General features: G+C 59.3%; 198 protein-coding genes, 3 tRNA genes, 4 rRNA genes and 2 pseudogenes (2 of these 207 cut by a window edge). 109 read left to right on the top strand and 98 right to left on the bottom strand.

From position 1 onward, the window contains the following. The 4 genes in view from dnaA to gyrB are tightly spaced (at most 39 nt apart) and all read left to right on the top strand, a layout consistent with a single transcriptional unit that may run on beyond the window. Positions 1–637 carry the 3' portion of a chromosomal replication initiator protein DnaA gene (gene dnaA, locus DJ564_RS01050; RefSeq protein ID WP_109626987.1) on the top strand. Its footprint begins 884 nt before the window's first position, so only the last 637 of its 1,521 coding nucleotides appear in the window; the start codon falls outside the window, past its left edge; it ends in the stop codon at positions 635–637. 39 nt (positions 638–676) lie between these two features. Continuing rightward, positions 677–1,780 (top strand): DNA polymerase III subunit beta, encoded by a 1,104-nt coding sequence (gene dnaN, locus DJ564_RS01055; RefSeq protein ID WP_109626989.1) that lies wholly within the window; start codon positions 677–679, stop codon positions 1,778–1,780. Between the two features lie 20 nt (positions 1,781–1,800). Next, on the top strand, positions 1,801–2,904 hold the full coding sequence (gene recF / locus DJ564_RS01060) for a DNA replication/repair protein RecF (RefSeq protein ID WP_109626991.1): 1,104 nt from the start codon (positions 1,801–1,803) through the stop codon (positions 2,902–2,904). A 5-nt stretch (positions 2,905–2,909) separates the two neighbouring features. Further along, positions 2,910–5,327, top strand: a complete 2,418-nt coding sequence (gene gyrB / locus DJ564_RS01065) for a DNA topoisomerase (ATP-hydrolyzing) subunit B (protein WP_109635911.1) — start codon at positions 2,910–2,912, stop codon at positions 5,325–5,327. A 266-nt stretch (positions 5,328–5,593) separates the two neighbouring features. Here gyrB and DJ564_RS01070 read toward each other — a convergent pair whose 3' ends face one another. The 4 genes from DJ564_RS01070 to glyQ all read right to left on the bottom strand — a co-directional run bounded on the left by DJ564_RS01070 (position 5,594) and on the right by glyQ (position 10,003). Further along, complete coding sequence (locus tag DJ564_RS01070) at positions 5,594–6,373, bottom strand: 1-acyl-sn-glycerol-3-phosphate acyltransferase (RefSeq protein WP_109626993.1); 780 nt, start codon at positions 6,371–6,373, stop codon at positions 5,594–5,596. An 81-nt stretch (positions 6,374–6,454) separates the two neighbouring features. Further along, on the bottom strand, positions 6,455–6,994 hold the full coding sequence (gmhB, locus tag DJ564_RS01075) for a D-glycero-beta-D-manno-heptose 1,7-bisphosphate 7-phosphatase (protein WP_178082334.1): 540 nt from the start codon (positions 6,992–6,994) through the stop codon (positions 6,455–6,457). Between the two features lie 4 nt (positions 6,995–6,998). Further along, a complete protein-coding gene (gene glyS, locus DJ564_RS01080; RefSeq protein WP_109626996.1) occupies positions 6,999–9,053 on the bottom strand; it encodes a glycine--tRNA ligase subunit beta in 2,055 nt (684 codons plus the stop codon). Beyond that, positions 9,050–10,003, bottom strand: a complete 954-nt coding sequence (glyQ, locus tag DJ564_RS01085; protein ID WP_003213601.1) for a glycine--tRNA ligase subunit alpha — start codon at positions 10,001–10,003, stop codon at positions 9,050–9,052. The genes glyS and glyQ overlap by 4 nt, the downstream gene beginning before the upstream one ends. Positions 10,004–10,084: 81 nt before the next feature. On the opposite strand from glyQ, the gene tag reads away from it, so the two are divergent. From tag to DJ564_RS01100, 3 genes are all read left to right on the top strand, one after another. Further along, on the top strand, positions 10,085–10,642 hold the full coding sequence (gene tag / locus DJ564_RS01090; RefSeq protein WP_109626998.1) for a DNA-3-methyladenine glycosylase I: 558 nt from the start codon (positions 10,085–10,087) through the stop codon (positions 10,640–10,642). Between the two features lie 40 nt (positions 10,643–10,682). Further along, positions 10,683–11,570 carry a lysophospholipid acyltransferase gene (locus tag DJ564_RS01095; protein ID WP_010465508.1) on the top strand — a complete coding sequence of 296 codons (888 nt, stop codon included), beginning with the start codon at positions 10,683–10,685 and terminating at the stop codon, positions 11,568–11,570. Between the two features lie 72 nt (positions 11,571–11,642). After that, complete coding sequence (locus DJ564_RS01100; protein WP_109627000.1) at positions 11,643–11,882, top strand: PilZ domain-containing protein; 240 nt, start codon at positions 11,643–11,645, stop codon at positions 11,880–11,882. On the opposite strand, the gene DJ564_RS01105 is transcribed toward DJ564_RS01100, so the two are convergent. The 5 genes from DJ564_RS01105 to def form a co-directional block, all read right to left on the bottom strand. Further along, positions 11,883–12,197 carry a tetratricopeptide repeat protein gene (locus DJ564_RS01105; RefSeq protein ID WP_109627002.1) on the bottom strand — a complete coding sequence of 105 codons (315 nt, stop codon included), beginning with the start codon at positions 12,195–12,197 and terminating at the stop codon, positions 11,883–11,885. A 175-nt stretch (positions 12,198–12,372) separates the two neighbouring features. Further along, on the bottom strand, positions 12,373–13,746 hold the full coding sequence (gene trkA, locus DJ564_RS01110; protein WP_109627004.1) for a Trk system potassium transporter TrkA: 1,374 nt from the start codon (positions 13,744–13,746) through the stop codon (positions 12,373–12,375). Positions 13,747–13,768: 22 nt separating this feature from the next. Beyond that, on the bottom strand, positions 13,769–15,079 hold the full coding sequence (gene rsmB / locus DJ564_RS01115; RefSeq protein ID WP_109627006.1) for a 16S rRNA (cytosine(967)-C(5))-methyltransferase RsmB: 1,311 nt from the start codon (positions 15,077–15,079) through the stop codon (positions 13,769–13,771). Beyond that, a complete protein-coding gene (gene fmt / locus DJ564_RS01120) occupies positions 15,076–16,035 on the bottom strand; it encodes a methionyl-tRNA formyltransferase (protein WP_109627008.1) in 960 nt (319 codons plus the stop codon). Before fmt ends, rsmB begins: the two co-directional genes overlap by 4 nt. Positions 16,036–16,092: 57 nt before the next feature. Then, positions 16,093–16,599, bottom strand: a complete 507-nt coding sequence (gene def / locus DJ564_RS01125; RefSeq protein WP_109627010.1) for a peptide deformylase — start codon at positions 16,597–16,599, stop codon at positions 16,093–16,095. A 170-nt stretch (positions 16,600–16,769) separates the two neighbouring features. Between def and DJ564_RS01130 the strand changes: the two genes are divergently transcribed. The 3 genes from DJ564_RS01130 (at position 16,770) to DJ564_RS01140 (ending at position 19,590) form a co-directional block, all read left to right on the top strand. Beyond that, positions 16,770–17,795 (top strand): LysM peptidoglycan-binding domain-containing protein, encoded by a 1,026-nt coding sequence (locus DJ564_RS01130; protein WP_109627012.1) that lies wholly within the window; start codon positions 16,770–16,772, stop codon positions 17,793–17,795. A 79-nt stretch (positions 17,796–17,874) separates the two neighbouring features. After that, positions 17,875–18,978 (top strand): DNA-processing protein DprA, encoded by a 1,104-nt coding sequence (gene dprA, locus DJ564_RS01135; protein ID WP_109627014.1) that lies wholly within the window; start codon positions 17,875–17,877, stop codon positions 18,976–18,978. A gap of 54 nt (positions 18,979–19,032) precedes the next feature. Then, positions 19,033–19,590, top strand: coding sequence for an L-threonylcarbamoyladenylate synthase (locus tag DJ564_RS01140; RefSeq protein WP_109627016.1), 558 nt, complete (start codon positions 19,033–19,035; stop codon positions 19,588–19,590). A 125-nt stretch (positions 19,591–19,715) separates the two neighbouring features. Here the strand turns inward: DJ564_RS01140 and DJ564_RS01145 are convergent, their stop codons facing one another. Continuing rightward, positions 19,716–20,693 (bottom strand): NADPH:quinone reductase, encoded by a 978-nt coding sequence (locus DJ564_RS01145; protein WP_109627018.1) that lies wholly within the window; start codon positions 20,691–20,693, stop codon positions 19,716–19,718. A gap of 163 nt (positions 20,694–20,856) precedes the next feature. Here DJ564_RS01145 and hemF point away from each other — a divergent pair, with 163 nt between their 5' ends. Together hemF and aroE are read left to right on the top strand one after the other, a co-directional pair. Beyond that, positions 20,857–21,771: an oxygen-dependent coproporphyrinogen oxidase gene (gene hemF / locus DJ564_RS01150; RefSeq protein ID WP_109627019.1), complete on the top strand. Its 915-nt coding sequence runs from the start codon at positions 20,857–20,859 to the stop codon at positions 21,769–21,771. A gap of 13 nt (positions 21,772–21,784) precedes the next feature. After that, positions 21,785–22,606, top strand: a complete 822-nt coding sequence (gene aroE / locus DJ564_RS01155) for a shikimate dehydrogenase (RefSeq protein ID WP_109627021.1) — start codon at positions 21,785–21,787, stop codon at positions 22,604–22,606. 128 nt (positions 22,607–22,734) lie between these two features. On the opposite strand, the gene DJ564_RS01160 is transcribed toward aroE, so the two are convergent. The 3 genes from DJ564_RS01160 to betC all read right to left on the bottom strand — a co-directional run bounded on the left by DJ564_RS01160 (position 22,735) and on the right by betC (position 26,908). Then, positions 22,735–24,303, bottom strand: coding sequence for a SulP family inorganic anion transporter (locus tag DJ564_RS01160; protein WP_109627023.1), 1,569 nt, complete (start codon positions 24,301–24,303; stop codon positions 22,735–22,737). Positions 24,304–24,456: 153 nt separating this feature from the next. Then, the gene (choX, locus tag DJ564_RS01165) at positions 24,457–25,377 is read right to left on the bottom strand and encodes a choline ABC transporter substrate-binding protein (protein ID WP_109627024.1); all 921 of its coding nucleotides are present in this window, start codon (positions 25,375–25,377) and stop codon (positions 24,457–24,459) included. Positions 25,378–25,393: 16 nt separating this feature from the next. Beyond that, positions 25,394–26,908, bottom strand: coding sequence for a choline-sulfatase (betC, locus tag DJ564_RS01170; protein WP_109627026.1), 1,515 nt, complete (start codon positions 26,906–26,908; stop codon positions 25,394–25,396). A gap of 114 nt (positions 26,909–27,022) precedes the next feature. Between betC and DJ564_RS01175 the strand changes: the two genes are divergently transcribed. Then, complete coding sequence (locus DJ564_RS01175; RefSeq protein ID WP_109627028.1) at positions 27,023–27,973, top strand: LysR family transcriptional regulator; 951 nt, start codon at positions 27,023–27,025, stop codon at positions 27,971–27,973. On the opposite strand, the gene DJ564_RS01180 is transcribed toward DJ564_RS01175, so the two are convergent. Next, on the bottom strand, positions 27,960–28,637 hold the full coding sequence (locus tag DJ564_RS01180) for an NAD(P)-dependent oxidoreductase (RefSeq protein WP_109627030.1): 678 nt from the start codon (positions 28,635–28,637) through the stop codon (positions 27,960–27,962). The two genes, DJ564_RS01175 and DJ564_RS01180, sit on opposite strands and share 14 nt — an antisense overlap. A gap of 78 nt (positions 28,638–28,715) precedes the next feature. Between DJ564_RS01180 and DJ564_RS01185 the strand changes: the two genes are divergently transcribed. After that, a complete protein-coding gene (locus DJ564_RS01185) occupies positions 28,716–29,042 on the top strand; it encodes a DOPA 4,5-dioxygenase family protein (protein ID WP_109627032.1) in 327 nt (108 codons plus the stop codon). On the opposite strand, the gene DJ564_RS01190 is transcribed toward DJ564_RS01185, so the two are convergent. Continuing rightward, positions 29,043–29,444, bottom strand: a complete 402-nt coding sequence (locus DJ564_RS01190; RefSeq protein WP_109627033.1) for a GFA family protein — start codon at positions 29,442–29,444, stop codon at positions 29,043–29,045. A gap of 433 nt (positions 29,445–29,877) precedes the next feature. On the opposite strand from DJ564_RS01190, the gene DJ564_RS01200 reads away from it, so the two are divergent. After that, positions 29,878–31,185, top strand: a complete 1,308-nt coding sequence (locus DJ564_RS01200) for a CitMHS family transporter (RefSeq protein WP_109627037.1) — start codon at positions 29,878–29,880, stop codon at positions 31,183–31,185. Positions 31,186–31,270: 85 nt separating this feature from the next. Continuing rightward, on the top strand, positions 31,271–32,038 hold the full coding sequence (locus tag DJ564_RS01205; protein WP_109627038.1) for a TerC family protein: 768 nt from the start codon (positions 31,271–31,273) through the stop codon (positions 32,036–32,038). Positions 32,039–32,163: 125 nt separating this feature from the next. On the opposite strand, the gene DJ564_RS01210 is transcribed toward DJ564_RS01205, so the two are convergent. Next, positions 32,164–32,445 (bottom strand): DUF6124 family protein, encoded by a 282-nt coding sequence (locus tag DJ564_RS01210; protein WP_109627040.1) that lies wholly within the window; start codon positions 32,443–32,445, stop codon positions 32,164–32,166. 851 nt (positions 32,446–33,296) lie between these two features. On the opposite strand from DJ564_RS01210, the gene DJ564_RS01215 reads away from it, so the two are divergent. The 7 genes from DJ564_RS01215 (at position 33,297) to DJ564_RS01250 (ending at position 41,378) form a co-directional block, all read left to right on the top strand. Then, positions 33,297–34,955 carry a Na/Pi cotransporter family protein gene (locus DJ564_RS01215; protein WP_109627042.1) on the top strand — a complete coding sequence of 553 codons (1,659 nt, stop codon included), beginning with the start codon at positions 33,297–33,299 and terminating at the stop codon, positions 34,953–34,955. Positions 34,956–35,132: 177 nt separating this feature from the next. After that, positions 35,133–36,509 (top strand): pitrilysin family protein, encoded by a 1,377-nt coding sequence (locus tag DJ564_RS01220; RefSeq protein ID WP_109627044.1) that lies wholly within the window; start codon positions 35,133–35,135, stop codon positions 36,507–36,509. A 273-nt stretch (positions 36,510–36,782) separates the two neighbouring features. Continuing rightward, positions 36,783–37,811 (top strand): DUF5924 family protein, encoded by a 1,029-nt coding sequence (locus DJ564_RS01230; RefSeq protein ID WP_109627045.1) that lies wholly within the window; start codon positions 36,783–36,785, stop codon positions 37,809–37,811. Between the two features lie 55 nt (positions 37,812–37,866). Further along, entirely contained in the window at positions 37,867–39,015 is a 1,149-nt protein-coding gene (locus DJ564_RS01235; protein ID WP_109627047.1) for an ABC transporter permease, read from the top strand. After that, complete coding sequence (locus DJ564_RS01240; protein WP_109627049.1) at positions 39,012–39,815, top strand: ABC transporter ATP-binding protein; 804 nt, start codon at positions 39,012–39,014, stop codon at positions 39,813–39,815. The genes DJ564_RS01235 and DJ564_RS01240 overlap by 4 nt, the downstream gene beginning before the upstream one ends. Position 39,816: 1 nt before the next feature. Then, the gene (locus DJ564_RS01245; RefSeq protein WP_109627050.1) at positions 39,817–40,755 is read left to right on the top strand and encodes an MlaD family protein; all 939 of its coding nucleotides are present in this window, start codon (positions 39,817–39,819) and stop codon (positions 40,753–40,755) included. Continuing rightward, on the top strand, positions 40,752–41,378 hold the full coding sequence (locus tag DJ564_RS01250; protein ID WP_109627052.1) for an ABC-type transport auxiliary lipoprotein family protein: 627 nt from the start codon (positions 40,752–40,754) through the stop codon (positions 41,376–41,378). The genes DJ564_RS01245 and DJ564_RS01250 overlap by 4 nt, the downstream gene beginning before the upstream one ends. Positions 41,379–41,571: 193 nt before the next feature. Here DJ564_RS01250 and DJ564_RS01260 read toward each other — a convergent pair whose 3' ends face one another. From DJ564_RS01260 to DJ564_RS01285, 5 genes are all read right to left on the bottom strand, one after another. Then, positions 41,572–42,801: a nucleoside recognition domain-containing protein gene (locus DJ564_RS01260; protein WP_109627054.1), complete on the bottom strand. Its 1,230-nt coding sequence runs from the start codon at positions 42,799–42,801 to the stop codon at positions 41,572–41,574. Positions 42,802–43,022: 221 nt separating this feature from the next. Beyond that, positions 43,023–44,354 (bottom strand): glutamate/aspartate:proton symporter GltP, encoded by a 1,332-nt coding sequence (gene gltP / locus DJ564_RS01265; RefSeq protein WP_109627055.1) that lies wholly within the window; start codon positions 44,352–44,354, stop codon positions 43,023–43,025. 700 nt (positions 44,355–45,054) lie between these two features. Further along, on the bottom strand, positions 45,055–45,519 hold the full coding sequence (locus tag DJ564_RS01275; RefSeq protein ID WP_109627057.1) for an inhibitor of vertebrate lysozyme family protein: 465 nt from the start codon (positions 45,517–45,519) through the stop codon (positions 45,055–45,057). Between the two features lie 2 nt (positions 45,520–45,521). Further along, a complete protein-coding gene (locus tag DJ564_RS01280) occupies positions 45,522–45,686 on the bottom strand; it encodes a DUF1328 domain-containing protein (protein WP_003177151.1) in 165 nt (54 codons plus the stop codon). An 82-nt stretch (positions 45,687–45,768) separates the two neighbouring features. Beyond that, positions 45,769–46,056, bottom strand: coding sequence for a hypothetical protein (locus tag DJ564_RS01285; RefSeq protein ID WP_109627059.1), 288 nt, complete (start codon positions 46,054–46,056; stop codon positions 45,769–45,771). 443 nt (positions 46,057–46,499) lie between these two features. Between DJ564_RS01285 and algB the strand changes: the two genes are divergently transcribed. Both algB and DJ564_RS01295 read left to right on the top strand, forming a co-directional pair. Next, positions 46,500–47,846 (top strand): sigma-54-dependent response regulator transcription factor AlgB, encoded by a 1,347-nt coding sequence (algB, locus tag DJ564_RS01290; RefSeq protein ID WP_109627060.1) that lies wholly within the window; start codon positions 46,500–46,502, stop codon positions 47,844–47,846. A gap of 7 nt (positions 47,847–47,853) precedes the next feature. Next, positions 47,854–49,641 (top strand): ATP-binding protein, encoded by a 1,788-nt coding sequence (locus tag DJ564_RS01295; RefSeq protein ID WP_109627062.1) that lies wholly within the window; start codon positions 47,854–47,856, stop codon positions 49,639–49,641. A 15-nt stretch (positions 49,642–49,656) separates the two neighbouring features. Here DJ564_RS01295 and DJ564_RS01300 read toward each other — a convergent pair whose 3' ends face one another. The 7 genes from DJ564_RS01300 to DJ564_RS01330 all read right to left on the bottom strand — a co-directional run bounded on the left by DJ564_RS01300 (position 49,657) and on the right by DJ564_RS01330 (position 56,928). Then, the gene (locus DJ564_RS01300) at positions 49,657–51,270 is read right to left on the bottom strand and encodes an EAL domain-containing protein (protein WP_109627064.1); all 1,614 of its coding nucleotides are present in this window, start codon (positions 51,268–51,270) and stop codon (positions 49,657–49,659) included. 75 nt (positions 51,271–51,345) lie between these two features. Continuing rightward, the gene (locus DJ564_RS01305; protein WP_109627066.1) at positions 51,346–52,125 is read right to left on the bottom strand and encodes an N-acetylmuramoyl-L-alanine amidase; all 780 of its coding nucleotides are present in this window, start codon (positions 52,123–52,125) and stop codon (positions 51,346–51,348) included. Positions 52,126–52,228: 103 nt separating this feature from the next. Beyond that, on the bottom strand, positions 52,229–54,247 hold the full coding sequence (locus DJ564_RS01310) for a GGDEF domain-containing protein (RefSeq protein WP_109627067.1): 2,019 nt from the start codon (positions 54,245–54,247) through the stop codon (positions 52,229–52,231). Beyond that, positions 54,248–55,123 (bottom strand): endonuclease/exonuclease/phosphatase family protein, encoded by an 876-nt coding sequence (locus DJ564_RS01315; RefSeq protein ID WP_109627069.1) that lies wholly within the window; start codon positions 55,121–55,123, stop codon positions 54,248–54,250. It lies immediately after the preceding gene. A 14-nt stretch (positions 55,124–55,137) separates the two neighbouring features. Next, positions 55,138–55,779, bottom strand: a complete 642-nt coding sequence (locus DJ564_RS01320; RefSeq protein ID WP_109627071.1) for a thiol:disulfide interchange protein DsbA/DsbL — start codon at positions 55,777–55,779, stop codon at positions 55,138–55,140. A 200-nt stretch (positions 55,780–55,979) separates the two neighbouring features. Next, entirely contained in the window at positions 55,980–56,591 is a 612-nt protein-coding gene (locus DJ564_RS01325) for a cytochrome c4 (RefSeq protein WP_109627072.1), read from the bottom strand. A gap of 46 nt (positions 56,592–56,637) precedes the next feature. Continuing rightward, complete coding sequence (locus DJ564_RS01330) at positions 56,638–56,928, bottom strand: cytochrome c5 family protein (protein WP_034149449.1); 291 nt, start codon at positions 56,926–56,928, stop codon at positions 56,638–56,640. 191 nt (positions 56,929–57,119) lie between these two features. Here DJ564_RS01330 and yihA point away from each other — a divergent pair, with 191 nt between their 5' ends. Then, entirely contained in the window at positions 57,120–57,764 is a 645-nt protein-coding gene (gene yihA, locus DJ564_RS01335) for a ribosome biogenesis GTP-binding protein YihA/YsxC (RefSeq protein WP_109627074.1), read from the top strand. Between the two features lie 284 nt (positions 57,765–58,048). Here the strand turns inward: yihA and polA are convergent, their stop codons facing one another. Then, positions 58,049–60,820: a DNA polymerase I gene (gene polA, locus DJ564_RS01340; RefSeq protein WP_109627076.1), complete on the bottom strand. Its 2,772-nt coding sequence runs from the start codon at positions 60,818–60,820 to the stop codon at positions 58,049–58,051. 74 nt (positions 60,821–60,894) lie between these two features. On the opposite strand from polA, the gene DJ564_RS01345 reads away from it, so the two are divergent. Then, entirely contained in the window at positions 60,895–61,185 is a 291-nt protein-coding gene (locus DJ564_RS01345) for a DUF2782 domain-containing protein (protein ID WP_109627077.1), read from the top strand. 58 nt (positions 61,186–61,243) lie between these two features. After that, positions 61,244–62,194, top strand: a complete 951-nt coding sequence (locus DJ564_RS01350; protein ID WP_109627079.1) for a homoserine kinase — start codon at positions 61,244–61,246, stop codon at positions 62,192–62,194. 127 nt (positions 62,195–62,321) lie between these two features. On the opposite strand, the gene DJ564_RS01355 is transcribed toward DJ564_RS01350, so the two are convergent. Beyond that, positions 62,322–63,242, bottom strand: a complete 921-nt coding sequence (locus DJ564_RS01355; protein ID WP_109627080.1) for a zinc ABC transporter substrate-binding protein ZnuA — start codon at positions 63,240–63,242, stop codon at positions 62,322–62,324. Positions 63,243–63,308: 66 nt separating this feature from the next. Between DJ564_RS01355 and zur the strand changes: the two genes are divergently transcribed. Genes zur through DJ564_RS01375 form a run of 4 tightly spaced genes read left to right on the top strand, consistent with a single transcriptional unit; the run spans position 63,309 to position 66,111 of the window. Beyond that, entirely contained in the window at positions 63,309–63,791 is a 483-nt protein-coding gene (gene zur / locus DJ564_RS01360; protein WP_109627082.1) for a zinc uptake transcriptional repressor Zur, read from the top strand. Further along, complete coding sequence (znuC, locus tag DJ564_RS01365) at positions 63,791–64,576, top strand: zinc ABC transporter ATP-binding protein ZnuC (protein ID WP_109627084.1); 786 nt, start codon at positions 63,791–63,793, stop codon at positions 64,574–64,576. Before zur ends, znuC begins: the two co-directional genes overlap by 1 nt. After that, positions 64,569–65,357: a zinc ABC transporter permease subunit ZnuB gene (znuB, locus tag DJ564_RS01370; RefSeq protein WP_017341765.1), complete on the top strand. Its 789-nt coding sequence runs from the start codon at positions 64,569–64,571 to the stop codon at positions 65,355–65,357. The genes znuC and znuB overlap by 8 nt, the downstream gene beginning before the upstream one ends. Before the next feature lie 37 nt (positions 65,358–65,394). Continuing rightward, entirely contained in the window at positions 65,395–66,111 is a 717-nt protein-coding gene (locus tag DJ564_RS01375; RefSeq protein WP_109627085.1) for a PA5502 family lipoprotein, read from the top strand. 120 nt (positions 66,112–66,231) lie between these two features. On the opposite strand, the gene katE is transcribed toward DJ564_RS01375, so the two are convergent. Together katE and DJ564_RS01385 are read right to left on the bottom strand one after the other, a co-directional pair. Further along, entirely contained in the window at positions 66,232–68,370 is a 2,139-nt protein-coding gene (gene katE, locus DJ564_RS01380; protein ID WP_109627087.1) for a catalase HPII, read from the bottom strand. Positions 68,371–68,570: 200 nt separating this feature from the next. Further along, a complete protein-coding gene (locus tag DJ564_RS01385; RefSeq protein WP_162556158.1) occupies positions 68,571–70,448 on the bottom strand; it encodes an RICIN domain-containing protein in 1,878 nt (625 codons plus the stop codon). 442 nt (positions 70,449–70,890) lie between these two features. Between DJ564_RS01385 and DJ564_RS01390 the strand changes: the two genes are divergently transcribed. The 3 genes from DJ564_RS01390 (at position 70,891) to DJ564_RS01400 (ending at position 73,405) form a co-directional block, all read left to right on the top strand. Beyond that, positions 70,891–71,898, top strand: coding sequence for a methionine ABC transporter ATP-binding protein (locus DJ564_RS01390; protein ID WP_109627091.1), 1,008 nt, complete (start codon positions 70,891–70,893; stop codon positions 71,896–71,898). Continuing rightward, entirely contained in the window at positions 71,898–72,572 is a 675-nt protein-coding gene (locus DJ564_RS01395; RefSeq protein ID WP_109627093.1) for a methionine ABC transporter permease, read from the top strand. Before DJ564_RS01390 ends, DJ564_RS01395 begins: the two co-directional genes overlap by 1 nt. 62 nt (positions 72,573–72,634) lie before the next feature. Beyond that, entirely contained in the window at positions 72,635–73,405 is a 771-nt protein-coding gene (locus DJ564_RS01400; protein WP_109627094.1) for a MetQ/NlpA family ABC transporter substrate-binding protein, read from the top strand. Between the two features lie 169 nt (positions 73,406–73,574). Here DJ564_RS01400 and DJ564_RS01405 read toward each other — a convergent pair whose 3' ends face one another. Genes DJ564_RS01405 through DJ564_RS01425 form a run of 5 tightly spaced genes read right to left on the bottom strand, consistent with a single transcriptional unit; the run spans position 73,575 to position 77,483 of the window. Next, the gene (locus DJ564_RS01405) at positions 73,575–74,210 is read right to left on the bottom strand and encodes an SCO family protein (protein WP_109627096.1); all 636 of its coding nucleotides are present in this window, start codon (positions 74,208–74,210) and stop codon (positions 73,575–73,577) included. Further along, positions 74,207–75,106: a heme o synthase gene (gene cyoE, locus DJ564_RS01410; RefSeq protein ID WP_109627098.1), complete on the bottom strand. Its 900-nt coding sequence runs from the start codon at positions 75,104–75,106 to the stop codon at positions 74,207–74,209. The genes DJ564_RS01405 and cyoE overlap by 4 nt, the downstream gene beginning before the upstream one ends. Further along, positions 75,094–76,173, bottom strand: a complete 1,080-nt coding sequence (locus tag DJ564_RS01415) for a heme A synthase (protein WP_109627100.1) — start codon at positions 76,171–76,173, stop codon at positions 75,094–75,096. The genes cyoE and DJ564_RS01415 overlap by 13 nt, the downstream gene beginning before the upstream one ends. A gap of 10 nt (positions 76,174–76,183) precedes the next feature. After that, the gene (locus DJ564_RS01420; protein ID WP_109627102.1) at positions 76,184–76,777 is read right to left on the bottom strand and encodes a hypothetical protein; all 594 of its coding nucleotides are present in this window, start codon (positions 76,775–76,777) and stop codon (positions 76,184–76,186) included. Continuing rightward, the gene (locus tag DJ564_RS01425) at positions 76,743–77,483 is read right to left on the bottom strand and encodes an SURF1 family protein (protein ID WP_109627104.1); all 741 of its coding nucleotides are present in this window, start codon (positions 77,481–77,483) and stop codon (positions 76,743–76,745) included. The genes DJ564_RS01420 and DJ564_RS01425 overlap by 35 nt, the downstream gene beginning before the upstream one ends. A 70-nt stretch (positions 77,484–77,553) precedes the next feature. On the opposite strand from DJ564_RS01425, the gene DJ564_RS01430 reads away from it, so the two are divergent. After that, positions 77,554–77,757: a twin transmembrane helix small protein gene (locus tag DJ564_RS01430; protein ID WP_094469789.1), complete on the top strand. Its 204-nt coding sequence runs from the start codon at positions 77,554–77,556 to the stop codon at positions 77,755–77,757. Between the two features lie 4 nt (positions 77,758–77,761). On the opposite strand, the gene DJ564_RS01435 is transcribed toward DJ564_RS01430, so the two are convergent. The 4 genes from DJ564_RS01435 to coxB all read right to left on the bottom strand — a co-directional run bounded on the left by DJ564_RS01435 (position 77,762) and on the right by coxB (position 82,188). After that, positions 77,762–78,649: a cytochrome c oxidase subunit 3 gene (locus DJ564_RS01435; RefSeq protein ID WP_109627106.1), complete on the bottom strand. Its 888-nt coding sequence runs from the start codon at positions 78,647–78,649 to the stop codon at positions 77,762–77,764. Positions 78,650–78,674: 25 nt separating this feature from the next. Beyond that, positions 78,675–79,226 carry a cytochrome c oxidase assembly protein gene (locus DJ564_RS01440; protein WP_109627108.1) on the bottom strand — a complete coding sequence of 184 codons (552 nt, stop codon included), beginning with the start codon at positions 79,224–79,226 and terminating at the stop codon, positions 78,675–78,677. Between the two features lie 165 nt (positions 79,227–79,391). Further along, positions 79,392–80,978 (bottom strand): cytochrome c oxidase subunit I, encoded by a 1,587-nt coding sequence (ctaD, locus tag DJ564_RS01445; RefSeq protein WP_109627110.1) that lies wholly within the window; start codon positions 80,976–80,978, stop codon positions 79,392–79,394. Between the two features lie 82 nt (positions 80,979–81,060). Continuing rightward, positions 81,061–82,188 carry a cytochrome c oxidase subunit II gene (gene coxB / locus DJ564_RS01450; RefSeq protein ID WP_109627112.1) on the bottom strand — a complete coding sequence of 376 codons (1,128 nt, stop codon included), beginning with the start codon at positions 82,186–82,188 and terminating at the stop codon, positions 81,061–81,063. A 372-nt stretch (positions 82,189–82,560) separates the two neighbouring features. Between coxB and DJ564_RS01455 the strand changes: the two genes are divergently transcribed. Then, entirely contained in the window at positions 82,561–83,211 is a 651-nt protein-coding gene (locus tag DJ564_RS01455) for a hypothetical protein (RefSeq protein WP_109627114.1), read from the top strand. A 126-nt stretch (positions 83,212–83,337) separates the two neighbouring features. Here DJ564_RS01455 and DJ564_RS01465 read toward each other — a convergent pair whose 3' ends face one another. The 3 genes from DJ564_RS01465 to DJ564_RS01475 form a co-directional block, all read right to left on the bottom strand. Next, positions 83,338–84,864 (bottom strand): SulP family inorganic anion transporter, encoded by a 1,527-nt coding sequence (locus DJ564_RS01465; RefSeq protein WP_109627116.1) that lies wholly within the window; start codon positions 84,862–84,864, stop codon positions 83,338–83,340. Positions 84,865–84,954: 90 nt separating this feature from the next. Continuing rightward, positions 84,955–85,686, bottom strand: coding sequence for a carbonic anhydrase (locus DJ564_RS01470; protein WP_109627117.1), 732 nt, complete (start codon positions 85,684–85,686; stop codon positions 84,955–84,957). 243 nt (positions 85,687–85,929) lie between these two features. Continuing rightward, the gene (locus DJ564_RS01475; RefSeq protein WP_109627119.1) at positions 85,930–86,988 is read right to left on the bottom strand and encodes a PA0069 family radical SAM protein; all 1,059 of its coding nucleotides are present in this window, start codon (positions 86,986–86,988) and stop codon (positions 85,930–85,932) included. Positions 86,989–87,212: 224 nt separating this feature from the next. Between DJ564_RS01475 and DJ564_RS01480 the strand changes: the two genes are divergently transcribed. Further along, a complete protein-coding gene (locus DJ564_RS01480; protein ID WP_109627121.1) occupies positions 87,213–87,515 on the top strand; it encodes a hypothetical protein in 303 nt (100 codons plus the stop codon). Positions 87,516–87,749: 234 nt separating this feature from the next. After that, positions 87,750–88,397 (top strand): tyrosine-protein phosphatase, encoded by a 648-nt coding sequence (locus DJ564_RS01485; protein WP_109627123.1) that lies wholly within the window; start codon positions 87,750–87,752, stop codon positions 88,395–88,397. 8 nt (positions 88,398–88,405) lie between these two features. On the opposite strand, the gene DJ564_RS01490 is transcribed toward DJ564_RS01485, so the two are convergent. The 3 genes from DJ564_RS01490 to prlC form a co-directional block, all read right to left on the bottom strand. Next, positions 88,406–90,448 (bottom strand): M3 family metallopeptidase, encoded by a 2,043-nt coding sequence (locus DJ564_RS01490; RefSeq protein ID WP_109627125.1) that lies wholly within the window; start codon positions 90,446–90,448, stop codon positions 88,406–88,408. Positions 90,449–90,560: 112 nt separating this feature from the next. Then, positions 90,561–90,848, bottom strand: coding sequence for a YheV family putative zinc ribbon protein (locus DJ564_RS01495; protein ID WP_008152496.1), 288 nt, complete (start codon positions 90,846–90,848; stop codon positions 90,561–90,563). Next, positions 90,845–92,923 carry an oligopeptidase A gene (gene prlC, locus DJ564_RS01500; protein WP_178082277.1) on the bottom strand — a complete coding sequence of 693 codons (2,079 nt, stop codon included), beginning with the start codon at positions 92,921–92,923 and terminating at the stop codon, positions 90,845–90,847. The genes DJ564_RS01495 and prlC overlap by 4 nt, the downstream gene beginning before the upstream one ends. A 62-nt stretch (positions 92,924–92,985) precedes the next feature. Between prlC and DJ564_RS01505 the strand changes: the two genes are divergently transcribed. Together DJ564_RS01505 and DJ564_RS01510 are read left to right on the top strand one after the other, a co-directional pair. Beyond that, positions 92,986–93,531 carry a gamma carbonic anhydrase family protein gene (locus tag DJ564_RS01505; protein WP_010465689.1) on the top strand — a complete coding sequence of 182 codons (546 nt, stop codon included), beginning with the start codon at positions 92,986–92,988 and terminating at the stop codon, positions 93,529–93,531. A gap of 26 nt (positions 93,532–93,557) precedes the next feature. Beyond that, complete coding sequence (locus DJ564_RS01510; protein WP_109627127.1) at positions 93,558–94,208, top strand: HAD family hydrolase; 651 nt, start codon at positions 93,558–93,560, stop codon at positions 94,206–94,208. Between the two features lie 122 nt (positions 94,209–94,330). Here the strand turns inward: DJ564_RS01510 and DJ564_RS01515 are convergent, their stop codons facing one another. Then, positions 94,331–95,407 carry an aminopeptidase gene (locus DJ564_RS01515; protein ID WP_109627129.1) on the bottom strand — a complete coding sequence of 359 codons (1,077 nt, stop codon included), beginning with the start codon at positions 95,405–95,407 and terminating at the stop codon, positions 94,331–94,333. Positions 95,408–95,467: 60 nt separating this feature from the next. Between DJ564_RS01515 and DJ564_RS01520 the strand changes: the two genes are divergently transcribed. Next, positions 95,468–95,890, top strand: coding sequence for a hypothetical protein (locus DJ564_RS01520; protein ID WP_109627130.1), 423 nt, complete (start codon positions 95,468–95,470; stop codon positions 95,888–95,890). A gap of 40 nt (positions 95,891–95,930) precedes the next feature. Then, entirely contained in the window at positions 95,931–96,353 is a 423-nt protein-coding gene (locus tag DJ564_RS01525; protein ID WP_109627132.1) for a hypothetical protein, read from the top strand. A 6-nt stretch (positions 96,354–96,359) separates the two neighbouring features. Here the strand turns inward: DJ564_RS01525 and DJ564_RS01530 are convergent, their stop codons facing one another. Together DJ564_RS01530 and DJ564_RS01535 are read right to left on the bottom strand one after the other, a co-directional pair. Continuing rightward, on the bottom strand, positions 96,360–96,593 hold the full coding sequence (locus DJ564_RS01530) for a DUF1161 domain-containing protein (RefSeq protein ID WP_109627134.1): 234 nt from the start codon (positions 96,591–96,593) through the stop codon (positions 96,360–96,362). Positions 96,594–96,830: 237 nt separating this feature from the next. Then, positions 96,831–97,262, bottom strand: a complete 432-nt coding sequence (locus DJ564_RS01535) for an OsmC family protein (RefSeq protein WP_064675278.1) — start codon at positions 97,260–97,262, stop codon at positions 96,831–96,833. Between the two features lie 241 nt (positions 97,263–97,503). Between DJ564_RS01535 and DJ564_RS01540 the strand changes: the two genes are divergently transcribed. Beyond that, complete coding sequence (locus tag DJ564_RS01540) at positions 97,504–98,505, top strand: LLM class flavin-dependent oxidoreductase (protein WP_109627135.1); 1,002 nt, start codon at positions 97,504–97,506, stop codon at positions 98,503–98,505. Between the two features lie 66 nt (positions 98,506–98,571). Here the strand turns inward: DJ564_RS01540 and DJ564_RS01545 are convergent, their stop codons facing one another. Further along, positions 98,572–98,796: a DUF1161 domain-containing protein gene (locus tag DJ564_RS01545; protein WP_109627137.1), complete on the bottom strand. Its 225-nt coding sequence runs from the start codon at positions 98,794–98,796 to the stop codon at positions 98,572–98,574. Positions 98,797–98,918: 122 nt separating this feature from the next. After that, positions 98,919–99,134 carry a dodecin gene (locus DJ564_RS01550; RefSeq protein WP_010465710.1) on the bottom strand — a complete coding sequence of 72 codons (216 nt, stop codon included), beginning with the start codon at positions 99,132–99,134 and terminating at the stop codon, positions 98,919–98,921. A gap of 157 nt (positions 99,135–99,291) precedes the next feature. Here DJ564_RS01550 and DJ564_RS01555 point away from each other — a divergent pair, with 157 nt between their 5' ends. Beyond that, entirely contained in the window at positions 99,292–99,618 is a 327-nt protein-coding gene (locus tag DJ564_RS01555; RefSeq protein ID WP_109627139.1) for a YqjD family protein, read from the top strand. On the opposite strand, the gene DJ564_RS01560 is transcribed toward DJ564_RS01555, so the two are convergent. Beyond that, entirely contained in the window at positions 99,615–100,508 is an 894-nt protein-coding gene (locus tag DJ564_RS01560; protein ID WP_109627140.1) for a LysR family transcriptional regulator, read from the bottom strand. The two genes, DJ564_RS01555 and DJ564_RS01560, sit on opposite strands and share 4 nt — an antisense overlap. Positions 100,509–100,620: 112 nt before the next feature. Between DJ564_RS01560 and trpB the strand changes: the two genes are divergently transcribed. The 3 genes from trpB (at position 100,621) to DJ564_RS01575 (ending at position 103,230) form a co-directional block, all read left to right on the top strand. Continuing rightward, positions 100,621–101,841, top strand: coding sequence for a tryptophan synthase subunit beta (trpB, locus tag DJ564_RS01565; RefSeq protein WP_109627142.1), 1,221 nt, complete (start codon positions 100,621–100,623; stop codon positions 101,839–101,841). Further along, positions 101,841–102,653, top strand: a complete 813-nt coding sequence (trpA, locus tag DJ564_RS01570; RefSeq protein ID WP_109627144.1) for a tryptophan synthase subunit alpha — start codon at positions 101,841–101,843, stop codon at positions 102,651–102,653. Before trpB ends, trpA begins: the two co-directional genes overlap by 1 nt. Positions 102,654–102,774: 121 nt before the next feature. Continuing rightward, positions 102,775–103,230, top strand: a complete 456-nt coding sequence (locus DJ564_RS01575; RefSeq protein ID WP_109627146.1) for an anti-virulence regulator CigR family protein — start codon at positions 102,775–102,777, stop codon at positions 103,228–103,230. Positions 103,231–103,284: 54 nt separating this feature from the next. Here DJ564_RS01575 and DJ564_RS01580 read toward each other — a convergent pair whose 3' ends face one another. The 11 genes from DJ564_RS01580 to DJ564_RS01630 all read right to left on the bottom strand — a co-directional run bounded on the left by DJ564_RS01580 (position 103,285) and on the right by DJ564_RS01630 (position 113,388). Beyond that, positions 103,285–105,246 carry a DUF4105 domain-containing protein gene (locus DJ564_RS01580; protein ID WP_109627148.1) on the bottom strand — a complete coding sequence of 654 codons (1,962 nt, stop codon included), beginning with the start codon at positions 105,244–105,246 and terminating at the stop codon, positions 103,285–103,287. Further along, positions 105,243–105,563: a DUF2388 domain-containing protein gene (locus DJ564_RS01585; RefSeq protein ID WP_094469762.1), complete on the bottom strand. Its 321-nt coding sequence runs from the start codon at positions 105,561–105,563 to the stop codon at positions 105,243–105,245. Before DJ564_RS01585 ends, DJ564_RS01580 begins: the two co-directional genes overlap by 4 nt. A 28-nt stretch (positions 105,564–105,591) precedes the next feature. After that, on the bottom strand, positions 105,592–105,909 hold the full coding sequence (locus DJ564_RS01590; protein ID WP_109627150.1) for a DUF2388 domain-containing protein: 318 nt from the start codon (positions 105,907–105,909) through the stop codon (positions 105,592–105,594). A 106-nt stretch (positions 105,910–106,015) separates the two neighbouring features. Continuing rightward, positions 106,016–106,333: a DUF2388 domain-containing protein gene (locus tag DJ564_RS01595; protein ID WP_010465729.1), complete on the bottom strand. Its 318-nt coding sequence runs from the start codon at positions 106,331–106,333 to the stop codon at positions 106,016–106,018. A 144-nt stretch (positions 106,334–106,477) separates the two neighbouring features. Further along, positions 106,478–106,687, bottom strand: coding sequence for a DUF1127 domain-containing protein (locus DJ564_RS01600; protein ID WP_109627152.1), 210 nt, complete (start codon positions 106,685–106,687; stop codon positions 106,478–106,480). A gap of 260 nt (positions 106,688–106,947) precedes the next feature. Beyond that, positions 106,948–107,163 carry a DUF1127 domain-containing protein gene (locus DJ564_RS01605; RefSeq protein ID WP_007902752.1) on the bottom strand — a complete coding sequence of 72 codons (216 nt, stop codon included), beginning with the start codon at positions 107,161–107,163 and terminating at the stop codon, positions 106,948–106,950. A gap of 319 nt (positions 107,164–107,482) precedes the next feature. Next, on the bottom strand, positions 107,483–108,976 hold the full coding sequence (locus tag DJ564_RS01610; RefSeq protein WP_109627153.1) for an acetyl-CoA hydrolase/transferase family protein: 1,494 nt from the start codon (positions 108,974–108,976) through the stop codon (positions 107,483–107,485). Between the two features lie 180 nt (positions 108,977–109,156). Then, on the bottom strand, positions 109,157–110,593 hold the full coding sequence (locus tag DJ564_RS01615; protein ID WP_109627155.1) for an NAD(P)(+) transhydrogenase (Re/Si-specific) subunit beta: 1,437 nt from the start codon (positions 110,591–110,593) through the stop codon (positions 109,157–109,159). After that, a complete protein-coding gene (locus tag DJ564_RS01620; RefSeq protein ID WP_003187010.1) occupies positions 110,593–110,916 on the bottom strand; it encodes an NAD(P) transhydrogenase subunit alpha in 324 nt (107 codons plus the stop codon). Before DJ564_RS01620 ends, DJ564_RS01615 begins: the two co-directional genes overlap by 1 nt. Positions 110,917–110,931: 15 nt before the next feature. Further along, positions 110,932–112,053 carry a Re/Si-specific NAD(P)(+) transhydrogenase subunit alpha gene (locus DJ564_RS01625; RefSeq protein WP_046044834.1) on the bottom strand — a complete coding sequence of 374 codons (1,122 nt, stop codon included), beginning with the start codon at positions 112,051–112,053 and terminating at the stop codon, positions 110,932–110,934. Positions 112,054–112,488: 435 nt separating this feature from the next. After that, positions 112,489–113,388, bottom strand: a complete 900-nt coding sequence (locus DJ564_RS01630) for a LysR family transcriptional regulator (protein WP_109627157.1) — start codon at positions 113,386–113,388, stop codon at positions 112,489–112,491. 157 nt (positions 113,389–113,545) lie between these two features. Here DJ564_RS01630 and DJ564_RS01635 point away from each other — a divergent pair, with 157 nt between their 5' ends. The 8 genes from DJ564_RS01635 to rrf (DJ564_RS01675) all read left to right on the top strand — a co-directional run bounded on the left by DJ564_RS01635 (position 113,546) and on the right by rrf (DJ564_RS01675) (position 122,057). After that, positions 113,546–114,727 carry an acyl-CoA dehydrogenase gene (locus DJ564_RS01635; protein ID WP_010465741.1) on the top strand — a complete coding sequence of 394 codons (1,182 nt, stop codon included), beginning with the start codon at positions 113,546–113,548 and terminating at the stop codon, positions 114,725–114,727. A gap of 13 nt (positions 114,728–114,740) precedes the next feature. Continuing rightward, positions 114,741–115,961 carry a CaiB/BaiF CoA-transferase family protein gene (locus DJ564_RS01640; protein WP_109627159.1) on the top strand — a complete coding sequence of 407 codons (1,221 nt, stop codon included), beginning with the start codon at positions 114,741–114,743 and terminating at the stop codon, positions 115,959–115,961. Positions 115,962–116,603: 642 nt separating this feature from the next. Next, positions 116,604–118,142: ribosomal RNA gene (locus DJ564_RS01650) — 16S ribosomal RNA — on the top strand. Between the two features lie 83 nt (positions 118,143–118,225). Continuing rightward, positions 118,226–118,302, top strand: a tRNA-Ile gene (locus DJ564_RS01655). Between the two features lie 27 nt (positions 118,303–118,329). Beyond that, positions 118,330–118,405, top strand: a tRNA-Ala gene (locus DJ564_RS01660). 250 nt (positions 118,406–118,655) lie between these two features. Next, positions 118,656–121,547: ribosomal RNA gene (locus DJ564_RS01665) — 23S ribosomal RNA — on the top strand. 173 nt (positions 121,548–121,720) lie between these two features. Continuing rightward, positions 121,721–121,836, top strand: a 5S ribosomal RNA gene (gene rrf, locus DJ564_RS01670). A 105-nt stretch (positions 121,837–121,941) separates the two neighbouring features. After that, positions 121,942–122,057, top strand: a 5S ribosomal RNA gene (gene rrf / locus DJ564_RS01675). Together the 16S, 23S and 5S rRNA genes with 2 tRNA genes alongside form the textbook arrangement of a ribosomal RNA operon. A 319-nt stretch (positions 122,058–122,376) precedes the next feature. Here rrf (DJ564_RS01675) and DJ564_RS01680 read toward each other — a convergent pair. Then, positions 122,377–123,244: pseudogene (locus DJ564_RS01680) on the bottom strand (FecR domain-containing protein); the annotation flags it as partial. A gap of 201 nt (positions 123,245–123,445) precedes the next feature. On the opposite strand from DJ564_RS01680, the gene DJ564_RS01685 reads away from it, so the two are divergent. Then, entirely contained in the window at positions 123,446–125,326 is a 1,881-nt protein-coding gene (locus DJ564_RS01685; RefSeq protein ID WP_109627161.1) for a methyl-accepting chemotaxis protein, read from the top strand. A 145-nt stretch (positions 125,327–125,471) separates the two neighbouring features. On the opposite strand, the gene DJ564_RS01690 is transcribed toward DJ564_RS01685, so the two are convergent. From DJ564_RS01690 to DJ564_RS01710, 5 genes are all read right to left on the bottom strand, one after another. Beyond that, positions 125,472–125,939, bottom strand: coding sequence for an SRPBCC family protein (locus DJ564_RS01690; RefSeq protein WP_109627162.1), 468 nt, complete (start codon positions 125,937–125,939; stop codon positions 125,472–125,474). Between the two features lie 22 nt (positions 125,940–125,961). Then, positions 125,962–129,372, bottom strand: coding sequence for a non-ribosomal peptide synthetase (locus DJ564_RS01695; RefSeq protein ID WP_109627164.1), 3,411 nt, complete (start codon positions 129,370–129,372; stop codon positions 125,962–125,964). Positions 129,373–129,385: 13 nt separating this feature from the next. Next, positions 129,386–130,315 carry a diiron oxygenase gene (locus DJ564_RS01700; RefSeq protein ID WP_109627166.1) on the bottom strand — a complete coding sequence of 310 codons (930 nt, stop codon included), beginning with the start codon at positions 130,313–130,315 and terminating at the stop codon, positions 129,386–129,388. Next, positions 130,312–131,088: a DUF3050 domain-containing protein gene (locus DJ564_RS01705; RefSeq protein ID WP_109627168.1), complete on the bottom strand. Its 777-nt coding sequence runs from the start codon at positions 131,086–131,088 to the stop codon at positions 130,312–130,314. Before DJ564_RS01705 ends, DJ564_RS01700 begins: the two co-directional genes overlap by 4 nt. A gap of 714 nt (positions 131,089–131,802) precedes the next feature. Next, positions 131,803–132,513 (bottom strand): GntR family transcriptional regulator, encoded by a 711-nt coding sequence (locus DJ564_RS01710; RefSeq protein ID WP_109627170.1) that lies wholly within the window; start codon positions 132,511–132,513, stop codon positions 131,803–131,805. 220 nt (positions 132,514–132,733) lie between these two features. Here DJ564_RS01710 and lapG point away from each other — a divergent pair, with 220 nt between their 5' ends. Further along, positions 132,734–133,426, top strand: a complete 693-nt coding sequence (gene lapG / locus DJ564_RS01715; RefSeq protein ID WP_109627171.1) for a cysteine protease LapG — start codon at positions 132,734–132,736, stop codon at positions 133,424–133,426. 14 nt (positions 133,427–133,440) lie between these two features. Then, positions 133,441–135,387, top strand: coding sequence for a cyclic di-GMP receptor LapD (gene lapD, locus DJ564_RS01720; RefSeq protein WP_109627174.1), 1,947 nt, complete (start codon positions 133,441–133,443; stop codon positions 135,385–135,387). Between the two features lie 156 nt (positions 135,388–135,543). On the opposite strand, the gene DJ564_RS01725 is transcribed toward lapD, so the two are convergent. Both DJ564_RS01725 and DJ564_RS01730 read right to left on the bottom strand, forming a co-directional pair. After that, entirely contained in the window at positions 135,544–135,882 is a 339-nt protein-coding gene (locus DJ564_RS01725; protein WP_109627175.1) for a tryptophan synthase subunit beta, read from the bottom strand. 147 nt (positions 135,883–136,029) lie between these two features. Then, the gene (locus DJ564_RS01730) at positions 136,030–150,771 is read right to left on the bottom strand and encodes a retention module-containing protein (RefSeq protein WP_109627177.1); all 14,742 of its coding nucleotides are present in this window, start codon (positions 150,769–150,771) and stop codon (positions 136,030–136,032) included. A gap of 359 nt (positions 150,772–151,130) precedes the next feature. Between DJ564_RS01730 and DJ564_RS01735 the strand changes: the two genes are divergently transcribed. The 11 genes from DJ564_RS01735 to DJ564_RS01785 all read left to right on the top strand — a co-directional run bounded on the left by DJ564_RS01735 (position 151,131) and on the right by DJ564_RS01785 (position 165,572). Further along, entirely contained in the window at positions 151,131–152,483 is a 1,353-nt protein-coding gene (locus tag DJ564_RS01735; protein WP_109627178.1) for a TolC family outer membrane protein, read from the top strand. Positions 152,484–152,520: 37 nt separating this feature from the next. After that, positions 152,521–154,677 carry a type I secretion system permease/ATPase gene (locus DJ564_RS01740; RefSeq protein ID WP_109627180.1) on the top strand — a complete coding sequence of 719 codons (2,157 nt, stop codon included), beginning with the start codon at positions 152,521–152,523 and terminating at the stop codon, positions 154,675–154,677. Beyond that, the gene (locus DJ564_RS01745) at positions 154,667–156,034 is read left to right on the top strand and encodes an HlyD family type I secretion periplasmic adaptor subunit (protein WP_109627182.1); all 1,368 of its coding nucleotides are present in this window, start codon (positions 154,667–154,669) and stop codon (positions 156,032–156,034) included. The genes DJ564_RS01740 and DJ564_RS01745 overlap by 11 nt, the downstream gene beginning before the upstream one ends. Positions 156,035–156,334: 300 nt before the next feature. Further along, positions 156,335–157,222 (top strand): TauD/TfdA family dioxygenase, encoded by an 888-nt coding sequence (locus tag DJ564_RS01750; protein WP_109627184.1) that lies wholly within the window; start codon positions 156,335–156,337, stop codon positions 157,220–157,222. A 17-nt stretch (positions 157,223–157,239) separates the two neighbouring features. Then, positions 157,240–158,265 (top strand): ABC transporter substrate-binding protein, encoded by a 1,026-nt coding sequence (locus DJ564_RS01755; RefSeq protein WP_109627185.1) that lies wholly within the window; start codon positions 157,240–157,242, stop codon positions 158,263–158,265. 5 nt (positions 158,266–158,270) lie between these two features. Then, positions 158,271–159,131 carry an ABC transporter ATP-binding protein gene (locus DJ564_RS01760; RefSeq protein WP_109627187.1) on the top strand — a complete coding sequence of 287 codons (861 nt, stop codon included), beginning with the start codon at positions 158,271–158,273 and terminating at the stop codon, positions 159,129–159,131. 20 nt (positions 159,132–159,151) lie between these two features. Then, positions 159,152–160,018, top strand: a complete 867-nt coding sequence (locus DJ564_RS01765; RefSeq protein WP_109627189.1) for an ABC transporter permease — start codon at positions 159,152–159,154, stop codon at positions 160,016–160,018. 201 nt (positions 160,019–160,219) lie between these two features. Then, entirely contained in the window at positions 160,220–161,140 is a 921-nt protein-coding gene (locus DJ564_RS01770; RefSeq protein ID WP_109627191.1) for a LysR family transcriptional regulator, read from the top strand. Between the two features lie 219 nt (positions 161,141–161,359). Beyond that, the gene (locus DJ564_RS01775) at positions 161,360–162,895 is read left to right on the top strand and encodes an MFS transporter (protein ID WP_109627192.1); all 1,536 of its coding nucleotides are present in this window, start codon (positions 161,360–161,362) and stop codon (positions 162,893–162,895) included. Between the two features lie 26 nt (positions 162,896–162,921). Continuing rightward, entirely contained in the window at positions 162,922–163,989 is a 1,068-nt protein-coding gene (locus DJ564_RS01780; protein ID WP_109627194.1) for an HlyD family secretion protein, read from the top strand. Further along, positions 163,986–165,572: an efflux transporter outer membrane subunit gene (locus tag DJ564_RS01785; RefSeq protein WP_109627195.1), complete on the top strand. Its 1,587-nt coding sequence runs from the start codon at positions 163,986–163,988 to the stop codon at positions 165,570–165,572. Before DJ564_RS01780 ends, DJ564_RS01785 begins: the two co-directional genes overlap by 4 nt. Here the strand turns inward: DJ564_RS01785 and DJ564_RS32300 are convergent. From DJ564_RS32300 to DJ564_RS01805, 4 genes and pseudogenes are all read right to left on the bottom strand, one after another. Beyond that, a pseudogene (locus DJ564_RS32300) lies at positions 165,553–166,037 on the bottom strand (hypothetical protein). The gene DJ564_RS01785 and the pseudogene DJ564_RS32300 overlap by 20 nt on opposite strands. 72 nt (positions 166,038–166,109) lie before the next feature. Beyond that, positions 166,110–166,493, bottom strand: coding sequence for a DUF6124 family protein (locus tag DJ564_RS01795; RefSeq protein WP_109627197.1), 384 nt, complete (start codon positions 166,491–166,493; stop codon positions 166,110–166,112). Positions 166,494–166,819: 326 nt separating this feature from the next. Then, positions 166,820–167,578, bottom strand: coding sequence for a slipin family protein (locus DJ564_RS01800; RefSeq protein WP_109627199.1), 759 nt, complete (start codon positions 167,576–167,578; stop codon positions 166,820–166,822). A 2-nt stretch (positions 167,579–167,580) separates the two neighbouring features. After that, on the bottom strand, positions 167,581–168,111 hold the full coding sequence (locus tag DJ564_RS01805) for an NfeD family protein (protein WP_109635916.1): 531 nt from the start codon (positions 168,109–168,111) through the stop codon (positions 167,581–167,583). 198 nt (positions 168,112–168,309) lie between these two features. On the opposite strand from DJ564_RS01805, the gene DJ564_RS01810 reads away from it, so the two are divergent. The 4 genes from DJ564_RS01810 to DJ564_RS01825 all read left to right on the top strand — a co-directional run bounded on the left by DJ564_RS01810 (position 168,310) and on the right by DJ564_RS01825 (position 169,816). After that, the gene (locus DJ564_RS01810) at positions 168,310–168,771 is read left to right on the top strand and encodes an aminoacyl-tRNA deacylase (protein ID WP_109627200.1); all 462 of its coding nucleotides are present in this window, start codon (positions 168,310–168,312) and stop codon (positions 168,769–168,771) included. Between the two features lie 137 nt (positions 168,772–168,908). Further along, the gene (locus DJ564_RS01815; protein WP_109627202.1) at positions 168,909–169,154 is read left to right on the top strand and encodes a DUF2789 domain-containing protein; all 246 of its coding nucleotides are present in this window, start codon (positions 168,909–168,911) and stop codon (positions 169,152–169,154) included. Between the two features lie 145 nt (positions 169,155–169,299). After that, entirely contained in the window at positions 169,300–169,545 is a 246-nt protein-coding gene (locus DJ564_RS01820) for a type II toxin-antitoxin system Phd/YefM family antitoxin (protein WP_109627204.1), read from the top strand. Further along, a complete protein-coding gene (locus DJ564_RS01825; RefSeq protein WP_109627206.1) occupies positions 169,535–169,816 on the top strand; it encodes a type II toxin-antitoxin system RelE/ParE family toxin in 282 nt (93 codons plus the stop codon). The genes DJ564_RS01820 and DJ564_RS01825 overlap by 11 nt, the downstream gene beginning before the upstream one ends. A gap of 16 nt (positions 169,817–169,832) precedes the next feature. Here DJ564_RS01825 and DJ564_RS01830 read toward each other — a convergent pair whose 3' ends face one another. Beyond that, complete coding sequence (locus DJ564_RS01830) at positions 169,833–170,015, bottom strand: hypothetical protein (protein WP_109627208.1); 183 nt, start codon at positions 170,013–170,015, stop codon at positions 169,833–169,835. A 192-nt stretch (positions 170,016–170,207) separates the two neighbouring features. Here DJ564_RS01830 and DJ564_RS01835 point away from each other — a divergent pair, with 192 nt between their 5' ends. From DJ564_RS01835 to DJ564_RS01865, 7 genes are all read left to right on the top strand, one after another. Then, complete coding sequence (locus tag DJ564_RS01835; RefSeq protein ID WP_109627210.1) at positions 170,208–170,636, top strand: MarR family winged helix-turn-helix transcriptional regulator; 429 nt, start codon at positions 170,208–170,210, stop codon at positions 170,634–170,636. Then, positions 170,633–172,705 carry an FUSC family protein gene (locus tag DJ564_RS01840; RefSeq protein ID WP_109627212.1) on the top strand — a complete coding sequence of 691 codons (2,073 nt, stop codon included), beginning with the start codon at positions 170,633–170,635 and terminating at the stop codon, positions 172,703–172,705. Before DJ564_RS01835 ends, DJ564_RS01840 begins: the two co-directional genes overlap by 4 nt. Then, the gene (locus DJ564_RS01845) at positions 172,702–172,911 is read left to right on the top strand and encodes a DUF1656 domain-containing protein (RefSeq protein WP_008148151.1); all 210 of its coding nucleotides are present in this window, start codon (positions 172,702–172,704) and stop codon (positions 172,909–172,911) included. The genes DJ564_RS01840 and DJ564_RS01845 overlap by 4 nt, the downstream gene beginning before the upstream one ends. Continuing rightward, complete coding sequence (locus tag DJ564_RS01850) at positions 172,908–173,795, top strand: HlyD family secretion protein (protein ID WP_109627214.1); 888 nt, start codon at positions 172,908–172,910, stop codon at positions 173,793–173,795. The genes DJ564_RS01845 and DJ564_RS01850 overlap by 4 nt, the downstream gene beginning before the upstream one ends. Then, positions 173,792–175,240 carry an efflux transporter outer membrane subunit gene (locus tag DJ564_RS01855; RefSeq protein ID WP_109627216.1) on the top strand — a complete coding sequence of 483 codons (1,449 nt, stop codon included), beginning with the start codon at positions 173,792–173,794 and terminating at the stop codon, positions 175,238–175,240. Before DJ564_RS01850 ends, DJ564_RS01855 begins: the two co-directional genes overlap by 4 nt. Before the next feature lie 81 nt (positions 175,241–175,321). Then, on the top strand, positions 175,322–175,957 hold the full coding sequence (locus DJ564_RS01860) for an NADH:ubiquinone oxidoreductase subunit N (protein ID WP_109627218.1): 636 nt from the start codon (positions 175,322–175,324) through the stop codon (positions 175,955–175,957). Between the two features lie 281 nt (positions 175,958–176,238). Beyond that, positions 176,239–177,744 carry a YdgA family protein gene (locus tag DJ564_RS01865; protein WP_109627220.1) on the top strand — a complete coding sequence of 502 codons (1,506 nt, stop codon included), beginning with the start codon at positions 176,239–176,241 and terminating at the stop codon, positions 177,742–177,744. A 63-nt stretch (positions 177,745–177,807) separates the two neighbouring features. Here DJ564_RS01865 and DJ564_RS01870 read toward each other — a convergent pair whose 3' ends face one another. Continuing rightward, positions 177,808–179,337: an apoptosis inducing factor family protein gene (locus DJ564_RS01870; protein WP_109627222.1), complete on the bottom strand. Its 1,530-nt coding sequence runs from the start codon at positions 179,335–179,337 to the stop codon at positions 177,808–177,810. A gap of 139 nt (positions 179,338–179,476) precedes the next feature. Between DJ564_RS01870 and DJ564_RS01875 the strand changes: the two genes are divergently transcribed. The 5 genes from DJ564_RS01875 (at position 179,477) to DJ564_RS01895 (ending at position 183,326) form a co-directional block, all read left to right on the top strand. Further along, on the top strand, positions 179,477–180,037 hold the full coding sequence (locus DJ564_RS01875) for a YbhB/YbcL family Raf kinase inhibitor-like protein (protein ID WP_109627224.1): 561 nt from the start codon (positions 179,477–179,479) through the stop codon (positions 180,035–180,037). An 86-nt stretch (positions 180,038–180,123) separates the two neighbouring features. Next, positions 180,124–181,836, top strand: coding sequence for a VWA domain-containing protein (locus DJ564_RS01880; protein WP_109627226.1), 1,713 nt, complete (start codon positions 180,124–180,126; stop codon positions 181,834–181,836). A gap of 1 nt (position 181,837) precedes the next feature. Next, a complete protein-coding gene (locus DJ564_RS01885) occupies positions 181,838–182,404 on the top strand; it encodes an RNA polymerase sigma factor (protein WP_109627228.1) in 567 nt (188 codons plus the stop codon). Then, positions 182,401–183,039: a hypothetical protein gene (locus DJ564_RS01890; RefSeq protein ID WP_109627230.1), complete on the top strand. Its 639-nt coding sequence runs from the start codon at positions 182,401–182,403 to the stop codon at positions 183,037–183,039. Before DJ564_RS01885 ends, DJ564_RS01890 begins: the two co-directional genes overlap by 4 nt. Before the next feature lie 20 nt (positions 183,040–183,059). Continuing rightward, complete coding sequence (locus DJ564_RS01895; RefSeq protein ID WP_256597465.1) at positions 183,060–183,326, top strand: hypothetical protein; 267 nt, start codon at positions 183,060–183,062, stop codon at positions 183,324–183,326. Between the two features lie 81 nt (positions 183,327–183,407). Here the strand turns inward: DJ564_RS01895 and DJ564_RS01900 are convergent. Continuing rightward, positions 183,408–183,484, bottom strand: a tRNA-Arg gene (locus tag DJ564_RS01900). A gap of 349 nt (positions 183,485–183,833) precedes the next feature. Between DJ564_RS01900 and gabD the strand changes: the two genes are divergently transcribed. The 3 genes from gabD to DJ564_RS01915 all read left to right on the top strand — a co-directional run bounded on the left by gabD (position 183,834) and on the right by DJ564_RS01915 (position 188,092). Further along, a complete protein-coding gene (gene gabD / locus DJ564_RS01905) occupies positions 183,834–185,276 on the top strand; it encodes an NADP-dependent succinate-semialdehyde dehydrogenase (RefSeq protein ID WP_010464868.1) in 1,443 nt (480 codons plus the stop codon). A gap of 185 nt (positions 185,277–185,461) precedes the next feature. Then, the gene (gabT, locus tag DJ564_RS01910) at positions 185,462–186,739 is read left to right on the top strand and encodes a 4-aminobutyrate--2-oxoglutarate transaminase (RefSeq protein WP_109627234.1); all 1,278 of its coding nucleotides are present in this window, start codon (positions 185,462–185,464) and stop codon (positions 186,737–186,739) included. Between the two features lie 138 nt (positions 186,740–186,877). Next, positions 186,878–188,092, top strand: coding sequence for an HDOD domain-containing protein (locus tag DJ564_RS01915; RefSeq protein WP_109627236.1), 1,215 nt, complete (start codon positions 186,878–186,880; stop codon positions 188,090–188,092). 210 nt (positions 188,093–188,302) lie between these two features. Here the strand turns inward: DJ564_RS01915 and DJ564_RS01920 are convergent, their stop codons facing one another. Next, entirely contained in the window at positions 188,303–189,292 is a 990-nt protein-coding gene (locus DJ564_RS01920) for a sensor domain-containing diguanylate cyclase (RefSeq protein WP_109627238.1), read from the bottom strand. 271 nt (positions 189,293–189,563) lie between these two features. Continuing rightward, entirely contained in the window at positions 189,564–190,748 is a 1,185-nt protein-coding gene (desA, locus tag DJ564_RS01925; RefSeq protein ID WP_109627240.1) for a delta-9 fatty acid desaturase DesA, read from the bottom strand. Positions 190,749–190,895: 147 nt separating this feature from the next. Here desA and dibA point away from each other — a divergent pair, with 147 nt between their 5' ends. The 6 genes from dibA (at position 190,896) to DJ564_RS01955 (ending at position 197,098) form a co-directional block, all read left to right on the top strand. Then, complete coding sequence (dibA, locus tag DJ564_RS01930) at positions 190,896–192,815, top strand: phosphodiesterase DibA (protein ID WP_109627242.1); 1,920 nt, start codon at positions 190,896–190,898, stop codon at positions 192,813–192,815. Positions 192,816–192,962: 147 nt separating this feature from the next. After that, the gene (oscA, locus tag DJ564_RS01935; protein ID WP_007945260.1) at positions 192,963–193,145 is read left to right on the top strand and encodes a sulfur starvation response protein OscA; all 183 of its coding nucleotides are present in this window, start codon (positions 192,963–192,965) and stop codon (positions 193,143–193,145) included. Between the two features lie 70 nt (positions 193,146–193,215). Beyond that, positions 193,216–194,229: a sulfate ABC transporter substrate-binding protein gene (locus DJ564_RS01940; RefSeq protein WP_109627244.1), complete on the top strand. Its 1,014-nt coding sequence runs from the start codon at positions 193,216–193,218 to the stop codon at positions 194,227–194,229. A gap of 175 nt (positions 194,230–194,404) precedes the next feature. After that, positions 194,405–195,223 carry a sulfate ABC transporter permease subunit CysT gene (gene cysT, locus DJ564_RS01945; RefSeq protein WP_109627246.1) on the top strand — a complete coding sequence of 273 codons (819 nt, stop codon included), beginning with the start codon at positions 194,405–194,407 and terminating at the stop codon, positions 195,221–195,223. A gap of 12 nt (positions 195,224–195,235) precedes the next feature. Continuing rightward, positions 195,236–196,105: a sulfate ABC transporter permease subunit CysW gene (gene cysW / locus DJ564_RS01950; protein ID WP_109627248.1), complete on the top strand. Its 870-nt coding sequence runs from the start codon at positions 195,236–195,238 to the stop codon at positions 196,103–196,105. Between the two features lie 3 nt (positions 196,106–196,108). Beyond that, complete coding sequence (locus tag DJ564_RS01955) at positions 196,109–197,098, top strand: sulfate/molybdate ABC transporter ATP-binding protein (protein ID WP_109627250.1); 990 nt, start codon at positions 196,109–196,111, stop codon at positions 197,096–197,098. 91 nt (positions 197,099–197,189) lie between these two features. On the opposite strand, the gene DJ564_RS01960 is transcribed toward DJ564_RS01955, so the two are convergent. After that, positions 197,190–197,708: a DUF962 domain-containing protein gene (locus DJ564_RS01960; RefSeq protein WP_109627252.1), complete on the bottom strand. Its 519-nt coding sequence runs from the start codon at positions 197,706–197,708 to the stop codon at positions 197,190–197,192. An 84-nt stretch (positions 197,709–197,792) separates the two neighbouring features. Between DJ564_RS01960 and DJ564_RS01965 the strand changes: the two genes are divergently transcribed. The 5 genes from DJ564_RS01965 (at position 197,793) to DJ564_RS01985 (ending at position 201,015) form a co-directional block, all read left to right on the top strand. After that, positions 197,793–198,479, top strand: a complete 687-nt coding sequence (locus tag DJ564_RS01965) for a Crp/Fnr family transcriptional regulator (protein ID WP_109627254.1) — start codon at positions 197,793–197,795, stop codon at positions 198,477–198,479. 70 nt (positions 198,480–198,549) lie between these two features. Beyond that, positions 198,550–198,879 (top strand): hypothetical protein, encoded by a 330-nt coding sequence (locus DJ564_RS01970; protein WP_109627258.1) that lies wholly within the window; start codon positions 198,550–198,552, stop codon positions 198,877–198,879. Positions 198,880–199,063: 184 nt separating this feature from the next. Beyond that, positions 199,064–199,429 (top strand): response regulator, encoded by a 366-nt coding sequence (locus DJ564_RS01975; RefSeq protein ID WP_109627260.1) that lies wholly within the window; start codon positions 199,064–199,066, stop codon positions 199,427–199,429. A 112-nt stretch (positions 199,430–199,541) separates the two neighbouring features. Then, positions 199,542–199,790, top strand: coding sequence for a helix-turn-helix domain-containing protein (locus tag DJ564_RS01980; protein WP_109627262.1), 249 nt, complete (start codon positions 199,542–199,544; stop codon positions 199,788–199,790). Continuing rightward, positions 199,783–201,015 (top strand): type II toxin-antitoxin system HipA family toxin, encoded by a 1,233-nt coding sequence (locus DJ564_RS01985; RefSeq protein ID WP_109627264.1) that lies wholly within the window; start codon positions 199,783–199,785, stop codon positions 201,013–201,015. The genes DJ564_RS01980 and DJ564_RS01985 overlap by 8 nt, the downstream gene beginning before the upstream one ends. 81 nt (positions 201,016–201,096) lie before the next feature. On the opposite strand, the gene DJ564_RS01990 is transcribed toward DJ564_RS01985, so the two are convergent. Continuing rightward, entirely contained in the window at positions 201,097–202,101 is a 1,005-nt protein-coding gene (locus DJ564_RS01990; protein ID WP_109627267.1) for an AraC family transcriptional regulator, read from the bottom strand. A gap of 100 nt (positions 202,102–202,201) precedes the next feature. Here DJ564_RS01990 and DJ564_RS01995 point away from each other — a divergent pair, with 100 nt between their 5' ends. From DJ564_RS01995 to DJ564_RS02010, 4 genes are all read left to right on the top strand, one after another. After that, positions 202,202–203,275: a fatty acid desaturase gene (locus tag DJ564_RS01995; protein ID WP_109627269.1), complete on the top strand. Its 1,074-nt coding sequence runs from the start codon at positions 202,202–202,204 to the stop codon at positions 203,273–203,275. Between the two features lie 383 nt (positions 203,276–203,658). Next, on the top strand, positions 203,659–204,240 hold the full coding sequence (locus DJ564_RS02000) for an alpha/beta hydrolase (RefSeq protein WP_109627271.1): 582 nt from the start codon (positions 203,659–203,661) through the stop codon (positions 204,238–204,240). A 57-nt stretch (positions 204,241–204,297) separates the two neighbouring features. Then, positions 204,298–205,230, top strand: a complete 933-nt coding sequence (locus DJ564_RS02005) for a sigma 54-interacting transcriptional regulator (RefSeq protein ID WP_109627273.1) — start codon at positions 204,298–204,300, stop codon at positions 205,228–205,230. Positions 205,231–205,391: 161 nt separating this feature from the next. Beyond that, on the top strand, positions 205,392–206,174 hold the full coding sequence (locus DJ564_RS02010) for a MetQ/NlpA family ABC transporter substrate-binding protein (protein WP_064675356.1): 783 nt from the start codon (positions 205,392–205,394) through the stop codon (positions 206,172–206,174). A 603-nt stretch (positions 206,175–206,777) separates the two neighbouring features. On the opposite strand, the gene DJ564_RS02015 is transcribed toward DJ564_RS02010, so the two are convergent. Continuing rightward, entirely contained in the window at positions 206,778–207,938 is a 1,161-nt protein-coding gene (locus DJ564_RS02015) for an AAA family ATPase (protein WP_109627275.1), read from the bottom strand. A 297-nt stretch (positions 207,939–208,235) separates the two neighbouring features. Here DJ564_RS02015 and DJ564_RS02020 point away from each other — a divergent pair, with 297 nt between their 5' ends. From DJ564_RS02020 to DJ564_RS02030, 3 genes are read left to right on the top strand one after another with little or no spacing between them, the layout of a single operon-like run. After that, complete coding sequence (locus tag DJ564_RS02020) at positions 208,236–209,339, top strand: efflux RND transporter periplasmic adaptor subunit (protein WP_109627277.1); 1,104 nt, start codon at positions 208,236–208,238, stop codon at positions 209,337–209,339. Then, positions 209,336–210,403, top strand: a complete 1,068-nt coding sequence (locus tag DJ564_RS02025) for an efflux RND transporter periplasmic adaptor subunit (protein WP_109627279.1) — start codon at positions 209,336–209,338, stop codon at positions 210,401–210,403. The genes DJ564_RS02020 and DJ564_RS02025 overlap by 4 nt, the downstream gene beginning before the upstream one ends. Further along, on the top strand, positions 210,400–213,474 hold the full coding sequence (locus tag DJ564_RS02030; protein WP_109627281.1) for an efflux RND transporter permease subunit: 3,075 nt from the start codon (positions 210,400–210,402) through the stop codon (positions 213,472–213,474). Before DJ564_RS02025 ends, DJ564_RS02030 begins: the two co-directional genes overlap by 4 nt. Positions 213,475–213,648: 174 nt before the next feature. Here the strand turns inward: DJ564_RS02030 and DJ564_RS02035 are convergent, their stop codons facing one another. The 13 genes from DJ564_RS02035 to DJ564_RS02095 all read right to left on the bottom strand — a co-directional run bounded on the left by DJ564_RS02035 (position 213,649) and on the right by DJ564_RS02095 (position 227,042). Next, a complete protein-coding gene (locus DJ564_RS02035; RefSeq protein ID WP_109627282.1) occupies positions 213,649–214,275 on the bottom strand; it encodes a bifunctional 2-polyprenyl-6-hydroxyphenol methylase/3-demethylubiquinol 3-O-methyltransferase UbiG in 627 nt (208 codons plus the stop codon). Between the two features lie 141 nt (positions 214,276–214,416). After that, positions 214,417–214,773, bottom strand: a complete 357-nt coding sequence (locus tag DJ564_RS02040; RefSeq protein WP_109627285.1) for a DUF6124 family protein — start codon at positions 214,771–214,773, stop codon at positions 214,417–214,419. A gap of 544 nt (positions 214,774–215,317) precedes the next feature. Then, on the bottom strand, positions 215,318–215,962 hold the full coding sequence (locus tag DJ564_RS02045) for a methionine ABC transporter permease (RefSeq protein WP_030128490.1): 645 nt from the start codon (positions 215,960–215,962) through the stop codon (positions 215,318–215,320). After that, positions 215,952–217,073: a methionine ABC transporter ATP-binding protein gene (locus DJ564_RS02050; RefSeq protein ID WP_109627287.1), complete on the bottom strand. Its 1,122-nt coding sequence runs from the start codon at positions 217,071–217,073 to the stop codon at positions 215,952–215,954. The genes DJ564_RS02045 and DJ564_RS02050 overlap by 11 nt, the downstream gene beginning before the upstream one ends. A gap of 2 nt (positions 217,074–217,075) precedes the next feature. Continuing rightward, complete coding sequence (locus tag DJ564_RS02055) at positions 217,076–217,885, bottom strand: MetQ/NlpA family ABC transporter substrate-binding protein (RefSeq protein WP_109627289.1); 810 nt, start codon at positions 217,883–217,885, stop codon at positions 217,076–217,078. Between the two features lie 127 nt (positions 217,886–218,012). Then, positions 218,013–219,371, bottom strand: a complete 1,359-nt coding sequence (locus tag DJ564_RS02060) for an LLM class flavin-dependent oxidoreductase (protein WP_109627291.1) — start codon at positions 219,369–219,371, stop codon at positions 218,013–218,015. Then, positions 219,371–220,570: an SfnB family sulfur acquisition oxidoreductase gene (locus DJ564_RS02065; protein ID WP_109627293.1), complete on the bottom strand. Its 1,200-nt coding sequence runs from the start codon at positions 220,568–220,570 to the stop codon at positions 219,371–219,373. The genes DJ564_RS02060 and DJ564_RS02065 overlap by 1 nt, the downstream gene beginning before the upstream one ends. 38 nt (positions 220,571–220,608) lie before the next feature. Next, on the bottom strand, positions 220,609–221,850 hold the full coding sequence (locus DJ564_RS02070) for an SfnB family sulfur acquisition oxidoreductase (RefSeq protein ID WP_109627295.1): 1,242 nt from the start codon (positions 221,848–221,850) through the stop codon (positions 220,609–220,611). Between the two features lie 376 nt (positions 221,851–222,226). Further along, complete coding sequence (locus tag DJ564_RS02075; RefSeq protein ID WP_109627297.1) at positions 222,227–222,991, bottom strand: hypothetical protein; 765 nt, start codon at positions 222,989–222,991, stop codon at positions 222,227–222,229. Positions 222,992–223,469: 478 nt separating this feature from the next. Continuing rightward, on the bottom strand, positions 223,470–224,225 hold the full coding sequence (tcyN, locus tag DJ564_RS02080; protein WP_109627299.1) for an L-cystine ABC transporter ATP-binding protein TcyN: 756 nt from the start codon (positions 224,223–224,225) through the stop codon (positions 223,470–223,472). 4 nt (positions 224,226–224,229) lie between these two features. Further along, on the bottom strand, positions 224,230–224,895 hold the full coding sequence (gene tcyL, locus DJ564_RS02085; protein ID WP_010464804.1) for a cystine ABC transporter permease: 666 nt from the start codon (positions 224,893–224,895) through the stop codon (positions 224,230–224,232). After that, positions 224,895–225,695 carry a cystine ABC transporter substrate-binding protein gene (gene tcyJ / locus DJ564_RS02090; RefSeq protein ID WP_109627301.1) on the bottom strand — a complete coding sequence of 267 codons (801 nt, stop codon included), beginning with the start codon at positions 225,693–225,695 and terminating at the stop codon, positions 224,895–224,897. The genes tcyL and tcyJ overlap by 1 nt, the downstream gene beginning before the upstream one ends. Positions 225,696–226,043: 348 nt before the next feature. After that, on the bottom strand, positions 226,044–227,042 hold the full coding sequence (locus tag DJ564_RS02095) for a D-cysteine desulfhydrase (protein WP_109627303.1): 999 nt from the start codon (positions 227,040–227,042) through the stop codon (positions 226,044–226,046). 190 nt (positions 227,043–227,232) lie between these two features. Between DJ564_RS02095 and epsC the strand changes: the two genes are divergently transcribed. Together epsC and betT are read left to right on the top strand one after the other, a co-directional pair. Then, complete coding sequence (epsC, locus tag DJ564_RS02100; protein WP_109627305.1) at positions 227,233–228,159, top strand: serine O-acetyltransferase EpsC; 927 nt, start codon at positions 227,233–227,235, stop codon at positions 228,157–228,159. A gap of 423 nt (positions 228,160–228,582) precedes the next feature. Next, positions 228,583–230,538, top strand: a complete 1,956-nt coding sequence (gene betT, locus DJ564_RS02110) for a choline transporter BetT (RefSeq protein ID WP_169857611.1) — start codon at positions 228,583–228,585, stop codon at positions 230,536–230,538. 18 nt (positions 230,539–230,556) lie between these two features. Here betT and DJ564_RS02115 read toward each other — a convergent pair whose 3' ends face one another. Beyond that, positions 230,557–230,686: the end of a hypothetical protein gene (locus DJ564_RS02115; protein WP_109627310.1), read on the bottom strand. The gene runs 131 nt beyond the window's last position; only the last 130 of its 261 coding nucleotides appear in the window; its start codon lies beyond the right edge, outside the window; the stop codon is at positions 230,557–230,559.

Here is a 230,686-nt window from a genome sequence, read left to right on the forward strand (position 1 = left end):
CCTGCTTGAAGGTGGCCAGCAGGTCATTCTTACCAGTGACCGCTACCCGAAAGAAATCGAAGGCCTTGAAGAACGCCTGAAATCCCGCTTTGGCTGGGGCCTGACGGTTGCCGTCGAGCCGCCGGAGCTGGAAACCCGCGTAGCGATCCTGATGAAAAAGGCCGATCAGGCCAAAGTCGATCTGCCACACGATGCGGCGTTCTTCATTGCCCAGCGTATTCGCTCCAACGTCCGTGAGCTGGAAGGCGCGCTCAAACGCGTGATCGCCCACTCGCACTTCATGGGCCGCGACATCACCATCGAGTTGATTCGCGAATCCCTGAAAGACCTGTTGGCGCTGCAAGACAAACTGGTCTCTGTGGATAACATTCAGCGCACGGTCGCCGAGTACTACAAGATCAAGATCTCCGATCTGCTGTCCAAGCGGCGTTCACGCTCGGTCGCACGTCCGCGTCAGGTTGCAATGGCGTTGTCCAAAGAGTTGACTAACCACAGCCTGCCGGAAATCGGCGATGTGTTTGGTGGCCGCGACCACACCACCGTTTTGCACGCCTGCCGCAAGATCAACGAACTTAAGGAATCCGACGCGGACATCCGCGAGGACTACAAGAACCTGCTGCGTACACTGACCACTTGATGAACACCAGCGCAGCTTATTAAGGCAAGGGACTAGACCATGCATTTCACCATTCAACGCGAAGCCCTGTTGAAACCCCTGCAACTGGTCGCAGGCGTCGTCGAGCGCCGACAGACCTTGCCGGTGCTCTCCAACGTGCTGCTGGTTGTCGAAGGCCAGCAATTGTCGCTGACCGGTACCGACCTGGAAGTCGAGCTGGTCGGTCGTGTGCAACTCGAAGAGCTCGCGGACCCGGGTTCCATCACTGTGCCTGCGCGCAAGCTGATGGACATCTGCAAGAGCTTGCCGAACGACGCGCTGATCGACATCAAGGTCGATGAGCAGAAGCTTGTGGTGAAGGCCGGCCGTAGCCGCTTCACCCTGTCGACCCTGCCGGCCAACGATTTCCCGACTGTTGAAGAAGGCCCTGGCTCGCTGACGTGCAGCCTGGAGCAGAGCAAACTGCGCCGTCTGATCGAACGCACCAGCTTCGCCATGGCCCAACAGGACGTGCGTTATTACCTGAACGGCATGTTGCTGGAAGTTTCTGAAGGCATCATCCGCGCCGTGGCCACTGACGGTCACCGTCTGGCCATGTGCTCGATGAAGGCCGATATCGGTCAGCCGGATCGCCACCAAGTGATCGTTCCGCGCAAGGGTATCCTTGAACTGGCGCGTCTGCTGACCGAGCCGGACGGCATTGTCAGCATCGTGCTGGGTCAACACCACATCCGTGCGACTACCGGTGAGTTCACCTTCACTTCGAAACTGGTTGACGGCAAATTCCCTGACTACGAGCGGGTTCTGCCGAAAGGCGGCGACAAGCTGGTGCTCGGTGATCGCCAGGCCTTGCGTGAAGCCTTCAGCCGTACCGCGATTCTGTCCAACGAGAAGTACCGCGGCATCCGTCTGCAATTGGCCAACGGTCAGCTGAAGATCCAGGCAAACAACCCGGAGCAGGAAGAAGCTGAAGAAGAAGTGGGCGTTGAGTACAACGGCGGCAATCTGGAAATCGGCTTCAACGTGAGCTATCTGCTCGACGTGCTGGGCGTGATGACCACCGAGCAGGTTCGCCTGATCCTGTCCGACTCCAACAGCAGTGCGCTGGTGCAAGAGTCCGACAACGACGACTCGGCCTACGTCGTTATGCCGATGCGTCTGTAATCATGCTCAGCAGAAGCTAGATGTCCTTAAGTCGCGTCTCGGTCACCGCGGTGCGCAATCTGCACCCGGTGACCTTCTCCCCCTCCCCCCGAATCAATATTCTTTACGGCGCCAACGGCAGCGGCAAAACCAGTGTTCTGGAAGCCATTCACCTGCTGGGGCTTGCCCGTTCGTTTCGTAGCAGCCGGTTGTTGCCCGTCATTCAGTACGAGCAATTGGCGTGCACGGTGTTTGGGCAAGTTGAATTGGCCGAGGGTGGCCACAGCGCTTTAGGGATATCTCGCGACCGCCAGGGTGAATTCCAGATTCGCATCGACGGCCAGAATGCCCGCAGTGCGGCACAGCTGGCAGAGATCCTGCCACTCCAGTTGATTAACCCGGACAGCTTCCGGCTTTTGGAGGGGGCGCCGAAGATTCGGAGGCAGTTTCTCGACTGGGGCGTGTTCCACGTGGAACCGCGATTCATGTCCACTTGGCAGCGCTTGCAGAAGGCCCTGCGCCAGAGAAACTCTTGGCTGCGGCATGGTACACTTGACGCCGTTTCGCAAGCGGTTTGGGACAGGGAACTGTGCCAGGCCAGCGCTGAAATAGATGAATACCGCCGCGCTTACATCAAAGCCTTGAAACCAGTCTTTGAACAGACCTTGAGCGAACTGGTTGAGATCGAGGGTTTGACGCTCAGCTATTACCGTGGTTGGGACAAGGACCGCGAGCTGAGTGCAGTGCTCGCCGGATCCCTTCAACGGGATCAGCAAATGGGTCATACCCAGGCCGGACCACAACGCGCTGATTTGCGTCTTAGATTGGGCGCACATAACGCCGCGGACATCTTGTCTCGTGGACAGCAAAAGTTGGTGGTCTGTGCATTGCGGATTGCCCAAGGGCACCTGGTGAGCCAGGCCCGACGGGGCCAGTGTATTTATCTGGTGGATGACCTGCCGTCCGAACTGGACGAGCACCACCGTCGCGCGCTTTGCCGCTTGCTGGAAGACTTACGCTGCCAGGTGTTTATCACCTGTGTAGATCACGAATTATTGAGGGAAGGCTGGCAGACGGAAACGCCAGTCGCTCTGTTCCACGTGGAACAGGGCCGTATCACCCAGACCCACGACCATCGGGAGTGAAGGCATTGAGCGAAGAAAATACGTACGACTCAACGAGCATTAAAGTGCTGAAAGGCCTGGATGCCGTACGCAAACGTCCCGGTATGTACATTGGTGACACCGACGATGGCAGCGGTCTGCACCACATGGTGTTCGAGGTGGTCGACAACTCGATCGACGAAGCGCTCGCCGGCCATTGCGACGACATCAGCATCATCATTCACCCGGATGAATCCATCACCGTTCGCGACAACGGTCGTGGCATCCCGGTAGACGTGCACAAAGAAGAAGGCGTTTCGGCAGCCGAGGTCATCATGACCGTGCTGCACGCCGGCGGTAAGTTCGACGACAACTCCTACAAAGTATCTGGCGGTCTGCACGGTGTAGGTGTGTCGGTGGTAAACGCCCTGTCTGAAGAGCTTGTTCTCACGGTGCGCCGCAGCGGCAAGATCTGGGAACAGACGTACATCCACGGTGTTCCGAAAGAGCCGATGAAAATCGTTGGCGAGAGCGAAACCACGGGTACCCAGATACACTTCAAGCCATCCGACCTGACCTTCAAGAACATCCACTTCAGCTGGGACATCCTGGCCAAGCGGATTCGTGAACTGTCCTTCCTCAACTCCGGTGTTGGTATCGTCCTCAAGGACGAGCGCAGCGGTAAGGAAGAGCTGTTCAAGTACGAAGGCGGCCTGCGTGCGTTCGTTGAATACCTGAACACCAACAAGACTCCGGTCAACCAGGTGTTCCACTTCAACATCCAGCGTGAAGACGGCATCGGCGTGGAAATCGCCCTGCAGTGGAACGACAGCTTCAACGAGAACCTGTTGTGCTTCACCAACAACATTCCACAGCGCGACGGCGGTACTCACCTGGTGGGTTTCCGTTCCGCACTGACGCGTAACCTGAACACCTACATCGAAGCAGAAGGTCTGGCGAAGAAGCATAAAGTCGCGACCACCGGTGACGATGCCCGTGAAGGCCTGACCGCGATCATTTCGGTAAAAGTGCCGGATCCGAAGTTCAGCTCCCAGACCAAAGACAAGCTGGTGTCTTCCGAAGTGAAGACCGCGGTCGAACAGGAAATGGGCAAGTACTTCTCCGACTTCCTGCTGGAAAACCCGAACGAAGCCAAACTGGTCGTCGGCAAGATGATCGACGCGGCCCGCGCTCGTGAAGCGGCGCGTAAAGCCCGTGAGATGACTCGACGCAAAGGCGCGCTGGATATCGCCGGCCTGCCGGGCAAACTGGCTGACTGCCAGGAAAAAGACCCTGCCCTGTCCGAACTGTACCTCGTGGAAGGTGACTCTGCTGGCGGCTCCGCCAAGCAGGGACGTAATCGCCGGACCCAGGCCATCCTGCCTCTCAAGGGCAAGATCCTGAACGTCGAGAAGGCGCGCTTCGACAAGATGATCTCTTCACAGGAAGTGGGCACTTTGATCACCGCGCTGGGCTGCGGTATTGGCCGCGATGAGTACAACATCGACAAGCTGCGTTATCACAACATCATTATCATGACCGATGCTGACGTCGACGGTTCGCACATCCGTACCTTGCTGCTGACCTTCTTCTTCCGCCAGCTGCCGGAGCTGATCGAGCGCGGCTACATCTACATCGCTCAGCCACCGCTGTACAAGGTCAAGAAAGGCAAGCAAGAGCAATACATCAAAGACGACGACGCCATGGAAGAGTACATGACGCAGTCGGCCCTGGAAGACGCGAGCCTGCACCTGAACGAAGAAGCTCCGGGTATCTCTGGTGAAGCGCTTGAGCGTCTGGTGAATGACTTCCGTCTGGTGATGAAAACCCTCAAGCGTCTGTCGCGCCTGTACCCACAGGAACTGACCGAGCACTTCATCTACCTGCCGGCTGTCAGCCTGGAGCAATTGTCCGATCACGCAGCGATGCAGGCCTGGATGGCTCAGTACGAAGTTCGCCTGCGCACTGTCGAGAAGTCTGGCCTGGTTTACAAAGCCAGCCTGCGTGAAGACCGTGAACGTAACGTCTGGTTGCCAGAGGTCGAGCTGATCTCCCACGGCCTGTCGAACTACGTCACCTTCAACCGCGACTTCTTCGGCAGCAATGATTACAAAACCGTTGTATCCCTGGGCGCTCAACTGAGCACCTTGTTGGACGACGGCGCGTACATCCAGCGTGGCGAGCGCAAGAAGCCGGTCACCGAGTTCAAGGAAGCTCTTGAATGGCTGATGGCTGAAAGCACCAAGCGTCACACCATCCAGCGATACAAAGGTCTGGGTGAAATGAACCCGGATCAGCTGTGGGAAACCACCATGGACCCAAGCCAGCGCCGGATGCTCAAAGTGACCATCGAAGACGCGATTGGCGCAGACCAGATCTTCAACACCCTGATGGGTGATGCGGTCGAACCTCGTCGTGACTTCATCGAAAGCAACGCCCTGGCGGTTTCCAACCTGGACTTCTGATCCAGCAGCGGACCTGCCAAACGAAAAAGGCCAACGCTCAGCGTTGGCCTTTTTTTATCTTTAAAAAATAATCGCAGAAACAAAAAACAGCGCAAATCGCAGGTATAAAAAAACCGGCTATATCAGCCGGTTTTTTTGCGCCCAAAAAAAACTTATGCACCATTTCCCAAGTTTTATGAGTTTAAGAAATATGCATATAAATCATAAAGATACGATCATAAAACGTTAGTTTTCGATAAAACGGTACACAGGTTATCCACAGAATCTCAGACAGTCACTTGATCGTTGGCAGAGGGGGCTGCCGGAGCTGCTGGCAGCGAACCCATTTCCCGTTGCATCTGCTCGTTCCAGCTCTGTACCCGGTCATTCAGATCGGCAATGGCGCGTGGCCCAGTGCCCACGGCGTACATTGGCTCGCCGATGATGACGGTGATGACGCCTTGCTTCTTTAGCCAACCGGTTTTCGGCCAGAACTTGCCAGCATTGTGCGCAATCGGCAGCACTGGAAGCGCGGCGTTGACCGCCAACGCGGTGCCACCGCGTGAGAACTTGCCGATGGTGCCATAAGGAACGCGAGTCCCTTCGGGGAAGATCAGCACCCAGACGCCATCCTTGAGCAGTTCATCGCCTTTCTTCGCCACATGCTTGAGCGCGACTTTCGGATTGTCACGGTCGATGGCGATCGGTCGCAGCATGGCCATGGCCCAGCCGAAGAACGGCACATACAGCAAGGAGCGCTTGAGCACCTGGCTCAACGGCTCGAAGTAGGCGGAAAGGAAGAATGTTTCCCAAGTGCTCTGGTGGTTCGACTGAATCACGCAAGGCTGGTCCGGCACATTCTCGGCGCCCTTCACTTCATAGCTGATGCCCAGGAACACTTTGCTCAGCCACAAGGCGCAACGGCACCAGTACACGTTGATGAAGCGATAGCGTGCCTTGAAGGGCAGGAACGGCGCGATAAAAAAGCTCAGGCTGCACCAAAGCAAAGAGCTGGTGCCCAGCAACAGATAAAAGAGGAACGTTCTGATGGCCTGCAGTATCGACATGGTGACGTTTACCGTGCGGGCTCTGCCCGTCTATATAAAGCGCACTTCCGATCAATCCATAACCGGAACAATCGAAGCACTCTAATTGTGGATAAGTTCTGCGGCAATCGCCGCCAGATCGTCAAATATCAAGGTGCCTACCGGTAGGGTCTTGCCCAAAGTCTTTTCGCCTTTCCCGGTCTTAACTAAAACTGGCTGAGAATCGACGGCTTTTGCGGCTTCCAGGTCACCAAGACTGTCGCCGACGAACCATAAATCAGTCAGCGATACGTTGTAATGAGCGGCGATGGTTTTCAACATCCCGGGTTTTGGCTTGCGGCAATCGCAGCCGTCGTCCGGCCCGTGCGGGCAATAAACGATCAGCCCGACTTCACCGCCCTGCTCCGCCACCCGCTCGCGCAAGCGCTCGTGCATGGCGTCCAGGGTGGCGATGTCGTAATAGCCGCGAGCGATGCCCGACTGGTTGGTGGCCACCGCCACCGTCCAGCCGGCCTTGCTCAACTGCGCGATGGCTTCGATCGAACCGGGGAGCGGAATCCACTCCTCCACCGACTTGATGTAAGCGTCGGAGTCGTAATTGATCACCCCGTCCCGATCGAGAATCAGCAGTTTCAACAGCAGTCCCTCAGCCCAGCATCGAAATGTCGGCGACGCCGAGGAACAGCCCACGCAGGCGCGCCAGCAATGCATAACGGTTGGCGCGGACCTTGGCGTCTTCAGCGTTGACCATTACTGCTTCGAAGAACGCATCCACCGGCTCGCGCAAGGCAGCCAGGCGTGCCAGCGATTCGCTGTACTGACGCGCGGCGGCCATTGGCTGCACAGCCTGGTCAGCCTGCTGGATCGCCGAGTACAGGGAGAACTCGTTGGCGTTGTCGAAGTACTTGGCTTCCACGACCGAAGGAACCGATCCCTCGACCTTGCTCAGCAAGTTCGAAACGCGCTTGTTCACCGCGGCCAGGGCAGCGGCTTCCGGCAACTTGCGGAACGCTTCTACCGCTTGAACACGCTGATCGAAGTCCAGCGCCGAACCCGGCTTCAGGGCACGAACCGACAGGTAAGTTCCGACATCCACGCCTTCGTCTTCGTAACGGGCACGCAGACGGTCGAAGATGAACTCCAGCACCGAATCGTTCAGGCCGGCAGCCTTCACTTTGGCACCGAACGCATTCACGGCGAATGCCACGGCGTCGTTCAGGTCGAGGTCGAGCTTCTTGTCGATCAGGATGCGCAGCACGCCGAGTGCCGCACGGCGCAGGGCATACGGGTCTTTGCTGCCGGTAGGCAACATGCCGATACCGAAGATACCGACCAGGGTGTCGAGCTTGTCGGCGATGGCCACGGCCGCACCGGTCAGGGTGCTCGGCAGTTCAGCGCCGGCACCGCGCGGCATGTATTGCTCGTTCAGTGCCAGTGCGACTTCTTCCGGCTCGCCGTCGTTGAGGGCGTAGTAATAACCGGCGACGCCTTGCATCTCCGGGAACTCACCGACCATTTCGGTCGACAAGTCGCACTTGGACAGCAGGCCGGCACGGGAAGCCCAGGCTGCGTTGCCGCCAATGCGTTGCGCGATGAACGCGGCGAGTTTGGAAACGCGCTCGGCCTTGTCGTAGACGCTGCCGAGTTTTTCCTGGAACACCACGTTCTGCAGGCGCAGGTTGAAGTCTTCGAGTTTCTGCTTCTTGTCTTGCTTGAAGAAGAACTCGGCGTCGGTCAGGCGTGGGCGAACCACTTTCTCGTTACCGGCGATGATCTGCTGCGGGTCTTTGCTTTCGATGTTGGCCACGGTAATGAAACGTGGCAGCAACTTGCCGTCGGCATCCAGCAGGCAGAAGTACTTCTGGTTGTCCTGCATGGTGGTGATCAGCGCTTCTTGCGGCACATCGAGGAAGCGTTCCTCGAACGAGCACACCAGCGGCACCGGCCATTCAACCAGCGCGGTCACTTCGTCGAGCAAGGCTGGAGGAACGATGGCAGTACCTTCCTGCATCGTCGCCAGTTCTTCGGTGCGCTTGCTGATCAGCTCGCGACGCTCGTTGGCATCGGCCAGTACATAGGCGGCACGCAGGTCGCTCAGGTAATTGGCCGGCGAAGTGATACGCACGCTTTCCGGGTGGTGGAAGCGGTGACCACGGGAATCACGACCGGACTTCTGGGCGAGGATCGTGCAATCGATGACTTGGTCACCGAGCAGCATTACCAGCCATTGGGTCGGACGAACGAATTCTTCCTTGCGAGCACCCCAGCGCATGCGCTTGGGGATCGGCAGGTCGTTCAGCGAGTCTTCAACGATGGTCGGCAGCAGGCTCGCGGTCGGCTTGCCGGCGATGCTTTGGCTGTAACGCAGTTTCGGACCGCTTTGATCGATTTCGCTCAGGTCGACGCCGCACTTCTTGGCGAAACCCAGTGCTGCTTGAGTCGGGTTGCCTTCGGCATCGAACGCGGCCTGACGTGGCGGGCCGTCGAGGTTGATGCTGCGATCAGGTTGCTGAGTAGCCAACGAGGTGATCAGTACCGCCAGGCGACGTGGCGCGGCGTAGACGGTTTTGGTCTCGTAGTTCAGGCCTGCGGCTTGCAGGCCCTTGTCGATACCAGCCAGAAATGCGTCGGCCAAAGTGTTCAGGGCTTTGGGTGGCAGTTCTTCGGTGCCCAGTTCAACCAGAAAATCTTGAGCACTCATTGTGCCGCCTCCAGCTTGGCCAGTACTTCGTCACGCAGGTCCGGGGTCGCCATCGGGAAGCCCAGCTTGGCCCGGGCCAGCAGGTAGGCTTGCGCAACGGAACGCGCCAGGGTGCGCACACGCAGGATGTATTGCTGACGCGCAGTCACCGAAATCGCCCGGCGCGCATCCAGCAGGTTGAACGTATGGGAGGCCTTCAACACCATTTCGTAGCTTGGCAACGGCAGTGGCTGGTCGAGCTCGATCAGGCGCTTGGCTTCGCTTTCGTAGAAATCGAACAGCTCGAACAGCTTCTCGACGTTGGCGTGTTCGAAGTTGTAGGTCGACTGCTCCACTTCGTTCTGGTGGAACACGTCGCCGTAGGTCACCTTGCCGAACGGACCGTCAGCCCAGACCAGGTCGTAGACCGAGTCCACGCCTTGCAGGTACATGGCCAGACGCTCGAGACCGTAAGTGATCTCGCCGGTCACCGGGTAGCACTCGATGCCGCCCGCTTGCTGGAAGTAAGTGAACTGCGTCACTTCCATGCCGTTGAGCCAGACTTCCCAGCCCAGACCCCAGGCGCCCAGTGTTGGCGATTCCCAGTTGTCTTCGACGAAGCGAATGTCGTGGACCAGCGGGTCCAGGCCGACATGCTTGAGGGAGCCCAGGTACAGTTCTTGGAAATTGTCCGGGTTCGGCTTCAGGACTACCTGGAACTGGTAGTAGTGCTGCAGACGGTTCGGGTTTTCGCCGTAGCGGCCGTCAGTCGGGCGACGACTGGGCTGCACATAAGCGGCGTTCCAGGTTTCCGGGCCAATGGCGCGCAGGAATGTAGCGGTGTGGAAAGTGCCGGCGCCTACTTCCATATCGTAGGGCTGAAGTACCACACAACCTTGCTCGGCCCAGTATTGCTGGAGGGCGAGGATCAAGTCTTGGAAGGTACGCACGGCTGGCGTAGGCTGGCTCACGAAATTCACCTGTTTCTTGGGCTGCGATTTAAAGAGCGGGAGTATACCCGATTCGGTCCTGCGCACGCCCCCTGGAGCCTTATGCCACGCTGCTTTTGGTGTTCCGAAGATCCGCTGTACATGGCTTATCACGATCAGGAGTGGGGCACGCCGCTACGCGATGCGCAGGGATTGTTCGAGTTGCTTTTGCTCGAAGGGTTCCAGGCCGGCCTTTCCTGGATCACCGTGCTGCGTAAACGAGAGCGATATCGCGAGGTGTTGTTCGGCTTCGACGTACAGCGGGTGGCGCAGATGAGCGACGCGGAAATCGATGAATTGATGCTCGATCCGGGCATTATTCGCAATCGCCTCAAACTCAATGCGGCCCGTCGCAACGCCCAGGCGTGGCTGGCGCTGGAGGATCCGGTGGAATTCCTCTGGTCCTTCGTCGGCGGCAAGCCTGTGATCAATCATTTCAAGGATCGCACCGAGGTGCCGGCGGTTACGCCGGTCGCGGTGGAGATGAGCAAAGGCCTGAAAAAGGCCGGCTTCACGTTCGTCGGTCCGACCATTTGCTACGCACTGATGCAGGCCTCGGGCATGGTCATGGACCACACGCAAGACTGCGACCGCTACGCTCAGCTCGCCAACGGCGGTTAGAATGGCCGCCTCGCGCACAGCACAAGATCAGGAGTGACCTGTGGATAAGTTTAAAGGCGCCTTGCTGGTAGGCGCTCTGCGGCTGTTTGCCCTGCTCCCGTGGCGGGCAGTGCAAGCCGTGGGCTCGGCCATTGGCTGGGTCATGTGGAAAACACCCAACCGTTCCCGCGATGTGGTGCGGATCAACCTCGCCAAGTGCTTCCCCGAAATGGACCCGGCTGAACGCGAGCGTCTGGTCGGCCAGAGCCTGAAAGACATCGGCAAGTCCCTGACCGAAAGCGCTTGCGCCTGGATCTGGCCGGCTCAGCGTTCGATCGATCTGGTGCGTGAAGTCGAAGGTCTCGACGTATTGAAAGACGCCCTAGCCTCCGGCAAAGGTGTCGTCGGCATCACCAGTCACCTGGGCAATTGGGAAGTGTTGAACCACTTCTATTGCAATCAGTGCAAACCGATTATTTTCTACCGACCGCCAAAACTGAAGGCTGTGGATGATTTGTTGCGCAAGCAGCGCGTGCAATTAGGCAACCGCGTAGCCGCTTCCACCAAGGAAGGCATCCTCAGCGTTATCAAGGAAGTGCGCAAAGGTGGTGCAGTGGGCATTCCCGCTGACCCGGAACCGGCCGAATCCGCCGGGATCTTCGTGCCGTTCTTCGCCACCCAGGCACTGACCAGCAAGTTCGTACCGAATATGCTCGCGGGCGGCAAAGCGGTCGGTGTGTTCCTGCATGCGCTGCGGCTGCCGGACGGTTCCGGTTACAAAGTGATCCTCGAAGCCGCGCCAGAGGCCATGTACAGCACCGATACAGAAACGTCCTGCGCGGCCATGAGCCAAGTGGTCGAGCGTTATGTGCGGGCGTATCCGAGCCAATACATGTGGAGCATGAAGCGCTTCAAGAAGCGTCCACCGGGTGAAGAGCGTTGGTATTGAGTTGATTGGCATGATCTGTGGATAACCTTGAACCCAGGGTTATCCACAACGGTTCATACAAGGGCGCAAAAGATGTCCGAACACCGCAAATCGTTTCGTATCAAGATCACTCACGATAGCTTCGGCGAATGCCTTGGCCAGACGCGTAACCTGTCGGCCACGGGCGTCTACGTCAAGCATCCGGGTTTGTCGTCGCTGCGTGAAGGCGCGGTGGTTTACGGACAGGTGCAGGACTTACCCACAGGTGCGCCACGGGTGCGCATGGAGGTGGTGCTGGTGGATGCCGATGGCATTGGCCTGCGCTATCTCTGATCAGTGCGCCTGCCGCTCAAGCTTCTTCAGAAACACCGTCATTTCCTTCTCTGCCTGCTTGTCGCCATGGGCGCGGGCGGCTTCCAGGCCCTGCTCCCACGCCTGACGCGCAGCCGCGAAATCTGCCAGCGCCAGATGGGCCTTGCCTAACAGCTTCCAGGCTGCCGAATACTTTGGATCGAACTCGACGCAGCGCTGGAAATGCTCGGCGGCCTTGGCGTTTTCCCCAAGATCGAGATAACCCTTGCCCAGGCCGAATCGCAGCAATGAGTTATCCACACCCTTGGCGAGCATTTTTTCCAGGGATTCGAGCATGGTGGATTCCTTGTTTAGATTATTCAGTGATGCCTATGTGGTCATGAGATCGCTTTCGCGGGCAAGCCCGCTCCCACAGCGATCTTCAGTGAACACAGAATTTTTTGCACGACCGAGAACCTGTGGGAGCGGGCTTGCCCGCGAAGAGGCCAGTCCAGGCGCTCACAATCATGGATCAGAAGAAGCTGAGCCCCACATGGAACAGCTTTTCCACATCCCGAATATGCTTTTTATCCACAAGGAACAGAATCACATGGTCGCCCGCCGCGATCACCGTTTTGTCATGGGCAATGATCACTTCTTCATCACGAATGATTGCGCCAATCGTCGTCCCCGGCGGCAAACCGATGTTCTCGATCGCCTTGCCAATCACCTTGCTCGACTTCTCATCACCATGGGCAATCGCCTCGATGGCCTCCGCCGCGCCGCGACGCAATGAGTGCACGCTGACGATATCGCCGCGTCGCACGTGAGCCAGCAGCGTGCCGATGGTCGCCAGTTGCGGGCTGATGGCGATGTCGATATCGCCGCCCTGGATCAAATCCACGTAAGCCGGGTTGTTGATGATCGTCATCACCTTCTTCGCGCCCAGGCGCTTGGCCAGCAGCGAAGACATGATGTTGGCTTCGTCATCGTTGGTCAGGGCGAGGAAGATATCCGCGTCTGCAATGTTCTCTTCCATCAGCAAGTCGCGGTCGGAGGCACTGCCCTGCAACACCACGGTGCTGTCGAGGGTGTCTGAGAGATGGCGGCAGCGGGCCGGGTTCATCTCGATGATCTTCACCTGATAACGGCTTTCAATCGCTTCGGCCAGGCGCTCACCGATCTGCCCGCCACCGGCGATGACGATGCGTTTGTAGGTTTCATCCAGGCGGCGCATTTCGCTCATCACCGCACGAATATTCGCCTTGGCGGCGATGAAAAATACTTCGTCGTCAGCCTCGATCACCGTATCGCCCTGGGGCAAGATCGGCCGATCACGGCGGAAAATCGCGGCAACGCGGGTTTCAACGTTGGGCATGTGTTCACGCAACTGGCGCAACTGCTGGCCCACCAAAGGCCCGCCGTAGTACGCCTTGACCGCCACCAGTTGCGCTTTGCCTTCGGCGAAGTCGATCACCTGCAACGCACCCGGATGCTGAATCAGGCGCTTGATGTAATTGGTCACAACCTGTTCCGGGCTGATCAGCACGTCCACCGGAATCGCTTCGTTATCGAACAACTCGGAGCGCGTCAGGTACGCGGCTTCGCGGACTCGGGCGATCTTGGTCGGGGTGTGGAACAGGGTGTGGGCGACCTGACAGGCGACCATGTTGGTTTCGTCGCTGTTGGTCACTGCCACCAGCATGTCGGCGTCGTCCGCGCCGGCCTGACGCAGCACGGTCGGCAACGAGCCGCGGCCCTGCACGGTGCGGATGTCCAGGCGATCGCCGAGATCGCGCAGACGCTCGCCGTCGGTGTCGACCACAGTGATGTCGTTGGCCTCGCTGGCCAGATGTTCTGCCAGCGAACCGCCGACCTGCCCTGCGCCGAGGATGATGATTTTCATCCAGTCACTCCCTTAAATCCGGTTAACCGCGCGCGGCGGCGATCTTGATCAGTTTGGCGTAGTAGAACCCGTCGTGGCCGCCTTCCTGTGCCAGTAACTGGCGACCGTGAGGTTGTTTGAGACCGGCCGCCGTGGCGATGTCCAGCTCACGGGCGCCCGGTGTGCGAGCGAGGAAGGCTTCGATGACCTCGGTGTTCTCGGTCGGCAGCGTGGAGCAGGTGGCGTAGAGCAGAATCCCGCCGACTTCCAGCGTTATCCACATGGCATCGAGTAATTCGCCTTGCAGCACCGCGAGCGCGGCGATGTCGTCGGGTTGGCGAGTCAGCTTGATGTCCGGGTGACGACGGATCACGCCAGTGGCCGAACATGGCGCATCCAGCAGGATGCGCTGGAACGGTTTGCCGTCCCACCAGGTCGTGGTGTCGCGGCCGTCGGCGGCAATCAGTTCGGCGCTCAGGCCCAGGCGTGCGAGGTTCTCACGCACGCGCACCAGGCGCTTGGCTTCCAGATCCACCGCCACGACGCCCGCCAGTTTTGGCTCGGCTTCGAGGATGTGGCAGGTCTTGCCGCCCGGGGCGCAGCAGGCGTCCAGTACACGTTGGCCCGGCGCCAGGTCGAGCAGGTCGGCGGCCAGTTGCGCCGCCTCGTCTTGCACGCTGATCCAGCCTTCGGTGAAGCCCGGCAGGCTGCGCACGTCAGCGGCGGCTTCGAGGATGATGCCGTCCTGACTGTAAACACACGGCGTGGCGGCGATGCCGGCCTCCGTCAGCAACCCAAGGTAGGCGTCGCGAGTGTGATGGCGGCGGTTGACCCGCAGTATCATCGGCGGATGCGCATTGTTCGCTGTGCAAATGGCTTCCCACTGCTCAGGCCAGAACGCCTTGAGGGATTTTTGCAGCCAGCGCGGATGCGCGGTGCGCACCACCGGATCGTGTTCCAGCTCGGCCAGCAGTGCTTCGCTTTCCCGTTGGGCGCGGCGCAACACGGCGTTGAGCAAGGCCTTGGCCCAGGGCTTTTTCAGCTTGTCGGCGCAACCAACGGTTTCGCCAATGGCGGCGTGGGCCGGGACGCGGGTGTAGAGCAGTTGATAAAGACCGACCAGCAACAGCGCCTCGACATCGGCGTCCGCTGCCTTGAAAGGCTTTTGCAGCAACTTGGCCGCCAGCGCCGACAAACGTGGCTGCCAGCGCGCGGTGCCAAACGCCAGATCCTGAGTGAAGCCGCGATCGCGGTCTTCAACCTTGTCCATTTGTGTCGGCAAAGAACTGTTGAGTGAGGCTTTTCCGTTAAGAACGGCGGCGAGTGCCTTGGCGGCGGCAAGACGTGGATTCATTGAGCGTCCGCCGCTTGACCGAGCACTGTGCCGACGGCGAATTTCTCACGACGGCTGTTGAACAAGTCGCTGAAGTTCAGCGCCTTGCCACCGGGCAATTGCAGACGGGTCAGGCACAGGGCCTGCTCACCGCAAGCGACGATCAAACCGTCCTTGCTGGCGCTGAGGATTTGCCCAGGTGCGCCCTGCCCTTCGGCGAGGCTCGCGGCCAGCACTTTCAGCGCTTCGCCGTTCAGCGTGCTGTGGGTGATCGGCCACGGGTTGAAGGCGCGGACCAGGCGTTCCAGCTCAATCGCCGGACGGCTCCAGTCGATGCGCGCTTCGTCCTTGTTCAATTTGTGAGCATACGTGGCGAGGCTGTCGTCCTGAACTTCGCCTTCCAATGTGCCGGCGGCGAGGCCGGCAATTGCCTGAATGACAGCCGGTGGACCCATTTCGGCGAGGCGGTCGTGGAGGCTGCCGCCGGTGTCTTCGGCGGTGACTGGTGTGGTGACTTTCAGCAGCATCGGCCCGGTATCCAGGCCCAGTTCCATGCGCATCACCGTCACGCCGCTTTCGCTGTCGCCTGCTTCGACGGCACGCTGGATCGGCGCCGCACCGCGCCAGCGTGGCAGCAACGAGGCGTGGCTGTTGATGCAGCCCAGGCGTGGAATATCCAGCACCGCTTGCGGCAGGATCAGGCCGTAGGCGACCACCACCAGCAAATCCGGCTTGAGTGCGGCCATTTCAGCCTGAGCGTCTTCGTTGCGCAGGGTCGGCGGCTGCAACACCGGGATGTTGTTTTCCAGCGCGAGTTGCTTGACCGGGCTCGGCATCAGCTTTTGCCCACGGCCCGCCGGACGGTCCGGCTGGGTGTAGACCGCGACGATCTCGTAAGGGCTGGCGAGCAGGGCCTTGAGGTGTTCGGCGGCGAATTCCGGGGTGCCGGCAAAGACGATGCGCAGTGGCTCAGTCATGGGAGCAATCTCTGAAAAGAAAAAGGCTTGCCGCAGCAAGCCTTTGAAAGAAGGGCATCAAGCGTTCTGGCGATGGAGCTTTTCCAGTTTCTTCTTGATTCGGTCGCGTTTGAGGTTCGACAGGTAGTCGACGAACAATTTGCCATTGAGGTGGTCGCATTCGTGCTGGATGCACACGGCGAGCAGGCCTTCGGCGATCAGTTCGTAAGGCTTGCCGTCGCGGTCCAGGGCCTTGACCTTGACCTTCTGCGGGCGATCGACGTTTTCGTAGAAGCCCGGCACCGAGAGGCAGCCTTCCTGGTATTGCTCCATCTCGTCGGTCAGCGATTCGAACTCGGGGTTGATGAACACCCGCGGTTCGCTGCGGTCTTCGGAGAGGTCCATCACGACGATACGTTTGTGCACGTTGACCTGGGTCGCGGCGAGGCCGATGCCTGGCGCTTCATACATTGTTTCAAACATGTCATCGACCAACTGACGCACTTCGTCGTCCACTACGGCCACAGGTTTGGCGATAGTGCGCAGGCGCGAGTCGGGAAATTCGAGGATGTCTAAAATGGCCATAAGCTTAATTGCTGCACGTGTGAGGTAAAGTCGGGTCGATGGCCTGGCAGGTCCGAAGATGCAGGCTACCGTTGTGAAGCGTAGCTCCTTTTCTTTTATCAAAGAGTCAGGAGCGAGCCACGAGGGCTCTGGCGTTTCACGCGAACGCACATAATAAAGGGATTCACCGCATGAGGAAATCACTACTCGCCTTGCTCCTTCTGGCCTCGGCCGGTTTGGCGCACGGGCAAGTGCAACTCAAGGAAGGTTTTCCACAGCAATACACAGTGGTGGCGGGTGACACACTCTGGGACATTTCGGGAAAATTCCTCCGGGAGCCGTGGAAGTGGCCGGAGTTGTGGCAAGCCAATCCACAGATTGAAAACCCCAATCTCATCTACCCTGGCGACTCGCTGTCGCTGGTCTATGTCAACGGCCAACCGCGTCTGACCCTCAATCGCGGGGCTTCGCGCGGCACCATCAAGCTCTCGCCACGGGTGCGCAGTTCGCCGGTGGCTGATGCGATCCCGAGCATTCCGCTGCAATCGATCAACAGCTTTCTGCTGAGCAACCGCATCGTCGACAAGGTCGAGGACTTCGACAAGGCGCCTTACATCGTCGCCGGCGATGCCGAACGCGTGCTCAGCGGCACCGGGGACCGCATCTTCGCCCGTGGCCATTTCGACCCGAACCAGCCGGTGTACGGCATCTTCCGTCAGGGCAAGGTCTACACCGATCCCGAGAGCAAGGAGTTTCTGGGGATCAACGCCGATGACATCGGCGGAGGCGAGATCGTGGCCACCGAAGGCGACGTCGCCACCTTGGCACTGCAACGCACCACTCAGGAAGTGCGTCTCGGCGACCGTTTGTTCAGCGGTGAAGAGCGCTCCATCAACTCGACCTTCATGCCCAGTGCGCCAAAAACCCAGATCAATGGCTTGATCATCGATGTGCCGCGTGGGGTTACCCAGATTGGCGCGCTGGATGTGGTCACGCTGAACAAGGGGCAACGCGATGGCCTGGCCGAAGGCAACGTGTTGGTGGTGATGAAAACCGGTGAAACAGTGCGCGACCGGATTACCGGTCAGCCGCTGAAAATCCCCGATGAACGTGCCGGTCTGCTGATGGTTTTCCGCACCTACGACAAGCTCAGTTACGGGCTGGTCCTGAACGCATCGCGCTCGCTGGCGGTGATGGACAAGGTGCAAAATCCGTAAGCCTGCTCCACAAGTTACCAACAGAGTTATCCACAGCTTATTCCCGTTTGAACGGGCTCATAACGATCAAGGATGATCCATGTCGCTGTCTGCCGTCACACCGGTTTCCCCTGCGGAACTGGAAGCTCGTTTACGTCTGCATCGCTTGCCGGAACTCGGCCCGGCGCGTTTCAAGAAATTGCTCGAAGCCTTCGGCTCGGCGTCCAAAGCCATCAGCGCGCCCGCCAGCGCCTGGCGTTCGCTGGGCCTGCCGCTGGCGTGCGCCGAAGCCCGGCGCGCCAATGAAGTGCGCGATGGCGCGGCCCACGCATTGGCCTGGCTAGAGCGTCCGGGCCAGCATTTACTGATGTGGGACCAGCCTGACTATCCGGCGCTGCTGGCGGAAATCAGCGATGCGCCGCCGCTGTTATTCGTGGCAGGCGATCCGGGTATCCTGGAAAAACCGCAATTGGCGATGGTCGGCAGTCGTCGCGCTTCGCGACCGGGCATGGACACCGCAGCGGCGTTTTCGCGCAGCCTGGCCAGCGCCGGTTTCGTCATCACCAGCGGTCTGGCGTTGGGCATCGATGCGGCCGCGCATCAAGCCGCCCTGGACGTGGGCGGGCGAACGGTCGGGGTACTTGGCACGGGACTTGAAAAGTTTTATCCACAGCGAAATCGGCGGCTGGCCGACGCCATGATCGCGTCGGGCAGCGCGGTGCTTTCCGAGTTCCCGCTGGACGCCGGCCCCAGCGCTGGCAACTTCCCTCGGCGCAACCGGATCATCAGCGGTTTATCCCTCGGTGTGTTGGTGGTCGAAGCGAGTGTCGCCAGCGGCTCATTGATCACAGCGAGGCTGGCGGCGGAGCAAGGACGCGAGGTGTACGCGATTCCTGGGTCGATCCATCACCCTGGGGCCAAGGGGTGTCATCAATTGATCCGCGACGGGGCGATGCTGGTGGAAACCATCGAGCATATCCTCGAAGCGTTGCGCGGCTGGCAACGGCTGCCGTTATCCACAGAGACCCTGCAAACGCCCACGCATCCGCTGCTCCTGTTGCTTCACGCCGCGCCCCACACCAGCGAAGCGTTGTCGGTCAGCAGTGGCTGGGCCTTGTCTAAAGTGCTGGCAGCGCTGACCGAACTGGAAATGGATGGCCAGGCCGTGTGCGAAAGCGGGCGCTGGTTTGCGCGGGTGAGCTAGGTTTTATAGGGAAGATCGGTAAACTGCGCAGAGCCTTATTCCGGAGAGTTTTTCATGGTCAACAGTTGGCGTGTGCAACAAGCCGCACAAGCCGTTCGCGCAGGGGCAGTGATTGCCTACCCAACCGAAGCGGTCTGGGGGCTGGGTTGCGATCCGTGGGACGAAGAGGCGGTGTATCGTCTGTTGGCGATCAAGGGCCGGTCTGCGGAAAAGGGCCTGATTCTGGTCGCAGACAACATTCGTCAGTTCGACTTCCTGTTCGAAGACTTCCCGGAACTGTGGATGGATCGCATGGCCAGCACCTGGCCAGGACCTAATACCTGGCTGGTGCCGCATCAGAATTTGTTGCCACAGTGGATTACCGGCGTGCATGAAACGGTGGCGCTGCGGGTCAGCGATCATCCGTTGGTACGGGATTTGTGCGCGGTGGTCGGGCCGTTGGTTTCAACGTCGGCCAACCCGCAGGGCCGGCCGGCGGCGCGCACGCGGATTCGCGTCGAACAGTATTTCCGTGGGCAGGTGGATTACGTGTTGGGCGGGAACCTGGGGGGGCGCAAGAATCCGAGCGTGATTCGCGATGTGGCGACCGGGAACGTCATTCGCCCGGATTAATCCCGCAGTAACCTGTGGCGAGGGAGCGTGCTCCCGCTGGACTGCGCAGCAGTCCCGTTCTTTTAAGGATATGGGGGGCCGCTTCGCGGCCCAGCGGGAGCAAGCCCCCTCGCCACAGTTCGTTGTTACGGCAACAAAACAGTCGAGCCAGTGGTCCGCCGCGCCGACAACTCGGTCTGCGCCTTCGCCGCTTCAGCCAGCGGGTATTTCTGGCTGATGTCCACCGTCAGCTTGCCGCTGATGATCATCTCGAACAGCTCATCCGCCATGCGCTGCAGGTTTTGCGCGTTATTGGCGTAAGTCGCGAGTGTCGGCCGGGTCACGTACAACGAACCCTTCGCTGCCAAAATCCCCAGGTTCACCCCATCCACAGCTCCGGAAGCGTTGCCAAAGCTCACTACCAGACCCCTTGGTGCCACGCTGTCGAGCGACGTCAGCCACGTGTCCTTGCCGACGCCGTCGTACACCACCGGGACTTTTTTGCCGTCAGTCAATTCCAGCACTCGTTGTGCGACGTTTTCGTGGCTGTAGTCGATGGTCGCCCACGCGCCGTTGGCCTTGGCCAGCGCGGCTTTCTCCGGTGAGCTGACTGTGCCAATCAACTTCACGCCCAAGGCCCTGGCCCATTGGCAGGCCAGGGAGCCGACACCGCCTGCAGCGGCATGGAACAGGATGGTTTCGCCACCCTTGAGTTCATACGTCTGACGCAGCAGGTACTGCACGGTGAGGCCCTTGAGCATCACCCCGGCGGCCTGTTCGAAACTGATCGCGTCCGGCAAGTGCACCAGGTTGGCTTCCGGCAAAACATGAACGTCGCTGTAAGCGCCCAACGGGCCGCTGCCGTAAGCCACGCGGTCGCCAACCTTGAAGCGGGTCACTTCGCTGCCGACGGCTTCGACCACGCCCGCACCTTCCGAGCCCACGCCCGATGGCAGGGCCGGCAGCGGATAGAGACCACTGCGGTAGTAAGTGTCGATGAAGTTCAGGCCGATGGCCTTGTTGGTCACGCGAACCTGCTGCGGCCCGGGCTCGGCGGGTTGGTAATCGACATACTCGAGCACTTCGGGGCCGCCATGGGCGCGGAACTGGATACGCTTTGCCATCAGAACTCTCCTTAGGTCATTTGCGAAGCTCCCTATCGGACTCCTAAGCTTGATCCCCGTCAACTGCGGCAGGCCTATCTGCGATGTTATGCTACGCGCCCATTTGCGCCGGCCCCTGCTCCGCTGGAGCGCCGCGTAGTTTTGCCCGATTCAAGGTGATGACATGACGACCCGCACCGAGGCCGTAAAAGCCTACCTGCTCGATCTGCAAGACCGCATTTGCGCTGCCCTGGAAGCTGAAGACGGTGGCACGCAATTCGTCGAAGACGCCTGGACCCGGCCTGCCGGCGGTGGCGGTCGCACGCGAGTAATCGAAAACGGCGCCGTGATCGAAAAGGGCGGCGTCAACTTTTCCCACGTCTTCGGCAGCGGTCTCCCACCGTCCGCCAGCGCCCATCGACCTGAATTGGCCGGTCGTGGCTTCGAAGCCCTGGGCGTGTCACTGGTGATTCACCCGCACAACCCGCATGTACCGACTTCCCACGCCAACGTGCGCTTTTTCATCGCTGAAAAAGAAGGCGAAGAACCGGTCTGGTGGTTCGGCGGCGGTTTCGACCTGACCCCTTATTACGGCAATGAAGAAGACTGCGTGCACTGGCACCGCGTCGCCGAGCAGGCCTGCGCGCCGTTCGGTCCGGACGTCTATTCGCGCTACAAGGCCTGGTGCGACAGCTACTTCCACATCAAGCATCGTCACGAGCCGCGGGGCATCGGCGGCCTGTTCTTCGATGACTTGAACGAGTGGGACTTCGACACCAGCTTCGCGTTCATGCGCGCCATCGGTGATGCCTACATCGACGCCTACCTGCCGATCGTGCAGCGCCGCAAGAATGACGCGTTCACCGCCAAACAGCGTGAGTTCCAGGAATTCCGCCGTGGCCGCTACGTCGAGTTCAACCTGGTGTACGACCGCGGCACGTTGTTCGGCCTGCAATCGGGCGGGCGTACCGAGTCGATCCTCATGTCCCTGCCCCCGCAAGTGCGCTGGAGCTATGACTGGAAAGCCGAGCCGGGCAGCGAAGAAGCCCGCCTGACCGAATATTTCCTGCAAGACCGAGATTGGTTGGCCGAGGCCTGAACGAGGAGTTCTGATGGACCGTTACGTCGTATTCGGTAACCCGATTGGCCACAGCAAGTCGCCGCTGATCCACCGTTTGTTTGCCGAGCAGACTGCTCAGCAACTGGACTACAGCACCTCGCTGGCGCCGCTCGACGACTTTTCCGACTTCGCCCGGGCGTTTTTCCTCGAAGGTCGCGGGGCGAATGTGACGGTGCCGTTCAAGGAAGAGGCCTATCGTCTGGCCGATAGTTTGACGGAGCGCGCGCAGCGGGCCGGCGCGGTGAACACCCTGAGCAAACTCGCCGACGGCAGTCTGTTGGGCGATAACACCGACGGCGCCGGGCTGGTGCGGGACCTGACGGTCAACGCCGGATTCAGCCTCAAGGGCAAACGCATCCTGCTGCTCGGTGCTGGCGGCGCGGTGCGCGGTGCGCTGGAGCCGTTGCTGGCTGAGCAGCCGGCGTCGGTGATCATCGCCAACCGCACGGTGGAGAAAGCCGAGTTGCTGGCGGAATTGTTCTCGGACCTGGGGCCGGTGTCGGCCAGTGGTTTTGACTGGCTGCAGGAATCGGTAGACCTGATCATCAACGCCACATCGGCGAGCTTGTCCGGTGATGTGCCGCCCATTGCCAGCAGCCTGATCGAACCGGGCAAGACGGTGTGTTACGACATGATGTACGGCAAGGAGCCGACCTCGTTCTGCCGCTGGGCCAGTGAACACGGTGCGGCGGTGTCGATGGACGGCCTGGGGATGCTCGCTGAACAAGCGGCAGAAGCGTTCTTCCTGTGGCGCGGTGTGCGCCCGGATACGGCGCCTGTGCTGGCCGAACTCCGCCGCCAGCTGGCGCTGTAGTTCTTTGTGGCGAGGGAGCTTGCTCCCGCTCGGGTGCGAAGCGCCCGCAGATTTTCAGGGCTGCATCGCAACCCAGCGGGAGCAAGCTCCCTCGCCACAGGTTATGCGTTCGTCATCAGTGTAGTGTTTCAGTCCTCGAATCGGATCGGGCATTTCTCCGCCCCCTCAAGCTTCCTCAACTCCTCCACCACCTGCGGCCGTGCGCTTCGCAAGGTCAGGCTGCGATCCTGCTTGAGCAGCCGCCGCGCTTCCTGATGCAGCATTTCCACCCCTGAATAGTCGATAAAGTTGATCTGCTGCGCCTCGATCACCACCCGCGCACCGTGCATCCGTTGCAGGCGCACTTGCAGGTAATGGCTGGCGCCGAAAAAGATCGAACCGCCGACTCGCAGAATGTCTTCATCGCCTTCGCGCCAATGCTGCACGCGGGGTTGCGAGGTGCGCTTGAGGTAGAAGAACAGCGACGCCAGGACCCCGGCATAGATCGCGGTCTGCAACTCCAGCAACAGCGTGGCGACACAGGTCAGCGCCATGACCAGAAACTCGGCGCGGCTGACCCGCAACAATGCGCGAATGCCCCGATGGTCCACCAATCCCCAGGCGATCAACAGAATGCTGCCGGCCATGGCCGGAATCGGAATGTGCGCGATCAACGCCGCACCGAAGATGGCGAACAACGCCACCCACAGCGCTGAAAACACCCCGGCCAACGGTGAACAGGCGCCCGCTTCGTAGCTCAGGCCCGAACGGGTAAAGGAACCGGCTGACAGCGAACCGGAAAAAAACGCCCCGACCATGTTCGAAAAACCCTGGGCGCGGACTTCCTGGTTGGCGTCGAGCAATTGCTGGGAGCGCGCCGACAAGGAACGGGCAATCGACAGGCTCGTCACCAGCCCGAGCATGCCCACCGCCACGGCGCTGGGCAGCAGGCGCAGGATCAGATCCAGGTCCAGCGGCAGCGGACTGAAGGGCGGCAAGCGCCCGACAAAGGCGCTGACCAACTTCACATGGCCGAACATCGATGGCCACAACCACACCAGCAGTCCAGCCAGCGCCAAGGTGATCAATAACGTCGGCCAGCGTGGCAGCAGTGATTTCAGGATCACGCCTACTCCAACGGTGGCCAGCCCTAGTATCAGCGAAGGTTTATCCACAAAACCAAGGTGTTTGAACACCATCAAAAAGCTGTCCAGTGCGGTGGACTGATTGGGTAAATCCAGCCCCAGCAGGTTTGGCAGTTGGCCGATGGCAATCACCACCGCTGCGCCGAGGGTGAAGCCCAGCACTACCGAGTGAGAGATGAAATTCACCAGGGCGCCAAAGCGCAGCAATCCGAGCAGCCACTGGAAAATCCCGGCGAGCAGCGTCAGCAGCAGGATCAAGGTGACGTAGTCTTCTGACGCGGGAACGGCAAGAGGACTGACACTCGCGTACAGGACGATGGATATCGCCGCTGTAGGACCACAGATCAAATGCCACGACGAACCCCAGAGGCAAGCGATCAGCACCGGGATAATTGCGGCGTACAAGCCGTATTCCGGCGGGAGACCGGCGATCAGGGCGTAGGCGATGGATTGCGGCAACGCAAGAATGGCGCCGCTGAGGCCAACGATCAGGTCACGCCCGACGCTGGCGCGGGTTTGCCGGGGCAACCAGGAAAGGAAGGGAAAGAGTGAATGGCGGCTGGGGAAGGCCATGGGTCCTCTCGGGTTGGGTTTTGCGCAAGGGTATCAGGACGACGTGAACATTGTGGCGAGGGAGCTTGCTCCCGCTCGGGAGCGAAGCGCCCGCAGATTTTTAGGGCTGCTTCGCAGCCCAGCGGGAGCAAGCTCCCTCGCCACAGGTAACCCTTACAACTTCGCTTTTACTGCCGGCAACGCATCTTTCCCGTCCACAGTCTTCACGCCATCCAGCCATTTATCCAGGACCGCAGGATTGGCCTTGATCCACGCCTTGGCCGCATCGGCATTGCTGACTTTCTTGTTCACCACCTCGGCCATGATGCTGTTCTCCATCTCCTGGGTGAAACTCAGGTTGGTGAGCAGCTTGCCGACGTTCGGGCAGGCCTGTGCATAACCTTTGCGAGTCAGTGTATAAACGCTGCCGGTGTCGCCGAAGTACTTCTCGCCGCCCTTGAGGTAATGCATTTTCAACTGCACGTTCATCGGGTGTGGCGTCCAGCCGAGGAAGGTCACGAACTTCTGTTTCTTCACCGCGCGGGACACTTCCGCCAGCATCGCCTGCTCGCTGGATTCGACCAGTTTCCACTGACCCATGTCGAAGTCGTTCTTCTTGATGATCTCTTGCAGCGAGATATTCGCCGGGGCGCCCGAGCCGATGCCGTAGATCTTCTTGTCGAACTTGTCGGCGAATTTGTTCAGGTCGGCAAAGTTATGCACACCCGCGTCCCACACGTAATCCGGAACTGCCAGGGTGAATTCGGTGCCGTCGAGGTTCTTAGCCAGTTGAGTCACGTCGCCCGTGGCGACGAATTTGTCATAGAAGCCCTGTTGCGCCGGCATCCAGTTACCCAGGAACACGTCGACCTGGCCATCCTTCAACCCGCCAAAAGTGATCGGCACCGCGAGGGTGTCGACCTTGGCCTTGTAGCCCATGCCATCCAGCAGAAACCCGGTAATGGCGTTGGTCGCAGCGATTTCGCTCCAGCCAGGGTCGGCCATTTTCACCGTGTCGCAGTTCTGATCGGCAAAGGCCGATGCACTGCCCAGAGCCAGTAGCCCGACCGTCAGTACTGTGGATAACTTTTGCATGGACTTCCCCTTAACATTATTGGTTTTGGCAGGGTTGTGGATAACGTGCTTTACGTTCCAGATCGTCGAGGTCGATGTGGTTGCGCATGTACTGCTGACTGGCGTCCACCAGCGGCTGGTGATCCCAGCTCTTCAGCTTGCCGATGGTCAGCGCCTCGGCGACAAAACGCCGACGACGCTGGCTCGCGAGCACCTGTTGGTGTATCGCCGGAATGTCCCATTTGGCCCGGGCTTCAGCCAGAAATTCCTCGAACAGAGGCCGATGTTGCGGCGATTGGCTGAGTTCTTCGTGTTCGCGCGGGTCGTTGTGTACATCGAAGAGTAGGCAGGGGTCGTCTTCGCTGTAGATAAATTTGTAGGCGCCACGGCGGATCATCATCAATGGACTGATGGTGCCTTCAGCCATGTATTCGCCGAACACTTCGTCGTGACCGCCCTGCCCTTGCAGGTGCGAGACCAGCGAACGACCGTCCAGCGGCAGGCCCGGCTCCAGGGAGCCGCCGGCCAATTCAACGAAGGTAGGCAGCAGGTCAGCGGTGGAAACGGCAGCACTCACTCGCCCAGCCCCGAATTGTCCCGGTGCACTTATCAACAGAGGGACGCGGGCAGCCATTTCGAACCAGTGCATTTTGTACCAGAGCCCGCGCTCGCCGAGCATGTCGCCATGGTCGCCGGAGAAGACGATGATGGTGTCGTCGATCAGCCCGGTATCTTCGAGTGTTTGCAGGAGTTTGCCGACGTTGCTATCGATGTAGCTGCAAGCTCCAAAATACGCGCGGCGTGCATCGCGGATCTTATCCACAGGCAGCGGCTTGTCCCACAGGTCATACACCTTGAGCAAACGCTGGGAGTGCGGATCGAGTTCGGTTTGCGCCGGGGTTTCCGGCAGCGGGATGTCGGCATCGTCGTACATATCCCAGAACGCCTTGGGAATGGTGTACGGATCGTGTGGGTGCGTCATCGACACGGTCAGGCAGAACGGCTGGTCGCCGTCCTCGCGGATGTGATCGAACAGGTATTGCTGCGCCTTGAACACCACCTCTTCGTCGAAATCCAGCTGATTGGTGCGCACGCACGGCCCGGCCTGCAGCACCGAAGACATGTTGTGGAACCAGCTCGGACGCACGTCCGGCTCATCCCAATTCACCGACCAGCCGTAATCGGCCGGGTAGATGTCGCTGGTCAGGCGTTCTTCATAGCCGTGGAGCTGATCCGGACCGCAGAAGTGCATCTTGCCCGACAGCGCGGTGCGGTAGCCGAGTCGACGCAGGTAGTGGGCATAGGTCGGTACATCGGCAGGGAAATCGGCCGCGTTGTCGTAGGCGCCGATCTTGCTCGGCAACTGACCGCTGACCAGGGTGAAACGCGACGGCGCACACAGTGGGCTGTTGCAATAAGCGGCGTCGAAAACCACGCCTTCGGCGGCGAGGCGGCTCAGATTAGGCAGTTTGATGGGCGAAGGACCGTAGAACGGCAACATTGGCGCGGCCATCTGATCGGCCATGATGAAAAGAATATTCTTGCGCTTCATGTGATCGCGGCATTCCATAGTGAATATTTATGCGAGAGTGCTGCGATCGAGCATGGAGTCCATGCACTTTGTGGTAAAGCCCATGCACGGCAATGACTAGGATAAGCACCGCTTATGTATGACGCACTTGGAAGCTTGTCGCTGGATCTACTGCGAGCGTTTGAAGCCGCGGCGCGTCATCGCAGCTTTACCGCGGCGGCGGTAGAACTCGGCACCACGCAGCCCGCCGTCAGCCAGCAGATCAAACGACTGGAAGAACAACTGGCGGCGCGGCTGTTTGATCGCATTTATCGTGGCATTGAACTGACTGAGGCCGGAGTCATACTTTTTGAGCAGGTTCAGCTCGGTTTGCAGAATATCGATGCAGGATTGAGCGCGATCAGCGCACAACACCAACATGAAGTCTTGCAGGTAGCCACGGATTTCGCCTTCGCCGCGTATTGGCTAATGCCACGGTTGCACCGCTTTCATAAAGCCAATCCCCAAGTCGACGTCAGCCTGGTCACCAGCGAGCGCAATCACAACATGCTGCGCACCGATATCGATGTGGCGGTGTTGTTTGGGGATGGCCGCTTTAAACAGGGCGAAAGCCATTGGCTGTTCAGCGAAGAAGTGTTTCCGGTGTGCAGCCCGCTGTTGTTGAAGGATCGTCCCCTGCCCTTGCCAGCCCAGTCATTGCTGGAGTTTCCACTGTTGCACCTGCGCGGTGAAAACAGCAGCAACTGGTTCGACTGGAGCGGCGTGTTTCGCGAGTTGGGGATCACGTCGGCACCGGCCCCCGGGCAATTGCGCTTCGACAATTACACGTTGCTGATTCAAGCGGCGATTGGCGGCCAGGGCGTGGCCATTGGCTGGCGGCACCTTGTGGATAACTTGCTGGCGCAGGGTTTGTTATGCCGACCGATTGCCGACACGGTGATTTCCAGGCTTGGCTATTACGTGGTGCTGCCCCAACGCAAACGGCGAGGGGCATTGATCCAGCAGTTTGTCGATTGGTTGATGGCTGAACAGGCCAGCAGCGCCCAATCCTTGAATGGTTTACCGCTGCCGTCTATCGCGGTGTAGGGTCGGTCGAAACGAAGTTCACGTGCTCACGAACGTGAAGATTCAGCTGCAACTCATCGGCAATCCCCACCGCCACGCGGTTCAACCGTTCAAGCGGTTCCGCCAGGCCCGGCTCAAGGCTGCTGCTGATGTGGCTGAAATGTTCGATCGTCAGTCCCGGCACGCCGCGAGGCGCATTCACCAGGGTCCAGTGCAAGGCACTGCTTTGCAGCGCATCAAGGATTTCCTCGGCGGCATGCCGCTGAAGGTGATCCAGCACTTCAGCTTCGGTTTCGTCGAGCTCGGCAAAATCTCCCACCAGGAACAGTCGGTTAATGCCCGCTGCCTGCATGCCCTCGATCAGCGCATCCACCGCCAGCACTTGTTCCACCGGGCCTGGCACGATGGTTTTTTCCACATGCTCGCTGTTGAATGGCAGTCCCGGCGCATCGAGCAGGCAAATGACCGCCGAACTGCCCGCTACGCTTTGCTTGACGCGTTCAGCCTGGAACAGGTCGCCGGCCTTGGTGCGCAAACCCGGGCGCGGCGGGAGCGCCGTCAGGTCATCCAGAATCGCGATCACTTCATGTTGGCGCCGCAGCATTTCAGCCATCAGCGCACTGCCCAGGCTACTCATGGCACCATAAAGCACCACTTTCACCACCGGGGTTTCGGCATTTTTCATGGCTGGGATTCCTTGTTCTATATGGCGTGTGACCTGTAGGAATCGGTGAGGGTTCGACTGGGTTTTTGAGGGATTCAGATGCAACAGATCAAGGGTTACCACGCTCATGTCTATTTTGACGCCAGCAGCATTGATCAGGCGCGAGCACTGTGTGAGCAGGCGGCGCAATTGTTTCCGCTGAAAATGGGCCGCGTGCACGAACGCCCGGTGGGTCCGCACCCGGACTGGAGTTGCCAATTGGCGTTCGGGCCGGAGCTGATCGGCGACGTGTTGCCGTGGCTGGCGCTCAACCGCAAGGGTTTGGTGGTGTTTCTGCACCCGGACACCGGCGACGATTTGCTGGACCACACCGAGCACGCGATCTGGATGGGCGCGATCCGGCCGCTGGATTTGTCTATTTTTTGATCAGAGGTTTTCTTCGGCTTCACCCGGCAAATGCTCATCCAGATGCAGCCAGGGCAATTGGCTGTCCGTCCAGATGTGCCGCTCGGCCGGCGCCTGCTCCGGGTGATCGAGGGTGGCGATGGTCACATCGATGCTTTCGGGGCTGAGGTGCGTGGTCAGCGCCAGTTGCGCCCCACAGGTCGGGCAGAAATAGCGCACGCAGGTTGTTGAAGATTCGTACTTCGCTGGCGTTCCTTTCAGCCATTTAAAGGCCGATGCGGGCAGGGTAATCCACGTGGTCACGATTCCGCCGCTGACCCTTCGGCAGATTGAGCAGTGGCAGTGGGCGATGTCGTGTAACGGTCCGCTGAATTGATAGCGCAGGTGCCCGCAGTGGCAGCCGCCGGTGTGAAGTCCGTCCATCACATATCCTCCTGTTGTGTAAGTGCCGACGCCATCGCGGGCAAGCCCGCTCCCACAATTTTTTGCGGCGAAGCTGCTATCTGCGGCACACACCCGTCACTGTGGGAGCGGGCTTGCCCGCGATGGCTTTAACTCGGTTTAACTCCCTGCCCCGGTCCGACGACCGGTAGCCCATCCGGTCAATGCTTTCACCAGCGAAAGCTGGCTGAAAGCTTCCCCGATTAGGATCGCCCCCACTGCCGGCAAAAGACCGGTCGGCCAATGCCAGTGTTTTATCGCTCGCACAGCCCATTTAACAACAACAATGGTGATCTGATGTCCTCTGCTACCCGCCGCTTCGCTGCAACTCCACCCGTACGCCTCGCGCTTCCCGTTCTGCGCTGACCCAACCGGTTCGCCCATTCCCTAGCCGCGCTACGCCTGGAGTATTCCCATGCTGACTTTCCTTGGCTTCGCCATGGTCATCACGTTCATGTTCCTGATCATGACCAAGCGCCTGTCCGCGCTGATCGCCCTGATCATCATTCCGATCGTCTTCGCCCTGTTCGGTGGTTTTGCGCCGAAGATCGGCCCGATGATGCTTGAAGGCATCACCAAGCTGGCGCCGACCGGCGTGATGCTGATGTTCGCCATTCTGTATTTCGCCCTGATGATCGACTCCGGCCTGTTCGACCCGGCCGTGCGCAAGATCCTCAAACTGGTCAAGGGCGACCCGCTGAAAGTTTCGGTCGGCACCGCCGTACTGGCGCTCGTCGTTTCCCTTGATGGTGACGGCGCGACCACTTATATGATCTGCGTGGCCGCCATGCTGCCGCTCTACAGCCGCATCGGCATGAGCCCGCGGATCATGGCCGGCCTGATCATCCTCGCCGGTGGCGTGATGAACATGACCCCGTGGGGCGGCCCGACGGCTCGTGCGGCCAGTGCGCTGCATGTGGACCCTTCCGACATTTTCGTACCGATGATCCCGGCGATGGCGTTCGGCGTGGTGGCAATCCTCTTGATTGCGTACTTCTACGGGAAACGTGAGCGTGCGCGTCTGGGTGAATTGCACCTGGTGGGCGATGAAGTCGATCACAGCGAAATCAGCGTTTCGCAGTTCCCGGATGCCCGTCGTCCGAAACTGATCTGGTTCAACGGCGCCCTGACCCTGGGCCTGATGTGCACCCTGATTGCCGGTCTGTTGCCGATGCCGGTGTTGTTCATGGTGGCGTTCAGTATTGCCATGATCGTCAACTATCCTTGCCTGCAACAGCAGAAGGATCGCGTCGCGGCTCACGCCGGTAGCGTGCTGGCGGTGGTCGGTTTGATCTTCGCGGCGGGCATCTTCACCGGTATCCTGTCGGGCACCGGCATGGTCGATGCCATGTCGAAAAGCTTGCTGGCGGTAATCCCTGATTTCCTCGGCCCGTACCTGGCCGTTATCACCGCGCTGGTGAGCATGCCGTTCACGTTCTTCATGTCGAACGACGCATTTTATTACGGCGTGTTACCAGTGCTTGCCGAAGCAGCCAGTCATTACGGTATAACCGCGGTTGAAATGGCACGTGCCTCGATCGTTGGTCAGCCCGTCCACTTGTTGAGCCCGCTGGTACCATCGACCTATTTGTTGGTGGCCCTGGCCGGTATTGATTTTGGTGATCACCAGCGCTTTACCCTGAAATGGGCAGTGCTGGTGTGCATGTGCATACTGGTTGCAGCATTGCTGATGGGGATCTTTCCGCTGTTCAGCACTCTATAAGCCCAAGACTCACCACAACGGGTCCAGGCTTCGCTGTTCGAAGCCCGGACCTTTTGTGGTTTAACACTCGCTCAAAGGAATACACATGGAATGGCTGACCAACCCTGAAATCTGGGTTGCCTTCTTTACCCTGACCGCCCTGGAAATCGTCCTGGGTATCGATAACATCATCATGATTTCGATCCTGGTCAGCCGCATGCCCAAGCACATGCAGCAGCGCACCCGGATCTTCGGCCTGGCGCTGGCCATGGTCACGCGGATCCTGTTGCTGCTGTCGATCACGTGGGTCATGCGCCTTACCAACGACTTGTTCGAAGTGTTCGGCCAGGGCATTTCCGGGCGAGACCTGATCCTGTTCTTCGGTGGTCTGTTCCTGCTGTGGAAGAGCTCACAAGAGATGTACCACGCGCTGGAAGGTGAAGATGAGTCCAATGAGGAGCCGGGCGGCAAGGGCGGCAACTTCCTCTACACCATCATCCAGATCGCGATCATCGACATCGTCTTCTCGCTGGACTCGGTGATTACCGCTGTCGGCATGGTCTCCCACGTACCGGTCATGGTCGCGGCGATCATTGTTGCGGTGCTGGTGATGATGCTGGCGTCCGGGACCATCAGCGAGTTCATCGACAAGCACCCGTCGCTGAAAATGCTCGCGCTGTCGTTCCTGTTGATCGTCGGTACGGTGCTGATTGCTGAATCCTTCGACGTTCACGTGCCAAAAGGCTACGTCTACTTCGCCATGGCGTTCTCGCTGGCGGTGGAAGCGATCAACATCAAGATGCGTACCGCGATTGCGAAAAAACGCAAACAGCAAGATCCGGTGAAACTGCGAAAGGATATTCCGGGGCAGTAACCCGAGTCTGCGCATAACACCTGTGGGAGCGGGCTTGCTCGCGAAGACGGAGTGTCAGTCGACATCATGTTGCCTGATACACCGCTTTCGCGAGCAAGCCCGCTCCCACTTTTTTTGCTCTGTGATTAGCCTGGCGGATCGAGGTTATCGAGCACTCGATTCACCGCCAACTCCCCCAACATGATGTTTTGCTGAATCCCCAGCAGGGTGTTGCGGTGTGTACCTTCCATTCGTGCAGCAAAATCACTGGCCATGACGCTGGCCGACGCCAACGACTCACAGGCGTGAGCGAGCAGGGTTTCGTTATCGACCTTGGGGTCTATGAAGAAGATTGTGCTGGGCTTGCGTGGCGGGAGGTCGTGGGGGACCGGATCGGTGTCCGGTGGGTTGGGTGTTGCCTTGAACATAGATAGAACTCCAGTACTGGATATATGGAGCCTTCACTCTCGCTACCAAACGAAGGTGGCGGCCATACACAGGTTGGTAGACCGGAGTACTGGAACCGGCGCCCCCGAAGGGACCCTGCGCATGGCCACCATAAGCTACGACCTGAAAAAGCGTCCGCAAAAAGTGGCTATGCGCCAGACTCCGGGCTACCAAACCCGATCGCTGTTTTTAGCGATGGATAAACGATAGAGAGCAGGGTCTAGGCGCACAAGCCGGCGGATTCTGGCGTAGCCGTAGGCAACGACGCAAGACGTTGTAGCCTCCGAGAAGTAACGCCGGATGTCTTTAAACACGCACTGCAAAAACGCGTGAATCACACCAAAACAACCGACTGCTTTACCGACGGATTTTTTCCAAAGGTTGACGCATAGAGCTCTGGTGGTTAGCGTCCCTCGCTCGCTTCACCCGACAATGACAAGGAATGCATATGTCTGGAAAACCGGCTGCACGTCTCACGGACCCGACGCCGAAACAGCCGGGTATCTGATCGACATAGGCTGAGCAGGGATCATTTCAGCGATTGAGTTCCCGCCCCGATTTAGGGCTGCTGCGCAGCCCAGCGGGAGCAAGCTCCCTGCTCGCCACAGGGTTGTGTTCGCGCACCTTTTCAACTGTCCGGCTGAAACCTCCGGGTCCCTTCTTCATTTATGCATGAACCTGTTTTCATGACAGTTTTGTTTCAATCACTTCTTTAGCTATGCGATGCTGGCGCCCAGACCGTTAGCCAACTACAGCTTAAGTACAGAACGTAGAAAGTCGCGCGGCACCGTCAATTTGCCCCTCTGGGGCGCTACCACCACAGGGGGCCTGCATGCTCACCCTGCTCAATTTGTTATCGGCCGTGGCCTTGTTGATCTGGGGCACGCACATCGTCCGAACCGGCATCCTGCGGGTCTACGGTTCCAATCTGCGCCATGTGATCGGCCAGAACATGTCCAAACGCTGGTTGGCGTTCATCTCGGGGATCGTCGTCACGGCGATGGTGCAGAGCAGCAACGCCACCGCCATGCTCGTCACTTCTTTCGTCGGTCAGGGCTTGATGGCGTTGACGCCCGCCCTGGCAACCATGCTTGGCGCAGACGTTGGTACCGCGCTGATGGCGCGGGTGCTGACGCTCGATTTGTCCTGGCTGTCGCCGCTGCTGATTTTCCTCGGGGTGATTTTCTTCCTGTCCCGCAAGCAGACCCGGCTGGGCCAGATGGGCCGCGTCAGCATCGGTCTCGGGCTGATCATCCTGGCGCTGCAACTGATCGTCGAATCCGCCGCGCCGATTACCCAGGCGCAGGGTGTGAAGGTGATTTTCGCCTCGTTGACCGGCGACATCCTGCTCGATGCCCTGGTCGGCGCGTTGTTCGCGATGATTTCCTACTCCAGCCTGGCCGCCGTCCTGCTGACCGCGACCCTGGCCGGCGCCGGCGTGATCAGCCTGCCGGTGGCCATCGGTCTGGTGATCGGTGCCAACATCGGCAGCGGCATCCTCGCGTTCCTCAGTACCAGCATGCAAAACGCTGCCGGGCGTCAGGTGGCGCTCGGCAGCCTGCTGTACAAACTGATCGGCCTGCTGCTGATCATTCCGGTGCTGGACCCGTTGGTGCACTGGATCGACAGCCTCGATTTCAGTCCTCAGGAAATGGTCATCGGCTTCCACCTGCTCTACAACACCGCGCGCTGCCTGATCCTGCTGCCCAGCGTCGGCCCTATGGCCAGGCTCTGCGCGTGGCTGTTGCCGGAGCGGCCGGAGCTCAACGGCACGGCGAAACCCCGGCACCTCGACCCGACCGCGCTGGTCACCCCCAGCCTGGCGCTGGCCAACGCCGCGCGCGAAACCCTGCGCATGGGCGATCTGATCGACAACATGCTCGAAGCGATGCTCGACGTGCTGCGTGGCAAACAGTCCGCCATCACCCAGGAAATGCGCAAGCTGACCGATGATGTCGAAGCGCTCTACAGCGCCATCAAGCTTTACCTCGCGCAAATGCCCCGGGAAGACTTGAGCGATCAGGACAGTCGGCGCTGGGCGGAAATCATCGAACTGGCGATCAACCTCAAACTCGCCAGCGACTTGATCGAACGCATGCTGCGCAAGGTGCAGCAGCAGAAAACCTCGCAGCGCCGGTCTTTTTCCGAGGTCGGTTTGGAAGAATTGGCCGGGTTGCACAGCCAGTTGATCTCTAACCTGCGTCTGGGCTTGTCGGTATTCCTCAGTGCCGACAAGGAAAGTGCCCGCCAGTTGCTGCGTGAGAAACGTCGCTTTCGCGCACAGGAACGCCGCCTTGCCCATGCTCACGTCAGCCGGTTGCAACGTAAGATTGTGCAAAGTATCGAGACCAGTTCTCTGCACCTGGAGCTGATCGCCGACATGAAGCGCTTGAATTCGCTGTTCTGCAGCAGCGCTTATGTGGTGCTGGAAACGTCGGATACCGGTGCACTGGCGGTCGACGATATGGCTGACATCACGCATTCGCCTTGAACGTCTGGCGGTGGGGTCAGTCAGTTACATTGGTTCAGCCTCAAGACCGCCTTCGCGAGCAGGCCCGCTCCCACATTGATTTTGTGAGCGCCGCAAATCACCTGTGGGAGCAAGCCTGCTCGCGATAGCGGCCTGAAGGACGACATGGATCTCCGATTGGTTGCCTGGAAGCTTGCTATGCGTTGTCTGCTGTTCGCCTGTCTGTTGCTTGGCTCATTCCCTTCGTTTGCCCTGGATCGCTTCCAGGTCGAGGGCTATACGCTGCCCAACGGCCTGCAATTGCTGCTCAAACCGGGCACCGAGCGCGGGCATGTGGCGATTCGCCTGGTGGTCGGCGTGGGGCTGGATGATTTCAGCTGCGCCGAAAAGGAACTGCCGCATCTGCTTGAGCACTTGCTGTTCAGCGGCATCGACGCCACCGGCGAAGGTGGTCTGGAAGAGCGCATGCAGGCCTTGGGCGGTGAGTGGAACGCGTTCACCAGCAACGCTGACACCACGTTCGTCATCGAAGCCCCGGCAAAAAACCAGCGCAAAGTCCTCGACCTGCTGCTGGCGCTGCTGACCCAGACCCGAATCGACGACAACGCCATCAACGCCGCCAAACAAGTGGTCGAGCGCGAAGACGGCGGCCATTACTCGCATTTGCAGCGTTGGCTGGATCGTCAGGACCTGGGCCACACCGCGAGTAATCAGCTGGCGGTGGAACTGGGCCTCAAATGCCCCGAGCGGGCCGAGGTCGATGACCTGACCCGCGAGCAACTGGAGACGGTGCGCAAGGCCTGGTACGCGCCCAACAACATGACGCTGATCGTGGTCGGTGAGCTCGACAAGTTGTTGCCGGCGTATCTGGAGCGCTCGTATGGCGCGCTTGAAGCCGTCGACCCGACCGATCACCTGCCCTTGCCGGAAATCCAGGCCAGTGCTGCTCACGAGCGAACGCTGGGCGACGGCTTTGTCGGCGGTGGTGCCAAGTTGCACTGGCTGGTGCCGGAACCGGTGCTGCAGAATCAGCATGACCAAACCTTCGACCTGCTCAAGGACTATCTGGACTGGGCGCTCTATCGCCAACTGCGCCTGGCCCACGGTTTGTCCTATGGCCCCTCGGCCGAGCGCGAAGTGTTTGGCGGGGTGGGCTTCATGAGCCTGAACGCCGACCTTGATCGCGACGATGTGACTGAGGCCGAACAGGTGTTGGAGGATTTAAAGGCCGGCTTGCTCAAGGACGGTCTCGACGCAGACACCTTCAACCGCCTCAAACAGGCCGCCATCGCCCGCCAGGCCTGGGCCGTGCAAGGCAACAGCGCGCTGGCCGATTACTACTGGAGCGCGCTTGGGGACTACCAGGACGGGCGTTTCGCCAACCCGGCCAAGGAACTGCAAGGCGTGACCCTGGCGGAAGCGAACAAGGCCATGCGCGAGTTGCTCGTGCAGCCGGGGTATCTGCGGATCGAGAAGCCGCTGATGAGTTATGACCAGTTGATGTGGGCGATGGCCGGGGTGTTTGGACTGATTGTCCTCGGGGTATTGGCTTTACGAGTCCATCGCAGAAGGTAACCGCGCGCGGTGGCTGGAGCTTTTGTGGCGAGGGGATTTATCCCCGTTCGGCTGCGCAGCAGTCGCAAAACCAGTCGATGCGGTGTGCCGGAAAAACAGGGTCGCCCATTTTGGGGCCGCTTCGCAGCCCAACGGGGATAAATCCCCTCGCCACAGAAATCCCCTCCACCCCAGGGTTTTGTGTTCAACCAAAGTGACCGGCACCCTCGCCACGCCCCCCGCCCGGGCGGTACTCTGTCGAGGATTTTCCCCACGACTATTGTGAACCGCCGAATGCCTACTCTGACCCTGTACGTCCAGCGCATCCTGGAATTGATGAAGCGCTATCCAGGGGTCATTGCGCTCGGTGGTTTCATCTCCGGGGTCGGCAGTTTCATCCTGGTGGATCGGCAACAGGGCCTGGCGACCTGGATCACCATCATCATGGTGCTGAGCTGGATCTGGCTGATGCTGGAAAACAGCCTCACCAAGCTGTTCACCAAACTCTTCAAACGCGAAATCCCCCAGCCTTTGCTGCGTTACGCCACGCAGATGATCCACCAGGAAAGCCTGTTTTTCGTCCTGCCGTTCTTTTTCATCACCACGACCTGGAACAGCGGCCAGTTGTTCTTCACCGGGTTGCTGAGCATGGCGGCGCTGATTTCCATCATCGACCCGCTCTACTACAAATGGCTGGCACCCCGGCGCTGGGCGTTCCTGGCGTTGCACACGCTGACGCTGTTCGCCGCGCTGTTGACCGCCCTGCCCGTCATTTTGCACCTGACCACGTCCCAGAGTTTCAAACTGGCGCTGGGCACCGCTGTGGTGTTGTCGTTCCCGAGCCTGGCGTCGATCTTCCCGATCCGGACCCTGCGCAATGCGCTGGCGATCTTGAGCATCACCGTGGGTATCGGGGGCGTCGGCTGGGTCCTGCGTTCATGGGTTCCGCCGGCGACGCTGTGGATGACCGACGTGGCGATCAGTACGCAAATGCAGGACCGCACGCCGGGCAAGAGTCTTGAAGAAGTCAGCGCCGAGCAGATCCGTGGAGACGGCCTGTACGCCTACACCGCGATCAACGCTCCACGCGGTCTGGACGAACGGATTTATCACGTTTGGACGTTCAACGGCAAAGAGGTCGACCGCATCCCGCTGGACATCCATGGCGGGCGCAAGGAAGGCTATCGCGCCTGGACGCACAAGCAGAACTTCCCCGGCAACCCTGCGGGTAAGTGGCAGGTTCGGGTGCTGACCGAAGACGGGCAACTGATCGGTGTGCTGCGCTTCAAAATCACGGACAGCACACCGATCAAAGAAAAGTAATCCGGTTCGTGCTATTACGTAGCTCTGCGCCAATAGCCGAACAAGCACGGAGCTTATGACCAGCAGCACTACGGCCGGCAATGCCCAGCTAGACGCCTCTCACTCCCCTGCACAACTGCGGGTCACGGGTGACTGGACGCTCGCCCATTACGCCGATCTCAAGCACCTGAGCGAAAAGCTCCGCGGCCAATACGACGACAGTACCCACATCGACCTCAATGGCCTCGGCGCGCTGGACACGGCTGGCGCTTCACTGTTGGTGGAATTGCTCGGGTCCGAGCGTCTGGGCCGATCCACCGAACATCCTGATTGCACCCTGTCCCCGCCCGACCGCGCCTTGTTGCAGACGGTTTATTGCTCGCTCAGCGACTTCTGCGTGCCGATCAAGGAACCGGAGATCAGCGTCGGCATTCAGCTGCTGACCCGCATCGGTCGCGCCGTCGACGCGGTCTGGCAGGACACCCTGCAACTGCTGGGCTTTGTCGGCCTGATCCTCGAAACCATCGCGCGCGGGCTGTTTCGCCCTAAGCGCTGGCGGATCACGCCTATGGTCGCGCACATCGAACAGACCGGCCTCGACGCCGCGCCCATCGTGGCGTTGCTGACCTTTCTGGTCGGTGCCGTGGTGGCGTTTCTCGGCGCGACGGTGTTGGCGAGTTTTGGCGCGAGTATTTTCACCGTGGACTTGGTGGCGTTCTCCTTCCTGCGCGAATTCGGCGTGTTGCTGACCGCGATCCTGATGGCCGGGCGTACGGCCAGTGCGTTTACCGCGCAGATCGGCTCGATGAAGGCCAACGAAGAAATCGACGCCATCCGTACACTCGGTCTTGACCCGATGGAGTTGCTGGTGGTGCCGCGGGTGTTGGCGTTGCTGGTGGCGCTGCCGATGCTGACCTTTCTGGCGATGCTCTCGGGGATTATCGGCGGTGGCGTGGTCTGCGCCGTGTCGCTGGATATTTCGCCGGCGATGTTCCTGTCGTTGCTGCAAACCGATATCGGCGTTCAGCACTTTCTGGTGGGGATCGTCAAAGCGCCGATCTTCGCCTTCCTGATCGCTGCGATCGGTTGCCTCGAAGGCTTCAAGGTCAGTGGCAGCGCAGAATCTGTTGGCGCGCACACCACGTCGAGCGTGGTGCAGTCGATTTTCGTGGTGATCGTGCTCGACGCCGTGGCCGCGCTGTTTTTCATGGAGATGGGCTGGTGAGTCGTCTACCCCGAGCGCCCTCCGAGGCGGTGATCGAAGTCCGTGGGTTGTGCAATCGCTTCGGCAGCCAGAGCGTGCACGAGAACCTCGACCTGGATTTGTACAAAGGTGAAATCCTCGCCGTGGTGGGCGGCTCCGGCAGCGGGAAATCGGTGCTGCTGCGCAGCATCGTCGGCTTGCGCCAGCCCAGCGAAGGGCTGGTGAAGGTCTTCGGCAAGAACCTGCCGACCCTGCCCGAACACGAGCGTTCGATGGTCGAACGGCGCTTCGGCGTGCTGTTCCAGAAAGGCGCGCTGTTCTCTTCGCTGACGGTGACCGAGAACGTCGCCCTGCCCCTGATCGAACACGCCGGCCTGAACCGTGAAGATGCCGAGCACCTGGCGGCGGTGAAACTGGCCTTGGCCGGGCTGCCGCTGTCGGCGGCGGACAAATACCCGGCTTCGCTCTCCGGCGGCATGATCAAGCGTGCGGCGCTGGCCCGGGCGTTGGCGTTGGACCCGGACATCCTGTTTCTCGATGAACCCACCGCCGGCCTCGACCCGATTGGCGCTGCAGCCTTCGATCAATTGATCCTGACCCTGCGCGATGCCTTGGGCCTGAGTGTATTTCTGGTGACCCATGACCTCGACACGCTCTACACCATCACCGACCGGGTGGCGGTGCTGGCGCAGAAGAAAGTGCTGGTGGCTGACGCCATCGACAAGGTCTCGGAAACCGACGATGCGTGGATTCACGAATACTTCCATGGCCCTCGCGGCCGCGCGGCGCTGACGGCCGCTCAACAGTTGAATGAGGTCTGACATGGAAACCCGAGCCCATCATGTATTGATCGGCCTGTTCACCGTGATTGTGGTGGCGGGCGCCCTGCTCTTCGGCCTTTGGCTGGCCAAGTCCAGCGTCGACACCGAGTTCAAGGATTACGAAGTCGTCTTCAACGAGGCGGTCAGCGGCTTATCCAAGGGCAGCGCCGTGCAATACAGCGGGATCAAGGTCGGCGATGTGGTGACCTTGCGCCTGGACCCGAAAGACCCGCGCCGGGTGCTGGCGCGGATTCGTCTGGGTGGCGATACGCCGATCAAGGAAGACACCCGGGCCATATTGGCGCTGACCGGGATTACCGGGACCTCGATCATCCAGCTCAGTGGCGGTACACCGCAGAGCCCGAACCTCAAAGGCAAGGACGGCCATTTGCCGGTGATCATCGCGTCGCCCTCGCCCATTGCCCGTTTGCTCAACGACAGTGGCGACCTGATGGCCGGCGTGAACACGCTGATGCATAACGCCAACCTGATGTTTTCCACCGAGAACGTCGAGCGCATCAGCAAGACGCTGGAAAATCTGGAGCAAACCACTGGGACTATTGCTGATCAGCGCGGCGATATTCGTCAGGCGATGCAGCAACTGGCGTCCGTCGGCAAGCAGGCTGGCGCGATGCTGGAGCAGATGTCGGCGTTGATGCGTAACGCCAACGGCCTGCTCAACGATCAAGGCAAGCAGATGTTCGGCAGCGCCGAGCAGGCCATGAAGTCGCTGGAGCAAAGCAGCGCGACCATCAACAAATTGCTCACTACCAACCAGGATTCACTGAACAGCGGCATGCAGGGCCTTAACGGCCTGGCACCGGCGGTACGTGAATTGCGCGACACCCTGACGTCGTTGCGGGCCATTTCCCAGCGCCTGGAAGCCAACCCCAGCGGTTACTTGCTGGGCAATGACAAGAACAAGGAGTTCACGCCATGAAGCTTGCGACCCTCGCCCTCCTCGCCGGCTTCACGCTGGTCAGCGCCTGCTCGATCCTGCCTAAGTCCGAGCCGTCCGATGTCTATCGTTTGCCTTCGGCCCAGAGCAGCGCATCGGCAAGTCATGGCACGCCGCAACGCTGGTCGCTTCGCCTGACCAAGCCGCAGGCCAGCGAAGCGTTGAACAGCCCGAAAATCGCCGTGATCCCCCAAGGTGATCTGATCAGCAGCTACGCCGCCTCGCGCTGGAGCGATCCGGCGCCGGTGTTGCTGCGCAATCGGCTGCTGGATGGTTTCCAGCGGGACGGCCGAGTGCCGTTGCTGAGCACCGATGACAGCAACTTCCAAGCCGATCTGGAATTGGGCGGGAGTCTGCAGGCGTTCCAGACTGAATACCAAGGCACCGCGGCGAGCGTGGTCGTGCGGCTGGATGCGTTGCTGGTGCGTGGGTATGACCAGCGCATCCTCGCCAGCCGCCGCTTTGAAGTGCGCCAGCCATTGAGCGATGTGAAGGTGCCCGCGGTGGTGGCAGGGTTTGGCCAGGCCAGCGATCAGTTGACGGCGCAGGTGGTGAGTTGGGCGGTTGAGCAAGGCCAGAAAGCCGCCCCGCCTCCTCGCCCTTAAAGCCAACACAAACCCAATGTAGGAGCGAGCCTTTGTGGCGAGGGGACTTGTCCCCGTTGGGTCGCGAAGCGGCCCCAATTTCTGAATTCAAGTTGTTCTGATACACCGAGAATTCAGGTTTTGGGACTGCTGCGCAGTCCAACGGGGACAAGTCCCCTCGCCACAAAGGCTCACTCTCACAGGGGATCTTTGGTTAACCGAAGAACCAGTAGCAAACGCCAATCGCGCCGAGAACTCCGGCAAATTCCGCCAGCAATGCACACCCAACCGCATGCCGCGCTCGCTGGATGCCTACTGCACCGAAGTACACCGCCAGCACATAGAACGTCGTTTCCGTACTGCCCTGAATCGTCGCCGCCACCAGCGCCGGGAAACTGTCCACCCCGGAGGTCTTCATGGTTTCGATCAGCATCGCCCGCGCGGCGCTGCCGGAGAACGGCTTGACCATCGCCGTCGGCAGCGCGTCGACGAAGCGCGTGTCCCAACCGGCCCACTCCACCAGATGCCGGATCCCGTCCAGACCAAAATCCAGCGCCCCGGACGCCCGCAGTACGCCGACGGCACACAGCATCGCCACCAGATACGGCAGCAGGTTCTTGGCCACGTCGAAGCCTTCCTTGGCGCCTTCGACGAACGCTTCGTAGACTTTCACTTTGCGTAACGCGCCAATCACCAGAAACAGCATGATCAGCCCGAACAGCGTCAGATTGCCGAGGATCGATGACAGCCCGGCCAGAGCGGTCGCCGAGAGCGTCGCCAGCAGCGCCATGAAGCCACCGAGGGCCAGGGCACCGGGAATCAGATACGCGAGCACCACCGGGTCCCACAGACGCAGGCGTTGCATGAACGCCACCGACAGCAGGCCCACCACTGTCGAGCAGCTGGTTGCCAACAGGATCGGCAAGAACACGAGGGTGGGGTCGGGCGCACCTTGCTGAGCGCGATACATGAAGATCGTCACCGGCAGCAGGGTCAGGGATGAGGCGTTGAGCACCAGGAACAGGATCTGCGCGTTGCTGGCGATGGTCTCGCTGGGGTTGAGCTCTTGCAGCGCCTTCATGGCTTTCAGGCCGATTGGCGTGGCGGCGTTGTCCAGGCCCAGGCCGTTGGCGGCGAAGTTCAGCGTGATCAGGCCGATGGCCGGGTGACCCGCCGGGACTTCGGGCATCAGGCGCAGGAACAAGGGGCCCAGTGCTTTGGCCAGCCATTCGACGATCCCGGCCTTCTCGGCGATTCGCAGAAAGCCCAGCCAGAGCGTCAGGGTGCCGAACAGCAGGACCATGACCTCGACGGACAACTTGGCCATGGCGAAAATGCTTTCCACCATCGCCGCGAAGATCCCGGCGTTACCGCCGATCAGCCATTGCGCCAGTGCCGAAACGGCAGCCACGATGAAAAAGCCGAGCCACAGGCCATTGAGCATCAGTTAAATCCCCCGAAGAATGCCGCGAATGATAGCGGGGTAGCCAGAAACGACAAACCCCGGATTTCTCCGGGGTTTGTTTGTGTGGCTTGCTCGGGTCACTGTGGGAGCCAGCCTGCTGGCGATGAGGCCGGCACATTCAACATCTCTGTTGTTTGATACACCGCTATCGCCAGCAGGCTGGCTCCCACATAAAAGCCAGACTCCACAGGGTTCAGCTATCAGTTGCTGGAAACTTCGCCCGCCGGCAGCTTTTCCTTGCTGCGCCAGTGCGGCAGCGAGTTCCAGTAGCGCTGGCCCTTGGCGTCGTCGTACATGCCTTCCCAGCGGGAGATGACCAGTACGGCCAAGGCATTGCCGATCACGTTCAGCGCGGTACGGGCCATGTCCATGATGCGGTCGACACCGGCGATGAACGCCAGGCCTTCCAGCGGAATACCCACGCTGCCCAAGGTAGCCAGCAGCACCACGAAGGACACGCCCGGTACGCCGGCGATGCCTTTGGACGTCACCATCAGGGTCAGCACCAGCAGCAATTGCTGGCTGATCGACAGGTCGATGCCGTACAGCTGGGCAATAAAGATCGCCGCGATGCTTTGGTACAGGGTCGAACCGTCGAGGTTGAACGAGTAACCGGTCGGCACCACAAAGCTGCAAATGGCTTTCGGCGCGCCGTAGGCTTCCATCTTCTCGATCACGCGCGGCAGCACGGTTTCGGAGCTGGCGGTGGAGTAAGCCAGTACCAGCTCATCCTTGAAGATGCGCATCAGCTTGATCACCGAGAAGCCGAACATCTTGGCAATCAGGCCGAGGATGACAAAGGCGAAGAAGGCGATGGCGACGTAAACCAGGATCACCAGTTTGGCCAGCGGTATCAGAGAAGCGAAACCGAAGTTGGCCACGGTCACTGCGATCAGAGCGAACACGCCGATCGGGGCATAGTTCATGATCATGTGGGTGACTTTGAACATGCTTTCCGAGACGCCCTGGAACATCTTCACCAGCGGCTCGCGCAGGTCCGATTGCAGGCTCGACAGACCGAGACCGAACAGCACGGAGAAGAAGATGATCGGCAGCATTTCGCCGCGGGCCATGGCCGCGAAGATGTTCGACGGGATCAGGTTGAGGATGGTTTCGATGAACGCGTGTTCATGCTGGACCTCGGCCGCTGTCGCCTGGTACTTGGAAATATCCACGGTACCCAGGGTGCTCATGTCGATGCCGGTGCCCGGATGGAACACGTTGGCCAGCACCAGACCGACCACGATGGCGATGGTGGTGACAATTTCGAAGTAAATGATGGTCTTGAGGCCGATACGCCCGAGTTTCTTCGCGTCGCCTACACCAGCGATGCCGACGATCAACGAGGAGATGACGATCGGGATCACGATCATCTTGATCAGACGGATAAAGATATCGCCTGCCGGTTGCAGGACGTTGCTGATCCACCAGGCTTTTTCGGCACTGAAATGGTTGAGCAGCGCACCGATTGCTATCCCCAGTACCAGACCGATGAGGATCTGCCAGGCGAGGCTGAGCTTTGCCTTCTTCATATCTTTACCCTTACTTGCGTTTGACTCAGGCGAATGCAAGAACTGGAACGCTCGTCGCGAAAAAGTCTGTGCATCTGCCCCCGTATAAGGTGCCCCGGAGCGCTTTGTTACGGCTCTCTGGCAGGCGAAAAAAGGCGCAACTATTCCGATGCAAGGAAGCGACGTCTAATGCCGTAAACGCCTACCCTATGCCGAATCGGCATGAGCTTTTTTAATTGAAACCCGCGTCCCAACCGGTTCGAATACGACATTTCGGCAGGCATAAGTGCCGTGAACCGGCCATTTCAGAGGAGGTTGGTTGTTTTTTAAACAGTTGAATTCATGACGAAATTTCGGAAAAAGCCTACGTTTGGCAGCGAAATCTCATGCGCCCAAAGTCGAAGGTTTCTCGATATACGGTCGTGAGGAAACACCGCGAAACGGTTTTACGGGGAATATGCAGCAGGAGGGAATGAGCGCAGTGCTCTAGATCAACGCTTTGCACGTTGAAGCTCTTCGCAAGTCCGTCGAGCCACTCGGGGCTGGCGAACTTGCGTCGCAGCTTTAATTACCTGACCCGGCCCTTGCGCAGACACTCCATGTGCCCGTAGGTCACTCCGCCCCAGAAACAGGCAGAACGTCCCGACCCCTTGGTCATGCGCCTACCTTCCTCGGGTAGCGCACTGGAAAGAAGCAATGCTGCTCCTTTCGTGTTTCAAACTCAGTACCACTTCGGATCTTTCTTGAGCTGTTCCATCAACAGATCCTGCATGCCCTGGTCAGGTTTGCCGAGGAAGCGGTAGTCGGCATGTCGCGTTGGCGACTTGTCGGCCGGCAATCCTGCGGGCACTTCGACCAGCATGGCGTACGCGTCCTTTTTGTCGAAGCTGAAGGCCACGATCAAGCGTTTGTTCAGGCACGTCGTTTGCGTTTCGCAAAGCGGCCCGACCAGGTACTTGTCGCCATCTTCTTCAACGGCATTCATTTGCTCGGAAGCGCCAGACAGGTTCATAACCCATTCTGGCAGTCGTTCTTCCTTTTTAACGACTTTAGTCCAGGTTTCACGGTACTGCGGGTTCGAATTCAACAATTCGCTGACCCGCGTCTGGCCATCATTGGCGGCCATCGCCATGGCACTACCGCCCAGAAGCAGGGCGGCTGCCAGTGTCTTTACCCAAACGCTCATATTCAGCCTCGACCGCGACGGCCAAAGAAGAACGAAGCAATGAACATCACCAGGAACACGACAAAGAGAATCTTGGCGATACCCGTGGCGGTGCCCGCGATACCACCGAAGCCCAGTACGGCGGCGATGATGGCAATGATCAAGAATGTGATTGCCCAGCTCAACATGGTGATTCTCCTTACGCTTCTATATTAGAGGTGCAGCTTGTGGTGCTTTTCCCGGCGCAGCGAGCGCGCCAAGTTCGGTTGCTCAGAACACCCAACGTTCCTGACGCGGCATCTCATCCGCAGGCTGAGCCTGGTCGACGTCCATCATTCGCATCGGAGCAAGGTCAGCCTGATTACTGCTGACGGCGCTGAAATGGGTCTGGGTTGCACGATGAATCGACACGTGCGGCGCTTCTGGCTGCTGGCTCTGTTCCCAGAGCAGGAACTGCTGGCCAGCGATCAGCGTGATCAACATCGCCAGGATGCCAAACAGGCCTTGCTGGATATGCAACGGCGAGATGCGCAATGGGGCGACACGTTGGCGATTCATTCTGAAACTCCTCCCACTCTGGTGGTGATCTTGTCAGTGGGCGCCGATTCAAAATGGCCCTGATTACCTAGGCTATTGCAGGCTGCATGCCAGCTTTTTTGAAGAAAAAAACTGTTTAAAATCAACAAGTTAATTTGTTTGTGAAAATCACGTCGGACGCATACTGCACGATGGCCCATGCAAGGTCGTGCGTATTGCACGATCAATTCCCCGGAACTTTGATTATTTTTGAATTGAGAGGAGGGCGCAGATGTCAGAAAAGGACGTGGGTAATCGCCTCAAAAGCGGTTTTTTGCTAAAAAACTAGCAAAATCAGTCCATTAGATAATGGACGTGTAGAGAGCTACCCTGCGATGGCTGGAATGGATCAGAATCAACCATGCAACTTGCCCGATTTTTCCGGGACTAAATCAAGATCATTATTTTTAAAGGAGCGCGGGAACATGGAATCAGCCACTGAGCATCAAGGCCGCATTCTGCTGGTGGATGATGAATCCGCCATTCTGCGAACCTTCCGTTATTGCCTCGAAGACGAAGGCTATAGCGTGGCCACCGCCAACAGCGCGGCACAGGCCGATGCTTTGCTGCAACGTCAGGTGTTCGATCTGTGTTTCCTTGATCTGCGCCTGGGTGAGGACAATGGCCTGGATGTGCTGGCCCAGATGCGCATTCAGGCCCCCTGGATGCGGGTGGTGATCGTCACCGCTCACTCGGCCGTGGACACCGCCGTGGATGCGATCCAGGCCGGTGCCGCCGACTACCTCGTCAAGCCTTGCAGCCCCGACCAGTTGCGTCTCGCCACTGCCAAGCAGCTGGAAGTGCGCCAACTTTCCGCTCGGCTGGAAGCCCTTGAAGGTGAAGTGCGCAAACCCAAGGACGGACTGGATTCCCACAGCCCGGCCATGAAAGTGGTACTTGAAACCGCACGCCAGGTCGCCACTACCGACGCCAACATTCTGATTCTCGGCGAGTCCGGTACCGGTAAAGGCGAACTGTCCCAAGCCATTCACGGCTGGAGCAAGCGTCAGAAGAAATCCTGCGTCACCATCAACTGCCCGTCGCTGACGGCGGAATTAATGGAAAGTGAACTTTTCGGCCACAGCCGTGGCGCGTTCACCGGCGCCAGCGAAAGCACCTTGGGGCGCGTCAATCAGGCCGACGGCGGTACGTTGTTTCTCGACGAGATCGGCGATTTTCCCTTGACGTTGCAACCCAAGTTACTGCGTTTCATCCAGGACAAGGAATACGAGCGGGTGGGTGACCCGGTGACCCGCCGCGCCGACGTGCGAATCCTCGCGGCGACCAACCTGAACCTCGAAGACATGGTGCGCGACGGCCGTTTCCGTGAGGACCTGCTCTATCGCCTGAACGTCATCACGTTGCACTTGCCGCCACTGCGCGAGCGCCGGGAAGATATTCTGAACCTGGCCGATCGTTTCCTGGCTCGCTTCGTCAAGGAGTATGCGCGTCCGGCACGGGGCTTTAGCGATGAGGCCCGGGAAGCGTTGTTGGGTTACCGCTGGCCCGGCAACATCCGCGAACTGCGTAACGTGGTGGAGCGGGCGAGCATTATCTGCCCACAGGAACGGGTCGAGATCAGCCACTTGGGCATGGCCGAGACCCCGACCAACAACGCGCCGCGTATTGGAGCGGCGTTGAGCCTGGATGAATTGGAGAAAGCCCACATCGGTGCCGTCCTCGCCACCGCTGATACGCTGGATCAGGCGGCCAAGACCCTCGGCATCGATGCCTCGACCCTGTACCGTAAACGCAAGCAGTACAACCTGTGAGCCGACAATGAAACTGGCGATGAAGCTGCGTACTCGGCTGTTTCTGAGTATTTCGGCGCTGATCACCGTAGCGCTGCTCGGGCTCTTGCTCGGGCTCGTCAGCGTGATGCAGATGGCCGGCACTCAGGAAGTGTTGGTTCGCAACAACTTTGTCTCGCTGGACCTGGGGCTGAAATTGCGACAGACCCTGGGCGATCAGCTCATGATCATGATCGACGAAAAGCCCGATCCTGCTGCGTTCCAGGCCTCCAGGCAACACTACCTCGAATTGCTTGAAGAAGGCATCACACTTCAACACTCCAGCAACGGCGGTTATGGCTTCACACAGGCCAAGGCTGATTACCTCGACTTTCTTCAGGTCTACGATCAGACCCAAGCGGCTACGCCTGCATTGAGCGGCAACGCTGCGCTGGTGGAAAAATTCAATATCTTGCGCAGCGGTCTGGTCTCCGAGCAAAAGCGTGCACTGGATAACATCAACAACACCGAGCGCCTGGCCCGGGAACGCGCTTTGCTGATTGCCGGCCTGCTCGGGTTGGTGGGGTTGGCGGTGTTGATCATCGGTTTCATGACCGCCCATGCGATCGCCCGCCGGTTTGGCGCTCCGATTGAAGCGTTGGTCCAGGCCGCTGACGACATCGGCCAAGGTAATTTTGAAGTGACCCTGCCGGTTTCCTCTGCCGAGGAAATGAACCAACTGACCAAGCGCTTCGGCATCATGGCCGAGGCGCTGCGTGAGCATCAGGCGATGAACATCGACGAGCTGCTCGCCGGCCAGCAACGTTTGCAGGCTGTACTCGACAGCATCGATGACGGGTTGCTGATGATCGACCGCGAAGGCTATCTGGAGCACCTCAATCCCGTAGCCCAGCGTCAGTTGGGGTGGGACACCGATCGACTCGGCCAGGGGCTGGGCTCAGCGCTTGAGCGTCCCGAACTGGATGAGCAGCTGCAACTGGTGCTGCGTGGCGGGACGCTGGAGCGGGCACCGGAAGACCTGAGCATTGAGGTAGACGGTGAATCGAGGTTGCTGACTTACAGCCTGACGCCGGTCAGCCATACGCAGGGCCACATTCTCGGCGCTGTGATGGTGCTGCATGACGTCACCGAACAGCGTGCATTCGAACGGGTGCGCAGCGAGTTCGTCTTGCGCGCCTCCCATGAGCTGCGCACCCCGGTGACGGGAATGCACATGGCCTTCGGCCTGTTCCGTGAGCGGGCGAAATTTCCTGCGGACTCCCGCGAAGCCGATTTGCTGGACACCGTGAATGAAGAAATGCAGCGCTTGATGCAACTTATCAACGACCTGCTGAATTTCTCTCGCTACCAGAACGGTTTGCAGAAGCTCACGCTGGCGCCGTGTTCCATTGAAGCGTTGCTGGAGCAGGCTCAGGAACGCTTTGCCGGAACTGCGGCGCTGAAAGGCATCGAGTTGGCGGTGGAAGTGCAAGGGCCTTTACCCAGGTTGCAGGCCGACCAGGCGCAATTGGATCGGGTGCTCGATAATCTGATCGACAACGCTTTGCGCCATACCGCCCAGGATGGACTGATACGTTTGCAGGCGCGGCGCCATGGGGAGCGGGTGATTATCAGCGTGGAAGACAACGGTGAAGGCATTGCGTACGGTCAGCAGGGGCGGATCTTCGAGCCTTTCGTCCAGGTCGGCCGCAAGAAGGGCGGTGCCGGGCTTGGTTTGGCGTTGTGCAAGGAAATCGTGCAGTTGCATGGCGGGCGGATGGGTGTTTATTCGCGGCCGGGGCAGGGTACGCAGTTCTACATGGCGCTGGCGGTTTAAACCGCTGCAGTCTTTTCAGGCTTCATCATCCAGGCGTCGATTGTTCCGCCGGCGACCACGGGTAATCAGTTCGATGAATTGCACGGCGCTCAGGGCATGGGCGAACAGCCAGCCCTGACCGTACTTCACCCCTTCGCTGCTCAGAAAGGCCGCTTGCGCTTCATGTTCGATGCCCTCGGCAATCACCCTGAGTTGCAGGGCCTGGGCCATGTGAATGATGTGCGGTGCCACGCCGCTGCTGGCGGCATCATGGCCCAAGGCATCTATGAACGCCTTGTCGATTTTCAGGCAGTCCACCGGCAGGGTTTGCAGGTAGGCGAGGCTGCAATAGCCCGTGCCGAAATCATCGATCAGCACCTGATGTCCGACATCGCGCAAGGCTTGCAGGTTTTCCCTGGCCACCACCACATCGATCAAGCCTCGCTCAGTCACCTCAAAGGCAATCTGCTTCGCCGCGACCCGGTGCAAGGTCAGCAGGCGCGCCATCACCTGGCCGATACGCGGCACCATGACATCGCAAGCTGCAAGGTTGACGGAGATGTACAACTGCGGATTGGCGCGTAGCAGTTGCCCAAGTTGTTCGAGGAGTCGCTGCAATACGAAGTCGGTCATCTGGCGGATCTGGCCGGTGTTTTCGGCCATCGGGATAAACAGGTCGGGGCTGGTCAGGGTGCCGTCCGGTCTTCGCCAGCGCAGCAAGGCTTCGGCCCCGACACAGTTGCGGCTGTCGAGATCGAAGATCGGCTGATACAACACCTGCAATTCGCCGCGTCGAATGGCGCCGTTCAGTTCCGCGTCCAGTGACTGACGCTGGCGCACCAGCAGAAACACCATGAAACCGACCAGGATACCCAGCGCCAGACTGGCCGGCAGCAGCCACCACCACACGGCTGGCACATGCATGTTCGTGCGTGGGGTGATCAGCACTAATTGGTATTCGGGATTGTTGGTGGGCATGCGGTAAATCAAGCGGGTTTGTGTCACTTGCAGCGCATCGCGGTTTGTCAGGGGCCAGGATTCGGCGGGGGGCCAGACCTGTGCGGCACCGAGGACAGGAATCGCACGGGTGCCATGGGAGAGCACCACCAGCAGGCTACTTCCCGGGGACAGATCGACCATGTCGGTCAAATGGCCACGAGAGGTGGCGACCCGAAAGTTGCCGCGTCCAAGCATCAACGCCGCGCGGTTTTCATCGGGTTCAGTGGTGGTGTTCAGCCAGTAGCTGTAGGTGGGCCCCTTGATGTCCGGCGGTCGACTCAGCGACAGCCCCACTTGGCGAGGGCGATTCGAGCAGATCCGCGAGGCATCCATGTAGGCGGCTTCGTAAACGAAGCGATAGTTGAAGCTGACCTGCTGCAAGGTTGCGATCATTTCATCATCGCAGCCACGCAGGGGTTGGGCTTCCAGATCGTCGAGGCTTTCACGTAGCTGCCCGAACAGCTGCTCCAGCCGGGCGAGGAAACGCTCGCCCTGGGCATTCATTTCCTGGCTTTCCCGCTGCTCTACCTGATGCATCGCTAAAAACAGGCTGGCGGCCATCAACAACGTTGCGCTCAACGCAGCAGCCAGCATCGCCAAAAACCAGGGGCGATAGAACCAGCTACGAAGCGTCTCTCGAGCTACAGTCATTGTGGATATCCGAAGAATTACCAATGAGTTATAGCTGCTGATTGAGAAAAAGCCCTTACCGTCGGGCGGGCGTCATTATTTTGTCTGATTCAATACTTGCAGGAGCGCCGCCGTCTGAGCGTCGGGAGTGCCATCAAATCGGGCGGGGCGGAAATGCATTTGAAAGGCCGCCAGTACATGGCGCGTGGCGACATCAAGCTCACCCGTTTGTGGCGTGGCATAACCCAGTCGGGCCAGCTGTCCCTGATACCAACTGATGCTCGGCAGTTCTGCTGCGAACTGGGCTTGTTGGCGTGCGACGGCCTGCTCGTTTGGCCAGACGCCTATGCCTTCGGCGGCCAGGCGCTTCCAGGGAAACAGCGGGCCGGGATCGAGCTTGCGCAGCGGCGCGATGTCGCTATGGCCGATGATGGAACGCGGGTGGATGTTGTAACGCTTGCTGATGTCCTTGAGCAGGAAGATCAACGACTGAACCTGGTCTTCACTGTACGGGTACCAGAGGCGGCCCGTCGGTGTGTCTTTGAAGCCGGGATTGACGATCTCGATGCCGATAGAGCTGGAGTTCAGCCAGGTCCGGCCTTGCCATTCGCTTTCGCCTGCGTGCCACGACCGAAGGTTTTCATCCATCAGCTTAAAGATGGTGGCGCCTTTGTCGTCGCCGATCAGGTAGTGACTGCTGACCTCGCCGTGGGTGAGCAGTTGCAGCGAGCGCTCGAGCGAAGCAGAGGTGTAATGCACCACCACAAACTGAATACGGCTGTCGTGATTGACGGAAGGGTGGCTGGTGTCGATCCGCGGGCCGCTGGCACAACCGGCCAACAGGAGCAGCGACACAATGAGAGCAAGACATTTCATGGCAGGAGGCAATACACGCAAGTCAGTAATGCAACAGTGTAACGTACTGACTTGCGCGCAGAGGGCAAAAGCGCTGTTTTAAATAAAATGGAACAATTGGCTGTCAACCAGCTTCGGCTCGGTTGCGGCCGGCATTTTTTGCCCGGTATAGCGCCTGATCGGCTCTTTTAAGCACCAAGTCGCTGTGTTCGCCGGATTTGAAGGCGCTAAAACCCATGGAAATGGTGATGGTCACCCGCTCGCCCTTGAAGTGGAAGGGGCAGGCTTCAATCGATGCGCGCAAGGTTTCCAGCAGTTTTGCGCCATTTGCCGGTGACGTGTCGGGCATCAGCAAGACAAATTCTTCGCCCCCGAACCGCGCAATGAAATCCGTCCCGCGCAGGCGTTTTCGCAACACGCTGGCAATAATCTTCAGCACCTTGTCACCCGCCAGGTGGCCGTAGTTATCGTTGATGCGTTTGAAATGGTCGAGGTCGAGCATTGCCAGCAACAAGGAGTTGCCGTGTTGCTGCCAGTGGCGGACTTCGTGCTCCAGCCGTTCACTCCAGGCTGCTCGATTCGGCAGACCGGTCAATGGATCGATCAGGGCTTTCTGCCGTTGTTCTTCAAGGTGTTCACGGTAGCCCAGCGCTTCCTGTTCCATGTGAGCCACACGCTCGGCCAGGCTTTGCAGGCGAGCCGCGACTTCCTGCTCACGTTCGTCGCGCTGCTTCTGGTGTTGATCCATGGTGCCGAGCAGGCCTTCGAGATGGTTCTCCAGGACGTGCTTAAGGTCGTCCAGGTCCGCAGCTTCCTGCATGCTGCTCTGCAGGCCATCGACTTGCTCGCGAATCTGCGTATCCATGTCGCGCGCCGCAGAGCGGTTGTCGGCATGGCCGTCACTGGCCGCTTGCAAGTTGCTCTGGAACGATTCGAGACGTTCGTTGAGTTGCTGGAGGTAAGCTTCGAACTCGTGCTGACCGCTGTCGGTGATCGCCAGCATCAACGTCGCCAGATCGTCGAGGATCGGAATCAATTCGTACCAGTTCAAGCCGTTTTGCAGGCGATCACGCATCGCTTCGGCTTGCGGTCGATGGCGTTCGGGCAGCGTCAGGTCGTCGAGCAGGCCCAGGAGTGTGTCTTCGATGTGCTTGGCGACGGAGCTATAGGAAGGCTCGGGTGAATCGGGCAGGCCGTAGAGAACGTCCTCTGGCTCAAGGTGCTCCGCTTCAACGGCCACCGGGATCAGTTCATCCGGATTGATTGCCTGTTGCACCGGCTCGGCTGGCGTAATGTCCGCAAGTGCTGGTTCTGCCGGTTGTACGATGTCTGGCTGTGTCTGAGGCTCAACTGTTTGCGCAGATGGAGTCTCTGGCTGAAGCACAGGCGGGACAAACGCCACCACTACAGGAGCGGATTCCGTGGCGTGTATTTCCAGTGATTCGGGGGTTGTAGTGACGGGTTCTGCGTCGATTGATTTTGACTGTACGACTGGCGGGAGCTCGACCTTAGGTGCGAGATCAACCGCTACAGGCGGGGCCTCGGCCATCGGTTCGACAGTTTGCCGGGGCGCTGCTTGTACCGCAGGGGCGGCGATCTGCGGCGCGGCCTCATCTGCTTCCCGGTTACCGAACAGTCGCTGCAGAAAACCGGGGCGATCAGGTTCTGCCGGGGTATCCAGTTGACGCAAGGCTTCGCCTTGCAGGCCGCTCAGCTCGCTGAGCAGCAACGGAATTTCGCGGGCCTGACTGACTCGGCTGTCCAGTTGTTTGGCGAAGTTCTTCAACGGACGACTGACTTCGCGAGGCAGGGGCAGTGTTTGCAATTGAGTCACCAGCGCATTCAGTGCGGCGCTGGTTTGATTGACCCGGGTTTCCCGGCGCTGCTCGGAATCAAGTACGGCTTTTTCCAGGCGCGGCAGCAGGGCGGCCAGACCGGCGTCCATGTCATCGGTGCGCACGACTTCGCGCATTTCCTTCATGCACAGGTCAACGGCGCGATCGGTGCCTTCTGCAGCCAGGGTGCTGCGCACCAGCCCACGGCGCAGCAAGTCGAGCCGGGCATCCCATCGGCGTTCGAGCTTTTCCTGTTGTTCGATGCTTTTGAGGTATTTCTCTTTCCAGCGCTGTGTTTCGTCGCTCATTCAAGGGATCCGCGAAGGGGCAGGACTCAACGCGGGGAATGCATCGGCCGTGAGCGAACCCGGCAGACGAATCTCTACCGCGACGGGCAGGTGATCTGAAATCGGTTGTGCCAGCACCTCGACCTTTTCAAGGGTCAGCGTGGGACTGAGCAGAATATGGTCCAGGCAGCGCTGCGGGCGCCAGCTGGGGAAGGTCGCTTCCAGTTGCGGCGCGAGCAGGCCGAGGTCACGCAACGGGGAGTTTTGCAGCAAATCACTGGCATGGGTATTCATGTCGCCCATCAGCACCTGGTGTTTGTAACCGCCGATCAGCTCGCGGATGTAAGCCAGTTGCATGCTGCGGGCTCGAGCGCCCAGCGCCAGATGCATCATCACGACCACCAGCGCCTCCGGTCCTTCGCCGAAGCGCACCAGAATCGCCCCACGACCCTTGGGCCCTGGCAGCGGATGGTCTTCAATCGCCCACGGGCGCAGGCGGCTGAGCACGCCATTGCTGTGCTGGCCGAGGCGACCGAGGTTGCGATTGAGTTGTTGATACCAGTAGGGGAAGGCGCCGAGTTGCGCCAGGTGTTCCACCTGATTGACGTAGCCTGATCGCAGGCTGCCGCCATCGGCTTCCTGCAAGGCGACCAGATCGAAGTCGCCCAGCAGATTGCCGATCTTTTGCAGATTGTCGGCACGCCCGGTGTGCGGCAGCACATGCTGCCAGCCTCGGGTCAGGTAGTGCCGATAGCGCTCGGTACTGATGCCGACCTGGATGTTGAAGCTGAGCAGACGCAGACGGCTGTCTGCGGGCAAGCCCGTCGATTCCAGATGATGCTCGTTGACCCGCGGATCATGCAGGCCAACGACGCGTTCAGTACCCCAGCGGCGCATGGCAGTCGCCGCGCTTAGTTGGCGGCAGCCTTGTTAGCCGCTCGCTCTTTGTCGACCAGCTTATCGGCCAGTTGCAGTGCTTGTTCGGCACCGCCGGCGGAACCCACGTCAAAGCGATACTTGCCGTTGACGATCATGGTTGGAACGCCGGTGATTTCATATTTCTTGGCCAGCTCGCGAGCCTTGTTGATCTGGCCTTTGATGGCGAAGGAATCGAAGGTCGCCAGGAACTTGTCCTTGTCTACGCCTTGAGTCGCCAGGAAGTCAGCCATTTCATTCTTGTCGACCAGCTTCTTGTGTTCTTTCTGGATTGCGTTGAACACTGCAGCGTGAACCTTGTTCTCGACGCCCATGGCTTCAAGGGTCAGGAACATCTGGCCGTGTGCATCCCATGGGCCGCCGAACATGGCAGGGATGCGGACGAAGTTCACGTCGGAAGGCAGCTTCTCGACCCAAGGGTTGATCACCGGCTCAAACGCGTAGCAATGCGGGCAGCCGTACCAGAACAGCTCCACGACTTCGATCTTGCCAGGCACGGCGACCGGAACCTGATTGCTCAGTTCGACATAAGGGGCGGCGGGTGCTTCGGCGGCTTGGGCAGTCATGCCGAACAGGCTGGCAGCGACGAGTGCGGCGCTGATGATCAGATTACGCATGCTTTACTCCTGGACAATTTTGGTCGCCTCGCGCGACCTGTTTTCAGACAGGTCCTGGCGGGCTTGAGTTCTGTAGTGTAACGGCAGCGGCCACAAAAAAGGGCGGCCTGAGCCACCCTTTTTATACTTGCTGCGACGGATTAATAGAGCGTTAACGTTGCAGGAGATGTACGTCCCGCGCGACGCCCCATTTGCCGGTCTTAGTGCAGGCCTTGTATGTAGCTGGAGACCGCGGCGATATCTTCGTCGCTCAGCTTTTTGGCAATGCTCTGCATCGGTTTGGTGTCGCCGTCGTTGGCACGACCGCCTTCTTCCTTGCGGAAGTCGGTCAGCTGCTTGGCAACATACTGAGCATGCTGACCACCCAGGTGCGGGAAGCCGGCAGCCGCATTGCCCTTGCCGTCCGGAGAGTGGCAACCGGTGCAGGCTGGCAGGCCCTTGGCCAGGTCGCCGCCACGGAACAATGCTTCACCGCGAGCCACGACTTTCGGGTCGGCGGCGCCAACGCTGCCTTTCTGGCTGGCGAAGTAGGCAGAGATATCAGCCAGGTCCTGATCGCTCAGGTTGGTCAGCAGGCCGGTCATTTCCAGAACTGTGCGTTTGCCGGACTTGATGTCGTGCAGCTGCTTGTTCAGATAACGCTCGCCCTGGCCTGCCAGTTTCGGAAAGTTAGGCGCCATGCTGTTGCCATCCGGGCCATGACAGGCGCCACATACTGCGGCTTTCGCCTGACCAGCAGTTGCATCACCTGCAGCATGGGCTATGCCGGAGATCCCCACGGTCAACAGCAGACTCACGATCAATTTGTTCATCAGCTAATCCAACTACGGCTAAGGGTTAAAGAGTTATGGACCGGGATCACTCGCTCATCCAGTGGATGATGGCTTGGTAATCCTCGGCACTGCAGTCCATGCACAAACCACGCGGCGGCATCGCCTTGAAACCCTGGGTCACGTGTTGCACCAGCGTCTCCATACCTTTCGCCAACCTCGGCGTCCAAGCTTCCTGATCGCCCTTTCTGGGCGCCATGGGTAGTTGGCCGGAATGACAGGCACCACAAACACGGTTGTACACAGCTTCCGGATCCTGTGTAGCCTGAGCGCTGTAAAGCGGCATCAAGACACCGGCAGCTAGCAGCCATTTCGTCATAAAACGACCTTTTCAGGGTTGAGAGCGTTCTGCGTTCTAATGCGCAATCAAGGTCAATCGCTCTCGTGAACTTCATCCTACGCTGGGACAAAGCGCACACAAAATCTGCGGCATTATATACTGGCGTCACTGAAACGGAAACGACACCGCTTGCCGCGTCCATTCCCGGCGCCGCCCACATCGGAAATCCCATGCAACTCAAGAACCCCATCCTCGGCCTGTGCCAACAGTCCACCTTCATGCTCAGCGCTGCCAAAGTCGACCAATGCCCCGACGACGAAGGCTTTGAAGTGGCTTTCGCCGGGCGTTCCAACGCCGGTAAATCCAGTGCGCTGAACACTTTGACGCACGCTAGCCTGGCGCGCACCTCGAAAACTCCGGGTCGCACGCAGCTCTTGAACTTCTTCAAGCTAGACGATGATCGTCGTCTGGTCGACCTTCCGGGTTACGGTTACGCGAAAGTACCTATCCCGTTGAAGCTGCACTGGCAGCGTCACCTGGAAGCTTATCTGGGTGGTCGCGAGAGTCTGAAAGGTCTGATTTTGATGATGGACATCCGTCATCCAATGACCGATTTCGACCTGTTGATGCTTGATTGGGCTGTCGCCAGCGGCATGCCGATGCACATTTTGCTGACCAAAGCCGACAAGCTGACCTACGGCGCGGCGAAAAACGTCCTGCTGAAGGTTCAGACTGACATCCGCAAAGGATGGGGCGATGCGATCAGCATCCAGTTGTTCTCGGCGCCAAAACGCATGGGCCTGGAAGACGCCTACACTGTACTGGCAGGCTGGATGGAACTGGCGGACAAGGGCTCCGAGGTTGCCCAGCAATAAATCGCAGGCAAAAAAAACCCCGGACTTCTTATGGGGAGGGGGAAGTTCCGGGGTTCAAGTTCCGGACCGCTAGGGCGGGGTCCAGATATCTGCCAACACTTAACACAACATAGGAGCATCGAAGGGCTTCACCAGCCATTCAGTAACTCTGAGTGGCAGTTCACAGGTTTAGTTCCGGAGTTTCAGAAACCATTCGAAATAAGTTTGATTTCTTTCCGAGATAAGGGCCCTTCAGCCTTCTGCTGCGGCGTTATGCCGCAGCAGAAATCGCCTTTTCAGACGGCTCAGTGAGCCTCATCCCAGTTATTGCCTACGCCAACCTCGACCAGAAGCGGTACATCCAGCTTCACGGCGTTGCTCATGTGCGCACGAATTTCATCGCGAACTTGGTCGACCAGATCTTCACGTACCTCAAGCACCAATTCATCGTGCACCTGCAGGATGACTTTGGCGTCGAGGCCCGAGGAAGTCAGCCAGTTATCCACCGCCACCATGGCTTTCTTGATGATGTCCGCGGCCGTGCCTTGCATCGGCGCGTTGATTGCCGTGCGTTCGGCACCTTTACGCAGGGCCGGGTTTTTCGCGTTGATTTCCGGCAGGTACAGGCGACGTCCGAAAATCGTCTCGACAAAACCTTGCTCGGCCGCCTGGGTGCGGGTGCGTTCCATGTATTCCAGAACACCCGGGTAGCGGGCGAAATAACGATCGATGTAAGCCTGGGATTGCTTGCGATCAACGCCGATCTGCTTGGCCAGCCCAAACGCGCTCATGCCGTAGATCAAACCGAAGTTGATCGCCTTGGCGCTGCGACGCTGGTCGGTGGTGACGTCGGCCAGTTCTACGCCGAACACTTCGGCGGCGGTGGCTTTGTGCACGTCCAGGTCATTGCGGAATGCGTGCAGCAACCCTTCATCCTTGGCCAGGTGCGCCATGATCCGCAGTTCGATTTGCGAATAGTCCGCGGCCAGCAGTTTGTAGCCTTTAGGTGCGACGAACGCCTGACGAATCCGACGCCCTTCGGCAGTGCGGATCGGAATGTTCTGCAAGTTCGGATCGCTGGAGGACAAACGCCCGGTTGCCGCGACAGCTTGATGATAAGACGTGTGAATCCGCCCGGTACGCGGGTTGATCTGCTCCGGCAGGCGATCGGTGTAAGTGCTTTTCAGCTTGCTCATCGAGCGGTACTGCATCAGCACTTTGGGCAGCGGGTAATCCTGCTCGGCGAGTTCCGCGAGGACGGCTTCGGCGGTGGACGCCTGGCCTTTGGCGGTTTTGCTGAGGATCGGCAGGCCGAGTTTTTCGTACAGAATCACGCCCAATTGCTTCGGCGAACCGAGGTTGAATTCCTCGCCGGCGATGGCGAATGCCTCCCGCTCCAGCGCGACCATTTTGTCGCCCAGCTCGACGCTTTGAATGCCCAGCAGGTTGGCATCGACCAACGCGCCCTGGCGTTCGATACGGGCGAGTACCGGCACCAGCGGCATTTCGATTTCGCTCAGGACTTTGCTCAGGCTCGGGATGGCATTGAGCTTTTCTTGCAAGGTTTGGTGCAGGCGCAGCGTTACGTCGGCGTCTTCGGCGGCGTAAGGCCCGGCCAGTTCCAGGGATATCTGGTCAAAGGTCAGCTGCTTGGCGCCCTTGCCGGCGATGTCCTGGAAGCTGGTGGTGGTGTGATTCAGGTACTTGAGCGCCAGGCTGTCCATGTCGTGGCGGGTCGCGGTGGAGTCCAGCACGTAGGATTCGAGCATGGTGTCGAACGCGATGCCTTGCACGGTGATGCCGCAGCTTTGGTCGCCACCGATGGCGCAGTTGGCCAGGATGTTCATGTCGAACTTGGCGTGCTGGCCGACCTTGAGTTTGTTCGGGTCCTCCAGAATCGGTTTCAGTGCGCGCAGCACGGTGTCGCGATCGAGCTGATCCGGCACGCCCATGTAGGAATGGGTCAGCGGGATGTAGGCCGCTTCGTTGGCTTGTACAGCAAACGACAGACCGACCAATTGCGCCTGCTGCGCGTCGATACCGGTCGTCTCGGTATCGAAGGCAATCAGCGTGGCGTCGTTGAGCTTCTTCAGCCACAGGTCGAAATCGGCCTGGGTGAGGATCGTGGTGTACTTGAGTTCGGTCTCGACAGCGGCTTCTTCAGCCACCGGCGCTGTGACTTCCTGGCCCGAACGCTTGGCATCGCGCTGGTTCTCGTCGAACCAGCTCTTGAATTCCAGCAGGGTGTAGAGCTCGGCGAGTTTGTCGTGATCCGGCCGGCCCATTTGCAGGTCGTCGAGCCCGATGTCCAGCGGCACGTCGATCTTGATGGTCGCCAACTGATAGGAGAGGAACGCCATCTCCTTGTGCTCTTCGAGCTTGGCCGGCAGGGTCTTGGCGCCACGAATCGGCAAGGTCGGGACGATGTCGAGCTGTGCATACAGCTCGGTCAGGCCACCGTTCACGCCGACCAGCAGACCGGAAGCGGTCTTCGGACCAATACCCGGAACGCCCGGAATGTTGTCGGAAGAATCGCCCATCAGTGCCAGGTAATCGATGATCTGCTCGGGAGCGACGCCGAATTTCTCCTTCACGCCGTCCACGTCCAGCGCGCTACCGGTCATGGTATTGACCAAGGTAATGTGGCCGTCGACCAGTTGCGCCATGTCTTTGTCGCCGGTGGAGATCACCACCGGGCGGTCAGCCGCGGCGCTGCTGCGGGCCAAAGTGCCGATCACGTCATCGGCCTCGACGCCTTCGACGCACAGCAGCGGGAAGCCGAGGGCGATCACGCTCTGGTGCAGGGGTTCGATCTGCACGCGCATGTCATCCGGCATGCTCGGACGGTTGGCCTTGTATTCGGCGTACATGTCATCGCGAAAAGTCCCACCCTTGGCGTCGAACACCACGGCGAACGGACTGTCCGGGTACTGCTTGCGCAGACTCTTGAGCATGTTCAGCACGCCTTTGACCGCTCCGGTCGGCAGACCCTTGGAAGTGGTCAGCGGCGGCAGGGCGTGAAAGGCGCGGTACAGGTAAGAAGAACCGTCCACCAGGACGAGGGGGGCTTGGCTCATGAGCAGGATCAACCTTTTCGGCGGGTCCGGCGCTAGAATAGCGGGACCGTTGACGACAAAGGGACAAGGTTATCATGCGCACACTAAATCGCCTGTTGCTGGCTGGCTTGTTTGCAACCGTTCCACTGTCCGTCATGGCGGCGGATGATGCGCCGACACCGGAGCCGGAAGTCACGATTCGCACGGAAGGCGATAAAACCATCCAGGAATACCGCCAAAACGGTTTCCTGTATGCGATCAAGGTCACACCGAAAGGCGCACCGCCTTATTTTCTGGTGCGCGCGGACGGGACCGATGCAAACTTCATCCGCTCGGATCAGCCGGATATGCTGATTCCGTCGTGGAAGATCTTTGAGTGGAAGTAGTTTCTTAATTTCAATCGGCGCTGGCTCAAGCAGCGGCGCCCGTACTGGCAGTTCAAACATGTCTGTGTTCACCCCGCTGGCTCGGCCCGAGCTGGAAACCTTTCTCGCCCCATACGGGCTCGGCCGCCTGCTTGATTTCCAGGGGATTGCCGCCGGAAGTGAAAACACCAATTTCTTCATCAGCCTGGAGCAGGGCGAATTTGTCCTGACCCTGGTTGAGCGCGGTCCGGTTCAAGAGATGCCGTTCTTCATCGAACTGCTCGACGTGCTGCATGACGCCGACCTGCCAGTGCCGTACGCGCTGCGCACCACCGACGGCGTTGCCTTACGTGAGCTGGCCGGCAAACCGGCGCTGTTGCAACCACGCCTGGCCGGCAAGCACATCAAGCAAGCCAACGCGCAGCATTGCGCCCAAGTCGGCGAGTTGCTGGGCCATCTGCACCTGGCCACCCAGGCCAACATGATCAAGCGCAAAACCGATCGTGGTCTGGACTGGATGCTGGAGGAGGGCACTCAGTTGCTGTCGCACCTGAATGCCGAGCAAAGCGATCTGCTGCAACGGGCACTGGACGAAATCACGCAGCAGAAGACAAAAATTCTGGCGTTGCCACGGGCCAACATCCACGCGGATCTGTTCCGCGACAACGCGATGTTCGAAGGCACGCACCTGACCGGGTTGATCGATTTCTACAACGCGTGCTCGGGGCCGATGCTCTACGACGTGGCGATTGCGTTGAATGACTGGTGTTCGGATGACGACGGACTGATCGACGGGCCGCGAGCACGAGCATTGCTTGGGGCTTATGCGGCGTTGCGGCCGTTCACGGCAGCCGAAGCCGAGTTGTGGCCGACCATGCTGCGCGTGGCGTGTGTGCGATTCTGGTTGTCACGGTTGATCGCCGCGGAGTCGTTCGCCGGGCAGGACGTGTTGATTCACGATCCGATGGAATTCCAGCAGCGGTTGGCGCAGCGGCAGAAGGTCAGTACGCCGCTACCGTTCGCCCTTTAAATTGTGGTGAGGGGGCTTGCCCCCGTCGGGCTGCGCAGCAGCCCCCAATTGATAGGTCAGATAGATCGCATGGGAGCGCTTCGCACTCCAACGGGGGCAAGCCCCCTCGCCACAAGTGTTGTGTCGGTTACAACGACTCCAGACACCCCGCCAAATCATTTCCCAATTTCTCCAGCACCTGCTCATACCCCTGGGCAGTCGCCGGTGTGTACCCGCCCAACGCATCCAGTTCCGCCAATTTCACCGGCAAACCCGCCACCAGCGTTTCCGCCAGGCGCGGACGCAACGGCGGCTCACTGAACACACACGTCTTGCCGACTTCCTGCAAGCGCGTGCGCATCGCCGCGACATGCTGAGCGCCGGGCTGGACTTCGGCGGCGACGCTGAATACGCCGGCGTGTTTCAGGCCGTAAGCATCTTCGAAGTAGTCGAAAGCCTCGTGGAACACGAAGTAAGGTTTGCCCGCGATGCCGGCCAATCGCGCTTTCAAGCGCAGATCCAATGCATCCAGGCGCTCATCAAAGGCTTTGAGATTGCTCTGATAACGCGCCGCATTGGCTGGATCGGCGGCACTCAGATCAGAAGCCATTTTGCTGGCAATTACACGGGCGTTCACCGGCGTTAACCACAAATGCGCGTCAAGACTGCCCGGGCGATGATCGTGATCATGTTCATCGGCTTCTTCCGCGTGGGAATGGCTGTCTTCGGCAAACCGGCGCAGTTTCAGCCCCGGCAGATCCTGAATCGCGACGCTCGGCAGCGTACGACCGTTCAGCACACGAGGCAGGAAACCTTCCATGTCCGGACCGATCCAGTAAACCAGGTCCACCGATTGCACCTTCCGTACGTCGGAAGGGCGCAAGGCATAGTTATGCGGTGAAGCACCCGGTGGCAGCAGCACTTCCGGAATCGCCACGCCGTCCTGCACCGCAGCGGCTATCAGCTGAAGCGGCTTGATGCTGGTAAGGACTTTGACGTTGGCGTGAGCTGAGCCAATGAACAGAAAACTTGCGGCAAATGCGACAAAGATAGAAAAAAGTCGGGACACGATGACCACTCGAAGAGGCGAGAACGGGTAACATAATAACGTCTCTCACAAAACTCGTCGCCGCTCATGCCTAAAACACCGATTGCCAGCCGTCCCCACGACCACTCTCATTGCGTGCACAGCGCTCTGTCGGAGGCCGATGCCTTGTGCGCACGTCAAGGCCTGCGCCTGACCGCCTTGCGTCGGCGGGTGCTGGAACTGGTGTGGCAAAGCCACAAGCCGCTGGGTGCCTACGACATTCTCGCGGTACTCAGCGAGCAGGACGGCCGCCGCGCCGCGCCGCCAACCGTGTACCGCGCACTGGATTTCCTGCTGGAAAACGGCCTCGTCCACCGCATCTCCTCGCTGAACGCCTTCGTCGGCTGTAATCACCCGGAGCATGCCCACCAGGGCCAGTTCCTGATTTGCCGCGAATGCCACGCCGCCATCGAACTCGAACAGAAGTCCATCAGCGACGCGATCATCAGCAGCGCCAAGGACGTCGGTTTCGTCGTCGAAAGCCAGACGGTTGAAGTGGTCGGCATCTGTTCGGGTTGCCAGGGGGCTTGATGAGCAATGCGCTGATCCGCCTCGAGCAGGTTGCCGTCACCTTTGCCGGGCAAAACGTGCTGGATAACATCGAACTGAGTGTCGAGCCGGGGCAGATCGTCACCCTGATCGGCCCGAACGGCGCGGGCAAAACCACGCTGGTGCGCGCCGTGCTCGGTCTGTTGAAGCCGGACAGCGGCAGCGTCTGGCGCAAGCCGAAACTGCGGGTCGGTTACATGCCGCAGAAACTTCACGTCGATCCGACGCTGCCGCTTTCAGTGCTGCGCTTCTTGCGCCTGGTGCCGGGTGTGGACCGCCCCAGGGCCTTGGCGGCACTCAAGGAAGTCGGCGCCGAACAGGTGATCGACAGCCCGGTGCAAAGTGTTTCTGGTGGCGAAATGCAGCGCGTGCTGCTGGCTCGGGCCTTGTTGCGCGAGCCGGAACTGCTGGTGCTCGACGAGCCGGTGCAAGGCGTCGATGTGGCCGGCCAGGCCGAGCTCTACAGTCTGATCACGCGACTGCGCGACCGTCACGGCTGCGGCGTATTGATGGTTTCCCACGATTTGCATCTGGTCATGAGCACCACCGACCAGGTGGTTTGCCTGAATCGTCATGTCTGCTGCTCCGGGCACCCGGAACAGGTCAGCGGCGATCCGGCTTTCGTCGAGCTGTTCGGAAAGAACGCACAAAGCCTGGCGATTTATCACCACCACCACGACCACGCCCATGACCTGCATGGTTCGGTGGTCAGCGCGGCCCCGACGGCCCAACCCCATGTCCATGGAGATAGCTGCAAGCATGGCTGATTTTCTGCTCTACGCCCTGCTTGCAGGTCTGGCTTTGGCATTGGTCGCAGGACCGCTGGGTTCATTTGTGGTCTGGCGGCGCATGGCTTATTTCGGCGACACCTTGTCCCACGCGGCCTTGCTTGGCGTCGCGTTGGGCTTTCTGCTGGATGTCAGCCCGACCGTGGCCGTCACCGTCGGTTGTTTGCTGTTGGCGGTGCTGCTGGTGACGTTGCAGCAGCGTCAGCCGCTGGCGTCCGACACGCTTTTGGGAATTCTCGCACCGAGCACGCTCTCTCTGGGCTTGGTCGTACTAAGCTTCATGCACGAAGTACGGATCGACCTGATGGCGTATCTGTTCGGCGACTTGCTGGCGATCAGCCCGACCGACCTGGCCTGGATCCTCGGCGGCAGCGCTGCCGTTCTGGCCTTGCTGGTGACGTTGTGGCGGCCATTGCTGGCGATCACGGTGCATGAAGAACTGGCCAGGGTGGAAGGTTTGCCCGTGCCGGCACTGCGCCTGACCCTGATGTTGCTGATCGCTGTGGTGATCGCTGTGGCGATGAAAATCGTCGGTGTGTTGCTGATTACTTCGCTGTTGATCATTCCGGCGGCTGCGGCACAACGTCACGCCCGCTCGCCGGAGCAGATGGCGCTGGGCGCGAGCCTGCTGGGCATGCTCGCGGTCTGTGGCGGGCTGGCGCTTTCATGGTTCAAGGACACCCCGGCGGGACCCTCGATTGTTGTGACGGCCGCCGCACTGTTTCTGCTGAGTTTTGTCCTGCCCCGTCGAGGGGTGTAGACTTGCTCGTTTTTTGCGCAAATAGAGAGTCGCAGGAATGAAGCTGTCAGCCTCCCGTTATCTGCTCCTTGTCGCATTTTCGCTGCTACTGGGCGCTTGCCAAAGCACGCCATCGGCCACCACTGAGGCGACCGATGCACGGGCCACGGCCATCGCGCAGCTGGAACAAAACCTGGCCAGCAGCGAGCTGGCCACCGCCGAGGATCAATTGGCAACCTTGCAGGCCCAGTCGCCCGACGATCCATCCCTTGTGCAATATCAGCGGCAATTGGCCGAAGCCTATCTGCGCCGCAGCCAGATCGTGCTGCAAAAGGGCGATGTGAATGCGGCCGCCACGGCGCTGGCCCGGGCTCGGGCGTTGATGCCAAAGGCCCCGGCGCTGACGGGTGGGCTCAACAACGCTATCGTCGATGCCCGCAAAGCCGAGCTGGACAGGGCCGAAGCGGCGCTCTTGGCTGCCGAGGCCAAACCGCAGGCGAAAGTGATCGATCCAACCGCCGAAAGCACCACGGTTGCGTTGAACCTCACCGATATGACCAAGCTTCGCCGACAACTGGATGCGATCGCCGCTGATGTGGTGAATTATCAATGTGACGTGAGCATTCAGGCGCCACGCACGCAGGATTACCCTTGGTTGGCCACATTGCTGACCAAGCGGGTGAAGAAGCTGGATTCGGATTTTGATCTGAATCTGCAGAAGCAGATCCTGCGCAACGTTCCGGCTCAGATGGTCTTGAGTCCGCGTAAACCTTAAAAAGCATCGCGGGCAAGCCCGCTCCCACAGGATTTGGGATTGATCACAGATGTGTGATCACCCCTATCCTTGTGGGAGCGGGCTTGCCCGCGATAGCGTCCTTGCTATCGATACAAAAGCTTAAGCCGGAATCGCCTTGGCCTTAGGCTCCCGATCCCAAACCCGATGCTGCCCGATCACCGCAAAGAACGGTTTGATCAACTTGGCATCTGCTCCGATGATCAACCCCGCATCCACCTCAAGCTTCAACACATCCAGCAACTGCTTCGCCTCGCCATGCAGCGCAATCGCCTTCAAGTGCTTATATGCCTCCAACAGGTAATGCAGCGCCACGCCATCGCCGCTCAACGCCTTGATCGACGCCGCGCCACCGGGCACAAACACCGCATCGAATGCCACCGAAGGCAAGCCTTCCATCGAAGCGTCCACCGGCAGAGTTTTGCCATCGGCGGTGGTCACAGGCGCGGAAGTCGGGCCGAGCAACTTGGCGTGCGCGCCCTCGGCCTTCAGCGCCTTCTTCATTGCATCAATCGCAGCACCATCGACTCCGTTGGCCGCCAGAATCGCCACTTTCCGGGTTTTGATATCCGCCGGAAGCAGGTTGGCCTGGCTCAATGCCGGCGAGCGGTCCAGGGAAGTTTTACGCACGTCGACGGTGCCAGCCTTCGGCGCTGGCAAGCCGAGGTTCTGCGCCACACGTTTGGCCAGTTCCAGGTCGATATTGGCCAGGATCTCATTCACTTGACGCGCACGGATGAACTCACGCTCAACCTTGCCCAGCTCAAAGCTGTAGGCTGAGATGATGTGTTCCTGCTCGTGCTTGCTCATGCTGTGGAAAAACAGCCGTGCCTGGGAGAAATGATCGCTGAACGACTCGCTACGCTGGCGAATTTTGTTGGCGTCGATACGCTCAGGGTAGCTCTCGAATCCACCGTCCTGCGCAGCGGGCGGCGTTTCTTTCGGCCAGCCGCCATCGATGGAATTCGGTTCGTAGGACGCGCGCCCCTTGTCGATTGTGGTGCGATGCAACGCATCCCGTTGGCCGTTATGGAACGGTGCTACGGGACGGTTGATCGGGATCTCGTGAAAGTTCGGCCCGCCCAGTCGGCTGATCTGCGTATCGGTGTAGGAAAACAGTCGACCCTGCAGCAAAGGATCGTTGGAGAAGTCGATGCCCGGCACGATATGGCCCGGGCAGAACGCTACCTGCTCGGTTTCGGCGAAGAAGTTGTCGGGGTTGCGGTTGAGGGTCATTTTGCCCAACGGGGTGATCGGTACCAGCTCTTCCGGGATCAGTTTGGTCGGGTCGAGGATATCGAAGTCGAAATTATGTTCGTTTTCTTCCTCGATGACCTGTACGCCCAACTCCCATTCCGGGTAGTCGCCCATCTCGATCGACTCCCAAAGATCGCGACGGTGAAAGTCGGTATCTTTGCCAGCGAGCTTCTGCGCTTCATCCCACACCAGCGAGCACGTGCCGGCAGTAGGGCGCCAATGGAATTTGACGAAGCGCGACTTACCTTCGGCGTTGATCAAGCGAAAGGTGTGCACGCCGAAACCTTGCATGCTGCGCAGGCTTTTCGGGATCGCCCGGTCGGACATGGCCCAGATCACCATGTGCGCGGATTCCGGCACCAACGAAACGAAGTCCCAAAAGGTGTCGTGAGCCGAGCCGCCGGTAGGGATTTCGTTATGTGGCTCCGGTTTTACCGCATGCACAAAGTCAGGGAACTTGATCGCGTCTTGAATGAAAAACACCGGCATGTTGTTGCCCACCAGGTCGAAGTTGCCTTCGTCGGTGAAGAACTTCACAGCGAAACCGCGTACGTCCCGCACGGTATCGCCCGACCCACGCGGGCCCTGTACCGTGGAAAATCGCACGAACACCGGGGTTTTCTTGCCCGGATCCTGTAGGAAACCGGCCTTGGTCAGTACCGAATGATTCTCGTAGGCTTGGAAGAATCCATGGGCGCCGGTACCGCGGGCGTGAACGATGCGCTCCGGGATTCGCTCATGGTCAAAGTGCGTGATTTTTTCACGCATGATGAAGTCTTCCAGCAGCGACGGCCCGCGAGCGCCCACCTTCAAGGTGTTCTGGTTGTCCGAAACCTTCACGCCCTGATTGGTGCGCAGGGCTTGCTCGGTGGCGTCGGAGCGGAATTTTTCCAGGCTTTCCAGCTTGGTATTGGTGTTGCCGCGGTCCAGGGTGTTGGTCCCGGCCAGGGCGCTTTTAGGTGCGGCAGGCTTCTTGGTACTCATCAGTCTTAAACTCCTCGTTGCGATTTCGTCCTAGCCGGACTTGTGAGCAATGTTCCAGGCACGGGACCTGGCGGTTCGAGTTGCTTAATTAGTGACTGGCGAGGATTTCAGCCGTTCCTTTTTTCTGATCCCGGAATGCCAACCGGCGTACGACCAGGCACATTTTGGCGTGGCCGATTGACATTTCACATGGTCAGGATCTAGATGCCATCTCGCAATATCTCAATTCGCCACCGTTGACGGGTATCAACACCTTGATACCTGTCCACCCACTCCGGACTGATCTGAGGCGAAGGTCCTAAATGGTTGGGCATGACGTCTTGGAAGGAAGGCGCCAATGGGTAGCTGGCCCAAGGGATGTTCAGTGGGTTGAACACGTTTTTTGGAGTGTTTTGAAAGTGCATCGAGCTGTCTGGAATGATTTTCAATTGACTGTTTTCGGCATACAGGCGCCATTCGCGGTTGTACAGTGAATGAAGCCGATCCGCTTGCCATTCCCATTGTTGCCTGTTATCGAGCGCGCAACTATTGGTTATCAGTGCTCCATCAGTTTCGCGAACACTCAGGCATTGCTGTGTGGCTCTATTAACATAGCGGCTTTCGGAATCCAGGCCCCAAAGTTGCTGCGCATCCGAGGCGACACACGACTCCAGGGTAGTACTGGAGTTGGCACTTCCAGAGATACATTTTCCGGTACTGTCCGCCGAACGAATCAGCACGGTCATCTCACGCGTCAAGAATGGGTTGCTCATATCCAGCTCGTACTTTTCCTCGGAGTTATAGATATCGGTATTCTGCTGTGACTTGACTTCGGTTCTTTCCCACCACCACTCAGTTCGATCCAGATCGTAGCCTCCCCCGACACTCACGGTTGCGAGACCTGTATAAGTCCCTGGCAATTCCCATAATGTATAAGACTCAAGCGATGCGGAACGCATCATGGGCGTCATTTTGTCTTCGGATAAAATGGGTGTAGTGCTGGTCAGTTGCTTTATCAATGCGCCCCTTAGCTTTGTGTCTATCGGAGCGGTCCATGTCACGCTGGAGCCATTTTGTGCCGCCAACAATGAATAGTCTTTGAAGTTGTAACTCATCATTTTAGTGTGTGCGTAATTTAGGCCGAAATTCACGTTGAACGGCGATTTTGCCGCATACGCGATATTGTCAGCTTTCGTTCCACCAAACTCGCCACCCAAGGTCCCGCCGATAGAAAGCCCAGTGGTTTTCGTTTCGGTGAAGCTGAATTCGGTCCTTGAATCACTGGAAGGGGCGGACGCTACCAGCACGGGAGCTATTTGCTGAGCTGTCAGTTGATGGGTAAATCGATAGGCGTGAGGCAAATAGGCTCCCCAGAGATTCTGACCGCTACCACCTGGATCGAACCCGCCAATGGTTATCCCGTTTTTTGCAGAGCGCATCGTCGTCGGGGCAGTTTTTATGGAAACAAACTTTTTATCCTGGCTTCGCTGAGCGCTCCGGATAATGTCGATATTCACAACGGATGTCATTTCGCGAGAGGGACTTTGGACATTAATATTGTAAGTCAGCTTTGGCATGCCTATAAACTGATCTTCCGGTGGGTCGCTCTTGAGGTTCAATTCCTTCACCCGCAACCATGCCACCTCCATAATATTCTCATCGTCGTAGCCTTCTAATCGGTAGACGTCGATATTTGAATTATTCAGGCGATGAAACAATGCATAGTCAAACGATCCGGAAATCCCGAAGACAGTGCTAACTTTTTTAGCTAGCTCGGGAGTATGGTTCTTCATTTTCAACAGCACCGGTATGCCTGCCCGGAAAACCGCTGTTGCTTTTTCGAGGATTTTTTCATCCTCGATCGAATCAATATCCAGGTATGCCATGTTGGATTTGGAGTCGTCAACGGATAGGTTTAACTCATCCTGGCTTAGCGTTGTGATTGATTTTTGAATGCGCTGCGCGTCGTCGATATTTTTGCCTGAGAGCGGAGGCCCAAATACCATTAGCGTCTCCGTAGTTGTTGGCGGCGCCGCGATGGCTGCACTTATTAAATTAAGCGCAACCACTCCAGCCAAAAGTGCTTTATGTTTCTTCAAGTTATAAATCCTTTTATGGTTCCAATACAGGGTAATCAATTAGATCGCTGTTCAGTTGTTGAATTGAAGAGGTTTTAAAATAACAGGCGTAAAGGTTTATACAACTGAAAGTGCTACCGAAAAATGCAACAGAGCATGTGGTTGAAGTAATAAAACAATTAACTATAAGTTATGTTAAAGCATGGTCTTTCCATCACTGCGGCGGTTTGGCGCAGACCTCAGGCGTTCCCCTCCTTGGAGAAAAAGGAGGTACCCAGTGATTACGAGGATCTCGACGTTTCACGGTGGTGTTTGCCGGGTTGTGCATCGACCTTTTATCGCGTTATTGCCAAATGGAAGGATGAAAGCGAAATAAATGCTAAGAACCTCTATACAGACAGGCTAAAATGCGCGCCCGGCTAACCGCTGATCCTTTTCCAACGCGCCCCACAAGGTTCGCTACGTGATCGAGTTTCAAAACGTCCACAAAACCTACCGCGTCGCCGGTAAGGATATCCCCGCCCTGCACCCGACCAGTCTGACGATTGAGAACGGTCAGGTTTTCGGCCTGATCGGCCATTCCGGTGCGGGAAAAAGTACCCTGCTACGTCTGATCAATCGCCTGGAAGAGTCCAGCGGCGGCAAGATCATCGTCGACGGCGAAGAAGTCACGGCACTCGACGCCAACAGTCTGCGACGCTTCCGCCAGCAGGTCGGGATGATTTTCCAGCACTTCAACCTGTTGGCATCCAAGACCGTGGCCGACAACGTCGCGCTGCCGCTGACCCTGGCCGGTGAGCTGTCGCGCAGTGAGATCGACCAGCGTGTCGCCGAGTTGCTGGCGCGGGTCGGCCTGTCCGACCACGCCAAAAAGTACCCGGCGCAGTTGTCCGGCGGCCAGAAGCAACGCGTCGGCATTGCCCGCGCCCTGGCGACCAAGCCGAAAATCCTTCTGTGCGACGAAGCCACCAGCGCCCTCGACCCGCAGACCACGGCGTCGGTCCTGCAATTGCTGGCCGAGATCAACCGCGAGCTGAAACTGACCATCGTCCTGATTACCCACGAGATGGACGTGATCCGCCGGGTTTGCGACCAGGTGGCAGTGATGGACGCGGGTGTGATCGTCGAGCAAGGTTCGGTGGCCGAGGTGTTTCTGCATCCCAAGCACCCGACCACCAAACGTTTCGTACAAGAAGACGAACAGATCGACGAAAGTGAACAGCGTGACGACTTCTCTCACGTGCCGGGCCGCATCGTGCGTCTGACGTTCCAGGGCGAAGCGACCTACGCGCCGTTGCTGGGTACCGTCGCTCGGGAAACGGGTGTGGACTACAGCATCCTGGCCGGACGTATCGACCGCATCAAAGACATCCCCTACGGGCAATTGACCCTGGCGGTTACCGGCGGCGACATGGAGGCGGCGTTTGCCCACTTCACCGCGGCTGACGTCCACATGGAGGTCCTGCGCTGATGGAAATCCTGACAAGTTTCTTCGTCAACATCGACTGGTACGAAATCTGGCTGGCCACCGGCGATACCTTGCTGATGCTTTTCGGTTCGTTGCTGTTCACCGTTTTGCTTGGCCTGCCGTTGGGCGTGCTGTTGTTCCTGTGCAGCCCGCGTCAGTTGCTGGAAGCCAAAGGCGTCTACGCGATGCTGTCGCTGATGGTGAACATCCTGCGTTCGCTGCCGTTCATCATCCTGCTGATCGTGATGATCCCGTTCACCGTGCTGATCACTGGCACGTCGCTGGGGGTTGCCGGTGCGATTCCACCGCTGGTGATTGGCGCTACGCCATTCTTCGCGCGACTGGTGGAAACCGCTCTGCGTGAAGTGGATCGCGGCATCATCGAGGCCACCCAGGCCATGGGCGCCACGACCCGGCAGATCATCACCAATGCCTTGCTGCCGGAAGCCCGCCCGGGCATCTTCGCGGCGATTACGGTGACAGCCATTACACTAGTGTCCTACACGGCAATGGCTGGTGTGGTCGGCGCGGGTGGTCTGGGCGACCTGGCGATCCGTTTCGGTTACCAGCGTTTCCAGCCTGACGTGATGGTCGTGACCGTGATGTTGCTGCTGGTGCTGGTGCAAGTGCTGCAAACCGTCGGCGACAAGCTGGTCGTACACTTCTCACGTAAATGATCAATGAGCCGGCCATTCGCTGGCAGGCGCCGCAGACAGGCGCCTCACATGGAGTTAGCTGAATGAAAAAACTACTCGTCGCGTTCGCAGCCGTTGCAGCGTTTTCCGCTCACGCGGACACCCTGACCGTTGCAGCCACCCCGGTCCCGCACGCAGAAATCCTCGAATTCGTGAAACCGGCCCTCGCCAAAGAAGGCGTGGACCTGAAGGTCAAAGTCTTCACCGACTACATCCAGCCGAATGTGCAGGTTGCCGAAAAACGCCTGGACGCCAACTTCTTCCAGCACCAGCCGTACCTTGATGAGTTCAACAAGGCGAAGGGCACCAACCTGGTCGCCGTTGCCGGCGTACACCTGGAACCGCTGGGCGCTTACTCCAGCAAGTACAAAGCACTGACCGAGCTGCCAGGCGGCGCCAACGTGGTGATCCCGAACGACGCCACCAACGGCGGCCGTGCGCTGTTGCTGCTGGCCAAGGCGGGTCTGATCAAGTTGAAGGATTCGAACAACATCCTCTCGACGGTCAAGGACATCACCGAGAACACCAAGGACCTGAAGTTCCGCGAACTGGAAGCCGCGACCATCCCGCGTGTGCTGACCCAGGTCGACCTGGCGCTGATCAACACCAACTACGCGCTGGAAGCCAAGCTTGATCCGTCCAAGGACGCGCTGGTCATCGAAGGCAACGACTCGCCTTACGTGAACATCCTCGTTGCCCGCCCGGACGACAAGGACAGCGAAGACATGAAGAAACTGATTGCTGCCCTGCACAGCCCGGAAGTGAAAGCCTTCATTCTCGAGAAGTACAAAGGCGCGGTATTGCCGGCGTTTTGATTGGCTGATGGCAACTAAAAAGGGGTGCATTCAAATGCGCCCCTTTTTTTTGTGTCTGCGTCCGACCCTGTGGGAGCGGGCTTGCCCGCGATGGCGGTGCATCAGCCAACAGATGTTGAATGAGAAGGCCTCATCGCGGGCAAGCCCGCTCCCACAGGGATTGCGGTGTTTATTTGCGGTTAAGCATCACCGGTAACTGCGCCACCAACTTGGCGTTATTCAACGGTGCGCGAATGAACCCGCGCTGTGTCCCGTCCGGCCCGATCACCGCGAGGTTGCCGCTGTGATCAACTGTGTAATTCGGCTTGCTGGTGTCCGCCGGAATGAACGGAATACTCACCGCGTTGGCCAGTTTCTGAATGTCTTCAACCGACGCCGCCGTCAGGCCTTGGAACTGCGGATCGAAGTAGCCCAGGTATTGCTTGAGCTGCTGGGGCGTATCGCGATTCGGGTCGACGCTGACCAGAATGATCTGCAACTTGGCCACAGCCTCTGGCGGCAGTTCGCTCTTGATCTGACGCAGTTGGGCGAGGGTGGTCGGGCAAATGTCCGGGCAGAAGGTGTAGCCGAAGAACAGCAGCGACCACTTGTCTTTCAGCTCGTTGACCGCCACTGGTTTGCCGTCCTGATCGGTCATGGTCACGTTTGGCAGGTTGCGGCTTTGCGGCAGCAAAATGATCCCGGCGTCGATCAACGCCGTCGGATCGCCCTCGCCTTTGCCCGACAGCACTTTGTTGATGGTCAGGCCCATAACCAGCGCGATCAGGGCGACGAGGATGAAGACGGTTTTCTGAGTTCGAGTCATAGGTTCAACAATAAGTAGTGGTCAACGAGCAGCGCGATAAACAGCAGGAACAAGTAGTAAATAGAGTACTTGAAGGTGTTGATCGCCGCGTGCGGCCGAGTGCCACGGTACAGCACCACGGCCCATTGCAGAAACCTTGCGCCCAGTCCCAGGGCGCAAATCAGGTAGAGCATGCCGCTCATGTGAATCACGTACGGCATCAGGCTCACGGCCAGCAGCGCAAAGGTATAAAGCAGGATGTGGACCTTGGTGTAGTGTTCGCCATGGGTCACCGGCAGCATCGGAATGTCGGCCTTGGCGTATTCCTCTTTGCGGTGAATGGCCAGCGCCCAGAAGTGCGGCGGGGTCCAGGCGAAGATGATCAGCACCAGCAACAGTGGTTCGGCACTGACATGACCGGTAGCTGCGGTCCAGCCGAGCAGCGGCGGGGCAGCGCCGGCCAGTCCGCCGATGACGATGTTTTGCGGCGTCGCGCGCTTCAGGAAACCGGTGTAGACCACCGCATAGCCGAGCAGTGAGGCCAGGGTCAGCCACGCCGTCAGTGGATTGGTGAACGCCAGCAGTATGGCTTGCCCAAGCACCGCCAATACCAAGGCAAACGTCAGCGCGGCCGCTGGCGACACTCGGCCTTCGGCCAGGGGACGTTTGTGCGTGCGGGCCATCACCGCATCGATACGCCGGTCCACCACATGATTCACCGCCGCCGCACCCCCGGCACACAACGCAATCCCCAAGTTGCCGAACACCAGCACCGTCCACGGCACTCCGGCGCGGGTCGCGAGGAACATGCCGACCAGCGAGGTGATGAGCATCAGCACCACCACTTTCGGCTTGGTCAGCTCCAGGTAGTCACGCCAGATCGCCTGACTGTGACGTTCGCCGATCAGAGTCGCCATGGCATCTCTCCTTTTATTGTTATGGGCCCGGCTGAGTGTTTGCGCGGGCTGAACCGCCAGCGCGCAGGGGATTGCTGTTTGACCCGAACCAGGCTGGTTCGCGCGTGATAATTGACCAGTACCATCGTCAGCAACAGTGCTGCGCCGCCGGCGTTGTGAGCGACGGCGACGGGCAGCGGCAGGTGAAAAATCACGTTGCTGATGCCCAGCGTTATCTGCGCCGCGAGGGCGATCAGCACCAGCCCGGCCAGACGCGTCATACCGACTACTTTCAATTGCCAGGCCAGCCCCAGCAACGCCAGCGTCACCAGCATCGCGCCGATACGGTGGGTCAGATGAATCGCCGTGCGGGCATCGCTGTCCAGTTGCCCGCCGAGGTAATTGGGGCCGATGTGTTGAGTCAGGTGAAATCCGTTGGCGAAATCAGCCGGCGGCAGCCATTGCCCGTGGCAGGTCGGAAAGTCGATGCACGCCACCGCCGCATAGTTGGAACTGACCCAGCCACCGAGGGCAATTTGCAGGATCACCAGCAGCAACCCGGCCGTCGCCCAGTGCTGCAAACGTCGGGGCACGGTCAGCGCCGGCAGTACGCCGGACAGGCGCAACGTCAGCAAAAACAGCAGGCTCAAGGTCGCAAAACCGCCGAGCAGATGCCCGGTCACCACTTGCGGCCAGAGCTTGAGCGTCACCGTCCACATGCCGAACGCCGCTTGGGCGATCACCACCGCCAGCAGAAACAACGGCAACTTCACCGGTTGCCCCGGATGACGGCGATGCACCCAGGCACGACCGGCCAGCACCGAGATCAAAAGGCCGAGCGTGCCGGCGAAATAGCGGTGGACCATCTCGTTCCAGCCTTTGTGGGCTTCAACGGGCGCATCGGGAAAATGCAATTCGGCATGGGCCAATTGGGCTTCGCTTTTCGGCACGCTGATAAAGCCGTAGCAACCGGGCCAGTCCGGGCAACCGAGGCCGGCGTGGGTCAGGCGGGTATAGGCGCCGAGCAACACCACAATCAGTGCCAGCAAGGTGGCAAACAGCGCGAGGCGAAATCCAGGTTTGGCCATGACGATGCCCTTATCCGATGTTCGACAGTTTCAGCAGATGCCGCAGGTCGTTGAGCAAGTCCTTACCCTTCACCGTCGGGTCATAACGCAGCACCAGATTGCCGTGCGGGTCGATGATCCACAGTTGCGGCGCGGTCTTGTCTCCCGCTGTTTTGGTGAACGTGGTCAGGTCCATTGGGTAGCGTTGCAGTTGCGGGTATTCGCGGGTCAGCTTGGCGTCGTAATCACTGCTTAGCGGTTGCGCCGCAGCCAACGCGTGACTGGCGCGCCCGGCATCGCGGCCGAGGCCGATCTGGATCTGCCGAGCCAGATAAACCAGTTGCTGGCAGTCCACCGAACACTCCTTGGGCGCCGTGACCAGCAATTGCCAACGCTCCTCCTGCGCCTGCACGCCAAGGTCGGCGCGGGTCTGGCCGTTGCCGATCAGCTCGCCGTGATAACTGCGGCCCTCCGGCACCCAGAACTGCAATTTGTACATGCCGGTGGCGAGGATCATCGGACCGATCACCCCAAGCAGGATCAGCAGCAACTGCAAGCGACCCTTGCGCCGACTCGCCGGCGTTTTCGCCTCAGACATGCTGGGTGGATTCATGGCCGCTCCCATGGTGTTTCTCCTTTGCGTTGTGCCAGCCGAGATAGAGATAAAGGCCGAACAGGGCGATCGACATGGCGAACCACTGCACGGCATAAGCGATATGTTTTTCCGGCCCCATGGCCACCACCGGCCAATCGGCCTGGTAGGACGCGGGGCCGGTTTCTGCGCGTAATTCGTAGGCAAAACCGTCACGATCGAGCGCTGTCCACAGCTTGGCCGGTTCGACGGCGGTGATCAGTTGTGGCCAGGTGGTGGTGCTCGGATCGGCGTGCAATTGGAAAGTGGCGCCGGGGGAGACGTAGACCCAGGCATGCAGGCTCAAGGCCTGAGTCGGGGTGGTGAATTGGGGCGGGGTGCGCCGGTCCGGCCACGGCAGCCAGCCGCGATTGACCAGCAGCCAGAGCCCGGTCGCCTGATCCTGAAACGGTTGCAGCAGTTCGACGCCAACCTTGCCGTCGCGCTGGCGGTTATCCAGCAGCAGGCTGTGCGCGGCATCGAACTGGCCGTGAATTCGAACCCGGCGAAAGGCTGGATCCTCGGTGTGTTGCAGCTCGGTACTGGCCATCGGATCCGCCGCGCGGCGCTCGGTGTAGCTTTGCAGCAGCGCGCTTTTCTCCGCGCCCCGGCTCAATTGCCAGAACCCCAGTGACACCAGCATGGGCAGCAATAACGCGACCACGAGGGTCGGCACGATGCCCGGCCGGAAGCGCTTCATGGCGCCGCCAGAAAGTCGCTGGTTGCGATAGCTATACTCAAGTGCATCGCCTTTCCCCCGGAGTCTCACCATGCTCAAAGCAGCCATCGTCCTGATGCTGATTGCCACGGTTGTCAGCCTGTTCAGCGGCCTGTTTTTTCTGGTCAAGGACGACAGCAGCTCGAACCGCCTCGTCATTGCCTTGAGTGTTCGTGTTGCCCTGGCCGCTATAACCGTCGGCTTGATTGCCTGGGGTTTTTTCAGCGGCCAGCTGGTTTCTACTGCGCCTTGGTAGAGCCTCAGAGCACGTAGACGAAAACGAACAGCCCGATCCACACCACGTCCACGAAGTGCCAATACCAACTCGCCGCCTCGAAGCCGAACTGGTGCTCGTTATCGAAGTGCCCGCGCAGGACCCGCATCAGCATCACAAACAGAATGATGGTGCCCATGGTCACGTGGGCGCCGTGGAACCCGGTGAGCATGAAGAACGTTGCACCGTAGATGCCCGAACCCAGGGTCAGGCCCAGTTCCTGATAGGCGTGGATGTATTCTTCGGCCTGAAAACCGAGGAACGCGCAGCCCAGCAGCACGGTGATCGCCAGCCAGATTTTCAGTGCACCGCGATGGCCCTTTTTCAAGGCGTGGTGGGCGATGGTAATGGTGACGCTGGAACTCACCAGCAACACTGTGTTGAGCAGCGGCAGGCCCCAGGGACTGATGACGTCCTTGGGTGCCGGGAAGAGTTTCGGGTCCGGGTTGTTCAGCAGCGGCCAGACGAACTCGAAGTTCGGCCACAGCATGTGGGCGAGGCCTTTGGCGCCGTCACCGCCCAGCGATGGGCCAGTGATGTTGCGCACATAAAACAATGCGCCGAAGAAGGCGATGAAGAACATCACCTCCGAGAAGATGAACCAGCTCATGCCCCAGCGGAACGAGCGATCCATCTGCGCGCTGTACAACCCCTGACGACTTTCCTTGATCACCGTCCCGAACCAGCCGAACAGCATGTAGGCCAGCAGCAGGCCGCCGACGAAAAAGATCAGCGGGCCGTGGGATTCGGGGCGCGCAGCTTTCAGGTCGTTGAACCAGGTAGCCAGGCCGAACACGGTGACGAACATACCGACGGTGGCGATGATCGGCCATTTGCTCTGGGCCGGTACGTAATAGTGTTCATGAGTTGCCATTTATTGTTCTCCTTATCGGGCACGCTCAGCCGCCAGTGTTTACAGCCACCGGGGGATGTCGGGCGGTGATATCGAACAGCGTGTAGGACAGCGTCAGGTGCTTCACTTCCTTGGGCATGTCGCGGTCAACGATGAAACGTACCGGCATCTCGATCCGTTGACCGGGCTGCAGCACTTGCTGGGTAAAGCAGAAACATTCGGTCTTGTGGAAGTACGCCGCAGCATTGCTCGGCGCGATGCTCGGCACCGCCTGGGCGCTCATCGGGCGATCGGTCGGGTTGTGCGCGATGAAAATCATCTCGTTCACCGCCCCCGGGTTGGCCGTCAGCTCGTCACTCTTGGGATAGAAATCCCAGGACATGTCGGCGGCATTGGTCGACAGGAACTGCACGCGCACCTGTCGCGACGTGTCGACCGTCTGCTCGCCTTCGTACTGCCCGGAGGTCTTGCCATTGATGCCGAACGCCTTGCACATCACGTCGTAGATCGGCACCAGGGCAAAACCGAAGACAAACATCGCCACCACCACCAACAGCAGGCGCGTGATCAGCTTCTTCATCGAAATCGAATCAGCCATGATTTCCAGCCTCTACGCATAACCCGATAGGAGCGGGCCTTTGTGGCGAGGGAGCTTGCTCCCGCTTGGTTGCGAAGCGGCCCCAAAAGCTTGGCGTCTGCTTCGCGGCCGAGCGGGAGCAAGCTCCCTCGCCACACAAGCTCGCTTCCACAAAGGCAAGGCTGTTCATTTCACTTCCGGCGGTGTGGTGAAGGTGTGATACGGCGCCGGTGACGGGACGCTCCATTCCAGGCCTTCCGCGCCATCCCATGGTTTGGCCGGTGCCGGCTCGCCGCCGCGAATGGTCTTGATCACGATGAACAGGAAGAAGATCTGCGTGGCGCCGAACATGAATGCGCCGATCGACGACACCATGTTGAAGTCGGCGAATTGCAGGTTGTAGTCGGGAATCCGCCGCGGCATGCCCGCCAGCCCCACGAAGTGCATCGGGAAGAACGCCATGTTCATGCCGATGAACGAGAGCCAGAAGTGCAGCTTGCCGAGGGTTTCGTCGTACATGTGGCCGGTCCATTTCGGCAGCCAGTAGTAGGCCGAGGCGAAGATCCCGAAGATCGCCCCCGGCACCAGTACGTAGTGGAAGTGCGCGACCACAAAATACGTGTCCTGGTACTGGAAGTCCGCCGGGGCGATGGCCAGCATCAGTCCGGAGAAGCCGCCGATGGAGAACAGGATCACGAACGCCACCGCGAACAGCATCGGCGTCTCGAAGGTCAGCGAGCCCTGCCACATGGTGCTGGCCCAGTTGAACACCTTCACGCCCGTTGGCACCGCGATCAGCAGCGTGGCGTACATGAAGAACAGCTCGCCCACCAGCGGAATGCCGACCACGAACATGTGGTGCGCCCAGACGATGAATGACAGGAAGGCAATACTGGCCGTGGCATAGACCATCGAGGTGTAGCCAAACAGCGGCTTGCGCGAAAAGGCTGGAATGATCGAGCTGACGGCACCGAAGGCCGGCAGGATCATGATGTACACCTCGGGGTGACCGAAGAACCAGAACACGTGCTGGAACAACACCGGGTCACCGCCACCGGCGGCACTGAAGAAACTGGTGCCGAAGTGGATGTCCATCAGCATCATCGTCACGCAGCCGGCCAGTACCGGCATCACTGCGATCAGCAGGAACGCGGTAATCAGCCAGGTCCAGACGAACAGCGGCATTTTCATCAGCGTCATGCCGGGGGCACGCAGGTTGAGAATGGTGGCGATCACGTTGATCGCGCCCATGATCGAACTGATCCCCATCAAGTGGATGGCAAAGATGAAGAACGTCACGCTTTCCGGCGCGTAGGTCGTCGACAGCGGGGCGTAGAACGTCCAGCCGAAGTTCGGTCCGCCCCCGGGGGTGAACAGGGTCGACACTAGCAGGATGAACGCCGCCGGCAGCAGCCAGAAGCTGAAGTTGTTCATCCGTGGCAGTGCCATGTCCGGCGCGCCGATCATCAACGGGATCATCCAGTTGGCGAGGCCGACGAAGGCCGGCATCACCGCACCGAAGACCATGACCAGACCGTGCATGGTGGTCATCTGGTTGAAGAATTCCGGCTGGACGATCTGCAGGCCCGGCTGGAACAGTTCGGCGCGAATCACCATCGCGAACGAACCGCCGAGCAAGAACATGGAGAACGCAAACCACAGGTACAGCGTGCCGATGTCCTTGTGGTTGGTGGTCAGCACCCACCGCATCAGGCCTTTGGCGGGACCGTGGGCGTGGTAGGCATGACCATGGTCATCGATGACGGCGCTCATGGCTTGTCTCCTGCAAACAGATGGGCTGGGCAGGCCGGGGCGCGCTGCCCCGACCGGTTCCTTGGTTGCGCAATAGACCGGGTCATTTGCTTTCCGCCTGTTTCAGCTCCAGCACTTCTTTAGGAGTGACCATGTCGCCTTTGTTGTTGCCCCAGGCGTTACGTTCGTAGGTCACGACCGCTGCGATATCGACTTCCGAGAGCTGCTTGCCGAACGCCGCCATTGAGGTGCCAGGCTTGCCGTGGAAGACAATGCTCAGGTGATCCTTGATCGGGCCGGTAGCGATTTTCGAGCCCTTGAGTGCCGGGAACATCGGCGGCAAGCCTTGACCTTCGGCCTGGTGACAGGCTACGCACGTGGTGTGATAGACCTTGTCGCCGCGCTCCTTGAGCTCCTCGAGGGTCCATTCCTTGCTGGTCAGCTCTTTAAGCTGCAGGGCTTCGGCTTTGCGCTCGGCCAGCCATTTTTCGTAATCGGCCTTTTCCTTGACCTCGACCACGATTGGCATGAAGCCGTGGTCCTTGCCGCACAATTCGGCGCACTGGCCACGGTAGATGCCGGGCTTGTCGACGCGGGTCCAGGCTTCGTTGACGAACCCGGGAATCGCATCGCGCTTGACCGCAAAGGCCGGCACCCACCAGGAGTGGATAACGTCGGCGGACGTGACGAGGAAACGCACCTTGGCGCCAATCGGCAGCACTAAAGGCTTGTCGACCTCGAGCAAGTAATGCTCGCCCTTGGTTTCCTTGTTGTGGATCTGATCGGCGGGGGTCGTCAGGTTGCTGAAGAACTCGACGTCCTGGCCCAGGTATTTGTAGTGCCACTTCCACTGATAACCGGTGACCTGGATATCGATATCCGGCTCACTGGCGTCGTACATCTTGATCAGGGTTGCCGTCGCAGGAACCGCCATGGCCACCAGGATCAGGAAGGGCACGATGGTCCAGAGGATTTCGACGGTGGTGCTTTCATGAAATTTTGCGGCCACCTGCCCTGTGGAGCGGCGGTGGACCATCATCGACCAGAACATGGCGCCGAAGACGATGATGCCGATCACTACACAGATCCAGAAAATGGTCATGTGCAGGTCAAATACTGCGTGACTGATTTCAGTCGCTCCCGGCGCCATATTCACAGTCCAGGCGGCTTGCGCCTGACTGAAAATCGACCACAACAGGAGGCCCATCCAGACATGTGGATGTCGCATCATTGCGGGTTCCCCTTATCGTTCTTGTTATCCCGCCGGCTTTCACCTGCGGCAAGGGAGCGGCTTTTTCAGACTACGAAACTTGAATCGCCGAGCCTTGCTGCGTGTGCAGTCGGGCGTCATCAGCTAACTCCATTCCCACCCGAGTATAGACAGCGACTGCTACCTCGCAATGTGATGGCGTAAATGATCTGAAACAGCTGGGGCTTGTGTTCAAGGTCACGAATGGAGAAGGATGCAGACGAGTGGTGGCAAATCGATATAACGGAGGCGTCTCAAGGATGAAACAATTATGACAAATGCGTCTTAGCATTTTTCATAAGCCAGCTAAGTTATGTCTTCCCTATTTCATTGCCTTTGTTTCCTGGAGTTTTCATGAACACCGCCGCATTGCGCGAGCAGATCCAAAAAGCCCAACAACATGAGGCCGAGACCGGCCTGCTGACTCGTCAGCTTGAAACCCAATTGCCACACCTTCACTCCGCCATCCAATTGCCGGATGTCGACGCCAATGGCGTGATGACGCGTTTTGTGGCCGCGTATATAGAGCAAGTGCCAGACCTGCTGGACGCAGCCAATGAAGTCGCCAGGGAAGCGGGCATCGAATCACAGATCAAGCCGGTGCTGAACATCGCCGAGCAGTTCTTCCTCCAGCCGCCGGCAATCATGGCCGGTCATGTCGGCCTGGACAGCCTGCTGGACGAAGCCTATCTGGCGCATCGGTTGGTGGAAGAGGTCAATGACCTGTACATCAAGCATTTTGGCCAGCCACTGATCCCCTTGGACATGACTGTTGCCAACCTGATAGCCCACCAACTGATCGGCGAGGAATTTGCCAATCAACTGGATGAGGCGGTGCATCACGCGGTGGACGAGATGCTTAATGAAGACAGTTTCGCGCTGGAGTCCGTGGAGGCCTACCGCGAAAAACTCAACAGCCCGGACACCGGCGCTGCGTGGAAACGCTGGCCGTGCCTGTCACGCCAACTGGGCGTAGGGCTGGAGCTGGATCAGCCGGCTGCCTGATCTTAAGCCCCGACACAATCCCCCCTGTGGGAGCGGGCTTGCTCGCGAATGCGGTCGATCATTCAACATTGATGTCGACTGACACATCGCTTTCGCGAGCAAGCCCGCTCCCACATTGATTAGGTTTTATGCCGTAGAACCGACTCCGGTCGTCGTCCGCAACCGCCCTTCCAGCCTGCGCTTCAACCCCCGCGCCTCAATCAGCAGCTTCGACCCCTTGGCCGCATTGGCCCGGCCCCATTCCTCGAACAATTCCAGACACGAATGATCGATGTAGCTCAGATTGTTCAGCGGCACATGCACCGTCGCGCCTGCGGGAATGGTCCCCAGCACCTGGGTCAGCGCCGGCACCTTGAGAAAGGTCGCGGCCCCCGTCAGTCGCAACTCCATCTCTCCTTCAGCTGGCAGGTCGATCAGGCTGATTTTCAGCCGTGAAGCCTTCCAGGCCAGTTTGGCCAACGTCAGTCCGAAGCCAATCAGCACGCCGGTCAGCAGATCGGTGAAGATGATAGCCAGCGCTGTCGCCGCGTAAGTGAACATCGGCATCCGGCCATAACGGCCCAGACCGCGGAAGGCCTTGAGGTCGACCAGTTTGAAACCGGTGTACACCAGCACGCCTGCCAAGCTCGCCACCGGAATGCTTTGCAGTACGCTGGACAGCAGCAACACGAACGCCAGCAGCCACAGACCGTGGAAGATCGCCGACATGCGCGTGGTGGCGCCAGCCTGGACGTTGGCCGAACTGCGCACGATCACGCCGGTCATGGGCAGCGCACCCAGCAGACCGCAGAGCATGTTGCCGACACCTTGGGCCGACAATTCCCGATCAAAGTCGGAACGCTGGCCACTGTGCATGCGGTCCACCGCTGCTGCTGAAAGCAAGGTTTCAGCGCTGGCGATGAAGGCCACCGCGAAAGCAGCGATCAATAACGTCGGGTCGGCCAGGTTGAGCAAGTCGGCAGGCTTCAGCCAGTCGATGGCTTCCGCCAGGTTGGCCGGGACTTCCACGCGTTTGACCTGCAAGGCGAGCATCAGGCTGGCGACCGTCGCCAGACCTACGCCAAGCAGCGCGCCGGGAATGAAGCGCAGGGAATGGGGACGGAATTTCTCCCACAGCCACATCACCGCAATCGTCGACAGCCCCAGTAAACCGGCTTGCCAGCCAAGGGAAGGCAAGGCCTGGATGACGGCAGCCGGGAAGGCCGCCAGGTTATCCAGCCCGGAAGGCTTGGGCACGGCGTCGAGCATCACATGCACCTGTGAGAGCACGATCAACACGCCAATCCCGGCGAGCATGCCGTACACCACCGCTGGCGCCGTCACCCGAAACCAGCAACCCAGCTTGAAGCGCCCAGCCATCAGTTGCAGAAAACCCGCCAACAGCAGGATGGGCCCGAGCATGGCGATGCCATGCTGGCGCACCAGTTCGAACACCAGAACCGCCAGGCCCGCCGCCGGGCCACTGACTTGCAGCGGTGACCCGGCAAGCCAGCCCACCACCAGACCACCGATGATCCCCGTGATCAAACCTTTGGCCGGTGGCAGACCCGAGGCGATGGCGATGCCCATGCACAAGGGCAGGGCGACCAGAAACACAACCACGGAAGCCAGCAGCTCCCGTGGCAGAACAGCTTTAAGTTGAGCAGCACGCATGGTGACTCTCCCGACGTTTTCTTCAGGCGTGGCAAAGCCAGGCTGCTTGATCAGCAGCCCCGGCTAAAACACACAAGGATTTAGGAGGATTTAGAAGCGCGCTTTAGGCGTCGCCACCGGAATCGGATGGCTGCCATCAAGCGGCAGGAAACACCCTTTGTCGGCGTCGTAAGCTCTGATTTCGCTGGTTTCGATGTTGTAGATCCAACCATGAATAAACAGCTGACCGTTGGCCATGCGCGAGGCCACGGAAGGGTGCGTGCGCAGATGCTGCAGCTGAGCGATCACATTCTCTTCGGTGAGGACGTGCATGCTTTCGCTTTCGTCAGCGCAATGGCAGTTTTCCTGGACCATGGTTTTTGCCACTTCCGCATGACGCAGCCAGGCTTTGACCGTGGGCATTTTTTCCAGGCTTTGCGGGTTGAGTACGGCGCGCATCGCGCCACAGTCGGAGTGCCCGCAAATGATGATGTGCTGTACGCCGAGGGCCAGGACCGCGTATTCGATGGCCGTGGAAACACCGCCGTTCATTTGCCCATAAGGCGGCACAACGTTGCCGACGTTACGGGTCACGAACAGGTCGCCGGGGGCGCTTTGGGTAATCAGCTCAGGAACAATGCGCGAGTCGGCGCAGGCGATAAACATCGCTCGCGGGCTTTGGGCCGTGGCGAGTTTTTTGAAGAGTTCTTCCTGCTGGGGAAAAACCTCGTGATGAAAATGCAAAAAGCCGTCAACGATGTGCTTCAGCGCTGCATCGGCGGTTTCCGCCTCGGGTTGGGCTGAAGCCGACGCAGCCAACGGCTGTTTATCCTTGTCACTCATGATTCATCCTCTTTGGCGGAGTCAGGGAATTTTCCCGTTTTGTCCGGTGTGAAGCCAGTGGCTGTTTAAAAAACATCCAGGTCGACAACCTCGACCCGTCAGTCACTCGATGAACAAGGTATCTGCCGAAACTTAACTCAAACTGAATCAAGCGCTCTAGAACGTGTGTTCCAGGTCACAAAAAACGTGACCAGCCTAATGGCCAAGTGCTTTTCCCACTACTCAACCATAGGCCAATTGTCCTCAAATCAATGACATCTGGCGACCCGGCGGACAGAAGGCGTCGCAATCCAGATTAAAGCCTTCGCGATGATTGAGCCCCAAACGTTTGATGGTTTTGGCAAAGCGTTGCGCCAACAGATCGGCAAACGGCCCTTCACCACGCATCCGGGCGCCAAACCGACTGTCGTAGAGCTCTCCGCCACGGCTCTGACGGATCAGGCTCAACACATGAGCGGCACGCTGCGGATAGTGGGCGGCCAGCCATTCTTCGAACAGCGGCGCCACCTCCAGCGGCAGGCGCAACATCATATAGGCCGCGCTCTGGGCGCCGGCGGTATGCGCTTCGGTGAGCAGGCTTTCGAGTTCACTGTCGTTGATCATCGGAATCATCGGCGAACACAGCACCCCCACCGGGATCCCCGCTTCACGCATCACCCGGATCGCCCGCAGCCGGGCCTTGGGCGCCGCCGCGCGCGGTTCGAGGATGCGTTTGAGTTCATCGTCCAAAGTGGTGAGGCTGATCATCACGGCCACGAGCCTCTGCTCGGCGAGTTCGGCCAGCAGGTCCAGATCCCGAAGAATGAGTGAGCCCTTGGTAATGATGGTCACCGGATGGCGGTAACGCAGCAGCACTTCAAGGGTCTTGCGGGTGATTTTGTGTTCGCGCTCGATCGGCTGATAAGGATCGGTGTTGGAGCCCAGGTTGATCGGCGCGCATTGATAGCCGCGTTTGGACAGCTGTTCTTCCAGCACATCGGCGGCGTTGGTCTTCGCGATCAGCTTGGTTTCGAAGTCGAGCCCCGGTGACATGTCCCAATATGCATGGCTGGGTCGCGCATAGCAGTAGATGCAACCGTGCTCACAGCCGCGATAGGGATTGATCGAGCGATCAAAAGGCAAGTCCGGCGAGTTGTTGCGGGTGATGATGGTTTTCGCCGTTTCGATGCGCACTTCCGTGCCCTGGGTGATCGGCGCTTCCTGATACCAGCCGTCATCCTCGGCCACCGAGCGATTCGGTGCGAAGCGGTTGTGCGGGTTGGTTGCGGTGCCGCGGCCGCGAGGTGGCAGAGGAGTAGCCATCGACATGATCCTTTAGCTGTATGTTCATACAGTATAGGGCCTCAATCGAATAGGCCAGTGCCGTTCGGCGCCTGAAATTTTTCAAGTATTGATTATTTGTCTCTTACTCGTGAGTTCCTTGTAATTATGAGAAACAGATAGAAAGTAGATTAGTTATAAGCAATCGGTATTATTGCGCTTCGCACGAAGTTGTCGTGTTATCACTATTAAAAGGATTTAGTTTAATGTCGAATTACAATCAGCGTGGTGTTTTTCTTCAACTGTTAACCCCGTCCATTTCTAGTCCGAAAGAAGTTCGGGTGTCTATGCAGTTTGCTTTGAAAGAAGAAGGTTACGACCCGGAAAACCGTAGCGCCACATACTCCCTGCTGGATTCGACCTCCCGCGAGGCTGTGTCGAATGATGGCGGCGTGACCTTCACCATGGGAAACACACCTGATGTGGACGATGATGGTGATATCGACGCGCAGGACAAGGCTGTTCTGATTGCGCTGGCGAAAGCGTATTCGAAAATCATCAATCCTTGAATACTATCGGGTACCTGCAACTTATAAGTTGGGGTGTGAGTGTACGTTAATCAGCGTTGAATAAAGCGATACGGAAATCCGTATCGCTTTTTTGTTGCTCGTTACTTACCCTGACGAAGCCAGGTGCGAACGGTTAAATTCACGATTCTTTGACAACTGACTCACAGGACTTTGACTGCTCAGTGTTGAAACTATGTGGCATCTAACCACCTTTCCCCACACGGTCGTCCGATCATGTCCCGATTGCGCCTTTTACCTGTGACGTTCCTGTTGTCGCTGGCTTCCCTTTTCAATCTGACAGTGGCCTGCGCAGATGAAACCGCGCCACCCCGCCCGGCGGAATGGGCTCAATCGGTCGAGGTGCAATACAACCTCTATCAGATGTCCCCGACACTGTACCGCAGTGCGTTGCCCGACAGCGGTGCCGTACCGTTGTTGAAGAAACTCAACGTCGCGACCGTCATCACTTTTCTGCCCGAGACAGATTCAAGCTGGTTGTCCACACCGGGCATTGCTCAGGTGCAGCTGCCCTATCGCACCAATCACGTGGATGACGCGCAGGTGCTCAAAGCCCTTCGTGCCATCCAGACCGCCGAATCCAGGGGGCCGGTGCTCATGCACTGCAAACACGGTTCGGACCGCACCGGCCTGATGGCGGCGATGTATCGCGTGGTGGTGCAAGGCTGGAGCAAGGAAGACGCCCTGAACGAAATGACCGAGGGCGGCTTTGGTGACAGCCACCATTTCAAGGATAGTGTGCGTTACATGATGCAGGCCGATGCCGAGAAGCTTCGGACCGCTCTGGCCAACGGCGATTGCAGCACCAGCCCGTTTGCTGCCTGTTCGATGAAGAACTGGTTCCAATCGGCCCACGTCGAATGAGCCTCGGTTCAACGGCCTGCGGCAGCTGGCGCAGTCGCGAAGAAACTCTCGGTGATCGGCCGTCCGAGAAATTCTTCCAGTGCTACCAGCAGTGAGCGCGAATCACCCGGTGAAAAAAAGGCTTCGCGAAAGGCCCTGCCGGTTCGAGGGTTGAACACCCAGTCCTGTTGAAACCGTTTGAACGCTTCGGTCGCCAGTACACCCGACCATTTGTAGGCGTAAACCGACGCCGCGTATCCGGTCACCATGTAATCGAAGCTGTTGGCGAATCGACTGTGGGGCGGCAGTTGCAGATGAGGAATTTCGCGCTGCACATCGTCGAAAATTTGCTCAACGCTACGGCCGTCACCTTGGCTGCGGTGCAATTCGAAGTCGAACAATGCGGCCATTAGCAACTCTGCGGTTTGCCGACTGGTCTGGGCGTGAATGGCTGCCAGTGCTGCGTCGACGCGGGCTTCGGTCAGGCGCTCGCCGGTCTGGTAATGAGCGGCCAGCCACAGCAGGAACTCCCGAGACAGGCACCATTGTTCGAACAGTTGTCCCGAAAACTCAGCCGTATCGCGTCCCAATTGGGTAATACCGGACAGGCGATGGTGAGGCGAGCGGGTCAGAACATGCTGCAGGCAATGGCCGAACTCATGGAACAAAACGCGCAGGTCCTGATGGGAGAGGAGGCAGGGATGCTCGGCATTGCCGGGCGTGAAGTTGCCATGAAGCACGGCGATCGGCAGCGTCAATTGACCTTCGGCATCCAGCCGTCGATTACGTCGCGTGGCGGTCCAGGCATAGTCCGGCGCTTCATCCCGATGAAAAGGGTCGAGGTAAATATGCCCGATCACCAGGCCATGCTCGCTGATTTCAAACAGGCGCACGCTGTCATGCCAGCGGTTGATTACCTGCTGTTCGACGATCTGGATGCCAAACATTCGCTCGCTGAACAGGCAGAGCCGCTGCAATGTCCCGTCCAGCGGACAGTACGCTCTCAGGTCTTTCAACGCCCCGCCGAGGCGCTGCTGGCGCATTTGTTCGGCGAGAAACTCGTGGTCCCAAGGTTGAAGTTCAGTCATGCCGCGCTCAAGCGCAAACGCCTTCAGTTCCTGCGCATCCTTCTCGAAGCTCGGTGTCGCCTGGATGATTTGCTGGCGCAGGAAACCGGTGACTTGCTCGGTGGACTCCGCCATTTCCGTGACCAGGCTCAGTTGCGCGAAGTTCTCATACCCAAGCAATTTGGCTTTCTGGTGGCGCAGTGACAACAGCAGCTCCAGCACCGGACCATTATCGAATTGCCCGTCGTGCGGGCCTTGATCCGACGCTCGGGTGGAGTAGGCGACAAAGTATTCTTCGCGCAGGGAGCGGTCTTCGGCATAGGCCATGACGCGAGTGAAGGTGTCCTGGTCCAGACGCATCAGCCAGCCTTCATGCCCCGCCTGTTGAGCGTTGCGCGCCAGACGCTCCAGCGTCGCCGCGGACAAACCGTTCAATTGCGTGACGTCGTCGATACGTTTGCTCCAGGCCGCGCTGCTGCGTTCCAGGTTGGTCAGGAACAAGCTTCGCAGCACACCGATGTCGCGATTCAGCCGGGCCAGCGTCTGCTGTTGTTCGATGGACAAGTCGATGCCGGACAAGCGAAACCTGCGCAGAATTTTGTTCAAGACGGCCTGTCGCGGCTCGTCGTAATTCACTGCGGCCGGACTCTGCGCCAGCCGCTGAAACGCGCGGAACAGTGTCTGATTACTCATCGTTTCGGACTTGTACTGCGCAATGGCCTCGCTGCACTTGGCGCTCGCCTTGTTCCAGGTCTTGCCCTCATGTTTCACCGTTGAAAGGGTTTCGATAATGCCCATGACCTCTTCGAGGCGCGCATCGGTTTCATCAACGGCCAGTACCAGATCGTCCCAGGTCGGGATCGCGGATTGGCTCGCGACAATCCCGGCAATGGCCAGGCGGTTGTCAGCAATGACGGTGTCGATGGCGGGGACCAGATGTTCGGCGCGGATATCCGGCCAGGGTGGCAGGTTCCAGCGCTGTAACAGTGGATTGATATCAGGCATGGCGTCTTCCTTGAATAGAACTGAAGGATTCAGCCTAAGGAGGAAGCGCGGGAGAAGGGCGGTAAATAGATACCACCTGCCACCCCGTCAAAGGGTGGAAGGTGGTGCTGACTCAGTGTTGCTCGTCAGGTTTTTTCTTCAGCTTCGGGTTCGGGAAGAACTGCACGGCCTGAACCTTGGCGTCCGGCACCTTCAGCGCCGAAGTATTGACCCGTGTGCCCAATTCCTTGGGCACCGACAGGCCTTGTTCATTGAGCGTGTCCGAATAACCGCAGGCCACGCATTCGCGATGCGGGACTTCGTCTTCGTTCCACATCATCAACTTGTCCGGCTCGCTGCATGCCGGACAGACCGCCCCGGCGATAAAGCGCTTTTTCGTGATCACAGGCCCCTCACTCATGCTGCTGCGTCCTCACTCAGGCCGCTATGGCGCAAGAGTGCGTCAATCGATGGCGCACGGCCACGGAAGTCGACGAACAGCACCATGGGTTCCTGAGAACCGCCGCGCGCCAGGATCGCTTCGCGGAACGCCCGACCTGTTTCGGCATTGAGTACGCCGTCTTCTTCAAACTTCGAGAAGGCGTCGGCCGACAGCACTTCAGCCCACTTGTAGCTGTAGTAACCCGCCGCGTAACCGCCGGCGAAGATGTGGGCGAAGCTGTTCGGGAAACGGTTGTAGGCTGGTGGACGCATCACGGACACCTCGTCGCGTACGCCTTCGAGCACTTGCAGCACGCTGCGGCCATCGCCGTGGGTGGCGTGCAATTCGAAGTCGAACAGCGAGAACTCCAGCTGACGCACCATCATCAGGCCGGACTGGAAGTTCTTCGCCGCGAGCATCTTTTCCAGCAGGTCTTGTGGCAGCGGCTCACCGGTTTCGTAGTGACCGGAGATCAGCGCCAGGCCTTCCGGCTCCCAGCACCAGTTTTCCATGAACTGGCTTGGCAGTTCGACCGCATCCCAGGCCACGCCGTTGATACCGGACACGCCAGCGTGTTCGACGCGAGTCAGCAGGTGATGCAAGCCGTGACCAAATTCGTGGAACAGGGTGGTGACTTCATCGTGGGTCAGCAGGGCGGGTTTGCCGCTGTCGGCCGGGGTGAAATTGCACACCAGATTGGCCACCGGACTTTGCAGCACGCCGCTGATGGTGCGGCGACGGTCACGGGCGCCGTCCATCCAGGCACCGCCACGCTTGTTGGCGCGAGCATAGAGGTCAAAGAAGAAGCGGCCGACGTGCTGACCGTTTTCCTTGATTTCGAACAGGCGAACATCCGGGTGCCAGGCGTCGAAGCCTTTCAGCTCTGCGATCTCGATGCCGTACAGGCGCTGGACGATAGCGAACAGGCCGCCCAGCACTTTGTCGATCGGGAAGTAAGCGCGCAGCGCTTCTTGAGCCACGCTGTAACGTTGTTCGCGAAGTTTTTCGCCGTAGAAACCGCTGTCCCAGCTTTGCAGGTCCGGGCAGCCCTGTTCTGCGGCGTAAGCCTTGAGCTGTTCCAGATCCTGAGCGGCGAACGGTTTGCTGCGCTTGGCGAGGTCGCGCAGGAAACCCAGCACCTGATCGCTGGATTCAGCCATTTTGGTGGCCAGGCTCAGTTCCGAGAAACTGGCGAAGCCAAGCAGCTTGGCCAGTTCCTGGCGCAGGTCGAGGATTTCTTCCATGACCGGGCCGTTATCGTTCTGACCGGCGTTAGGGCCTTGGTCCGACGCACGGGTGCAGTAGGCGGCGTAGACTTCTTCGCGCAGGGCGCGGTCCTGGGCGTAGGTCATTACCGCGTAATAGCTCGGGAATTCCAGGGTGATCAAGAAGCCGTCGAGGCCTTTGGCCTGGGCTGCGGCAGCCATTTGCGCCTTGGCTGAATCGGTGAGGCCGGCGAGGGCAGCTTCATCAGTAACGTGTTTGGTCCAGGCCTGCGTCGCGTCGAGCAGTTGGTTGGAGAAGCGGCTGCCCAGCTCCGACAATTTGCTCTGCACTTCGGCGTAGCGCTTCTGTTCGGCTTCTGGCAGGTCAATACCCGACAGACGGAAGTCTCGCAGGGCGTGTTCCAGGATGGTTTTCTGCGCGACGTCGAAACCGGCGGCTTCCGGGCTGTTCGCCAAGGCTTCGAAGGCCTCGAACAATTCGCGGTTCTGACCCAGTTCGGTGGAGTAGGCGCTCAAGGCCGGCAAGCAGGACTCGTAGGCTTCGCGCAATTCAGCGCTGTTGCACACGGCATTCAGGTGGCTGACCGGGCTCCAGGCTGCGCCCAGACGATCGTTCAGTTCGTCCATCGCCAGCACCAGGCCGGCCCAGGTCGGTTGTTTGCCCTGGCTGTCGAGGATCTCGATAATGGCGGCACGGTTGTCAGCCAAGATCTGTTCAATGGCCGGTTGCACGTGTTCGGCACGGATCGCCGAGAACGGCGGCAGGTCGTAGGACTGCAAAAGAGGGTTGTTCACGCTCACGGTTGGCACCTTGGCTGGAAGAAACATGCGGCCATCTTAATTACAATCGACGCTCACCGCAGCTATCAGCAAAAGAGAGAGAGCCTATCGTGACCCTTCGCAAGTATCAGAACCACACGCCGCTACTGGGCAAAGGCGCCTTTGTCGACGGCTCAGCGGTGGTGATCGGCGACGTCGAAATCGGCGAAGACAGCTCCGTCTGGCCGCTGACGGTGATTCGTGGCGACATGCACCGCATCCGTATCGGTGCGCGCACCAGTGTCCAGGATGGCTGCGTGCTGCACATCACCCACGCCGGACCGTTCAATCCCGATGGCTTTCCCTGCTTGATCGGGGACGACGTGACCATTGCGCATAAGGTCATGCTGCATGGCTGCAGTGTCGGCAACCGGATTCTGATCGGCATGGGCAGCATCGTCATGGACGGTGCAGTGATCGAGGACGATGTGATTGTCGGCGCCGGCAGCCTGGTGCCGCCCGGCAAGCGTCTGGAAAGCGGCTTCCTTTATGTCGGTAGCCCGGTGAAACAAATTCGTCCGCTGACGGACAAGGAAAATGCCTTTTTCACTTACAGCGCGGCGAATTACGTGAAGCTCAAGAATTTGCATCTGGCTGAAGGCTACGACCAGCTCTGAGCCTTCGCCCTCTTCCAGGACTCAACATGCATTACCAAACCGTACTGTTCGACCTCGATGGCACCCTGACCGACCCGCGCGAGGGCATCACCCGTTCGATCCAGTTCGCCCTGAGCAAACTGGGGATCGATGAGCCCGACCTGACCAAACTCGAACACTTCATCGGCCCGCCGTTGTTGCAGGCGTTCATGCAGTTCTACGACTTCGACGAGCCCAAGGCCTGGGAAGCCGTGAACTTCTACCGCGAACGATTCAAGGTCACCGGCCTTTACGAAAACCGTGTGTTCGACGGCGTCACGCCGCTGCTGGAAACCCTCGGCGGGCAAGGGCGGCAGTTATACATCGCAACCTCCAAGCCGTGGGTATTCGCCCGGGAAATCGCCCGGCACTTCGACTTCGCCAGGCACTTCAAGGTGATCTACGGCAGTGAACTGGACGGGACACGCACCAATAAGGTCGAGTTGATTGCCCACCTGATGGCCGAAGAAGGCCTGGACCCGGCCAACACCCTGATGATCGGCGACCGCAAACACGACCTGATCGGCGCGCGCAGCAATGGGCTTGATGCGGCGGCGGTGGGTTATGGGTTTGGCAGCCGGGAAGAATTGAGCGCAGAAGCGCCGGCCTATCACTTTGAAACGCTGGATGAGATGCATCAGGCGTTTTTGCAGCGCTGATCAGTACGCCTTCGCGGGCAAGCCCGCTCCCACAGGTTCTGGGTCGTACGTATTTTTCGTACACCACACGGACCTGTGGGAGCGGGCTTGCCCGCGAAGAGGCCTGCTCAGCCGCCAAATTTCTAGGGTCCGGCCAACGCTTTCAGCGCCGCCTTGCGCTCCCCGACCGGTAACGCACCAAGCTGCTCGACGGCCACATAAAACCTGTCCCAATCCCCCCCCACCTGCCTGAACAGCGCCGAAAACGCCGGCACCCATTGGTCGTACAACCCAAACGGCAACAACCGCGCATTGTTCATCGGCGCATTGATCCACGCGTCGTAGCGTTTGTCCCCAGCCCACCGGCTGTCTCGCAGTTGTCGATATTCACTTCGCAAGCGTTCGAACTCCGCGGCTTTGCGTTGGCGCATCGGGTCGGCGGGCAGTGGCAGGGCGTAGAGCTTTTCAAGTCGCGTGCGAGTCTCCAGAACCAACTGAATGAATTGGTCGCGCCGCTGCGCCTGGGCCCCGTTTTCCGGCGCCAGACCGCGCGATGCGCGCCATCGCCGGGTGCCTTCCTGCTCGACGAAGGTGGCGAAAGACTCGTTGAACTCGGTGTCGTCCTTCACATAAAAGCGCTGATGGGCGAGCTCGTGGAAGATCAATGTCGCCAGCCGCTCGTCGCCCCAACCCATCATTGAACTGAGAATCGGATCGTTGAACCAGCCGAGCGTCGAATAGGCCTCGACGCCGCCAATGGACACGTCCATACCTTGCAAACGCTGCAAGGCAGCTTCGCCGCGAGCGGCACTCTGGCTGTAATAACCGCGGTAGGCGACGCACCCGGCGATGGGGAAACAATGGTTTTGCGGTGTCAGGGAAAACTCCGGTGTGGCAAAAACGTTCCAGACCACGAACGGCCGGCCAATGTCGGCGTATAGACGGTAGCTCTGGTTATCCGGCAGATGCAGCTGTTGGCTGGCGAATGTCCGGGCCTTTTGCGACTGGGCCAGATGCGCACGCAGCATCGGGTCACGAGACGGATCGGCAAGCACGTCGGCCACCGGCTCCCTGGCCCGCAGCAATTGCAGCTGACCACTGGCCAATTGGCTGTAATAGCTGACACCCGCGCAACCACTGAGTAATAAAAGCAACACACCCGGAAACAAAATCCGTAAAACGCGATCAAGTAACCCAAGGCTTGGAAGCGGCGTGATCAAAATAAAATCATCCCTGGAGAGTCTGCCCGCAAGACTATCCCGCCTGACTGGAGCTCCGCTATGCGCAAATTGATGCTGACGGGAGGCTTGCTGATGCTGACCGGCTGTGCTGGTTTCGGATTACCTCACCATGATCCTTCGCAAGCGTGGATCGAGCTGGAGTCACAGCAAGAAGACACCGCCCTGCAAGCGCTGGAAGTCGATGACAAGGCTTCTACCGATAAGCGCTATTTCGAGGTGCATCCGGGCAGTCATGAGCTGACGGTTCGCTACCAATTCCCGGTTGCGCCCACCAACATCGGGCCCGATGCCGAACCGCTCTGGCGTGACTGCCAGTTGAATGTGAAATTCAACGACTTCAACGCCGGTCAGCGGTATCAGCTGCAAGCGGGAAATATCGGCTTCCGGCCGTGGGCAAAGCTCTATGACCAGCAACGAAAAGTGATCGGCCAAGGCACACCCGCGGGCTGTCAACGCAGCTAATCAGCGTTATGCTGAATAACCATCCTTTGGGACATTCATCATGCGCAGGTTGATGCTGTTGCTCGCTGCAAGTGTGGTTGCTGGCTGCCAGAGCCCGTTACCGGCGGTAAATCCGCAGATGGCTTGGATCGATTTCTCGACGCCATTCCCCAACGATAAATTGCTGATGGCGGAGCGACTGGACAAGCAGCGAATGCGCGACGGGCGTTTTTTCCAGGTCACCCCCGGCAGCCATGAGCTGGTCGTCAGGTTTGACTTTGAAGTGCCCGGTGGTGGAGGCATAGGGATGATGAGCGCCCCCGTGGAACGGCTGTGCTACCTGACCATCAACTACGATCATTTCGAAGCCGGCCAGCGCTATGTGCTGGAGGGCCGTTCGATAGCGTTCACCCCTGGCGCCCGATTGTTCAACGCCAAGCGCGAGATCGTCGCTGAAGATCGGGAGGCCAATTGCGTCCCGTGAGGCGAATCAGCGGTCGTTTTTCTGGTAGATGATTTTCTTGGTGCCGTTTTCGCAGCTGCCGACGACCATGTTCTGGTCGTGAACTTCGTCATTGGTGACGATTTCGAGGGTGTAGGACGAGACGTTATTGGCCTGGATCTTGGCCTCGATCTCGGCCTTGAGTTCTTCGCAGGATTTCGGTGCTGCCAGGGCCGAAGTGGCCAGCGCACAACAGATAATCGCCAAGGCAAAACGTTTCATGGTTGAAGCTCCATTGAGGCAGCGCGCAAGAGGCTGCGTTTCAGCTGCTGTCATTTATTCGACCACAGTTTGGCAAAGCGAGTTCTGACATCGCTCACAAAGCTCAGGTTTAGCCGTTGGGAGGGTGTCGCTTACAAGATCGCCTTCGCGAGCAGAGCCGCTCCCACTTTTGGTATTTGTTTCAAAAGTGGGAGCGAGCCTGCTCGCGAAGGCGTCAGTACATTCAGCGCCTGATCATCAGCTGACCAGGGTGGCATCCAGGCTGATCTTTGCATTCAGCACTTTGGACACCGGGCAGCCTTCTTTGGCCTTGTTGCTCAGTTCTTCGAACTGCGCTTGAGTGGCCCCGGGGATTTTCGCCTTGAGGATCAATTTCACCGCAGTGATCGCAAAACCACCTTCGACCTGATCCAGAGTCACTTCAGCATTGGTATCGATGCTGTCGGCCTTGAGCCCGGCATCGCCCAGAATCATCGAAAACGCCATGGAGAAACAGCCCGCGTGGGCCGCGCCGATCAGCTCTTCCGGATTGGTGCCTTTGCCGCCTTCGAAACGCGCCTTGAAGCCGTAGGGCGCTTCTCTGAGCACACCGGTTTCAGTGGAGATCGAGCCGATGCCGGTTTTCAGATCACCTTCCCAATGAGCCGATGCTTTCTTCGTAATAGCCATGTCTGCCTCCTCAAGATCCGGCGCGAATGTCGCACCTTCGTGGTTTTCGGTTGCTAGGGTTCTGAGGATAGACGGTGGTGCAAAGTTCACCTGATCTCATAATTCCTACCGTTTTCGTAGGTTTTTTTCGCCTGGCTATTGAAACTCGGGTATATGCCCTCATTGCATGAAACACGCTTATAGATTCGGCAGGTTTTCGTTCGCAAGAAAAACCTGCGCTCACCATTGGAGAAGCAGGCTTATGAAACGACTGTCCGATATCAAGTTCTCGACCCTTGATCTGGTGCCCGTGCGAGAGAACGGCAGCGCGGCCCAGTCGCTGCGTAATTCCCTGGACCTGGCGCAGCATGTCGAGAAATTCGGCTATAACCGCTTCTGGGTCGCCGAACACCACAACATGGACGGCATCGCCAGTTCGGCCACCTCGGTACTGCTCGGCTACCTGGCGGGTGGCACGTCGACCATTCGTGTCGGTTCCGGCGGTGTGATGCTGCCCAACCACGCGCCGCTGGTGATCGCGGAGCAATTCGGCACCCTCGAAAGCCTGTATCCAGGCCGGATTGATCTGGGCCTGGGGCGCGCACCCGGTTCTGATCAAATGACTGCCCGCGCCTTGCGTCGCGAACGCTCCGGTAGCGCCGACGAGTTTCCGGAAGACGTCGCGGAGTTGATGCGTTACCTCGGCCCACGCACGCCAGATCAGCGGATTATCGCAATGCCCGGCACCGGCACCAACGTCCCGGTGTGGTTGCTGGGTTCCAGCCTGTTCAGTGCACAACTGGCCGGTGAGCGCGGTTTGCCCTACGCCTTCGCCTCGCATTTCGCACCGCGCTTCATGCACGAGGCAATTCGCGTCTATCGCAATCACTTCAAGCCTTCGGCGGTGCTGGATAAGCCGTATGTGATGCTCGGCGTGCCGCTGGTTGCCGCTGACACTGACGAACAGGCAGATTTCCTGGCGACATCGGTCTATCAGCGCATCTTGGCGTTGATGCGTGGCCAAAGCCTGGTGCAGCGTCCACCGGTGAAAACCATGGATGGCCTGTGGTTGCCCCATGAGAAAGAAGCCGTGGGCGATTTCCTCGGTCTGGCGATGGTCGGCAGCCCGCAGAAAATCCGCGCCAAGCTTGAGGTGCTGATCGAGCAGACTCAGGCAGACGAGCTGATTTTCACTTGCGACCTGTACGAACATGCGGATCGCGTGCACTCCTATGAGCTGCTGGCGCAGGTCATGAAAGGCTGAGGCACAGGCGCCGCCACACAAAAAAAGCCGACGCTATTGCGTCGGCTTTTTCATTTGTAAGGGACGTCAGCCTTGCTTATATATGATTTTCTTGGCGCCCTTTTCACAGGTACCCACGACTTTCCCGCCGGCCTCAGTGCCCTTATCGACGATTTCCAGTGAATAGCCGGCAACGCCCTTGGCATCAAGTTTCGCTGCGATTTCGGCTTTCAGCTCTTCGCACGATTTGCCATCAGCAAAGGCTGTTCCCGCAAGGCTTAATAAACCTACCGCTAAAATAAAATGCTTCATCTGTCGCATTCCCTCGTCGGATCAAAGGGAGCATCCAGCCATCAGCCGGAGGCACTCATGTAACGCTTGCCATTTCCCTATGGCACTCGGCCGGCGCGCAAGTTCAGGAGACTAGCTCAAACTCAGCTGCTGGCAATCCGGAACCCGACTTTGAGCGTCACCTGAAAGTGGGCGGCCTTGCCGTCCTTGATGTGCCCGCGAGTTTCGGTCACTTCAAACCATTCCAGGTGCTTGATGCTTTTATTGGCTTCGGCCAGCGCGTTGTTGATCGCGTCTTCAATGCTGCTGGTGGACGAGCCGACAAGCTCGACTTTCTTGTAGGTGTGGTGATCAGTCATGGCGTTCTCCTCAGGGTGTGAAATACAGCCTAGCAGTGATTTTTCCTATTACTTCTGTCGGCTAATGCAACGCAGAAGTTCAGATTTACTGCACTTTCTCGAACCCCTGAAGTCCCAACCAACACACGCTACTCATCATCAATGAAGGAGAGCCACCATGGCCAACACCTCTTTACGTAAAGCCTCATTGCAAAGCATGGAAGCCGAGATCGAGAGTCTGCTGAAATCTTTGGAAAATCTGAAAGACGACGCCTCGGACGAGTCGCGTAAAACACTCAAAGTGTTGAAAGGCAACGCCGAGAACGCGCTGAAACATTCGCGCCATCTGCTCAGCGATGCGTATGAAGAAGTCAAAGTCAAAACCCGCGAAACCGGGATTGCCACTCGGGACTACGCCCAGGAACACCCTTGGACTACCGCGGGCGTCGCTGTGGGCGCACTGGGTCTGCTTGCGGCTTACCTGCTGTTCAAACGCGGCGACTAATCGGTCTGGCGCAGCTCGGCCTTTAGCCACTGCGCCAACTGCCGAGCGCGCCCGTCTGCGGCGCGCTTGGGTAGCCACAAGGCCAGTTGCGCCGGGGTTTCACTGAATCCCCAAGGTGCAACCAGACGACCGGCCTTCAAATCCTCGGCTACCAGCGGCTCCGGTGCAATCGCCACCCCGAGCCCCGCCACTGCGGCCTCCAGCAAATAATACAAATGCTCGAAACCCTGACCGTACTTCAACGCCTTGGCGTCGAGGCCGCTTTGCTGTGCCCAACTCGGCCAGGCTTGTGGGCGCGAGGTGGTGTGCAGCAAGGGTTCGTTCAATAACGCTGTGGCCGGCGCGCCTTGCAGCCTTTCATAACCCGCGAAGCGCGGGCTCAGCACCGGGCCGATTCGTTCGCTGGCCAGCTCATAGACCTGCATGTCCGCCGGCCATGGCGGCTCGGCAAACACCAGCAAGGCATCCAGCCCCGGTCGACGCGGATCGAGATCGCCTTCTCCGGCCGACAAGTGCAGGCGCAGGTCCGGCAAGTCCGCATTCAATCGTCCCAGGCGTGGAATAAACCAACGCGCCAACAAGCTGCCCGAGCAACCCAGTACGAACGGCGCGTCGGCGGTGCTTTGGGTCAGCTCCGCGCAAACCGTTCGCAGACGCTCAAATGCTTCTCCGCTGGCATCACGCAGACGAACGCCGGCATCTGTGAGTTTCAGGCCGCGCCCCTCCTTGATGAACAAGCTCACGCCCAAGTGTTCTTCAAGCACCTTGAGTTGCCGGCTGACCGCGCCGTGAGTGACGTGCAGCTGTTCGGCTGCCTGACTGACGCTGTTCAGCCGTGCCGTGGCTTCGAAGGCGCGAAGGGCGTTCAGCGGGGGAAGGTCGTGGCTCATGGGATCTGTGAGTTTTCCTGACAGGTTGTGGCGATCTTATCGGTTTTCAGGCTGGGGCGTCAGGGGTAGAGTGACCGTCATTGTCATCTCACGAATCCCACTGGAGCGACCCATGACCCAGACTAATCTGCGCAACGGCCCCGACGCCAACGGCCTGTTTGGCTCGTTCGGCGGCCGTTACGTCGCCGAAACCCTGATGCCGTTGATCCTCGACCTGGCCCGTGAATACGAATTGGCCAAGGAAGATCCGGCGTTCAAAGAAGAATTGGCTTACTTCCAGCGCGACTACGTCGGACGTCCAAGCCCGCTGTATTACGCCGAACGCCTGACCGAATTCTGCGGTGGCGCAAAGATTTACCTGAAGCGCGAAGAGCTGAACCACACCGGCGCGCACAAGATCAACAACTGCATCGGCCAGATTCTGCTGGCGCGGCGCATGGGCAAGAAACGCATCATCGCTGAAACCGGCGCCGGCATGCACGGTGTGGCGACGGCGACCGTGGCTGCACGTTTCGGCCTGGACTGCGTGATCTATATGGGCACCACGGACATCGAACGTCAGCAAGCCAACGTATTCCGCATGAAATTGCTGGGCGCCGAAGTGATCCCGGTTGTCGCCGGCACCGGCACCCTGAAAGACGCGATGAACGAAGCGCTGCGTGACTGGGTGACCAATGTCGACAGCACCTTCTATCTGATTGGCACCGTGGCCGGCCCGCACCCTTATCCCGCCATGGTCCGCGACTTCCAGTCCGTGATCGGCAAGGAAACCCGTGATCAACTGCAAGCCCAGGAAGGTCGTCTGCCGGACAGCCTGGTGGCATGCATCGGTGGCGGTTCCAACGCCATGGGACTGTTCCACCCGTTCCTCGATGACAAAAGCGTCGAGATCATTGGTGTGGAAGCGGCCGGTTACGGCATCGAAACCGGCAAGCATGCTGCCAGCCTGAATGGAGGCGTTCCGGGCGTGCTGCACGGTAACCGTACTTTCTTGCTGCAGGACGACGATGGCCAGATCATCGACGCTCACTCGATTTCCGCCGGCCTCGATTATCCAGGCATCGGCCCTGAACACGCCTGGTTGCATGACATCGGCCGTGTCCAGTACACCTCGGTGACCGACGACGAAGCCCTCGATGCATTCCACAAATGCTGCCGTCTGGAAGGGATTATTCCGGCACTGGAAAGCGCCCATGCCCTGGCCGAAGTGTTCAAACGCGCACCGATCCTGCCGAAAGATCACCTGATGGTGGTCAACCTGTCCGGCCGCGGCGACAAAGACATGCAGACCGTGATGCACCATATGGAACAGTCCCAGCAGGAGAAACACTGATGAGCCGCCTGCAAACCCGTTTTGCCCAACTCAAGGAACAGAATCGCGCCGCCCTGGTGACCTTCGTCACCGCTGGCGACCCGAGCTATGACACTTCCCTGGCTATCCTCAAAGGCTTGCCCGGTGCTGGCGCCGATGTGATCGAGCTGGGTATGCCCTTCACCGATCCGATGGCGGACGGCCCGGCCATCCAGCTGGCCAACATCCGCGCCTTGGGTGCGAAGCAGAACCTGGCGAAAACCCTGCAAATGGTTCGCGAGTTCCGTGAAGGCAATACCGAGACGCCGCTGGTGCTGATGGGGTACTTCAACCCGATTCACATGTATGGCGTGCCGCGTTTCATTGCCGACGCCAAAGAAGCCGGCGTTGACGGTTTGATCGTGGTCGACCTGCCACCGGAGCATAACGGTGAGCTGTGCGACCCGGCTCAGGTTGCAGGCCTGGACTTCATCCGCCTGACCACGCCGACCACCGATGATGTGCGCCTGCCGACCGTTCTGAATGGCAGCTCCGGTTTCGTCTACTACGTGTCGGTTGCCGGTGTGACCGGTGCGGGCGCGGCGACGCTGGAGCATGTTGAAGAAGCGGTTGCCCGTCTGCGTCGCCACACCGATCTGCCGATCAGCATCGGCTTCGGCATTCGTACACCGGAGCAAGCGGCGTCCATCGCGCGTCTTGCCGATGGTGTGGTGGTGGGTTCGGCATTGATCGATCACATCGCCAATGCCACCACGGCGGAACAGGCGGTTGATGACGTGCTGAGCCTTTGCTCGGCACTGGCTGACGGCGTGCGTAAGGCCCGCGTCAGTTGAAGGTAAAGTTCCTGATACAGAGGAATTAGAGCCTCGCGGCACAGACTAAACAGCAAGACCGAGGGCTTCAGGACTACGTTCTGAGGCCCTTTTTGCTGTATGTGCAGTGAGGAAAGACCTGATGAAAATGCCGAAACGTCTGATTGCCAGCCTGGGCGTGCTGATGCTCAGTGCCACCCCGCTGCTGCACGCGAGCGCCGATCAGCGCGACGATCACGACCGCGGCGGCCCGCAGCAGGGCCATTATGATAACCGTGGTGACAATCATGGAGATGACCACCGAGGCCCGCAGGACAATCGTCGCGGCGGCCCACCGCCACGGGACTTCGGTCCGGTGCGTCAGACTATCCACGATAACCACGGCTATTTCGTACGCGGCGCACCGCCACCGCCTGGCATTCATCTGGTGCGTGGCCGGCCGTTGCCTCACGGTTATTACGGTGAGCGCCTGGACAATCGTGCCTTGGGACGGCTGCCGTATTACCCGGGCTACGAATGGCGCCGTGCCGGGGGCGACATTGTGCTGATCGCCGTGGGCACCGGGATCGTCTATGAGATTCTGGAAGGCGTGCTTTGATTTAACGTGCGGGCAAAAAGAAGGCTTCGTGGGTGATCCACGAAGCCTTCTTTTTTATGGCAACTCCAGTCCGCCCGCGGCTTTATGCAATTTGCGCAAATGCTCGCCCACCTGTTTCAGGTTGGCTTCGTTGGCGGCCATCTCGGCTGCACGGCCCGGTTCGAGCAGCGCCCTGACTTCCTTGTCCAGATCGCCGGTCAGCACTTGAAGCTGCTTCTGCCGCAGGTTGCTTTCCGATTCCAGGCGCTGCCATTCATTCGGTTGGGGCAATCCATATCCGCCGGTGCCGAGCAGCTCCGCCGGACGACTCAGGAAGCCGCTATTGGCGAGAATCTGCTGCAAGGTCGCGTTCGCCTTGTCCATGCCGCCGTTCTTCAGTTCCCGAGCGCCCAGATAACGCTGTTTCACTTCATCCTGGGCCAACACCAACTGTTGACGGAAGCTTGCCTGCTCCAGCAACAGCAACGCTGCGCTGGTGCGTAGGTCAGCCTGCTCAAACCATTGCCGGCGCTCTTCTGCTTTCAGTGCCAGCCAGTCTTCGACTTTTTCCTGCTTGATCGGCAAGTGCTTCTTCAGCACTTCGAACATCGCCTGATAGCGGTCACGGAAGGAGTCGAAGCGATAGCCCAGGCGCAGCGCTTCGCGAGGGTCATCCAGCACGCTGGTATTCGCCAGTCCGCGGCCCTTCATCACTTCCAGCAAACCGTTTGGCATGATGCTGTCGAGCCCGACCAGTTTCGCGTTGTTGCTGCCGCTGCGCAGTAATTTCAGGCCTTCCACCGCGCAATTGTTGGAGAGGAAATAATAGTTGCCGTCGTAGCTCCAATGCATCTCGGCGGCGTGTTCCACGACGTCTTCAATTTCTTTGCGCGACAGGTTCAGCGGGACCGAGGCCAGGCTGCGCAGTTCAGTCTTGGTGTATTCGTCGATCACTTGGGCTAGCGGCAGTACAAACAGTCGCGACGGGTATTTACCCACCAGTCCATCCCAGCTCGAGAGCTGTACGTCGCCGACGAAGGCGCGGTAGGACAACACCAGATGCTGGTCGAGATCGAGGCGGCAGTCCGGTCCCCGTGGCCGGCCCGGCGCGCAGATCACCAGACGCAACATGCTGTGGCCCCAGCGGCTGACCCAGTTCTGGTTGGCTTCGGCCAGCAGATAGTCGACGGCGTACACCCGTTCCGGATCGACCTGGCCCAGCGGTTGTTTGGCGAAGTCGTTGCCGGCATTGAGGAACGCGAAGGATTTGCCGCAAGCGTCTTTGGCGGCGGGAGCCCAGCCGAAATGTTCTTGGTAGTAGCGATATAGCGCGGGGCGACGGCAGGCGTAGCTCGGGTCGAGGAGGAAATACTCCATGTTGACCGCGACAAACTCTTTGGGGCTGCTCGTTTCGTAGATGTCCGGGCTGCGGGCGATTTGCCGGTTGTGCTGTTCGCGCTCGCCGCGGCGACCAACGTATTGCGGCCAGCCGGCCAGGTCGAGCAGGCGCGGGTCATCGCTCAAGGTAAAGCGGCGGTCGGATTGACCACGGCATTCATCCGGGATGCCAATCAGGCCTGAACTGCTGTTGCGCCGGGTGCAGCGCTGGATCAGCGTGCGCTCCGCATCTGGCCATAGGCGCGAGCGGTCGTAAATGTGGGTGAGTTCATGCAACACCGTGGCGAGCATCTCGCGGCGGACGGTGCCGTGGGGGCGATAGGTTTTCTTGGTGGCGGCACTGCCGTTCGTGAGGTTGACGAGCAAGTTGCGGTTCAGATCGAGCTCGGACACCAGCGATGCCTGGCCATAGGCATTGCTCGGCATGTCGTCGGTCCAGCCGACATCAATGCGCCGGTCCAGTTGTTCGATGAAGCGTGGCGGCAAGGCCTGCATGGCTTCATCGAGCAACGCCTGACTGGCTTGCTGTTGTTCAGGACTCAGACCTTCGGTCTTGAGCCGTAATTGCAGACCAGCCTGGGCCGTGTTGCAGAGTAGCAACATCAGCCCGGCCAGCAGCCAGGCGCTTGTCGACCTCACAGTGCGAGGATGGCTTCGGCGAGCACCTGATCACTGGCGTCTCGTGCTTCCGGCACACGGGTGCGCAAGGTGTTGATGGCCGCTTCAAGGTGCGCGCCGCGTATGTCGCCATCGCTGGCAACGAAGCTGGCCGCATCGTCGTGGGCTTCACGGATGATCTTCGAATCCCGGATCGACGTGGTGGTATCGGACGTGAAATCAAGGGTGCGCTGGGTGGCATTGATGATGATGTTACTGGTGGCGACCAGGGTGTGCGCCTGGGTCACATCGGCCAATAAAAGCAGGCCAAGGGCAACAGCAATCAGAGGGCTACGCATGGAACGACTCCGCAAGGACAAAGGATAACTATTGGACGAGAATTGCCTGCGCCAGTTCAAGGTCGCTTGCATGAAGTTTTGGCTGGCTGCGGCGCAGGTAATCCAGCGCGGATTCCAGTTGTGCTCCGCGTAGTTGGCCGTCGCTGGCAATGAACGCCGCAGCGTCATCGTGTGCCGCGATCAGTAGCTTACGGTCGAAGGGGGCCGCGGTCACCATGCTGGTGGCGTAACCCGTGACGACGATGCCTTGGGTCGACAGGTTGAACGCGTCGTAGGCACAGGCCGAGGCCGACCAACAGGCCGCGAGAAATACCGAAGTAGAAAACCGCTTTGAAAGAAAACGCATGGGACTCGATTGCTGAAAGCGAGTCCAAAGGCTAGCGCAATGCCCCGGCTAGAGCCAGCGCCGAAACATTGGGACACGACAAGCGTGTCCCACGTAACTGTGTTGCTTAGATTGTCAGGATGGCTTGGGCCAGCTGTGCATCGGTAGCGTTCAGCTGAGGCGCCTGGTGACGGATGTGGTCGAGTGCGCTTTCCAGTTTCACACCACGAATGGCGCCTTCGCTGGCGACGAAGCTGGCGGCATCGTCACGGGCAGCGCGCACAATCTTGTCATCGCGAAAGGAAGAAGTGACGTCGGAGGTTGCATCGGAACTGGACTTCAGCGCGCCGACGACGGCATCCGTGGTCACGATAAAGCTGGTCGCGTGGGAATTGGCAGCCACGGCAAGCAGGGCTGCAGCGCTGAGCAGACGAAGACGGGACATGGTGTAACTCCTTTGGATAACCGATTGAGAGGTGTTGAGGTAGCTGTTGGATCAGACGCCTGTCGTACAGCACTCGCCACGTTCTGCCTTGATATTAGGCCTGCTTTTATCGGTTCGAATAGTCCCTTCTTTTAAAGCAGGGCCCTAGCGCCAGAACGGCTTATCCAATTCATTGAGCCGATCGGCGTGGCTGATGCCCAGGTCCGAGAGTTGCCGATCATTGAACTGGCCCAGCAAACGTCGGGTGCGAGCTCTCTCAAGGGCGGCGGCAAGCGACTTCAGCAATCGTTTAAGTCTGTGGAGTCGAGGCTTCTTTAGAAGGGCGGGGGCAGAAACATCCAGTAAGTTATCCATGGCGCGAAGTCCTTTTGCCGGAGAGTCAGGACTTCATGTTGAGCGTTGCGAGTCTGGAGCTACAGATACACTGCCGTGAAATTGTACTGGTGCAATCTGATAAATATTAAGACTGTACTTGTTGTTGGCTATTCCTTTTGTTCAGCCGCCGATCAAGGCTGAAAACGACAAAGCCCGTCGTGGTTTCCCACGACGGGCTTTGCTTTTTCAATTTGAAGTGCTGGCGGTGGACCCGGTGGGTCAGAGCCAGCGACGCTAACTTAGCGCCAGAACGGCTTGCTCAGCTCTTCGTAGCGTTGTGCTTCGCTAATCCCGGCATCAGCCAGCAGACGCGAATCCAGACGAGCCAGTTGATGGCGGCTGGAGATGCGGCGCTGCCACAGCATCAGGTTGGCAATAACGCGAAGAGGCATGGAAGCCTGGGTTTTTGCAGCGGTATCTTCGAAGAACAGTTCGGAACTGAGTGTACGTTCCATGGTTGACATCCTTCCGCTTGTGGCGGGATTAGGTAGTGGTTTAACTGATGCCAATGATCCTCTCGTTTGGCTAGTCTCTGTAGATACAGTTCACCTGTATTGTGAGGGACCAGTTAACTGTTAATAGGGGGTGTACTGGTCGAAATTGAGGCAACTGTACCTGTCAGCACTATGTTGGTGCAATTTTGATGTTTTGACTTGATTGTGTAGGCAAATACGGTAGGAAATGACCAGTACAGCAGTACAGTTTTAAATAGAATCTAAAGCGGTAAGCGCCAGCTGACGCAACTGTGTTTGCGTCAGCTGTTTTTTCTCTGAATCAGACCGCCAGCATTCGCCCGGTTTCTTCCAGGTTCATGTGCCAGCTCAGTGCGTCACGCAGGATATGCGGGGTGTGTCCGCCCAATGCACAAGCCGCCGTAAAGTAGTCATCCAGTGCCTGGCGGTAATCCGGGTGCACACAGTTGTCGATGATGACCCGAGCCCGCTCCCGTGGCGCCAGGCCGCGCAGGTCGGCCAGACCGATCTCCGTCACAAGGATGTCGACGTCATGTTCGGTATGGTCGACGTGGCTGACCATCGGCACCACGCTGGAGATCGCGCCACCCTTGGCAATCGATTTGGTCACGAAGATTGCCAGGTGCGCGTTGCGCGCAAAGTCCCCGGAACCGCCGATGCCGTTCATCATCCGTGTGCCGCAGACATGGGTGGAGTTGACGTTGCCGTACAGGTCGAATTCCAGCGCGGTGTTGATGCCAATGATGCCCAGGCGACGCACCACTTCCGGATGGTTCGAGATCTCCTGCGGCCGCAGAACCAGTTTGTCCTTATAGCGCTCCAGATTGCCGAAAACGTCGGCATTGCGCCGGCTCGACAGGGTGATCGAACTGCCCGAGGCAAAACTCAGCTTGCCGGCGTCGATCAGGTCGAAGGTCGAGTCCTGAAGCACTTCGGAGTACATGGTCAGGTCTTCGAACGGCGAGTCGATCAAGCCGCACATCACCGAGTTGGCGATGGTGCCGATACCGGCCTGCAAGGGGCCGAGCTTGTTGGTCATGCGCCCTGCGGCCACCTCTTCCTTGAAGAAGTCGATCAGGTGATCGGCAATGGCCTGAGTGTCGACATCCGGCGGCAATACCGTGGAGGGCGAGTCGGACTGATTGGTGATCACGATCGCGACGATTTTTTCCGGCGGAATCGGAATGGCGGTGCTGCCAATGCGGTCATCGACCTTGACCAGCGGAATAGGCGTACGGGTCGGACGGTAAGTCGGGATATAGATGTCGTGCAAACCCTCGAGGTTCGGGTTGTGCGCCAGGTTGATCTCGACGATCACGTGTTTGGCGAAAATCGCAAAGCTGGCCGAGTTGCCTACCGAAGTGGTCGGCACGATATGGCCCTGCTCGGTGATCGCCACGGCCTCGATCACGGCGATGTCCGGCAGTTTGAGCTGCTGGTTGCGCAGTTGCTCCACGGTTTCCGAGAGATGCTGGTCAATGAACATCACTTCGCCAGCGTTAATCGCCTTGCGCAGGGTGCTGTCGACCTGGAATGGCATGCGTCGTGACAATACGCCGGCTTCGGTGAGCTGTTTATCAAGGTCGTTGCCCAGGCTGGCGCCGGTCATCAAGGTGATTTTCAGCGGGGTGATTTTGGCGCGCTCGGCCAACGCGTGGGGCACGGCTTTGGCTTCGCCGGCGCGGGTGAAGCCACTCATGCCGACGGTCATGCCGTCCTGAATCAGAGCGGCAGCGTCAGCGGCGCTCATCACCTTATCCAACAACGAAGGCAAGCGAATACGATCACGGTACATGGATGGTTATCTCGGGCAACGGAAGCAAGGTGTGCAGTCTAGTGATTTGAAAAAAATCCGTCCCGCTACCATGGTCGAATGCAGAGGCTTGATTTAGAGCCTTTGGTCGGGTTTCACGGGGAATAAAAAAACCCCAGCCTACTAAAGGCTGAGGTTTTGGGTATTGCGTTGGAGCAGGTTTTACTCGACAGCTTTGACCATGTCTTCGATGACTTTCTTGGCGTCGCCGAAGACCATCATGGTTTTGTCGAGGTAGAACAGTTCGTTGTCCAGACCGGCATAGCCGCTGGCCATCGAGCGCTTGTTGACGATGATGGTCTTGGCTTTGAACGCTTCGAGAATCGGCATGCCGGCAATCGGCGATTTCGGGTCGTTCTTCGCGGCCGGGTTGACCACGTCGTTGGCGCCGAGCACCAGCACCACGTCGGCCTGGCCGAACTCGGAGTTGATGTCTTCCATCTCGAACACCTGATCGTAAGGCACTTCGGCCTCGGCCAGCAGCACGTTCATGTGGCCAGGCATACGACCTGCAACCGGGTGGATCGCGTACTTCACGGTCACGCCGCGATGGGTCAGTTTCTCGGTCAGCTCTTTCAGCGCGTGTTGCGCCCGTGCGACCGCCAGGCCGTAGCCTGGAACGATGATCACGGTGTCGGCGTTGGTCAGCAGGAAGGTCGCGTCATCAGCTGAACCGGATTTCACCGGGCGAGCTTCTTTCGAACCCGCCGGGCCTGCCGCGTCCGCCGTGTTGCCGAAACCACCGAGCAGCACATTAAAGAAGGAGCGGTTCATCGCCTTGCACATGATGTACGAGAGGATCGCACCGGACGAACCCACCAGCGAACCGGCGATGATCAGCATCGAGTTGTTCAGCGAGAAGCCGATACCGGCCGCTGCCCAGCCGGAGTAGCTGTTGAGCATCGACACAACTACCGGCATGTCGGCGCCGCCAATCGGGATGATGATCAGCACGCCCAGCACGAAGGCCAAGGCCAGCATCAGTGCGAAGGCGCTGAGATTGCCGGTCAGCATGAAGGTGATGCCCAGCGCCAGTGTCGCCAGACCCAGCACCAGATTCAGCTTGTGTTGGCCACTGAACTGTACCGGTGCACCCTGGAACAGGCGGAACTTGTACTTGCCCGACAGCTTGCCGAACGCGATCACCGAACCGGAGAAGGTGATTGCACCGATGGCAGCGCCGAGGAACAGCTCAAGACGGTTACCGGCAGGAATCGCATCGCCCAGCTGTTTAACAATACCCAGCGATTGCGGTTCAACAACGGCCGCGATCGCAATGAACACCGCGGCCATACCGATCATGCTGTGCATGAAGGCGACCAGTTCCGGCATCTTGGTCATTTCAACGCGCTTGGCCATGATGGAGCCAGCAGTGCCGCCGACCAGCAGACCGACGATAACGTAACCGATGCCGGCGGTGGCCAGCTCAGCGCCCAGCTTATAGATGAGGCCCACGGTGGTGAGGATCGCCAACGCCATGCCGAGCATGCCGTACACGTTGCCGCGTCGAGAGGTTGTCGGGTGCGACAGGCCTTTGAGGGCCTGGATGAAGCAGATCGACGCGATCAAGTAGAGCGTCGTGACAAGATTCATGCTCATTACTTAGGCGCCTCTTCTTTTACGGCTTTCGGGGCTTTTTTCTTGAACATCTCAAGCATCCTGCGGGTCACCAGGAACCCACCAAACACGTTCACGGCCGCCAGGGCTACCGCGAGGGTGCCCATGGTCTTGCCCAGTGGCGTCACGGTCAAAGCCGCGGCGAGCATGGCGCCGACGATGACGATCGCCGAGATCGCGTTGGTCACCGCCATCAAAGGCGTGTGCAGTGCAGGCGTAACGTTCCAGACCACGTGATAACCGACATAAATCGCCAGCACGAAGATGATCAGGTTGTAGATACCGGGGGAGATAAGCTCTTCCATCGTCTGAATCCCTGCTTAGGCGTTTTTGCGGATGACTTGGCCGTCGCGGCACATCAGGCACGCGGCGACGATGTCGTCTTCGAGGTTGATCTCGAACTGGCCTTCTTTGTTGAAGACCAGCTTCAGGAAGTCCAGCAGGTTGCGTGCGTACAGGGCCGAAGCATCTGCCGCGACCGCGCCGGCCAGGTTGGTCGGACCGCAAATGGTGACTCCATTCTCGACCACAACCTGATCGGCCACGGTCAGCGGGCAGTTGCCGCCCTGAGCAGCCGCGAGGTCGATGACCACCGAGCCTGGCTTCATCTGCGCCACGGTTTCCGCGCTCAACAGCGTCGGCGCCTTGCGGCCCGGGATCAGTGCGGTGGTGATGACAATGTCAGCCTGTTTGGCGCGTTCGTGCACGGCCAGGGCCTGACGTTGCATCCAGCTGGCAGGCATTGGCCGGGCGTAACCGCCGACACCGACAGCGCATTCGCGCTCTTCATCGGTTTCGTACGGCACGTCGACGAACTTGGCGCCGAGGGATTCGATCTGCTCCTTCACCGCAGGACGCACGTCAGATGCTTCGATCACTGCACCCAGGCGTTTCGCCGTGGCGATCGCCTGCAACCCCGCAACGCCGGCGCCGAGAATCAGCACACGCGCCGCTTTCACGGTGCCCGCAGCCGTCATCAGCATTGGCATGAAGCGAGGGTAGTGGTGAGCGGCCAGCAACACGGCTTTATAGCCGGCGATGTTCGCTTGCGAAGACAGCACATCCAGGCTTTGAGCGCGGGAGGTACGCGGCGCAGCTTCCAGCGCAAACGCGGTAATGCCGCACTCAGCCAGCTTGGCAATGGTTTCATTGCTGAACGGGTTGAGCATTCCGACCACAACGGTGCCGCTTTTAATCAGCGTCAGCTCGCTGTCGCTGGGGGCGACCACCTTGAGAATCAGCTCGGCACCAAACGCATCGTTGGCGCTGCCAATGATTGCGCCTGCCGCTTCATAGGCACTGTCGACAACGCTGGCGTTAATGCCGGCGCCGCTTTGCACAGTGACCTTATGACCCTGGCCGATCAGCTTCTTGATGGTTTCCGGGGTTGCAGCAACCCGTGTTTCACCCGTCTGGGTTTCGAGAGGAACACCAATGTGCACGTCAAATCTCCTGCGTGATCTTATTGAGTAAACCCAGGCACTTCGGATGGTGCGGCTGGGGCGGCCGATCAGCACGATCCCGCCAAATCAGGGCGGGGCGCGGCATTTTGCAGGCGAACTTTGTGCCCTTCAAGGGATTATGACGGGTGACGGAAAATTAACTACAAGTCACCCCGTGACCGAATGTCGCAACCAACTGACTCAACCCCTTGCAGGCCGTGCCTTTCAAGGGTTCTGGCCGAATTTCAAGAATTTACACATCCGCACGGTGAATGAGGCGTCATTGCTGGTGAATAGAGGCTCAAAGCCATGTAGATAGGCACTTGTGGGACGTTTGTACTGCTTTTCGGTACAGTCTGCGAATATGCGACAAATACGTATATCTGTAGGGCGTTTTATTTGCTGACTACGGGGTCAGTTAAGTCGTGAAAGCCTTTATCCTTCTAGGCTGTAGCTTTGTGCCTGGGTGACCAGCCAATCGCGAAATGCCCGTAAAGAGGCCGATTCGACCTTTCGCTCCGGAATCATCAGGTAATAAGCCTTGATGCTCGACAGCGCTTGAGCGTTGGCTATTACCAAGCGTTTCTCAGTCAGTTCGCGTTGAATCAGGAATGGCGGAATCAGCGCGATCCCCATGTCGTGCATCGCCGCTTGGGCAAGCATGGAGAATAGCTCGTAGCGCGGTCCTGTCATGTCACGCGGCACATTAAGATGCTGGGAGTTGAACCACTGGCGCCATGCATAAGGGCGGGTGGTCTGTTGCAGCAGGGGCAGTTCAGCGACTTCATCGGGCGTCAGGCTGGTTTTTTTGCCCAGTAGCGTGGGGCTGCACACCGGCATCGGATTTTCGCCCATCAGCCTGTGGGATTCGGTACCCGACCAATCTGCATCACCGAAGTAAATCGCAGCATCGAAGTCGGTGTCGGCGAACAGGAAGGGGCGGGTGCGGTTGGTGAGGTTGACCGTCACTTCCGGGTGTTTGTGCTGGAAGTCCTTGAGCCGCGGTAGCAACCATTGAGTGCCAAAGGTTGGGACCACGGCCAATTCGATCACGTTGGCGCCTTGTTGCCCCATCACTGACAAGGTGTCCCGTTCAACTGCATCGAGTTGAGTGGCAACACGGCGGCTGTAGGAAAGACCGGCTTCCGTCAGCTTCACTCCGCGCCGCGAGCGTCGGAAGAGTTCGACGCTGAGGAACTCCTCCAGGCTGGCGATCTGTCGGCAAATGGCGCCCTGGGTGAGCGAAAGCTCCTGCGCCGCTTTGGTAAAGCTCTCGTGGCGCGCTGCCGCTTCAAAGCTGATCAGGGCGGTGGTGCTAGGGATTTTCCGGCGCATGTACTTCAACCTCACTAATACATCGCATAAAGGCTGCTTCGCGACATTACGGAGTGAGAAATTAGCACAACAGTATGCAAAATCCTCGTTTGCCGTAACGCTGAACCGGGCCTAGGATCAGTCCACGTTATTTGACCCGATTCGAGAGGACACACTCATGGGCGGTAAAGCTAGCTTCAACTGGATCGATCCCCTGCTGCTGGATCAACAGCTCACCGAAGAAGAACGCATGATCCGCGACACTGCCGAGCAATTCGCTCAGCAGAAGCTGGCGCCGCGTGTTCTTGAAGCTTTCCGCCATGAAAAGACCGATCCGGCGATCTTCCGCGAGATGGGCGAAGTGGGCCTGCTGGGCGCGACTATTCCTGAGCAGTACGGTGGCAGCGGCCTGAACTACGTCAGCTATGGCTTGATCGCTCGTGAAGTCGAGCGTGTCGACTCCGGCTATCGTTCGATGATGAGTGTGCAGTCCTCGCTGGTCATGGTGCCGATCAATGAATTCGGTACTGAAGCCCAGAAGCAGAAGTACTTGCCCAAACTGGCCTCGGGCGAGTGGATTGGTTGCTTCGGTCTGACCGAGCCTAACCACGGTTCCGACCCGGGTGCGATGATTACTCGTGCACGTAAAGTGGAAGGCGGCTACAGCCTGACCGGCAGCAAGATGTGGATCACCAACAGCCCGATCGCTGATGTGTTCGTGGTCTGGGGCAAGGATGATGCGGGTGACATCCGTGGCTTCGTTCTGGAGAAAGGCTGGAAAGGCCTGAGCGCTCCGGCGATTCACGGCAAGGTGGGCCTGCGTGCATCCATTACCGGTGAGATCGTCATGGACAACGTGTTTGTCCCTGAAGAGAACATCTTCCCTGACGTCCGTGGTTTGAAAGGCCCTTTTACTTGCCTCAACTCCGCACGCTACGGCATTTCCTGGGGCGCACTGGGTGCAGCAGAATTCTGCTGGCACACCGCTCGCCAATACACCCTGGATCGTCAGCAGTTCGGTCGCCCATTGGCTGCCACTCAACTGATTCAGAAGAAACTGGCTGACATGCAGACCGAAATCACCTTGGCTCTGCAAGGCTGCCTGCGTCTGGGTCGTATGAAAGACGAAGGGACTGCGGCAGTCGAGATCACCTCGATGATGAAGCGCAACTCCTGCGGCAAGTCCCTGGATATCGCGCGCATGGCACGTGACATGTTGGGCGGTAACGGCATTTCCGATGAATTCGGGGTTGCTCGTCATCTGGTCAACCTGGAAGTGGTGAATACCTATGAAGGTACGCATGACGTCCACGCACTGATCCTCGGTCGCGCGCAGACCGGCATCCAGGCGTTCTATTAATAGGAGAACGTCCATGGGCGCGCTTTCGCATCTACGGGTACTGGATTTATCACGGGTGCTGGCCGGGCCTTGGGCCGGGCAGATCCTTGCGGACCTTGGCGCCGAAGTGATCAAGGTTGAGCGCCCGGGTAATGGCGACGATACGCGCGCCTGGGGGCCTCCCTTCCTGAAAGACGCCTATGGCGAGAACACCAGCGAGGCCGCCTATTACTTGTCGGCCAATCGCAACAAGCAATCGGTGACTATCGACTTCACGCGTCCAGAGGGTCAAAAGCTGGTGCGTGATCTGGCGGCCAAGTCGGACATCCTGATCGAGAACTTCAAGGTTGGTGGCCTGGCGGCTTATGGGTTGGACTATGATTCGCTTAAGGCCATCAATCCGAATCTGATTTATTGCTCGATTACCGGGTTTGGTCAGACTGGGCCTTACGCCAAGCGTGCGGGTTATGACTTCATGATCCAGGGCTTGGGTGGGCTGATGAGCCTGACAGGTCGACCTGAGGGAGATGAGGGTGCAGGTCCGGTGAAAGTCGGTGTGGCGCTGACCGACATCCTGACCGGGCTCTATTCGACGGTGGCGATCCTTGCTGCGTTGGCTCATCGGAATCATGACGGTGGCGGTCAGCATATCGACATGGCGTTGCTGGATGTCCAGGTCGCGTGCCTGGCCAACCAGGCGATGAATTATCTGACGACGGGCAATGCGCCCAAGCGTCTGGGTAATGCTCATCCGAACATCGTGCCTTACCAGGATTTTCCTACGGCGGACGGTGACTTCATTCTCACCGTGGGTAACGACGGGCAGTTCCGCAAGTTTGCGGAAGTGGCTGGGCAGCCACAGTGGGCGGATGATCCACGCTTCGCGACCAACAAGTTGCGGGTGGCGAATCGCGCGGTGTTGATTCCGCTGATTCGTCAGGCGACGGTTTTCAAGACCACGGCTGAATGGGTGCTGCAGCTGGAGCAGGCGGGTGTACCGTGCGGTCCTATCAACGACTTGGCGCAGATGTTTGCTGATCCTCAGGTCAAGGCGCGCGGGTTGGCGATTGAGCTGCCCCATGTGCTGGCGGGGATGGTGCCCCAGGTCGCAAGCCCTATTCGTCTGTCGGAGACGCCGGTGGAATATCGCAATGCGCCACCCTTGTTAGGCGAGCACACGCTGGAGGTTCTGCAGCGGGTGTTGGGTCTGGACGCTGATGCGGTCGCCGCTTTCAAGGTGGCTGGGGTGCTCTGAAGATCTCTTCTATATAGAGAAGTGGTTTTGCTCTTCTATATAGAAGGAAAATCAGCCTGTTTCCCGGCTTTCTCCAAGTTATTGATAGAAAAGCCAAATCAGGGGTTGACGGCAGATTCTGGAAGTCTATAATTCGCCCCACTTCCGGCGCAGTCGAAACGGAAAACTTCTTGGTAAACAAAGAGTTACGCAGTTTTCGACAGTGAGTTGCTTCAGGTCATCGAAGCCCAGAAGGAGTTGATCAAGCGGGTTTGTTTGGCTTGATTGACGGTTCGATCTTCTCGGTCGAAAGCGGAGAAAAAGAGGTGTTGACAGCAGCGAGTAACGCTGTAGAATTCGCCTCCCGCTAACGAGAGATCGGAAGCGCAAGTGGTTGAAGTTGCAAAGGAAACTTTGAAAACTTCTGAAAATAACCGCTTGACAGCAACAGAGGCTGCTGTAGAATGCGCGCCTCGGTTGAGACGAAAGATCTTAACCAACCGCTCTTTAACAACTGAATCAAGCAATTCGTGTGGGTGCTTGTGGAGTCAGACTGATAGTCAACAAGATTATCAGCATCACAAGTTACTCCGCGAGAAATCAAAGATGTAACCAACGATTGCTGAGCCAAGTTTAGGGTTTCTTAAAAACCCAAAGATGTTTGAACTGAAGAGTTTGATCATGGCTCAGATTGAACGCTGGCGGCAGGCCTAACACATGCAAGTCGAGCGGCAGCACGGGTACTTGTACCTGGTGGCGAGCGGCGGACGGGTGAGTAATGCCTAGGAATCTGCCTGGTAGTGGGGGATAACGCTCGGAAACGGACGCTAATACCGCATACGTCCTACGGGAGAAAGCAGGGGACCTTCGGGCCTTGCGCTATCAGATGAGCCTAGGTCGGATTAGCTAGTTGGTGAGGTAATGGCTCACCAAGGCGACGATCCGTAACTGGTCTGAGAGGATGATCAGTCACACTGGAACTGAGACACGGTCCAGACTCCTACGGGAGGCAGCAGTGGGGAATATTGGACAATGGGCGAAAGCCTGATCCAGCCATGCCGCGTGTGTGAAGAAGGTCTTCGGATTGTAAAGCACTTTAAGTTGGGAGGAAGGGCATTTACCTAATACGTAAGTGTTTTGACGTTACCGACAGAATAAGCACCGGCTAACTCTGTGCCAGCAGCCGCGGTAATACAGAGGGTGCAAGCGTTAATCGGAATTACTGGGCGTAAAGCGCGCGTAGGTGGTTTGTTAAGTTGGATGTGAAATCCCCGGGCTCAACCTGGGAACTGCATTCAAAACTGACAAGCTAGAGTATGGTAGAGGGTGGTGGAATTTCCTGTGTAGCGGTGAAATGCGTAGATATAGGAAGGAACACCAGTGGCGAAGGCGACCACCTGGACTGATACTGACACTGAGGTGCGAAAGCGTGGGGAGCAAACAGGATTAGATACCCTGGTAGTCCACGCCGTAAACGATGTCAACTAGCCGTTGGGAGCCTTGAGCTCTTAGTGGCGCAGCTAACGCATTAAGTTGACCGCCTGGGGAGTACGGCCGCAAGGTTAAAACTCAAATGAATTGACGGGGGCCCGCACAAGCGGTGGAGCATGTGGTTTAATTCGAAGCAACGCGAAGAACCTTACCAGGCCTTGACATCCAATGAACTTTCCAGAGATGGATTGGTGCCTTCGGGAACATTGAGACAGGTGCTGCATGGCTGTCGTCAGCTCGTGTCGTGAGATGTTGGGTTAAGTCCCGTAACGAGCGCAACCCTTGTCCTTAGTTACCAGCACGTAATGGTGGGCACTCTAAGGAGACTGCCGGTGACAAACCGGAGGAAGGTGGGGATGACGTCAAGTCATCATGGCCCTTACGGCCTGGGCTACACACGTGCTACAATGGTCGGTACAGAGGGTTGCCAAGCCGCGAGGTGGAGCTAATCCCAGAAAACCGATCGTAGTCCGGATCGCAGTCTGCAACTCGACTGCGTGAAGTCGGAATCGCTAGTAATCGCGAATCAGAATGTCGCGGTGAATACGTTCCCGGGCCTTGTACACACCGCCCGTCACACCATGGGAGTGGGTTGCACCAGAAGTAGCTAGTCTAACCTTCGGGAGGACGGTTACCACGGTGTGATTCATGACTGGGGTGAAGTCGTAACAAGGTAGCCGTAGGGGAACCTGCGGCTGGATCACCTCCTTAATCGACGACATCAGCTGCTCCATAAGTTCCCACACGAATTGCTTGATTCATTGAAGAAGACGATAAAGAAGCAGCCCGAAATTGGGTCTGTAGCTCAGTTGGTTAGAGCGCACCCCTGATAAGGGTGAGGTCGGCAGTTCGAATCTGCCCAGACCCACCAATTTTGTGTGGGAACCTGTAGAAATACGGGGCCATAGCTCAGCTGGGAGAGCGCCTGCCTTGCACGCAGGAGGTCAACGGTTCGATCCCGTTTGGCTCCACCACTACTGCTTCTGTTTGTTGAAAGCTTAGAAATGAGCATTCCATTGTGATGATGGTGAATGTTGATTTCTAGTCTTTGGATTAGATCGTTCTTTAAAAATTTGGGTATGTGATAGAAAGATAGACTGAACGTTACTTTCACTGGTAACGGATCAGGCTAAGGTAAAATTTGTGAGTTGCTCTTAATTGAGTATTATCGAATTTTCGGCGAATGTCGTCTTCACAGTATAACCAGATTGCTTGGGGTTATATGGTCAAGTGAAGAAGCGCATACGGTGGATGCCTTGGCAGTCAGAGGCGATGAAAGACGTGGTAGCCTGCGAAAAGCTTCGGGGAGTCGGCAAACAGACTTTGATCCGGAGATGTCTGAATGGGGGAACCCAGCCATCATAAGATGGTTATCTTAAGCTGAATACATAGGCTTAAGAGGCGAACCAGGGGAACTGAAACATCTAAGTACCCTGAGGAAAAGAAATCAACCGAGATTCCCTTAGTAGTGGCGAGCGAACGGGGACTAGCCCTTAAGTGGCTTTGAGATTAGCGGAACGCTCTGGAAAGTGCGGCCATAGTGGGTGATAGCCCTGTACGCGAAAATCTCTTAGTCATGAAATCGAGTAGGACGGAGCACGAGAAACTTTGTCTGAATATGGGGGGACCATCCTCCAAGGCTAAATACTACTGACTGACCGATAGTGAACTAGTACCGTGAGGGAAAGGCGAAAAGAACCCCGGAGAGGGGAGTGAAATAGATCCTGAAACCGTATGCGTACAAGCAGTGGGAGCCCACTTTGTTGGGTGACTGCGTACCTTTTGTATAATGGGTCAGCGACTTATTTTCAGTGGCGAGCTTAACCGAATAGGGGAGGCGTAGCGAAAGCGAGTCTTAATAGGGCGTCTAGTCGCTGGGAATAGACCCGAAACCGGGCGATCTATCCATGGGCAGGTTGAAGGTTGGGTAACACTAACTGGAGGACCGAACCGACTACCGTTGAAAAGTTAGCGGATGACCTGTGGATCGGAGTGAAAGGCTAATCAAGCTCGGAGATAGCTGGTTCTCCTCGAAAGCTATTTAGGTAGCGCCTCATGTATCACTGTAGGGGGTAGAGCACTGTTTCGGCTAGGGGGTCATCCCGACTTACCAAACCGATGCAAACTCCGAATACCTACAAGTGCCGAGCATGGGAGACACACGGCGGGTGCTAACGTCCGTCGTGAAAAGGGAAACAACCCAGACCGTCAGCTAAGGTCCCAAAGTTATGGTTAAGTGGGAAACGATGTGGGAAGGCTTAGACAGCTAGGAGGTTGGCTTAGAAGCAGCCACCCTTTAAAGAAAGCGTAATAGCTCACTAGTCGAGTCGGCCTGCGCGGAAGATGTAACGGGGCTCAAACCATACACCGAAGCTACGGGTATCACTTAGGTGATGCGGTAGAGGAGCGTTCTGTAAGCCTGTGAAGGTGAGTTGAGAAGCTTGCTGGAGGTATCAGAAGTGCGAATGCTGACATGAGTAACGACAATGGGTGTGAAAAACACCCACGCCGAAAGACCAAGGTTTCCTGCGCAACGTTAATCGACGCAGGGTTAGTCGGTCCCTAAGGCGAGGCTGAAAAGCGTAGTCGATGGAAAACAGGTTAATATTCCTGTACTTCTGGTTATTGCGATGGAGGGACGGAGAAGGCTAGGCCAGCTTGGCGTTGGTTGTCCAAGTTTAAGGTGGTAGGCTGGAATCTTAGGTAAATCCGGGATTCTAAGGCCGAGAGCTGATGACGAGTGTTCTTTTAGAACACGAAGTGGTTGATGCCATGCTTCCAAGAAAAGCTTCTAAGCTTCAGGTAACCAGGAACCGTACCCCAAACCGACACAGGTGGTTGGGTAGAGAATACCAAGGCGCTTGAGAGAACTCGGGTGAAGGAACTAGGCAAAATGGCACCGTAACTTCGGGAGAAGGTGCGCCGGTGAGGGTGAAGCATTTACTGCGTAAGCCCATGCCGGTCGAAGATACCAGGCCGCTGCGACTGTTTATTAAAAACACAGCACTCTGCAAACACGAAAGTGGACGTATAGGGTGTGACGCCTGCCCGGTGCCGGAAGGTTAATTGATGGGGTTAGCTAACGCGAAGCTCTTGATCGAAGCCCCGGTAAACGGCGGCCGTAACTATAACGGTCCTAAGGTAGCGAAATTCCTTGTCGGGTAAGTTCCGACCTGCACGAATGGCGTAACGATGGCGGCGCTGTCTCCACCCGAGACTCAGTGAAATTGAAATCGCTGTGAAGATGCAGTGTATCCGCGGCTAGACGGAAAGACCCCGTGAACCTTTACTATAGCTTTGCACTGGACTTTGAATTTGCTTGTGTAGGATAGGTGGGAGGCTTTGAAGCGTGGACGCCAGTTCGCGTGGAGCCAACCTTGAAATACCACCCTGGCAACTTTGAGGTTCTAACTCAGGTCCGTTATCCGGATCGAGGACAGTGTATGGTGGGTAGTTTGACTGGGGCGGTCTCCTCCTAAAGAGTAACGGAGGAGTACGAAGGTGCGCTCAGACCGGTCGGAAATCGGTCGTAGAGTATAAAGGCAAAAGCGCGCTTGACTGCGAGACAGACACGTCGAGCAGGTACGAAAGTAGGTCTTAGTGATCCGGTGGTTCTGTATGGAAGGGCCATCGCTCAACGGATAAAAGGTACTCCGGGGATAACAGGCTGATACCGCCCAAGAGTTCATATCGACGGCGGTGTTTGGCACCTCGATGTCGGCTCATCACATCCTGGGGCTGAAGCCGGTCCCAAGGGTATGGCTGTTCGCCATTTAAAGTGGTACGCGAGCTGGGTTTAGAACGTCGTGAGACAGTTCGGTCCCTATCTGCCGTGGACGTTTGAGATTTGAGAGGGGCTGCTCCTAGTACGAGAGGACCGGAGTGGACGAACCTCTGGTGTTCCGGTTGTCACGCCAGTGGCATTGCCGGGTAGCTATGTTCGGAATAGATAACCGCTGAAAGCATCTAAGCGGGAAACTAGCCTCAAGATGAGATCTCACTGGGACCTTGAGTCCCCTGAAGGGCCGTCGAAGACTACGACGTTGATAGGTTGGGTGTGTAAGCGCTGTGAGGCGTTGAGCTAACCAATACTAATTGCCCGTGAGGCTTGACCATATAACACCCAAGCAATTTGCTTGCTTCGAGCCCAAAGGCGAAAGAGCACCAGATTGCGGTGTGTGAAGACGAAACGAACCGAAAGTTCGAGATACTCACAAAACACCAAGCTGTCACATACCCATTCGCTGGAGCGTGAACCCGCAAGGGCCCACGACCTGGCTACCGAATTTCTTGACGACCATAGAGCATTGGAACCACCTGATCCCATCCCGAACTCAGCAGTGAAACGATGCATCGCCGATGGTAGTGTGGGGTTTCCCCATGTGAGAGTAGGTCATCGTCAAGATTAAATTCCGAAACCCCAATTGCGAAAGCAATTGGGGTTTTGTTTTAGTAGAAGTCACCAATTTTGCTGGCACGTTACGACTGTAACGTGCTGGTCACAGAATTTCTTGACGACCATAGAGCATTGGAACCACCTGATCCCATCCCGAACTCAGCAGTGAAACGATGCATCGCCGATGGTAGTGTGGGGTTTCCCCATGTGAGAGTAGGTCATCGTCAAGATTGAATTCCGAAACCCCTGTCTGCTAACGCAGACAGGGGTTTTGTCTTTCTGGGAGCCCCAAAAGCTTTACCCCAGACTGGCTCACGGCCTCCAGGCCCGAACCACTGAGCAAAGGATCAGCGCCTGATCGACCGAACAGTTGACGCCCGCTAGTTTGCGCCGGTTGGCAACAAGTCGACACCCAGCGTGGTAGAGAACAGCGCCGCGCGAACGGCGTGGCGTGAAATGCAGGTGTCCGGAGTGAGACAAGGAAGATTCTTACCGATGGCGCGCATATTGACTAAGCCGGGCTTGTACGAAAAACCCGCCACAAATAATTCAGACTTGCCGCTCCAGCGTCACCCACCAGCGAGTGCGATAGCGCAACTGCACGGGCAGGGTTTGCGGCAGAATGGCCATCTGCTTATCGGTGCTATCCAGGCGGAAGACTCCGGACAGTCGCAAGTCGGCAATGTCCGATGAGCACGTCAGATAACCGTGCCGGTAGCGTGCGACCTCATTGAGGAATTCCCTCAGGCGCATGTTGCGAGTGACGATCAAGCCATCGACCCACGCGCCGGCATCCATATCCAGCGGCGCCGCCACTTTCGCCTAGTGGTGGTCGGTTAAATAACTCTGCCCGGCCTGCCTCCGAATCGGCTCACCCTCAGCGACCCGTGGCGAATGAATCGCGACGATGCCGCTGGTGACACTGAGCCGTGTGCAGTCATCGTTCTGACGCAGGATGAACCGCGCCCCCACGTCTTCATACACCGCGTGACCACTTTGCACACGCAACGGTGGATCAAATGGAGACGCTTCGTCGATCCCGCCGCAGGTCACGATGATTTTGCCGCGCGTCAGTTTGATTAGCCGTTGCTGCGCGGTGTAATCGAGATCCACCGCGCAGACGGTGTCGAGCTCCAGTCGGGTGCCGTCGGGCAATTGGAACCCCGTTGCTCCCCCTTGGCGGTGACTAGTCGGCGGTCCGCTGTTGCCAACCCACCGCATCCTTTCCCAGCCATGCCGCCGAACCTACCAGCAACGCACCTGACAACAGCTTCAGAGCCTGTTGTCGTCCCAATCCCTGGGCGCTGTTTTCCAGGGTGTTGAAGGGGATTTGAGCACCGGGTACGACGCGCGGATTGCTGCTCAGCTCGGCTTGCAGAAACTGCACGCGCTGCCACCCCAGTTCGTGTTCCAAATGCTACGCGCGCAAGACGGCACGCCGTTCGGCGGGAATGTCGGGCATTTCATACAAACCCCTAAGATTTCTCCGACTGGTGCCGACAGACTGGGGAGACATGCGTGCACCAAAGTAGCGCGGCCGAAGAATACCGCCTGCGCTGTTACATGGAATGTTGCACCTGGAACGCATCCCCACTTTTTGCATAAGAAGTCCCATGAAATGAATCTCAAATTCAGCCATAAAATCCTTCTGGCCGCCTCTGGCGTCGTGGTGCTGGCTTTTGCGTTGTTCACTTTGTACAACGACTATCTGCAGCGAAACACCATTCGGCAAAACCTCGAATCCTCCGTCCAGCAAGCCGGCGATCTGACGGCCAGCAGCGTGCAGAACTGGATGAGCGGCCGTGTGCTGGTCCTGGAAAACCTCGCGCAGAACGTCGCTCACCAAGGCGCCAACGCGGACCTTCCTGGCCTGGTTGATCAACCGGCCTTCACCTCGAACTTCCAGTTCACCTACGTTGGCCAAGCCAATGGCGTGTTCACCCAACGCCCCGACGCGAAGATGCCGGACGGTTACGATCCGCGTCAGCGTCCCTGGTACAAACAAGCCGTGGCTGCCGACAAAACCATGCTGACGCCGCCGTACATGGCAGCGGTCGGTGGCTTGGTGGTGACTATCGCCATGCCGGTGAAAAAGAACGGTGAATTGCTCGGCGTAGTCGGCGGTGACCTGAGCCTGGAAACCCTGGTGAAGATCATCAACTCGGTGGACTTCGGTGGCATCGGCCACGCGTTCCTGGTCAGCGCCGACGGTCAGGTGATCGTCAGCCCGGACAAAGACCAGGTGATGAAAAACCTGAAAGACATTTACCCGAACGCTGGCGTGCGCATCGAGAAGGGCAATCAGGACGTCACCCTGAACAATCAGGACCGCATCCTCTCGTTCACCCCGGTGAGCGGTTTGCCAAATGCCGAGTGGTACATCGGTCTGTCAATCGATAAGGACAAGGCCTACGCACCACTGAGCCAATTCCGCACCTCCGCGCTAATCGCAATGTTCATCGCCGTGAGCGTTATTGCCGTGCTGCTGAGCCTGCTGATCAACGTGCTGATGCGTCCCCTGACCACCATGGGCCGCGCGATGCAGGACATCGCCCAAGGTGAAGGCGACCTGACCCGTCGTCTGGCCGTGGAAAGCAAAGACGAGTTCGGTGAGTTGGGCGGTTCGTTCAACCAGTTCGTGGAGCGGATTCACGCCTCCATTTCCGAAGTGTCCTCGGCGACCCGTCAGGTCCACGATTTGTCGCAACGAGTGATGGCATCGTCCAACGCCTCGATCGTCGGTTCCGACGAACAAAGCGCACGCACCAACAGCGTGGCGGCGGCGATCAACCAACTGGGTGCCGCCACTCAGGAAATCGCGCGCAATGCCGCCGATGCTTCGCAGCATGCCAGCGGCGCGAGCGAGCAGGCGGACGATGGTCGTCAGGTGGTGGAGAAAACTATCCTGGCCATGACCGAGCTGTCTCAGAAAATCAGCCTGTCCTGCACCCAGATCGAAACCCTGAACGCCAGCACTGACAACATCGGGCACATTCTCGATGTGATCAAAGGCATCTCCCAGCAGACCAACTTGCTCGCGCTCAACGCCGCCATCGAAGCGGCACGTGCCGGTGAAGCCGGCCGTGGTTTTGCGGTGGTGGCGGACGAGGTGCGCAACCTGGCGCATCGCACGCAAGAGTCGGCGGAAGAGATCCACAAGATGATCACCTCGCTGCAGATCGGTTCTCGCGAAGCGGTGACCACCATGAACGCGAGTCAGGTTTCCAGCGAAGAGAGCGTCGAAGTGGCGAACCAGGCGGGCCTGCGACTGGTCAGCGTGACCCAGCGCATCGGCGAAATCGACGGCATGAACCAGTCGGTGGCTGCGGCGACCGAAGAGCAGACGGCGGTGGTGGAAACCCTCAACGTCGACGTCAACCAAATCAACTTGCTGAACCAGCAGAGCGTGGCGAACCTCAATGAAACGTTGAAGGATTGCGATGCGTTGTCGTTGCAGGCGAACCGGTTGAAGCAGTTGGTGGATAGCTTCAAGATCTGATCAAGGCCCGTTCTACCACGTTATCGTTCTTCGCGAGCAAGCCCGCTCCCACATTCGACCGCATTCCTTCAGAAGGAAATCGGTCAACCTGTGGGAGCGGGCTTGCTCGCGAAAGCGGTACAACAATCACCGCTTAACCAAAGCCCTACACAAACAGCTTCAATACATTATTCATCGCATCATCCGCAAACCCCTGCACAAAATCCTTGAACCCCGGCAACGCCTCATCACCGCCCTGCGCCGGTTCGGCAATGATGGTCCAGGTCGCCCGCGACTTGCCCGCGCCCAGCGGTTCTACACTCATCGCCGCCCACAGATTGGCCACGCCCAGCGTGTTGTAAATCGTGGTCCACGTCATGTTCAACGCCTGTTCATCCCGCGAGTTGAGTTGCTCGACCACCAGGTTGCCGTCCTTGAAGAATTTCTTGCGCAGCGACGACACGCCTTCGCCCGTCATCTCGATGTGCGACAGCGCCGGAATGAATTGATCGAAGCCGGCAAAGTTGCCGACCACCGCCCAGACCTGCATGGCATCCGCCGGCACTTCCACCGAAGACACGACGTGGCAGCCTTCAGGGTTTTTGATCAGGGTATCGGGTTGCAGGGTTTTCATGGTTTTGCTCCGGTTGAGTGAATCAGATGAAATTGATTTCTTTGAGGTAGTCGCAGCCGCGACGCAGCAGCGCCGGGGATTTTTCCGGGTAGTGCGCGCCCATCTGCCGCACGCCGGCCTGGGCGTTGGCGTGGCCGATCATCGAGATGTCGCCGATGTCTTCCTCGAAGCCGTTCAGGTAGAAACCGAGCACGCCGAACAGCGCGTTGTCGCTGTCGACCCGGCCCAGTTGCTGCTGCCAGTCGGCGACGCTGACCATCGAAAACTCCCGGCCGGCCTCACGGAACGACGCGACGTAATCGTCCCAACTCAGGGGCTCGGGGTTGTGCAGGTTGAACACTGCTTTTTCAGGCGAATAACGGCTGGCATGGAAGGCGATGAAGCGAGCGAGAAAGTCCACCGGCATCAAGTCGAAGTTAAGCGCGAACTCCGGCACCTGGCCGAGCTGGATCGAGCCTTTGAGCATCAACATCAAACGATTTTTGTGCGGCTGACAAACGCCAGTCAGGCTGTTGAAACTGATGTTGCCGGGGCGATAGAGATTGACCCGCACCCCACGCTCGCGCGCCCGTTCGAGGATCCGTTCGCCGACCCATTTCGACAGGTTGTAGCCGTTCTTGATGTAGATCGGCGGCGTCTGCGCGGCGGGTAATTCCAGCACCCGGCCATCGTCTGCAATCGTGCTCGATGCCGAGAGCGTGGAGACGAAATTGAAGATCTTCTTGCTGCGCCCCTCGCATAACCTGAGGCATTCGAAAATCGGCTCGACGTTGTCCCGCGCCAGCGACTCGTAATCGAGCACGTGATTGACGTTGGCAGCGTTGTGCACCAACGCGCCGAACTCTCGATCGAGGCGTTCGTAAACTTCAGCATCCAGACCCAGTGCCGGACGCGTAATGTCCGCCGCGTAAACTTGTACCCGGCTCAGATCCAGATGCTCCAGACGGTTTTCCCGCAAGGCGTGAGCGAAGCGCTCGGGCGCTGATTGCCCGCCGCCATCGCGCACCAGGCAGGCGACTTCAGTGACGCCCCATGCCAGCAACGCCTCGACGATGTGCACACCGACAAAACTGTTGGCGCCGGTGACGATCACCTTGTGCACATCGCCCATGCGGCTGATGGGCAGCGGCTGAATATCCAGTTCACGGAAGGCATCCGCCAGCGCCTGCACACTCAGGACTTCCTCGGTGCCAGAGCCACGCACCAACGTCGCCAGCTTCGCAATGGTCGGCAATTCAATGAAGCGGTTGATCGAGATGCTGCGACCGAATTCCTCCCGCAATCGCAGCAGCATCCGCGACAACAGAATCGAATGGCCGCCCAGATTGAAGAAGCTTTCGTCGGTCGAAATATCGCTGGCCGGCAGCTCCAGCAGCTCGGCCCAGATCTCCAGCAACAGCGCTTCGTCGGCGCTGACGGGCAAGCGCCGCGCGGTGTTTTCGGCCACATTCACCGACATCGCCAGCAGCGCTTGGCGGTCGACCTTGCCGTTGCTGGCGAACGGCATGCTCGGCAGTTCGGTCCAGGCAATGGGTTGCATGTAGTCCGGCAAGAACTGCAGCGCATGCGCCTTTAAGGCTTCGCGAGCGGCACCTGGTTGTTCCTCCTGAGGTTGCGCGAGGAAAGCCAGAATTCGTCGCTGACTGTCGATGACCACCGCCACTTGGCGGTACAACTGGCTGTCGCGCAGGCAGCGTTCGATCTCTTCCGGCTCGACACGAAAGCCGCGGATCTTCACCTGATTGTCCCGTCGTCCGCACAGCTCGACTCCGTCGCGGGTCCACTTCGCCATGTCGCCGGTACGGTAGGCGCGCAGGCTCTGGCCGTCCGGCAAGTGCAAGCCCAGGTAACGCTCGGCTGTCTGCTGCGGGTTGTTCAGATAACCCAGGCACACGCCCGGCCCGACGATGTACAACTCACCCACGGTCTGCTCGGCCACCGGTTGAAACGCCTCGTCGAGAATCAGCACCTGGCTGTTGGAAATCGGCGCACCGAGGGTGCGGTTGCTGTCGCCGGCGCGCAGCTGACGCGCGGTGATCAGCACCGTGGCTTCGGTCGGGCCATAGAGGTTGTAGAGGTTGCCCTGACGGGTGAGCTGCTCGATGACGTAGGGCTCGCAGACATCGCCACCGGTCATTACATGATCCAGAACCTGCAGCTGATCCAGCGGCAGAATGCTCAACAATGCCGGCGGCAAAAAGGCGTGGCTGAGGCGTTGATGGCGGATCAGCTCGACCAGTTGCAATGGATCACGGCGTTGGTCGTCGCTCGGCACGATCAGTTCGGCGCCCTGAAGCAGGGTCGGGAAAATATCGATCAGCGACGAGTCGAAACTCAACGACGAAAACTGCAAGGCCCGACTGTGTTCGGTCAGCTGCACATAGTCGGCGTACCACGCGGTGAAGTGCGCGAGGTTGGCCTGGCTGAGCAACACGCCTTTGGGATGCCCGGTGGTGCCCGAGGTGTAGAGCGCCATGCACGGCGCATTGAGGTCGGGGCGCTGGCGCATCAAGGGTTGGCTGAAGTCCACGTCATCAACGTCGATGCAACTGATGTCCAGCGCCGGCATTTCATCGGCGAGTGGATGTTGGCCGTCATGCAGCAACAACACCGCCCCGGCATTCGAAAGGATGTACTGCTGACGTTGCAGCGGATGGCTCGGCTCCAGCGGCAAATACACCGCGCCGCTGCCCAGAATCGCCAGGATCCCTGCATACAACGCGCTGCATTTCGGCAAGCAAATCCCGACCACCAACGGCCCTTGATACTGAGCGAGCAATGGCAGCAAGCGCTGCTGGATCGCGCGGCTGTGAGCATGCATCTGCCGATAGCTCAGCGAGGTGCCGTCGATGTTCAGCGCGGGGCGTTCGGCGGACTTGATGAAACGCTGTTCGAGGCGCTCGATCATCGGGATCCGGGCGAGTTCTTGCAGCCACGGTTGAGCCGTGTTGTTGAGTTGATGGATGAACGCCAGGCGTTCTAAAAACAGCAGATTTTCCACTTGGTCAAAATGGGCTGTCGATGCCGGCTCGGCGTGAAGAAAGTACTCGGCATCCCGTGAGAATCGACTGACCAGCAGCGAGACATGGTCCACCAGTGCCGCCATCACTCGCAGGCGCAACGCCTGGCCGTTGCCAGAGGGCTCACCGGCAATCGGCACGCGCGTGAACAGCGTCGATCCAAGCATGCACAGCAGGTCCATCGACGGCAACCCAGTAATGTCTGGCGCGCCAACACCCAGTTGCAGCGTCAGATGCGGCGCATCACCCGGGACTGAAAACGCCTGGCTGGCGTCATCAATCAGCAGGTCGAACGACGGCGCCTCCTCGAACGCCTCGAGCCGCACCAGCGAATGACCTTGTTGTTCAAGTTCCAGCGCCAGGTCGGTCAAGGCCTGGCTTTGCCCAATGAGCAGAATGTCGAGACGTCTCATGATGTTCTCCTCGTTAAACCAGGTAGTCGCTGAGGGCGTCTTGCACGCACGGCGAATCCAGCAGCGAACTGCTGTGGAAAAACCGTACGATGTTGGCGACCAGCGGGTGATGACGATTGATCGGGAAGGCCATGCCCGAGATTTCGTTCTTGAGTGCCTGGCGTGTCGCGTCGCTGATCTGCAAGGATTCGATCAAGCGAAAGTCGAAGGACTTCTGGATGTCGTTGGTCAGGTAATGGCCGATGAACACCGGCAGGATTTTCGCGATGAGCTGGCGGTCGTCTTCGCTCGCGGTGTGCCAATAGATGCGCACCATGCGTGACCAGAACCCGGAGTGGCGGCCTTCGTCGAGCAAGTGGTCGGCCATCAGGCCCTTGATCGATTGTTTGACCGTGTCGTCCTTGGCAAACGCTGCTACATCGCCGGTTACAGTGTTCTCGGCGATGGCCACGCAGATCAGTTCCACGGCGCTGCGCAAATGCTCCGGTGCGAGGGCCACGGCCGCCGGAATCGCCCGGCTCAGCTCGATTTCATCCGGCAGCCGGATTGGGGTGATGCCGGTCATGGCGACGGTCTGCTGCATGAAATCCATGGCCACCAGCGCGTGGTAATCCTCGTCGACCACCACGGTCATCGCGTCATAGCGACAGGCGAACGGGAACGCCACGGCGAAGCGATTCTTGGCGATGCTGCGTGCGGTCTTGTCGACGATTTCGGTTTCAAAAATCACCACGTCGTTGATGAATTTGTAGAGCGTCTGCACCAGTGCGAAGTCCCGCTGTTCCGGGCATTCGCGCAGGAAGGTTTCACTCAGCACCAGTGGCTGGCGGCTCAACGGATAGATCAACTTGTCATCGTTCTCCAGCACCCGCCGGGGCCGTGTGCGGATGGTCGCTCGGCTTTCCCAGGCGTCGGCGAAGGATTGGTAGTCGGCGGCGTTCATGCGTTCACCTCTGCAACCGGTTCGCTCATGCTCAGGCGCAGGCCATCCCACAGGGCGATGCGGCTTTCCACGGCGGCGATGGCGCTGGCGTAGACGTCTTCTTCGCGTTGCGAATCGCCATTGACCAGCCGTGCCAGGAGCTTTTCTGCCGCCGGGCCGTGGTCCTCGGAATCGACTTCGATGTGCCGCTCCAGGTAGTAGCGGAAGGTAGGCGCTTGCTCGATGCCGATGCCCCAGTCGTCGAGAATCCGCTGGAACATCTGCGGAATGACACTCTCACGACCATGCAGAAACGCCGCGGCGACGCTGTGTCCTGGTGCATGCAGCGCGGTGTGCAAGGTGTGCCGCACGAATTGCGCGGCCGCCGGATCGACGTCAACGCTTTGCAACGCCACGTCATAACTCACGCCTTCTTGTTGCAATGCCACGAAGCGTTCCACGGCGACCGTGCTGGCCCCGACTTCGCGCATTGCATCGAGGTACAACTCGAAGTGACTGTAATGACCCTGGGCCGGACGATCATCAGACTCTTCACCCAGTACGATCTCATTGATAAGACGCGCGGCCTGCGGATCTCGCGGTGGCAGCCAAGGCAGTTGAACGCACGTCAGTTCCTGTTGCAGGCGTTTGGTTAGCGACATGAAATCCCAGACTGCAAAGACATGGGTTTCCATGAACCGTTGAAGTACCGAGAGTGAATGTATTTCAGAGAAAATCGGGTGCGCACTAAGTTCTGCTTTCTTCTGGTTGAGGCGGTCTTTATTCGTTTTCATGAGCGGGCCTATAAGTGATCTGAAGTGCCGTTAAGAATGTTGTGATCAATAAGTGACGGTCGTTTAACGTTTTTTATTGGCGAGCAAATGCCTCAATTAAATTGATCTCATTAAGTGCGATGCAGTCGTTTTGGTGCCGTGTTTACTGGTAGCGGAGAAAAACTAATACACGAATAAAGTGTCGGGCAAGTTATTTTTATATTATTTGCAAGTTCAGCTTTCTCGCGCGCGACAAGTTCCAATAAAACTATAACTGTCGGTTTTATTTGGGCGTAGTTGCTCCTTTCGGCGAAGTATCGTCAAAATTCAAATGAAGAGTGAATGCCTCACTCAAAGCAACTTTCAAAGTTGTTCCGTTGAATGCTTCAAGGGGGTGGAAGTTGGCTGGGATTGACGCCGGTGCTTCCTTTCCCGTGACAAGACTCCTTCCGTAGGTTCTTGGTGCGAGGACTGCACCGCCAATGCGGTGCGCCGCCCGTTCATTATTCGTTGGCAGCCCAAGAGTGAGCGTAAATCACGGCCGCCGCTATCGCCCGGACGTCATCTTTGCTGGCGTATTGATGGAGCTTGAGGAAGGTCAATCGATGGCAAGACGTTGGAGAGGGAAGTGCGGTCGCTGAATGCTTGGTGTGAACCGAGGGGATGGGTAAGGAGATTATCCACGGCAAGCGCGGCGCGCAGTTCGAACTGCGCGCCCAGGCTTGGCGCCGGGATTTACCGGGAAGTTTTCTTGCTCTGTGCTTCAGGGCTGTTGAGGTAGCGCGTGATGACCTCAACACCGCGATTGAGGTGGTGTTCGAGCATTTTCACCGCGCTTTCGATGTCGCGGTCTTCGGCGGCCAGTAACAGCGCCCGGTGATCATCCTGGGACAGTTTGCCCAGGCCCATGGCTTCCAGGTTGAAGCGCAGGAAGCGCTCCTCTTCGTTCAAGCCGTCTTCAATCAGTCTCAAGAGCCGACGGTTAGGTGCCTTGCTGTAAAGCGACATGTGGAAGAGGCGATTGAGCCGTCCGATCTCGGCGTAGTCTTGTTCTGTCTCCAGGCTATCGATATAGCGGGCTGCGTCTTCGAGATCCTTTGCATCAAGCAAGGGAATCGACAGGCGCAACGCCTCCGACTCCAACAGAATCCGTAACGCATAGGTTTCGACGGCATCGCCCTGTACCAGCGGTGCAACCACCGCGCCTTTATGGGCGATGACGTTCAGCAGCGACTGAGCTTCAAGTTGGCGCAAGGCTTCGCGCACCGGCATGCGGCTGACACCGAACAGGTCGGCCAGATCTTGCTGGCGCAACGCGGTGCCGCAGGGAATGCGTCCATCGAGAATGGCCGAACGCAGGGTTTCTTCGATCACCGAGCGTGCCAGATGAGCGGGAATCGGCCCGTTGACCTTGATGCTGCTGAGGGGATTGGGCTTCTGTGTCACGACTACGCACCCTGTCTGGCTGAAATATTTGGATCCAAATGGACACTAGTGACTGCCATGCAGCTTGTCAAACGGACAAAAGACCGCAGCCTTCGACTCTTCATGTCATTCACCATTCAAAGTCTAGCGCGTCGCCGGTGATTGCACCGTGCCATTGTCTTTTAACGGGCTAACCTGCACCATCAACCGAATTCCACCTGCCTGACCTGGATGCCTCGCATTGGCGGTACCTTTCGCGATCCCTCGGACTTTGCGCTGGCTGTGCTGCGCGTTGCTGCTGGCCGGCGTCATGCTGGGCGGGCTGCATGCCGATTGGGATTTTTCGCTGATCAGCCGCAAGGCGCAGGCCTTGTACGGGCCATTGGGCGACGGGAAGCCGCGCATCGACGCCTGGCAACAGTTGCTGGCCACGCAAAAACAGGTCAGCGAGCTTGAACAGCTCAATGTGGTCAACCGGTTTTTCAACAAGCAGGTGCGTTACGTTGAAGACATCGACCTGTGGCACGAGGTCGATTATTGGGAAACACCCATCGAAGCCCTGTGGAAGGGCGCCGGCGATTGCGAAGACTACGCGATCGCCAAATACTTCAGCCTGCGCCATCTCGGCGTTTCCAGTGACAAGCTGCGCATCACTTACGTCAAGGCTCTGCGGTTGAACCGGGCACACATGGTGCTGACTTACTACTCGAGCCCCGAGGCCATGCCGCTGGTGCTCGACAGCCTGATCGATGCAATAAAACCGGCCAGCCAACGAACCGATCTGCTACCGGTCTACTCTTTCAATGCCGAAGGGTTGTGGTTGCCGGGCGCCAAGGGCAACAAGAAGGTCGGTGATACCAAACGCCTGTCTCGCTGGCAGGACGTGTTGAAGAAAATGCAGGCCGAAGGTTTTCCGGTCGAGACGACTAACTAGGAGCACGCGCTCAGATGTCTTTGTTCAAACAGCTGTTGATCGCTATCTGTCTGTTCCTGGTGGTCGCCTTCACCGGCAGCTTCATGGTCAGCCTGGAAAGCTCGCGCACCCAGTACGTCAACCAGTTGCGCTCCCACGCCCAGGACGCCGCGACGGCATTGGCGCTGTCCCTGACACCGAATATCGACGATCCGGCGATGGTCGAGTTGCTGGTCAGTTCGATCTTCGACAGCGGTTATTACGCGAGCATCCGCGTGGTTGATCTCAAGACCGACCAGACCATCGTCGAGCGCAACGGCATTCCGGCGGTGAACAACGTGCCGGACTGGTTCATCAAAATGATCGGCCTGGAACCGGCCGGCGGCGATGCGCTGGTCAGCCGAGGCTGGGAGCAGGCGGCGCGGGTCGAGGTGGTCAGCCACCCGATGTTCGCCTTGGCCAAACTGTGGCAGAGCGCGCTCGGCAGCCTCGGCTGGTTATTGATTTGCGGCGCAGTGAGCGCGGTGTTGGGTGCGCTGTTGTTGCGTCGACAACTGAAGCCGCTGGACTACATGGTCAAGCAATCCCACGCCATCGCTCGCCGCGAATTCCTCAGCCTGCCGGAACTGCCGCGCACGCCTGAACTGCGCCGTGTGGTGCAGGCGATGAATCAGATGGTCGAGAAGCTCAAGGCGCTGTTTCAGGAACAGGCCGAGCGCAGTGAAAAACTGCGGGTCGAGTCCTATCAGGACAACCTGACGGGTCTGGCGAATCGTCGCTATTTCGAGATGCAGTTGAATGCCCGGGTGAGCAATCCGGAGCAGGCGAGTTCGGGTTATCTGCTGTTGTTGCGGGTCAAGGACCTTGCCGGTTTGAACCAGCGTCTGGGTGGTCAGCGCACCGACCAATTGTTGCAAGCCGTGGGCGAGCAACTGTCCCGCGAGTGCGCCAAGTACCCGGAAACTCAGAACCTCGTCACGAGGATCCGTGGCGGTGAGTTTGCCGTGCTGGCGCCGGGGCTGGTGCGCGAAGAAGCGCTGCAACTGGCGCAGAACCTCGACAGTGCCTTGGCGAGCCTGCATGCGACCGGCGCCACTGACGTGGCCTCGGTCGCGTCAATCGGGCTGGCACCGTTTGTTCATGGCGATTCACCGCAAGCCGTACTCGGGCTGGGCGACCAGGCACTCGCCCAGGCTGAAGGGCAGGGAGAACAGAGCTGGGCGTGCCTCGATCACAGCGCTTCGGCCAGCGTCGGGGATGACCATCACGCCTGGAACAACTTGCTGGATCAGGCGCTGAATCAGCGGCGTTTCCAGTTGTATTTCCAACCGGTGGTGGCCACTCAGGACACGCAACTGGTGCTGCATTACAAGGTGCTGTCGCGGTTGATCGACGACCAGGGCCAGACCATTCCCGCCGGACGCTTCCTGCCGTGGCTCGAGCGCTTTGGCTGGACCGCGCGCCTGGATCGGCTGATGTTGGAGCTGGTGCTTGAGCAGATGGCCGAGCATGAAGAGTCGCTGGCGCTGAACCTGTCTTCGGCAACGCTGGCCGATCCGCAGGCGCTGAATAAAGTCTTCGAGATTTTGCGTGCCCACTCCGACCTCGGGCCGCGGCTGACCCTGGAAATCGGCGAGGAGCAACTGCCCGAGCAAGCGATGCTGGAAGAACTGACGCGGCGTTTGCGTGAGCTTGGGTTCTCGTTGAGCCTGCAACGGTTTGGCGGGCGCTTCAGCATGATCGGCAACCTGGCGCGGCTGGGGTTGGCGTATCTGAAGATCGACGGCAGTTACATCCGCGCGATTGATCAGGAAAGCGACAAGCGCCTGTTTATCGAGGCGATCCAGCGGGCGGCACACAGCATTGATCTGCCGTTGATTGCCGAGCGGGTGGAAACCGAAGGGGAGTTGCTGGTGATTCGGGAGATGGGGTTGTATGGGGTTCAGGGGCAGTTGTTTGGTGAGCCGAAACCCTGGCAATAAGGCGTTATAGCTGCATCGCCAATGAGTCCGCCTTCGCAAGCAAGCCCGCTCCCACAGTGGAGCTGTGTTGACCACTAAATCCGGGTCACCCCAAAACCCTGTGGGAGCGGGCTTGCCCGCGAAGGCGCCAGTGCAGACACCAATGAACTCGGGGCCCTAGATCAACCCCGTCTCATCATCATCGATCAAATGACTCAACCCACCCAACGCCTCACGGGCCTGGGTCCGGTCCATCAGCTTGGCCTGGGCGGCAGCCGGCAGGTCGGTGACGCGGATCACGCCCTTGCTGGTCAGGACCTGGATCAAGTCGTCGAGTACCCGGATCATTTCCAGGTCGCTCTGCTTGAGCTGCTTGAGGCTGGTTTCCATCACTTCATTGGCATACCAGGCCTGGATTTCATGGTGGTCGGCTGGCAGCGTTTCCGTGGCCTCGGCGTAGGCCGCGGCTTCCACGCGCACTAACTGACCTTGCGCATCGCGTTGCACGTAGAACATTGAGCATCCCTCAGAATTGAACCAGCGTCATGCTGTCAGCAGCATAGGCCAACTGGACGCGAGTATGCGGTGCGGCGACGAAATCGTCACCGGGGGATGGGTACAAATGCAACGGCCGCCCCATAAGGGCGGCCGTTTTTTGTTGGATCAGCTGTTGTTGTGATCGACTTTGATGGTCGGGTCACTGCCGGCAATCAACGTGTGAATGTTGGCGCCGGACCAGTTGTTGCCTTCCAGTTTGATCGTCACATCCGGCGTTGCGGCGGCCGCGTCGCCCGAATTGAACTTGCCGCCGGAACTGACTTGCAACGACGACACGCCATCCACGGTGCTGATTTTCAGGAAGTTGTCGATGGTGCTGCCGGTTTCGCCTTGCAGCAGATCGCGCAGGTCGATGCGATCACCTTCGCTGGCCTTGAAGTCCTTGATCACGTCGCTGCCGGTGTCGCCAGACTTCCAGACGAAGGTGTCGGCGCCCGAGCCGCCAATCAGGATGTCGTTGCCCTGACCGCCCATCAGCGAGTCGTTACCCGAGCCGCCGAGCAGAATGTCATTGCCCTTGCCGCCGTCGAGCAGGTCATTGCCGCCCTGGCCGAAGATAATGTCATTGCCCGCACCGCCCAACAGCGTGTCGTTGCCGTCATGGGCACCGGACACGTCGAATGCGCTGTAGTGCTCGGTGATGAACTGGTGCACGTTGCTGGTCGTGACTTTGCTGACGTCCACGCCGGTTTCTTTGGCGACGAACGCCTGCATCGCCTGATAACCCTCGCCGGCGATACCGTTGAAGCTCACCAGGTCGCCGAACAGGATGTCGTTGCCGTTGCCGCCATTGACTGTGTCGGCACCCGGCAGGGTCGCTTCGGTGTGACCGATGATCGAGTTGGCCAGGTCTTTCGGATCGATGTTGGTTTGCGGCGTCTTGTCCGAGTCGTACGGTTTCAGGTCGCTGAGGGTGACGTCTTTGTTCAGGCCGATGGCTTCGACTGTCGACACCTTGTCCAGCAGCGCGAAACCGCTGGTGGAGTTGTCGATGGCGCTGGAACCGGTGCTGCTGCCGTTGCCGTCGCGATAGGACAGCTCGTACGTGCCATTGCCCTCGGCGCGAATGGTGCCCAGTTCGGAACTGCTCCAGTAACCGCCCCACGAGCTCTTATACGTCTGCAGCGTGACGGTGCCGGAGTTATCGATGGTCAGGTAGTGAGTGCTGTCCAGGTAGCCCGAGTAGGTCTGCCCCAACTTGTAATTGGTGGTGGTGATGACGTCATCGAGCTTCACGTTGCCGAACAGGGTCGGGTTGGTCTGCTCACCGCTCTGGTAGTAGGTCGGCTTGCCGTCGGTGATGAAGTAAGTGAGGTTCTTCGCCCCGGTGTTGGCCATCGCGTCGGCGCTCTGGAACCAGTTTGCCGTGGTTTTGAACACGTCCTCGTAGTTGGTGCCGCCGCCGGACGCCATGGAATCCAGCACTGCTTTGAGCAGGATCAGCGCATTCGGGTCGTTCAGGTTCACCGAGACAGACTTGTTGACCTGGTTATCGAAGTCCGCGAGGAAGATGTTCACGGTGCCGGAGTTGCCGCCCATGCTCTGCTTGAGCGTGTTGAACACGGCGGTCAGCGAGTCCTTGGCGGCGCTGATCGACGACGCGCTCATGCTGCCCGAACTGTCGACCATGAACGCGATGTTGTAGTTGGTGCCTGGCACCACGGTCAGCCCGCCGATGTCGGCGACCATGATGTCGTTGCCGTCGGTGCCTGTGATGGTGTCATCGGCCGCCGTGGCGGTAACGGCGTTGTAGACCGCCGGGTAAACCGTGACCGGGATCGTCGCGGTGCTGACCGCCGAACCGCCGAGCACCTCGGTGGAGGTCGAGGTTACGGTCAAGTTGAACTGGCCGTTGTAGTACGGCGGCGGGGTCACGGTCAGGGAGCCGAGGTTCCAGCCGGTGACGTTGGCTTCACCCGCCGAGGTGCTGGCGGTGAAGGTGTGGCCGGCGCCATCGGTGAGCACGGAGCCCGCCGGAATGCCGCTGATCTTCACGACCAGGCTTTCGGAGCCGTCGGTGTCCGTGAGCGCAGTCTTGATCGCAGACAGGTGAACGCTGGTGCCTTCGGCCGCTTCGTTGAGCTTGTAGCCGTCGTAGTAGCCTTCGCCGTTGGTGCCGTGCAAATCGGAGACGGTCACGCCGGAAGCGGCCAGGTCTGCCACGCCGGTGTACAGCGGCACGCCCGCGCTGCTCAGGTCGACCGCTGCAGCGCCGTTGACCGACAGGTTGACGTCATAGCTGCCCGGGCCGCTCTGGTTGTGGTGGTAAATATCCAGGGTGTAGTAGCCGCTGGCGGTCGGGGTGAACGAACCGCTCAGGCTGCCGCCCGCGCCCCAGAGCGCGCTGGCCACGTTTTTGCCGCCGATGGTCACGAGCAGGCTGTCATCGCCGGTGCCGCTGAAGCTGTAAGTCTTGCCGGCTTCGAGGTAGATCAGGCCGGAGGTTTTCGACGCGGTGCCCGCGGTCACGCTGCCGTCGGACTGCACGTTGGTCACGGTGGTGCTGCTGTTCGGTTTCCCGGCTGCATCGATCACCGACTTCAGCGTGTTTGACGCTGCGCCGCTGCCGTCGGTACCGAGGCCCGACAGACCGGTCCAGACTTCCTTGATCAGCCCGGTGGATTTGACGCTGTTATCCGCAACGCTCAGGGACGGCGCGTCAGCAACCGGCGTGATGTCGATTTTGATCGTGCCGGTGTTGCCCAGCAACGTGCCGTCGGTGGGCTGGAACTTGATCTGTGCATAGTCCGCCAGATTGTTGCCCACGCCGGTGCCGCCGTAGCCATTGGCGCCGGATTCGTTGGCATCCGGCAGGAAGCGCACTTTACCCGCGTCGATGTCAGCCTTGGACAGGGTCTGATTGTTCGTCACGTCGGTCCAGGTCGAACCGTTCAGGTACTGCAATTTGCCTTCGCCCGGCAGGCCGGTGATTTTTACGCCGAGGCTGGCGGCCGGACTGTCGACATCGCTGACGCCGAAGGTCGACCAGCCGAGGATCAGCGGGGTGTCTTCGGTGCCGGTGACATTAACCGGCGCGGCGGTCGGTGCATCGTTCACGGCCACGACGTTGACGGTGGTGGTCGCGGTGTTGGAGTAGTTGCTGCCATCGGTCACGGTCACGGTGATGATCCGCGGCACGGTGCTCGGGTCTTCACTGCTGTTGGTGAAGCTGATGTTCTTGATCTGCTGCATGTAGTCGGCCAGCGTCGCATTGCCGGACAACGTCAGCGTGACGGTGCCGTCCTTGCTGTTGGCATTGATGGAGATGCCGTTGACGCTGTTGCCCAGGTTCAGCGCATCGCCCGGCTGACGGTTGGTCAGCACAATGGTCGCGCCGGTCAGCATCGTGCTGTCCGGGTCGGTGATTTTCAGGTCGGTGTCGCCGATCGATACGCCCTGGCCCGAGGTGCCTTCGGTGAAGGTCACGTTGTAGTTGGCCCCGGTGGCGCCGCTGGAGTTGTTGGCATCCAGGTCGAGCACGGGCGGCGCGTCGTTGTCGACGATCGCGGTGCTGACGCTGCCGTTGGTCGCGCTGATCGCCAGGTTCTCGAAGTTGCCGCCGGTGGCCGAGTCGATCTTGACCACGAAGTTTTCAGTGCCTTCGGTGATCCGGTCGTCCAGGGTCGCGACGTTGAAATTCGCCGTGCTGGCGCCCGCCGGAATTTTCACGGTGTACACACCGGTGAAGTCCGAACCGTCGGCGGCGATGCCGCTGTAGGTGATCTTCAGGGTGACTTCGGTCTGCGCCGGGCTCGTCAGGCTGACGGTGTAGCTGGCGGTCTGTCCTTCGGTTACCGAAGTGCTGCCGGTGATGCTGACTTCGGTTCTGTCGAGGGTGTCGGTGACGTTGGTGACGGCTGCGGCCGGGCTCTTGACCAGGTTCTCGAAGTTGCCACCGGTGGCGTTGCTGATGGTCGCCTGGACCGTGCCCGCGTCTTTGTAAACGTCGTCTTTCGGCGCATCAACGCTCACGGTGCCGGTGGTTTTGCCGGCGTCGATGGTGATGGTCGCGCCGTTGCTCAGGGTCACGGTCACCGGTGTGCCGGCGGCGTTGGTCAGGGTGGCGGTGTAGATGATCTGGCCACCTTCGGCCACCGAGTTGCTCGCACTCAGCGACAGCGTGGTCGTGTCGGTGGTGTCGGTCACGGTGGTGCTGACCGGGGTTTTATCGGCCACCAGATTTTCGTAGTTGCCGCCGCTGACGTTGGTGATCGAGTTGGTCAGTGGTGTATGGCCGGTCAACGCATCGTTGGGAGCGAGGGTGGTCACGAAGCCGGTGGTTTTGCCGATGTCGATGGTGATGGTCTGGCCGTTGGCCAACGACACAGTCACTGGCGAACCGGTGACTGGCGCACCGACGGTGGCGGTGTAAGTGACGGTGCCACCTTCAGCCGCGGTGCCGGTAGCGCTGAGTTTGACCGTCGACGTGTCAATGGTGTCGGTGACGTTGGTCACGGCTGGAACCGTGCTCGGCACCAGGTTTTCGAAGTTGCCACCGGTCGCGGTGGTGATCGTGGTGCTGACCTTGCCGGCGTCGATGTAGACGTCGTCTTTCGGCGCATCAACGGTCACGGTGCCGGTGGTTTTTCCGGCGTCGATGGTGATGGTCGCGCCGTTGCTCAGGGTCACGGTCACTGGCGTGCCGGCCGCATGGGTCAGGTTGGCGGTGTAGACGATCGAGCCGCCTTCAGCGACCGAGTTGGTAGCGTTCAGGCTGACGGTGGTGGTGTCTGCGGTATCCGTAACCGAGGTGTTTGCCGACTTGCCATCGACGTCCAGCTTCTCGTAGTTACCGCCCTTGGCATCGTCGATTTTGACGCTCAAGGAGCCGCCGCCGGCGAGGGCATCGTTCGGCGCAACGTAGTTCACGCTGGCGCTGCTCGAGCCGACCGGAATGGTGATGGTCTGGCCGTTGGACAAGCTCACGACAACCGGCGAGCCGGTGACCGGAGCGGTGACGGACGCGGTGTACACCACGGTGCCGCCTTCGGCGACAGAAGACGTCGCGGTAAGGCTGACGGTTGACGTGTCGACGGTGTCGGTCACATCGGTAACCGCAGCCGCCGGGTCTTTGACCAGGCTTTCGAAGTTGCCGCCAGTAGCATCCTTGATGGTCGCTTCGACTTTGCCTGCGTCTTTGTAGACGTCATCGGCTGGCGCTTTGACAGTCACGGAGCCGGCAGTCGCGCCAGCAGCGATGGTGATCACCGCGCCGTTGCTCAGAGTGACTGTGACCGGCGTGCCGGCTGCGTTGGTCAGGTTCGCGGTGTAGACAATCGAGCCGCCTTCAGCCACGGAATCCGTCGCAGTCAGGCTAATAGTCGTGGTGTCAGCCGAGTCGGTGACCGAGGTGTCCGCCGACTTGCCATCGACATCCAGCTTCTCGTAGTTACCACCCTTCGCATCATCAATCTTGACGCTCAGCGAACCGCCGCCAGCCAATGCATCGTTCGGTGCAACGAAGTTCACGCTGGCGCTGCTCGAACCGACCGGAATGGTGATGGTCTGGCCGTTCGAGAGGCTCACAACCACTGGCGAACCCGTAACCGGTGCGGTAACGGACGCGGTGTAAACCACGGTGCCGCCTTCGGCCACGCTGCTATTGGCCGTCAAACTGACGGTCGAAGTGTCGACGGTGTCGGTCACATCGGTAACCGCAGCCGCCGGGTCTTTGACCAGGCTTTCGAAGTTGCCGCCAGTAGCATCCTTGATGGTCGCTTCGACTTTGCCTGCGTCTTTGTAGACGTCATCGGCTGGCGCTTTGACAGTCACGGAGCCGGCAGTCGCGCCAGCAGCGATGGTGATCACCGCGCCGTTGCTCAGAGTGACTGTGACCGGCGTGCCGGCTGCGTTGGTCAGGTTCGCGGTGTAGACAATCGAGCCGCCTTCAGCCACGGAATCCGTCGCAGTCAGGCTAATAGTCGTGGTGTCAGCCGAGTCGGTGACCGAGGTGTCCGCCGACTTGCCATCGACATCCAGCTTCTCGTAGTTACCACCCTTCGCATCATCAATCTTGACGCTCAGCGAACCGCCGCCAGCCAATGCATCGTTCGGTGCAACGAAGTTCACGCTGGCGCTGCTCGAACCGACCGGAATGGTGATGGTCTGGCCGTTCGAGAGGCTCACAACCACTGGCGAACCCGTAACCGGTGCGGTAACGGACGCGGTGTAAACCACGGTGCCGCCTTCGGCCACGCTGCTATTGGCCGTCAAACTGACGGTCGAAGTGTCGACGGTGTCGGTCACATCGGTAACCGCAGCCGCCGGGTCTTTGACCAGGCTTTCGAAGTTGCCGCCAGTAGCATCCTTGATGGTCGCTTCGACTTTGCCTGCGTCTTTGTAGACGTCATCGGCTGGCGCTTTGACAGTCACGGAGCCGGCAGTCGCGCCAGCAGCGATGGTGATCACCGCGCCGTTGCTCAGAGTGACTGTGACCGGCGTGCCGGCTGCGTTGGTCAGGTTCGCGGTGTAGACAATCGAGCCGCCTTCAGCCACGGAATCCGTCGCAGTCAGGCTAATAGTCGTGGTGTCAGCCGAGTCGGTGACCGAGGTGTCCGCCGACTTGCCATCGACATCCAGCTTCTCGTAGTTACCACCCTTCGCATCATCAATCTTGACGCTCAGCGAACCGCCGCCAGCCAATGCATCGTTCGGTGCAACGAAGTTCACGCTGGCGCTGCTCGAACCGACCGGAATGGTGATGGTCTGGCCGTTCGAGAGGCTCACAACCACTGGCGAACCCGTAACCGGTGCGGTAACGGACGCGGTGTAAACCACGGTGCCGCCTTCGGCCACGCTGCTATTGGCCGTCAAACTGACGGTCGAAGTGTCGACGGTGTCGGTCACATCGGTAACCGCAGCCGCCGGGTCTTTGACCAGGCTTTCGAAGTTGCCGCCAGTAGCGTCCTTGATGGTCGCTTCGACTTTGCCAGCATCTTTGTAGACGTCGTCGGCAGGTGCCTTGACGGTCACGGAGCCGCTGGTGGCGCCAGCCGCGATGGTGATCACCGCGCCGTTCGACAGGTTTACGGTGACCGGCGTGCTGGCAGCGTTGCTCAGGTTCGCCGTGTAAACAATCGACCCACCTTCAGCCACCGAATCAGTCGCGCTCAAGCTCAGCGTCGTGGTATCCGCGCTGTCGGTCACTTTGGTGACGACAGCCGAGCGGTCGGTGTCGAGTTTTTCGAAGTTGCCGCCAGCGCTCTCTGCGATCGCTGCCCGGACCGGCGAGGCGCCGGTGTAGACGTCGTTCGGTACGGTGTACGGCGCCGAACCGCTGGACTCGCCGGCCTTGATGTTGATCACCAGGCCATTGTTCAGGGTCACGGTCATGGCCGTGTCGGCCGGGTGGCTCAGCGTGGCGGTGTAGGTGATCTGGCCACCTTCGCCGACGGTGCTCACATCGGCGCTGAGTTTCAGCGTTGTGGTGTCGATGGTGTCGTTGACGGTGGTGGTGTGCGTGGTTTTGCTGACGTCGAGTTTTTCGAAGTTGCCGCCGTCGGTGCTGGTGATGCCAACGGTGATCTTGCTGCCGTCCTTGTAAACGTCATCGGCCGGCGCCGGGATGGTGATGAAACCCGACTTGTCGCCGGCCTTGATCACGACGCTCTCGCCGTTGCTCAGTTTGACCGTCATGTCAGTGCCGGCGGCGTTGCTGAGGTTGACGGTGTAAGTGATGGTGCCGCCCTCGACCACGTAGTCGCTGGCGGTCATGGTCACTTTGGTGGTGTCCGTTGTGTCGCTGATGGCGGTCGAGGTAGGGGTCTTGTCGGCGACCAGGTTCTCGTAATTGCCGCCCGTGACTTCCTTGATGGCATTGGTCAGCGGTTCGTGGCCGACCAAGGCATCGTTCGGTGCTTTGACGGTGATCGAGGCGTTGCTTTCGCCGACCGCAATAGTGATTTTTTCGCCATTGGACAAGGTCACGACGACCGGCGAACCCGTGACCGGCGCGGTGACGGAAGCGGTGTACACCACGTTGCCGCCTTCGGCCACGGACGAAGTCGCTGTGAGGCTGACTGTCGAGGTGTCGATGGTGTCGGTGACGCTGGTCACGGCTGCTGCCGGGTCTTTGACCAGGTTCTCGAAGTTACCGCCAGTGGCGTCCTTGATGGTCGCTTCGACTGTACCTGCATCTTTGTAGACGTCATCGGCAGGTGCCTTGACGGTGACGGAGCCGCTGGTGGCGCCGGCGGCGATGGTGATTACCGCGCCATTGCTCAGGGTGACGGTCACCGGAGTGCCGGCCGCGTTGGTCAGGCTCGCCGTGTAAACAATCGAGCCACCTTCAGCCACGGAATCCGTCGCTGTCAGGCTAAGAGTGGTGGTGTCAGCCGAATCGGTAATAGAGGTGTCCGCCGATTTGCCATCGACATCCAGCTTCTCGTAATTGCCACCCTTCGCGTCGTCGATTTTGACGCTCAAGGAGCCGCCGCCAGCGAGGGCATTGTTCGGCGCAACGAAGTTCACGCTGGCGCTGCTCGAACCGACCGGGATGGTGATGCTCTGGCCATTCGAAAGGGTTACGACGACTGGCGAGCCGGTCACCGGAGCGGTAACGGACGCGGTGTAAACCACGGTGCCGCCTTCAGCCACGGACGAAGTCGCGGTCAGGCTGACGGTCGAGGTATCGAGAGTGTCAGTAACGTCAGTCACTGCCGGAACAGTGCTTGGCACCAGGTTTTCGAAGTTGCCGCCAGTCGCGTCCTTGATGGTCGCTTCAACTTTCCCGGCGTCTTTGTAGACGTCATCGGCAGGCGCCTTGACGGTCACGGAGCCGGCAGTGGCGCCCGCTGCGATGGTAATCACGGCACCGTTCGACAGGTTCACGGTGACCGGCGTGCCGGCAGCGTTGGTCAGGGTCGCGGTGTAGACAATCGAACCGCCTTCAGCCACCGAATCCGAAGCGCTCAGGCTGACGGTTGTGGTGTCTTTGACGTCGGTCACCGAAGTGACCGCCGGGGTTTGATTCGCCACCAGGTTTTCGTAATTGCCGCCGGTGGTGCCGTCGATTTTCACGCTCAGTGAACCGCCGCCCGCCAAGGCGTCGTTCGGTGCAACGAAGTTCACGCTGCCCGAACTCGCGCCGACCGGGATGGTGATGAACTGGCCGTTGGACAACGCCACCACCACCGGAGAACCGGTTACTGGCGCATTGACCGAAGCGGTGTAAACCACCGTGCCGCCTTCGACCGTGCTGGCCGTGGCAGTCAGGGACACGGTGCTGTTGTTGATGGTGTCAGTCACATCCGTGACCGCTGGCGTCTTGTCGGCCACCAGGTTTTCGAAGTTGCCACCCGTGGTTTTGGTGATGCTGGCGTCGACTTTGCCGGCGTCTTTGTAGACGTCATCCTTGGGGGCGGCGAAGTTCACCGAACCGGTGGTGGCGCCCTTGGCGATGTTGATCACCGCACCGTTGCTCAACGTCACGGTCATGGCGGTGCCGGCGGCATTGGTCAGGGTCGCGGTGTAGACGATCGAACCGCCCTCGGCGACCGAGCCGGTGGCGCTCAGGCTCAGGCCGGTAGTGTCGGCGGTATCGGTGACAGTGGTGACCGCCGGCGAAGGGTCGGTGACGACTTTTTCGAAGTTGCCGCCGCTTTGGCTGGCGATCGTCGCTTGGACTTTGCCGCCGTCGATGTACGGCGTGTTGGCCGGTGCGGCGAAGTTGACCGAACCGCTGCTGGCGCCGGCGGCGATGTTGATCACTGCGCCGTTGCTCAACTTCACGGTCATCGCCGTGTCTGTCGGGTTACTCAGTGTGGCGGTGTAGGTGATCTGGCCACCTTCGCTGACGGTGTGACTGGACGACAGGGACAGGGACGTCGTGTCCACCGTGTCTTTGACGGTGGTGCTCACGGCCGTCTTGCTGACGTCGAGTTTTTCGAAGTTGCCACCGCTGGCGTCAGTCATCTTGACGGTGAGCTTGCCGGCATCCTTATAGACGTCGTCGCTTGGTGCCGCGATGGTGACCGAACCGCTGGTCTTGCCGGCCGCGATGGTGATGGTCTCGCCGTTGCTGAGCTTGACGGTCACCGGGGTTTGCGCGGCGTTGCTCAGGGTCGCGGTGTAGGTGATGTTCGAACCTTCGAGTACAGACTTGTCAGCGCTGAGGGTCAGTTGAGTGGTGTTTGTGGTGTCGGCAACGTTGGTCACGGCCGGATTCGGGCTGGTGACCAGGTTTTCAAAGTTGCCGCCAGCGGCGTCCTTGATGGTGACTTCGACTTTGCCGGCGTCCTTGTAGACGTCGTCTTTTGGTGCGTCGACGGTCACGGTGCCGGTGGTTTTTCCGGCCGCAATGGTGATCACGGCGCCGTTGCTCAGGGTCACGGTGACTGGAGTGCCGGCCGGATTGGTCAGGGTCGCGGTGTAGACGATCGAGCCACCCTCGTTGACGTTGCCAGTGGCGGTCAGCGACAGAGTGGTGGTGTCGACGGTGTCGGTCACGCTGGTGCTGACCGGGGTTTTATCGGCGACCAGGTTTTCGTAGTTGCCGCCGCTGACGTTGGTGATCGAATTGGTCACCGGCGCGTGGCCGCTCAGCACATCGTTGGAGACCACGGCGTTGACGGTGCCGCTGCTGGCGCCGACCGCGATGGTGATGGTCTGACCGTTGGCCAGCGTCACGATTACTGGCGAACCGGTGACAGGTGCGCCGACGGAGGCGGTGTAAACCACGGTGCCGCCTTCAGCCACAGTGCTTGTGGCGGTCAGCGTGACGGTCGACGTATCGAGGGTGTCGGTGACGCTGGTCACGGCGGCTGCCGGGTCTTTGACCAGGTTCTCGAAGTTGCCGCCAGTCGCGTCCTTGATGGTTGCTTCGACTTTGCCGGCGTCTTTGTAGACGTCGTCGGCTGGCGCCTTGACGGTCACAGAGCCGCTGGTGGCACCGGCGGCGATGGTGATTACGGCGCCGTTGCTCAATGTCACGGTGACCGGAGTGCCGGCCGCGTTGGTCAGGTTAGCGGTGTAGACGATGGAGCCGCCTTCAGCCACGGAATCCGTCGTACTCAGGCTCAGAGTGGTGGTGTCTGCGGAGTCGGTGACCGAGGTGTCAGCCGACTTGCCATCGACGTCCAGCTTCTCGTAGTTGCCGCCCTTGGCGTCGTCGATCTTGACGCTCAGGGAACCGCCGCCGGCCTGGGCATCGTTCGGCGCGACGAAGTTGACGCTGGCGCTGCTCGAACCGACCGGAATGGTGATGGTCTGGCCGTTGGACAAGGCCACCACAACTGGCGAACCGGTCACTGGCGCAGTGACGGACGCGGTGTACACCACGGTGCCGCCTTCAGCCACGGACGAAGTCGCGGTCAGGCTGACCGTCGACGTGTCGACGGTGTCGGTCACGTCAGTTACAGCCGCTGCCGGGTCTTTGACCAGGTTCTCGAAGTTGCCGCCTGTAGCGTCCTTGATGGTCGCTTCTACTTTGCCGGCGTCTTTGTAGACGTCATCGGCAGGCGCCTTGACGGTCACGGAGCCGCTGGTGGCACCGGCGGCGATGGTGATTGCGGCGCCGTTGCTCAATGTCACGGTGACCGGAGTGCCGGCCGCGTTGGTCAGGTTAGCGGTGTAGACGATGGAGCCGCCTTCAGCCACGGAATCCGTCGCGGCCAGGCTCAGAGTGGTGGTGTCTGCAGAATCAGTGACCGAGGTATCCGCCGACTTGCCGTCAACATCCAGCTTCTCGTAGTTACCGCCCTTCGCATCATCAATCTTGACGCTCAGCGAGCCGCCGCCGGCCTGGGCATCGTTCGGTGCGACGAAGTTCACGCTGGCGCTGCTGGCGCCAACAGGAATGGTGATGGTCTGGCCATTCGAGAGGCTCACAACCACTGGCGAACCGGTGACCGGAGCAGTCACGGACGCGGTGTACACCACGGTCCCACCTTCAGCCACGGACGAAGTAGCGGTCAGGCTGACCGTCGACGTGTCGACGGTGTCGGTCACGTCAGTCACAGCCGCTGCCGGGTCTTTGACCAGGTTTTCGAAATTGCCGCCAGTCGCATCCTTGATGGTCGCTTCTACTTTGCCGGCGTCTTTGTAGACGTCATCGGCTGGTGCCTTGACGGTCACGGAGCCGCTGGTGGCGCCGGCTGCAATGGTGATCACCGCGCCGTTCGACAGGTTTACGATGACTGGTGTGCCGGCCGCGTTGGTCAAGTTCGCGGTGTAGACGATCGAACCGCCTTCGGCGACCGAATCGGTTGCTGTCAGGCTAAGCGTGGTGGTGTCTGCAGAATCAGTGACCGAGGTGTCCGCCGACTTGCCGTCAACATCCAGCTTCTCGTAGTTACCGCCCTTCGCATCATCAATCTTGACGCTCAGGGAGCCGCCGCCCGCGAGGGCATCGTTTGGTGCAACAAAATTCACGCTACCCGAACTTGCGCCAACCGGGATGGTGATGGTCTGGCCGTTGGACAAGCTCACGACAACTGGCGAGCCGGTCACGGGCGCAGTCACGGACGCGGTGTAAACCACGGTGCCGCCTTCAGCCACAGTGGACGTCGCGGTCAGGCTGACGGTCGAGGTATTGAGGGTATCGGTAATGTCAGTGACTGCCGGAACAGTGCTCGGCACCAGGTTCTCGAAGTTACCGCCCGTTGCGTCCTTGATGGTCGCTTCGACTTTACCGGCGTCTTTATAGACGTCATCGGCCGGAGCCGGGACGCTCACGCTGCCAGTGGTCGCGCCCGCCGCGATGGTGATCACCGCGCCGTTCGAAAGGGTGACGGTGACCGGCGTGCCAGCCGCATTGGTCAGGGTCGCGGTGTACAGAATCTGACCCCCCTCGGCCACTTCGGTGGACGCTGACAGGCTCAGGCCGGTGTCGTCCTTTGAGTCGGTAATGGTGGTCAGCGCCGGCTCAGTGCTCGGGGTCAGTTGCTCGAAATTTCCGCCGGTGGTCCCGGTGATGGTGGTGCTGACGGTGCTGCCGTTGTTGTAGACGTCATTCGCCGCGGTATCGACCGTCACGCTGCCAGTGGTCTTGCCCGCTTCGATGGTGATGACCGAGCCATTGCTCAAGGTCACGGTCATCGGCGTGCCGGCCGGGTTGGTCAGTGTCGCGGTGTAGGTGATCTGGCCGCCTTCGACGACAGTGCCGGTGGCGCTGAGGCTCAGGCCGGTGTTGTCGACCGAGTCGGTAATGGTGGTGACCGCGGGCGTGGTGCTCGGGGTCAGTTGCTCGAAATTGCCGCCGGTGGTCCCGGTGATGGTGGTGCTGACGGTGCTGCCGTTGTTGTAGACGTCATTTGCCGCCGTCTCGACGGTCACGCTGCCGGTGGTCTTGCCCGCTTCGATGGTGATGACCGAGCCATTGCTCAAGGTCACGGTCATCGGCGTGCCGGCCGGGTTGGTCAGCGTGGCGGTGTAGGTGATCTGGCCGCCTTCGACGACAGTGCCGGTGGCGCTGAGGCTCAGGCCGGTGTTGTCGACCGAGTCGGTAATGGTGGTGACCGCAGGCGTGGTGCTCGGGACCAGGTTCTCGAAGTTGCCGCCGGTGGCACCAGTGATCGTTGTGCTGACGGTGCTGCCGTTCTGATAAACGTCGTTGGCCGCGGTGTCGACGTTCACGAAGCCGGTGGTTTGGCCGGCTCCGATGGTGATGGTCGAGCCGTTGGACAGGGTGACAGTGACCGGCGTTTGAGCCGGATTGGTCAGGGTGGCGGTGTAAGTGATCTGACCGCCTTCGGTGACCGTCGAGCCCGCCGTCAGTGTGAGGGTGGTGGTGTCCGGCGAGTCGGAAATGGTGGTCACGGCTGGGGCCGGGTTTGGCACCAGGTTCTCAAAATTGCCGCCGGTGGCGCCGGTAATGGTGGTGGTGACCGTGCTGCCGTTGTTATAGACGTCGTTGGTCGGTGTCGACACGTCAACAGTGCCGGTGGTTTTGCCAGCCTCGATGGTGATGGTCGAACCGTTGGACAGGGTGACGGTGACCGGTGTCTGCGCCGGGTTGGTCAATGTTGCGGTGTAAGTAATCTGGCCGCCTTCGGTGACGTTGGCGCCGGCGGTCAGGGTGACGGTGGTGGTGTCGACGGTGTCGGTGATCTGGGTCACGGCCGGGGTCGTCGGCGGGGTGACGGTGATGCCGTTGCCACCCGTGGTGCCGGTGACGGTCACGTTGATCTGGGTCGAGTCGTTATAAACGGTGTCGTTTGGCGCGAGCGGGACGTTGACGGTGCCGGTCAACTGGCCGGCCTGGATCACGATCACCGAGCCGTTGGACAAGGTGATGGTCAGGTCGGTCAGCGGTGCCTGGGTCAGGGTCGCCGTGTAAACGAGTACGCCGCCTGCTTCGGTAATCGTCGGCGTAGCGCTGAGGCTCAGGTTCGATTCGCGCTGCACATTGGCACTGGTGTCAGCCGTCTGGCCGCCAGTGGTGAGTTGTGCAGCCTGTGCCGCAGAACTGAGGCCCGCGGTTGGGAAACCAATGGTCGGATCGACCCGGCCAGCGGTGGCATCCAGCATCACGAAGCTGTGACCGCCACCCGCCGCACCGCCCGTGCCCGCAGCAGTCGGGCCGGCGGCGGTGGCTTCGAGTTCAGTGGTCGGGTCGGCACCGGCAACGATGGCTTGTTGCAGTTCTTCAACCGATGGCGCGGCTTGTGCAGTGGCTTCTGACAGGTCAGTGCTGGAATCCGGGTCGCTGGCGCTCCATTGCGTGTCGCGGCCCAGGTCGAGAGTCCGGCCGTCAGCCAGTTCCAGCGTAACGGCGCCCGCCGCGCCCGTGTCTACCTGATCGCCGACAAACAACCGGTCGCCTTCAACGAGTACTCGGCGAATGCCCTCTGGGGACACCGCGAAAACCTGACCGACAATGCTTTTGACGATGGCCACAACACTGCTCATTGAAGACTCTCCGGGTGTCACGTTCAGTTGACTTCCATGAACCTGATGGCGTTTTCGCCAAATCAGTCTGGACGTACTTTCAAGATATAATCGGCACAACTTTGACGCGGTTAATCGTCAACAAATTGGCTATATTTTTTCGCTATAAACTATATGCCAAACTATTGACCTTAGTGCTGTCATCCTAAACACTCGCCTCCGTAATGTCACATTGATATTTAGGTAACTACCCGCCCCACAGAGTGTGACTTCGCTACAAATTCAAACTTTCCGACACACGGTCATTCCGATGGTCATCATCCGATGCAGCGGCACGTCCTGCAGTGATTCAAGACAAGTAATTCCGGGAAATTCCAATCATGCGTTTGCACCTGTTCAAGGCTTTACCGTTCGCCCTAGCCGCCAGTTTTGTTCAGGCGCAGTCACTTCCGGAGGCCATGCAACAGGCGTTGGATGTCCATCCGGAAATCCAGGCAGGTGTTAATAGTCGATTGGCCGCGGATTATCAGTTAAAGGCGGCAAAAGGTGGATACCTTCCACGGGTCGATCTGCTGGGCGGTTATGGTCGCGAGGGCACTGACAGCGTCACCACGCGGGCTGCCGGGAATGACAATCACTGGGAAACCCTGAACCGCAGCGAGTCGAGTTTGCGTCTGTCGCAAATGGTTTTTGACGGTTTTGCGACGTCCAGTGAAGTGGGGCGTCAACAAGCCACCGTTAATTCCCGCGCCTATTCCTTGCTGGGCACGTCCGAACGCACCGCGCTGACCGTGGCCCAGGTTTACCTGGATGTACTGACCCGCCGCGAATTCGTGCGCCTGGCCACAGACAACCTGAAGAGCCACGAAAGGATCTATGACCAGATCAAATTGCGCACCCAGCGCGGCGTCGGCAGCGGTGCCGACCTCGATCAGGCCGAAGCGCGTATGGCCCAGGCCCGCAACAACCTGATCACCGAACAGACCAACCTGGCAGACGCCGAGACCAACTTTCTCAGCGCCGTGGGCCAGATGCCCGATCAACTGGAGCGGCCTGCCGATTTCCTCGCGCTGTTGCCGGCCAACCTGAACGAAGCCCGCGCGCAGATGCTGGAGAACAGCCCGATCCTGCGTTCCGCCGAGTCCGACATCGCCGCGGCCGAGAAACAGTACGACGCGGCCAAATCGTCCTTCTACCCGCGCTTCGATGCCGAACTGGGTCGCTCCGCCGACAACGATCTCGACGGTCAGAACGGCCACAGCAACGAATGGCAGGCCATGCTGCGCATGCGCTTCAATCTGTATGCCGGCGGCAGCAACAAGGCTGATCTGGAATCCAAGTCCTACCTGTCCAGCCAGGCGCTGGATATCCGCAACAACGCCCTGCGCGTATTGAATGAAGAACTGGGCCTGGCCTGGAATGCGCTGAACAACGCCAACGCCCAGGTGCCGATCGCCCAGCAATATGTCGATCACAGCACCAGCGTGCGCACCGCGTATCAGAAGCAGTTCAGCCTTGGCGAGCGCACCTTGCTCGACCTGCTCGACAGTGAAAACGAACTGTTCAGCGCTTCCCGTCGCCTGGCGGAGATCAAGAACATTCAGTTATTTACTCAATACCGAATCAAGGCGACCATGGGCGAGTTGCTCAAGAGCCAGGGAGTGGTCGCACCGTTGGCATCCGTTGTGCAGAACGACGTGAAGCCCAGGGTCCAGCTACCCGGGATGAATTGAGTCTTCCCTTTTTTACTGTTAGCCAAGAGTGCCGAGCGTGGAATCAGAAGTCAGTCGAGTTCAACTCATTCATGATCCACGCGCGTTGCACGACGATCCGTTACTGGACGGTCTGCTAGCCCTGTGCACGCTGCATCAGAAGCCGGCCAGCGCCGCGATGCTGACCACCGGCCTGCCGTTACCCAAGCAGCGCTTGAGCGTTGAGCTGCTGCCCCGCGCCGCTGCTCGCGCCGGCCTGCAAGGGCGAGTGCTGGTGCGCAAACTGGAGCAGATTCCGGCGATTGCGATGCCAGCGCTGTTGCTGCTCAAGGACGGTCGCAGTGCCGTCCTCCTCGGCTGGCACGGTGAAGACCAGGCCCGCCTGCTGATCAGCGAAAGCGACGGTGGCGAAAGCCTTGTCAGTCGCGAACTGCTGGCCGACGACTACATCGGCAAAGTGTTCTTCGCTCAACCCCAGCACAAATTCGACGTCAATCACGGCACGCTGATCCCGCGCGCGCGCTCGTGGTTCCGCGACACCCTCAAGCGTTCGCGCTGGCTGTACGCCGACGCCATCGCCGCCAGTTTCCTGATCAACATCATCGCCATGGCCGCGCCGCTGTTCGTGATGAACGTCTACGACCGCGTGGTGCCGAACCAGGCTGAATCGACGTTGTGGGTGCTGGCTATCGGCATCACCGGCGCTTACTTGTTCGACCTGATTCTCAAAAGCCTGCGCAGCTTGTGCCTGGACCTGGCCGGGAAGAAAACCGACCTGATCATCTCGGCGACGCTGTTTGAACGCATCGTCGGCATGGCCATGAAATACCGCCCGGCCCGGGTCGGCAGCTTCGCCCAGAACATCCATGAGTTTCAGAGCCTGCGCGATTTCCTCGCGTCGCTGACCCTGACCAGCCTGATCGACCTGCCGTTTACGCTGTTGATCTTCATGGTCATCGCGATTCTCGGTGGCCATCTGGTGTGGATTCCGGTGCTGGCGTTCCCGATAGCGCTACTGATCGGCTATGCGCTGCAGAAGCCACTGGTGGCGACCATGGAACGAACCATGGCCCTGGGCGCCGAGCGTCAGTCGAGCCTGATTGAAACCCTTGCCGGCCTCGATGCGGTGAAGGTCAACAACGCCGAAAGCGAACGCCAGTATCAGTGGGAACAGACCATCGGCACCCTCAGCCGCCTCGAGTTGCGGGTAAAAATGCTTTCCGGCCTGGCGATGAACATCACCTTGCTGATCCAGCAACTGGCCGGGGTGATCATGATCGTCTTCGGCGTGTACCAGATCATCGCCGGCAACCTGAGCATGGGCGGTCTGATTGCCTGCTACATGCTCAGTGGCCGCGCGCTCAGCCCGCTGGCTTCGTTGTCCGGCCTGCTGACCCGCTACCAGCAAGCGCGGGTGACCATGGTGTCGGTGGACCAGATGATGGAGCTGCCGCAAGAACGCAACTTCGAAGAGCGCCCGCTGAGCCGCAAAGTGCTGCAAGGCGCCATCGAATGCCGGCAGATGAACTTCACCTACCCGAACCAGCAGAACGCGGCGCTGAACAACATCAACCTGGTGATCAAACCGGGCGAGAAGATCGGCATCATCGGTCGCAGCGGCTCGGGCAAAAGCTCCCTGGCCAAACTGCTGGTCGGTCTCTATCAACCGGATGACGGCGCGCTGTTGGTGGACGGCGTCGACATCCGCCAGATTGATGTCAGCGAATTGCGCCACAACATCGGCTACGTCGCGCAGGATATCCAGCTGCTGGCCGGCACCCTGCGCGACAATCTGGTCTCGGGTGCACGCTATGTAGAAGACGAAATGGTCTTGCAAGCCGCCGAACTGGCCGGCGTGCACGAGTTCGCCCGGCTGCACCCGCAAGGCTATGAACTGCAAGTCGGTGAGCGCGGGCAGAACCTGTCCGGCGGTCAGCGCCAGAACGTTGCCCTGGCCCGTGCGTTGCTGCTCAACCCGCCGATCCTGCTGCTCGACGAACCGACCAGCGCCATGGACAACACCGGCGAAGAACGCCTCAAGCAACGCCTCGCCGCGGTAGTCGAAAACAAGACCGTGGTGCTGGTGACGCACCGGGCATCGCTGTTGTCGCTGGTCGATCGCCTGATCGTCATCGATCGTGGACAAATTCTCGCTGATGGCCCGAAAGCCACCGTGATGGAAGCGTTGAAAAAGGGGCAGATCAGTGTTGCTTAAGTCGGGTTTCAAGGATTCGATCCGCCGTTACTTCAAAGGCTCCGAGTCGCTGCATGGCCAGCCACTTCCGGAGGTCAATAAAGCGCTCATCGAAGACGCCCCGCGCGTGGTGCGGCTGACGATCTGGGCGATCATCGGCTTCTTCGTGTTCCTGATGCTCTGGGCCAATTACGCGGTGATCGACGAAGTCACCAAGGGCGACGGCAAGGCGATTCCGTCGTCGAAGATCCAGAAAATCCAGAACCTTGAGGGCGGTATCGTCTCCGAGCTGTTCGTCACCGAAGGGCAGATCGTCGACGCCGGGGCGCCGCTGATTCGCCTCGACGACACACGGTTTGCCTCCAACGTGGGCGAAACCGAAGCTGATCGGCTGTCGATGTTGCTACGCGTGGAGCGCTTGAGCGCCGAGGTCGATGACCGTCCGCTGAATTTTCCCGCCGATGTGCTGAAGGCTGTTCCCGGCCAGGCGGCCAGCGAAGAGTCGCTGTACATCAGCCGCCGTCAGCAGCTGCACGATGAGATCGGCGGGTTGCAGGAGCAGTTGATCCAGCGTCAACAAGAGCTGCGCGAATTCACCTCCAAACAGTCGCAGTACCGCAATGGGCTGTCGTTGCAGCGTCAGGAAATAGCCATGTCCGAGCCGCTGGTGGCCCAGGGCGCGGTGTCGCCGGTCGAGGTGTTGCGGCTCAAGCGTGCCGAGGTCGAAACCCGTGGGCAACTGGACGCCACGACGCTGGCAATCCCGCGCGCCGAATCGGCAATCAAGGAAGTGCAGCGCAAGATCGACGAGACGCGCGGCAAGTTCCGCAGCGAAGCCCTGACCCAACTCAACGAAGCCCGCACCGACCTGAACAAGGCCCAGGCCACCGGCAAAGCGCTGGAAGACCGGGTCAGCCGGACGCTGGTGACATCGCCGGTACGCGGCATCGTTAACAAGTTGCTGGTGAACACCATCGGCGGCGTGATCCAACCGGGCAGCGACCTGGTGGAAATCGTGCCACTGGACGACACCTTGCTGGTGGAAGCAAAGATTCGCCCGCAAGACATTGCGTTCCTGCATCCCGGACAGGAAGCGACGGTGAAGTTCACCGCGTATGACTACACGATTTATGGTGGGCTGAAGGCCAGGCTTGAACAGATCGGTGCTGACACCATCACCGATGAAGACAAGAAGACCACGTACTACATCATCAAACTGCGCACGGATCGCAGTCACCTGGGGACGGATGAAAAGCCGTTGCTGATCATCCCGGGGATGGTGGCTTCGGTGGATATCATTACCGGCAAGAAGACTGTTCTCAGTTATCTGCTGAAACCGATTATCCGGGCTCGGGCAGAGGCGTTGCACGAGCGGTAGTTCTCCGCCGGGCCTTATCCTCATCGCGGGCAAGCCCGCTCCCACAGGGTTTTGTGATCGTCATAGAACCTGTGGGAGCGGGCTTGCCCGCGATGGCGGCCTCAAGAGCGATAAAAATCAAAAGCCATATCGTTATTCAATAACGATATTTAAATTTCAATTCTTATATCTATAAAGTCATCCTCCTGCGTACCTGCCGACCAATCGGCGCGCCGCACGACACGAACCAACACGGGACTTCCGTGAGTTTCTTGATCGATGCGCGCGCCCTTGAGCGTGCCGTGCGTGGGAGTGATTTTTATGTCAGCCGTCTCTGCGTCAACCGCAATCGCGCCACAAACCTTCGACATTCGCCCGTTCAGCGGCGCTGTCGGTGCCGAAATCATCGGCCTGGACCTGTCCCGCCCGATCAATGATCAGGATTTCGCCCGTATCCACCGCGCGCATCTGGATCATCACGTCGTGGTGTTCCGTGACCAGCGCATCACTCCCGAGCAGCACATCGCCTTCAGCCGTCGCTTCGGCGTGTTGCAGATCCATGTGCTCAAGCAATTCCTGCTGGCCGGTCACCCGGAAATCCTCATCGTTTCGAACATCATCGAAAACGGCCAATCCATCGGCCTCGGTGACGCCGGCAAGTTCTGGCATTCCGATCTGTCTTATAAAGAACTGCCCAGCCTGGGCTCGATGCTGCACGCCCAGGAACTGCCTTCCGAAGGTGGCGACACCTTGTTCGCCGACATGCACAAAGCTTGGGACAACCTGCCCGAAGCACTGCGCAAAGCCGTCGAAGGTCGTTCGGCCGCGCACTCCTACACGGCGCGCTACAGCGAGACCAAATTCGAAGGCAACTGGCGCCCGACCCTGACCCCGGAGCAACTGGCTCAAGTCGTCGAAGTGGTCCACCCGATCGTGCGCACGCACCCGGAAAACGGGCGCAAGGCGTTGTTCGTCAGTGAAGGCTTCAGCACGCGCATCGTCGGTTTGCCGGAAGACGAGAGCAAGCAACTGCTCGACGAGCTCTATGCCCACAGCGTCTTGCCGCAAAACATCTACCGCCATCAATGGCAGGCCCATGACCTGGTGTTCTGGGACAACCGTTCGCTGATCCACCTTGCCGCCGGATGCCCAAGCCATCTGCGCCGCAAGCTGTATCGCACCACCATCCAGGGCGACGCGCCTTTCTGATCTGTCGGAGAACTTCCATGTCCAAACGTCTTCCATTCGCGCCGCTGGCCGCTGCCATCGGTTTGGGATTCAGCCTGGTCGCCGGCAGTCTGGTGGCGCCGACCGTGGCCCACGCCGAAGGTGAAATCCGCATCGCCGAGCAGTTCGGCATCGTCTACTTGTTGCTCAACGTGGTGCGCGATCAGAACCTGATCGAGAAGTACGGCAAGCAGGAAGGCATCGACATCAAAGTCGACTGGACCCAGTTGTCCGGTGGCGCGGCGGTCAACGATGCGCTGCTCTCGGGTTCGATTGATATCGCCGGGGCGGGCGTCGGTCCGTTGCTGACCATCTGGGACCGCACCCACGGCAAGCAGAACGTCAAGGCCGTGGCCTCCCTCGGCAACTTCCCGTACTACCTGGTGAGCAACAACCCCAAGGTCAAAACCATCGCCGACTTCACCGAAAAAGACCGCATCGCGGTGCCGGCGGTCGGCGTTTCGGTGCAGTCGCGTTTCCTGCAATACGCGGCCGCCAAGCAGTGGGGTGACAAGGAATTCAATCGCCTCGACAAGTACACCATTGCCGTACCGCATCCGGATGCCACGGCTGCGCTTATCGCCGGAGGTACCGAGTTGAGCGGGCACTTCTCCAACCCGCCATTCCAGGATCAGGCGCTGGGCAATCCCAACGTTCATGTGGTGCTGAACACCTATGACCTGCTGGGTCCGAACTCGCCAACCGTGCTGTTCGCCACCGAGAAATTCCGCAACGAGAACCCGAAAACCTATAAAGCCTTCGTTGAAGCGCTGACCGAAGCCGCGCAGTTTGCCCAGAACGATAAAGGCGCCGCCGCCGACACCTACATCCGCGTCACCAAAGCCAAAATAGACCGCGCCGCGCTGCTGAAAATCATCGACAACCCGCAGTTCGAATTCAGCGTCACGCCGAAAAACACTTACCCATTGGCCGAGCTCCTGTACCGCGTCGGCGCGATCAAAAACAAACCGGATTCGTGGAAGGATTACTTCTTCCAGGACGCCAAGCCACTGCAAGGGAGCTGATCGACATGAACGCCCCTTTGCAAGGCCACACGGCCAGCAACCCGATCGCGGCAGCCCAGGCGCTGCTGTCCGTCGACCATGTCAGCCTCGAATACCGCACGCCGCAACGGGTGGTTCGGGCGACGCACCAAGTGAGTTTTGAAATCGATCCGGCGGACCGCTTTGTGCTGCTGGGTCCGTCGGGTTGCGGTAAATCGACACTGCTCAAAGCGGTCGCCGGGTTCATTCAACCGTGCGAGGGCGAAATTCGGCTGCAAGGCCAGACCGTCCATGCGCCGGGGCCGGACCGGATTGTGGTGTTTCAGGAGTTCGATCAGCTGCCGCCGTGGAAAACCGTCAAACAGAACGTGATGTTTCCGCTGCTGGCGTCGAAAACGCTGAAGCGAAAAGAGGCTGAAGAACGGGCGCTGCACTACCTGGACAAGGTCGGTCTGGCGGCGTTTGCCGATGCCTATCCGCACACCCTGTCTGGCGGCATGAAGGCGCGTGTGGCGATTGCCCGGGCGTTGGCGATGCAGCCGAAAATCCTCCTGATGGACGAACCTTTCGCCGCCCTCGATGCGCTGACTCGCCGCAAGATGCAGGAAGAGTTGCTGCTGCTCTGGGAGGAGGTGCGCTTCACGCTGCTGTTCGTCACGCACTCCATCGAAGAAGCGCTGGTGGTGGGCAACCGTATTCTGTTGCTGTCGCCGCATCCGGGGCGGGTGCGGGCCGAAGTTCACAGCCATCAATACGATTTGCACAGCCTCGGCGGCGTGGCGTTTCAGGAATCGGCGCGACGGATTCATCGGCTGTTGTTCGATGAAGGCCAGTCGCCGGAAACCGAGCGTGGGCTGGATTTTTCTGACATTCGCATCGCTTATTGAGCCATTGAGAGGAGTGTCCGATGAGCCATTTATCATCTGCGCGTGAAGAGTTTGAAACCGTTTTGCAGCCATTGACCAGCGTGCCGGTGGAGCGCGAATTACCGCTCGGCCAACGCCTGTGGCAACAGGGCTGGCTGCGTAAGAGCCTGATCCTTATTTTGCTCGCAGTGCTGTGGGAGGTGGTTGCGCGCATTCAGAACAACGACCTGTTGCTGCCAAGTTTTCTACAAACCGGCAGCGCGCTGTATGACGGTTTGCTCAGCGGCGAGTTGCTGGGAAAAGTCTGGATTTCGCTGGTCGTTCTGCTCAAGGGCTACTTGATCGGCATCGTCCTGGCGTTTGCCTTGACCTCGTTGGCGGTGTCGACTCAGTTCGGTCGCGACCTGCTGAGCACTTTGACCTCGATGTTCAACCCGCTGCCGGCTATTGCGCTGTTGCCGCTGGCGCTGCTGTGGTTTGGCCTGGGGCAGAACAGCCTGATTTTCGTGCTGGTGCATTCGGTGCTTTGGGCGTTGGCGCTGAATACTTATGCCGGGTTTCTCGGCGTCTCGGAAACCCTGCGCATGGCAGGGCGCAATTACGGCCTCAAGGGTATGCGTTTTGTGTTGTTCATCCTGATCCCGGCGGCGCTGCCGTCGATCCTTGCCGGGCTGAAAATTGGTTGGGCGTTTGCGTGGCGAACCCTGATCGCAGCGGAATTGGTGTTTGGCGCGACCAGTGGCAAGGGTGGGTTGGGCTGGTACATTTTTCAGAATCGTAATGAGCTGTACACCGACAAGGTGTTTGCCGGGTTGGCGGTGGTGATTTTGATTGGGTTGCTGGTGGAGAACCTGGTGTTTGATTCGTTGGAGCGGGTGACCGTTAAGCGTTGGGGGATGCAGCGCTGAGTTTTGCGGTGTCTGAACCGGCCCCATCGCGGGCAAGCCCGCTCCCACAGGGTTATGTGTCGAACACAAAGTCTGCATCCATCGGAGATCACTGTGGGAGCGGGCTTGCCCGCGATGGGGCCGGTACGACCAACACATCACTTGAGGAATGTTTGCTAGCATTGCGTCTGAATCAATCCATCCCAGGCACGAGTGCTCAGCATGCAACTCCCGGACATGAACCTGTTGGTCGCCCTCGACGCCTTGCTCGATGAGGGCAGTGTGGTGGGCGCCGCGCGGCGGATGAACCTCAGCCCGGCGGCCATGAGCCGAACACTCACGCGTATCCGCGAGGCCATCGGCGACCCGATTCTGGTGCGTGCCGGTCGTGGACTGGTGCCTACGCCCAAGGCGCTGGAACTTCGCGAGCAAGTGCGCGACGTCGTGGAACAGGCCGCGCTGCTGTTTCGCTCGGCCGATGCGGTGGAGTTGGGTTCATTGCGCCGTCGGTTCAGCATCCGCGCCAATGATTTTTTCGTCGGCGTTTACGGCGGCAAGCTGTTCGACACCCTCGACCGCCAGGCGCCGCATTGCGAGCTGCGCTTCGTCCCTGAAGGCGATGGCGATGATGAAGCGCTGCGCGAAGGGCGGATCGACCTGAACATCAGCAACACCCGGCCGCTGACCCCGGAAGTGAAGGTGCAGAATCTGTTCTCCACTCATTTCGTTGGTCTGGTTCGCGAGGACCATCCGCTGTTCGATGAAGAGATCACGGCCGAACGTTTCGCCGGGTTTTCGCATATCAGCATGTCCCGGCGCGGCATTGCCCGTGGTCCTATCGATACGGCACTGAATGCCTTGGGGCTGGAGCGGCGGGTGGCTGTGATTGCGCCGAGCTTCCACGCGGCGATGTTTGCGCTGCCGGATTCCGACCTGATTTTGCCGGTGCCCAAGGAAGCGTTGTTGAGCGTGCGACGCCTGGGCTTGAAGCTGCGCTCGTTTACCCTGCCGATTCCCTTGCCCACCCTCATGCTGACCCAAGCCTGGCATCCGCGTTTCGACAAGGATCCGGCCCACCGCTGGCTGCGAGAAACGCTCAAGGCTTGCTGTGACGAAACGTGGCTGGCTGCGCAACCCACTTGAAGTTTCACCGCCAATCCTTGTGGGAGCGGGCTTGCCCGCGATAGCGGTGTATCAGTCACATTGATGTTGGATGGGCTGCCGTCTTCGCGAGCAAGCCCGCTCCCACAGGGATATGTATTGCTGCACCTGGCGCACTTATAACCTGCCGATAAGTCAATTTTCGTAACGTTCCACGCTTCTTAAAATGCTTCGGTATTCCACCCCCGGAGCTTGCAGCAAATGACTTCCCTCACGGTCACGGCACCTCTTGCCGCGACCAGTCCGGCCGCCGTTACGCCTCCCGTCTTCGGCCCGCGAATCATCATCGGTCTGGTGGGGGTCTTGCTGGCGGTGCTGGTGTCGGGCCTCAACGAGATGGTGACCAAGGTCGCCCTGGCCGACATTCGTGGCGCATTGGCCATCGGCTACGACGAAGGCACCTGGCTGGTCGCCAGCTACACGGCGACCTCGGTAGCCGCCATGGCCTTCGCGCCGTGGTGTGCAGTGACCTTCTCGCTGCGGCGCTTCACCCTCTGCGCCATCAGCGCCTTCACCCTGTTGGGCGTGTTGTGCCCGTTCGCCCCGAACTACGAAAGCCTGCTGCTGATGCGTACCTTGCAAGGCCTGGCCGGGGGTGCGCTTCCGCCGATGCTGATGACCGTCGCGCTGCGCTTTTTACCGGCCAACGTGAAGCTCTACGGTCTGGCGGGTTATGCGCTGACGGCCACTTTCGGCCCAGGTCTCGGCACTCCTCTGGCCGGTTTGTGGACCGAGTACGTCGGCTGGCAATGGACCTTCTGGCAAATCATCGCTCCGTGCCTGATTGCCATGGCGGCCGTGGCGTACGGTTTGCCGCAGGATCCGCTACGTCTGGAGCGCTTCAAGCAATTCAACTGGCGCGGCTTGCTTCTGGGTTTTCCGGCGATCTGCATGCTGGTGATCGGCATCCTGCAAGGCAATCGTCTGGACTGGTTCGAGTCGAGCCTGATCTGCGGATTGCTCGGCGGCGGGCTGTTGATGCTGGTGCTGTTCCTGATCAACGAATGGTCGCAGCCGATCCCGTTTTTCAAGATGCAGATGCTCGGCATCCGCAACCTGGCGTTCGCCTTGTTGACCCTGGCCGGGGTGCTGGTGGTGTTGCTGGCGGTGATCATCATTCCGTCCAGCTACCTGGCACAGGTGCAAGGTTATCGCCCGGTTCAGACCGCACCGATCATGTTGCTGGCGGCCCTGCCACAGTTGATCGCGCTGCCCCTGGTGGCGGCGCTGTGCAACCTGCGGTGGGTCGATTGTCGCTGGGTGTTGGGGCTCGGACTGAGCATGTTGGCGCTGTCGTGCATCGGTGGTTCACAGCTGACGTCGGTGTGGATTCGTGACGATTTCTACGCGCTGCAATGGCTGCAAATCTTCGGTCAGCCCATGGCGGTGCTGCCGCTGCTGATGCTCTCCACCGGCAGCATCACGCCGATGGAAGGCCCTTACGCCTCGGCTTGGTTCAACACCGTGAAAGGCCTGTCAGCGGTGATCGCTACCGGAGTGATCGAGGCGTTGACCACGGCAAGGCTGCATTTCCATTCGAGCATGCTGGTGGACAACCTCGGCAATTCCCCTCTGACCGACAGCGACAGCGCCGGTCTTGCTCATCGGCTGCATGAACAGGCCGTGGTGTTGACCTCATCGGATCTTTATCTGTGCATGGCCGGCGTCGCGCTGGCGCTGATCCTGCTGATTTTCTGGCTGCCGACGCGGATTTATCCACCGCGCGCACCGACATGAACGCTTCACTGAAACAGAAGGTTTTTATGACGACTCAAACAAATCAAAAAGTGGTGGTCGGCGTCGCCGCAGTGGTGGCGGTCGGCGTGCTGATTTATTTGCTGGCGCCAGGCGTTTTTGGCAAGCGCACGCAGCAGAGCACCAACGACGCCTTCGTCTCGGCGGACTTCACCCTGGTGGTGCCTCGCGTCGCGGGCTTCATCAAGGAAGTGCTGGTGGAGGACAACCAGCAGGTCAAGGCCGGGCAATTGCTGGCGTTGATCGACGACCGCGACCTGCGTGCCGCCGCCCAGGCCGCCGACGCCGAAACGCTGGTGGCCAGGGCGCAACTGCAAAACGCTCGGGCAACCCTTGAGCGCCAGACGTCCGTGATCGCTCAGGCCCAGGCCACGGTGGTGTCGGCCAAGGCTGAAATGGCCTTCGCCGAGCACGAACTGAACCGCTACAACCACTTGGCCGGAGTCGGTGCCGGCACGGTGCAGAATGCGCAGCAAGCGCGCACGCGCATCGATCAGGCCACCGCGCGGTTGGCCAACGTCACGGCGGTGCTGGCGGCGGAGCGCAAGCAGGTAGAGATCCTTACCGCTCAGCGCGACGCGGCTGACGGTGGATTGAAACGGGCGCAAGCGGCGTTGGAAATGGCCAGCTACGAGCTGTCTTACACGCGCATCGTTGCTCCTCAGGACGGCATGGTGGGTGAGCGGGCGGTGCGGGTTGGCGCTTACGTGACGCCGGGCAGCAAGATTCTGGCAGTGGTGCCGCTGGCACAGGCTTACGTGGTGGCCAACTTTCAGGAAACCCAACTGACTGACGTGAAGCCGGGGCAGGACGTGCAAGTGCGTGTCGACAGCCTCGGCGGTGAGGTTTTAACGGGGCGCGTCGAGAGTATCGCGCCGGCCACCGGTGTGACCTTTGCGTCGATCAAACCGGACAATGCCACCGGTAACTTCACTAAAGTGGTGCAGCGGATTCCGGTGAAAATTGTGCTGGAACCGGGTCAGGCATTGGCCGAGCGGTTGCGGGTTGGGATGTCGGTTGAAGCGAGCATTGATACCGCCGATGGGGCGACTGCGTCTGAGGTGGTTCAGCGATGAAGAGCGTTGTTGACCGGGCTGACGCCTTCGCGAGCAAGCCCGCTCCCACATTGGGCCGGTTCAATGCACACAATCTTGGTACAAAAGTAGATTCCCTGTGGGAACGAGCTTGCTCGCGAAGCGGCCGCTGGCCTCACCTATCCCTTTATGCCTTGCTGGTCATGAGCCTTTCAGCCTGCACCGTCGGCCCCGACTTCCAGAAACCTCAACCCCAACAAATCACCGAATGGTCAAAACCGTCCAAATCTGCCGCCAGCGAAGCAGTCCCCACCGACATGAACGAACGCTGGTGGGAAGTCTTCAACGACCCGAAACTTTCGGCCCTCACCCAACGCGCCCTGACCGACAACCTCGACCTGAAACTCGCCAGCAGCCGCTTGCAGCAAAGTCGCGCCGCACGCCAGGTAATCACCGCTGACCGTTACCCCAACACCGCCGCCACCGGCAGTTACGGGCGCAAACGCAACAGCGGCGAAGGTCTGAACGACCCATCTGGCAATAACGGCGACTCGGCGTTCAACCTCTGGGACGCCGGTTTCTCCGCCTCCTGGGAACTGGATTTCTGGGGCCGTGTGCGCCGCGAAACCGAAGCCGCTGATGCGACCCTGGAAGTGGCGGAAAACGATCGACGTGGCGTGCTGCTGTCGGTGCTCGCCGAAACGGCTCAGGACTACATTCAACTGCGCGGCGTGCAGAGCACCCGAGTCGTCACCGAGCAAAACCTCGACGTCGCCCGACACAGCCTGAAACTCTCGCAACTGCGCCTGGCCGACGGCGTTGCCACCGACCTGGACGTCGCCGAAGCGGCGGCGCAAGTCGCCGCCATCGAATCGCGCCTGCCGGCACTGGAACAGCGCCAATCACAACTGATCAACGCGCTCAGCCTGTTGATGGGCGAACCGCCGCAAGCGCTCCACGCCGAGTTATCCACAGACGCCCCCGTGCCGCCTACCCCGCGTCAGGTCGCCATCGGGCTGCCGTCGCAACTGGCCGAACGCCGCCCGGACATCCGTCAGGCCGAAGCCCGCCTGCATGCCGCCACCGCGAGCATCGGCGTGGCCAGGGGTGACTTCTATCCGCGGATAACCCTGTCCGGCAACATCGGTTCACAAGCCATGCAGCTCAGCGATTTCGGCTCCTGGGGCTCGCGCGCATTCGGCATCGGTCCGCAATTCAGCCTGCCGCTGTTCGACGGCGGCCGCCTGCGCGGGGTCCTGAATTTACGCGAGGCCCAGCAACAGGAAGCCGCCGTCGGCTACCAGCAAACCGTACTGCGCGCATGGCATGAAATCGACGATCAACTGAGCGCCTACAACGCCAGCCAACTGCGCCGCGACAGCCTCGCCGAAGCCGTGCGCCAAAACCAGATCGCTTTGCGCACCGCACAGCAGCAATACGTGGAAGGCGTTGTGGACTTCGTCAACGTCCTCACGGTGCAAGGCGCGCTGTTGGCGACTCAGGAGCAATTTGTGGAGAGCTCGACCGGGGTGTCGCTGGCGATGGTGGGTTTGTATAAGGCGTTGGGTGGGGGATGGGAGTCGGTGTATCCGGTGGCTCGCGTCGTTACCAGTAATCCGGTTTGATGGCCGGGGCCTTACGGGTAGGTACCTTGTCCGGAAACTGGTGTGACTGCAACTCTTCTGCGGAGATGGCTTTTCGCATCCAGTGCGAATGTTCTTTCAACGAACCGGGTGGGATTCGTTTGAATCCTTTCCTGTATGGAAGAACGATACCTACGTTTATTTGAGGAAAGTCTTCCCGGATGGCTTTCAGTGCGGGAGCCATGTCTGTATCCCCGGACAGGGCGCGCGTGCAGGTTCGAGTTGGTGGCGACCATAGTGAACGGCAACATTGTGAGCCTTAAGGGCGCGGACGTAAGTGTCTTGAGCCTCCTTGGAAACGATGCCGCGGGTAGCCAGTTCTAGTTTGACCGAAGACGTGAAGTAGTCAATTGAGGCCGTAGAGCTTTGAGGGTTTTCAATGTGAGCGATGTAAGTCAACAACTGCGGCAGGTTTAGCCATTTATAAGGCGTTAGTTGCCAAGTCATGCATTGACAGCACTGACGCCATCGCGGGCTTGCCCGCGATATCGATCTTCAACTCACCACAAATCTACCCGGCTAAACCTTGGCCTGAGCCTGCTGAATCTGCAACGCCTCCCAATGATCCATCGCCCGCTCAACCAGCAACTGCACACCATCGGCCATACGGCTGAGCGCCAGGGCGACCGAGCGCCGCGTCCCGTCCACATCGTCCGCGAGATCGGCCGCAATGGCGCTGATGGACAGCAGGTCTTCGGAGGCATTGGCCAGCAGGGCTTCGGTGTCGATGTCGGGGGAAACGGTGAAGAGATGGCCTTTGCGGCGTTTGGTTGGTTTTCCATCAGCCGGGGGGAAGTAGTGGGCGAAGGCGCGGTCAGCGGCTTCCTTGAGTTTTTCGGCTTCGAGGGAATCGTCGGAATCGGTGCCAGGGTTACCTGGCGGATTCGGAGTAATCTTGTGCATATATAAAAATCCTAAACAGTAAGTGAGAGCCGTCACCGTTCGCTTGCACGCGAATGGGGTGGCGGCCGAGCGCAGGTGTGCAAGACCGGGACTGTTTAGGACACCCAGCAGATCCGAGGATCTCCTGCGCGCAGCCGCCATTAAGCAATGAGACATGGCAATTGCGACCCAAACAGTTTCGTCGGACTTGCACGTCCGTGTCACCGTTTATTCAGTGACAAACCCAGACTAGACCTGGGTTCAGGCCGGAACAAGTTCACCAACACCACTACAACTTGAAGGAAATCTCCGACGGAGTTACCAGACGTTGGTGTTTTCGCAGAAGGTCAGGATTTGGACGACAAATCCGCCATCCCCTTGAGCAATTCGATCGGCAGCGGAAAGACAATCGTCGCTGTCTTGTCCCCGGCAATCGAACTCAACGTCTGCATGTACCGCAACTGCATCGCCCCCGGCTGACGCCCCAACATCTCGGCCGCTTGCATCAGTTTTTCCGAAGCCTGCAATTCACCTTCGGCGTGAATCACCTTGGCCCGGCGTTCCCGTTCGGCTTCGGCCTGTTTGGCGATGGCGCGGACCATCGATTCGTTGAGGTCCACGTGCTTGATCTCGACGTTCGCGACCTTGATGCCCCAGGCATCGGTCTGGGCGTCGAGCACTTGCTGGATGTCGATGTTCAGCCGTTCCCGTTCAGCCAGCAGTTCATCGAGTTCATGTTTACCGAGCACCGCCCGCAGCGTGGTCTGAGCCAATTGGCTGGTGGCCATGAGGAAGTCTTCGACCTGGATGATGGCTTTCTGTGGGTCGAGCACGCGGAAATACAGCACCGCGTTGACCTTGACCGAAACGTTGTCGCGAGTGATGACGTCTTGTGCCGGCACGTCGAGCACCACGGTGCGCAGGTCGACGCGAACCATTTGCTGGACCACCGGAATCAGCAGGATCAGGCCAGGCCCCTTGACCTGCCAGAAGCGCCCGAGCTGGAACACCACCCCGCGCTCGTATTCGCGCAGGATGCGGAAAGTCGAACCCGCCAGCGCGATCAGCAGTAACAGTAGCGCGGCAAAACCCAGTTGCAGGCCCATGTCTATTCTCCCTTCGACGCCGCATCAGCTGCGGCCACTTCCAGCAGTAATCCCTTGCGTGCCACCACCCGGACCTTTTGCCCGGGTTGCAGCGGCGTAGTGCTGAGGACTTGCCACTTCTCTCCTTGCAAATGCACCCAGCCGTTGTAGTCATTGCCGGCCAGCGACATCACCGGGGTCACGCTGCCCACCAGTCCTGCATCGCCACTGACGTTTTCGCGTGGTCGGGTTTTCAGGGCGTGAATCAGCAGGAAAACCAGTAGCAGGGCGCTGATCAGACCGAGGCCGATCATCAATGGCACAGGCACTTCGGTGTTGGTCAGAACCACCGCGCCAATCACGAACATCACAATGCCGCCCAACCCGATCACGCCGTAATTGGGCAGCGCCGCTTCGGCGATCAGAAAGGCGATGCCGAATGTGATCAGCCAGATCCCGATAGGGTTGGGGGCCAGCAGGACGACGGTGTCCGCGGCGAAGACCGATCCGCTCACGACCAACAGCGACGCAACTGCACAGCAACGAATGTTCACGTGACCCTCCGGGAGAGTCATTGATGGTTCTTTATACAGTCTAGCTGAGCTCTCGATTGGACGAATTTTGATCAGTTGTCGACGTCCGCCGATGGGCAGATTTCCCTGCGCAATCCCCCAGCGGGCCTAGACTTTCAGTACGGAGAAAAGTGTTAACCATCGTCCGCCAAACAGTGTTTGCGGACACCGAGGTGCATCATGCGTATGGCAAAAACCCTGCAGAGCAGCCTGGAGAAGGCGCGCTGCGAATATGACATCGTGTCCCACCCGCACTCGGCCAGCAGCCTTGAAACCGCGCGACTCGCGGGCATTCCTGCCGAACGGGTGGCCAAGTCAGTCATCCTCGACGACCAACACGGGCATTTCCTGATGGCTGTACTGCCCGCCAGCCGCCATCTGGACCTGAGCAAAGTGCGCAGCAGTGGCGAATGGCAGGTTTCCCGGGAAAGTAACCTGCCGCACCTGTTCGATGATTGCGAACGCGGCGCCGTGCCCGCCCTTGGCGAGGCCTATGGGCTCGACGTGGTCATCGACCCGCTGCTGACCCGGCAGAAAGACATCTACCTGGAAGCCGGCAACCACACCAATCTGCTGCACATGAACGTGCCAGAGTTTCTGAAAATGGTGCCGCATGCGGAGGTGCGTGAGTTGAGCCAGTGAGTTTTGCGGCGTTAGTGATACCGTCTTCGCGGGCAAGCCACGCTCCCACAGGGTTATCGCAATCCTGTGGGCACGTGGCTTGCCCGCGATTGACTGCAAAGCAGTCACCCATCATCTGCCATAAACAGGAGCCAGACATGGAATCCCCAACCCACACCCTCCCTTCCCTGTTCAAACAACTTGGCCTGCCGGACGACGCCGAAAGCATCGATAAATTCATCGCCACCCACTCACCGCTCAAGCCCGAATTGCATCTGGCCGATGCATTTTTCTGGAGCGAGGGCCAAGCGCAGTTGTTGCGGGAGGAAATTCTGGATGATGCAGATTGGGCTGAGGTGGTGGATCAACTGGATGTGCTGATGAGGAAGGGGCGGGGGGTGTAAAAAAATCTGAGGGAAAATGGCGAAATGTAAAAAAAACTGGTGAGCGGTAAAAAAATCTGACGACAAATCCAATTTGAGAGGTTTTTCTGGGTTGCTCATAAAACGTGAATGGACCAGAATCTAGACCTGAATTGAGGTCTTAATTATGCAAAATGTTCTGGCCGACATCGCTGTCAGCGTGTCTGAGTTGAAGAAAAATCCATCAGCGGTACTGAACGGCGCTCATGGCGGGCCTGTGGCAGTGCTAAATCACAATCGCGTCATGGGCTACATGGTTCCGGCCGATGTTTTCGAGTGCATGATGGAGCGACTCGATGATCTGGAACTGGCGGAAATTGTCCGCTCTCGCAGGCATGAGACACCGGTGCCGGTAAATCTGGATGACCTATAAGCTCGAATTCCTGCCGTCCGCACGCAAGGAGTGGGACAAACTGGGTCATACATTGCGAGAGCAATTCAAAAAGAAATTGGCAGAGCGACTTCAGCTCCCGCGAGTACCGTCAGACTCACTACATGGAATGCCTGACTGCTACAAAATCAAGTTGCGCTCATCGGGGTACAGATTGGTGTACGAAGTTATTGATGAACGTGTAGTCGTTTCCGTGGTGGCAGTGGGTAAGCGTGAACGCAGCGCTGTTTACGACCGAGCCAAGAAACGTTAATAGGTTTCCGACCTTTCTACTCCGCCGCCTGCGCCCGCCTGGCGGCGAATTTTGTTTCGATCTCTTCATTGCTTAAATATTGGCCCTGGCGCTGTGATAGCCGTGCCGCGTCCACTTTCCTTTGCAGGAAACCGCGGTACTGCTTTGAGTCTGCAGAATTCAAGGTGTTTTCAGATTCTGATGCAGGAGGTTTAGTCATTGTTAAGGCTCAATCAGGCAAAGCGTTACGAAGTTTCGAATGCTACGGCGATTCCTGCCGAAGCTAGGCATGGGTCATGCCCGCCAATATGTTTCAAAACTTGACCAACTTTCCCCTCCAATGCCATATTGATAGTTAGCAAACTAACAGTGTGTGTTTCCCCTCGTGCCGAAAAACCTCGACGCTCTCCAGATGAACATCAGCAGCTCCATGGTGGTGGCCGCCAGGCATTGGCGGAAGATCTGCCAGACCACGCTGGTCAACTATGGAATCTCTGAAGCCTGCGCCGTCCCGTTGTTGATGATCGGGCGTCTGGGCGAGGGTGTGCGGCAGGTGACGGTGGCGCAGGCGGCGGGGATGGAGAGTCCGTCACTGGTGCGTTTGCTCGATCAGTTGTGTCATGCCGGCTACGTTCGTCGCACCGAAGACGTCCATGATCGACGCGCCAAATGCCTGAGCCTGACGGAAACTGGCCGGGAATTGGTGCAGGCGGTCGAGATCGAGTTGGTGCGGTTGCGCCATGAAGTGCTCGAAGGGATCGACCGCAGTGATCTGGAAGCAACGCTGCGGGTGTTGAGAGCCTTTGAAGGGGCCAACCCGCCGTCGGTGGCCAACCCTTGAGCGGATTTTTTACCGGCGTTCCTCCGGCGCGGGACTGGTTTTACGGGGTACGCACGTTCGCGGCATCGATGATTGCGTTGTACATCGCCATGCTCATGCAAATGCCGCGTCCGTATTGGGCGATGGCTACCGTGTATATCGTTTCCAGCCCGTTTGTCGGCCCTACCAGTTCCAAGGCGTTGTACCGCGCGGTCGGCACCTTGCTCGGTGCGGCGGCAGCGGTTTTTTTCGTGCCGATGTTTGTCCAGAGCCCCTATGTGCTGGTGGTGGTGATCGCGCTGTGGACCGGGACGTTGTTGTTCCTGTCCCTGCATCTGCGCACGGCCAACAGTTACGCGCTGATGCTCGCCGGTTACACCTTGCCGCTGATCGCCTTGCCGGTGGTGGATAACCCGTTGGCGGTGTGGGACGTGGCCGAAGCGCGGACCGAAGAAATCTTCCTCGGCATCGCGGTGGCGGCCGTGGTCGGTGCCATGTTCTGGCCACGGCGGCTGGCGCCGGTGTTCAACGATTCGGTGAACAAATGGTTCGCCGATGCCTCGACCTACAGTCTGCGTTTTCTCAGCCGCAACGTGCAGCCGGATGAAGTCAGCGCCTTGCGCTCGGCGATGGTGGCGACCTTCAACAGCCTGGAGCTGATGATCGGCCAGTTGCCCCACGAAGGCGCGCGGCCGCAGACGGTGCGCAATACCAAAGAGCTGCGCGGGCGGATGATTCACCTGCTGCCGGTGATTGATGCCCTCGATGACGCGCTCTATGCCCTCGAACGCAGAACGCCCGAGCTTGTGGATAAGTTCGCGCCGCTGCTGACTGCGACCACCGAATGGCTGAATCACAAGGATGCCGACCTCGCCCGCTGGCAAGCGCTGAAAGATCAACTTGAGGCCTTGCAACCGTCCGCCGAAGCGCTGGATGACCGTAAGCAGTTGCTGTTTTCCAACGCCCTGTATCGCCTCGGCGAGTGGATCGATGTGTGGCAAGACTGCCGCAGCCTGCAATACGCCATTCAGTGCGAAAGTCAGGACAGCTGGCGCGCGGTGTATCGGCACTGGCGACTGGGTCGCCTGTCGCCGTTTCTCGACCGTGGGCTGATGCTGTATTCGGCGGCGTCCACGGTGACCGCGATCATTGTCGCCTCGGTGCTGTGGATTCTGCTCGGCTGGACCGACGGTGGCGCCGCGGTGATTCTGGCGGCGGTGGCGTGCAGCTTCTTCGCCTCGATGGACGACCCGGCGCCGCAGATTTTCCGGTTCTTTTTCTGGACCGCGATGTCGGTGTTGTTTGCCAGTCTTTACCTGTTCCTGGTCCTGCCCAACCTGCATGACTTCCCGATGCTGGTACTGGCGTTTTCCGTGCCATTCATTTGCATCGGCACCCTGACGGTCAAGCCGCAGTTTTACCTGGGCATGCTGCTGACCCTGGTCAACACCTCGTCGTTCATCAGCATTCAGGGCGCTTACGACGCGGATTTCCTCAGCTTCGCCAACTCCAACCTCGCCGGCCCCGTCGGCTTGCTGTTTGCCTTTGTCTGGACCCTGATTGCCCGGCCATTCGGTGCGGAACTGGCGGCCAAGCGCCTGACCCGGTTCAGCTGGCGCGACATTGTCAGCCTGACCGAGCCGGCCACGCTGGCCGAACACCGGCACCTCGGCGTGCAGATGCTCGATCGCCTGATGCAGCATCTGCCGCGCCTGGCCATGACCGGACAAGACACCGGCATCGCGCTGCGGGAAGTGCGCGTAGCGCTGAATTTGCTCGACCTGCTGGCCTACACGCCCCGAGTGCACGGCACGCCGCAAGCGTTGCTGCATCAAGTGGTGGCCGAGGTCGGCGAATACTTCAAGGCCTGCTTGAAGGCGGGCGAGCGATTGCCGGCACCGAGCCCGCTGCTGATGACCCTCGACCGCACCCGCCGCGCCCTCAACACCGAGTGTGATGACGGCGCGCGTCTGCACCTGCTGCATGCCCTGAGCGGTTTGCGCCTGTCGCTGCTGCCGGGGGTGGAATTCGTCGCCTCGGGCGAACGCGAAGAACCGCTTCCCCATGGCATCGATGGAGCGCCTTTATGATCGGTGATCTGGATATCAGCGGAGTGTTCCTCCCCACGCTGCTGGTGCTGATGGGCATTACGTACGTGCTGTTCCTGTTGGTGCACGGGTTGCTGACGCGCCTGCACTTTTACCGTCTGGTCTGGCACCGGGCATTGTTTAACGTGGCTCTCTACGCCTTGCTGCTCGGCGCCGTGGACTCACTCAGTCGATACCTGATGACATGAAAAAGCCTTTTTTGACCCTCGGTCGCGTGGTCCTGACCCTGCTGATCGTGACCTTCGCCGTCGTCGTGGTCTGGCGCATGGTGATGTATTACATGTTCGCGCCCTGGACCCGGGACGGGCACATCCGTGCCGACATCGTGCAGATCGCCCCGGATGTGTCCGGGCTGATTCAGCAAGTGCAAGTGCGCGACAACCAGTTGGTGACGCGCGGCCAGGTGCTGTTCAGTATCGATCAGGACCGCTTCAAGCTAGCCCTGCGTCAAGCCAAGGCTGCGGTCGCCGATCGCCAGGAAACCCTGGCCCAGGCGCAACGCGAAGCCAAGCGTAACCGTGGCCTCGGCAATCTGGTGCCGGGCGAGCAACTGGAAGAAAGCCAGTCCCGCGTGGCCCGCGCCGAAGTGGCCTTGATGGAAGCCCAGGTGGCGGTAGACAGCGCCCAACTTAACCTCGACCGCTCGACCATTCGCAGCCCGGTGGACGGTTACGTCAACGACCGCGCGCCGCGTGCGCAGGAATTCGTCACCGCCGGGCGCCCGGTGTTGTCGGTGGTGGACAGCAATTCATTCCACATCGACGGCTATTTCGAAGAAACCAAACTCGACGGTATTCATGTCGGCCAGAGTGTCGACATTCGGGTGGTCGGCGACCGCGCGCGTTTGCGCGGCCATGTCGAAAGCATCGTCGCCGGCATCGAGGACCGCGACCGCAGCAGCGGCAGCAACCTGTTGCCCAACGTCAATCCGGCGTTCAGCTGGGTGCGTCTGGCCCAGCGGATTCCGGTGCGGATTGCCTTTGACGACGTGCCGGCGGACTTCCGCATGATCGCCGGGCGCACCGCCACAGTGTCGATCATGGATGACCAACCGCAGGAGCCCGCGAAATGAGCAGGGCCTCGGGTTTGGCGGTTGTCGGCTTAGGTTTTTTGCTGTCGGCCTGTCAGGTGGTCGGGCCGGATTATCATCTGCCGGAAGAGGCCGCTATCCACCGCGAAGACTTGCAGGGCGACTTGGCGGTGAACGGTAAAAATGTCGTGTCGGCCCCGGTGCCTGCCGATTGGTGGCGCCTGTATCAGGATCCGCGCCTTGACCAACTGGTGCAGCAGGCCATGGCCAGCAACACCGATTTGCGCGTGGCGGCGGCGAGCCTTGCCCGGGCCCGCGCTCAAGTCGACGAAGCGCAGGCGGCGGGCGGCTGGAGCGGCGGTGTGAAGATCGGCGCGCAGCGGTTGCAGGAGTCCGGCGAAGCGTTCTTGCTGGCGGATAAAGTGCCGGTGGCCAACGTCGGTGATATCGGCATTACCACCTCGTATCAGTTCGACCTGTTCGGCACCTTGCAACGCGGGATCGAAGCGGCCAAGGCCAATGCCGACGCGACTCAAGCCGCCGCCGATACCGCACGCATCACGTTGGTGGCCGATGTAGTTCGGGCTTATACCCAAGTGTGCGCGGCCAATGAAGAGCAGGAAATCGCCCAGCATTCCCTCGACCTGCAAGCCCAGAGCACCACGCTGATCCAGCGTCTGCGCGATGCCGGGCGCGGCGACGAAACCCAGGTCACCCGCTCGCAAACCCAATTCAAATCCTTGCGCGCCGACATGCCGCGTTATGAAGCGGCGCGTCAGGCCGGGTTGTTCCGCTTGTCGATGCTGTTGGCCAAACCCGTCGAGCAGTTGCCGGCCGGAACCGCCACCTGCAACGAACTGCCTAAAATCACCCAATTGCTACCGGTCGGTGACGGTGCCACCTTGCTCAAGCGCCGACCCGATGTGCGTCAGGCCGAACGCCGACTGGCGGCCGCGACCGCCGGCATCGGTATCGCCACGGGCGAGTTGTACCCGGACATCAGCATCGGCGCGACGGTCGGTACCGTCGGCATCCTGGAAAACCTCGGCAAACCGGCGACCAATCGCTGGGGCTTCGGCCCGTTGCTGACCTGGACCGTGCCGTCCAACGGTTCCCGGGCGCGAATCCGCGAGGCGGAAGCGGCCACCCAAGGCACGTTGGCGCATTTCGATGGCGTGGTGCTCAACGCCATCCGCGAGACCCAGACCGGCCTGGCGCAGTACTCGGCGCTGCTGCAACGTCGCGATGCGTTGGCCGACGCCGAACAATCGGCGCAATTGGCCGCTGACCAGACCCACCGCTTCTTCCAGGCCGGCCGCGCGTCGTTCCTGGCGGACCTGCAAGCCACCCGCACTTACACCGATGTACGGGCGCAACTGGCCGCCGCCAACACCCAGGTTGCCATGAGCCAGATCGATCTGTTCCTCGCCTTGGGCGGCGGCTGGGAAAGCGGACGAACGCAAGCGTCACAGCCCGGCAAACCCTGAGGCCGTTGCTATGCTTTGATTTGATGAGGTCGCGCGTTGGCTTCATCGATCAAGGCTCGCGTTGGTCATGGGGATCTAATAATGAAAAACCCTTATGCTCCCGGCTTCTGGTGCGCTATTACGGCATTGGTCCTGCTGTCGGCCACCTATTTCTACGGCATCATGCTGGCCCACCAGATCGACAAGGCGCTGGTGTTCCTCGACAGCGCTGCCGCGCTGATTGCGGTGATGGCAATCGTCGTGGTGGCCTGGGCGTCAGTCCAGGGCCAGCGCATCAAGAAAAGACAACTCGAACAAGGCAAGACCCTGGTGCTGATCTGGGACACCAAGGTGGCGTTGCGTCGGGTCGAAACAGTGTTCGACCGGTATTTCTGGGGCAGCTACTGGCAACCGGGGCGTACGTTCCAGGAAGTCATGGGCGAACTCACCGGCACGCCGCTGGAAAAAAGCCTCGAGATCCTGAAAAAGCAATGCCTGGAACTGGACAAGCAAGTTTCCGATGACGACAGGCACTGGCTCAACAATGCCCGTGAACTCTCCGATGTGGCGGCCGCCATGGCCCGAGAACGCTATCAACTGGACTTCTGCGACCCGCGCGCGGAAGTGACGGGCGGGGCGGTGATCAATCGCGACTTTGAAGTGCTGGTGTATACGTGGACGGCGCGGCTGAAAAGCTTTGATCATCAGCTGGATGAGATGGAAGTCCAGTATTCCTGAATGTGTGTCGTCCGTACTGACGCCATCGCGGGCAAGCCCGCTCCCACAGGATTGCGATAAACCTGTGGGAGCGGGCTTGCCCGCGATGGCGATTTCATGCCCGCCGAAACTCTCAACCCTCATGTGCGGTCCATAGACACTCTTTAACCTTTAAACATTGGGCCGCCCGGTGCGCCTGATGCTAATCTGCATCGCACTTTCAGCGCAGTCGTGACCGCAACCCGTCATGGGTTCAGGGAAGACGACCACATTTTCAACAACGGACATTCATCGGGTAATTCATGAATAAATCAGCAGGCGTGCTTCTTGGAATCGTCGTTGCCATCGGTGCAATCAGCGCCGGTGGTGCCTGGTACACCGGCACCAAAATCGAAGGCGTGCTGAACACCTCGATCGCCGACGCCAACAAAGAGCTGAAAGCCGCGCTGGTCGGTTCCAACGGCACAGCGACGCTGGAACTGGTGTCGCTGGAGAGACACATTTTCAGCAGCACCGCGCACTACCGCCTCAAGGGCGAAGGCGAAATGTTCGGCGAAGCGCCGGTCGAGTTGCTGTTCGTCGATCGCCTCGAACACGGTCCGCTGCCGTTCTCGCGTCTGGTGTCGCTGAAATGGTTGCCGGTCATGGCCACCAGTCACTACGAACTGGAAAGAACCCCGACGACGGAAAAATGGTTCGCCGCTGCCAAGGACAAATCCCCACTCACGGGTGTGGTCAACATCGGTTACGACAATGCCACCAACGGCACCCTGCAATTGTTGCCGCTGGACGTAGCGCTGGATGACAAGTCCAACCTGAAATTCTCCGGTCTGAACCTCGACGTCGCCGCCAGCGCCCAGGCGCAAAAGGTCAAGGCCAACGGTTACATGGACAGCCTGACGTTGACCACGGTGGCTGAAGACCAGACGCCGGTGAAGGTCGAGCTGAACGGTCTGACCGTGGCCAGCAACCTGACCAAAAGCACCTACGGCTATTACGTCGGCGACAACACCCTGGAGCTGACCGACAGCAAAACCACCTTCGGCGCCAAGCAATCGATTCTGGGTTTCAAGAAATTTGAAATGAAGAACCAAACCGAAGAGTCGGGCACCAGCGCTTCGGGGCGTGCCGATTACAAGGTGGGTGAAGTGTCGCTGAACGGCAAGAACGTCGGCTCTGCGCAGATGGCCATGAGCCTGAAGAACCTCGACATCCCGGCGACCATGTCGCTGATGCAGGTCTACCAGACCAAACTGCAGCCGTACGAAAAGGCTGCCGCTGAAGCCGCTGCCGCCGGTGAACCGGCTCCAGAGCTGGTGCTGACCCCGGCCGAAGAGGCGCAGGTCAAAACCGGCCTGGAAAAACTGCTCGCGGCTGGCCCGCAGGTGGCCCTGGAGAATCTGTCGTTCAAATCCACCAACGGTGAAAGCCGCGCCAATCTGGTGCTCGACCTGACCAAGCCGCAATCCATGGACCTGCCGCCAGACCAGTTGACCCAACAGCTGATCGCGCTGCTGGATTTCAATCTGCAAGTGTCCAAACCAATGCTCGTCGACCTGCTCACCGTGCAATCGCAAATCGAAGGCCAGACCGACGCCAAGCTCATTGCCGATCAGGCAACAGCGACCGCGGACATGTTCAGCAGCATGGCGGTCGGCACGCAACTGGCCAAACTGGAAGGCAACGACATCGTCACCAAATTGCACTACGCCAACAATCAGGTGGAATTCAACGGCCAGAAAATGACCGTTGAGCAATTTGTCGGCTTCGTGATGAGCAAGCTCGGCGGCGCTCCACAGATTCAGTAACGCCGCTCGTTTCAAGGCAACGCCCGGTCTCTGCCGGGCGTTTTGCTGTGCGCTGTTTAAAGCCTAATCCACGTCCCGAACCAGCCGCCAGGCCTCATCTACCGGCAACGGCTGTTTCATCCGTTCAGCGAGCATCGCCATTGCCCGCTCTTTTTCGCAGGCAACTGCCGCCGCAACCACGCCGTTCTTGCTGAACAGGCCGATAAAGGGAGGATGGTCGGGGTCGCCCTTAAACTCGACTTCGTCCCAGCTTTCGGCGTGGCCGAGGTAGTCGTAGTTTTTGCCGAAATGCCAGGTCCAGAAATACGGTACGTCGAGGTAGTGTTCGTCGCCGCCCAGCATGTTCGCCGCGGCGATCCGCGCCTGTTGCTGGGCCAGGCGCCAGTGCTCGATGCGCTGGGGCTGGCCGTTGAGCGGGAAGGTCGCGATATCGCCCGCCACCCACAACCCTTCGGCCACGCGCATGCCGCCGTCGGCCTGCAGTGACCGATCCTTCTCCTTGGGCAGGTCTGTGAACGGTTCCGTTGCCGGGCTGACGCCGATGCCGACCAGCACCAGGTCGGCGGGCAAACGTTGACCGTTTTCCAGTTTCACGGCTTCGACCTTATCCGTGCCTTCGATCGCTGCGGCGTCGCCATCGGTATGAAACACCACGCCATTGGCCTCGTGCAGGGCGCGAATCGCCTTGCCGACCGCTTCGCCGAACTGCTTGGCGAATGGCACGGCGTGGCGCGCCAGCACGGTGACCTCCAGGCCGTATTGGCGTAGGGCCGACGCGGACTCGAGAGCAATGAAGCTGTCGCCGATGATCACCGCCCGCTGGCCCGGTTTCGCAGCACTCAGGATGCGCGTCGCCTGATCCTTGGAACGCAGCAGGAAGACCTGCGGCAAGTCGGCGCCGGGCAGCGTGAGGGGGTTGGGTATGCCGCCGGTCGCGAGCAACGCCGCGTCATACGTCAGCGACTGACCGTCGGCCAGGCGCAGGGTTTTGTTGGGGGCATCCAGGCTCGCCACCTGGCCGGTTATTCGTTCGATCCGCTGTTCGCGGTAAAAGCTTTCCTCTCGTAGCGGCGGTACTTCTTCGGGTGGCATTTCCCCGGCGATCACGAATTTGCTCAGTACCGTGCGGTCGTAACCGGCATCGGCTTCGCGGTCGATCAACACGACGCGGCCGCCAAAGCCTTTCTCGCGCAATGCCGCCGCCCCCGCCGTGCCCGCGGCACCGGCACCGACGATCACAAACGTGCGCTCGTCATCGGCCGGCGGGGTGTGGGGATCCGATAGCGGCTGATCGTCGACCCAGACTTCGTCATCGCGCATTTCCAGGGGGTAGCGCTTGAGGCTGTCCAGAGATGGCGGTTCACACAGCCCGCCGTCCTCAATCCGGTACGCGGCCTTGTGCCACGGGCAAATCAGGCGCCCGTGACACAGCGCCCCCTCGGCCAGCGGCGCCCCGGCGTGGGGGCATTCGCCTTGATAGGCGCGCAATTGATCGCCGACCCGCAGCAAGACGATTTTGGTGTCCGCGATCCGTACTTCCAGGCCTCGGTTTTCGGGAACATCGGCGAAACGGGCGACGCGGTGCAGGGCCATGGTCACTCTCCAGGCGGGCGTTTCACTTAAGAGTTTGGCGCGTAACCCGAGGTTCAGCCAATTCCCACTGCCACCGCACGAACGGTACAGCTATAGTTCGCAAGCCGACGAAGGCCCCATCCGCACAAGGTGCTCCGGAATGACCCGATTGACCTCTCTGAACCCTTGGCTGGCGGCCGTTGCAGTCGCCCTCTGCGTGCAGTTTCCAGCGCAGGCCCAGGAACGCTTCACCGTCAGCATTCCCGGTGTTTCGGATAACCGATTGTTCACCTCGGCAGCGGCCAGCGACGCCAGCGGCTGCGGCGGCAAGAACCAGTCTCCGGCCCTCAGCTGGAACGCCGGCCCACCTGGCACCTTGAGCTACGCCATCGTCATGCACGACCCGGACGGTCAGAAAGGCCTGGGCGTCGATCACTGGATTCACTACGGCATCAAAGCCACAACCCGCCAGATTCCGGCCGGCGTGGGCGCCAAATCTGCGCTCGAAGGCATGGGCGGCAGCAACAGCAAAGGCACTTCCGGCTACATCGGTCCTTGTCCGCCCGTCGGCGACAGCTCGCACCACTACATCATTCAGCTTTACGCCCTCGATTTGGCGCCGGACGCGTTGCCTGCCGGCCTGACCCGAGCGCAGCTGATGGAAAAAATCAAAGGTCATGTGCTGCGCAACAGCAGCGTGGTGCGGCGTTATCACCGCTGAAATTTTTTCAGCAGTGTTAACCCGAACCTGAACGGGGGCTCGTCTCAGAGGATGAATGGATCAATTTCCTCCTGAGGTCAGCCCCCATGTCCCTCCCTCTGCATTTCCTCCGCCCGGCCGCCCAGGGTTTCACCGTCGGGCTGCTGTTGGCCGTTGCCGGTTGCGGCGTTTCCTCTAAACCTGAGTCCGCTGTTGTGTCGCCACCGGCTCAAGGTGCAATGAAGACTGAGGCGCTGGTGCGCAACGAATCCGTGGCGGCGGATGCGTCGATGGCCAAACGCAGCGTTCGTCCGGCCCCCATTGCTGGCTATGCGCCGATGCCGGCGGGCGAGGCCTACCCGCAGGGTTATCGGGATGAGCAGCGCGAGCAATATCAGGTATTGGCGGATAACCCGATTCACAGCGTGGCCGAGACGCCGGTTTCGACCTTCAGCGCCGACGTCGATACCGGCGCTTACGCCAATGTCCGCCGCTTGCTGAACCAGGGACGCCTGCCGCCCGAAGGCGCGGTGCGACTGGAGGAAATGGTCAATTACTTTCCCTACGATTACGCGTTGCCCACCGATGGCTCGCCTTTCGGCGTAACCACCGAACTGGCGCCGTCGCCGTGGAATCCGCATACCCGTTTGCTGCGCATCGGCATCAAGGCCTCGGACCGTGCAGTCGCGGAACTGGCCCCGGCCAACCTGGTGTTTCTGGTGGACGTCTCCGGCTCAATGGACCGTCGCGAAGGTTTGCCGCTGGTCAAAAGCACCCTGAAATTGCTGGTCGATCAACTGCGCGAGCAGGATCGCGTTTCGCTGGTGGTTTATGCCGGCGAATCGCGTGTCGTACTGGAGCCAACTTCCGGACGCGAGAAAGCGAAGATTCGTACAGCGATCGACCAATTAACCGCCGGCGGCTCGACGGCGGGTGCGTCGGGCATCGAACTGGCCTATCAGATGGCGCAGCAAGCCTTCATCGCCAAAGGCATCAACCGCATCCTGTTGGCCACGGACGGTGACTTCAACGTCGGCATCAGCGACTTCGACAACCTCAAGCAAATGGCTGTGGATAAACGCAAGACCGGCGTGTCCCTGACCACCTTGGGTTTTGGTGTGGATAACTACAATGAACACCTGATGGAACAACTGGCCGACGCTGGCGATGGCAACTACGCCTACATCGATAACCTGCGCGAGGCGCGTAAGGTGCTGGTGGATCAGCTCGGCTCGACCCTCGCGGTAGTGGCGAAGAACGTGAAGCTTCAAGTGGAGTTCAACCCGGCGCAGGTCAGCGAATACCGGCTGTTGGGGTATGAGAATCGGGCGTTGAAGCGTGAGGATTTCAGTAATGACAAAGTCGATGCCGGAGAAATCGGCGCAGGACACACGGTGACGGCGTTGTACGAAATTGTGCCGAAGGGCGAGAAGGGCTGGCTGGAACCGTTGCGGTACGGCAAGGCTGAGTCGGCGGCTTCCGGTACCACCGGGGAATTGGCGATGCTTCGTGTGCGTTATCAGCTGCCAGAAGGTGGGAAAAGTCGCTTGATCGAGCGGCCGATCGCGGGTGATTCGGTCGGCAAAGCCAGTGATGACCTGCGCTTTGCGGCGGCTGTCGCAGCGTTTTCCCAGCAACTCAAGGACGGGCGATATACCGGTGATTTCAGCTTGAAGGACACCGAGGCCTTGGCGCGCGGTGCACGGGGCGACGACCGATTCGGCCTGCGGGCAGAGTTCGTGCAACTGGTTGAGTTGGCGCAGAGCCTGCGGACCACTACCGCCTCCAACAGTGAGCCGCATAAAGGAGAGTACAACTGACATGGCAGCGCCTGAACCGAGCGACGAATCGCTGCTGGCCCGATATCGCGCAGGCGACGGGCCAGCGTTCGAGATCTTGTACGCCCGTCATCGCCAAGGCCTCTACCGGTTCCTCTTCGGTTTGAGCGGCAAGCCCGAACTGGCCGAAGAGGTTTACCAGGACACCTGGCTGAGCCTGATCCGCAGCACCAGTCAGCCACAAGGTCGGGCGAATTTTCGTACGTGGCTCTTTCAGATTGCTCGCAATCGACTGATCGACCACTGGCGCAAACATGGCATTCACAACCCGTTGCATGACAGTTATGACGAGCAGATCCACGCCGTGATGGATGAGGCGACCGATCCGGAGCAACTGCTGAGCCTGAGCCGCGACAGCCAGCGCCTCGAAGCCGCCCTGCAAAACCTGCCCGCCGACCAGCGTGAAGTCTTCCTGCTGCGCGCCCACGGCGATCTCGACCTGCCGCAGATCGCCCACCTCACCGAAACACCCCTGGAAACCGTCAAGAGTCGCTTGCGCTACGCCCAGCAAAAACTGCGTCGGCTGCTGGCCGAGGAGGTACTGACATGACTGACGCCCGAAAAACACCGGAAGACGAAGTGCTTCAGCATTATCGTGAGCACTTGGCTGGCGAACCACCGGCTCATCTGGATGCATTCATCCTGGCAGCCGCACACCGTGAAACGCCTGCACGCAAACCGAACCTGTGGCAACGCTGGGTCCTGGCTTGCCAGAAACCCCGTTGGCAAGTCGCATTCGCCAGCCTGGTTGGCGTGGCACTGATGTTGGCGCTGGTGCAACGTACGCCTGAGCAAGTGCCAACGTTCGATTCCAGCCCAGCGCCCGAAACCTCGTCTTTTGCCGCCAAGAAAGAAGCCGCAGAAGCACCTGCATCGGTTGCCCGCTCAATGGCTGCCCCGGCCGGCGCGATGTCCGCGCCTGCGCCCGCACCCGTAGCGCCAATGGCTGATTTTGCCGCGCCGGCGCAGAGCGAATCGATCAGCGCTGACATGGCTGAAGAGGCAAAGGTGAGCAAGCGCCCAGCGGCGGCGCCGGCAAAGTTTATCGACGATCAATTACGTGAAGTGATCCGCCTGCAAAATGCAGGTCAAACCAAAGCGGCTGAAGAGCTGATGGCGACCTTGCACAAACGCTTTCCCAAGGAAAACCTCGCCGCCCGACTGAAGAATTTGCAGAAAAACTGAGGCGCAAAGCGGTCGGCCATTTGGCATCGACACCCGAAAGCGCGCACTATCGGCCTATAGCCGATGCGTTGGAGGATGCCGTGGCAAAAAAAATCGACCGCATCGCCCAAATGCTCAACTGCCCGGAAAAGGGCGAGGAATTGCGGCGAGCAGTGACGGAGAGTCGTAAGGAGTTTCTTCTGGCGAAGCAGGCAGAAGAGGCGCTGGAGGAAGGCGTCCTTGATGATGAAGAGGTTGAGGACGAAGAGGATGATGAGTACGACGAGTTTGATTGGACGACTGAATGAAAAAACCGCTTAGGCGGTTTTTTGGTTCCCACAAAAAAGCCCCAGACCCTAAGGCCTGAGGCTTTCTCGTTTCTACTATTATGGTGCACCAGGCGGGATTCGAACCCACGACCCCTGCCTTCGGAGGGCAGTACTCTATCCAGCTGAGCTACTGGTGCAAGCGGGCGCCATGATACTCATATGCACTGCGGGCGTCCATGCTGCTGAATCGACTGCGGTTTTCGCAACCGTAACAACCGTTTGCTACGTTGATCAGAAAAAATAGGCAAATGCGCCGTTTTCGTTCTTTTTTTCGAACGCCCTATTGTCCTTTCCCGGCATTGATCCTAGGATTCGTTCGAGATTTCAAACGCTCTTGTCTGGGTGCTGAACCGCACGAGTTTCGAACAGTGCGCTATTTATGTGCTTCAGCCCGGTGAATGATTTCCCTGACGGCAGCCTACAAGGCGCCTTTCTACAATCATAATTCGCTCCGCGCTGGCCGCGGTGCTGTTAAGGAAAGCCGACATGCAGCTTAAAGACACCCAGTTGTTCCGCCAGCAAGCCTTTATCGATGGCGCTTGGGTTGATGCGGACAATGGTCTGACGATCAAGGTCAACAACCCGGCAACGGGCGAAATTTTGGGCACTGTGCCGAAAATGGGCGCTGCCGAAACCCGCCGTGCGATCGAAGCCGCTGACAAAGCGCTGCCGGCCTGGCGTGCACTGACCGCCAAGGATCGTGCGAACAAGCTGCGTCGCTGGTTCGAACTGATCATCGAAAACCAGGACGACCTCGCTCGCCTGATGACCCTGGAACAGGGCAAGCCATTGGCCGAAGCCAAAGGCGAAATCGTTTACGCCGCTTCCTTTATCGAGTGGTTCGCCGAAGAAGCCAAGCGCATCTACGGTGACGTGATTCCGGGCCACCAGCCAGACAAGCGCCTGATCGTGATCAAGCAGCCTATCGGCGTGACCGCAGCCATCACCCCGTGGAACTTCCCGGCCGCGATGATCACCCGTAAAGCGGGCCCGGCACTGGCCGCCGGTTGCACCATGGTGCTCAAGCCTGCTTCGCAAACCCCTTTCTCCGCATTCGCGTTGGCTGAACTGGCCCAGCGTGCGGGCATTCCTGCCGGTGTGTTCAGCGTTGTAACCGGCAGCGCCGGCGACATCGGCAGCGAGCTGACCAGCAACCCGATCGTGCGTAAATTGTCCTTCACTGGCTCGACCGAAATCGGTCGTCAGCTGATGGCTGAATGCGCCAAGGACATCAAGAAAGTGTCTCTGGAACTGGGCGGCAACGCGCCGTTCATCGTGTTCGACGACGCGGACCTGGATAAGGCCGTCGAAGGCGCGATCATTTCCAAATACCGCAACAACGGCCAGACCTGCGTCTGCGCCAACCGTCTGTACATTCAGGATTCGGTCTACGACGCGTTCGCCGAGAAGCTGAAAGTGGCCGTGGCCAAACTCAAGATCGGCAACGGTCTGGAAGAAGGCACCACCACGGGTCCGCTGATCGACGAAAAAGCCGTAGCCAAGGTTCAAGAGCACATTGCTGACGCGATCAGCAAAGGCGCAACCGTGCTGGCGGGTGGCAAGGTCATGGAAGGCAACTTCTTCGAGCCGACCATTCTGACCAACGTGCCGAAAAACGCTGCCGTGGCCAAGGAAGAAACCTTTGGTCCATTGGCGCCGCTGTTCCGCTTCAAAGACGAAGCCGAAGTGATCGCGATGTCCAACGACACCGAGTTCGGTCTGGCTTCGTACTTCTATGCTCGCGACCTGGGTCGTGTGTTCCGTGTGGCGGAAGCCCTGGAATACGGCATGGTCGGCGTCAACACCGGGTTGATCTCCAACGAAGTCGCGCCGTTCGGCGGCATCAAGGCGTCGGGCCTGGGTCGTGAAGGCTCCAAGTACGGCATCGAAGATTACCTGGAAATCAAATACCTCTGCCTGGGCATCTAAGCTCGGCAGACGGGAATGCAACAAGCGGAAAGGGCACGAGAGCGCTGTCCCTTTCTGCGCTTCAAACGGAATTTTCTCTGTGGCCGGGAAAGCTGTGGCAGTCGATCATCGCATGCTGCCGTAGTTGCCTCCCCGCCGCATTTTCCTTGAACCACGCCGCCCGATGAGCGGTGAATGAGGACTTTATGAGCAAGACTAACGCATCCCTGATGAAACGCCGCGAAGCCGCTGTACCACGCGGTGTTGGCCAGATTCACCCGATCTTCGCCGAGTCCGCGAAGAACGCCACCGTGACCGACGTTGAAGGTCGCGAGTTCATCGACTTCGCCGGCGGTATCGCCGTACTGAACACCGGCCACGTGCACCCGAAAATCATCGCCGCCGTGACCGAGCAGCTGAACAAGCTGACCCACACCTGCTTCCAGGTGCTGGCCTACGAGCCGTACGTAGAAGTGTGCGAAAAAATCAACGCCAAGGTGCCGGGTGATTTCGCCAAGAAGACCCTGCTGGTGACCACCGGTTCCGAAGCGGTAGAAAACGCCGTGAAAATCGCCCGTGCCGCCACTGGCCGTGCCGGCGTGATCGCTTTCACTGGCGCTTACCACGGTCGCACCATGATGACCCTGGGCCTGACCGGTAAAGTCGTACCTTACTCGGCCGGCATGGGCCTGATGCCAGGCGGCATCTTCCGCGCGCTGTACCCGAACGAACTGCACGGTGTGAGCGTCGACGATTCGATCGCCAGCATCGAACGTATCTTCAAGAACGACGCCGAGCCGCGTGACATCGCTGCAATCATCATCGAGCCGGTTCAGGGCGAAGGCGGTTTCTACGTCGCGCCGAAAGAGTTCATGAAGCGTCTGCGCGCGCTGTGCGACCAGCACGGCATCCTGTTGATTGCTGACGAAGTACAGACTGGCGCTGGCCGTACCGGCACCTTCTTCGCGATGGAACAGATGGGCGTTTCCGCCGACCTGACCACCTTCGCCAAATCCATCGCGGGCGGCTTCCCGCTGGCCGGTGTTTGCGGCAAGGCCGAATACATGGACGCCATCGCTCCAGGCGGCCTGGGCGGCACCTACGCCGGTAGCCCGATCGCTTGCGCTGCGGCCCTGGCCGTGATGGAAGTGTTCGAAGAAGAGCACCTGCTGGATCGCTGCAAGGCAGTCGGCGAGCGTCTGGTCACTGGCCTCAAGGCCATTCAGGCCAAGTACCCGGTGATCGGCGAAGTCCGTGCCCTGGGCGCGATGATCGCAGTCGAGCTGTTCGTCGACGGCGACAGCCACAAGCCGAACGCTGCCGCAGTGGCATCGGTGGTGGCCAAGGCTCGAGACAAGGGTCTGATCCTGCTGTCTTGCGGCACTTACGGCAACGTTCTGCGCGTCCTGGTACCGCTGACTTCGCCGGATGAGCAATTGGACAAAGGTCTGGCGATCATCGAAGAGTGCTTCTCGGAACTCTGATCTAAGATGCTCAGATGAATGTGTGAGCTGATCGACAAAAAACCCGCTTCGGCGGGTTTTTTTGTCCCCGAAACAATTCGCACCATTCCAAATGACCAGCATTGACTAAGGTACAAGCATCGCAAAGGGAGTGTGTAGATGACCGCTGTGGTTTTACCCGCTGTACCCCGTGTGCTGATTGCCGAGGCTGACCCTTGGTCTCGGGACCTGCTCAAGCAAGTGTTGTTGAGTGTGCGTTGCGACGCACGGCTGGATTTGTGTGCCGATGGCCCGCAGGCGCTGGAGCTGTTGGCGCAACATCCTTACGACCTGGTGATCGTGGACTGGGCGTTGCCTGGCATCGATGGCCTGAACGTCTTGCGCAACGTCCGTCAGCGCAAACGCAATCCGCCGCTGCCTTTCATTCTGATGAGCAGTCGCAACGACAGTGCCAGCGTGCGTGAAGCCTTGCCCCTGGCGCCCACGGCGTACCTGACCAAACCCCTGAACATGGAAAGCCTGACCCAACGTCTGCAGGATCTGCTGCTGAACGCTGGTGAAGAGGTTTATTGTGAAATGCCGACGTTGGCGGCTGGCATGACCCTTTCGGTGTACCTGGAGCGCCGTCGTGAACTGGCGGAGGGTGCGCCGCTGATGGCCGATGTGCAGGTGGCGGTCAAAGCCAGCCTGAATACCCGTGGACTTGACCTGGTGCGGCTGGAAGAGGAAATCCGCACCGACCCGCACATCACTGCTGTGTTGATCGCGGCGTCTAACAGCGCGGCGCTGCATGTTGGCGATGCGGTCCAGACCTTGTCTCAGGCGCTGCACCGCTTGGGCTCCGCGCAAAGCATGAACCTGATCCTCGGGTTGGCACTCAAGCGAAGTGCCCGGCTCAGCGATCCGTTCCTGGCGGACTATGCCGAGCGTTTTTGGGACTTGTCACTGCACACCGCCGAATACGCTCGCAGGCTGGCGCGCTTGCTGGACCTGGATCAGGAGCGCTGTTATTGCGCGGGCATGCTGCATTGCCTTGGCGACCTTGCGTTGCTCCTGTGTTTGCAGGAATGGAAGCAGGCCGGTGGCGAGCTGGATGAATGGGAGGAGGTGGGCAATGCCTTGGCCGAGTTCGGTGCAGCCTACGGTTCTTCGCTGCGGACGCGCTGGCGGCTGCCGCTGGAGCTGCGAGAGCTGATTGCTGCGGCCTACCAGCTCGGTGGCGGGGTTTACTCCCGCGAAGCGCTGGTGATGAACATGGCCGCGCAACTGGCGCACCTGACCGAGCATGAGGGCGTTGAGGCATTGGCCAAGAGCCGGACTGCGCGGTTGCTCAAGATTGGCTTGCCGGAATTGATGCGCCTGCGCAAAAAATAAACACTACGCATAACCCAGTGTGGGAGCGGGCCTTGTGGTGAGGGGATTTATCCCCGTTCGGCTGCGAAGCAGTCGCAGAACGAATGCACTCGGTGTATCTGATACTCCGTATCGCAGGTTTTGGGGCCGCTGCGCGACCCAACGGGGATAAATCCCCTCACCACAAAGGCTCGTCCCCACAGGGGTTTTGGGTTGGATCTGGGTTTTGGGTCAGCCCGAAATGATGCGGTTTTTGCCCTGGCGCTTGGCCTCATACATCGCGGCATCTGCGCGGGCGAACACGCTGTCGAGGGAATCATCCTCCTCCGTCAGGCTGGTCAAACCCTGGCTGACAGTGATGCCGAACATCTGGTCATCATGGCTGAAGCTCAATTGCTGGATTTGCCGTTGCAGGCGCTCGGCGACTTGCATGGCCATGTCGGGTGCGCATCCCGGGAACACCGCAGCGAATTCCTCGCCACCGATCCTTCCGAACAAATCCCCTCGGCGTAACGCGACACGACCGCTCTCGGCGATTCGTTGCAGCACGTTGTCGCCGGCTTGATGGCCGTAGGTGTCGTTAACCACTTTGAAGTTATCGATGTCCAGCAGCAGGAACGCCATGGGTGCGCCTTGCTTGCGCGCCAGGGCAAACTCGCGCTGGGCGCATTCGAAGAAGTGTCGGCGATTGCTGCTTTGCGTCAGCACGTCGGTGGTCGCCAGGCGTTGCAGCTCAGCCTCCATTCGTTTCTTTTCGGTGATGTCTTCGGCAATGCCGACGATGATCACCGGTTGGCCCGGCTCGGCCTGGCGATTGATGAAGCACTTGTCGCTGACCCAGCGTACCTGGCCGTCGGCCGCGATGATGCGGTATTCGCGGTCTTCAACGGCGCCTTTGACCAGCACTTCGGCCAGGCTGCGCTCGGCATAGTCCAGATCATCGGGGTAAATGCAGTCGCGCCACTCGTTGTAGTCGGACAGCAACAGCCCGGCGGAACGGCCAAAAATCCGTTCATAGGCCGGGCTGACGTAGAGCACCTGACGGGTTTCCCAATTGAATGCCCAAAGCACCGCGTTGACGCTCACCAGCAGGGAGCTGAACAGCTGTTCGCGTTCGCTCAGACGTGCGACTTCGCCTTGGGCATGCATGAGTGCCATCAGGGTTTGAGCAGCGTCCGGCCACTGAGGAAGGGATGAGTCTTGTGGGTCTTTATGAACCATCGGGACGAATCTCAAAGGGCGTACGCCGCTCGAGTTTCGAAAGCGGCTACAGCAAAGCCCGCCGGGTGGCGAAGTGTCTTTGAGATAGGGGATTTGGCGTTTGGTTCCCGCCCTTGGTGGCGAGGGAGCTTGCTCCCGCCGGGCGGTATAGGCGACGCGTTCAGTCAGTTGAAACGCGTCGCCGGTTTTGCGGTTGCTTCGCAACCGAACGGGGATAAATCCCCTCACCACAGGCAAGCCCCCTTTCCAGAGGCAAGCTTGTGGCGCCGGGTCAGACGGCGGCAGGGCGCAGGGAGTAGGTCTTCAACTGGTCGGCGAAGTCGCGCAGGGATTGAATCCCGCTGGCTTCGGCTTCGTGAACCCAATCCTTGATGGCGGCCAACATGTCGTGACCATTTGAGCTGGTCTTGACCCAGATCTGCTGCAAGGCCAGGCGTTTTTCGTAAATTACCTTCAGTGCCTGGCTGTGCTCGAGCATGGTCTGGATGCGCACGTGGTGTTTTTCGTCCAGCAGGCTGGTTTCTCGCGAAAGCAGACGTTTTGCCCGGTGAAACTGGTGACGGACCGAGTGATCGACCTTTTCCAGCTCTTGCTTGACCAGTGGAGCGATCACCAATTTGCGGTACTGGGCCATGATCTGGAAGCGGTTGTTGAGGATCGCCATGGCGGTGTCCATGTCCAGGCTGCCTTTGCCTTCGACGCGGTGGGCGATTGGCGCAACCCGCTGGACCTTGGCCAGACGGAAGAAACTGAAGACCTGAATCCAGGCCCAACCGAGGTCGAATTCCCACTTCTTCACCGACAATTTCGCCGAGTTCGGATAGGTATGATGGTTGTTATGCAGTTCTTCACCGCCGATCAGGATGCCCCAAGGCACCAGATTGGTCGCCGCGTCGCGGCATTCGAAATTGCGGTAACCGATGGCATGGCCCAGGCCATTGACCACGCCGGCGGCCCACACCGGAATCCACATCATCTGGATGGCCCAGATGGTGATGCCGATGGTGCCGAACAGCAGCAGGTCGATGACCGCCATGATCCCCACGCCCAGCATCGGGAAGCGGCTATACAGATTGCGCTCGATCCAGTCTTCCGGGCAATTCTTGCCGTAGATGCGCAGGGTCTCCGGGTTTTCCGCTTCGGCGCGGTACAGCTCGGCACCTTTGCGCAGAACGGTGGACAGGCCCTTGATGACCGGGCTGTGCGGGTCATCGACGGTTTCGCACTTGGCGTGATGCTTGCGGTGGATAGCGGTCCACTCGCGGGTGTTCTGCGCCGTGGTCAGCCACAGCCAGAAGCGGAAGAAATGTTTCAGGCCAGCATTGAGCTCAAGCGAGCGATGGGCTGAATAACGATGCAGATAGACCGTGACGCCAACGATCGTGACGTGGGTCATCAGCAGGGTGACTGCCACCAGTGACCAGGGCGACAAGCCGAGAAAACCTTCGTACCACATAGGCTATAGGGCCCTCGATAAATAAAAAAACAGCCGTTGCATTATCACTAAGCCCACAGATAAAACCAGTCACCCTTTCAGATAAGAGTGGCTGGATGTTTCTTTATCCTATAATCCCAATCATTTTGCAGGGACATGGACGGTCGAATGTCTGCCACATATCGCGATGCCTTACGTGCAGCGCTGCTTTACTTGGTGCTTTCCGCGGTCTGGCTGCAGTTTAGCGGTTACTTATTGAACAGTTTCTTCGATGACTCTGCTGAGTTACTGCGATGGCAACTGATCAACGGTTACGTCTGGGTCGCGTTTAGTGCCGGGCTGATCTTCATCGCCCGAGCGCGATTGCTCCGGTGCCTTGGGATCGGCGCCACATTGCGTGAGCGTCATGACGACCGCGAGCGTTTGCGTCAGGCGGCTGCGGTATTCGATTGCACCCGTGAAGGTGTGCTGGTCACTGATAGCAACGGGTTGATCGTCCACGTTAACCGGGCGTTCATGGAAATCACCGGTTACTCGCTTGAGGAAGTGTTGGGTCAGCGGCCAAGTCTGTTCAAGTCGGGCCATCACCCAGCGGATTTTTACCAGGCGATGTTCGCGACACTCAATAGCATCGGTGAGTGGAGCGGGGAAATCTGGAACCGCCGCAAAAGCGGTGAGATCTACCCGCAATGGCAGACGATCCGCATCATTCACGACGATCATGGCCAGCTCAGTCACTACGTCGCCGTGTTTTCCGATATCAGCGCAATCAAGAACTCCGAACATGAACTCAAGCATCTGGCGCATCACGACCCGCTGACGGATTTGCCTAACCGCCTACTGTTCACCGACCGTACCGAACAGGCATTGACGTCGGCGCAACTCCACAAGCGTGGCTGTGCATTGCTGATGGTCGATCTGGATCATTTCAAGATGATCAACGACAGCCTCGGACACAGGGTCGGCGACGAACTGCTCAAAGCCGTGGCCGAGCGTTTGCAGGCCTTGCTTGGCCCGGAGATCACGTTGGCGCGACTGGGGGGGGATGAGTTCGCGGTGCTCGCCGAAAGCTGTCCGCAATTGATGCAGGCAGCGGCGCTGGCGCAGCGGATCATTGATGGACTCAAAGAGCCGTTCCTGATTGGCGGGCATCAACTGTTCATCAATACCAGCATCGGTATCAGCCTGTTCCCCGGCGATGCCTTGAGTGCTGAACAACTATTGCGTAACGCTGACTCGGCGCTGTTCAAGGCCAAAAGCGCCGGCCGCGATGGCTACGCCCTTTATACCGAAGAGCTGACAGCCCATGCCCAGAACCGGGTCGAGACTGCCGTAGAGCTGCGCCGAGCGCTGGAGCAGCAGGAGCTGCGCGTTTATTACCAGCCGGTTCACGACCTCAGGAGCCGTCGCCTGGTTGGCGTCGAGGCGCTGGTGCGCTGGGAGCACCCGAAGCGCGGGCTGGTGCCGCCAGCAGAATTCATTCCCATCGCCGAACGCACCGGGTTGATCGCAGAAGTCGATACCTGGGTGATGCGCCAGGCTTGTCAGCAAATGTGTTTGTGGCAGCAGGCCGGTGTGGCGTTGTCGTTTGTCGCGGTGAACGTCTCTTCTCGATTGTTCGCTCGCCGTGAGCTCTTTCAGCAAGTGGCGAAAGTGCTGCACGAAACCGGGCTCGATCCAGCGTATCTGGAGCTGGAAGTTACAGAGAGCGCGGTGATGGAAGACCCGGAAGTGGCGTTGGAGCAGATGCATCGACTGCGCGAGCTGGGTGTGCGGCTGGCCATCGATGATTTCGGCACAGGCTATTCGTCGCTGCTGCGGCTCAAGCGGTTGCCGGTGCAGAAGCTCAAGATCGATCAGGGTTTTGTCGCCGGTTTGCCGTGGGATGAGGATGACGTGGCGATCGTGCGAGTGATCATCGCGCTGGCGCAAAGCATGGGGATGCAGGTGCATGCCGAGGGGATCGAGCAGGTCGAGCAGGCCCGCTTCCTGCTCGAACAGGATTGCGATCTGGGGCAGGGCTACTGGTTTGGGCGACCGGTTCCGGCCGAGCAGTTGCAGTGGTCGCACGAGCCGGAAATCCGCTAAACCCACGCCCCATCAAATAATTTCATTTGGTTATATAAACATTCTTAAATAGTCTTTTTAAGAATATCTGCGCGTCTCTACTATTGCTCTCACGCCGCAAGCAGTGCCGCCACTGCCAGGCAACCTCTCAGTTGAAGGAGCAGCACGATGAGCGCATCCCTACGTAGCGTTGACGGTCAAGACGAAGCCACCATCTTGCGTGAGATTCAGAGCGCGCTGCGTGATCTGCGTTTTGGCGCTGTGGAAATCACCGTGCACAACGCCCAGGTGGTTCAGATCGAACGCAAAGAGAAATTCCGTTTGCAGAACCCGAGCAACAAACCGAGCTGACAAACCGGCAACCCGCTTCCAGCACACCATAAAAAAAGCCAACACACCAAGAATTCCAGGAGCTTTCACCATGTCGTCGATTCGTCATTTCGCTTTGGCCGCCCTGGCCAGTGCCCTTTTTGCCGGTTCTGCGGTTGCCAAGGATTACGAGTTGCTCAACGTGTCGTACGACCCGACTCGCGAGCTGTACCAGGATTACAACGCTGAGTTCGTCAACTTCTGGAAGAAGGACCACGCTGGCGATAACGTGAAAATCCAGCAATCCCACGGTGGTTCGGGCAAGCAAGGCCGAGCCGTGATCGACGGTCTGCGCGCCGACGTGGTGACCCTGGCCCTGGCCGGTGACATCGATGAAATCGCCAAACTCGGCAAGACCCTGCCGGCCGACTGGCAAAAGCGTCTGCCGGAGGCGAGCACACCTTACACCTCGACCATCGTGTTTTTGGTGCGCAAGGGCAACCCTAAAGGCATCAAAGACTGGGGCGATCTGGTCAAGAACGACGTGTCGGTGATCACCCCGAACCCGAAAACTTCCGGCGGTGCGCGGTGGAACTTCCTCGCGGCCTGGGCCTACGGCCTGAAAGCCAACGGTGGTGACGAAGCCAAGGCCAAGGAATACGTGCAGACCCTGTTCAAACACGTTCCGGTTCTGGACACCGGCGCTCGCGGTTCGACCATCACCTTCGTCAACAACGGTCAGGGCGACGTGTTGCTGGCCTGGGAAAACGAAGCGTTCCTGGCGCTGAAAGAAGACGGCGGCGCTGACAAGTTCGAAATCGTCGTGCCTTCGCTGTCGATCCTGGCTGAACCGCCGGTGGCTGTGGTCGACAAGAACGCCGAGAAAAAGGGCAATGCCGAGATCGCCGAGGCGTACCTCAAGCACCTGTACAGCCCGGCGGGTCAGGAAATTGCGGCGAAAAACTTCTATCGTCCACGTGACAAGGATGTGGCCGCCAAGTACAGCAAGCAGTTCCCGACCCTGGAGCTGGTGACCATCGACAAGGACTTCGGCGGCTGGAAAAGCGCTCAGCCGAAATTCTTCAATGATGGCGGCGTGTTCGACCAGATCTACCAGGCGCAATAACCTGACTTAAGCCTCACCACGAGCCTTATGCTTGGGCGCGTACTTTGTGGGAGCGGGCTTGCTCGCGAAGGCGGTGTGTCAGACGACGACAATGTTGACTGATACCCCTTCTTCGCGAGCAAGCCCGCTCCCACATTGATGCGTTTAGCGGATAGCTTTTTAACCAAGGACTTTTATGTCGCGTCGTATCTCCCCCGTCATACCCGGCTTCGGGCTGACGCTGGGCTACACCTTGGTGTACCTCAGCCTGATTGTGCTCATTCCACTGGCGGCGATGTTCGTGCATGCCGCTCAACTCACCTGGGATCAGTTCTGGGCGATTATCTCGGCGCCACGGGTGCTCGCCGCGTTGAAGCTGAGCTTCGGCACCGCGCTCTATGCCGCGATCATCAACGGCATTATCGGCACGCTGCTGGCCTGGGTGCTGGTGCGCTATACCTTTCCGGGTCGAAAGATCATCGACGCGATGATCGACCTGCCCTTCGCATTGCCCACTGCCGTGGCCGGTATCGCGCTGACTGCGCTATACGCGCCCAATGGTTGGGTGGGTCAGTTTGCAGCGGACCTGGGTTTCAAGATCGCGTATACCCCCCTCGGCATCACCCTTGCCCTCACTTTTGTGACGCTTCCATTCGTAGTACGTACCGTACAGCCAGTATTGGCCGATATCCCCCGTGAAGTGGAAGAGGCGGCGGCTTGCCTGGGCGCAAAACCGTTGCAGGTTTTCCGCCATATTCTGGTGCCCGCGCTGCTGCCAGCCTGGCTCACCGGTTTCGCGCTAGCCTTTGCCCGTGGGGTCGGCGAGTACGGTTCGGTGATTTTCATCGCCGGCAACATGCCGATGAAAACCGAGATCCTGCCGCTGCTGATCATGGTCAAACTCGACCAGTACGATTACACCGGTGCCACGTCCATTGGTGTACTGATGCTGGTGGTTTCCTTCGTTCTGTTGCTGCTGATCAACTTGCTGCAACGACGCATCGAAACCCCATAAGGAGGCGCAGAAATGTCCCAATCGTCTATTGCTGCTGCTTCCTCGAACGCCGCCCGCCGTGGCAGCGCTTCATCGCGGCGAATCCTGATCGGCCTTGGCTGGCTGGTGTTCGCCCTGTTCCTGTTGCTGCCGCTGGTGATCGTGGTGTCTCAGGGCCTGAAGCTCGGAATCGGTGCGTTCTTCACCGCGATCTTCGAACCCGACGCTTTGTCGGCCCTGAAACTCACGGTCATCGCCGTGCTGATTTCGGTGCCGCTGAACGTGGTGTTCGGCGTCAGCGCGGCGTGGTGTGTGAGCAAATACTCGTTCCGTGGCAAAAGTATGCTGGTCACGCTGATCGACCTGCCGTTCTCGGTCTCGCCGGTCATCGCCGGTCTGGTCTACGTGCTGATGTTCGGCGCCCAGGGCCTGTTCGGGCCGTGGTTGCAGGATCACGACATCCAGATCGTCTTCGCCTTGCCGGGCATCGTGCTGGCGACGATCTTCGTCACCGTGCCGTTCGTGGCGCGTGAGCTGATCCCGCTGATGCAGGAACAAGGTACGCAGGAAGAGGAAGCCGCGCGCCTGCTGGGCGCCAATGGCTGGCAGATGTTCTGGCACGTCACCGTTCCCAATATCAAATGGGGCCTGATCTACGGCGTGGTGTTGTGTACCGCGCGGGCGATGGGTGAATTCGGTGCGGTGTCGGTGGTTTCCGGGCACATTCGCGGGGTGACCAACACCTTGCCGCTGCACGTCGAGATCCTCTACAACGAATACAACCACGTGGCCGCGTTCGCTGTGGCGAGCCTGTTGCTGATCATGGCGCTCTTCATCCTGCTGCTTAAGCAGTGGAGCGAAAACCGTATTAACCGCCTGCGCGCCAGCGCCGCGGAGGAATAATTCATGTCGATTGAAGTGCGTAACGTCAGCAAGAATTTCAATGCGTTCAAGGCGCTGGACAACATCAGTCTGGACATCCAGAGCGGCGAACTCGTGGCCCTGCTCGGCCCTTCCGGTTGCGGTAAAACCACGCTGCTGCGGATCATCGCCGGCCTGGAAACCCCGGATCAGGGCAACATCGTGTTCCACGGGGAAGACGTTTCCGGCCATGACGTGCGTGATCGCAATGTCGGCTTCGTGTTTCAGCACTACGCGCTGTTCCGGCACATGACGGTGTTCGACAACGTCGCGTTCGGCCTGCGCATGAAACCGAAAAACCAGCGCCCGAGTGAAAGCCAGATTGCGGTGAAGGTGCATGAACTGCTGAACATGGTGCAACTGGACTGGCTGTCGGATCGCTACCCGGAGCAACTCTCCGGCGGTCAGCGTCAGCGCATCGCGTTGGCCCGTGCCCTGGCGGTTGAGCCGAAAGTGCTGCTGCTCGACGAGCCGTTCGGCGCCCTCGATGCCAAGGTCCGTAAAGAACTGCGTCGCTGGCTGGCGCGGCTGCACGAAGACATCAACCTGACCTCGGTGTTCGTGACCCACGATCAGGAAGAGGCCATGGAAGTCGCCGACCGTATCGTGGTGATGAACAAAGGCGTGATCGAACAGATTGGCTCACCGGGCGACGTCTACGAAAACCCGGCCAGCGATTTCGTTTATCACTTCCTCGGCGATTCGAACCGTCTGCATCTGGGTGAAGACAACCACGTGCTGTTCCGTCCGCACGAAGTGTCACTGTCGCGGCATGAGCTGGAAGATCACCATGCGGCCGAGGTACGGGATATCCGTCCGCTGGGCGCGACGACTCGGGTCACGTTGAAGGTCGAAGGCCAGAGCGAGTTGATCGAAGCTGAAGTGGTGAAGGATCACGACAGCCTGATCGGTTTGGCGAAGGGCGAGACGTTGTTCTTCAAACCCAAGGTCTGGCAGAAACTCGCCAACATCTAAAGCAAAAGCTTCGCGAGCAAGCCCGCTCCCACACGGGATCTATGGTGTATATAGAACCCCTGTGGGAGCGAGGCTTGCCCGCGAAAGCGATCTACGCAGCAGCACGCTTCGGATTAACCCGCACACCCCCCACCCGCGCCTCGATCTGCTCTTTCAAATCCCGCCGTAACCCCAGCAAAAACGCCAGCTCAACCGCCACAAACAACGGCCCGACAATCAACCCCGTCACATCATCGACAAACGCCGGTTTGCGTCCTTCGTAATGATGGCCGACAAACTGAATCGCCCAGCCCACCACAAACATCCCGAGCCCGCTCGCCAGCCACACCAGCGTACTTTGCTGCGCAAGCACCTGACCCGCCCAGACGCACAGCCCCAGCAAAACAGTCATCAACACCCCGAGCCGCACCTCCAGGCGCAGGTAAAACCACCCCGAGGCCAGTGCCACCAGCATCGCCGGGGAAACCCAGCCTCCAAGCCATTGCGGCCGCGACAGCAACACCGCCACGGCCACCACAATCAACGGAATCCCGATAAAGTGGCTGGCAATGTTGCGCGGGTCACGGTGGTACGCGGCGTATTGACTGAGATGGTCAACGAGGCTTTTCATTGTTATTCCTCCTGTAGGGTGATTGATCATGCCTCGGGCTCACCTTTCGCTCTGTCAGGCAGGCGACAATCTCCAGGAGTTTTCATGGACATGCAGGTCTGGCGTTCGCGCCTGGAGTCGGGGCAGTGGTTCAGTCATTTACCTGTCCACTTACAGGATAGTCTGCTGGCTGCGGCCCGGGTGCGACGGTTGTCGTCGGGGCAACTGCTGTTCAAGCGCGGTGATCCGCCGTGCGGGCTGTATGCGGTGCTCGAAGGCTCGGTGCGCATCGGCGCGGTCAGCGAGCAGGGCAAGGAAGCATTGCTGAGCCTGGTGGAGTCGCCCCACTGGTTCGGCGAAATCAGCCTGTTCGACGGCCAGCCCCGCACCCACGATGCGTTCGGCGTGGGCCAGTGCACGCTGTTGCACATCCCGCAGGCGGCGCTGCTGGCGTTGCTCGACGAACAACCGGTGTACTGGCGGCAAGTGGCGCTGCTGATGAGCCACAAACTACGCCTGACCTTCGTCAGCCTCGAACAACTGAGCCTGATGCCAGCGCCGGCACGTCTGGCGCATCGCCTGCTGATGATTGCCGAAGGTTATGGCGAGTTCGATCCGCCGCGACGGGTGCTGCAACTGCCGCAGGAGCAATTGGCGTCGATGTTGTCGCTGTCGCGGCAGACGACCAATCAGATTCTGAAGGACTTGCAGGGGCAGGGGATTCTGGGTCTCAGCTACGGTGAAATTGAAATCCTGAACCTGGAAAAATTGCGGGCTACCTGTCAGATATGACAGTAGAAATAGGGTGTTCAGAGAGGTAAAAGGAGATTGTCGATGACGACAACCAAAGGAGATGGGCGTTATGAACGATATGAGCAATGACAATGAAGTGAAGGGTAGGTATAGGCCGTCACTTAACGCGATCCCTGCACCTGTAGTGAACTCTCCGGCGCCTGGCAGCAGCGTCAAAAGTCCCGTGGAATTCTCGGGCACTGGTGAGGAGGGCTGGCACGTCTATGTTGTCGCCGTGCCCATTGATGGAACGGAATACGCGTCTGCCGTGGTAAAAAACGGTGTGTGGTCGGTTTCGGTGGATATGGATGTACGGCGATATAGTGCGTTTGCGGTGCAAATGGACAATCGTGAAACATCTGAGTGGTCGAAAATATTCGATTTCACCGTCACTCCCTGATCAGCACATGCTTAAAAACTTTCATTGCCGCACGTGGTGTGTGCGGCTTCAGGCAGATTGTCGAAAGCGTTGGTTCTATCAACAAAGCCATCCTCGTTAGTACCTTCAGCTTGAAACACAAGTTTGTCATGGGCAACCCACTCGAAGAGGCTTAGCCTGTAAGCCTGAACAATCGAGGTGTGCCATGCGTGTGCTGTTAGTAGAAGACGAACCGGAGATCGCCCAACGCCTGGCCAACGGCCTGAACGAGGCGAGTTATGCGGTCGACGTGGCGCTTAACGGAATGGACGGCCGGCGCTTTATCGAGTCCGGCGAATACCAACTGATCATCCTCGACGTGATGCTGCCGGGCCTCAACGGCTGGCAGTTGCAGCAGCAGATCCGCAAGCTCGGCGACACGCCGGTACTGTTCCTCACTACCAAGGATGGCATCGAAGATCGCCTGCGCGGGTTGGAGCTGCATGAGGATGATTACTTGCTCAAGCCGTTTGCCGTGAGTGACCTGGTGGCGCGGGTGCGCAAGTTGTTGCGGCGGGATCGGGGGCGGTAGATTCAAGGGTCTGGGATAAAAAATGAGCTGGACTTCGGTATAAAACTGCACTAAATACAATGCATATCCACAATTTGTGGAAAATTGCACGGTATACGATGCAGGTTGAACAATGGAAAACCTTGGCGAACTCATCCGGTCTCTACGCAAAGAGCGAAAGCTTTCTCAGGATGCACTGGCAAAACAGTACGGCATGAGCCGTTCCACGATTTCAGGTATCGAGAACAACACCCTCTCGGAAATTGGTCTGCGTAAGGTTGAGGCGATCCTTAATGGATTCGGATACGTGCTTACCGCCGTGCCCCGTCAGTCGAAGCGCCCAACGTTGGACTCTCTGAAAAAGGCCAACTTCCATGGCTGAGCAGCAGGAAAAGGACAGGCTGCACATCAGTGTTTCCGGAGGGGCAATAGGCACCCTCGGTCGTGGTCAGTCTCGCGCAGATTCGGTTTTTACCTACGCCGAAAACGCGCAGGAAGAAAACGCAGTCTCGCTGACCATGCCGACGCGCCTTGAGAGTTACACGTGGGAGCAAGGTGTACTGCCCATTTTCGAAATGAACCTGCCCGAGGGCGCTCTGCGCGATGAATTGGTTCGTCGTTTCAGCAAAGCGGTGCGCGGGTTTGATGATTTCGCGATGCTGGCGATTGTCGGCCCGTATCAGCTTGGACGAGTGGGCATTGCGAACGCGCAAGATGCGAGTGACCGGCCCCCGGAAACCAGCCTTGCGGATCTTCTTATACATGACGGCGCGCAAGGTTTGTTCGATGATCTGTTGCACACCTATGGCCAGTATTCGGGTGTTTCGGGCGTCCAGCCGAAAGTGCTTGTCCGGGACAGTGCGACAACGGTCGACCGACTGACCCATCGAGGCGCGACGCACCTGGTCAAATCCTTTCGTCCAGAGGAATACCCCGAGCTCGCGGCCAACGAGTATTTCTGCATGCGTGCCGCGCTGCATTGCGGACTTGAAGTGCCGACATTTGAACTCAGCGAGCACGGTAAATTTCTGGTCGTCAAACGTTTCGATCTCAATGATCGAGGGTATTTGGGGTTCGAGGATTTTTGTGTCCTCAATGCCTGGCCATCGAAGGCCAAATACGATGGCTCGTATGAAGGTGCCGCGAAGCAAATCAAAGAATTTGTCTCCCCGTCATTGCTCAACCAGGCGCTTGAATCTTTCTTCAAGATCGTCGCGCTCTCGTCCGGTTTGAAGAATGGCGACGCTCACCTCAAGAACTTCGGGGTGCTGTACGAACATTGCGCCACCGATGCTCAGATCAACCTCGCTCCGGCCTACGACATCGTCACGACGTCGGTCTACATCAAGTCCGACAGCATGGCGTTGCTGTTAGGTGGATCAAAGGCTTGGCCCAAGTACAAAATGTTGATGCGGTTTGGTCGTTCGGCCTGCAACCTGACGGAAGGGCGCTGCAATGAACTGCTGCAACAGGTTGCTCATGGGATGGATGTGGCGATGGGCGAGATGGTTCACTACATTCGGGCTAACCGCGGTTTTGCCGAGGTTGGCGACGCGATGATGGATCAGTGGAAATCAGGTGTTGCACGAAGTCTGATCAAAAGCTGAGAACGATGTAGTGCATTGACGATCGCCTTCGCGAGCTTGCTCGCGATGAACCCGGAACAGTCAATCCACCTTCCAGATTTGTCACCGCAACCCATCCCGAAACTGCCCCGGTGTCATCCCGGTCCAGCGTTTGAACGCGCGGCTGAAGCTGCTGGTATCGGCGAACCCCAACAAATAACTGATCTCACTCAATGAGCATTGCGGATCACGCAGGTGCAGCAGCGCCAGGTTTTCCCGACTTTCGTTGAGCAGCGTATCGAACCGACAGCCTTCGTCCGCCAGATGCCGTTGCAGGCTGCGCAAGCTCAAGTGCAGGGCCTTGGCGATGTGTTCGGCGCTGGGTTCGCCTTCAGGCAATTGCTCTTCAATGGCATCGCGGACCTTGCGTTCCCAGGTCAGCGGTTTGAGTTGCGCCAGGGTGCGCTTGAGCACCGCTTCGTTGTGTTCGGCCAGTTCCGGGTTGGCGTCGTCCAGGTGACTGTCGAAGTCCATGAGGGCGAATTCCAGTCGGTCCTCGTCGGCAGCGAAATACACCGGTGAACGAAAGACTTTGTGCCATTGATGCGGGTCGGCCGGTTCCGGGCGGCGCAAGTACACCGCCATGGGAGCATATTCGCGGCCCAGGCGATTGCGGCAGGTGCGCACGTAGATCGCGGCAAATGCGTCGATGGCTTCGAGTGCCGGTGCGGGATTGCCTTCGGGAATTTTCAGGCGGAAACGGTAGCGATCCTCGGTGCGAGTCAGCTCCAGTTCCAAAGCATCGCTGACCACCTGGTGATAACGCACGATGCGCTCGAACACTTCACGCAGACTGCCACTGGCCACCAATGCATAACCGAGCGCATGAAACGTTGTCGGGCTGACAAAGCGCGACACCCGCAGGCCAATCGCCGGGTCGCCACTGACCTGCACCGCGATTTCCCACAGGCGCGTGGTGCCCGACAACGGGTAACGGGCGTTCGGGTCGTCCATCAACTGCGGGTCGAGCCCCGCCTGTTGGCACAGGGCGGTGCTGTCGAGGCCCAACGCATCAAGTTGCTTGCGCAGGGCGCGGGTCCAGCTGGCGAGGGAGGTCGGTTCAGTCATGCTGATTGGCGCTTCCGGTCAACAGGTTGGCGTTCACGGCTACCACCTTGCGAGGGTTCACAAGGCAGGATGCGAACATCAATAACCAGAGGATGGAAGCATGGACCGTACTTCTGCAAGTCCCCAACGACTGAATGCCGCCCAACGATCAGCCCATATTCGCGAAGTGGTGCTGGCCAGAGGCGTCGAGCTGCGCAAACGCTACCCGATTCTCAACCATCAGGACGCCTTGGGCGCGGGCATTCTGGCCTTCGCCCTGGCTGGAATGATCGGTTCGGCGGCGCTCTACCTGACCGGGCACATGGCCTGGTGGGTGTGCCTGTTGCTCAATGCGTTCTTCGCCTCGTTGACCCACGAGTTGGAACACGACCTGATTCATAGCATGTACTTTCGCAAGCAACGCGTGCCGCATAACCTGATGATGGGGCTGGTGTGGTTGGCACGGCCGAGCACGATCAATCCGTGGATTCGTCGGCATTTGCACCTCAATCACCACAAGGTGTCCGGTACGGAAGCCGACATGGAAGAGCGCGCGATCACCAATGGTGAACCCTGGGGTTTTGCGCGGCTGCTGATGGTCGGCGACAACGTGATGTCGGCGTTCATTCGCATGCTGCGGGCGAATACCTGGGCTCATAAAATCAGCATCATCAAACGCGCACTGAAGGTGTACGCGCCGCTGGCGCTGGTGCATTGGGGCGCGTGGTATGTGTTCCTCGGTTTTCATGCGGCTAATGGCATTGCCTATCTGCTGGGGACGCCAATCGAATGGTCGGCGACCACGCTGTCAGTGATGCAGGTGATCGACATCGCTGCCGTGGTGATCATCGGCCCGAACGTATTGCGTACGTTCTGCCTGCACTTTGTCAGCTCCAACATGCACTACTACGGAGACGTGGAGCCGGGCAATGTGATTCAGCAAACCCAGGTGCTGAACCCTTGGTGGATGTGGCCGATGCAGGCGTTCTGCTTCAACTTCGGCAGCAGCCACGGGATTCATCACTTTGTGGTGAAGGAACCGTTTTACATCCGCCAGATGACCGTGCCGGTGGCGCATAAGGTGATGCGTGAGATGGGCGTGCGGTTCAACGATTTCGGGACGTTTGGGCGGGCGAACCGGTTTGTGCGCAAGGACGCGACGGAGCCACAGCAAGTGCATGCTGCTCAGGTCTGAGCAACGTCTGCGGAAACTCAAAAGCGAAAACGTCCGTCATCAATTTGACCCAAAGGAACGGTAGGTTGTGACGCAAGCGACGATGATTCGACGGTTGTTCAGGATGATTGGTATATGTAATTCGGGTCTAACAAAGGAATTAAATATTCCTTTATTGGATAACTGATCTCGCCAATCATCGGCTTCAGAATTGTTGATCAGCGCAAATAGATTTTGAGTTTCCGGGGCCGTCTCCTTGGCAGGGTGCGGTCCCTTTTTTTTGTCTATTCAAAATCGCTGCATATTCATTATAGATCTTAATAAATAGCTTCTTATTCCTTAACGAATATAACTCCCGTCCCTATACTCGATCAGGAACAGACACGCAGCAGGAGAGTTCCCCCATGCGCAACGAATCAATTCGCTACCTGATTGTGCCGGGCTGGCAAGGATCGCCGGAAGATCATTGGCAAAGCCACTGGCAGAACAGTCTGCCGAACAGCGCGCGGGTGGAGCAGGCCGATTGGTTGACGCCACGTCGTGAAGACTGGGTGGCGGCGCTGGCCGAGGCGATTGCCGCTGACAGCACGCCGGTGATCTTGATTGCGCACAGTCTGGGTTGCATTACCGTTGCCCATTGGGCCGCCACTGCACCTCTGAATCTTTTGCGTCAGGTGCGCGGTGCCTTGCTGGTCGCGCCGGCGGACGTCGAGCGCCCCGCGTGCTCGCCGGCGCTGCGTAACTTCGCGCCGATCCCGAGCCACTTGTTACCCTTCCCGAGTCAGGTCGTCAGCTCCGACAACGACAGCGCCGTCAGTGCGCCGCGAGCTCTTGAGCTGGCCCGTAACTGGGGTGCCGAGGCGGGGATTCTGGCGGGTGCCGGACACATCAACGTGAAGTCCGGTCACCAGCGCTGGGAGCAGGGTTTTGCCTATCTCTATCGCCTGCAAAACCGTATGGAACATCACGCCCTGCGACGTGCGTAAACCTTTTTCCTGTTAAACGCCCCCCGTCTCCCCGGCGGTTTTGGGCGGGAGTCTGCCATGAGTTTTGAAGCCTTCGGCCAGCCACTGCTGACCTTCCCCGACGCCGAAAAAAGCCCGCTGAGCATTCGTGCCAAGGCGCTGGTGTTTGTCGATCCGCGCTCCCGTCAGTTGCGCCAGGAGCTGGAGCAACTGGCGCCGCGCTCGATCTCAGTGTTGATCCGTGGCGAGACCGGCAGCGGCAAGGAATTGCTCGCGCGGCATATTCATCGTGCGAGTGATCGCGGCGGGTTGTTTGTCTCGGTCAATTGCGGTGCCATCAGCCCGACCTATGCCGACGCTGAACTGTTCGGCTACGCCGCCGGCAGTTACAGCGGTTCGGCCAGCAGCCGTGCGGGGTGGTTCGGTTCGGCCAACGGGGGAACGCTTTATCTGGATGAGATCGGCGACTTGCCGCTGCCAATCCAGATCAAATTGCTCGTCGCGCTGGAAAACCACGAAGTCACCCGCGTTGGCGCTCATCAACCGAGCCCGGTGGACGTGCGCCTGGTGGCAGCCACCAGCATCGACCTGGCGCAAGCGGTGGCGGCCGGGAAATTTCATGAACGGCTTTATCACTACCTCGGCGAAGGCCAGCTCGAACTGCCCGCATTGCGCGAGCGAGTCGGCGATATCCTTTCGTTGTCCGAATATTTCCTCGGCATCTACAGCCAGCGCCTCGACCTGCCGGTGCCGCTGATCAGCGAAGCCGCGCAGCTTGTGCTGGAGCGGCACAGTTGGCCGGGCAACACCCGGGAGCTGGAAAACGTCATTCACTTTGCGCTGCTGGTCAGCACCGGCGACGAGATTCTGCCTGAGCATTTGAATCTGCCGGAGGTGCCTGTGTCGTTGGTGCAGATTGAGCAACAAGTAACTCACACGATCAAAAGCGGCACGGCTGCCGAGCGTTCGGCACTCAAGCGTTTGCTGGAAAACCTGGCGCAGACGCTGTAGTTATCGGTATGAACAAAATGGAATATGAAAGTGAATAAAAGATATTGTTCGGGAATAAAAAATCCCGGTATTGTCCGCTTCACGCCAGCGATAGCACTTCACTGGCACTCGTACTAATAGCCGTCGTCGACGACGACCGTGATTTTCGATAAGGACACTGCATGAAAAAGGTTCTGTTGTTCACCGCACTGGCGGCGGCCCTGACTGCGGGCCTGGCCCAGGCTGGCGAGAAACTGGTGGTTGCGGCGACCCCCGTTCCACACGCCGAGATTCTTGAATTGATCAAGCCAACCCTCGCCAAAGAAGGCGTGGACCTGGAAATCAAAGTCTTCACCGACTACGTTCAGCCGAACGTACAGGTCGATCAGAAGCGTCTGGACGCCAACTACTTCCAGACCCTGCCGTACCTGAAAAGCTTCAATGAAGGCAAAGGCACCAACCTGGTGACCGTGATCGGTGTGCACGTCGAACCGTTCGGCGGCTACTCGAAGAAAGTCAAATCCCTGGCTGAGCTGAAAGACGGCGCGACCATTGCCATCCCGAACGAAGGCAGCAACAGCGGCCGTGCCCTGATCCTGCTGCAGAAGGCTGGCCTGATCGAGTTGAAAGACCCGAAAAACGCCTTGGCCACCCCGAAAGACATCGCCAAGAATCCGCACAACTTCAAGTTCAAGGAACTGGAATCGGCCATGCTGCCGCGTGTGCTGGACCAGGTCGACCTGGACATGATCAACACCAACTACGCGCTGGAAGCAGGTCTGAACCCGGCTAAAGACGCGCTGGTCATCGAAGGTGCGGATTCGCCTTACGTGAACTTCCTGGTGGCCCGTCCGGACAACAAGGACAGCGTTGCCATCCAGAAACTGGCCAAAGCCCTGACCAGCCCGGAAGTGAAAGCATTCATCGAGAAGAAGTACAGCGGCGCGGTACTGCCGGCGTTCTGATTCGCGAGGTAAAACCCTTCAAGGTTTCGAACGCCGACGGCTGATAGAGCGTCGGCGTTTTTTTTGCCTGCGAGAAACCTGTGGCGAGGGAGCTTGCTCCCGCTGGGTTGCGAAGCGACCCTAAAACCTGCACATGCGCTTCTTCAGGCACACCGTTTCGACTGATTTTGCGACTGCTGCGCAGTCGAGCGGGAGCAAGCTCCCTCGCCACAAAAGCGCCCGCGCATTCAGGCCACCCTGGCCTTCAACGCCCTGCGCAACGCCACCAACAATTTCACGATTTCCTGCGGATCCAACCGCTGCGGCACTTTCACGTCAGCCATTTTTCTCTTCCTTGTGAGGGTTCGGCCAGGGAGTCTGGCCAAAAGCTGTGCGTCCTTGGAGGGGTTTTTCGAAAAAAAGATCCCTCCTACAGCTGCAAGGAAAATAGTCGTGTTCCCTTGCCTCGGCAAATCCGCAGAATAGTTTTTTGCGTGATATCAATATTCTTTTAAAACAAAGGGCATCAAGACAGTTGCTCCCACAGTTGACCGAGTTGCCCAGACGGGACGCGGTCTGATGTGGGAGCGGGCTTGCTCGCGAAAGCGGTGATCAGACGCGGACTTAGTCTGGCCAATGCCAGGCAGGCTCATCCAGCACCCGCTGCCCGACAATCCCCGTCTGGCCCAATGTTTTCTCCAACACAATGCAATTGCATTCCGGATCCTCCTGCAACGCCGTAATCAATCGCCGCGCATGGGACACCACCCAAACCTGGCACTGCTCCGATGCCCGGATAATCAACCGCGCCAGCGCCGGCAACAGATCTGGGTGCAAACTGGTTTCCGGCTCGTTCAGCACCATCAACGTCGGCGGCCGAGGCGTCAGCAGCGCCGCCACCAGCAGCAAATAACGCAAGGTCCCATCCGACAACTCGGCCGCCGACAACGGCCGCAGCAACCCCTCCTGGAAAAACTCAATCGCAAACCGCCCGCCCTGCAACGGCGCGATGTTCAACCGCGCACCGGGAAACGCGTCGCTGATCGCAGTCTGCAGCGCCTCGGGGTCGCCGATTTCACGAATCGTCTGCAACGCGGCGGCGAGGTCGCGACCGTCGTGGTGCAACACCGGCGTGCGGGTGCCCAATTGTGGTTGGCGCACCGGCGCATCGGCATCGCTGCGAAAGTGATCGTAGAAGCGCCAGCGGCGGATGAACTCACGCAATTGCATGACTTCCGGCGAGGTACGGAAGCTGCCGACCTGATCGAACAGGCTGTCGAAATTCGGTGTGTGCTGGGCCAGTACGTCCCAGTCGCGACCGACACGGGCGCGGATCATTGGGCCGTTACGTTCCACTAGAAGACTGGCCGGGCGATAAACCGGGCCGTTCCAGATGCATTCCTTTTTGATTTCCGGGTCCAGGGAAAACTCAGACAGGCTCGGCTCCGGTAAACCCAGGGCGATCGAGTAGCTGAAATCCTCGCCAGCGAATCCCAGGCGCAGACGCTTGGCGCCGTGGCGTACGGTCGCCTCGATCGGGACTTCACCATTGCGCATGCGCCGGGTGATGGTTTCCGGCCCGGCCCAGAACGTCGAATCCAGCCCGCCCTCGCGGGCCAAGGCGTTGACGACGCCACCCTGAGCGGTTTCCGCCAGCAACCGCAATGCGCGGTAGAGGTTGGATTTACCGCTGCCATTGGGACCGGTAATCAGGTTCAACCGACCCAGCGGAATCACCAATTTATTGATCGAGCGGTAATTGGCCACCGCGAGGGTTTTGAGCATAAGAGCGTCCTGCTGCAGAGGCCGTCAGTTTGCCTTATTGTCGGGAACACTGTGATCTCACTAGCGAGCTTTTGTGGCGAGCGAGCTTGCTCGCGCTAGGCTGCGAAGCGGCCCCAAAACCATCCAACGAGGTGTGTCAGGCAAAACGAGGCGCAGGTCTTGCGTCTGCTGCGCAGCCGAGCGGGAGCAAGCTCCCTCGCCACAGGGCGCGCGGTAATCCTGTGCACCCGTGGAACCCTGTTCTAAGCTCACAGTCGTATCGCCATTGGCACGTCCGTACAACGCAAAGGAGGCTGCATGGCTGGTCCCGGATTGAAAACAGTGGTTGGCCTGAGCCTCCTTGCCCTGCTGAGCGCCTGTGGCGATAAACCTCAGGTCGAAAAGGACCGTCCCCGGGTCTTCGTTCAAGAGGTCAATCCCGCGGATTACGCCGCGTCGGTGACGCTCACCGGCGATGTTCAGGCCCGGGTCCAGACCGAATTGTCGTTCCGCGTGGGCGGCAAGATCATTCAGCGCATGGTCGATGTCGGTGACCGGGTGTCGGCCAAGCAGGTACTGGCCAAACTCGATCCCAAGGACCTGCAGACCAGCGTCGATTCGGCACAGGCCCAGGTTGTCGCTGAGCAAGCCCGGGTCAAACAGACCGCCGCCGCGTTCGTTCGCCAGCAAAAACTCCTGCCCAAGGGCTACACCAGCCAAAGCGAATACGATTCCGCCCAAGCCGCCTTGCGCAGCAGTCAGAGCGCATTGACCGCGGCCCAGGCGCAATTCGCCAACGCTCGTGAACAACTCAGCTACACCGCGCTGATTGCCGATGCGCCGGGCGTGATTACGGCACGTCAGGCCGAGGTTGGCCAGGTGGTGCAGGCGACGGTGCCGATTTTCAGCCTGGCCCGTGATGGCGAGCGCGACGCGGTGTTCAACGTCTACGAATCACTGCTGGCCGAGGCCCCGGAAGATAAAACCATCGTGGTGAGCCTGCTCGACAACCCGGCGATCAAAACCACCGGCACCGTGCGGGAAATCACCCCGGCCGTGTCCGCGCAGACCGGCACCGTGCAAGTCAAAGTCACCCTCAACGGCCTGCCCGAGGGCATGCAATTGGGCTCGGTGGTGAGTGCCACGGCCAAGACTCCGGGGAAATCCGCCGTGGAATTGCCGTGGTCAGCGCTGACCAAAAACCTCAGCGATCCGGCGGTATGGCTGGTGGATGGCGAGGGCAAGGCGCAGCTGCACACCGTTACGGTCGGTCGTTACCTGACCGGCAAAGTGATCATCAGCGCCGGCCTGCAGGGCGGCGAAAAAGTCGTCATCGCCGGCGGTCAGTTGCTGCACCCCGGCGTGAAAGTCGAAATCGCCGAAAACACCTACAAGGATCTAGCAGTGGAAGCCCAGCCATGAAGCGTCTGTTACTGGTGTGCGGCGCTGTGATGCTGGCGGCCTGCTCGGAAAAAGAAGCGCCACCGGAGCCGGTACGCCCGGTGCTCTCGGTCAAGGTCCAGTCGCTGGACGAGGAAAACCTCGGCCGCTTCGCCGGCAGCATCCAGGCCCGTTATGAAAGCAACGTCGGGTTCCGTGTGCCGGGGCGCATCGCCAGCCGCAATGTCGATGTCGGTGCCGAAGTGGAAAAGGGCGCGCTGCTCGCCACCCTGGACCCCACCGATCAGCAGAACCAGTTGCGTTCCGCCCAGGGCGATCTGGCCAGCGTCCAGGCGCAATACATCAACGCCCAGGCCAACGCCCGGCGCCAGCAGGAGTTGTTCGATCGCGGCGTCGGCGCCCAGGCGCAACTCGACATCGCCCAGACCGATCTCAAAACCACCCAGGCCTCGCTCGACCAAGCGAAAGCCGCGGTCGATCAGGCCAAGGATCAGCTCAACTACGTCGAACTGCGCTCCGACCACAAAGCCATCGTCACCGCGTGGAATGCCGAAGCCGGGCAAGTCGTCACGGCCGGCCAGCAAGTGGTGACCCTGGCGCAACCGGACATCAAGGAAGCCGTGATCGACCTGCCGGACACCCTGGTCGATCAGTTGCCGGCCGATGTCGTGTTCCAGGTCGCAGCGCAACTGGACCCGAGCATTACCACCACCGCCATCGTTCGCGAAATCGAACCTCAGGCCCAAAGTGCGACGCGTACCCGTCGCGCCCGCCTGACCCTGACAGACACACCTGCCGGTTTTCGCCTGGGTACCGCGATCAGCGTCACCCTCAGCTCCGCGATCAAACCGCGCATCGAACTGCCGTTGAGTGCGCTCCAGGAGGTCGATGGCAAGACCCGCATCTGGGTCGTCGATACGCAGACCCAAACCGTTGCCCCACGAGACGTCAGCCTGGTCAGCCGCACGGATTCCACGATGATCCTGGCCAGTGGCGTGAAGTCCGGTGAGCGGGTGGTCAGCGCGGGTGTGAACAGCCTGAAACCCGGGCAAAAAGTGAAAATCGATGAGGACAGCCCACAATGAAAGGGAGTTTCAACTTATCCGAATGGGCCCTCAAGCATCAGTCGTTTGTTTGGTATTTGATGTTCGTCGCGCTGCTGATGGGCGTGTTTTCGTACATGAACCTGGGCCGCGAGGAAGACCCGTCGTTCACCATCAAGACCATGGTTATCCAGACCCGCTGGCCGGGCGCGACCCAGGAAGAAACCCTCAAGCAAGTCACTGACCGCATCGAGAAAAAACTCGAGGAACTCGACTCCCTCGACTACGTGAAAAGCTACACCCGGCCCGGCGAATCGACGGTGTTCGTCAACCTGCGCGACACCACCAGTGCCAAGGACATCCCGCAAATCTGGTACCAGGTGCGCAAGAAGATCAACGACATTCGCGGCGACTTCCCTCAAGGGCTTCAGGGCCCGGGTTTCAACGACGAATTCGGTGATGTGTTCGGTTCGGTGTATGCCTTTACCGCCGACGGCTTGTCGATGCGCCTGTTGCGCGATTACGTGGAACAGGTCCGCGCCGAAATTCGTGAAGTGCCGGGGCTGGGCAAGGTCGAGATGGTCGGTGAGCAGGACGAAGTTCTCTACCTGAATTTCTCTACCCGCAAACTGGCGGCGCTGGGCATCGATCAGCGCCAGGTGGTGCAGAGCCTGCAAACCCAGAACGCGGTGACTCCGGCCGGTGTGATCGAAGCTGGCCCGGAGCGCATCTCGGTGCGCACCTCGGGGCAGTTCGCTTCCGAGAAAGACCTGGCTAACGTCAACCTGCGGCTCAATGATCGCTTCTACCGCCTGGCCGACATCGCCGAGATCAGCCGTGGCTACGTTGACCCGGCGACCCCGGAATTCCGCTTCAACGGCCGCCCGGGCATCGGCCTCGCCATCGCCATGAAGAAGGGCGGCAACATCCAGGAGTTCGGCAAGGCGTTGCACCAGCGCATGACCGATCTGACCGCCGACTTGCCGGTGGGCGTCGGTGTGCACACGGTTTCCGACCAGGCCGAAGTGGTGGAAAAAGCCGTCGGCGGCTTCACCAGTGCCTTGTTCGAAGCGGTGGTGATCGTGCTGATCGTCAGCTTCGTCAGCCTCGGTGTGCGCGCCGGGCTGGTGGTGGCGTGCTCGATCCCGCTGGTGCTGGCGATGGTCTTTATCTTCATGGAATACAGCGGCATCACCATGCAGCGGATTTCACTCGGTGCGCTGATCATCGCCCTCGGCCTGCTGGTGGACGACGCAATGATCACGGTCGAGATGATGGTCACGCGCCTGGAAATGGGCGAGACCAAGGAGCAGGCGGCAACGTTTGCCTACACCTCCACGGCGTTCCCGATGCTCACCGGTACATTGGTGACGGTCGCCGGTTTCGTGCCCATCGGCTTGAACGCCAGCTCGGCGGGCGAGTACACCTTCACCCTGTTTGCGGTGATTGCCGTGGCGATGCTGGTGTCGTGGGTTGTCGCCGTGTTGTTCGCACCGGTGATCGGCGTGCACATTCTCAGCGCCAACGTGAAGCCCCATGACGCCGAGCCGGGTCGCATCGGCCGTGCATTCAATTACGGCATGCTCTGGTCGATGCGCAATCGCTGGTGGGCCATCGGCATCACGATCGCGCTGTTCGTGGCGTCGGTGTTTTCCATGCAGTTCGTGCAGAACCAGTTCTTCCCGTCCTCGGACCGCCCGGAAATCCTCGTCGACCTCAACCTGCCGCAAAACGCCTCGATCGCCGAAACCCGCAAAGCGGTGGACAGGCTCGAAGCGACGCTCAAGGATGACCCGGACATCGTGCGCTGGAGCACTTACATCGGCGAGGGGGCGATCCGTTTCTACCTGCCTCTCGACCAGCAATTGCAGAACCCGTACTACGCGCAATTGGTGATCGTCAGCAAAGGCCTGGAGTCGCGTAATGCCCTCAGCCAACGCTTGAACGAGCGGCTGCGCAAAGATTTCGTCGGCATCGGCAGCTACGTCCAGGCGCTGGAAATGGGCCCGCCGGTGGGACGTCCGATTCAGTACCGGGTCAGCGGCAAGGACATCGATCAGGTGCGCAAACACGCGATCGCCCTGGCTACCGAACTGGATAAAAACTCGCACATCGGCGAGATCATTTACGACTGGAACGAACCGGGCAAAGTCCTGCGCATCGACATCGCCCAGGACAAGGCGCGGCAACTGGGGCTGTCGTCGGAAGACGTGGCCAACCTGATGAACAGCATCGTCGTCGGTTCGCCGGTCACTCAGGTTGATGACGATATCTACCTCATCAACGTCGTGGGCCGCGCGGTGGACGCGGAACGCGGCACGCCGGAAACCCTGCAGAACTTGCAGATCGTCACCCCGGGCGGCACGTCGATTCCGCTGCTGGCCTTCGCCACGGTGCGCTATGAACTTGAGCAACCGCTGGTCTGGCGCCGCGACCGCAAGCCGACCATCACCATCAAGGCAGCGGTGCGCGACGAGATTCAGCCGACCGACCTGGTGAAACAGCTCAAGCCTGACATCGATAAATTCGCCGCCAGTTTGCCGGTGGGTTACTCGGTTGCCACGGGCGGCACGGTGGAGGAAAGCGGCAAGGCCCAAGGGCCGATTGCCAAGGTGGTGCCGTTGATGCTGTTCCTCATGGCGACCTTCCTCATGATCCAGCTGCACAGCGTGCAGAAGCTGTTCCTGGTGGCCAGCGTCGCGCCGCTCGGCTTGATCGGCGTGGTGCTGGCGCTGATCCCGACGGGCACGCCGATGGGCTTTGTGGCGATCCTGGGGATTCTGGCGCTGATCGGCATCATCATCCGCAACTCGGTGATTCTGGTGACCCAGATCGATGCCCTGGAGAAAGAGGGCCTCGCGCCTTGGGATGCCGTGGCGCAGGCCACGGAGCATCGACGCCGGCCGATTCTGCTGACCGCTGCGGCAGCAAGTCTGGGGATGATCCCGATCGCCCGGGAAGTGTTCTGGGGGCCGATGGCGTACGCGATGATTGGCGGGATCATTATTGCGACGTTGCTGACGTTGCTGTTTTTGCCGGCGCTTTACGTCGCCTGGTACAAAATCCGCGAGCCGAAGAAAGGTGATCGGCTTGAGACCCACCCCTCACCCTAACCCTCTCCCCAAGGGGTAGAGGGGACTGACCGAGGTGTTCCGGAGAAATTTTGCGATCGGGGAAATAGAGTTGAACTCAGGTTTTGAAAAGCTTGAACATCTGCTCCCTTCCCCCTCGCCCCTTTGGGGAGAGGGTTGGGGTGAGGGGTGGATCTCATTGACACACCCCCACAATCACGCCCGACGCCAAACACTCGCCAACCAAGGCTGCTGCTCCCGCGGCAGCCCCGCCGGCCGGTAGTAATGCTCCAGCTCCACAAACCCCGCCTCAGTCAGCAATTGCTGCCACGCCGCCAGATCGTGATACGCCCCATACCGTGACCCATTCCACCCTTCCTGATTCTCGCCCCGCGGATTGGAACTGAACAACACGCCACCCGGCTTCAACGCCCCGCGCAACTGTTTCAACACCCGAGGCAATTCCTGGCGCGGGATATGAAACAGCACCGCATTGGCGAAAATCCCGTCGAAGCGTTCATTCGGCAGATCCAGCTTCAGAAAGTCCTGCTGCCACACCTCACAACCACTGTCCTCACGCGCCATCTGTGCGAACTTCTCCGACCCATCCAGCCCGACAGCCGTGTGGCCCATGCGCGTGAACGTCTGCAAATCACGCCCCGGCCCACAGCCAAAATCGAGAATGTCGAACGGCGCCTCGCCCTGAATATGCCGCAACAGGGCGTCGATGTTCTGGCTGACATCATGATCGCGAGTCCCCTCGCGAAAACCCTCGGCCACCGAGTTGTAATGGCCCAGGGTGGTGGCGGTGATCTGCTCGAGGTCAGTGGGGGTTTGTTTCATGGTCGGCTGCGCAGGCAATGGGGATTTGTCGAATATACGCCATGAGGCCGGTGGCTGCTGCGCAGCCAATCGCGAGCAGGCTCGCTCCCACAGTTGATCGCGTACACCTGTGGGAGCGGGCTTGCCCGCGATAGCGATGTCTCAGCCCTGCTTCATCCCCAGGCAATCAATGGAACGATCAACCATGGCTTTGGCAATTTCCAGCAGATGCCAGACAGAAAACACCATGGCCCGGTCCGCGCCTTTGAGGTGATCGCCACACTGATACGCCGTGACGGACGCGCAACGCAGCAGATCAGCGACATAGAGTTGGGTGTCTTCGAAACTCACGTCTTCGCTGACGTTGTAGAACCGCAGCTCATCGGGTGCTGAAGGCTGTTCACCGGTGAGGTAGAAATCGATTGCACGATAAAGGGCGGAGCGGTCTCTTGGCCTGTCGTCAGTCGGTTTGCCTTGGGTGGACGTTTCGGGAGGTGGATCGGGGACGGATCTTTTCATTGGTGTTGCTCCTATTGCTGCTGGGAAGCTGACACCTTCGCCTACTAAGCGGTGGGTGGCAGCTGTGCGCAGGTAGTAGGCCGGTCAATAGGAAAACCGGTGCACCCAGGGGTGCCCCACGCACAGCCACCATTTTCTGCACGCGGCAAGAAACACCGGGCATGAGCATGGAACCGCCATACGCCTATTGTTCCGGGCTACTAGACCCGATCACTGATATGCAGTGATGGACCGAGACTAGCCACCGAAATTGGCAGGCGCAAGCGAGCGGAATGATCTAGGAAATGTCCTGCAAATGAAAGGGAACAGGCCTGTAGGCGCACTGATTTTCCTGTGGGAAATGTTCCCCCTGTCACGAAGGAAATTGCCTGTGTCGAGAGTGCTTTTGTGGCGAGGGGGTTTACCCCCGTTGGGGTGCGCAGCAGCCCCCAAAGCCATTCAAAGAGGTGTGTCAGGCAAACCAGGTCAGCAGGTTTTGGGGCCGCTTCGCAGCCCAACGGGGGTAAACTCCCTCGCCACAAAAGCTTTACAACCTTGACCGCATTCAGCGCTTGTTGAGCCCCCGTGCCAACCGATCTCCACCGAGCTGGATCACCGCCACCAACACCACCAGTAACACAATCACCGTCAGCATGATCTGGCTGTCGAAGCGCTGATACCCGTATCGATAGGCGATATCGCCCAGTCCACCGGCACCAATCGCCCCGGCCATGGCCGACGAGTTGATCATGGTCACCAGCGTAATCGTGAAACCACCAACAATCCCCGGCAGCGCCTCAGGCAACAGCACATGCCAGACGATGTGCCAGCGCCGGCAACCCATCGCCTGCGCGGCTTCGATCAACCCGTGATCAACCTCTCGCAAACTAACTTCCGCGATACGCGCAAAAAAAGGCGTGGCCGCAATCGTCAGCGGTACCACGGCGGCCCAGACACCGTACGTGGTGCCGACGATCAAGCGGGTGAACGGGATCAGCGCCACCATCAGAATCAGGAATGGAATCGAGCGGAACAGGTTCACGAATGCGCCCAGTGCGCGGTTCAGTGCCGGTGCTTCGTAGATGCCACCCTTGGAACTGGTGACCAGAATCACCGCCAGCGGAATGCCCGCCAGCAGCGCAATCAGCGACGACACGCCGACCATCAAAAACGTGTCGATGAAGCCTTGCAGCAAGCGATCAAACCACATAGCCCAATACCTCCGCCTGTTGCGCCCAATTGCCGGCACGCTGACGCAATTCTTCAGCGCCGAGCGACGAACCCGTCACCGCCAGCAGCAATTGCCCCAGCGCGTGGCCCTGAATCCGTTCCACGCCACCTTGTAGCAACCTCACGCGTCCACCGAGGGCGCTGAACAAGGCCGCCAGATCCGGTTCATCTGTCGCGCTGCCAGTGAATTGCAAACGCAACACCACCGCCGCGTCCGAAGACTGTGGTTGCGGACGCAAGCGGCTTTGCAGTTCTTGCGGCAGAGCGTGTTGCAACGGCGCGAGCAAGGTCTTGCTGACGTCATGCTGCGGGTTGCCGAACACTTCCCACACCGGCCCTTGCTCGACGATGTGCCCGTGTTCCAGCACCACCACCCGATCGCAGATATCGCGGATCACCGCCATCTCGTGGGTGATCAGCACAATGGATAAACCCAGGCGCTGATTGATCTCGCGCAGCAGGCCGAGGATCGATTGGGTGGTCTCCGGGTCCAGCGCCGATGTGGCTTCGTCGCACAGCAGAATTTCCGGATCGTGCACCAGGGCGCGGGCGATGCCGACGCGTTGTTTCTGCCCACCCGACAGCTGCGCCGGATAGGCCTTGTGCTTGCCTTGCAGGCCCACCAGCTCCAGCAATTCACGGACTTTCTGTTCGCGTTTTTCCTTGGGCACACCGGCCACTTTCAGCGGCAACTCGACGTTCTGCCAAACGGTTTTGGCGGACATCAGGTTGAAGTGCTGGAAGATCATGCCGATCCGCCGGCGCAGCGCCACCAGACGGTCTTCATCGAACTCGCCGATGTCCACTTGATCGATCAACACCCGCCCGGTGCTCGGTTGCTCCAGACGATTGATGGTGCGGATCAGCGACGACTTGCCGGCGCCGCTGCGACCGATGATGCCGAACACTTCACCGCGCTGGATCGCCAGGTCGATGCCGTGCAAAGCCGCCACCGGACCTTGCTGGCCAGTGTAGGTTTTACCCAGGCCGATGAAGCGCACGTGCGCCCGGTTCAGGTCCGGGTGCAGTTCGGTCTGTTCGGCTTTATGTGGCTCTGGAATATCCAGTCGCCGTTGGATCGCGGCCGTCATCCTCAGCTTTCCCAACCGGCTTGATAGAGCTTGCCGTGGGCTTTATCCAAGGCTGCGCGAACGGCTGGCGAGTGCTGGTAAATGTCGACGAATTTGATCAGGCGCGGGTCGGTTTTGCTTTTCGGCTGGATCACGAACTGGATCACGTATTCCTTGTGATCGAGGCCATCAAACAGCAGCGCAGAACCGGCATCGAAGGTCTTCGACAGACGGATGTAGGCCGGGTAGCCCTGCACAAGATCAGCGTCGTCATGGGCGCGCACCAGTTGCACAGCCTCAACCTGCAGGATCTTGATGTTCTTCGGGTTGGCAATGATGTCTTCTTCGGTGGCCTTGTAGCCGACACCCGGTTTGAGGGTGATCAAACCGGCCTTGGCCAACAGTTGCAGGCCGCGACCGCTGTTGATCGGGTCGTTGGCAATGGCGACGCTGGCGCCTTGTGGCAAGTCGTCGAAGCTTTTGTATTTCTTCGAGTAGAGGCCGACGTTGTTGATGATTCCCGGCGCGAACGGCACCAGGTCAAAACCGGCGGCGGCCTTGGCGTTTTCCAGGAACGGGACGTGCTGGAAGTAATTCACATCGATGTCGCCGGCCGCGAGGCTGACGTTGGGGGCGATCCAGTCGCTGAACTCCACCAGGTCGACTTGCAGGCCTTGTTTTTTCGCTTCTTCAACGGCGGCCTCCAGCGGAATGGCGAAGGCGGCGGTGGTACCGACTTTCAACGGCGCGTCGGCGGCGAAGCTGATGGAGCTGAAGAGGCCGAGGGCCAGGGCCAGTGCTTTGACTGGGTGGGTGAGGTAGGTCTTTTTCATGATGGTTATTCCAGTCAGTGCATAAATTTGGGGTGTCTGTTCGGACCTCTTCGCGGGCAAGCCCGCTCCCACAGGGGTTGTGTGAACACCCGAGAACACTGTGGGAGCGGGCTTGCCCGCGATGCTTTTAGCGGCGAAACGCCGAACCGGTATGTTGCCCAGGTAAATGCGCTTCACCGTGAAACAGCTTTTCCCGCAGGCTGCCGTTGTCATAAGCCGTTTTGTACGACCCACGCCGCTGCAACTCAGGGATCACCAGTTCAATGAAATCCACATAGCTTTCCGGCGTGACAATCCGCGTCAGGTTGAAGCCATCCAGCCCGGTCTCGGCGATCCACGATTCCAGCTCATCCGCCACTTGCTCAGGCGAACCGACCACCGTGATGTAGCGACCGCCGAGGGCGTGTTGCTCAAGCAATTTGCGTCGGGTCCAGTCGTTGTTTTGCAGGTTCCTGGTGGCCGACTGGATGGCGTTGCTCTTCACGTACTGGATCGGTTCGTCGATCTCGTATTCGGAAAAATCGATCCCGGTCGACGCCGAGAAATGCGCCACGCCTGCTTCAGCGCTGGCGTAGCTGAGGTACTCGGCGTGCTTCTTCCAGGCAAGCTCTTCGGTGGCGCCGACAATCACGTTCAAGCCCATGAACACCTTGATGTCCTCGGGATTACGCCCGGCTTCAACCGCGCTGGCGCGAACCTTGTCCACTTGCACCTTGGTCGACGGTTTGTTCTGACCGCTGATGAACACGCATTCGGCATGGCGCCCGGCGAACAGCAAACCGCGATCCGAACTGCCGGCCTGGAACAGCACCGGCGTGCGCTGCGGCGACGGTTCGCAGAGGTGGTAACCCTCGACCTGATAGAACTCGCCCTTATGCTCGACCTTGTGCACTTTCGCAGGTGAGGCGTAGATCCGTTGCTGCGGGTCATTCAGCACCGCGCCGTTTTCCCAGCTGCCTTCCCAGAGTTTGTAGAGCACTTCCAGGTATTCATCGGCCTGGTCGTAGCGGCGGTCGTGTTCCACCTGTTCGCTCAGGCCCATGGCTTTGGCGGCGCTGTCGAGGTAGCCGGTAACGATGTTCCAGCCGACCCGGCCGCGGCTCAGGTGATCGAGCGTCGACATGCGGCGGGCGAACAGATACGGCGGCTCGTACGTCAGGTTGGCGGTGAGGCCGAAGCCGAGGTTTTTGGTCACCGCCGCCATGGCCGAAACCAGCAGCAGTGGATCGTTGACCGGCAGTTGGATCGACTCTTTCAGCGGCACGTCGACGGAGTTTTGGTAAACGTCGTAAACCCCGACGATGTCCGCGATGAACAGACCGTCGAACAGCCCGCGCTCCAGCAACTGCGCCAGTTCGGTCCAGTATTCGAGGGTTTTGTATTGGGTGGAGGTGTCCCGTGGATGCGTCCACAGGCCATGGTTGATGTGCCCGATGCAATTCATGTTGAACGCGTTGAGCAGGATCTTCTTTTTCGCTTCGGCCATCAGAGGGTCCCTCGCAACGGAGGGTTTTCATCGTTGAGGTAGTAGTTGCCGACGGCGTGATACTTCCAGCGCACCGGGTCATGCAGCGTGTGCACCCGGGCGTTGCGCCAGTGGCGATCGAGGCCGTGTTCGATCAGCGTCGCCTGGCTGCCGGCCAACTCAAACAGCGTGCTGCCGGCGGCGAGGGAAATTTCGGTGCTGATGGCGCGAGCTTCGGCCACGGCAATCGAGGCAGCGGCGACGGTTTCGGCGTTGGTGTCGGCCTGAGCTTTATCGAGGAATTCGCCGGAACGTTCCAGCAAGGCTTCGGCAGCGTGCAGGCGAATGCTCAGGTGGCCGAAGCTCTTGAGCGTCAGCGGGTCGTCAGTGGCTTTTTCATGGGTGGCGTCGATCCATGGTCGGGTTTTGGTGCGCACGAAGTGCAGCGCATCTTCGTACGCAGCGCGGGCGATGCCGGTGTCGATGGCGGCGTGAAGAATCTGCGCCAGCGGGCCGACGGGGGTCGGGCGCTCGAAGGCACTTTGAAACGGGATCACGTCTTCGGCGGCGACGTAGACGTCTTCGAACACCACCGAACCGCTGCCGGTGGTGCGCTGGCCGAAACCGCTCCAGTCGTCGATGACGGTCAGGCCTTTGGCGTTGTGGGGGGCGAACGCCAATTGCTGCACGCCGTTTTCATCCACCACCGAAGTCGGAATGCGTTGCGCGTAAATCGCGCCGGTCGCGTAGAACTTGCGGCCGTTGATGCGATAACCGTCACCGTCACCGTCGCGGGTCAGGCTGGTGACGCGGTCGTGGGCCGTTTTGGTGCCCAGTTCCGCGAGGGCATTGCCGAAGCGCTGGCCGGCGAGCACTTCGGCGTACAGGCGTTTTTTCTGCTCTTCGCTGCCGTTCACGCGCAGCACTTCGAGGGCGTAAAAATGGTTCTGCGGGATTTGCCCGAGCGAGCCGTCCGCCTGGGCAATCAACGCGATGACCTTGGCCAGGGTGACGTTGGAAACGCCAGCGCCGCCGTATTCTTTTGGCACGCTGATGCCCCAGAGGCCCGAGCGGGAAAACACTTCCAGCTCCGGGTGCGGCAGGCGACGTTCGCGGTCGCGCAGGGCGCTGTCACGCTTGAAATCTTCGGCCAGATCGGTAGCGACGATCACGGCTTGCTCATCGCTGGTTATGACCGCGACGTGGTGAGAAAGAGTCATGTGTTTCTCCAGAGATCTGGTCAAAAGTGTTCTGGTCGTTAAATCCAGGAATGGCGAGCGGGCAAAGTGCCGTTCAAGTGATAAATACCGACTGCGTGGTATTTCCAGCGAACGGGATCGTGCAGCGTGTGCACGCGAGCGTTGCGCCAGTGGCGGTCGAGGTTGAATTCGGCGAGGGTCGCGCGGCTGCCGGCCAGTTCGAAAAGTTTTTCGCTGGCGAGCAGGGAGATCTCGGTGGTCAGCACTTTGGCTTCAGCCACGGCGATCGAGGCGCGCGCGGCAGACTCGGCAGTGAGTGGCGCGGCGCTGACCTGATCGAGCACTTGCCCGGCCTTGCGCAGCAGCGCTTCGGCCGCGTGCAGTTCGATTTTCAGTTTGCCGATATCGGCGATGACGTAGAGGTCATCGCTGGCCCGTTCGACCTTGGCGTCGATCCACGGCCGGGCGCGGGTTTTCACGAATTCGATGGCGTCATCGATAGCGCCGCGGGCGATGCCGGCGTCGATGGCGGCTTGAATCAATTGCGACACGGCGCCTTGGATGTTCGGGCTGTCGTTGATCTTCCAGTTGTCCAGCACCAGCTCGGCGTCGACCCGCACGTTGTTGAGCAAAATGGTGCCGCTGGCGGTTGTGCGCTGGCCGAAGCCCGACCAGTCATCAACGATGCGCAGACCTGGCGTACCGCGACGGACGAAGGCCAGCACTTGCTTGCCGTCGTCGTTCAGCGCCTTGACCGCCACCCAATGGGCGAACAGCGCGCCGGTGGAGTAAAACTTTTGCCCGCTGATGACAAAACCGTCGCCGTCGGCGGTGATTCCTGCCTTGAGTTCGAGGGTGTTTTTGGTGCCGCGTTCCGGCCCGGCATTGCCGATGCGCCAGCCTTCGAGCACGCTTTTGAACAGCTGTTTTTTCTGCGCCTCGGTGGCGCTGCCGAGCACCAGATTGAGGATGCCGAACTGGTTCTGCGGGATCTGTCCCAGTGCCGGGTCCGCCGCGGAAATGATCGCAAAGACCTCGGCCACTGTGACGAACGAAACCTGCGGGCCACCGTACTCGTGCGGGATGGCAATGCTGCCTAAACCGCTGCGGGTGAACTGTTCGATTTCCGACCATGGCAACTTGCGCTGCCGGTCACGTTTGGCTGCTTGCAGGCGGGCAACTTGCGCCAGCTCATGGGCGGCCTTGATGGCTTGTGCGTCGTTGCGCAAGACCTGCGCGGGCAACAACAACGGGGCGATGTCCAGATCACTCTGAACGATTGCATCTGCCAGACTGGACATCAGTGCCGCTCCTTGGCTGCACGCAATGCCCTGGCGATCTGCACTGGGGTGATTGTGTTCCGGACCATACCTACCTCACATCTCATGGAGTCGCCGCGATGGAGGCGGCGAACGAAAATCAAGAATGTCCGGTGGTCCGGTTTATATACCCTAAACGTGTATAAAAATTAAATAAACTAACTTTTAGAAATATACATAGAAGGGCGTCTGTTCGTAGCGCAACACTTGTTTATGCAGCAACACTTGCTCTCGTAGCCGCTGGAAAAGTTCTGTGGGAGCGGGCTTGCTCGCGAAGGCGGTGTGTCAGGCAACATTAGATGGCGACTGATATGGCCACTTCGCGAGCAAGCCCGCTCCCACAGGGACGGCGGTGTTTTCACTTCTTGCGCGGTTCGGCAGCCATGAGCGCTTCCCTCGGCCGCGCCTTCAGGTAGGGATTGGCGCACCCGATCTTGAGCCTGCGCGGCGGTGCCCAGCCGGAGTTGTTGCCCACGCGATCGAGGATGCAGTAAGTCACTTCCAGCCGAAGGTCTTCGCCCGCTTCGAGGATGATCGCCGGCGGCACCCAGACTTGAATCGGCTTATCCACCTCATCAGCCTTGAGCTGCGGCAAGTCCATGCGCACATCCCCCCAACGCAAGGTGATTTCATCGTCGACGGCCATGTTCAGGTATGGCTCGATGGTCAATGGCACGCCGCGCTTGATCTGGTTCGGATTGACCCCCTGGCGGCGAATGGTTTCGGGAATGCCCACCGGTGCCAGGTGCTCGTTGTCGTGACCGCACAGGGTGAGCGGCTGGCCGCCCGGACAATCGAGCTTGATCTGTACCCGCGTGGCAAGCGACAGCGCCGGCCCTTGTCCGACCTGCATGACGCGGTAGTGAATGCTTGAGGAGCCATTGGCGATGAAGCTTTGCGGCACACGCAGGCTGACGGCTTCGCTGACCTCATCGGCCGTGATCACGCGGGAGGCGACGTAGCAGTTGTCCCAGAACAGTTCGATCAGGTCGCCTTCGTCCATGCCAGGGTAGGGCGCCACGTCGATCAGCAGATGGGCCGCCGACGTGACATTGATGCAGGTCTTGTGGGATTGCGCCAGGGTAGGGGCCGCAAGTCCGGATTTATTCGAGGTGCTTGTCATGGGGTTCTCCTTGAAGCCTTGCAGCGAAGTCCGTTTCTGAAAGATCGAAAGGCGTGTATTACCGAGCAACAAAGTTGTTCACTATTTAAAAGTTTTAATAATGATCTGGGACGTTGATCGACGCCTGTTGGAGACTAGATAAGAGTGCGCTTGAATAGGTGTCAATAGAGGCGGCTAGTTAAGTAGTGTATTCAGTGTTATTCAGAAAAATCCTACGCTATGAAGTTAAGAAGCTGCACCGCTCCGTCGAATTTGGCAGCGCATTTATCGATTTTCAGGCGTAAGCGACGGCGACCGTGTGCTGGGGAGGGCCATGGGTTTTGCGGATTTTAGGAGAGTTAAATCTGTTTCAGGACATATATATGTACCGCATGCGGGCATAAAAATTAATCTATTGTTCGAGTCAGCAAGAAGAGAGTTTTGTGGCGGGGATAGTTGTCACTTCCGTCCATGGAAGTTAACAAATGATGAAGCGGTATTAGTGGTGAGGGTTATTCAGAAACTTGCTGAGGAACTGCTTCGTCCGCTCTTCTTTCGGATTGGCAAACAGCGCCTTGGCGTCGCCTTGTTCCACGATCACACCCTTGTCGAAAAACACCACGCGATTCGCCACGTCCCGGGCAAAGCCCATTTCGTGGGTGACGATGACCATGGTGCGCTTCTCCTCGGCCAGGCTGCGGATGGTCGCCAGCACTTCACCCACCAGCTCCGGATCGAGCGCAGAAGTGGGTTCATCGAACAGAATCACTTCCGGCTCCATCGCCAGCGCACGGGCAATCGCCACGCGCTGTTGCTGGCCTCCTGAGAGGCGTCGCGGGTAAGCATCTTCCTTGCCCGCCAGGCCAACCCTGGCCAACAGCTTTTTACCCAGGGCAACGGCGTCGGCATGCGGGATCTTCTTCACGATGATCGGGCCTTCGATGACGTTTTCCAGGGCGGTGCGATGGGGGAACAGGTTGAAGTTCTGAAACACGAAGCCGACGTGCTGTCGCAAGCGTCGCACCAGGCTTTGCTGCTGGTTCAACGGGCGGCTGCCATCGATCTCGATGTCACCGACCTTGATCCGGCCGCTGGTGGGTTCTTCGAGAAAATTCAGGCAGCGCAAGAACGTGGTTTTTCCCGAACCGCTAGGCCCGATGATCGCGACGACCTCACCTTCCTTCACTTGCAGATCGATGCCGTTGAGCACGACTTGACCCTTGAACTGCTTTGTCAGTTTTTCCACGACAATCATGGGGTCAGGACTCCTGGTCGTGCCGATTGACCCGCTCTTCCAACTTGTTCTGCAGGTGCGAGAGCACCGTGGCCAGAATCCAGTAGATCAGCGCGGCGGCAAGGTACATGGTGAACACTTCGAAGGTGCGTGCTGTGATCAGCTGCGCCTGGCGGAACAGCTCCGGTACCTGGATGGTGGCGGCCAGCGCGGTGTCCTTGACCAGTGAAATGAAGCTGTTGCCCAGCGGCGGCAATGCGGTGCGCATCGCTTGCGGGATGATGGCCCGGCGCAGGGTCTGCGCACGGGTCATGCCGATGCTGGCGGCAGCTTCCCACTGACCGCGCTCGATGGAGCTGATCGCGGAACGCAGAATTTCACAGGCGTAAGCGGCCATGTTCAGCGAGAAGCCGATCAGGGCCGCCGGCAGCGGATCGAGTTCCATGCCCAATTGCGGCAAGCCGTAATAGATCACGAACAGTTGCACCAGCAACGGCGTGCCGCGAAAGAACGACACGTAGATGCGGGCGATCCAGCTCACCAGCTTGAAGCGCGACAGGCGCATCAGTGCCAGGCCAAAGCCCAGCATGAGGCCGAAGAACATCCCGCCCAGGCTCAAGATGACCGTGTAGTAGGCCCCCTTGAGCAGGAAGGGCAGGGAGTCCAGTGCGAGTTGGAAAGCTTCTTCCATTATTGAGTGACGTCAGCGCTGAAGTATTTTTCCGAAAGCTTTTTCAGCGTGCCGTCGGCGCGCAGCTTCTCGATGGCTTTGTTCACCGCAGCCAGCAACTCAGGCTCGCCTTTGCGCAGGGCAATACCGGCTTCCTGACGGGAGAACGCTTCGCCGGCGGCGGTAGTGTCCTTGGCCTTTTTGGCGTATTCGAGCGCGGCGAGGCGATCGATCAGAATGGCGTCGATGCGGCCGACACGCAGATCCTGGAACTTGGTCGGATCATCGTCATAGGTCTTGATGATGGCTTTTGGTTGATTGTCCTTGAGCCACTGCTCGTAATTGGTGCCCAGGCCTACACCGACTTTTTTGCCGGCCAGATCGGCGGCAGACTTGATGTTCAGCTCCGCAGCCTTCTTGGTCAGAACCAGCGCCTGAATCCCGGAAACGGTGTACGGCTCGGAGAAGTCATACTTCTTCTTGCGCTCTTCGGAGATGGTCACCTGGTTGATCACCGCGTCCAGACGTTTGGATTCCAGCGCCGCGAGGATGCCGTCCCATTTGGTCGGTTGCAGTTTGACCTTCACGCCCAGCTCTTTGGCCAGGGCTTCGGAGAACTCGACTTCGAAACCGGCCAGTTTGCCGTCGGCGTCGACGAAGCTGAACGGCGGGTAGGTGCCTTCCAGACCGACGTTGATCACGCCTGCGTCCTTGATTTTTTGCAGCTGCTCACCGGCAACCGCTTGCCCCAGCAGGCCGGCGCTCAGCGCCAGGCCCAGCGAACCGACCAGCAGATTTCGACGTAGTGCGGAAAAATTCATGACAAGCCCCTGTGTTTTCTTATGAAGACGCTTTTAGGAATGTTGGCAAAATCGGGATTTGGACGACTGCAATATCCTGCCCTAAAGCAGCGTATGCGTCTCGCTGCAAATTCGCCTGCGGCGTGACTATATGATGGCGGCTTTAGATAAGAAAATAATGAATATTGAGTTTGTTATTCATTTATTGCATATGAAACTCACGCAATCCCCTGTGGCGAGGGGGCTTGCTCCCGTTCGACTGCGCAGCAGTCGCAAACGCAGTCTCCGCGTACAACTGAGAAACCGTGCTGCAGGTCTTGGGGATGCTGCGCACCCCAGCGGGAGCAAGCTCCCTCGCCACGGAATACTTCAACTGGTCAGCGAATCTTTGTAGGCAAACAACGCCGGCGCCCCGCCCGTGTGCAGGAAGATGATCGGGCCCTCGTTAAAGCGCTGACGACCGATGCCATCAAGCAACCCGGCCATGGCTTTCCCGGTGTAAACCGGATCCAGCAACAACCCTTCCTGACTCGCCACCAGCTTCACCGCCGCCAGTGTCCCGGCATTCGGCTCGCCATAACGCGGGCCGAAATATTCGTCCCACAACTCGACCTTGAAACTCGCCGGCAGGCTCACGCCCAGCAACTCGGCAGTGCGCTCGGCCAGGCCTTGGACTTTCGGCCGCTGATCTTCATCGCTGCGGGAAACCGTGACACCAATCACTGGCAAATCCGGCAGTGCTTCACTCAGTGCCAGCGCCAGACCACTGTGGGTCCCGGCACTGCCCGAGGCCAGGACCACGGCGGCGAATTCCAGGCCGGTGTCCTTGATCTGTTCCGCCAGTTCCAGCCCTGCGCGCACATAACCCAAAGCGCCCAGTGCGTTGGAGCCACCAATTGGCACCAGATACGGCTTCTTGCCGTTATTGCGCAGACGATCGGCCAGGGCCTGCAATTGCTCGTCGGCGTTGTCGAGGTTTTCCACCAGCTCGACCTTGGCATCGAACAGGTCCAGCAGCAGCCGATTGCCGTTGCCGAGATAGTTGGCGTCGTCGGTGCCCAACGGGTTTTCCAGCAGTGCGATGCAGCTCAGGCCAAGCTTGGCAGCAATGGCGGCGGTCTGGCGCACGTGGTTGGACTGAAGCGCGCCAGCGGTGATCAATGTGTCGGCGCCCTGGGCCAGGGCATCGGCCGCCAGGTATTCAAGTTTGCGTAGCTTGTTGCCGCCCATGGCCAGCGGTGTCAGGTCATCGCGTTTGACGTACAGATCGCGACCGAGCCAGGTCGACAGGCGTTCGAGTTTTTCCAGAGCGGTAGGGTGGCCGAGGAGGTCGAGGCGGTTAAAGCGGGCAAGCTGTTGTTTGATCATGGGTCCGTACTGGCCAAGGGAGATGTCAGGACTATAGGCACGCCTATATGCGTGGGCAACCGCCAATCTTATATATCCAAAAGTGCTGAACACAGCACTATTGGTTCTTAATTCGGCTTCCGGACCTTGCCGTAAAGTAACTGTCGATAGCGCGGCCAGACAGTCCGGCCGCCCGTGAGGAGTTTTTACCGTGAGCGAGCGTTCCAGCCATTGGCAATTGCAGACCATCGTCAGCCAACTGCGTACGGCACGCGATCAGTGGCGTGCGCAAAACGGCCGTGCCAGCGGCGAGCAGGGCGGTCGCGAATTGCCTTCCCGGGCCGCCATGGCGGAGATTCTTGAAGCGCTGTGCGGTGCGCTGTTTCCGATGCGTCTGGGGCCGGTGGATTTGCGTGAGGAGAGTGAAGACTTCTACGTCGGCCACACGCTGGATGTCGCGTTGAACGCGTTGCTGGCGCAGGCGCGACTCGAACTGCGTTACGCCGCTCGCCACAGCGCCGCAGCCGACACTGAAGTCGAAGCCAAGACCATTGCGATCATTCAGGACTTCGCCCTCGCGTTGCCGGGGCTGCGCAGCTTGCTGGACACCGATGTGCTGGCGGCTTATCACGGCGACCCGGCGGCCCGTAGCGTCGATGAAGTGTTGCTGTGCTATCCGGGGATTCTGGCGGTGATTCACCATCGTCTGGCGCACCATTTGTACCGCGCCGGGTTGCCGCTGCTGGCGCGGATCAGCGCAGAGATTGCCCATTCGGCCACCGGTATCGACATCCATCCGGGCGCGCAGATCGGTCGCAGCTTCTTCATCGATCACGGGACGGGTGTGGTCATCGGCGAGACGGCGATCATTGGTGAGCGCGTGCGGATTTACCAGGCCGTGACCCTGGGCGCCAAGCGCTTCCCATCGGATGAGGACGGGCAGTTGCAGAAGGGCCATCCGCGGCATCCGATTGTCGAGGATGATGTGGTGATCTATGCCGGCGCGACGATTCTGGGGCGGATTACTATCGGCAAGGGTTCGACCATTGGCGGCAATGTCTGGCTGACCCGCAGCGTGCCGCCTGGTTGCAACCTGACGCAGGCGAATCTGCAACATGATGATGGGACGCAGAAGTAAGGCCTGAATCTCTAGTGGTCTTGCTGACGCCATCGCGGGCAAGCCTCGCTCCCACAGGTTTTGTATCGTTCGCAAAATTTTCGTTCGACACAAAACCTGTGGGAGCGGGTTTGCCCGCGAATGGTTTCAAGACGAACCGAAATACTGGCATTTAGCTAATTTCCCGCTGAACGAATCCTCCAAATCCCCCGTCATACCCATCCTTGAGCTAGCGTACAGAACGTACCGCCGAGCCCTGCGATTAGTCCTTAGCACCCTATTCATGTTTAACTTGAACGCTCATTCAAGTTAAACCGCCGGTTTGCTGCCCGTTCACAACAGGAGGCTTGCCTTGCCGAGTCCGTTACTGATTGCCCTGTTTCACCCCTTCGAGGTGCACCTTCCATGAGTGCATCGTCCCTCCCTCCAAGCGGCCAGGTCCGCATGAATCCGCCGGTGTTTTACTTCGCGGCGACTTTCATCCTGCTGTTCGGCATCGTTGTCATCGCCATGCCTGAACAGGCCGGCGCCTGGCTGCTGGAAGCGCAAAACTGGGCGGCCAACACGGTCGGCTGGTATTACATGCTCGCGATGACGCTGTATCTGGTCTTCGTGGTGGTCACCGCCTTGTCCGGCTACGGCAAGATCAAGCTCGGTGCCGACCACGACGAACCCGAATTCAGTTACCTGTCCTGGGCCGGCATGCTGTTCGCCGCCGGGATCAGCATCACGCTGTTCTTCTTCTGTGTGTCCGAACCGCTGACCCACTTGGCGCAACCGCCCCAAGGCGAGGCCGGCACGGCGGATGCGGCGCGGCAGGCGATGCAGATTCTGTTTCTGCACTGGGGCTTGCACGGCTGGGGCGTGTTCGCTTTTGTCGGCATGGCGCTGGCGTACTTTGCCTATCGACACAACCTGCCGCTGGCCCTGCGTTCGGCGCTCTATCCGCTGATCGGCAAGCGCATCAACGGCCCGATCGGATATGCGGTGGACGGCTTCGGCATCATCGCCACCGTGTTCGGCCTCGGCGCCGACATGGGCTTCGGGGTGTTGCACCTCAACTCGGGCCTGGACTATCTGTTCGGCATCGCTCACACCCAGTGGATTCAGGTCGGCCTGATCACGCTGATGATGGGCGCGGCGATCATCGTTGCGGTGTCCGGCGTCGACAAGGGCGTGCGGGTGATGTCCGACATCAACATGCTGCTGGCCTGTGCACTGCTGCTGTTCGTGTTGTTCGCTGGCCCGACTCAGCACCTGCTCAACACTCTGATTCAGAACATCGGCGACTACCTCGGCGCCTTGCCGATGAAGAGTTTCGACCTGTACGCCTACGACAAGCCTAGCGACTGGCTGGGCGGCTGGACCGTGTTCTATTGGGCCTGGTGGATTGCGTGGTCGCCGTTCGTGGGTCTGTTCATCGCGCGGATTTCCCGTGGCCGGACCATCCGCGAATTCGTCTTCGGCGTGCTGCTGATTCCGCTCGGTTTCACCCTGGCGTGGATGTCGATCTTCGGCAACAGCGCCATCGACCAGGTGCTCAACCACGGCATGACCGCGCTCGGCATGTCGGCCGTCGACAACCCGTCGATGACCCTCTACCTGCTGCTGGAAACCTATCCGTGGAGCAAAACCGTGATTGCGGTCACGGTGTTCATCAGCTTCGTGTTCTTCGTCACCTCGGCCGACTCCGGCACCGTGGTGCTGTCGACGCTGTCCGCCAAGGGCGGTAATCCGGATGAAGACGGGCCGAAATGGCTGCGGGTGTTCTGGGGCGCCATGACCGCGCTGGTAACCAGTGCGCTGCTGTTCTCCGGCAGCATCGATGCGCTGAAGTCAGCGGTGGTGCTGACCTCGTTGCCGTTCTCGATGATTTTGCTGCTGATGATGTGGGGGCTGCACAAGGCGTTCTACCTGGAGTCGCAGAAACAGATCGCACAGCTGCATTCCCTGGCACCGGTGTCCGGTTCGCGGCGTGGCGGTTGGCGTCAGCGCTTGACTCAGGCCGTGCATTTCCCGTCTCGCGATGAGGTTTATCGATTCCTCGATACGACGGTGCGCCCGGCGATTGAAGAGGTGAGTGCGGTGTTCGTCGAGAAGGGTTTGAACGTGGTCACTCAGCCGGACCCGGCCAACGACAACGTCAGCCTGGAAATCGGTCACGGCGAGGAGCATCCCTTTATCTATCAGGTGCAGATGCGTGGTTACTTCACGCCATCGTTTGCCCGTGGCGGCATGGGTTCCAAGGAACTCAACAACCGTCGTTATTACCGTGCTGAAGTGCATTTGAGCGAGGGCAGTCAGGACTACGATCTGGTGGGTTACACCAAGGAACAGATCATCAACGACATCCTTGATCAGTACGAACGGCACCTGCAGTTCTTGCATCTGGTGCGTTGATCGCCGGGGCGGTGGTGCTCATGTTTCAGTGCTCAGCACCATGAACAGCACCATCGCCGCTACCGGTACACCGAACACGGCGCTGCCGACCACCAGTTCCGTGCTCAACGGCTGACCGGCATGCACCATGCCGACCGCGCCGTTGATC

It is taken from the genome of Pseudomonas sp. 31-12 (genome assembly GCF_003151075.1).
Classification (GTDB): Bacteria; Pseudomonadota; Gammaproteobacteria; order Pseudomonadales; family Pseudomonadaceae; genus Aquipseudomonas.

Coding starts and splice junctions, on each gene's coding strand:
- DJ564_RS01990 (WP_109627267.1), bottom strand. CDS start 202,101: ATGACTGAACCGACCTCCCTCGCCAGCTGGACCCGCGCCCTGCGCAAG.
- DJ564_RS01615 (WP_109627155.1), bottom strand. CDS start 110,593: ATGAGCATGAATCTTGTCACGACGCTCTACTTGATCGCGTCGATCTGC.
- DJ564_RS02040 (WP_109627285.1), bottom strand. CDS start 214,773: ATGAAAAGATCCGTCCCCGATCCACCTCCCGAAACGTCCACCCAAGGC.
- DJ564_RS01815 (WP_109627202.1), top strand. CDS start 168,909: ATGGAATCCCCAACCCACACCCTCCCTTCCCTGTTCAAACAACTTGGC.
- DJ564_RS01400 (WP_109627094.1), top strand. CDS start 72,635: ATGAAAAAACTACTCGTCGCGTTCGCAGCCGTTGCAGCGTTTTCCGCT.
- DJ564_RS01495 (WP_008152496.1), bottom strand. CDS start 90,848: ATGAGTGAGGGGCCTGTGATCACGAAAAAGCGCTTTATCGCCGGGGCG.
- DJ564_RS01210 (WP_109627040.1), bottom strand. CDS start 32,445: ATGTTCAAGGCAACACCCAACCCACCGGACACCGATCCGGTCCCCCAC.
- DJ564_RS02075 (WP_109627297.1), bottom strand. CDS start 222,991: ATGACAAGCACCTCGAATAAATCCGGACTTGCGGCCCCTACCCTGGCG.
- betT (WP_169857611.1), top strand. CDS start 228,583: ATGAATCCGCCGGTGTTTTACTTCGCGGCGACTTTCATCCTGCTGTTC.
- DJ564_RS01865 (WP_109627220.1), top strand. CDS start 176,239: ATGAATAAATCAGCAGGCGTGCTTCTTGGAATCGTCGTTGCCATCGGT.
- DJ564_RS01830 (WP_109627208.1), bottom strand. CDS start 170,015: ATGACTAAACCTCCTGCATCAGAATCTGAAAACACCTTGAATTCTGCA.
- recF (WP_109626991.1), top strand. CDS start 1,801: ATGTCCTTAAGTCGCGTCTCGGTCACCGCGGTGCGCAATCTGCACCCG.
- DJ564_RS01560 (WP_109627140.1), bottom strand. CDS start 100,508: ATGAGCCACGACCTTCCCCCGCTGAACGCCCTTCGCGCCTTCGAAGCC.
- DJ564_RS01880 (WP_109627226.1), top strand. CDS start 180,124: ATGTCCCTCCCTCTGCATTTCCTCCGCCCGGCCGCCCAGGGTTTCACC.
- def (WP_109627010.1), bottom strand. CDS start 16,599: ATGGCCATTTTAGACATCCTCGAATTTCCCGACTCGCGCCTGCGCACT.
- DJ564_RS01475 (WP_109627119.1), bottom strand. CDS start 86,988: ATGGCTACTCCTCTGCCACCTCGCGGCCGCGGCACCGCAACCAACCCG.
- DJ564_RS01785 (WP_109627195.1), top strand. CDS start 163,986: ATGAAGAGCGTTGTTGACCGGGCTGACGCCTTCGCGAGCAAGCCCGCT.
- DJ564_RS01550 (WP_010465710.1), bottom strand. CDS start 99,134: ATGACTGATCACCACACCTACAAGAAAGTCGAGCTTGTCGGCTCGTCC.
- fmt (WP_109627008.1), bottom strand. CDS start 16,035: ATGACTGAGCCACTGCGCATCGTCTTTGCCGGCACCCCGGAATTCGCC.
- rsmB (WP_109627006.1), bottom strand. CDS start 15,079: ATGAATCCACGTCTTGCCGCCGCCAAGGCACTCGCCGCCGTTCTTAAC.
- yihA (WP_109627074.1), top strand. CDS start 57,120: ATGCAACTCAAGAACCCCATCCTCGGCCTGTGCCAACAGTCCACCTTC.
- DJ564_RS01145 (WP_109627018.1), bottom strand. CDS start 20,693: ATGGCAAAGCGTATCCAGTTCCGCGCCCATGGCGGCCCCGAAGTGCTC.
- DJ564_RS01795 (WP_109627197.1), bottom strand. CDS start 166,493: ATGCACAAGATTACTCCGAATCCGCCAGGTAACCCTGGCACCGATTCC.
- znuC (WP_109627084.1), top strand. CDS start 63,791: ATGAGCAATGCGCTGATCCGCCTCGAGCAGGTTGCCGTCACCTTTGCC.
- DJ564_RS01585 (WP_094469762.1), bottom strand. CDS start 105,563: ATGCGTAGCCCTCTGATTGCTGTTGCCCTTGGCCTGCTTTTATTGGCC.
- DJ564_RS02070 (WP_109627295.1), bottom strand. CDS start 221,850: ATGTCCAGTCTGGCAGATGCAATCGTTCAGAGTGATCTGGACATCGCC.
- DJ564_RS01285 (WP_109627059.1), bottom strand. CDS start 46,056: ATGAATCGCCAACGTGTCGCCCCATTGCGCATCTCGCCGTTGCATATC.
- DJ564_RS01685 (WP_109627161.1), top strand. CDS start 123,446: ATGAATCTCAAATTCAGCCATAAAATCCTTCTGGCCGCCTCTGGCGTC.
- trkA (WP_109627004.1), bottom strand. CDS start 13,746: ATGAAAATCATCATCCTCGGCGCAGGGCAGGTCGGCGGTTCGCTGGCA.
- DJ564_RS01860 (WP_109627218.1), top strand. CDS start 175,322: ATGAAAAACCCTTATGCTCCCGGCTTCTGGTGCGCTATTACGGCATTG.
- DJ564_RS02025 (WP_109627279.1), top strand. CDS start 209,336: ATGAAGCGTCTGTTACTGGTGTGCGGCGCTGTGATGCTGGCGGCCTGC.
- DJ564_RS01970 (WP_109627258.1), top strand. CDS start 198,550: ATGAACGATATGAGCAATGACAATGAAGTGAAGGGTAGGTATAGGCCG.
- DJ564_RS01800 (WP_109627199.1), bottom strand. CDS start 167,578: ATGGGCCTGCAACTGGGTTTTGCCGCGCTACTGTTACTGCTGATCGCG.
- hemF (WP_109627019.1), top strand. CDS start 20,857: ATGACGACCCGCACCGAGGCCGTAAAAGCCTACCTGCTCGATCTGCAA.
- DJ564_RS01635 (WP_010465741.1), top strand. CDS start 113,546: ATGGGCGGTAAAGCTAGCTTCAACTGGATCGATCCCCTGCTGCTGGAT.
- DJ564_RS01735 (WP_109627178.1), top strand. CDS start 151,131: ATGCGTTTGCACCTGTTCAAGGCTTTACCGTTCGCCCTAGCCGCCAGT.
- DJ564_RS01305 (WP_109627066.1), bottom strand. CDS start 52,125: ATGAAATGTCTTGCTCTCATTGTGTCGCTGCTCCTGTTGGCCGGTTGT.
- DJ564_RS01140 (WP_109627016.1), top strand. CDS start 19,033: ATGGTCAACAGTTGGCGTGTGCAACAAGCCGCACAAGCCGTTCGCGCA.
- DJ564_RS01275 (WP_109627057.1), bottom strand. CDS start 45,519: ATGAGCGTTTGGGTAAAGACACTGGCAGCCGCCCTGCTTCTGGGCGGT.
- dibA (WP_109627242.1), top strand. CDS start 190,896: ATGTCTGCCACATATCGCGATGCCTTACGTGCAGCGCTGCTTTACTTG.
- trpA (WP_109627144.1), top strand. CDS start 101,841: ATGAGCCGCCTGCAAACCCGTTTTGCCCAACTCAAGGAACAGAATCGC.
- glyS (WP_109626996.1), bottom strand. CDS start 9,053: ATGAGTGCTCAAGATTTTCTGGTTGAACTGGGCACCGAAGAACTGCCA.
- DJ564_RS01260 (WP_109627054.1), bottom strand. CDS start 42,801: ATGCTCAATGGCCTGTGGCTCGGCTTTTTCATCGTGGCTGCCGTTTCG.
- DJ564_RS01845 (WP_008148151.1), top strand. CDS start 172,702: ATGATCGGTGATCTGGATATCAGCGGAGTGTTCCTCCCCACGCTGCTG.
- DJ564_RS01245 (WP_109627050.1), top strand. CDS start 39,817: ATGGAAACCCGAGCCCATCATGTATTGATCGGCCTGTTCACCGTGATT.
- DJ564_RS01295 (WP_109627062.1), top strand. CDS start 47,854: ATGAAACTGGCGATGAAGCTGCGTACTCGGCTGTTTCTGAGTATTTCG.
- DJ564_RS01070 (WP_109626993.1), bottom strand. CDS start 6,373: ATGTCGATACTGCAGGCCATCAGAACGTTCCTCTTTTATCTGTTGCTG.
- algB (WP_109627060.1), top strand. CDS start 46,500: ATGGAATCAGCCACTGAGCATCAAGGCCGCATTCTGCTGGTGGATGAT.
- DJ564_RS01490 (WP_109627125.1), bottom strand. CDS start 90,448: ATGCCTGATATCAATCCACTGTTACAGCGCTGGAACCTGCCACCCTGG.
- DJ564_RS01885 (WP_109627228.1), top strand. CDS start 181,838: ATGGCAGCGCCTGAACCGAGCGACGAATCGCTGCTGGCCCGATATCGC.
- DJ564_RS01130 (WP_109627012.1), top strand. CDS start 16,770: ATGAGGAAATCACTACTCGCCTTGCTCCTTCTGGCCTCGGCCGGTTTG.
- DJ564_RS01775 (WP_109627192.1), top strand. CDS start 161,360: ATGACTTCCCTCACGGTCACGGCACCTCTTGCCGCGACCAGTCCGGCC.
- DJ564_RS01300 (WP_109627064.1), bottom strand. CDS start 51,270: ATGACTGTAGCTCGAGAGACGCTTCGTAGCTGGTTCTATCGCCCCTGG.
- DJ564_RS01985 (WP_109627264.1), top strand. CDS start 199,783: ATGGCTGAGCAGCAGGAAAAGGACAGGCTGCACATCAGTGTTTCCGGA.
- DJ564_RS01205 (WP_109627038.1), top strand. CDS start 31,271: ATGGAATGGCTGACCAACCCTGAAATCTGGGTTGCCTTCTTTACCCTG.
- DJ564_RS01980 (WP_109627262.1), top strand. CDS start 199,542: ATGGAAAACCTTGGCGAACTCATCCGGTCTCTACGCAAAGAGCGAAAG.
- DJ564_RS01820 (WP_109627204.1), top strand. CDS start 169,300: ATGCAAAATGTTCTGGCCGACATCGCTGTCAGCGTGTCTGAGTTGAAG.
- DJ564_RS01455 (WP_109627114.1), top strand. CDS start 82,561: ATGAACACCGCCGCATTGCGCGAGCAGATCCAAAAAGCCCAACAACAT.
- DJ564_RS01555 (WP_109627139.1), top strand. CDS start 99,292: ATGGCCAACACCTCTTTACGTAAAGCCTCATTGCAAAGCATGGAAGCC.
- cysT (WP_109627246.1), top strand. CDS start 194,405: ATGTCGCGTCGTATCTCCCCCGTCATACCCGGCTTCGGGCTGACGCTG.
- DJ564_RS02065 (WP_109627293.1), bottom strand. CDS start 220,570: ATGACTCTTTCTCACCACGTCGCGGTCATAACCAGCGATGAGCAAGCC.
- DJ564_RS01220 (WP_109627044.1), top strand. CDS start 35,133: ATGCGTTGTCTGCTGTTCGCCTGTCTGTTGCTTGGCTCATTCCCTTCG.
- DJ564_RS01470 (WP_109627117.1), bottom strand. CDS start 85,686: ATGAGTGACAAGGATAAACAGCCGTTGGCTGCGTCGGCTTCAGCCCAA.
- DJ564_RS01280 (WP_003177151.1), bottom strand. CDS start 45,686: ATGTTGAGCTGGGCAATCACATTCTTGATCATTGCCATCATCGCCGCC.
- DJ564_RS01315 (WP_109627069.1), bottom strand. CDS start 55,123: ATGCGCCGCTGGGGTACTGAACGCGTCGTTGGCCTGCATGATCCGCGG.
- DJ564_RS01535 (WP_064675278.1), bottom strand. CDS start 97,262: ATGGCTATTACGAAGAAAGCATCGGCTCATTGGGAAGGTGATCTGAAA.
- choX (WP_109627024.1), bottom strand. CDS start 25,377: ATGCAAAAGTTATCCACAGTACTGACGGTCGGGCTACTGGCTCTGGGC.
- betC (WP_109627026.1), bottom strand. CDS start 26,908: ATGAAGCGCAAGAATATTCTTTTCATCATGGCCGATCAGATGGCCGCG.
- DJ564_RS01530 (WP_109627134.1), bottom strand. CDS start 96,593: ATGAAACGTTTTGCCTTGGCGATTATCTGTTGTGCGCTGGCCACTTCG.
- DJ564_RS01405 (WP_109627096.1), bottom strand. CDS start 74,210: ATGACTCGAACTCAGAAAACCGTCTTCATCCTCGTCGCCCTGATCGCG.
- DJ564_RS01105 (WP_109627002.1), bottom strand. CDS start 12,197: ATGCTCGAATCCCTGGAAAAAATGCTCGCCAAGGGTGTGGATAACTCA.
- DJ564_RS01320 (WP_109627071.1), bottom strand. CDS start 55,779: ATGCGTAATCTGATCATCAGCGCCGCACTCGTCGCTGCCAGCCTGTTC.
- DJ564_RS01480 (WP_109627121.1), top strand. CDS start 87,213: ATGTCGAATTACAATCAGCGTGGTGTTTTTCTTCAACTGTTAACCCCG.
- DJ564_RS01420 (WP_109627102.1), bottom strand. CDS start 76,777: ATGGGAGCGGCCATGAATCCACCCAGCATGTCTGAGGCGAAAACGCCG.
- DJ564_RS01705 (WP_109627168.1), bottom strand. CDS start 131,088: ATGAAAACGAATAAAGACCGCCTCAACCAGAAGAAAGCAGAACTTAGT.
- DJ564_RS02060 (WP_109627291.1), bottom strand. CDS start 219,371: ATGGCCGAAGCGAAAAAGAAGATCCTGCTCAACGCGTTCAACATGAAT.
- DJ564_RS02020 (WP_109627277.1), top strand. CDS start 208,236: ATGGCTGGTCCCGGATTGAAAACAGTGGTTGGCCTGAGCCTCCTTGCC.
- dnaN (WP_109626989.1), top strand. CDS start 677: ATGCATTTCACCATTCAACGCGAAGCCCTGTTGAAACCCCTGCAACTG.
- aroE (WP_109627021.1), top strand. CDS start 21,785: ATGGACCGTTACGTCGTATTCGGTAACCCGATTGGCCACAGCAAGTCG.
- tcyN (WP_109627299.1), bottom strand. CDS start 224,225: ATGATTGTCGTGGAAAAACTGACAAAGCAGTTCAAGGGTCAAGTCGTG.
- DJ564_RS01520 (WP_109627130.1), top strand. CDS start 95,468: ATGCGCAAATTGATGCTGACGGGAGGCTTGCTGATGCTGACCGGCTGT.
- DJ564_RS01595 (WP_010465729.1), bottom strand. CDS start 106,333: ATGTCCCGTCTTCGTCTGCTCAGCGCTGCAGCCCTGCTTGCCGTGGCT.
- ctaD (WP_109627110.1), bottom strand. CDS start 80,978: ATGAGCGCCGTCATCGATGACCATGGTCATGCCTACCACGCCCACGGT.
- DJ564_RS01485 (WP_109627123.1), top strand. CDS start 87,750: ATGTCCCGATTGCGCCTTTTACCTGTGACGTTCCTGTTGTCGCTGGCT.
- DJ564_RS01640 (WP_109627159.1), top strand. CDS start 114,741: ATGGGCGCGCTTTCGCATCTACGGGTACTGGATTTATCACGGGTGCTG.
- DJ564_RS01975 (WP_109627260.1), top strand. CDS start 199,064: ATGCGTGTGCTGTTAGTAGAAGACGAACCGGAGATCGCCCAACGCCTG.
- DJ564_RS01235 (WP_109627047.1), top strand. CDS start 37,867: ATGACCAGCAGCACTACGGCCGGCAATGCCCAGCTAGACGCCTCTCAC.
- DJ564_RS02045 (WP_030128490.1), bottom strand. CDS start 215,962: ATGTGGTTTGATCGCTTGCTGCAAGGCTTCATCGACACGTTTTTGATG.
- DJ564_RS01875 (WP_109627224.1), top strand. CDS start 179,477: ATGACCCGATTGACCTCTCTGAACCCTTGGCTGGCGGCCGTTGCAGTC.
- DJ564_RS01440 (WP_109627108.1), bottom strand. CDS start 79,226: ATGGCTGATTCGATTTCGATGAAGAAGCTGATCACGCGCCTGCTGTTG.
- DJ564_RS01330 (WP_034149449.1), bottom strand. CDS start 56,928: ATGACGAAATGGCTGCTAGCTGCCGGTGTCTTGATGCCGCTTTACAGC.
- DJ564_RS01920 (WP_109627238.1), bottom strand. CDS start 189,292: ATGGTTCATAAAGACCCACAAGACTCATCCCTTCCTCAGTGGCCGGAC.
- dprA (WP_109627014.1), top strand. CDS start 17,875: ATGTCGCTGTCTGCCGTCACACCGGTTTCCCCTGCGGAACTGGAAGCT.
- DJ564_RS01750 (WP_109627184.1), top strand. CDS start 156,335: ATGTCAGCCGTCTCTGCGTCAACCGCAATCGCGCCACAAACCTTCGAC.
- cysW (WP_109627248.1), top strand. CDS start 195,236: ATGTCCCAATCGTCTATTGCTGCTGCTTCCTCGAACGCCGCCCGCCGT.
- DJ564_RS01230 (WP_109627045.1), top strand. CDS start 36,783: ATGCCTACTCTGACCCTGTACGTCCAGCGCATCCTGGAATTGATGAAG.
- DJ564_RS01770 (WP_109627191.1), top strand. CDS start 160,220: ATGCAACTCCCGGACATGAACCTGTTGGTCGCCCTCGACGCCTTGCTC.
- zur (WP_109627082.1), top strand. CDS start 63,309: ATGCCTAAAACACCGATTGCCAGCCGTCCCCACGACCACTCTCATTGC.
- DJ564_RS01965 (WP_109627254.1), top strand. CDS start 197,793: ATGGACATGCAGGTCTGGCGTTCGCGCCTGGAGTCGGGGCAGTGGTTC.
- tag (WP_109626998.1), top strand. CDS start 10,085: ATGCCACGCTGCTTTTGGTGTTCCGAAGATCCGCTGTACATGGCTTAT.
- DJ564_RS01870 (WP_109627222.1), bottom strand. CDS start 179,337: ATGGCCCTGCACCGCGTCGCCCGTTTCGCCGATGTTCCCGAAAACCGA.
- DJ564_RS01325 (WP_109627072.1), bottom strand. CDS start 56,591: ATGAACAAATTGATCGTGAGTCTGCTGTTGACCGTGGGGATCTCCGGC.
- DJ564_RS01605 (WP_007902752.1), bottom strand. CDS start 107,163: ATGGAACGTACACTCAGTTCCGAACTGTTCTTCGAAGATACCGCTGCA.
- DJ564_RS01825 (WP_109627206.1), top strand. CDS start 169,535: ATGACCTATAAGCTCGAATTCCTGCCGTCCGCACGCAAGGAGTGGGAC.
- coxB (WP_109627112.1), bottom strand. CDS start 82,188: ATGATGCGACATCCACATGTCTGGATGGGCCTCCTGTTGTGGTCGATT.
- DJ564_RS01310 (WP_109627067.1), bottom strand. CDS start 54,247: ATGAGCGACGAAACACAGCGCTGGAAAGAGAAATACCTCAAAAGCATC.
- DJ564_RS02005 (WP_109627273.1), top strand. CDS start 204,298: ATGAGTTTTGAAGCCTTCGGCCAGCCACTGCTGACCTTCCCCGACGCC.
- DJ564_RS01185 (WP_109627032.1), top strand. CDS start 28,716: ATGCAACAGATCAAGGGTTACCACGCTCATGTCTATTTTGACGCCAGC.
- DJ564_RS01700 (WP_109627166.1), bottom strand. CDS start 130,315: ATGAACGCCGCCGACTACCAATCCTTCGCCGACGCCTGGGAAAGCCGA.
- DJ564_RS01995 (WP_109627269.1), top strand. CDS start 202,202: ATGGACCGTACTTCTGCAAGTCCCCAACGACTGAATGCCGCCCAACGA.
- cyoE (WP_109627098.1), bottom strand. CDS start 75,106: ATGGCGACTCTGATCGGCGAACGTCACAGTCAGGCGATCTGGCGTGAC.
- DJ564_RS02015 (WP_109627275.1), bottom strand. CDS start 207,938: ATGCTCAAAACCCTCGCGGTGGCCAATTACCGCTCGATCAATAAATTG.
- DJ564_RS01190 (WP_109627033.1), bottom strand. CDS start 29,444: ATGGACGGACTTCACACCGGCGGCTGCCACTGCGGGCACCTGCGCTAT.
- DJ564_RS01575 (WP_109627146.1), top strand. CDS start 102,775: ATGAAAATGCCGAAACGTCTGATTGCCAGCCTGGGCGTGCTGATGCTC.
- DJ564_RS01430 (WP_094469789.1), top strand. CDS start 77,554: ATGCTCAAAGCAGCCATCGTCCTGATGCTGATTGCCACGGTTGTCAGC.
- tcyJ (WP_109627301.1), bottom strand. CDS start 225,695: ATGAATTTTTCCGCACTACGTCGAAATCTGCTGGTCGGTTCGCTGGGC.
- DJ564_RS02000 (WP_109627271.1), top strand. CDS start 203,659: ATGCGCAACGAATCAATTCGCTACCTGATTGTGCCGGGCTGGCAAGGA.
- DJ564_RS02010 (WP_064675356.1), top strand. CDS start 205,392: ATGAAAAAGGTTCTGTTGTTCACCGCACTGGCGGCGGCCCTGACTGCG.
- DJ564_RS01955 (WP_109627250.1), top strand. CDS start 196,109: ATGTCGATTGAAGTGCGTAACGTCAGCAAGAATTTCAATGCGTTCAAG.
- DJ564_RS01345 (WP_109627077.1), top strand. CDS start 60,895: ATGCGCACACTAAATCGCCTGTTGCTGGCTGGCTTGTTTGCAACCGTT.
- DJ564_RS01215 (WP_109627042.1), top strand. CDS start 33,297: ATGCTCACCCTGCTCAATTTGTTATCGGCCGTGGCCTTGTTGATCTGG.
- DJ564_RS01465 (WP_109627116.1), bottom strand. CDS start 84,864: ATGCGTGCTGCTCAACTTAAAGCTGTTCTGCCACGGGAGCTGCTGGCT.
- gabT (WP_109627234.1), top strand. CDS start 185,462: ATGAGCAAGACTAACGCATCCCTGATGAAACGCCGCGAAGCCGCTGTA.
- DJ564_RS02095 (WP_109627303.1), bottom strand. CDS start 227,042: ATGATCAAACAACAGCTTGCCCGCTTTAACCGCCTCGACCTCCTCGGC.
- DJ564_RS01940 (WP_109627244.1), top strand. CDS start 193,216: ATGTCGTCGATTCGTCATTTCGCTTTGGCCGCCCTGGCCAGTGCCCTT.
- DJ564_RS02035 (WP_109627282.1), bottom strand. CDS start 214,275: ATGAAACAAACCCCCACTGACCTCGAGCAGATCACCGCCACCACCCTG.
- DJ564_RS01435 (WP_109627106.1), bottom strand. CDS start 78,649: ATGGCAACTCATGAACACTATTACGTACCGGCCCAGAGCAAATGGCCG.
- DJ564_RS01765 (WP_109627189.1), top strand. CDS start 159,152: ATGAGCCATTTATCATCTGCGCGTGAAGAGTTTGAAACCGTTTTGCAG.
- DJ564_RS01545 (WP_109627137.1), bottom strand. CDS start 98,796: ATGAAGCATTTTATTTTAGCGGTAGGTTTATTAAGCCTTGCGGGAACA.
- DJ564_RS01200 (WP_109627037.1), top strand. CDS start 29,878: ATGCTGACTTTCCTTGGCTTCGCCATGGTCATCACGTTCATGTTCCTG.
- DJ564_RS01915 (WP_109627236.1), top strand. CDS start 186,878: ATGACCGCTGTGGTTTTACCCGCTGTACCCCGTGTGCTGATTGCCGAG.
- DJ564_RS01760 (WP_109627187.1), top strand. CDS start 158,271: ATGAACGCCCCTTTGCAAGGCCACACGGCCAGCAACCCGATCGCGGCA.
- DJ564_RS01730 (WP_109627177.1), bottom strand. CDS start 150,771: ATGAGCAGTGTTGTGGCCATCGTCAAAAGCATTGTCGGTCAGGTTTTC.
- DJ564_RS01180 (WP_109627030.1), bottom strand. CDS start 28,637: ATGAAAAATGCCGAAACCCCGGTGGTGAAAGTGGTGCTTTATGGTGCC.
- DJ564_RS01590 (WP_109627150.1), bottom strand. CDS start 105,909: ATGCGTTTTCTTTCAAAGCGGTTTTCTACTTCGGTATTTCTCGCGGCC.
- gltP (WP_109627055.1), bottom strand. CDS start 44,354: ATGAAGAAGGCAAAGCTCAGCCTCGCCTGGCAGATCCTCATCGGTCTG.
- DJ564_RS01690 (WP_109627162.1), bottom strand. CDS start 125,939: ATGAAAACCCTGCAACCCGATACCCTGATCAAAAACCCTGAAGGCTGC.
- DJ564_RS01960 (WP_109627252.1), bottom strand. CDS start 197,708: ATGAAAAGCCTCGTTGACCATCTCAGTCAATACGCCGCGTACCACCGT.
- DJ564_RS01620 (WP_003187010.1), bottom strand. CDS start 110,916: ATGGAAGAGCTTATCTCCCCCGGTATCTACAACCTGATCATCTTCGTG.
- DJ564_RS01855 (WP_109627216.1), top strand. CDS start 173,792: ATGAGCAGGGCCTCGGGTTTGGCGGTTGTCGGCTTAGGTTTTTTGCTG.
- DJ564_RS01375 (WP_109627085.1), top strand. CDS start 65,395: ATGAAGCTGTCAGCCTCCCGTTATCTGCTCCTTGTCGCATTTTCGCTG.
- DJ564_RS01175 (WP_109627028.1), top strand. CDS start 27,023: ATGTATGACGCACTTGGAAGCTTGTCGCTGGATCTACTGCGAGCGTTT.
- DJ564_RS01610 (WP_109627153.1), bottom strand. CDS start 108,976: ATGTACCGTGATCGTATTCGCTTGCCTTCGTTGTTGGATAAGGTGATG.
- DJ564_RS01395 (WP_109627093.1), top strand. CDS start 71,898: ATGGAAATCCTGACAAGTTTCTTCGTCAACATCGACTGGTACGAAATC.
- tcyL (WP_010464804.1), bottom strand. CDS start 224,895: ATGGAAGAAGCTTTCCAACTCGCACTGGACTCCCTGCCCTTCCTGCTC.
- DJ564_RS01890 (WP_109627230.1), top strand. CDS start 182,401: ATGACTGACGCCCGAAAAACACCGGAAGACGAAGTGCTTCAGCATTAT.
- DJ564_RS01350 (WP_109627079.1), top strand. CDS start 61,244: ATGTCTGTGTTCACCCCGCTGGCTCGGCCCGAGCTGGAAACCTTTCTC.
- DJ564_RS01630 (WP_109627157.1), bottom strand. CDS start 113,388: ATGCGCCGGAAAATCCCTAGCACCACCGCCCTGATCAGCTTTGAAGCG.
- DJ564_RS01250 (WP_109627052.1), top strand. CDS start 40,752: ATGAAGCTTGCGACCCTCGCCCTCCTCGCCGGCTTCACGCTGGTCAGC.
- DJ564_RS01725 (WP_109627175.1), bottom strand. CDS start 135,882: ATGTTCTACGTGCAACGCGATGCGCAAGGTCAGTTAGTGCGCGTGGAA.
- polA (WP_109627076.1), bottom strand. CDS start 60,820: ATGAGCCAAGCCCCCCTCGTCCTGGTGGACGGTTCTTCTTACCTGTAC.
- DJ564_RS01755 (WP_109627185.1), top strand. CDS start 157,240: ATGTCCAAACGTCTTCCATTCGCGCCGCTGGCCGCTGCCATCGGTTTG.
- DJ564_RS01510 (WP_109627127.1), top strand. CDS start 93,558: ATGCATTACCAAACCGTACTGTTCGACCTCGATGGCACCCTGACCGAC.
- DJ564_RS01160 (WP_109627023.1), bottom strand. CDS start 24,303: ATGGCCTTCCCCAGCCGCCATTCACTCTTTCCCTTCCTTTCCTGGTTG.
- DJ564_RS01835 (WP_109627210.1), top strand. CDS start 170,208: ATGAACATCAGCAGCTCCATGGTGGTGGCCGCCAGGCATTGGCGGAAG.
- DJ564_RS02030 (WP_109627281.1), top strand. CDS start 210,400: ATGAAAGGGAGTTTCAACTTATCCGAATGGGCCCTCAAGCATCAGTCG.
- gabD (WP_010464868.1), top strand. CDS start 183,834: ATGCAGCTTAAAGACACCCAGTTGTTCCGCCAGCAAGCCTTTATCGAT.
- DJ564_RS01695 (WP_109627164.1), bottom strand. CDS start 129,372: ATGAGACGTCTCGACATTCTGCTCATTGGGCAAAGCCAGGCCTTGACC.
- lapD (WP_109627174.1), top strand. CDS start 133,441: ATGTCTTTGTTCAAACAGCTGTTGATCGCTATCTGTCTGTTCCTGGTG.
- DJ564_RS01100 (WP_109627000.1), top strand. CDS start 11,643: ATGTCCGAACACCGCAAATCGTTTCGTATCAAGATCACTCACGATAGC.
- DJ564_RS01850 (WP_109627214.1), top strand. CDS start 172,908: ATGAAAAAGCCTTTTTTGACCCTCGGTCGCGTGGTCCTGACCCTGCTG.
- DJ564_RS01600 (WP_109627152.1), bottom strand. CDS start 106,687: ATGGATAACTTACTGGATGTTTCTGCCCCCGCCCTTCTAAAGAAGCCT.
- DJ564_RS01540 (WP_109627135.1), top strand. CDS start 97,504: ATGAAACGACTGTCCGATATCAAGTTCTCGACCCTTGATCTGGTGCCC.
- DJ564_RS01425 (WP_109627104.1), bottom strand. CDS start 77,483: ATGAAGCGCTTCCGGCCGGGCATCGTGCCGACCCTCGTGGTCGCGTTA.
- znuB (WP_017341765.1), top strand. CDS start 64,569: ATGGCTGATTTTCTGCTCTACGCCCTGCTTGCAGGTCTGGCTTTGGCA.
- DJ564_RS01780 (WP_109627194.1), top strand. CDS start 162,922: ATGACGACTCAAACAAATCAAAAAGTGGTGGTCGGCGTCGCCGCAGTG.
- DJ564_RS01810 (WP_109627200.1), top strand. CDS start 168,310: ATGCGTATGGCAAAAACCCTGCAGAGCAGCCTGGAGAAGGCGCGCTGC.
- trpB (WP_109627142.1), top strand. CDS start 100,621: ATGACCCAGACTAATCTGCGCAACGGCCCCGACGCCAACGGCCTGTTT.
- DJ564_RS01525 (WP_109627132.1), top strand. CDS start 95,931: ATGCGCAGGTTGATGCTGTTGCTCGCTGCAAGTGTGGTTGCTGGCTGC.
- DJ564_RS01415 (WP_109627100.1), bottom strand. CDS start 76,173: ATGGCCAAACCTGGATTTCGCCTCGCGCTGTTTGCCACCTTGCTGGCA.
- desA (WP_109627240.1), bottom strand. CDS start 190,748: ATGTGGTACGAAGGTTTTCTCGGCTTGTCGCCCTGGTCACTGGTGGCA.
- oscA (WP_007945260.1), top strand. CDS start 192,963: ATGAGCGCATCCCTACGTAGCGTTGACGGTCAAGACGAAGCCACCATC.
- prlC (WP_178082277.1), bottom strand. CDS start 92,923: ATGTTTCTTCCAGCCAAGGTGCCAACCGTGAGCGTGAACAACCCTCTT.
- katE (WP_109627087.1), bottom strand. CDS start 68,370: ATGAGTACCAAGAAGCCTGCCGCACCTAAAAGCGCCCTGGCCGGGACC.
- DJ564_RS02050 (WP_109627287.1), bottom strand. CDS start 217,073: ATGACGGCCGCGATCCAACGGCGACTGGATATTCCAGAGCCACATAAA.
- DJ564_RS02055 (WP_109627289.1), bottom strand. CDS start 217,885: ATGAAAAAGACCTACCTCACCCACCCAGTCAAAGCACTGGCCCTGGCC.